Below are 229750 nucleotides of genomic sequence, written 5' to 3' on the forward strand. Positions count from 1 at the left end.
CAGGTGTAAATACGGTGACGTATGTAGCCGAGCAGTACTAATTACCCAAAACTTTTAAGTTGGGGAGTTCAATCTCCACACTGAAGCATTATTACAATGAGCAATGATCAATTATCAAAGATCAATAAATGTAAGTTTTCTTTTTGAATCTTTTCCAATATGTTAACGATATTGCCTTCAAATCCCCCTCCTTTGGGAGGGGTTAGGGGAGGCCCTCATTAAGGTGGTTTTAGCAACAGGGTTCCACCTCTTCCCATTCCGAACAGAGAAGTTAAGCCTGTTAGCGCCGATGGTACTGCGTAAAAGCGGGAGAGTAGGTCGCCGCCGACCTTTAAAACAGAAAGCCGTTCCAATATTTGGAGCGGCTTTTTTTATTATAAGGAGGGGAGAATTCCAATTTGCATCATTTTTTTGAAAGAAGCATTCCTCAAACTTCATTGGGGGGTCACCCCTACCGGGGCTTTATCGTTCTTTGCAACGCTATTGCTACTCATTTCTACCATACTGGTGCCCCGCCGGGGCTGATCCACCATGACAAGAGAATATCGAACAATAATTAGTTCTACCTATGAATTGAAAATACATAGCCATGCCAAAACTTCATCTTTAAAGTAAATGGAACTGTTGCCTCTCAACCCTCAACCCTCATTTTCTTCTGCCTTCTGCCTGCCAAACTCCTGATTGAAATCTTTTTCCATAACAAAGAATCCGTTCCCTCTCCTTGGGAGGGGTTAGGGGAGGCTCAATTCAAAAATAATCTGTAGCTTTGGGAGATTTTAATTCTTTATAGAAATGTTTTGGCCTTGTACTAACCGGTTAATTTTAATTCTTCTTTTTCTTGTAGGCATAGTAGCTGTCGGGAATGGAGCCAATGACTCGCTCTCCGTTGATAAAATGGAAGCTGAAATAAAAGCAACACTTTCCAATCAACCAGTTAAAGCCGATTCTCTGGCGGTGCTATATCTGGAACAGGTCTCAGGTAATGATACCCTTGAAGCCATGGGTTGGTACTACCGGGCAGAATCTGCTTATTACCGTGCTGATTTCACTGTTGCCGGTGATTATTATCAAAAGGGGATTGACTGTTTAAGTGAATACAATCTTCCCGAAAAGAAAGCCATTCTTTACAATAACCTGGGACTTACCCGCTATTACAAAAGCAGGTATAATGAAGCACTGGATGCCTTTTCCAATTCTGCAAAGTTTGAAGAGGAGGCCGGAAATATGTTTGGGTTCGCTGAATGTCTTTATAACATAGCATTAATCCAGGATAAATCAGGGGATAGTTCTAAAGCTGAAAAGTATTTCAGGTACGCCAGAAATTCTTTTCTTGAAATGGATTCCCTTTCTGCTGCAGCTGCCGTATCTAACGATTATGCCATCTTTCTTTCAGACCTTGGACAGTACAAACGTGCAATTGAGATGTACCACAGTGCCCTTGATGTTTACACGTTGTTGAAGAATGATGAAGGGGTTGCCAAGGTTAAGTGTAATCTTGGAGCATTGTATCTGTATGAAAAAGAGTATGGCCGTTCAGCACTTTACCTTGATGAATCTCTTGAGTTTTTTAAAATGAATAATGATCAGTCGCGGTTAATTAATATATACAGCCTATTGGGCGATCTGTATTTTGAGCAGGACAGAACCGCATTGTCTGTTATTTTTTATGAACGAGCAGAAAAGATTGCCCGAAAAATGGGGTGGGATGACCTTCGCCAAAAAAATCTGTACTCCTTGTTTTTAGCACTTAAAGAGGGAGAAGAATATGAGCGGGCAATGACCATTCTTGAGACTTATACGCTTTTAACCGATTCGTTGTCGCTAATAAACGGCCAACAGCCTGCAGGCTATAGGGATGATGCTGTTGACAGGGTGTTGACAGAAAAGGAATTGATGCTTGCCAGGGCAAAAATGCGTGAAAAAAACTTGTTGCTGATTATTCTTGGCCTTTTATTGGTTATGGGATTGGCCATCTGGTTTTTGTATGGTCGCAATAAAATGATAAAGCATCAGAAGGAAAAACAATTATTGCATCAGAAGATGATGCGCATCCAAATGAATCCTCATTTCATTTTTAACGCACTCGCATCTTTGCAAAATTATATTCTTAGCGATAATAAAGATGAGGCCTCCGACTTTTTGAGTGATATTGCTTTCCTGATGCGGAAAATGATTGGGTATTCCAATGTGGAGTTGATCGCACTTTCTGAAGAACAGGAAGTTTTGGAAAAATATCTGAAGGTACAGTGTCGAAGATACTATCAAACAATTGACTGTGGTGTTCAGACTTCTGTGGTTTCGGATTCCTGCAACCTGATGGTGCCTCCCATGCTTTCCAGACCACTGATTGATGATTTTTTTGCCAATGGGAAAAACAGGGATTGTTGTTGTCCGGGGATATCAATTCTCTATAAACAAGAAGATAAGGAGCTGGAGGTGACCATTGAAAATAAGGGAGTAATACTCTCAGATCAGGAGTCGGAAGCAACGACAGGCATTATAGAGGACAGGATTTCTTCTTTGCGTAAAGAGCATGGGCTGAAACCGAGAAGAATGGAGAAAGTGGATCTTATCACCAAGGGGGTGGTAACCGGAAAAAGAATTCGTTATTGGTTGCCTCTGACCGGTCGTTGAAAAGATATTGCTATTTTCGGCCAAAATCTGCCGGAATTTCCCCCCATGCTTTGGTATCCCATTTAAGAATTTTTGTTGTCCAGTTGTTTGTAGATAGCCATTTTTCAGCTCTTTCAATCGTCTTAAACAGCTGTTCCGTTTGTTTTGACCGTTCCAGTTTTGTGACACACTTTTTCTTTTTTATCCATCCCAGGGCGATGGTGGAATCGGTATAAATGGGCAAATCTTTCTTTTGTCTTTTGAGTTCCGCCAGTCCGTGAACGATAGCCAGAAACTCTCCGATATTGTTGGTTCCAATAGGGAACTTGGCATGAAACCACTGCTTCCCTGAATCTGTAAAAACCCCCTGATATTCCATCGGCCCCGGGTTTCCGCTACAGGCAGCATCCACTGCAAGACTCCTGAGAATTGGTTGATGGCCGGGATCGATGTTTTCTTTTATGGTTTTTTTGGTTTGTCCTTTGTTACCGGTACTGATGATTTCAGACCAGGGCGTTTCGAAGGCTTTCTGAGCGTCTGCGAGCGTTTTGAAAGATTTATATCTGGCAGAAGGGTAGCCTTTGATTCTACGCTGACATTCCGCCCAGTTATCTACAATGCCTGTCTGATGTCCCACCCAGATTACATAGAACTTTTTTTGTGGCATAATTGCGTGCTTTTATCCTGCAATATTAGCCACATTATTTGAAAATAGCTTAATAGCCATGGCCAGCAATATGATGCCGAAGAACTTTTTTAATACATATATACCACTTTCGCCAATAAGACTCTCAATGCGGTTAGTGATTTTTAGGACGATATATACAAAGACAATGTTCAGGAAAAGCGCTATGATGATGTTGATGGTTGCATATTCTGCTCTGAGTGCAAGCAAGGTGGTGAAAGATCCGGCGCCTGCCACCAGCGGAAATGCAATGGGAACCAGGGAGGCTCCGCTGGGCGAATCGTGCTTGAAAATGGTTACACCCAGTATCATTTCAATGGATAACATAAACAGCACTAAAGACCCGGCAATGGCAAAAGAGGAGATATCCACCCCAAAAAGACCGAGCAATGCTTTTCCTACAAATAGGAATACGATTAAAATACTGAAAGAAACCACCGATGCCTGGGTTGCCTTTATTTTATTGCCTTTATTTCTAAGATCAACAATAATAGGAATGGAACCCAGAATATCAATTACGGCAAAAAGTACAATGAATGCAGAAACGATTTCCAGAACGTTGAACTCCATGGTGTTTGGTTTTTAATGGTTTATTTGCGTTTTGTAGCTGATTGTTTTCGCAAATGTAGGAATAATTTTGGGCTGACAGGAATGCCAAAAATCATGGAAAAATGTGGGTGTAATTTTTATTGAATATTCATCTCTTCTATAAGGTATAGACTTTTGCCGACTTCCTCTATCAGAAAGAGTATGTATCTGATATCTACGTTAATGCAGCGCTGAAGAGTCGCTGAGTAGGCAATATCTGAAGCCATTCCCTCCTGATTCCCGTCAAACGCCAGTCCTGTTATCTGTCCTTTTGCATTGAGAACAGGGCTTCCGCTGTTTCCTCCGGAGATGTCGTTGTCTGTAATAAAACACAATGTTGGTTGTTCTTTGTTGTGGTACCAATCTTCCCAGTCTTCCTGAAAAAGCTTTCTGAAGTCTGTTTCTGACTTATAAGCGACGTTCGCTGATTCTGTTTTTTCAAAGATGCCACGAGGAGTTGTGAATGCTTTGTAATAAATTCCGTCACCTGGGGAGTAACCGGTTACTTTTCCGTAGGACAGTCGCAGAGTGCTATTAGCATTGGGGTAAAAGGAACTTTCCGGTGTTTGTGTTTTAAGTAGTTTTAAGTATTGATGCATGTAGAAGTCAAGCTGCAGGTTCATTCGGTTAAACATGGCATAAACAGGTCCGAACTCCTGTAATATCCTTAAATGAAAAGCAAAAGCCGGATCTGTGAGGAAACTGATCAGTTTTGGATTGCTCATGAGCTCTTCGAACTTTGTTTGGGAACAGAAGTGAGAATCCGAATAAATGGCATCCGCAAGATGTTCAAAGTCGGAATATTTGCCAAGAAGGGTAGAGTCATTAATTCTTACATTGCCGTTGACATGAGAGCGATAATAAGTTACCATAGCCAGGAATAGTTCTCGGTCAACATTCGCCGTGAAATCTTTAAAAAAATGATCAGCTTTGGCCCTCATTTGCCGGATAAGCTTCTTTTTTTGATCTGCCGATGAAGATTTTTCGTTGAGCAGCGTAAAGAGCTCAAAAGTTTCCATAACAAACTGGCTGATTTCGGTGCCTCCAAGGATGGTTTCCAGGGTAATGAACGATGTGCGGGTCAGGTCTTTTCGTACCCTGTAGAGTGCTTTCATGGAGGGAAACAGTTTGGCGTAAGTGGTATCCAGGTCGGGCGAGTACTGCATCCACTGTTGAATGTTTTGTTCCTGTGTTTTTCTCTTTTCAATGAGGTTCAGATCGCAGATGCTTTTACTTTGTCCTGCCGTATATTGGGCAAAATTCACGAGTTCTGCATATTTTTCTGCATATTTTATTTCCAATTGGCGTGATTGAGCCATGTGTCGTTTCCAAATATGCTGCTTGAGTACTTGTATTTCCGTAATGAGGGGGTTAATGATTTCAACGGCCTCTCTGATTCCTGCGGAGGTCATATGTCTTTGGGTGTTTCCCGGGTAGCCCAGTGTCATGGTAAAATCATTTTCCTTAAGGTTGCCGGTCGATATTGTCAGACTTTTAACAGGGGTATATGGGATGTTTTCAGTATGATAATCTGCCGGATTGCCTTGTGGTGAGCAATAAACCCTGTAAAGAGCAAAGTCGGCGGAATGCCTCGGCCAGGTCCAGTTATCTTTTTCTCCCCCAAATTGGGCAATGTCCTCCGGGGGAGCAGCCACAAGTCTTACATCTTGAAATGTTTTGGTGATGATGAGAAAAAAACGGGTGCTGAAATTAAAATCTTTGATGGTGGCCTCCTGAAAAGGCTCAAGTGAAAGCGTATCCAGGATTATTTGGGAAAGACTGTCGATTTTTTGTTCCAGGGCAAGGCGTGTGTCCGCCTTTTGAATTACAGGCGTGAAGTGAGAAGTCAGATTTTTAGCTTCAATCAGTAAAGTAGCGGTTTTCCCGGGGTTTGGCAATTCTTCGTGTTGGTTTTGTGCCCAAAAACCGTTTTTTAGCAAATCTCTTTCCACTGAGCAGTGGCTTTGGATATCTCCGTTGGCACAATGGTGATTGGTTAACAGTAGCCCCCTGTTGCTTATAAAACTTCCCGTGCAGCTTCCATCGTCCAGCGAAACAATGGCATCTTTTAAGGATGGTTGTGAGCTGCTGTAGATGTCTTCTGCCGCTAATTGAAAACCCATTTCCTGCATCTTATCTATTTTCGATTGAGGCATCATCCATGGGAGCCACATCCCTTCATCTGCCCGGGTGGGAGATGTAAAAAAAAGAAAGAGAAGGATCAGCGGGAAGATTGCTTTACTCATATGAGACAGTGATTTAATCGTGTGTTTTGGTTTTCAGAATTAGTTTTACCTGTCTTGGAGGTGGGTTTTGTAAAACAAATTTAAGATAATTTTGCAATTCGCTCATGGGAAATAAAAAAGACCACGCCGTATGAGGAATGGTCTTTTTTTTATTTTTTAATCCGAATGAACGGCTATTCAACGATGGTCATTTCATCGATAAGGTTGGTGGCACCTGCGTACTTGTCAATAATGAAAAGTACATAACGGATGTCCACATTGATACATTTCTGCAATTCCTGCTCAAAAGCGATGTCTCCACTCATGGCTTCCCAGTTGCCATCGAAAGCCAGTCCAAAAAGATGTCCTTCGCCGTTGATGACCGGGCTGCCGCTGTTTCCTCCTGTGATGTCGTTGTCGGTGGTAAAGTTAACGTACATGCGTCCGTCTTCGTTGGCATAACGGCCGTAATCTTTGGATTCGTAGAGCTCTTTGAGTCTTTCGGGAACGGCAAACTCATAATCGTCCGGCTTCTCTTTTTCCATTACTCCCTTTAAGGTTGTGTAATGTTTGTAGATTACAGCGTCGCGGGCCTCGTAACCCCCTACCTCTCCGTAACTCAGGCGCATAGAGAAGTTGGCGTCATCGTAATAGACTTTGTCGGGATTCATGGCCTGTAATCCGGCAATGAAGAGTCGATGATTTTTGGTAATGGTCATGTTGGATTCTCTGGTTTTTTCCCAAAGAGAGAAGTAAAGATCCAAGGTTGATTTTCCTGCCTTGTAAGCCGGATCTTTTTGCAGTGTTTTTAATTTTGGATTTTCCAGGAAACTGTTGAAATCATCACTGTTTACAAACAACGATTTTTTGAAAAGCTTGGATGCAAAGGTTTCAAATCCATCCTCTTTTTCGGTCTTTATGTCTTCAAAGAATGAGGGATAAAATTTGGCATCGATTTCATCAAAGTAAAGATTGAACAGGGCACCCATTACTTTTTGGTCGGTTGCGGCATGATAATCTTTGTAAAACTCTTTGCCTGCTTCTTTTAGTGCCTCAACAGCAGCCGATATTTTTTCTTCATCCTCTTCTTCCAATGCTTTTTCAAGATCACGTGCAGAGAGAGCGAATGAAAGAATTTCCGTTCCGCGGAGCATACATTCTCTCACAAAATTCTGAGCCAGATAAAAAGGAGCACGTTCGCTGTAAGCAGTTTCCAGTTCGGTGAGTACCTCTCCGTATTTCGCTTTACGGTCAGCATTTTCGTTGACCCATTCGGAGAACTGCTCTTCCAGCTTTTGTTTTTTAGCAATAACATTCAGGTTTTTCAGTCCCCGGTTCATGCCAATACTGTTTTTCCAGTAGTTGGAACTGCGTGAGTATTTCGAAGCATATTGGAGTCGGATTTTTTCACTGCTGTTCATGGCTTCCTGCCAGATTTCCTGCTTTACCCCTCTGGGATTGATCAGCGAGTAGTTGAAAATATTCATACGCTCATCAATGCCCCAGGATGTGAGATACCGTTCCGTGCTTCCGGGAAATCCCAAAGTCATGGCAAAATCGTCCTTTTCATAACCTTTAAGAGATATGGGTAAGTGATGTGCGGGTTTCAGGGGCTTATTTTCAGGAGAATATTCAGCCGGATTCCCTTCTGCATCAGCATAAACCCGGAACATGGAAAAGTCGCCTGTGTGACGGGGCCACATCCAGTTGTCGGTGTCGTGACCAAATTTTCCGATGGATGAAGGTGGTGCACCAACGAAACGGACATCATTGAATACTTCGTAAACAATAAGGTAATATTGGTTGCCGCCGTAAAAATCGCGTACCAATGTACGATAATGCGTGTCGCCTTTTACGCTGTCTGCAATATGCTTTGAAATGCTGTCAACGGCAGCCATGCGTTGTACTTCTGACATTTCATCTGTCAAGCCCGCTTCAATTTTTTCGGTAACATCTTCCATGCGTTTCATGAAAGTGACTGATAAGCCGGGAGCCGGAATCTCCTCTTCGAGACTCTTTGCCCAGAATCCGTCCTCCAGGTAGTTGTCTTCAACTGAGCTCAACTCCTGGATGGTTCCATAGCCGCAATGGTGATTGGTCAGAATCAACCCCTGATCGGAGATGAGTTCTCCGGTACATCCGCCACCAAAAATAACGATGGCATCTTTCAGACTTGACTGATTGACAGAGTAAATTTCTTCTGCAGAGAGCTTCAGCCCTTTCTCCTGCATCTTTTCGATATTCAGTTTCTTGATTAGTGGCAACAGCCACATTCCTTCATCAGCTTTTAGTGTCCCTGCAAATCCAATAACAAGAGCCACCAATACCGCGGTCATTCTTTTCATTTTCGCGTTTTTTTGGTTTTACAACCGCGATTCCGATAGGTGCGGTTGCTATAATTACGGTTTATTTAATTATTATCTGACTGTAAAGATAATAATCTCTGTTCAAATAGTTGGGCTCGTTATTGAATCGCTTCATTGAAGATACAAAAAAACCGCTGCATCCTCGGGGAGACAGCGGTTGGTGAATTCTTTGTCTGAATGTTAGAAATAGACCGAGATACCTCCGTCTAACACAAAGCCTTTGGCGATCATTTCAATCCCAATGTCCGGATTTATATTGTCAGATTCCGGCTTTGCTGAGATTCTTGAATATCCCATTCCCAGATCAAGAGACAGATGTTCATTCATGAAAAATGCGATTCCGGCACCCATTGCCCATCCATTCATATCCAATTTAAAATCATTGGTTGTACTCCCTTCTTTTTGCTCTGTTTTGGATGTTCCAAACATGTATTCTCCAAAAATATAAGGTTTGATGTTGGAGGAGCCGAAATAATATACCAGACTTGGACCTATCATAAAAGAGGATTCTTTTTCTTCGGAATCTTCATAATCATACTTTAATGTTTCATAATCTATGGATATTCCAACCGCCAAACCGTCATAAATAAAATATGCAACTGAAGATTTGAAATTAAATCCACTTTGGTCATATTCCTCACTAATGGACTCTGTATCGCGGAAGAAATCGTAATATGATATTTTCCGCTCGTTCAGTAAGGAAGAATAGGACAATTCTGATGAGCCGGAAATCATTATTTTTCCCATGGATGTAGCGGCTGAATAATCTGCGGGTCTGGTTGACTTTTGGTGAGATGAACTAAATCCCTCCTCTTTTGACATCTTGTCTATTTCCGACATTTCATAAACAAAGATGCTTCCGTCAGCAGTGGCAATTTTAATATGCTTGTCGGGGATTATTTCCGTAACATTTCCTTTAATAATACTTCCGTTTTTTAGATGTACAACATCCCGGAAATTGTTTTGAGAAAATGAAGCGATGGTCAATCCGAGAAGAATCAGGGCTAAAAATAAAGTTTTCATGCTGCAGTTGGTTTAAAGGTTTTATAAAGTTATGACTTGAAGTTTTTTTAATGTTGTCGTAAATTACACCGCAATTGGCGTTGAGATTATTGTTAAAATCTGTAAGTTACCGGCCTTCTTCGGGGGCCGGTGTTTTTATTCTCCCGGGGACTTCAACAATGTTTGGGTGATGGCAGTATTAAATTCCAATATGTTTTTCCGGTTTTTCTGTATAGCCAGCAATTCGGCTCTGTGTTGACCTCCTGAATGGAATTTTTGAAGCAGGGTAACCCCAACCACATATCCTGTAAAGTAGTAACCTGAATAGACCTGCCATGCGCCAAAACCCAGTGCCGATGCATTTAATAGAAAGCTGATGCCTCCTTCGAATACTTTTCCGGTATAAACCTGTCCAAGTCCCGGGAGCAGGGACAAATGCCTGGCTTTCTCAGGATCTTTGTATCTTGGCGCGTCTTCGTATTTTTTTAAGGCTTTGGCGTATAATGCTGACTGTGGTTTGGGAGATTGTTGCTTCAATTGAACAAGGGTTTTCTCTGCTTCGTGGAACTGGAAAAGCTGGTTGTGACAAAGTGCCTTGAGTGTGAGGAGGCTTTCCGTGGCAGGGTTGTCTTCAGAAAGCATTATTACACAGTTTTCCAAAGTGTTTAAAGCGTCCTGATAATCTTCAGTCATGTATTGCGCCAGAGCGAGTTCGTAAGCACGCATGGTGAAAAGAGTGTCTTCAGGGTTTCTGATAACTCCAATGCGGTTGAGTTCTGTTTGCACATCGGGGAAACGGGCCATGGATTTATGAATCATGGCTTTTTTGAAAATGGCTTTTTGCCTGACAGATTGATCGGAAGTGGTAAATACCACCCGTTCCATTTCCACCAGTCCACCAGTGAGATTTCCTGAATTTAACAGGCTGTCGGCTTTATTCCAATAAGCATTTTCGGTAACTTGTGCGTTAGTCGAAGATATTGCGAAGAGGAATATGAAGATTAAAAAGAATTTGTCTGTTGATAAGTTCATTGTTTTCGTCGTTTGCAATTTTTGCTGAAAATGCTGCACCATAGATGTTTCCTACGTAAAAGAGGGTGAAGGCAGAGCCAAAAAATATGGTCTCAAATTTTTCAGGTCCCCGCTTATGGTAATTTTCCAACGCAACCACGGCAAGTCCGGAGGTCATCAACAGGGCGGCAATCCCTTGTCCTGTCTTTCCTGCATAGATTTGTCCCGATCCGGGGATGATGCCCGAAAAAATTCCTGCCAGTATTGGGGACTTGGATTTATTGTTCTCTATTGAGTTCGTCAGATCATTGAAAAAAGCTAACTCCCTGGCAAAACCGTAATAATCCTGCGGCAGTTGACCGGCAGTTAACTGGTAAGCCTCAAGATCCCTGTTGAGCAGGTGAATGCCTGAATGCAGGAAGATAGAGAAGTTTTGCTCAGTCTCATTGCGGGTTTGAAATTTATCCAGCGCAGCTATGGCTTGTTCATACTTTCCGAGGTGAATGAGATTGTAACTCCCAAAAAGTTGTGACTTTGCATAAAATGCCGACCCTGAACTTACCTTTTGTAGGGTTTCGCTTGAAGAAAGAAGTTGCTTGAGGTTGTATTTTGCCCAGCCGTTGAAATAAAGGGCAGAGTCGGATTGAGGCTTCGTCAGCTTCAATTTTAACAGTTGGTTGCTTTCATAGACAGCTTCTTCATACAAACCTTGTGTTATGAGGTAGTCGGAAAAGAGAATTCTTTCGGAATTGCTTTGTGCCGGGGCAATAATTCCCGTAAAGAGCGTGAGGATTATATAAAAAAGGAATCGCATCAATGAAAATGTTCTGAATGATTGCAGGTCTTGAACTGATATTTGGACCAACTATCTGATGAGTGTCTGGTTTCGGGATTGATGGTAAGCGGATGCAGCGATGTTTGTGCTATTCTGTTGCACCTGCTGAGTCGGTCGGCCGTGAGAAATACTCCTTTGATCAAACCGTAATGGGAGATAACATCTTTGCTGAAATTAGAGCAGGATGGTTCGTAAAGACAATCGGCGGAAAAATGTTTGGAAAGTGATGTCTGATAAAAATACAACAGCCCCCCAAAAGTTAGTTTTATGGGATTGATCTTGTCGATAAACGGATCCTCTTTGGTTATCAGAAATGATCTTTTTCTATTTTCGGATTGATGTATTTGTTCCAAGTCTTCCTGCTCCGAATTGTTGATTCGCATCAAATCGTGCTGCAGGGTGCTTATATCCTGTGCATATACTCCGGTAAAAATCGGGAAGAATGCCAGGAAAAGAAACCATTTAGAAATCGACTTTCTTTGCATCTTCCGGAATTTTAAAATCAAACAATCTATCATCGGCCTCAAAGCCTGTTTTAATATTGGAAAAAGTGGTGCGCCTGATGGTACTGTCATTGTCTGCTGTGTAACTTATCTCGGTAATTTTTTGTGGCAACAGGAATTGCGGCCCTATGTAATAATCATAATAGTAAATCTTTCTTTTTACTGCTCCTTTGTTGTCAAAGTATTGCGCATAGATGGGGGTAAAGTTTTCCGAAACAAGCTCAACGCTGCTGATGGCTTGCATTCCCGGGGGTGCCTGCCATGTAGTTATAATGTAATTGTCTTCCCGACGTGTGTCGATTTGTGTAAATCCCTCATGCTTCAGGCCCATATCCTGGGTCAGGTTGTTGACAAAAAAGTAAAGCAACTCTGTTTTACTGGAATAATGGCTGTTTTGCATAAAAGAGACCGTGTTTTCGTCGGGAAGAAAGATGGTAGTTTCTCCTTTTGCATTGATGGTTTTGTAGAATTCGGTAGGGGAAAGGTAGTGGGTAATGATTTTGCCGGTTTGCCCATCATAAAAAGAAGAGGCTTGTGCGGTAAACAGGTTTCCTTTCTGATAATTTTGGTAAAGAGCATCTACACTAACCTGTCCGGTGTAGGTTTGTGCAGAAGTATTGATGACTGTTGCGGAGTATAGCATTAACAACAGCAAAACAGGCTTGTGAAAATAATATCTTTTACCGAAAACTGTATTCATAATGTTAAATAGGAAATTGGAACTACAAAAACAGGCCTGTCGGAACGACAGACCTGTTTGTTTTTTTTTCTTAAATGGTTTTTTATTACCACATAAAGAATTTCGGATTATCAACATAAGCGCTGATGTCGTCCCAGTTGACTGCCAAAACAATAAGGTCAATCAAAGGCATCAGGCCGAAGATACCACCACAGGTAAGGATGTATCCAATTCCTGTCATGACTTTGGTTCCAAGATAGAAGCGGTGAATACCGAAACCTCCCAGGAAGAAGTCAAGCAAAATGGCAATCAAAGGGTCTTTTCCGCCGCTGGCTGAAGCAATAGCCATGGCAGGAGCAGATTCGGCTACATCAGCAACCATACTGAAAGTAGTGGCAGTAGCTGTAGCAAAAAGATTTTCAATCTGGGCATCGTCAATAGTGTAAGATGCACTGGCGTTTGTAGTAAACGCAGAAATACCCAATACGAGGGTCAGAACGATTAAAAGTTTCTTCATAATAAATATGATTTTGATTAAGACTAAACGCAAAAGTAGTTATTAGTTTCCAATTTGAAACCTGAGACTATGGGGAAAGGTTAATTTATATTGGTTATTGGTAATGAGTCGATATGTTCGGTTAGGGGGGTTGTAAGTTGATTTTCAGGGGTAATTAGGCATCGTGGGTTAATGGGTTGTTAACTGACCTCCCCCTCTCGAGTTGTTAAAATGTGTTTTTTGTCAATGAATGTAGTCTGCTTGTCTCTATAAATGGGCTGTTTGTCATAATATACAGAAATTTAATATGTATTTTTAATTCATTGAGAGCGATTTACCCCCACTGAATACTAATTTGCTGCTCCGTCAATTTAAAAGATAGCCGGTGAATGGGCGTTACTCCATGAATTTCGATCCCTGCGCGATGTGCTTTGGTAGGATAGCCTTTGTTTTTATCCCAGGCATAAAAAGGATACTTTTCATGTAGCTTCAGCATAAATTCATCTCGATGTGTCTTTGCTAAAATACTGGCTGCTGCTATGCAACGGTAAATGCTGTCGCCCTTCACAATGCACTTGTGCGGGATATTATTGTAATTGTGAAACCGGTTGCCATCGATGAGCAACGATTTTGGGGTCGGAGTTAATTGATCAATGGCCAGATGCATAGCCCGGATGGATGCATTCAGGATGTTGATTTGGTCAATTTCCTCGTTATGCACCATGGCTACGGCCCAGGCCAGTGCTTCATCTTCAATAATCTGTCTTAGGACATCCCGCTTTTTCTCAGAAATTTGTTTGGAGTCGTTCAGCAGCGGGTGATTAAAATCTTCGGGCAGAATTACGGCGGCAGCTGTCACCGGTCCGGCCAGACAACCTCGCCCGGCTTCATCACAACCCGCGACTAACGCTCCTTCGGCAGGTAGCAACCCTTTTCCATTGGTTGGTGTTTTTCTCTTTATTTTTGTTTCCTTTTTCCTGCCAGCCATTTTCCTTAATATATTGTTTTATCCTCCCCCCTTTGGGGAGAGATAGAGGGGGCCATTAGTACCGGTCTTTATAAATCACCTCCATTACTGTTTGTCCCACCGCTTTTAGCGTGTTTCGATCAATGTTCTCCATAGTATCGTTGTGTGTATGCCAATAGCTGCCGAAAGAAGTGTTGGTGGAGGGATCGTACTGGATGATGTTTACTGCAGGTATTCCGGTGTGTTTGTTAACATAGATATGGTCGTCGGTGATGTATCCACCCTGCTGAAAAATAAAATAGCTGCCATAACCGATAGATGCTGCAGTGTCCCAGATGTGATTGACCAGCTTCGGAGCAAACCGGATCGAGGCCTGTTCCTGATAGAAACGGGCATTTTTGGCTCCTACCATATCCAGCAGGATGCCATATTGGGCATAATAATTCTTTTTGTGCGGGTTTTTACCCCAGTATTGGCTTCCCAGGCACCAGGTGTCTGGTTTGTATTCCACGTTGAGGTGATCGGGAGTACCGTAATCTTCGGCATCGAAAAAGATGATGTCGATGCCGGGATGTGTGGGGTTGTCTTTCAGATGCCTTGCAATCTCCATCAGTACGCCCACTCCGCTGGCTCCGTCATTGGCTCCGTCGATGGGCTGATTTCGTTTGGCCGGGTCGGGGTCATGGTCGGCAAAAGGACGTGTGTCCCAATGGGCAAACAGCAGAATGCGGTTGTTTTTTTCGGGCTGAAACTGTGCAATAATGTTTTTGATGTTTAAGATGCTGTTGTCGAAAGCAGTGACTTTGCCTTCCTGCACAATCACATCGGCCCCCATACTTTCCATTTTTGCTGTCAGCCATTTTGCTGTTTCTTCGTGTTCAGGTGTGTTGGGGACCCTTGGCCCAAAATCCACCTGTTTTTGAACATAGCTGTAGGCTGAGTCGGCATTGAAATCCGGTGTCTGAAGTTTCGGCAGTGTTTTGTCTTCTTTGGAAGAGGATTTCTTTGATCCGGTGTTGTTGCACCCTGAGCCCAGAGATATTAATGCCACCACTGATAATAGCAATGGTAATTTTATAAATTGGGTGATTTGGTTTTGCATTTGATTCAAATTTTATTGAAATTATCTGGTTGTGTGCTTGTAATATGCAGATGGTCTGCTGCTTAATCGGACCGAAAACATAAGGGATGGCAAAAGGAGCCACTCATTATGCTGGGGATGGCACGGCAGGGTATAGTGTTTTTTTGTCAACTGTTTTATTCTTCAGTATTTATTTTTTTTGAATATTAGGGTGATATCGTTTAAAATCAGGGTTTCCTCTTTTGTAACTCTTTTTCAATGAATAAATCATATAATTCATTTGTCGAAATTATTCTGAAATATTTTTTCTTTTTTAATCCCATACTTTCTTTTTTATCGCCAGTCCACAACTTTGAACTAAGGTGGTTTGTCAAAGCAACAAACAAGATATCATTTTCATCGATATCTCTTGTTAATTTCGTGGCTCTCTCCAGATCTTGATCGGAAATCAAGATTTCATCAACGAATTTTATTCTTGAAGTAATATGAGAGAAGGAAGATTCAAACTGAGTTTCCGTTAATCCCGAAATTGAGAGTAGTTTGTGTTTGTGATTAAGAATCTCTTTTTTAAGAAGATTTATGCTGAAAAAAGAAAAATAGTTTGACCCGTTTATGATTAATTGGGCAATTTTCCCTTGAGAATTAAGGATGGCACTAAAGACAATATTTGAGTCAATGACTATTTTCATTGTTTATTCCGTTGAGCTTTGAATTTAGTCCATATTTTTTCATTAACGGATTGGGCCAACTCATCAACTTCTTTTGGAGTAGCTTTTGAATTTGCTGTTTTTTCTTTATAATCCAGATAATCCAGCATATTTTGGAGTTCTGTAATGTCCATATTTGCCGGTAATCTTATCAATATCTCGTTTTTAGTTCTTTCGAGTATCATATAAATCCTTTTTTCTTAAATATACAAAATTCACCCGGGGTTGTATGTGTTTTTCTTTGGTAGAAATTTTCTGATTTTAAAAACTTACAATTCCGGGGTGTATTCTCAGATTATTAAAGGTTTTGTTTTTAGTGAATGTCAATAATTTGTGAATCCACAATAGCTTTTAATATCCGGCATTAACCTCAATTCTTAATCTCCCACAAAAGTCCCCCTTGGGGGGATTTAGGGGGCTCCCGGTTTTTATTTTACTTCCCATTCAGCCCCGTCTTTGCCGTCCCGCACTTCGATGCCCAGATCCTTGAGACCGTCACGAATGCGGTCGGAGGTGTCAAAGTCTTTGGCTTTTTTTGCTTGTTGACGAACATTTAGGAGGAGTTCCATTACGCCGTTCAGTACCTGAGAATCTCCGGTTTCGGCTGTTGCCCCCTGTGTGAGTCCTAAGATATCTTCCGCAAAAAGATGCATGAGTTGTCTGAAAGTCTCCAAATCTTCCGAAGTAAAGGACTCTTTTCCTGCCAAAGCACTGTTGATGGCTTTTACGCCTTCAAAGAGGTGGGAAATTAGGATAGGGCTGTTCAGGTCATCATTCATTGCACTGTAGCACTTATCGCTGAATTTACTAAGGTCGAAAGTGGTTTTGTCGCCCGCTTTGATTTTGTCCATTTGCCGGAGGGCCTCCATCAGGCGTTCCATGCCTTTCTCTGCAGCCTGCAGTGCTTCGTTTGAGAAATCGACTGTGCTTCGGTAATGAGCTTGCAGAATAAAGAAGCGAATGGTCATGGGCGACCATGCTTTATCGAGCATTTTATGGTTGCCGGTAAAAAATTCTTCAAGGGTAATAAAATTGCCCAGCGATTTGCCCATCTTCTGTCCGTTGATGGTAATCATATTGTTGTGCATCCAATAGCGTGCAGGTGTTTTCCCGTTGGCTGCCACCGATTGCGCAATTTCACATTCATGATGCGGGAACAGCAGATCCATACCACCTCCGTGGATGTCGAATTGTTCGCCCAAATATTTGGCACTCATGGCCGAGCATTCCAGATGCCAGCCGGGGAATCCGTCGCTGTAGGGTGATGGCCAGCGCATAATGTGGGTGGGAGTGGCTTTTTTCCAGAGGGCAAAGTCGAAGCTGTTGCGTTTCTCTGATTGTCCTTCCAGTTCGCGTGTGGTGCTTAGTAAATCGTCGAGTACGCGCCCCGACAGGATTCCGTATTTGTGATCCTTATCGTATTTTTGAACATCGAAATAGACCGAGCCGTTTTTCTCGTAGGCATACCCTTTGTCAAGAATTTCCCTGACAATCTCCAGTTGCTCAATGATATGTCCGGACGCCCGTGGTTCAATGCTGGGTGGTTTTACATTTAGGGCTTCCATGAATTTGTGGTAACGATCGGTGTAGTACTGCACCACTTCCATGGGCTCAACCTCTTCCAGACGCGCTTTCTGAGCGATTTTGTCCTCGCCTTCGTCGGCATCGTTTTCCAGATGGCCTACATCGGTGATGTTGCGTACGTAGCGCACTTTATATCTCAAATGTGACAGGTAGCGGAAAAGAATGTCGAAAGTGATGGCCGGTCGGGCGTGTCCCAGGTGTGGGTCGCCATAAACGGTGGGGCCGCATACGTATAGTCCCACATGTGGGGGTTTAATGGGATTGAATAATTCTTTTTTTCGCGACAGCGTATTGTAAAGCGTCAGATTGTTTTCCATGATAGTCGTCTGCTTGAGATGTGTTAATTTCAGACGGCTAAGTTAAGAAAAATATCAGGAGTGTTGAATGTTTGAAGCGTTGTTGGCTACTTCACATATTTCCCGTTTTCCACAATTCTGGTTTCGATAAGGCTGTCGCGGTTGTTGTAAATAAAATGTTTCCCATCTTGCAGAATACCGTCCCTGAAATACCCCTCCTTAATGGTAAGGCCGTCCATTGATTGAAGGGTGTAGTGTCCGGTGCCGTAGAATGGAAGAATCTTTCGGTCGGGGTCTTCATCGGTGTTTTCCGGTCTGGAGGTTACGACGGTGCTTTTGTTGAATCCTTCGTCGGTGTATTCGCGTTTTTCAAGGAGTTGCCCCTGGTCGTTAAAGACAGAAACCTCACCATTTGCTTTTCCGTTTTTCCACTCACCTGAATATTGTACCTCTCCGTTGGCATGAAAATATTTCTGTTCCCCGGTTCGTTTCCCTGCATCATTGTAATTCCATTCATAGAATTTTTGTCCATTGGCATGGTACAATGTGTATTCTCCTTTCCAGTGGTCAATGTCCCAATAGCCTTCTTCCCATATTTGACCGTCGCGGTAGAAAAATCTTGCAGGGCCTTTGGCCATTCCATTTTCGTAGGTGATTTCGTGTTTCAGACTTCCTGTTTTGTAAAACGATTTCCAAAGTCCCGTTCGTTGTCCATCAGCGTAGGTTCCCGATTCCTTCAGTTCACCACTGTCGTAATATAATTCCCACAGACCGGTTCGGTGGTTGTTTTCATTTGTCTGGTTTGGTGCAGTCTTTACTCCCTGGCTTCCGACTGTTGATGGAAGTGAGAATATCAGGAATAATATGATAACGATGGTTTGCTTCATTTCCTAAATGATAAACTTGTTGGAAATCAGTGATGAAATAGGTTCTGGTTGTTCTTATTTTATCGTAAAAGTGATATGAAAGGTTTCAAAAGATTATTCTGCGTGAAAAATCGTATAGAGGTTTTTACGTTCAAAGACGCTTTTAGTTTTGTTGAAGTTGGAATATTATTGTGAAAATTTTCCGAATGATTTTGCTGCTTTTTTTGTCAATACGGTTAAAAGAAAAAATATGAGAATAATGAAGTATTTGAGAGTTTTGTTTTTGCTTGGTGTTTTTTTCCAGATGCCGCTGGCTGTAATCGGACAAATGAAAGTTGATGTGGAGTATCGACCGCGTTTTGAGTATAGAGATGGTTACAAGGAATTGTTGCCTGATGATGCTTCGCCATCGATACTTGCTTCGCAGCGATTCCGGATGTCTGTCAGTTATACGGCTGATGGAATAAGACTTAAGATTATACCTCAGGATATACGTACCTGGGGCGACGAACAAATTTCCAGTTCTACGGGAGTTTTTGGTGACGAGGCATCTTTTGATTTATTTGAAGGTTATGCCGAATTAAGGGTGTGGGATAAAAGCTGGATATCTGTGGGCCGTCAGCAACTTTCGTATGACAATCAGCGGTTGTTGTCGGGGCGAAATTGGAACCAACACGGGCTTGCTTATGATGCTGTGGTGTTTAAAACCGAAACCGGGGGTTGGAATATTCATGCAGGTTCATCATGGAATTCATTGTCAGCCACTACTTCGGGGAATACTTATCCTTCCGATAGAATTAAGTCTTTGAATTTTTTATGGATAAAAAGGAGTTTTGGGGAAAATCTTGATTTTTCGTTTAATCACATTGCTTCTGGTGTAACTGAAACAGACAGTACAGATGCGATGAATTTCAGGCAAACTTCGGGTATTTATGCTCAGTTTTCTGACGGTACATTATCGGTGAAAGGGAATTTTTATTATCAATATGGTAAAAATCGGAACGGAACAGATGTCGATGCTTTTCTATTGGATGCGGATGCTTCGTTGAAGCTTGGACGTTTCAGTCCGGGACTGGGTTTTAGTTACTTGTCAGGCAATGATAACACTAATTCAAATAACGATAAATTGTTTGATGTGCTTTACGGGGCCCGGCACCGATTTTTCGGTCACATGGATTATTTCCGGAATATGGCTTCACATACCGGAGGAGGAGGTCTGTCAGATTGGTACGGTTATTTGGGATATAAAGTGTCTGACAAAGTTTTTCTGAAAAACACGACTCATTTTTTTAGTCTTGCGGAAACCAATCAAAACACCCCGAAAAGTAAGTCTCTGGGAATGGAAAATGAAGTTGAATTAAAATATAAATTTAATGACTGGGGCTCATTAAAGGCAGGATGGCTCTTTTATGTGCCTACTGATTCTTTTCGTCAGTTGCAGGGTGTGACAAATGAGCGTTTCCCAAATTTCGCATTTGTGGAGTTGACCCTTTCGCCTAATTTGCTTTAAGTAAAAACTTGTGCTGACGGTTATTTGTTTATGGCGAAGAGAGAAAAAGTTACAACTCTTCCAGTCGTTTCATTAACATGTCTTTCTTTCTGACGGCTACCGGGACTTCAGTTCCATCAGTCATCTCCACGTGACACCCGTTTTTACGGTCTATCTTGCTGATTTGGGAGAGGTTGATGAGGTGTGATTGATGGACTCGGAGAAATCCCAGCGGAGTGAGCATTTCCTCTGTGCTTTTCATGGACTGTGAGACGAGCAGTGGTTTTTGGTTGTTTAAGAAAAAGCGGGTGTAATTGTCTGCACTTTCGCAATGAATAATTTCATCGCTATAAATCAGGTGAATGGCATCTGAGGTTTTTAGGGCAATTTTCCGGGGGGATGAGGATATTTTTTGCATATTTTCGAGCAGTACCTCCATCACTTTTTGATTGTCCGGCTTTTGTTGACGGACACGCTCTATGGTTTTTTCAAGTTCGTCGGGGTCAACGGGTTTTAAGAGGTAGTCAATGGCAGCGAATCGAAAAGCTTCCAGCGCATAGTTGTCGTGGGCGGTGAGAAATACCAGGGCGAAGTGATAATTGGGAAGCCTTCGGAGCAAGTCAAATCCGGTTCCGTCTTTCATGTGAATATCCAGAAAAACAAGGTCTGGAACGTGTTGCTCAATGGTTTTTAAACCTGTTTCCACTCCATCGGCCTGGGCTACAACCTCAATGTCGTTTGCAACCATTGTAAGCATACTGGTTACCGTGTTTCTGGCATTTTTTTCGTCGTCAATGATAACTGCTTTCATTATTGGCTAATTTTTTGATTCACTGGTGGAGTAACAGGTAATTGTACGGTTGAAATTACAAGGCGGTTTGCTCTTTTTTGGTTTTTTCTTCATCGATGGCAGGGATTATCAAATAAATCTCTGTTCCGGTATCGGAATCAGACTGGTGAGATAAGTCCTTGATGTTTAAAGAGCAAGGTGTTTTATATTGTTTTTGTAGTTGAATTATTCTTTTATTGGTAATTCCGGTGCTCATGGATTTCCGTTGTGTGGTGGAATCTTTTTTCCCAGCCACGGAGTCATCTATTCCTTTTCCGTTGTCACGGATAGTGATGTGCCAGCTATTGCCTTTCAGGGCAAATACCACCTGAATAGAACCTTTTCTTTCTCCCGTTTCCTTAAGCCCGTGTTCAACGGCATTTTCCACAAATGGCTGAACCATCATGGTCGGCAACCCCGGCATTTGTTCGCTCATAGGAGGTATCACTTCTATGGAATAATTGAAAGCATTGTTATACCTCAGGCGTTGCAGTTCCAGATAATGTTTCAGGGCTTCGGTTTCATCTTTGATGGATGTAACAGTTGATGTCATATTGTTAAGGTAGAGTCGCATCAGTTTAGCGAACTTGGCCAGGAAACTTCCGGCCTCCTGGGGTTGGTTTTGAAAAATGAATGCCTGGATAGCAGAAAGAGCGTTAAATAAGAAATGAGGATTCATCTGCGAAAGAAGCAGATTGTGTTTGAGGATGAGGTTGTTCTTCAGGAGGTTAAGGTGATTGATGCGGTGCCTCCACCAAAGAATCAGAGTGGTTGCTAAAAACAGGATGATGAGCGTGATGAACCAACCGGCTCGCCAGAATGGGGGGCGAATGGAAAAAGAAAGTTTCGCAGGGACGCTGTTTCCGAACGGGTTGATTTTTTGTACAATAAAAGTATAGCTGCCGGGAGGTAGCATTTTGTAGCTGACAGAGGTTTGGTTAGTGATGACCCAATCCCGGTCAATTCCGCTCAGCCGGTATCGATAGTTGTCGTGTGAGGGTGGGTATCGCATATCAGAAAAGAAAAACTCAGGAAAATTTTCGTTGTGTTTTAACTGGATGTTGTTTTTGGATGTATATAAATGAAGGGGCTTCCCCATTATTCTGAATTCAGTTATTAGGGTGAGTTGCTTCTCATCAACAGGACTGAATAGTTCTGGGTTGAACCTCAGGAAACCGTACGTGGTCCCAATGAAAATTTCATTGTTGGTGGTTCTCAACGCTGCACGGGTAAATGAGGGTGCTTTCATGCCCAGGTAGGGGGTGAGATCGAACCATCGGTTGCTGTCAGGCTCAAAAATATTTATGTGATGACTGGTTACAATTAGAATCCGTCCCAGGTGATCTTCTGTAAGAGATAATATATTTTCGTTTGGTAGCTGTTCTGATATTTTTGGAATTTCAAAAACTTCTTCATCAGGATTGAAAATATTCAGAGAATCGCCTCCTGCATAAATAGTGCCCGCTGATGTTTCAAGGAAAGCCAACGTTTCACGGCCATGAAATTCCTGTCCGGGATAGAAATGAGTTATTTGCAGAGTCTGTCGGTCTATCCGGTTGATCCCTTTGTTGGTGGTTCCTGCCCAAATATCTCCTTTGGAATCCTTTTGTGCAAAAGTGGTCAGGTGTGATGAGAGTTTGTCATTAGGTGCGCGGTTAAAGTAAGTGATTTTGTGGCTTTTTGTATCAAGGGCTGTCAGTCCATGGTCGCTGGCAATAAACAGTTGTTTGGACAGGAGGGTGGTGTGATTAATGCGGTATTCAGAAAAAGAGGTTATGGTACTGAATTTCCGGGAGGAGGTATCGAAAAAGAAAAGCCCGCGATCGGTACTTATCCAGAAACCTGGTTTTTCAGTACATCGGCAAATGTTTCGTACCGCATCGTTTTTTAATCCGGAGGAATAAGCATTGTCCGTGTTGTAAATTTCAGGTTGACCATCACCCGGAATATAACCGATACCGCAGTCGAAGGCTATCAGAAATGAATTTTCATGACCATGAATGATTTGTTGAATGGGTTTTTCCCATCGGTTAATTAATTCAAAATCAGGCGACAGGGGGAGTTTCTTTCCGGATTTTGAGTCTATTGCTTCAATGCCAGACTTTGAGGTAATCAGTAATTTGTTATCCTCCAATAATAAGAGGTCTGTGATGAGGGATGGGGGCGTGACAAGGTTCTTTGCCGGCAATTGTTTTTGAATTTTTCGGGTCAGACCATCAAATGCAAATAATCCTTCGGAAGAGAGCAAAACTAATTGTTGCTCGTATTGGGCGGCCATTAGAAAAGTTCTTGAGTCCGATGTGGAGAATTGACCGTTTCGATGGTCGTAAATACCCACTCCATTATCGGTCAGAAAAAGAGTTAAACTCTGATGGTGAACCATTTCATTTAAGTTGGTGAAATCGGGTAGGTTTACGGAATTGATTTTATGAAATTGGTTACTTGCCCGATGAAAAGACGATCTCCAAGCTTGCCATTTGGAGGATTCGGGATGAAACGACCGAATGATGTTACCATTCTGATAAACCCACAGAATACTGTCCGCAGCCAGGATTTTTTGCAGGTTTGCATCGGAGGGATGATATTGGGGGGAGAAGTTGTGTGGGAGCCATCGTTTTTCTTTTTTATGAAATAGCCTGATGCCGTTGGCCCCCCAAAAACCTGTTACCAGAGTATCCTTGCCCCATGATTCAAAACCCACATACCAGTCTTGTTTTCGGGATGCTGAATCCAGGGCAAAATGTTGAAAACGTTCCGTTTTCGGGTCAAAACGGTTGAATCCGATTCCTCTCCACAGCCCGGTCCAGATGATTCCGTCTTCGTCGGTATGAAGAGCTGAAACCTGGTTGGAACTGATGGTTGTTTCTCCTGTGAGATCTTTTTTGAAGAATTTAAAGTTCTCTGTTTTTGGATCGAAACGATTAAGGCCACCGCCTCGTGAAGCAATCCAGATATTCCCGTTTTTGTCTTCCCGGATGTCTGAAACATGGTTGTGACTGAGAGAATTGGTTAATTCAGGAAGGTGGCGGTAATGATGAATGAGGTTTTGTGTCGGGTTCAGGATGCTGATTCCTCTGTCGGTGCCAATCCAGAGATTCCCTTCCAGGTCGGTCATTACACAATTCAGGTGGTCATGGATAAGTGAAGAGGGGTCGTTTTCGGAAGGTAAAAAGAGAGTGGTTTTTTCAGCTTGTTTGTTGATTTGGGCCAGGCCATTTCCGGTGGCCACCCATAGTATTCCGGGCTTCGATTCAGTCATTTGAAAGGATGAGGTACTTAATTGTTTGTTGAAGATGTCGGATTCACGGTTGTACTGATACAAGCCGTCAAGTCCACCAACCCAGAAGTCTCCTTGGCTGTCCTCGAAGAAAAATGCCACATCGCGGTCTCGTTTTTTGGCAGTATTTTCAGGGTCAGTTTCAATGGCGGTAATCGACTCCTTCTGCATTTTCAGCGGGCCCATGTTTCGGCCGCCAATCCACAGCGTTCCTTTTGAGTCCTTGAGCAAAGCATGATAATCGTAGTAAGGTTGAGTCGGCGCTGCATGCGACCAGGTACGCGCCCTGAAGGTTTGGGTGTTGAGCAGGTGAAGTGTGCCGTTAAAAGTTTCCACCCAGATGTGGTCTTTGTCAGCATTGGCAAGTGCCCTGATGTGCTTGTCCAACAGCCCGAAGCCGTCTTCGTAAAGAGTCGGAATTCGTTCGAAATTGGCGGTTCGGGTGTTAAAAAGGGCCAGCCCGTTTTGGGTGGCGACGAATATCTGTTGGTCGGGGGTTATAAGAATATCATAGATGTGGTCGGAAGGTAGAGAGGTGCTGTCGCCGGTGACGTGCAAAAATGAAAGAAACCGGGTGCCATCGTATCGTGCCAGGCCTTCGCGTGTTCCAATCCACAAATAACCTGTCGAGTCCTGCTGAATAACGGTGATGTGATTGCCGGGGAGTCCGTCGGCAACTGTCAGATGTCCGAAGCGTGTGTAATGGTCCTGTTCAACAGGGAGGAGTTGGGCGTTTGCAGACGACATCAGCATTGCAAAAAAGAGGAAGTACCACCGTGGGTTCATCATGTTCCGGCTTAGATTGAGGTTTTGAATGAAAAACTGACTTTCATACTATTTAGGGAAAATTTTTCTTGTTCGCAAGATTTTTTCATCCGCCCTGTTTGTTAAAGGCATTATTTCTTCTGTTTTATAGTATTTTTTTGGGGGAATGGTTTCTTTCTTTTGATTATTTGCATTCCTTTTTTGGTTAAACAGATGGAAACTCGGCCATACGAATTTTTGGAAAACAGGTACGAATTCTAAGCTAAATTCTTCGAATCCCACTTATTTTCAACTCCTCCCGCTAGTGAAGCGTATAAACTCCAAAAACGATTTATAAACTCCCAAAAATGATTATGCTATGAGGAAATTTTTACTCTTGGTTTTTGCTTTTTTTATTACAGGATATGCTTCATCACAATCACGAAGTTTGCCTGTGAAGGCCAAAAATCTTAGTGTGATTTATTCAGCGCCGGTTATTGACGCTGGTCAAATACTTAGCGTTCTTGAGGAAGCACCGGCTTCGACCATTGTTGGCTTGGTCACTGCTTTTGATGACGCAGGTGGTGAAGCTCCGGCATTCTCCATTCAGAGCGGTAATGAAGACGGATTTTTTGCCCTTGATGCCGCAACCGGCGAATTGACGCTTGTTAAGGAAGGCTTGAATCGCTACGATTATGAAAGCTTTTCTTTGCTGGTTCGTGCCACCGATCAGAATGATGCACAACTTTTTGCGGAAGAAACGGTGTTGGTTAATGTTGATGAAATTCCATTTTCAGGTGGTGCAGGCACAGAGGCAGATCCTTTCTTGATAAAAACACCTAAAGATCTTGATGAGATCAGGAATTATCTGGGTAGTTCGCATGCGGATAAATATTTTGAACTGGTCAATGATATCGATTTGCAGGAGTATTTGTCGGAAGGGAATCCCGGATATAACGAGGGGGCGTTTTGGGAACCTATCGGGAAGCTCTATAATACTTCTTTTCAGGGTAATCTGAATGGTAATGGCTATACGATATCAAATTTGAGAATTTCCAGAGCCGGTGAGAATTATGTGGGGTTGTTTGGATGTCTTTATTTTTCAACTATTGCCGGGTTGACGATTCATGTTTCGGAAGATGGAAGTGTCGAAGGGAGTCAATTGGTGGGAGGACTGGCAGGACACATAGAAAGCTCTCAGGTAAATGATGTTAATGTTTTCGGGACGATTCAGGGAAATTCTTCTTATGTTGGAGGAATTTGCGGTCAGTCATATGTTGGTACATTTCAGAATGTTACAGCTTTAGTGGTTGTTTCATCTTACGGAATGGATGTTGGTGGATTGATCGGTAATAATTTGAGTGTTTTTGAAAATTGTAGTGTGGTTGGTTCAATAAGCGGGACAAATAATGTGGGTGGTTTGGCTGGCAATAATAACAATAATCCGATGCTAGGCTTGGGTGAAATAATTGGATGTTATGCCAATGTTTCCGTAAATGCAGTGAATGGTAATGCCGGGGGACTGGCTGGTTATAATATAGGGTCTATATCTAATTCTTATAGCAGAGGTTCGATAACTGCTCCTTCTAATGCTGCCGGAGCTGTTGGAGAGAATACTAAAGATGAAGTTGATATGGGGGGCTTTATGGAAACTGTTACCGGTAGTATCACCAACTGTTACTCGGCAACTCTGGTCAACGGTATCGATGCCACCATCGGAGGTTTTGCAGGTGTGAATGATGGCAATATCACCTCCTCCTACTGGGACATCAATGCCAGCGGACAGGAGATTTCTGCCGGTGGAACCGGTCTGAACGGCATAGCTATGCGCGAGGCTGCCTCTTTCGCGGACTGGGACTTTACAAATGTATGGGGAATTGATGCTCTGGAGGAATATGTTTCCTATCCTTATTTGCTCGATAACGAGGAGAATCCGCATCCCGGGGCGATAGGTAAGGTTACCGTAACTTCGTGGCCGACTGCTTCGGATATCGTTTATGGCCAGGTAGTGGGCGAATCTGTTCTTTCGGGAGGAGCAGCCACTCATGAAGGCAGTCCGGTAGCAGGAAATTTCTACTTTATGTTTGTTGCCGATATGAATGAAGTGGGTACAGTGGAAGAAGAGGTGGCATTCATCCCCGATAATGCGGACTCCTATCTGCCTGTGATTGACGGGACGACTTTAGTGAATGTCTTACCGAAGCCTGTGTCCGTGGTAAATGCTGTTGCTCAGGATAAAATTTACGACGGCACCATAGTGGCCGTTGTGAGTGACGCTGTGCTGGAGGACAATGCAGTTGAAGGCGGGGATGATGTAGTGCTGAGTAATCATACATCCGGCACTTTTGCTCAAGCCGGGGCAGGAGACGGAATTTCTGTAACCACCAACATGACACTTACCGGTGCCGATGCCACGAATTATGCTCTTGAGCAGCCTGTTTTGACAGCTTCCATTTCAAAAGCCTCGCTTACAGTGACTGCTGATGACCAAACCCGTCTGTACGGAGAAGTTAATCCTGAACTTACTTTTGGTTATTCCGGGTTTGTGAATGGAGAAGATGCTTCGGTTTTGGCGACTTTGCCTTCAGTTTCTACTCTGGCAGATGCGGGCAGCAATGTTAGTGATTATGCCATCACAGTGGGTGACGGTTCGGATGAAAACTATGACTTCAGCTACGTGGACGGAGTGCTGTCGGTAAATTCCGCACCATTAACAGTTAAAGCAAAAGATGCCACGCGAATAGTGGGAGCGCCCAACCCCGAATTTGAGTTTGAATATACAGGATTTGTAAATGGGGAAGACCAAAGCGTAATTGACTTTTTGCCCGGGGCATCATGTGAAGCCGATGAGTTTTCGGAACCTGGCGATTATCCTATTATTGTATCACCCGGTGATGACGGTAATTATTATTTTATAGTTGACAACAGTGGGGTTTTAACTGTAACAACGGCTACCTCGATACTGCAGGAGTTTAATGGTGAGACAAACGTTTATCCGGTGCCGGCCGATACTTATCTTTTTGTCAGTGGAATCCATATTGTGAGTGTTTCAGATGTGGAAGTGGTTGATATGAGCGGACGAACAATAAAAACACCTTATTCAGAGACCGATACCGGCAGTTTAAGGGTTGATGTGTCCTCCCTGAAAAGTGGTATTTATTTTCTGAAGATTAGGATGAATGAAAGAATGATTTTAGAAAAGATTGTTGTTTTATAGGTTGTTTTTTTACAAACTTTAAGGGATGTTCTGTGCCGGGACATCCCTTTTTTTGAATCCATTGAACGATTTTTTCCGTACATACGTTAGATTAATGTGAAAAAATCTAAAAAAACGATGCATGTTCAACCGCATAAAACAACGTTTTGATCCTGAATGGCTCATGGCTGTCAGAGTTTCGGTTACGTTTTTTCTGATAGGAAGTGCCTGGATTTTGTTCAGTGACCGATTGGTGTTTCTGTTTTTTGATCATCCTTCAGAATATACCAATATTCAGTCGTGGAAAGGCGAATTTTTTGTTGTTTCGGTGGCTGTATTGTTGTTGTTTATGATCAAGAACTATCTGCGTCGGAATCAGAAACTTTCTGATTCATTGGCGCAGAGTGAACTGCGATTTAAAAAAGTTATCGATAAGTCTGTTTCCGGAATTTGTATTACTGATCGATATGGCGTTTTTGAATATGTGAACCCGGCTTTTTGTGCAATTTATGGTTATGACGTCCGGGAGTTTCTTGATGGAAAAATCGATATGTTGGTGGATGAAGAGCTAAAATCCACGGTTCTGGAAGTACACGCACAACTGTTTGACCGGAATGAGGGACGTCAGGGAACATGGGCGGTAAGGGATAGGAGCGGAAAATCAAAAACTGTTGTGGTGGATACGGTCCCCATTACCTGGATTAACGGTGAAAAGCGGTTGGTAACATTTGTAAGTGACGTAACTGAACAGATAAAGGCGGAAGAGCAGCTTCGCAGAAGTGAGCAGAGATACCGGAATATGATGGAGCAGCTGGATGTGCCGCTATACATTACCGATAATGATTGTCGCATTGTTTTTGCCAATAAGGCCTTCAGAGACAGTTTTGGGGACATCAAGAATGATACTTTTTGTTACCGTAAGATTATGGGCGCTAATAAGAAGTGCCAGTGGTGTAAAGAGGTGACCGATTTGAAGATGGGTGAGAAGTTTGAGTCAGAATATTTCAGGGAGTCGGATGGCCGCATTTTTCAGACCATCATGGTGCCTGTGGAGTTTGAACCCGGAGTGATGCGGAAGATGGTGGTACTTCGAGATCTGACAGAGATTCTTCAGGATAAAAAAAGAGCCGAGGAAAGTGATCGTCTGAAGACAGCTTTTTTGGCCAATATGAGTCACGAAGTACGTACACCCCTGAATGCCATCCTGGGGTTTTCGACCATCCTAAATGACGACACCCTGCCAAAAGATGAAAAAGGCCGGTTTGTGGACCTGATTCATCAAAGCGGGTTGCAATTGTTGAATATTATTGACGATATTGTGGATGTGGCCCGCATAGAGCAGGGTGATTTGCGCATTTCCACTATGCCGGCCGATGTAAATGTTTTGTTGTCGGAAGTGATGGATGTAATGCGGCTTGAATTGGTTGACGGAGGAAAGCCTGAGGTGAGGCTGCTCCTGGACAATCATCTTCCGGCAGGTTTTTCGGTCAAAACAGACCCGTTGCGGCTAAAACAGGTTCTGATGAATCTTATGAACAACGGAATAAAATTCACCAAAAAAGGTGTTGTGAAGCTGGAAGCATTTCACAATGATAAAGAAGTTATTTTCAATGTGGAAGATACGGGAATCGGAATTCCGAAGGAAAAAATACCCATTATTTTTGAACGATTCCGGCAGGTTGATGAATCTTCGACCCGTGTGGCCGGGGGCAACGGACTGGGATTGTTCATCAGTAAAAATCTGGTGGAGGGGATGGGTGGAAATTTAAAAGTACGTTCCTCCATTGGCAATGGGAGTATTTTCTCGGTTGCACTGCCCTTAAACAAAGTTGATTGACCCGGCTGTCTTCATTTTTTGTATCTGGTCTTTTTTTTCCCGTATCTTGTTGGTGTTGTTGTTTGTTGAAACAAATAACTGTTTTGAACGTAGAGTGACTTTTATTTAGAGTCCGTCTAAAGAATAAGCAAATTTGTTTTTAATCATGTGTCTGGTCAGAAAGTGCCAATTGTAAGGCTTGCGAAGCCGCCAAAAGCGCAGTTTACTTGCGTAAATGAGTATTTTGGCGGTAAGCGTAACGCAGCAAGTGGTGCTTTATGGATTGGAACTAAGTGACTACTGAATGTCTGTTTCATCAAAAATATTAATCTTTGGAAATCCCGGACGCGGTGAGGTGTTGCAGGATTATCTGACCGATGATTTTGGTGAGGTAATCATACAATCTGATCTTCGCTATGTTCAAGAGGTTTTAGTTCGTGATTCGTTTGACCTGTTGGTGCTTTACAGTAGCGTAGATAGCACCAGAGCAGATGATTTTCTGCGCTGGATGAATGAAAATGCATTAAAAGTTCCCGTACTGGTGATATGTGAAGAGGGGGATTTTGAACAGGCTACATCCTTGACGAGAGCCGGAGCCGAACAGGTGGTTCAGTGGTCCGACCAGCCGGCATTTTTTCCTTACCTGTCCGAAGTAATCAGAAAAATACAGGCCGAATCCCGGCGTAAGGAGTTGCTGCCGGAGAGTGAGAATCTTTATCGAACATTATTTGAAAACATCCGGGATGCTGTTCTTCTTTTTTATTGGGATGAGGAGTCGGGAATGCCGGAAACAATTATTGAAGCCAATGATGTGGCTTGCAGAAGGCTTGAATATACACGCAAAGAGCTTGCCCGGATGACACCCGGCGATATCGATGTTCCGGGAGCAACGAATTATGAATTGGTGGTTAAAGGGCTTGAAGAAAAGGGTTTTGTTGTTTTTAAAACAGTGCACCGCACCCGCACAGGGAAGGAAATTCCCACAGAGGTCAATGCCCGTTTTTTTAAGTTGGGAGGACGCCGTGCGATTCTTGCCGTAGCCCGTAATATTACCGATCAGCAGAAAGCACTGGAGGACCTCCAAAAAAGTGAAGCCCGGTTTCGGTCCATTATCGAAAGCTGCATCATCGGAATTTGTATAACCGATAAGAATGGTCTTTTTGAATTCGTAAACGAGGAGTATTGTCAGATTTATGGGTACAGCCCGGAAGAGTTAATCGGGAAGCATTTCACAATGGTCGTTCCGGATAATGACAAAGATTATATGTCCGGTCTTCATGATGATTTCCTGTTGAAGGGTAAAGAGATCAAAGGCAACTGGACAGTTGTTGACAAAAAAGGGCGTGAGCATTTTATTATTGCTGATGCGACCCGCATTAGAGATGCTTCGGGAGCCTATAAAAAGGTAACTTTTGTGGAGGATGTAACCACCGAGAAGGAGGCAAAAAGTGCCCTTGAGCAGAGTGAGATGAAGTACCAGACCATGATGGAGAATCTTCAGGATCCGGTAATGATCAGCAACGACAACTATGAAATCGTATATGTTAATCGCACTTTCAGGAAAAGGTTTGGGAATGTAAAGAAAAACAGCAAATGCCATAAAGAAGTTTTCGGACTGAAAGAACCTTGTCCCTGGTGTATGGCTGCCAAAGAGAATATGTCCCGTTTCCGTAAAAGACTGGAACAACGAATTCACAAACGCGATTACCAGATAACCACCGTGCCGGTGGTGTTTAAAGGTGCTTATCAGGCCAAGATGACCATTTTTCGGGATGTGACCAAGGTGGTAAGAGCCCGCAAAAGAGCGGAAGAGAGCGATCGCCTTAAATCTGCTTTCCTGGCCAATATCAGCCATGAAATCCGTACTCCTCTTAATGCTGTAATGGGGTTCTCCGGGCTGTTGAAGGATGAAGACCTTACGCGCGACGAGTCGCTTATGTACATTGATATGATCAATGAGAGCAGCGAACACCTGCTACATGTGATGGATGACATCATTGAGTTCTCATTTATCGATTCCGGACTTGTTGAGGTACATCCTGTGAAGGTTAAAATTCCAAAATTGCTGGATGATTTGCTTCTGGAAGCAGAAGAGTATCAAAAGAAGATGAATAAGACCCAGCTTCAGGTTTCCTTTCGGAATGGGCTGCCTGAAACGTTTAAGCTGGTTACCGATGAATCGAGACTTCGGCAGATTTTGTTGAATTTATTGTCTAATGCGGTGAAGTTTACTGAGCAGGGTGGCATTACCGTTAGTGTCTCTTATACCGATAACCGGTGGGTGTTGTTCTCGGTAAAAGACACCGGTATTGGCATTCCCGCCAGGATGCATAAGGTGATTTTCCGACGGTTCAGGCAGGCGGATGAAGGCCACACCCGAATGTTTGGCGGAAACGGACTGGGGCTGGCTCTCTGTAAACACCTGGCGCACATGCTTGGCGGTCACATTGAACTGAAGTCCAGGCCCGGAAAGGGAAGCGAGTTTCTCCTTTTCCTTCCGGAAAGATTTGACCAATCGCTTGCACGTGCACTCGATGTGAATATGATTGAGTAGCGACATTAATCCGCCAGACTGCTGATTTTTTCGGCCAGGTTTACGTCTTTGTCGGTGATTTCGCCAACATCGTGCGACATCAGCTTTATCTTTACTTTTTTGTATCCGAATATCTCAATGTCCGGATGGTGATCGGCACTTTCTGCAATGGGTACAATCTTATTTACAAACTCTACAGCCTCCACGAAATTGTTTAATTCGAATGTGCGGGCAAGCTGATTGTTTTCAATAATCCACTTTTCAGGTGTCTTCATAATGGTCTCCTTTTTTGGTTAAACAATAGGTTTATATAACTTACAGTCCGGAAGCATAATTGTTTAATCGTTAATCGAAACGTTGATCGAAACGAATGATTTTTGGTTCTCATTTGTCTAACCTGGAGTATTCATAAATTATCTATTGCGATGTTCAACTACCTTCTAAATTCTGGCGTCCTCGATAAAATTGATTTGAAAATAGTTCACTATTCCCTTTGTCAATTTTATCTGCGGCGGCCTGAATGAATTGGTATTTAAACATCTCATAACGAAAACTTATGAATAAACCAGGCTAAAGATTGTTTTTGGATAAAAGTGTTTTTTATTTTGTAAATTGACCCGTCTTCCAGTAGGTGAGGCTTTTCCTTTTTAAGGGAATACTTTAATTGGCTTGGATTTTCCTGAGAGCAGTGTTTATCCATTTCAAAACTATTCTTTAACAGGCCAATGGCCTGAGAGCAATAACCTGGGGCAGCGCCCCGGGGAAATTTTTTTATATTTTACCTGCCTTATGTAAAGAGTAGGTTAACATTGATAAATAAGCTCTGAAAACAGCATTTGCTTAGTTTATGGACAAGCATTAATTAATCAATAACCAATCAACTTCACTTTCTATGATTGAGGCCATAGTACGATTTAGTGTACGAAATAAGCTGATGGTATTTCTTTTTACCGCTACCGTTGCAGCATTTGGAATATTTTCGCTAACGCGGTTGCCCATTGGTGCCACCCCCGACGTAACGAACAACCAGGTGCAGGTCATTACCACCTCCCGGAATCTTTCCACACTGGACGTTGAAAAGTTTCTGACCTATCCGGTCGAGATGGAGATGGCCAATCTTCCCGGAGTTCAGGAGATCAGATCTGTTTCGAAATTTGGGTTGTCGGTGGTAACCATCGTTTTTGATGAAAACCTTGGAACTTACCTTCCCCGGCAGCTTATTGCTGAAAAGATTGAATCCGCCTCCGAAGCGATTCCGGAAGGGTATGGAAAGCCTTTTATGGGGCCCGTATCCACAGGATTAGGGGAAATTTATCAATATACTCTTGAAGTAAAACCTGGATACGAAGAGCGTTATTCACCCATGGAGTTGAGATCCATACAGGATTGGATGGTAAAGCGTCAGTTGTCGGGTATTGATGGGGTTGTAGAGGTGAATACCTGGGGTGGTTTATTGAAACAGTACGAAGTGGCTGTTGATCCTGCGAGGCTAAAAGAGCTTGATGTTACTCTTGATGAGGTTTATCAGGCGGTATCGGAAAACAATAGTGTGGCAGGAGGCAGTTACATCGAACGCAACGGGCAGAGTTATTTTGTGCGGGGCGAAGGGTTGGTGCAGGATTTGGATGATATAAGGAATATTGTGGTTGACAGCAGGGCCGGGTCTCCGGTGTTGGTTCGTCATTTGGCAGAGGTGCAATTTGGAAGAGCCAACAGGTTTGGAGCCATTACAGGCAACGGAGAAGGTGAAAAGGTGATGGGGCAGGTCATGATGCTTAAGGGAGCCAACCCCAAAGCGGTGATTGACCGGGTGAAAGAACGTGTTGCCGAGGTCCAGGAAACATTGCCCGAAGGCGTTTATATCAATCCGTTCCTGGATCGTAGCGAATTGATAGGCCGGACAACCGCAACCATTGCCGAAAACCTGATTCTGGGTGCATTGATCGTGATTTTTGTGGTGGTACTTCTTTTGGGGAGCTGGCGTTCCGGTTTGGTAGTGGCTTCCATTATTCCATTGAGTTTGTTGTTTGCTCTTTCTTTGATGTATCTGACTGGGGTGGATGCCAATCTTATGAGCCTTGGTGCCATAGATTTTGGTATTATTATCGATGGAGCTGTTATTATCGTGGAATATATCTCTTACAAGATTAATGTCAGACGCAAAGGATTGATGGGGCTTTCCGGGGAGGAACGACTTCATGCCAGAGATTCATTGTCCATCGATGGGGCTTCAAAAATGATGAAGTCGGCTGTTTTCGGACAAGTCATTATTATCATTGTATTGGTTCCCATTCTGACACTGAGTGGTGTGGAGGGGAAAATGTTTCGGCCCATGGCCCTGACTTTCAGCTTTGCTCTTCTCGGGGCAATGGTGTTTGGCTTTACTTTCGTTCCGGCCATATCAGCACTCTTTATCAAGGCTTCAAATCGTGAGCGGCGAACCATTTCCGCCCGGCTGATGGATTTTCTGAACAGATTGTATGCACCCACCATTGCCTGGTCTTTGAATCATAAAAAAGCGGTGGTGATTATGGCTGCCATTCTTCTGGGAGGCTCAGGATTTTTGTTCACACGTATGGGGGCTGAATTTGTTCCCACGCTTGATGAAGGAGATTTTGTAATTCAGCCGGTTTTGAAAACCGGAACGAGTCTTGGAGAAACCATTGAAATAATGACCCGCATAGAAAAGATTGTTAAAACATTTCCCGAAACCCGGCAGGTGGTCAGTCGTATCGGTGCTGCCGAAGTGCCTACCGACCCCATGTCGATGGAGGAGACCGATGTGATCATTGCCCTGAAACGAAAAGGAAGCTGGACAACAGCGGAAACAAAGGATGAACTGGCCGATAAATACAAAGAGCGTATTCAGGAGAAAATTCCCGGGCTCGAGATTGAATTTACCCAGCCTATCGAGATGCGGTTTAATGAATTGATTACCGGGGTCCGTGCTGATCTGGCGATTAAAGTTTTTGGGGATGATTTGGAGGTGTTGAATCAAAAAGGAGATGAGATTCAGCAATTGATGCGTGACATTCCAGGTGCTGCAGATGTGGTATTGGAGAAAACCACGGGATTGCCTGAAATGCTGGTTTCTTACAATCGAAAAAAACTGGCATCACTGGGCCTCAATATCGCCGATATTAACCGCTTAATTAATTTTGCATTTGCCGGAGCTTCGGTGGGAACAGTTTATGAAGGGGAAAGAAGGTTTGATCTGGTAGTAAGGCTCACGCAGGAATCGCGCAACTCGGTGGAAGATCTTCACAATCTGATGATAACGCTCCCGGGAGGCAGCCAAATACCCATGGGAGAGGTTGCCGACATTTCTTATTCCAAAGGACCGGCTCAGATTTCAAGAGATGAAACCCGACGGCGTATTGTTGTCGGTGTCAATGTTCGGGGCCGTGATCTGGAATCGGTGGTTGAGGATGCTGCAGATGTTATTTCCCGGAAGGTGGATTTGCCACCCGGTTATTTTGTGGAGTATGGAGGTCAGTTTGAAAACCTTCGCAGCGCGCGCCAGCGATTACTTGTTGTGGTGCCTGTGGCTTTATTATTAATTTTTATTATGCTGCACTTTGCTTTTGGAAGCATTCGTCCTGCAATTCTGGTCTTTTCTGCTGTCCCGTTGTCTGCTGTTGGTGGCATTTTATTTTTGTGGATGCGGGGAATGCCTTTCTCCATTTCTGCGGGAGTAGGGTTTGTGGCATTGTTCGGGGTTTCGGTGCTCAATGGCATTGTATTGATTGATCATTATCATGATTTAAGAAATTCAGGGATGACCGATTTGAAAGAGCTGATTCTTGCTGGTGCGCGTCAACGGTTGCGTCCTGTGTTGTTAACGGCAACCTCCACTGCCTTCGGATTTTTTCCGATGGCGTTTTCCACGGGTGCAGGTGCTGAAGTTCAAAGACCGCTGGCCACAGTGGTGGTAGGGGGTCTGGTTACCGCCACCCTGCTTACGCTGGTTGTTTTACCTGTATTATATTGCCTGATGGAAGACCGATCCAAACTTCAAAAATTTGGCATCCCTAAATGGCTTACAATATTGTTGGTTTTGCTTGCCCCTGCGGTTTTGAATGCTCAAAGACCTGTTAGTCCGGAGGAGGCAGTTCAACTGGCACTGGAGAATAATGCCGGCATTTTGGCTTCCGACCTGAAATTGAAAGCTGCAAAAAAGCGAACATCAACTGCATGGGATCTGGACAAAACAGAATTTACGGCCAGTTATGACGAGAACAATATTGCTGCTGACAATACCGACCCTATCACTGTTTTCGGAGTGAGTCAGCAGTTGAAATTTCCTCTGGTTTATATGGCGGAAAAGAAAGTTTTGAAGTCGGGAGAGGAGGTGCAGTTGTATCGGCATCGTATTAATCAGCGTGAACTTACACGTAATGTGCTTGTGGCATATTATGATGTGATTTATTTTGAGAAGATTGAAGAACACTACCAGGCACTGGATTCTCTTTTTTCGGTTTATGCCGATGCAGTGGAAATGAAGCAACAGTCAGGGGAGGGAAACCGGCTGGATGTTTTGTTGGCCCGGACCAAGAATGAAGAGGTGGCTTTAAAGCTCATGCAGGCTTCGGAGGATAGGAGCACTGCAATGAAGCGTTTGGAAGGATTGCTCCAGCTGGATGAGGAGTTCACCCTGTCACTGGACGCCCTTCCACGTCTGGATGTTGAAGAGTCTGATCCGTCGGGACATCCCGAAATGTTGATGCAAAATGCTGCTGGAGAAATGGCCGGTAATGAGTGGAAAGTGAATAAGATGAACTGGCTCCCGGATATCAGTATTGGCTATTTTCAGGGTACAAACGATGTGGAGAATACACCCATCTATCGGGGCTTTGAAGTGGGACTTGCTTTTCCGTTGTTTTTTGGCAGTCAGAGTGCAAAGGTAAAATCATCACGGATGGAGATGGAAGCAGCACGGCTCGAATATCAAAATTTCGGCATTCAACTTTCGGGGCGACGTGAGGCTTTGATGGCCCAATACAGGAAGCATGCCCGCACGCTGGAGATTTATGAAACCAATCGTAAAGCTCAGGCCGGGGAAATGATGAAAGTGGCGCGAAAGTCTTTTGATTCGGGTCAGATTAGCGTGCTGGAATACGTCACGATAATGGATCAGGCGCGACAGGTAATGCTTGATTATCTGAATAGTCTCCGGGCCTATAATCGTACTGTTCTCGAGATAAATTACCTGGTGCTGTGAGCATGAGATATGACCGGGTTTGCTTCTATAGTTAATTTTAGACGAAAGAAAAATGGAAAAAATTTCAAATATGAACAAAATATTCCCTTTGTTGCTAATGGCTCTGATGTTTGTATCAGCCTGTTCCGACACGCAGGATGAAAAGAGCAGTGATGACTCCTCCTTCTCAGAGGGAGCGGTAATTGTGACCAAAGAGCAGTTTCATGCCTCGGGTATGGAATTGGCCTCCTTGCAAAAAATAGAGGCTGCCCGGGAGATTGATGTAAATGGCAAAGTATCGGTAATGCCCGGTTTCTTGTCCGAAATCAGTCCTCTTATCGGTGGACGGGTTCGCCGGGTTAATGTGTCAGGCGGAGACTGGGTGAAAAAAGGGGAGTCTCTTTTTGTGTTGGAGGGCCCCGAGTTGATCAATATTCAAAAAGAGTATCTGAATGCTGCAGCTGTTTTACCTGTTTTGCAATCCGATTTTGAACGTCAGAAAGGTCTTTTGGAAGATGAGATTGCTTCCCGGAAGGTCTTTGAGCAGGCACGTGCTGATTTTTTTGCTGCGCGCGCGGAGCATTCTGCCCTGAAATCTCAACTTAGACTTTTGGGGATCGATGCGGCCCGATTGGAGGAGTCGGGTGAGATTGTTTCCGGAATTGCCATCTCATCTCCCATTGGCGGCAATGTTACAATGCAGGAGGTACGGCAGGGGATGTTTCTCAATACCGGACAAAAGGTGATGGAAGTGGTAAATCCTGAAAAGGTTTTTGTTGAACTGGATGTATATGAGTCTGCCATATCCGGACTTTCGGAAGGTTTGAAAGTGTTAATCGGAACTGATGATTCGGGTTCTTCCGGATATGAGGGACAGATCGTTCGTATTGCCCGCAGGGTGAACCCTGAGGACAGAACCATCTCGGTTCATGCATCTCTTAATGAAGATGCTCCGGCCTTGTTGCCCGATATGTATGTGAATGCCACTATCCTCACGGAAACCCGCGAGATGTGGACGCTTCCGGAAGAGGCCGTGGTGGATGTGGAAAACCGTAAATGGGTGTTGCTTAGAGAAGCGGAAAACGACAGCGTATTTTCCTTTGTGCGACGGGGAGTTGAGACCTTGGATCTGGAGCAGGGACGCACCGGAATTTTGAACCATAAAGAGTTTGATTCGGGAGCATCTTTTCTGACAAAAGGGGCTTTTGGTTTGATTCAATGAGAGAGATATCAATGACCATAGAAGAAACGGCACGTAAAGCTGTGGGGCTTATTTTGCCCATACTTTTTGCCACAGGAATCCCGTTCTTTGTTTTGCACGGACTGGAGCCTTTTTTGCAATGGACCTGGAGCGGAGTTCTTGTTTTTTTTCTGTGTCTCGTCATTGGTGTCCCGGTGCATGAATTGTTGCATGCTCTGGTATTCGGGATGTTTGCCAGAGGGGGATACAAATCTGTAAAATTCGGAATTGAACCTCGAACATACACCCCTTATTGTCATTGTACTTCGCCCATTCGGGTTCAGTATTACCGGCTGGGTGCTTTGATGCCGCTTCTTGTACTGGGAGTAGTGCCTTATGTGGCGGCCCTTTTTACAGGTTCCCTGGGGTTCTGGGTTTTCGGATACGTCTATATGATTGGTGCAGGCGGGGATTTGGTTGCCGTTAAAATGCTGAAAAAAATTCCCGGGCATAAAAAAGTCCTGGACCATCCCGAAAAAATGGGATTTTTTCTGATAGATTAGTCTATTTATCCTCCGGTTGAAACCAGTCAGGGTAAGTAATCTCAGACTTTGACTTCCGTCTTTTCTTTCGCTCTTTTTTTCTGAAACCAAACTCGTAGTTTATTCCTAACAGTATGATTGGTCCGGTGTTGGGGAGTGCACGCAGACCTCTTTGTCGCAACTCGCGGTCTGCTGATCTGGTGTTGAATTGATTGTTTACAGCCAGAAACACACCTGCAGCATTGTTTTCCCATCCATGTTTGAATCCCACTCTGGCTTCGAAATAGACGGAGCCTGAGAGGTTATCAATAACTTCTGTGTCACCGGTTTGTCGGTCCCGGATGGTTAAATCGCCGGGAGCACTGGTCCATCCTGTTTCCAACGCTGCAAAAAACGGTGTGTATCCTTCTTTTGCGAATGCATTATGGGTTGAATAGTTGATGGCAGTGAATGCGCTTAAAGTACCTCCGAACTCCAAGCCTGCCTGGATGTTCTCAGTGCGATAATGAGCTTCAAAATCAGTGAGTGCCGCGAATTTGGTTCCAATGTCAAAATCCCATTTCTTATGTGGTTTGTATTTGTAATAGACGGCAAGAGCAGCGGAACTGGTTCCTTCATCATCTGAGTAATAATCTTCGTTTTGATTATATTCATCATCGTCATCGCTTTCCAGAAGAGCACGGACTATCAGGACAGGGTCAGCGCCCAGCGAAAATCCAATGTGATGTTTTGTGGTTATTTGTGCACCTAAGGGACCGGTGAGAAACAGAAATAAAAGAAATGGAAGATGCTTCATCATTGAGTCAGGTTTTTTGCAAAAATAGGAAAATTTGTGAGGCATGATATAAATCACTTCGAACAACCGGATTTTTTTGTGAAAAAGACTGGATAGTTATCACTGGTTTTGTTAATTTTAGTTAAACTAAAATGTTGTCTTATGCAAAAAAAATCCTATGCTCCCGAGAGTCTGATGATGTCTTATGGTTACAATGCTTCCGAACATCAGGGGGCAGTTAAATGTCCGCTTTTTCAGACTTCTACCTTTTCTTTTAATTCGGCTCGTGAGGGAAAATCATTTTTTGAACTGGCTTACGGTCTTCGGAAACCGGATGAAGGAGAAGAACCGGGCATGATTTACAGCAGGGTTAACAATCCGAATCTTGAATTGGCCGAGCAACGACTAAAGCTTTGGGATGGTGGAGAGGATGCTGCTTTTTTTGCATCGGGCATGGCGGCCATATCAACCATGATGTTTACTTTTCTCAGACCCGGCGATATTTTGTTATTTGGCTCACCGGTGTATGGGGGAACCGACCATTTTATTCATCATGTATTGCCGCAGTTTGGCGTGCGAACGTTAATGTTTACCTCCGAAGAGACAGAGGATGATATAAGGGCGCTCCTCCATGCCAAATATCCGGGCGAAGTTCCCTCTTTTATTTATGTGGAGACTCCGGGTAATCCGGTAAATAATCTGATTGACATTGAGATGTGCAGCCGGTTGTCTGAATCTTTTGTTTACGGAGATAAGAAGTGTCTGCTGGCTGTGGACAATACATTTCTCGGGCCTGTGTTTCAGCATCCATTGAAGGTTGGTGCTGATCTGGTGGTCTATTCCGCAACCAAATTTATCAGCGGGCACAGCGACCTGATAGCCGGTGCCTGTGTGGGGAGCAAAAATATTATTGCCGGAATTAAGGCTATGCGAACATTTCTGGGAAGTATGCTGGATCCGCATTCTTCATGGCTGGTTATGCGCAGCCTTGAAACCTTGAAGATACGAATGGAACGACAGGCGCTTAGTGCCATTAAGGTTGCAGAATATGTGCGTAATCACCCTAAAGTGGAGACGGTTCATTTTCTGGGTTTCCTGGAAGAAAGTGATGCGCAGAAAAAAGTTTTTGATAAGCAATGCGATGGTACCGGATCTATGATATCTTTTACCATAAGCGGAGGAGAAGCAGAGGCATTCAGGTTTCTGGATAACCTGAGCCTTTTTAAGCTGGCGGTAAGCCTTGGGTCAACGGAAAGTCTGGCAGAGCATCCGGCAACCATGACACATATTGATGTCTCGGCTGAAGACAGGCAGCGGTTGGGTATTCATCCCAATCTGGTCAGACTGAGCATCGGGTTGGAAGATCCCGGGGACTTAATTGCCGCCATTGAAGAAGCTTTTAATCATGTTTAAGTGGGGGAATTTGGGTGGAAATAATCGAACATTTCAATCGAAGTATTTATTTTTGTTGCGGATATTGTTATCTTTGAGTTAAATAAAGGGCCAAAAAAATGGACGAATTGGTTTTTGAGGATGCAAAACCAATTAAAAAATCCTATCCTTTAACTTGGTTTGTTCAGGAGGTGTCTCAGCTGCTTGGGTTTTTGAACAGATCCGGTTAAACCGTAAATTTTATTAAAGGCAATTGAATTCGATGATTGTTTGATGGAGGGACTGCATTTTTCATTGTTGTTGGGAGTTGATGGGAATGGTGTCTGTAAAATGAAGCCTTTATATTTAATGCCCGTCTATAAAGGCGGAAAAGTTTGTGGCTGAATCTGTGTTTGTTCAGAAAATGCCAGTTACAAGGCTTGCGAAGTCCGAAAATACGGAGTCCCGAAGTAGCTTTTGTAAGGTTTTTTGAACAAAAAACCAACAAAAAGCACAATCGGGATGAGTACTTTTCGGACAAGCGTAACGCAGTAAATGGTACTTTATGGACAGACACTATTTAGTGCCTGTCCATAAACTAAGCAAATTCTGTTTTTAGGGCTGTTTTTGGTCAGAAAGTGCCAATTGCCAGGCTTGCGAAGCTGCCAAATACGGAGTTTACTAATCGTAAATGAGTATTTTGGCGGCAAGCGTAACGACGCAAGTGGTACTTTATGGACAGAAACTATTTAGAATTGAAGAATTAAAAGAATTTTATGTCAAAGAAGAAAAAAACAAATAAGAAGAAAACCAAAAAGAGTGATTTAAAATCACAGGTAAAAAACCTGTTTTCCAATAATCCTCAGAAAACATATAACTACAAGCAGGTGTCGGCAGCTTTGGGTGTCACCAAAAAATCCGGGCGTCTGCAGGTTGAAGTATTTCTGTTTGAGTTAAGTGAGCAGAATTTTCTGAACGAGGTGTCAACCGGTCGCTTTAAGATGAAGATGGTGCCCGGTACTTTTGTTGAAGGAGTGGTGGATATGACCGCCAAAGGTGCTGCCTACATCATTCCAGATGAAGGAGATGAAGATATTTTCGTTTCACAAAGCAATCTGGGGCATGCTCTGAATGGCGACCGGGTGAAAATTCTTCAGTATGCACGCAAACGCAATCGCCAGGCAGAAGGGGAAGTTGTGGAAATTATTGAGCGCAGTCGTGATCAGTTTGTGGGTACGCTCGAAGTATCTGATAATTTTGCTTTTCTGGTGGCTGACTCCAGGGTTATGCATCACGATATTTTTATTCCTCCCACTCAGCTAAATGGAGGGAAACAGGGACAGAAAGCAGTGGTTTGCATTACCGAGTGGCCCGAAAAGGCAAAAAATCCCATTGGTAAGGTAGTGGATGTGCTGGGTGATCCCGGCGAGAACAATACTGAGATGCACGCGATTCTGGCAGAGTTCAATCTGCCTTATAAATATCCTGAAAAGGTGGTGGAAGCTGCCGAAAAGATTCAGGATAAGCTGCCTGCCGAAGAAATTAAGAAAAGACGTGACTTTAGAAAAGTGACCACTTTCACCATTGACCCTGCTGATGCCAAGGATTTTGACGATGCCTTATCGGTCAGAAAATTGAAGAACGGTCATTGGGAAGTGGGAGTACACATTGCTGATGTAACGCATTATGTAACACCGGACAGTATCCTGGATAAGGAGGCCGTTAACCGTGCTACATCAGTCTATCTGGTTGACAGAGTAGTACCCATGCTGCCTGAGCGGTTGAGTAACGAACTCTGTTCGCTGCGTCCCAACGAGGATAAGCTTTGTTTTTCTGCTGTTTTTGAAATGGACGATCAGGGTGTTGTCTTTGATAGTTGGGTAGGACGTACGGTAATCCACAGTGACCGCCGTTTTTCTTACGAAGAGGCCCAGTCAGTCATTGAGACAGGAGACGGAGACCTTAAAGAGGAAATCCTTACACTGAATGATCTGGCACAGAAATTACGAGCCATCAGGTTTAGTAAAGGAGCCATCGACTTTGAGCGTGTGGAAGTGAAGTTTGAATTGGATAAGAATGGAAAACCGCTCAATGTGTTTTTCAAGGAAGCTAAAGAAGCCAATAAACTGATAGAGGAGTTTATGTTGCTGGCCAATCGCCGTGTGGCCGAGATTATCGGTCGCAATGAATTGACCCCTGAGGGTAAGCGATCCGGCAGGAACAGTAAAACTTTCGTTTACCGGATTCATGATGAGCCGGATCCTGAAAAATATGAATCTTTCAGCAAATTTGTAAGGAAGTTTGGATTTGAAGCCGCCCCCAGGCAAAATGAAACCATCAGTAGTTCACTGAACCGGGTGCTGGGAGAAGTTCAGGGTAAAAAACAGCAGAATATCGTGGAAACTCTGGCCATTCGAACCATGTCTAAAGCAGTATATTCCACCCATAATATTGGTCACTACGGATTGGGGTTTAAGCATTATACGCATTTTACTTCACCTATTCGCAGATATCCCGATATGATGGTTCATCGACTGTTGCAACGATATCTTGACGGAGGGCGATCAGCTTCGCGTGAGAAGTATGAAGAGTTGTGCGACCACAGTTCTAAAATGGAGATAAGGGCTGCCGATGCCGAACGGACTTCTATTAAATACAAACAGGTAGAGTTTTTGAAAGATCGTGTCGGCGATGTCTTTGATGGTGTTATCAGTGGCGTTACCGAGTGGGGGATTTATGTGGAGCTGGATGAGAATAAGTGCGAAGGAATGGTTCCGATTCGCGATCTGGATGATGATTATTACCAGTTTGATGAGGACAACTATTGCCTGGTAGGTCGGAAAAGAAATAAGAAATATCAGCTTGGTGATGCTGTGAAAATTCAGATTGCCCGGGCTAACCTGGAGAAGAGGCAGCTCGATTTTGTTTTGGCACCCTGATGTAAGAGGCCGGCAAAATAGCCGGCAGCTTGTTGTATTGTAAATTTTAACCTGATTATAAATTTACCCTGTAACCTTAATTATAAATATTATGAGCGACATTTTTAATTCTGTAATTTCCGGAGAGGATTCTGTTCGGAATTCTATTCTGAAGTCCGGTCGTGAGCTTTTTGCGAAATTCGGGTATCGGAAGACAACCATGGAGGATATTGCCATGGCTCTGCGCAAAGGAAAAAGTTCTCTTTATTATTATTTCAAAAATAAGGAGGAGATTTTTCAGGCTGTAATTGAACTTGAGGCAAATATTCTGGAGCATCGTCTGCGTGAGGTCGTTTCCAGTGATTATTCTCCGCGGCAAAAGTTTAACGACTACATACTGGTTCGGATGGAGACGCTGAGAGAGTTGAATAATTATCAAAAGGCCATGCGCGATGAGACTTACAGCGACTATCATTTTCTGGATGAGGTGCGTGAGAAATCCGAAAAGGCCGAGCAGGAAATGATTCGTTCCGTATTGGAAGAAGGGGTTTCAGCGGGTGAATTTGATATTAAAAACCTGAAGCTGGCAGCAGTGGGCATAAGCACTGCTTTGCGAGGTTTGGAGTTGCCTCTGTTCAGAGGGGTTGATAACTTTGACGATTTTCGGCTTCAGCTGGACAATATTTTAAGCATTCTTTTCTTTGGAATACTGAAAAGGTAGGTGCCAGTCAATATACAAAGCCCCGCCTGGATTTCCGGCGGGGCTTTTTTTGCCGGGCATGGATGTGAAGTTTACCGGAGTTGCCCTTCCGGGTTGATTTTTATCATCTTTCCTATATCTTTGTATGCTCTTTTTATAACCAATCAGTTTTTAGTTATGCCTGTAAATATTCCTGATTTGTTGCCTGCAAAAAGCTTACTGGAGGCCGAAAATGTTTTTGTGATGAGTGAAAGTCGTGCGGTAACGCAGGATATCAGGCCTCTTAAAATTCTTGTACTTAATCTGATGCCTTTGAAAATTAAGACAGAGACCCATTTGTTGCGTGCGTTGTCCAATAGCCCGTTGCAGGTTGAGGTGGAACTGCTTTTTACTTCGTCGCATACCCCTAAAAACACACCTCAGGAGCATTTGATTAGTTTTTACAAAACATTTGAAGAGGTTAAAGACAAACATTACGATGGTTTTATTATTACCGGAGCTCCCGTGGAGTTGCTGGAGTTTGAAAAGGTAACTTACTGGGATGAATTGTGTACCATCATGGAGTGGAGCAAAGCCAATGTTACCTCCACTTTGCATATCTGCTGGGGGGCACAGGCAGGCCTTTATTATCACTATGGAATACCGAAATATGAGCTCAGGGCTAAACTTTTCGGGGTTTTCGAACATTCGGTAAAATCACCGGAAGAGCCTTTGCTGCGTGGCTTTGATGATTTGTTTCACGCCCCCCATTCCCGTTATACCGAGGTGCGCAAGTCGGATATTGAAAAAGTGGAAGATTTGATTTTGTTGTCTGATTCAGTAAAAGCCGGGCCGTACCTGGTGTTGTCGAAAGACCGTAGTCAGGTTTTCCTTACGGGACATCCGGAATACGATAAATTTACCCTGGGAGAGGAGTATCATCGCGATCAGCAGCGGGGCCTGCAAACAAAACTTCCGGAAAACTACTACAAAAATGATGATCCGGCAAAGGATTCTGTGGTCAGATGGCGCAGTCATGCGCAGTTGTTGTTTTCCAACTGGCTCAATTATTACGTTTATCAGTCCACACCTTATGAGTGGGGAGAGCAGTAATCCCCGCATCTTTTAGCGCATCAATCAAGTTCAAATGAGTGGCGGCCGATGTTGGCTCCATCTGCAAATAAATCCACGGTGTATGCTCCGGGCATGAGTTCGCCCATATCCACATTGTAGTAGATGCATATTTCCATCTCTTCACCTCCATATTCAATATTTCTCATAGCCGTGAAATTGATTTCCGAATCTTCAAAGTCAAAGAGATCTTCCCTGCTGTGAAGAAGTAATTGCCCGTCGGGGCGTTCTATTCTGATATAAAAAGGTTTAATGCCAATGGGGGCCGTGACGTTTTTCAGTACGGTAAAACAGACTTCCAGTTTGTCAATTCTGCTGATTCGGTCGGTGGTTCGCCCCCGGGTATTCAGGCCTGTGGCTCTTATTCCGGTGGTCTCCAGGCGGCTGGCCACCTCTACCTTCCCTTCAAGTTCCTCTTTCACCCCTTCCAGTTCACGGTAAGAGTGTTGAATGCGTGAGTATTGTTGCTGATATTGTTTGTTTTCCTGCTTAAGTTCTGCATTCAGACGGTTCAGACTGTCTATTTGGTGAACATAACTTTTTAGGACCCCCCGCATGGTGGAGAGTTCTTTCCTCAACTCCCGCATCCTTGAGGCATTGGTGGCTTTGATGGTTTTGATCTCTTCAATCAGGTGCTCCACTTTCTGTCTTTCCTGTTCGAGCATTGTATTCAACGTGTCGCTGGTGGATTCAAGGGAGTCGTAGCCCAACGCCAGATCCTGGTACTCTTCAGTAAGGATCTCTTTTTCTATGGTCATCTCTTCCACCACTTCTTTCATTTCCACGCTTTGGCTGATGTAAAGTATGGCAATAACAATGAGCAATAAAGCAGTTATGGCAAGAGCTATAAATAGTGGTCGTTTGGTTCCGTTATTAGTTGTTTCCTGAGTTTGCATGGTTTTTGTTTATTGAATGCCGGACAAATTTAAAAAGTTTCGTCATTTTAGTCTAACTTTGTCCTGTTCTTTACCGAAAATAAACGTCTGATGCTTAAAAATATTTCGTTTTTTGTTGTTATCATTTTATTGATTCTTGGTTTTTCTCATTGTGCAAACATCGGATATCCCGAGGGAGGACCGGCCGATGAGACGCCTCCGGTAATGGTTAATTCCACACCTCCTGTCAACTCCACTAATTTTGACGGAGATGAGGTTGTTATTGAATTTAATGAACTGATTGTACTGAAGGATGCTTTTCAGAAAGTGGTGGTTTCCCCTCCGTTGAACACCCCGCCTGTAATACGCGGAATGGGCAACAAGGTAACCGTATCCTTTGAGGAGGAATTGCAACCCGGAGCCACTTATACCATTGACTTTGCTGATGCGATTCAGGATAACAACGAAGGGAATTTACTGGAAGGTTTTTCTTTCTCCTTTTCCACTGGAGAGACTCAGGACTCCCTGGAGGTTTCAGGGCATGTTTTTGATGCTTATACTCACGCTCCTGTTGCAGGGGTTATGGTAATGGCTCATTCCAATCTGACGGATACTGCGCTGACCAATGTGGTGCCTCCCCGTGTGGCCAAAACCAATGAGTTGGGGGAGTTTACCATCCGAAACCTGGCTGAAGGCCAATACCGGATTTATGCCCTGGAGGATATGAACAGGGATTATAAATTTGATCAGCCCGGCGAAAGAATTGCCTGGCTCCGGGAACCGGTGGAGCCTTCTTTTGAATATCGGGACCGTATTGATTCCCTTTTTACCGATTCGGTAACGCTTGATACGGTGCTAATTACCAAAGAACTTGCTTACATTCCCGATAGTCTGAAACTCTTTATGTTTCAGGAAGATTACAAAGAACAATACCTGGATTCAAGAGCCCGAAAAGATCGCAACCGGCTGGATTTTTTCTTCAACAGAAGTCTGGAGAAGAAACTTGAGGTGGATGTGATCAATGCCGACCCTGAAAAGGAGAGTTGGTTCGTTTATGAGGGAACACCTCAGAATGATACCGTAATGGTTTGGCTTAGCGACAGCTCTTTGATTGCTCGTGATTCTCTGTCTGTGGAGATTGTCTATCCTGTTTTGGATTCATTGAAGAATTATGTGGATAAGAGAGATACACTCAATATGTTTCACCGGACCGTGGAGGAACGCAGACGTAACAAAAGGGATGATGAAGAAAAAGAAACCGGAGTGGAGCCATTGCGTGTGCGAAGTCCCGGAGGAAATCTTGAAATAGGTAGCAATCCCAGGTTTAATTTTCCTGCCCCACTGGCTGATGTTTATCTCGATTCTATTGAGTTGTCGGTTTTGGTAGATACGGTTTACAGCCCCGTTTCGTTTGATCTGAGGCAGGATTCTGTTCGGATACGTCAGTTTATGTTGGTTCACGACTGGCAACCCGGGGCCCAGTATCAGCTTGAAGTTGATTCTGCCGCGTTCAGGGATATCTATGGAAGAGTAAATGTTCCTTCAAAAGGCAATCTGACAGTTAAACAGGAGGATAGTTATGGCACATTGTATGTCGATGCCTCCGGGATGCCGGAGAATGCGTTGCTTCAGGTGTTAAACAATCAGGAGGTAGTGGTTCGCCAGGGTGTTTTACCCCAAAATGGTAAGCTCGCTTTCCGGTTTATAAAGCCCGGGAAATATTTTCTTCGCTTGTTGGAAGATGAAAACCGAAACGGAAAGTGGGATACAGGAGACTTTTCCGAAGGCTCGCAGCCCGAGCAGATGCTTTATTATCCTGATGAGATAGAAATTAGAGCCAACTGGGACCAGATGGTGCCCTGGGATATTAATAATTATAAGGTATATGATTTTGTAAATCGCAACCGGGTAAAGAAAAATTCCCGGAATTCTAACAGGAGATAGTTTATGTCGGTATTGCTTAATTTTGCTATGTTCCCCACAGATAAGGGAGCAAGTGTGAGTGAATATGTCTCAAAAGTGATTGATTTCCTGCATCGGTCAGGGGTTCATTACAAGTTGAATCCTATGGGGACCTCCATAGAAACAGAGACGATGGAAGAGGCTTTAAGGGTGGTAAATGATGCCTATGAAATTCTTGAACCTCATGCCGATCGAATCTATACGACCATTAATATTGATGCCCGTAAAGGACCTGTTGGTCGGATGAGTGCTAAAATTGATGCCATAGAGGCCAAGATAGGAAAGGTGCGCAAATGAGGAAGAGGTTGATAGAGCGGTTTGATTCCAAGGTGATGAGAAAATTGTTGGTGTTTTTTTTGCTTGTCGGATGGAGCAGCTATGTTTCAGGGCAATGTTATGACCAGATACAGAGCTTTGCTCCCGGTGAGGAGGTTACATATCACGCCTACTACAATTGGGGCTTTGTATGGATAAATGCAGGGGAAGTGACTTTTGGTGTGGATAAAGATCAGTGGAGAGGTGAGGATGCTCTTCATTTCCGTTCTTACGGCGCAACTTACAAAGCCTACGATATATTTTTCAAAGTTCGCGATAGTTTAGATGTTTGGGTGAATCCTCTGTCGATGGAGCCTTTGGAGTTTCATCGGCGCACCAATGAAGGATCTTATACTGCGCATCATCATTATCTTTTTGATTCTTCCCGCCGAAAAGTGAATGCATCCATCAGTAAAAGAGGCGAATCATACCGCGATACTATTTTTGACTGGCCGGAATGTTCCTTCGATTTATTATCAATGGTATATCAGGCAAGAAAAATTGATTTTTCACGTTATGAAGAAGGAGACCGGATACCAATCAGTTTAATAGTGGATGGGGAGGTTCATAATTTGTATATTCGATATCATGGGAGAGAGGCTGTTAAGGATAGATCCGGACGTGAATTTAATTGCCTGAAATTTTCCCCCTTGTTGGTGGAGGGTACTATTTTTGAAGAGGGTGAGAAAATGTTTGTATGGGTCACAGACGATAAAAACAGGATCCCCATTGTGGTGGAGGCAAAGATTTTGGTGGGTTCCGTAAAAGCCGTGTTTGTCGGTGCCAAGGGGCTTAAGCATCCTATGAATTCAAAGATTGTGCAGGATTAATTTATATATGGTTATAATAGAAAAACACCCGGTCGTTATATTTCACTATCAAGGGCCATGAAGATAAAGTGAGATACGTACCGGGTGTTTGTTTTTTCTTGCACCGACTCAATCGTCGGGGTGCTATGCTAAATGTTTGCTCATTTGTTCGGTTCGGTTTGTTTTGATCTTTTCACGGGCAAATTTTTCCGGTTTGAAAAACGATCTTTTTTCTATTCCGGGTTTGACCGGGAAATTCAGGAATGTCTCGTAAAACTTTACCTGTTCAAAATAATTTAGTTTGATGGATGTGGGACTAAATAAATATTTCTTTACCCAATAATTGGTTCTTGTATTGATATCGACTGCCTGCAGTCCTTTTATTTTAAAAAAATACTCCAGAATATCTTCGTCACTAAACCGCTCTCCTGTAAAACTCCTGAAGGTTTTCAATACCTCTGCTTTCTGTCTGTTTCCGTGTGGGAAGAGCCGTGATTCCAGTTTCTTCTGAGCCTGTTTCTTAACCCACCCCGGGTACAGCTTGCGCAGTACGATGTAGGTTAATGGAACTGTTAACCCCAATGCTAAAGCAAAAGGAAATATTGACATAAGCGTTTTTGACTTTGGTCTGTTTGTCTGGTTTTGAATTGTTACGTCGGTCGTTCAGAAAAGTTTCCTGATTTTTGTTTTTCTCTTAAATATATTATGAAATTGTCTGTGGGGATGACGAATTGCTTTATTCCGTGGATTAATGTTTGGCTGAAGTTTTGGTGACCTGTTTTATTCTGAAATTTCCGGTTTGCCGGATGGATTCCGAAGGATGTTGCGCAATACAGAGCGGAAGTTTAGCGGGCTGTTTGGGCAACTATTTGTAGTTTTCAATGCAGTAACTACTTTTTCAAAATCACTTTCCGGAATTTGCTTCTGGCTGAGCCGAAGGTGTCGGTGCCCATGGTGGAATCGGGACAAATACTCCTGTTCGGTCTGCCCCGGAGTTGGCACTATTATAATGGCTCTGTTCAGGAAATGCATATCCATAATGGTGGAGTAACCCGAGCGGGAAATAATGACTTTATGGCCTTGAATGAGCCGGAGCATTTCCCGTGTTGGCTGATGATCGAGTACAACGGGGTTTGCTCCTTCCCGGTATGAATTTTGGACATTGGTTTGTCCGGTAATCAGCGTGTGAAGTCCCTGCTGATTTTCGAGATTTTTTCTAAGAAGGCTTTCAAATATACTTCGTTGCGGTTCCGGCCCCGAAAGGATGCCCAGCAATGTTTTTTTCGGGAAGCCCTTATTGCTTTCTTCTGAAGTATTGTCAAAACGGGATAAAGGCCCTATTAAGATCGCATTTTTCGGAAGCCGGTATTGGTGAACTAGATTTCCTGCCAGGGAGTCAGCTTTGGGAAAATCGGGGATCCAGCACTGATCAAATTTCCCAATTAAATACTTTACAAAAAGATGAAGTGGGTATTCTGCCCATTTAACCATTTTAGGCAGTTGAATGCAAAGCTGATGGGTGATTATTACTGAAGTTATTTTTGGATGTCTGGCACCATATCGGTTGTCCGAAACAATTAGGTCGGGATGATACAATGCGGTCAGTTCTCTGATGCGTTTTTTTTCTTTACCAGGCCAGAGCAATAACCCGGGTAACTGAAATATTATTTCTGAAAAGGCTCCGCGACTTCCAGAATAAAAAATTTTTGGACCGTCGAAAAAAACTGTTTCAATATCCGGAGTTTCACTCTTTACCCAGTCGCAGAGTTTTTCTGATGCTGCAACAACTACCCGATGTCCGTTTCGGGAAAACTCCCGGATCAGGGGCAGGTCCCGTGCTATGTGTCCAAGACCCCAGTCCAGCGGGCAAAAGAGGATTGTTTTTTGTGTATTCTGCGACATTCGTTATAGGTAAATTGTCATTTTTCGTGTGTTTGAACTGCTAATTTAATTTGATTTTCCTGACTTCCCGGAGATCTGCGTCACAAATCTTTCTGTTTGTATGCAATACCCGATTAATGCGTTTGGCAGGCTGGGAGTGACCCTTTCCCTAGGCCAAATGTGTGATGATAATTTAGAAACCAACGTGCCGATGTTTTTGTTATCTTTGACCTCAATCAGAATAAAAAGAGGTCAGGATTGTTATGCTTTTCAAAGACGTTGTAGGACAAAAAGCCGTTAAGGATCATTTGATATCGATGGTGAGGGAAGACAGAATAAGTCACGCCCAACTGTTTACCGGCCCGGCCGGAGCAGGGTTGATGCCCCTTGCCCTTGCTTTTGCCCAATATGTGAATTGTCACAATCCCGGACCGGAGGATTCATGTGGTGTTTGTCCGTCGTGTAAAAAGATGGCTAAATTGATACATCCTGATTTTCATTTTGTTTTTCCTATCGTGAAAAGGGGAAGTGAAAAAAATCCGGTTTGTGCCGATTACCTTACCGAATGGAGAGAATTTGTTCTAAAGAGTCCCTATTTTACCATTCATGAGTGGTTCTCTTTTCTGAATGCCGAGAAAAGTCAGGGTATGATTTATACCCAGGAAGGCAATGAGATTATCAAACGGTTAAGTCTTAAGAATTTTGAGGGGAAGTACAAAATAATGGTGGTTTGGCAGCCGGAGAAAATGCATAACTCTGCCGCCAACCGATTGCTAAAGATTCTGGAAGAGCCTCCCGCACGCACCCTGTTTATTCTGGTGTCAGATTATCCCGCAGGTATTTTGCCAACCATCCTGTCCCGTACCCAGCAGTTGAAAATTCCACGCATTGATGATGCCGCCCTGACACAGGGACTTATGGGTACTTTTGGTGTTGAGGAAGCGGAGGCAAAAACTGTAGCCCGGATTTCGGGTGGTGATTTTGTGAAAGCACGGGATATAGTTGGAAACAGTGAAGAAAAGCAGTATTTTAATCAGATGTTTGTAAATTTCATGAGGTTCTCCTACAAAGGACAGCTTGGTGAAATTGCAAAGTGGGTAGATGAGTTGTCCGGGCTTCCCAAAGAACGGTTAAAGAACTTGCTGCTCTATTGCATCGCAATTTTACGCGAAAGTTACATCGCGAACTATGATATAGCGGATCTGGTTTACGCCACCCCCGCAGAGAACAATTTTATTGATAAGTTCAAACCTTTTGTGAACGATCGCAATGTGGAGTCTATGGTCGAAGAGTTTTCTCTGGCGCTGGCCCATATTGAACAGAACGGTAACATCAGGCTTGTGCTTTTCGATATGGCAATCAAAATAAGCAGTTGGTTCAGAATTTCCAATAAGCTCGTTTGATTGCCCCCTGGCGGAAACGGCATTTTGCGGTTTCCATATTATATTATATACCTGAGAACAAATGATTTTAAAGAGGCTCAACGGAGCATCTTTTCATGCCTGAATACCCCCGGATTATGATATTTTCGGGGTTGGTAGGAAATTTTTGTTCTCATCAAAAATCAGGAATGTTATGGAAGAAGAAACAATTCCGCAGGAGAGCAAGTGTAGTACCTGCAGCAGCCGGTGCGGCAAGCTGGACGTATTCGACTGGCTTTCTGATCTTCCGCAATCAGGCAATACGACCGATATTGTGGAGGTTCAGTTCAAAAATACACGTAAAGGTTTTTTTAGAAACAGCAATCAGCTTAAGCTGAAAAAAGGAGATGTGGTTGCTGTGGAGGCCTCGCCCGGTCATGACATTGGTGAGGTTACGCTTACCGGTGAGCTGGTAATTCTGCAAATGAAGAAAAACGGCTTCGATCCCGGCAGTTATGAGTTTAAACGGGTTTACCGGAAAGCCAAGCCGGTTGATATTGACAAGTGGGAAGAAGCCAAAGCTCTTGAGCATGAAACAATGCTGGAATCAAGACGCATCGCAGAGAGGCTCAGACTCAATATGAAAATAGGTGATGTTGAGTATCAGGGCGATCGGACCAAAGCGATATTCTACTATATTGCAGATGAGCGGGTTGATTTCAGGGAGTTGATAAAAGTGCTTGCCGACAGGTTTAAAGTACGCATTGAGATGCGCCAGATTGGTGCCAGACAGGAAGCCGGCCGTATTGGTGGAATCGGCCCTTGCGGTCGTGAACTGTGCTGTTCAACCTGGATGACCAACTTTGTTTCGGTTACAACCAATGCTGCACGATATCAGGAAATATCCCTGAATCCTCAAAAACTTGCAGGACAGTGTGGAAAACTAAAATGTTGCCTCAACTACGAGCTGGATGCTTACATCGATGCTCAAAAAGATTTTCCAAGGACAGATATTCCACTGAGAACAGAGAACGAGACCTATTACCATTTTAAGACCGATATCTTTAAACGCCTGATGTGGTTCTCCTCGGGCCGTGAAAGTACCGGCAATGTGGTTATGCTGACGGTGGACAGGGTCAAAGAGATTATTGAGCTCAATAAAAAGGGTACAAAAATTGAAAAACTGGCCAGCGAAACTTCTGTTACCGTTGTGAAGGAGATCGATTATACCAATGTGGTAGGGGAGGACAGTATTACGCGTTTTGATGAAAAAAATCCCAAAAATAAACGTCGTAAAAACAAACGTCGTAAAAATCCCAATAAAACCGGTAATGGAAACAATTCAAATCGCAGACGCAGAAATGACAGGTCATCGAATGCTTCCGGTAATCAGAAAAACTAGGGTATTGCTTGTTTTGGTGCTGGTGGGACTTGCATCGTGCAATCAGAGCCTGGTGTATGAGGAGAACCGGGAAATTCCGGGTAAGAACTGGCATAAGGATTCTCTCGTGGTCTTTGCACCTGCTATAGAGGACACCTCTAATGTTCTGAACTTTGGCTTTTCATTTGAACACAACAATGATTATCCCTATAGTAATCTTTGGCTGTTTATTGATGTGAAAGGTCCCGAAGGGCATCAGCAAACCGATACCATGGAGTTTTTTCTGGCTGAACCCGACGGCAGATGGTTGGGCAAGGGGAACGACGACTCCAGAACGGTAAACTGGCTGTATAAAAGAGGTGTGAAAATGCGACAACCGGGCACCTACTCTTTTGTTGTTCGTCAAGGTATGAGACGAGACCGGTTGGATGGTGTACAATCCCTCTCCATGTGGGTGGAAAAAATCAATCCGGAAACGAAGTAGTCCTTTTTTGTTGTTTTTTAATGTGTTGACTTGTTGTGGGAAAGAATAAGTTAAAGAAGTTTGCGGAGATGGCCACCTATTCACATGTGGTACAAGCTCCATTTGATGAGGTCTTTCATAGCAACCATGCGTTGTATGGGAAATGGAAAGAGCAGTTTTTCGGGAATGACAATCCGGTTGTTCTTGAGTTGGGTTGCGGTAAAGGGGAATACACGGTTGGATTGGCCCGGCTGTTTCCCGGAAAAAACTTTATAGGAGTGGACATCAAAGGGAACCGGATGCACCGGGGAGCCACGGATGTGCTGAATGAAGGGTTGAAAAATGCCGGGTTTCTGAGAACCCGCATTGAGGCTATTCATGCCTTCTTTGCCCCTTCTGAGGTGGATGAGATCTGGCTCACTTTTCCTGATCCGCAGATTAAGAAGTTCCGGAAAAGACTCACCAGTACACGGTTTCTTTCTGCTTACGGACGTTTTCTGAAGCCCGGAGGCATCGTTCATCTTAAAACAGATAGCTTGTTTATGTACACCTACACCAGAGAGCTCTTAAAGGCTAATGATATAACTCCTCTGGTAGATGAGACTGATTTGTACTCCAATGGTTATCAGGATGATATTTTAGGTATTCAGACCTATTATGAGAAGAAGTGGCTTGATCACGGCATTCCGATAAAATATCTGAAGTTTGAATTGCAGAATGCGGATGAGCTTGTAGAGCCCGAGGTGGAGATAGAGCCGGATGAATACCGAAGTGCGGGAAGAGGTGTAAAACCGCGGAGAACAGGAAATCAACTTTGATATGGATGAGGGCTTTTTTACCCGGGTGTATGAGGCTGTCAGGCAGGTTCCTTCCGGACGGGTTACCAGTTACGGTGCGGTTGCTGCTGCTGTTGGTGCACCCGGAGCATCCCGGATGGTCGGGTGGGCCATGAATAAATCTTTTTCGCAACCAGGATTTGTTCCTGCTCACAGAGTAGTCAACAGAAGCGGGATGCTCACAGGCAAACACGCTTTCCCTAATGCCGATACCATGCAGGAATTGTTGAAAAGCGAAGGGATTGAGGTGGAGGAAGATGTTGTTGTGAACTTTAAGGAGGTGTTTTGGGACGATTTTAACGTGGAGTTAGGATGAATTTATTTTTCTTACACCTCTCCGGTAAGTAAACATTTGTTCGCTTTCCGGAATTTTTTTTACCTTTGCCCTTATATTTAAAAAGTTTAAATAAAATTAGATATGAGTTTTTATCCACAGCTTGTAACTGATGCTTTAAAGCATGTAATTCATCCGGCCAAAGAGAAAGATATTGTCTCTTTGGGAATGGTTGAAGACGATATTCGGATTGACGGGAAGCGAATAAGTTTCAGTCTAAAATTCGACCGGGCCAATGATCCGTTTGTTTCTGCCATAAAAAAAGCTTCGGTTCATGCTATCAAGAAATACGTAGGAGAAGATGCAGAGATTGAAGGAAATATTTTCGTTAAAATAAATCCTCGTGCACCCATTCCTGAGCAAAAAATGTTGGCAGGGGTAAAGAATGTTATTGCCGTTGCTTCCGGTAAAGGGGGAGTTGGGAAATCTACCGTGGCAAGTAATCTTGCTGTTGCTCTGGCCAATTTGGGATATAAAGTAGGATTGTTGGATGCCGATGTGTTTGGACCATCTATTCCGAAAATGTTTCAAACCGAAGACGCACGTCCGGTATTGCGCAAAGTAGATGGAAAAGATAAGATTGTTCCGGTAGAAAAATACGGAGTGAAGAATCTGAGTATTGGATATTTTGTGGAGGCTAATGATGCCCTGGTTTGGCGAGGTGCTATGGCTACCGGTGCTATTAAACAATTGATAGGCGATGGCGATTGGGGAGAATTGGATTATCTGCTGCTGGATTTACCTCCCGGAACCAGTGATATTCATCTTACCGTGGTTCAGACGATCTCTCTGACCGGTGCAGTGGTGGTCAGTACGCCTCAGGATGTGGCTCTTGCCGATGCCCGAAAAGGAATCAGTATGTTTACCGGCGAGAAAATTAACGTACCTGTACTTGGATTGGTGGAGAATATGGCCTGGTTTACTCCGGCTGAGCTTCCTGATAACAAGTATTATATTTTTGGAGAAGGTGGTTGTAAAAGACTGGCTGAAGAGCTGAACGTGGAATTGCTCGGACAGATTCCTATTGTGCAAAGTATTCGTGAAGGAGGAGACAAAGGGGAGCCGTCGGCGCTCAATCCCGACTCTGTTACCGGAAGAGCCTTTGCAGAACTTGGTGAGGCTGTGGTAAAGGCGGTTGAAAAACGGAATCAGGATCTGCCACCCACCAAAGTAGTTGAAATAACCAGGAAATAAACGACTTTTGATATGGAAAAGGAGCAACTAAAACAACGGGTCCTGGAAGCACTGGAAAGCATCAGGCCTTATTTGCAATCGGATGGAGGAGATATTGTTTTTGTGGAGCTGACCGACGACATGCAGGTAAAAGTTCAGCTTACAGGTGCCTGTGATGGATGTCCCATGAGTTTGCAAACGCTCAAGGGAGGTGTTGAAATGGTGGTAAAACAAAAAGTCCCCGAGATTCTTGAGGTCGTTGCTGTTCATTAACAAAGCTTTCTGATTGATCAGGCGTTAATGTCCGGATTTTCTTCTTTGTACTTTTTCAGCAGATTGTAAATGGTTGATTTACCAATGTCAAGACGCCTGGCAACTTCCATTACATTTTTATATTTCTTCATGAAATAGATGATGATGCGTTCGTTGTATTCTTTGAGGGTTATTTCTTCATGAAAGACACCCGGGGTAGGATCTGCATAATTAAAAACAATGTGTCGTTCCTCCACTACCCGGCTGTTTGCCAGGATCGCGCTCAGCTCAATAATGGCTTTTAGTTCTCTGATATTTCCGGGATAATTGTGAGATAGTAATTTTTTCTTTGCCCCTGATGACAAAATCATCGGGGGTAAATTGTTTTTCAAACAGAAGGTTTGCAGAAAAAAGTCGCCCAGAATAATTACATCTTTGCCTCTTTCGCGCAGAGCAGGCATTGTAATAGGGAGACCGGCCAGATAGTAGTATAAGTCTTCCCTGAACTTTTTTTCTTTCACCGCCTGCAGCATGTCATAGGAGGTGGTGGTGATGACCCTGCATTTCACTTCCTGCTCGTGGTTGCTGCCAATGCGTTTTATTTTTCGTTCCTGAAACACATCGAGCAGTTCTTTTTGCAAATCGTCATCAAAATCTGTGATGTCATCAAGGACGAGTGTTCCCTCGCCTGCTTCTTCAAATTTTCCTTTGGTTGTCATGAGGGTGTCCGCCCATGCGGCTTTCTCTACTCCAAAGAGGGTTTTTCGCAATTCCTCATTCGACATGGAGGAGATACTGACCTGGATAAAAGGGTGGTCTTTTCGGTCTGAATTGTAATGTATCGTTTTCGCCACCAGGTCTTTGCCGGTGCCGGGTTCTCCCAGTATGGACACGTTGATTTTTGTAACTTTTGTTGCCTTGTCAATGAGAGAGAAGGTGTTTTTTAAAGCGGAACTGTTGCCCAGCAGGGTGTCGTGAAACGGATATTTTTTGGAAACTTCCTTCTTGAGCTGATCCAACTGGCTCCGGAGTTCCATATTTGAGCGAATTTTATCCAAAGTGTGGAGCACTCTTTCTTTGATGTTTTCATCTTTGGTGATGTAATCGTATGCACCCTCCTTCAGTAACTGAACCGCCAGTTGCAGGTTGTCCTGGCCGGAGATAATGATGATTTCAGTTTCCGGATTAAGGTTTTTGATTTTTTTCATCAGATCAGTTCCTGACATGTCAGGCAGCCCCAAGTCAAGGGTAACCACATCAGGCAGAGAGGTAACCCGGGTCAAAAAGCTTTGAGCATTCGGAAAATTCCGGACTTCGTAATTACCGGATGTTGCCAGTATGTGTTTAATCATTTTGCTGAACAGAGGGTCGTCCTCAATGATGTCAACTCTCATAAACCCGAAGTTTGAAACATATTAAGCTGAAAAAAAAGCACTTCACATCCGGATTAATGGAAATTAGCCCTGATGGTACAAAAAAACTTCCACTCAGATGATTATCTTTGTTGGGATTTGTCAGTGACAATGCAATTAATAAAAATTTTCCCGACATTGAGGTGCTTCTGATTATTGGGTTAAAAGTATTTTTTCTTCCCCAATTTGTGAAATATTTTTGCTGCAGTTTAGTTTATAATATATTACCAGTCCGGTTTTGTACATGAAGAAAAAGAATACCATATTTTTACTTGTTTTTTTGGTCTCTCTGGGGTGCTCAACTCAGAAAAATACCTGGTTGTCTCGTGGCTATCATAATCTCACTGCAAGATACAATGTGTTGTTCAACGGGCAGGAGAGTTTCAACAACGGGCAGGAGAAGATGCGCGAGTCGGTAAAAAATGATTATACACGGATTCTACCTGCATTTGCTTTTTCCGGGAATTCCGGGAGTCAGGTAGCTTCATCTGATATGAACCGAGCCATCCGGAAAGGGTATAAACTTATTGAAAAACATTCTATTACTGCAAAGCCGGGGCGCTCGGTGCGCGATGCCGGAGAGGAATACCGCAATTTTTACAATCAGAGGGAATTCAATCGGTGGGTGGATGAAGCCTACATGTTGATTGGCAAGGCACATGTTTATTCACGCGACTGGTACGAAGGCATTGGTGCGTTTAATATGGTCTTGCAGTTATTTCCTGAAAAATCTGTGAGGTTTGAAGCAATGCTATGGATGGCCAGGGCCTACATCGAGATGGGTGATTTTCAGAATGCAAAATTGTATCTTGATCGCTATTCTTCGGGTGTGAATGATGAGAAGAAGTTTCTCTCCACTGCTTCTGCAACTTATGCGTGGTTTTGGATCGCTCAAGATCAGCCTGAAAAGGCCATGGAATACTGTCGTTTGGCAGCCGGGAATGCGGCAGACAGGTGGCAGAAAATTAGGTGGTATTTCATAATGGGACAGGTTGCCGAGCAAATCAATAACCCTGCAATGGCAATGGATGCCTACCAACAGGTGGCTTCTATGAATCCCGACTACGAAATGGTTATACATGCACGGGTGAAAAGTGCAATAATTGCCGGAGAAATAGGTCAAATGGAGGAGGCAAGGGAGGTTTTGAAAAAATATGCGGGTGAATATAAAAATCTGGACTACCGGGATCAGATTTATTTTGCGCTTGCGGAAACATATATGGCCGGGGATGACACCCTGAATGCACTGTTTAACCTTCAGTTGGCTGCCGGATATGGGGGCAGAGACCGTATTTTGGCCGGAAATATTTATCGTCGCATGGCTGATATTTATTTCCAATCATCGGATTATGTGGCAGCAGATGCTTACTATGACTCTACACTTACAGCTTTGCCTTCCGATTATCCGGGAATTGAAGAGATTCAACAATTCAGACGAAATCTGACACCGCTCGCCGATAATTTGCGTACCCTCCAATACGAAGACAGTGTGCAGCGCATTGCCTCCTTGCCTGAGGATGAACGGAATGTGTTTGTTGACAATCTGCTGGCATCCATGCAGGAACAGGAAGAACAGACCCTTGCCGGAGGGGGGCAGATGGATGATGCTTTCTTTTACAGAAATTTTGCCAACAGAGGGAGCCGGAGTACCGATGAATCCGGGAAATGGTATTTCTATAACCAGACAATGGTTAGTCTGGGACAAATGGAGTTTGAAAAACGATGGGGCCGTCGCGATGATCAGGATAACTGGCGAAGAAAAAATAAGGAATCGGTCGCAAATCGCCAAGGTCCTGGCATGAACGACGGAATGATGCCAGATGATCCTTTCAGTCAGGAACCTCCTGGGCCGGGTGAGCAGACATCCGGAACTCCGGGTAAAGGAAAGCCGGACCGGGAGTCATTGATGGCCGGGCTTCCGCTAACACCTGAAGCATTAAAAGAGTCACACTTAAAAGTCCAAAAGGCCAGGTTTAATGCGGGTCATCTGTTGGCCCAGAATTTTGATAAACATGAAGAGGCCATTGTGCACTTTGAGGAGTTGATAAGTTCTTATCCCCGGACTGATTACCGGGAACAGGCACTTGCCGGAATTTATCTTTCATGTGCTGAGATTCCCGATCGTGGTTGTATGACACATTACGGACAGGTGATTGCGGATGATTACCCCGACAGCCGGTTTGCAGCCTTTGTGGAGGATCCTGAATATTTTGAAAAGCTGGGACAGCAACACCGGGAACTGGATTCTGTTTACAATTCCGCATTTGGGGATTACAAGGCAGGCTATATGGGAAATGTCCTGGAAAAAACGAACCTTATTACAGCCTCAGCATATGACGCTATAAAGCCCAATGCATTGTTGCTGAATGCAGCTGCTTACAGTCGTATGGGTAATACTGATGCATTCAGAACAGGACTGCTTTCTCTGACCAACCAATATCCCCAGTCTTCACAGGCTGAAGTAGCACGGCATTGGCTCGAAATGTTGAAACAGGGAAAGCGGCCCGAAAAACTGCTGGCTGAGCGTCCTGATGCAAAACAAACAGATTCCCGGGATACTGATGATGAGATGGCTGAGGATACGGTGGAACAAAAGTTTGTATTTGCACCTGATTCTGTTCATTATCTGATGATTGTGCTTCAATCAGATGCTGAAGTCAACCAGATATTGTTCCATTTGGCCAATTTTAATTTTGACCGTTACACTGTTGGCGGTCTGCGATTAGAGAGCAGTACGCTTGGAGGTGCCTATAACACTTTACAGACAGGACCGTTTGAGAACAGTCGCGTGGGACTGGATTACTTTTTTGCGTTGTTGAACAATCCTTCTGTTTTTTCAGTGGAAAATCCGGGAAGGCCTTTGTTGTTGCTTGTTTCAGAAAGTAATTATAGTGAATTGAATAACGCATCTGACGTTGAGCAATACAAACAGTTTTTCCTCGATAATTATTTGCCGGGAAGTGATCCCTCAGCCATTGTTGTTACAGAAAGTGAAATTCCGGAGGAACCCTATAAAGGGAAGTGATATGTTCTGTAAAGGGGTGTTAGGCCTGGAACTTTAATGGAGAATTGAAGAGATATGGAAGAAACGAAAAAGATCAGAATACTTTGGGTGGATGATGAAATTGAACACCTGAAAGCGCACATACTTTTTTTGGAGGAGAAGGGTTTTTATGTGGAGACAGCCTCAAACGGGAATGATGCCCTTGAGGTTATTGCAAAACAACGGTTTGATATTGTTTTTCTGGATGAAAATATGCCGGGATTAAGCGGTTTGGAAACACTTTCCCGAATGAAAGAACTCAGGCCAAGCATGCCGGTTATTATGATAACCAAAAGTGAGGAAGAGGATATCATGGATCAGGCAATCGGCAGCAAGATATCCGATTATCTGATAAAACCGGTAAACCCCAATCAGATTTTGTCTTCCGTAAAACGCCATGTGGATCGCGAACGGCTGGTGTCCGAAAAGGCAACAAGTGCTTATCAGGCGGCCTTCTCCAATCTGGGGTTTCGTATGAGCGATCAACTGACTATGGAGGAATGGCAGGAGGTCTATAAGAAGCTGGTTTTCTGGGAGCTTGAGTTGCAGAATGCCGACAGCGCCATGGATGAAGTATTGAAGATGCAAAAGGGCGAAGCAAATCAACTGTTTGCGCGTACCGTGAATGGAGAATATGAACATTGGCTTGTGGATGATGAGGGGCCGCTTATGTCGCATCGTGTTTTTAAGCATAACGTTTTGCCCCGGCTTGATAAAGGAGAAAAAGTAATATGGGTGGTCATCGATAATTTCAGGCTGGATCAGTGGGAGACCATACGGCATGACATCCGGTCTCTGTTCGATGTGGTTTCAGACTCTACCTATTGCAGTATCCTGCCTACTGCTACCCAGTTTGCGCGTAACGCTCTTTTTTCCGGACTGCTGCCCACACAGATCAAAGAATTTTACCCTGATTATTGGGTGGATGATGATGAGGAGGGAGGTCGAAACAATTTTGAGGAGGAACTGATCGGAACCTTCTTCAAGCGTATGCGGCGCGATTTTTCTTTTACCTATCATAAGGTCAGTGACAACGAAACAGGTCGGAAACTGACAGAAAACTACGGTCAGCTGTTGAATCACGATTTATCTGTGCTGGTATATAATTTTGTGGATATGCTTTCTCACGCCCGCACCGAGATTAAGATGATTCGCGAACTGGCCTCCGATGAATCAGCCTATCGGTCTCTTACCCGTTCATGGTTTGTGCATTCCCCGCTTTTTGAATTGCTGAAGAAGTTGTCTTCCGAAAAAGTCAAAGTGATTGTGACTTCCGATCACGGTTCCATCAGGGTGCAACATCCCGTTAAGGTGGTCGGCGATCGAAATACCAACACCAATCTGCGGTTTAAACATGGGAAGAATCTTGCCTATAAAGCGAAGGATGTTATCGAGGCTAAGAGTCCGGGAGATTTCTTTCTTCCCCGTCCCAATGTGTCAACTTCTTATATTTTTGCCAAAGGAGATGATTTTTTTGCTTATCCCAACAACTACAATTATTACGTAAATTATTACAAAGATACTTTTCAGCACGGAGGTGTTTCTCTTGAGGAGATGCTTGTTCCCCTGATAGAATTAAGTCCGTTGAGATGAATTTAATGATTTGTTGATCTTTGTTGTATTTTTGTTGTGGCGTAAAATTTTTAGGTTCAATGAAGCAGATTTTTTCCATTCCAACCGAGAAGGATGTTGAATCCACGGCCCTGGAATTTTTACCGTTGCTGGAGAAGCACAAAGTAGTGGCTTTTTATGGTGAGATGGGCGTAGGAAAGACTACTTTCATCAAAGCTTTGTGTCGTGTTCTGGGCGTTGAAGGAGCTGTTACAAGTCCCAGCTTCTCGCTTGTGAATGAATATGAGGGCAGTGATGGTCAGATTATTTTTCATTTTGATTTTTACCGGTTGAAGAATGTTGCAGAGGTCTTTGACATGGGGTATGAGGATTATTTTTTTAGTGACCATTATTGTCTTATTGAGTGGCCCGAAAAAATAGCCGATGTGTTGCCCGATCATAGGCTGGACATACAAATACTGGAAGAAGAGGATGGTTCCAGAACATTGAAAGTCTTATGAATTTTGTAACTTAATCCCGAAATAAGAAAAAACTATGGGGGATTCAGGAAAAAAAGCATCGTATTATTTTGCTATGAATCAGGCTGGTCTTGCTCCCAAGGAGGAGTTGATGGAGATTGGCCGGAAACAAAAATCTATGTCCTTCGGCATTCCCAAAGAGCGGGAGGAGGGGGAGAATCGCATTCCGTTGACGCCTCAGGGAGTGGAATTGCTTACCGCCAACGGGCATGAGATCATTGTGGAGAGTGGTGCCGGAAATGCAGCCAATTATTACGATCACGATTTTTCTGAAGCCGGAGCCAGAATTGTCACCAACCACGAGGACCCTTTTCGGTGTGATGTGGTGCTGAAAATTGCCCCTCCCGATGAAGAGGAACGCGGGTTGTTATCACCCGGGCAATTGTTGATTTCCCTGCTTTATCTGCCCAGTCAAAACAGAGACTCCATTCAGCAATTGATGCATAAGAAAGTGAATGCCCTGGCTTATGAGTTGCTGAAAGATGACTCGGACTGTTATCCGGTTGTTCGGAGCATGAGTGAAATTGAGGGCTATACCGCAATTATGATTGCTTCGGAATATCTTAGCAATAGCAAGGAAGGGAAAGGTGTTTTGCTGGGGGGGATTACCGGAATATCTCCTGCAGAGGTGGTTGTCATAGGTGCCGGAACTGCAGGTGAGTTTGCCGTCAGGGCAGCTCTTGGACTGGGGTGTCAGGTGAAAGTATTCGACAACTCCTACCGGAATCTTCGGGAACTGGAACGAAATGTGGGACAACGACTTTTTACTTCTGTATTGCATCCCCAGGTTTTGAGTAAGGCACTGCGATCGGCAGATGCAGTCATCGGGAGCATTCGTTACTTTGATCCTCAAAGTGGTTTTCTGATTTCTGATGAGCAGGTTGCCGGCATGAAGCCCGGAAGCATCATTGTGGATCTGAATATGGGGAATGGCGGATGCCTTGAAGCTGTTGGCGGAAAGGATGCGAATAATAGTCCCGTGACAATTCATCATGGAGTGATTTATCACAGAGTGCACAATCTTGCATCACGCGTTGCCCGTACATCGTCTATTGCACTAAGCAATATTTTCGCACCGGTTCTGTTGCGTCTGGCTATGGCCGGTGGCATAGACCAGCTGATCATGCAGGATGTGGGAGTGAGTCACGGATTGTATCTTTACAAAGGAATCCTTACCAGTTACAGGGTGGGAGAGCGATTGAACCTGCCATCCAAAGATATCGGTTTGCTGATGGCGGCTTTTTAGCCTGGTTTAGTGATTACGTCGATCTTGGGTGCACGAATTTTCGTTGTGTTTCTACAACAAAGATTCGTTGCTGATCATAGTTGTGGCAGCTACCGTTAATGCTCCGGATGATTTTTGAGAGAGCGTCTCTGTTCTGTTTTTGGATCCGGCGAGCAGCGGGAGTGAGAATTTGAAGGTTGCTCCACGGGCAGAGTCCTGATTGTTGCTGCACCAGATTTGTCCGTTCATGGCGCTTACATACCGTTTGGCTATGGCAAGTCCCAGTCCGGTGCCTCCAAATTGTCTGCTCAGACGAAGGTCCCCTTGTCTGAAAAGATCAAATATCTCTTTCTCTTTCCCTTCCGGAATTCCGATTCCGGTATCTTCCACATGAAACAGAATTTGTTTTTCTTTAATTTCATAGCCAAAGCGGATGGTGCCAGAGGCAGTGAATTTTACCGCATTGTCCAGGAGGTGGTTGAGCACTTTATAGGTGGCTTCTTTGTCCAGGACAATCACATCTTCCCCATGATTTTTACTTAAGGTAAGTGTTAATGTGATGGGTTTGCCGGATGCCTCAATATCCGCATTGAAATTGTTGTAAAGTTGCTGCAGCATCTGGTTCAACGAAAACGCCTGTTGCTCTTTACCAATGTTTTTTGCCTGAAACCGTGAGATGTCAATCAGAGAATCCATGATGTGCAGCAGTCGCGTTCCATTTTGCTGAATGATGTCAATGTAATTTCTTCTCTGTTCGGAGGTCATATTCGCAGCACTCAACAACTCGGTAAAGCCCATGATTACATTCATGGGAGTTCTGATTTCATGGCTCAGGTTTGCCAGAAAGGCCGATTTGAGACGACTGCTTTCATCCACCACCTGTTTGGCTTTGGATATGTTTTTATTCAGGTTGTCCAGTAATTGATTTTTGAGTTTTAACTCCTCTTCAGTCCGGAGAAGTTTTTTGTTCTTTTTCTCAAGTTTTTCTTTTGAGTTGAGGTGTCTCATCTCCGTGGTCAAATGATCGGAGTAGAACTTAATTACATTGGTCAGGGTTCTTGCTCTGGATGGCTTGCTGATACCCAATATAATTCCCATCGGGGTTTTGTCATTGTCTCTGATCTGGAGGGCAATGCAGTTGCCATGTTTGCTTTTTGGAAGGTTCGTTTGGGAGAAAACAACCTCTGCATCCACCTCAACCGGAGTGTCCGGGTTTGGATGTTTTAGAAGAGCATTTATTTTAAAGCTAAAATGATTGTTTTGTATCGGATTTGTCTGATTGCAGATGCTTATGGTTTTGAAATAGCCTTCCTCTTCAGACGTTTTGGCAACAATTATGTATTCAGCCTGGCTTATTTCACATATTTTTAATGTTAATGCATCAAGTGGAGAGAGGCCAATAGCCCTGGGGGATTTGGCATTAAGACGTTCAATAAATTCCGTGGTTTTGTCACCCGAAAAAAAGTCAGAAGGTTCTTTGGGGAAAGAATCTTTTGATTTAAAAATATTGGATATTGCTTCGATTAAGCTCATGTGTTTCCCAAAAATGTGCTTGTTACAATGGTCAAAGGAAAATATTATCCTTAAAATTATCAAAAAGTTTTGACGAACAGGTTTTTACTGATGATGTGATTTTTTATTGGTCCGGTTGAATCCTGATCAATATCCTGCAGCTTGTCCGTCTTTACGTGACTCTGAGGCACCTATGTAAACTCCTCTTCCGTGGTCGTAAATAATACCCTGAAATCCACCATATCCTCCCAAATCATAACTAACAGGATGGCCCAACTCCATAAGGGCTCTGACTGTTTCGTATGAGATTCCGCTCTCTACGAAAACCTGACCTGTGGTTTTCTCTTTGTGGCCGGTGGGGGTACTTCCTCCGGTATGTGAAAAACGGGGTGCATCTCCTGCTTCCTGAAGATTCATTTTAAAATCTATAAGGTTCATAATGATCTGTACATGCCCCTGCGGTTGGAAGTCTCCTCCCATCACCCCAAAGCTCAGCCAGGGCTTTTGATCTTTGGTTACGAATGCCGGAATGATGGTGTGAAAAGGTCTTTTGCCGGGTGCGTATTCGTTAACGTCGCCCGGAGTAAGTGAAAATAATTCTCCCCGGTTTTGAAGCATAAACCCCAATCCGGGAGGTACCATGCCCGATCCCATGCCCCGGTAATTACTCTGAATCAGCGAAACCATGTTGCCCCATTGATCAGCAACGGTAAGATAAACAGTCTCGCTTTGATTGGGGGCTCCGTAACTGAAAGCCTTTGCATGGGTGGTGTCTATCAGTTCTCTTCTTTCAGCCCCGTATTCCTTGGATAATAATTTGTCAACAGGGATGTTTGAAAAATTCGGATCTCCAATGAATTTTGCTCTGTCTTCAAATGCCAGCTTTTTTGCTTCTGTCACAAGGTGAAGGTGCCGGGCGGTGCCAAATTCCTCAGGAGAGAAAGGAAATCCCTCCAGAATATTGAGCATTATTTGTGCGGTTATTCCCTGTCCGTTGGGTGGCAGCTCCCATATATCGTAACCGCGATAATCTGTGGAGACAGGCTCTACCCATTCAGAATTGTGCATGGAAAAATCTTCTTCGGACAAAAAACCTCCCTGACCTTGTATGTAGTTGACAATGGTTTTGGCTATGGAACCATTGTAAAAGGCTCTTCTTCCTTCTTTGGCGATCAATTTGTAAGTATTACCTAAATCAGGGTTTGTGAAGATGTCTCCTTTTTGGGGGGCTTTGCCATCGATGGAGTAAGTGTCCATTACATTCGGATATCCACCGAGTCTATTTAAAGATAAATCCCAGTAATGACTAATCAGCTCTGTGACAGGAAACCCTTCTTCTGCGTACTTGATGGAAGGGGCCAGGATTTGTTCTATGGGTAATTTTCCGAATTTTTCATGCAATTCAAACCAGGCATCCACACAACCGGGAACGGTAACCGGCAGGGGGCCGAAGGATGGGATTTTTTCCAGCCTGTTGGAGGTGAAGTAATCGATGGTTAACAGTTGAGGTGACTTCCCACTGCCATTTATTCCATATAAATGATTGGTTTCTGCGTCCCAGACCAGGGCAAAGAGGTCACCGCCAATGCCACATCCTGTTGGTTCCATCAGGCCCAATGCTGCATTCGCCGCAATGGCTGCATCTGTAGCAGTCCCTCCCTGTTTCAGAATGTCAAGTCCAATCTGGGTGGCCAGGGGATGACTGGTGGCAACCATGCCTTGTTTGCCTATAATTTCGGAACGCGTGGCAAAATGATGTCCTGTTATTCTATCCTGTCCGGAGGCCGGGGCTGAAAAAAGTAAAAAGACTGTGATCGAGAAGGTCAGGAGTTTGGATTGTTGCATGTTACCGGAACTTTATGGTCTTAAATCAAAGGTTTCAAAACGAAAGATAGGTAAAATGTACTTTTAAGTCAACAGAGCCGGCGGAAATTTTGGGTTTTAGCATAAAAAAAGCCGGGAAACAAAATTTTGTTTCCCGGCTTCCTGGTAGCGGGGGCCAGACTCGAACTGACGACCTTTGGGTTATGAGCCCAACGAGCTACCAACTGCTCCACCCCGCAATATATTTTCAATAAGTTTCTTCTCTTTTGCGGTTGCAAATATAGGGGCTTTAATTGCGTCTGCCAAATGTTTTGCGTGTTAAAATCTGCTAAAAGAATAACTTTTTTTCTTCATGCTTCTTTTTGAGGGTGTTTGAGGTGGTGTTTCGTAAAGTTGTTTCGTAACCTCACCAATTATAATTAATTTTGTCGGAATAGAGTAGTTGATTTTTATTTTGAAAATATTGCATGGCAAATAGTAAGGGAAAAAGGTTTTTTGATAAACTGAAGAACAAATATAAGCTGGCCATTTTTAATGAACAGACTTACCAGGAGGTTCTTGTGATAAGGCTTTCCCGTTTGAATGTTTTTACAATTGTCGGGGCCTCTGCTATTTTGCTGATTGTGCTGGTTACTTTGCTCATCGCATTTACCGGACTCAGAGAGTACATCCCCGGATATCCTGATGCCAATCAGCGATTGATGATTGTCCGGAATGCCCAAAGGGTAGATTCTTTATTTGTGGAGATAGAAAAGAGAAATAAGTTTATTGATAATGTTCAGAATATTATTCGGGGAGGTGTCCCGGAAGAGGTGACGGAGAGTCCGGAAGAGGAGACTCAGGAAATGAATGCGCCCGGCGTTGGAAATCCTGTTGATGTGGAATTCAGTCGTTCAGAGGAAGATTCTGCTTTCAGAGCTCTTGTGGAGAAAGAAGAAAAGTACAATCTTTCTTATACAGCAGAGATGAACCCCGGTACTGTTTTGGAGAATACCTTCTTTTTTACCCCGCTGAAAGGTATGGTGGTAAACCGTTTTGGTGATCCCCGCGGACATTTTGGTGTTGATATTGTAGCCGGCCCCGGAGCACGTGTTTCGGCGGTAATGGATGGTGTGGTGGTGTTCTCCGGATGGACTGTGGAGACCGGGTACGTAATACAGGTTCAGCATGCAAATAATTTGATATCCAGCTATAAACACAATGAACGTTTGTTGAAATCCATCGGTGATCATGTAAAAGCCGGTGAAGCCATTGCTCATGTGGGAAATTCAGGGGAGCTTACGACCGGGCCACATTTGCATTTTGAGCTTTGGTACAACGGAATGCCTCTGGATCCCCAGGAGTACATATCTTTCTGATTTTATTTGACGATTGGTTTCTGTCCCGCCCTGAGTGTGATACTACGGGGCTTAAAAATATACTTAAGTAATTGTTGTTCCGGAACTCATTTGATCTTCCGGGTGAAACTTTTTTGAAAAAAGATAAATGAAGCGTCGCATCGCCATTCTCGGTTCCACAGGATCTATAGGAACCCAGGCTCTTGAGGTAATAAAACAGCATCCTGAACTTTTTGAAACAGAAGTCTTAACTGCCGGTCGTAATGCAGAACTGCTTGTGCAGCAGGCTGTCGAATTTCAACCCAATGTGGTGGTGATTGGTGATGAGGAAAAATATGACTGGGTAAGCAGAGAGCTGTCCGATCATCCAATAAAGGTATATGCCGGCAGGGAGGCATTGGCTCAGGTGGGGGCTATGAGTACCGTTGATATGGTTTTGGTAGCCCTGGTGGGCTTTGCCGGACTGGTTCCGACATTCAGGGCCTTGGAAGCCGGCAAGCCTGTTGCACTGGCCAATAAAGAGACACTGGTTGTGGCAGGAGACTTGGTTATGAAACTAGCCAGAGAGAAAGGAGTTCCTCTGCTGCCGGTTGATTCTGAGCATTCGGCAATATTTCAATGCCTGGTGGGAGAGGCAGATAATAAGATTGAAAAACTTATTCTTACTGCTTCGGGTGGCCCTTTTAGAGGGAAAAGTGTTGATTTTTTGCGGAAAGTGACGCGATGTCAGGCATTGAATCATCCCAACTGGAAAATGGGGGATAAAATTACCATCGACTCAGCTTCTTTAATGAATAAAGGGTTTGAGGCCATTGAGGCAAAATGGCTTTTCGATGTGGTTCCCGAACAGATTGAAATTGTGGTACACCCCCAGTCTATTGTTCATTCGCTGGTTCAGTTTGCTGATGGCTCTCTGAAAGCTCAAATGGGGTTGCCCGATATGAAGTTGCCCATTCAATACGCCATGGGTTTTCCCAAACGTCTCGTGAATGACTTTCCCCGTTTTAATTTTACCGATTATCCTGAGTTGTCCTTTGAGAAGGCAGATGTCAGTGTTTTTCGCAATCTCTCGCTGGCTTTTGAGGCTATGAATCAGGGCGGGAATATTCCCTGCATTCTGAATGCGGCCAACGAAGTTGCGGTAGAGGCATTTTTAAAGTCCCGAATAGGTTTTGTTGAGATGTCATCGGTAATTGAACAAACCATGGAGAAAGTTTCTTTTGTTAAGCATCCCGGACTCGACGATTATCTGAGAACTGATGAAGAGGCCCGAAGAGTTGCCTCGGAAATTGTGGCTAAATGAAGAAAAACAATATATTTGTGAGTTTTCGGAAAATTCTTAACCTGATATGTTGATTTCACCGGAATAGATTATTTGTGAATGAATCAGTTTGGACCCTGGAATTTTTTGGAATAATGATTTTTCCCAACGGAAAAGGGCTCGTGAGGGAGACGATTTTTTTTTGATTTTATTTTTTATTTGATAGCATGGAGTTTCTGATAAAAGCATTACAGCTTATTCTTAGTTTGTCTATATTGGTGATCTTACACGAATTCGGACATTATCTTTTCGCAAGATTATTTAAAACACGGGTAGAGAAATTCTATCTTTTCTTTGATGCCGGATTTTCGCTCTTTAAATTTAAAAAGGGAGAAACCGAATATGGTATTGGCTGGCTGCCGTTGGGAGGGTATGTGAAAATATCCGGGATGATTGATGAGTCAATGGATAAGGAACAGATGAAACAGCCGCCTCAGCCGCATGAGTTTCGTGCCAAGCCTGCATGGCAGCGCCTGCTGATTATGGTTGGTGGGGTGTTGGTAAACTTTATCCTGGCAATGGTGATTTTCTGGATGATCCTTTTCAAATGGGGAGAGACATACATTCCGGTGGAAGGGGCTACGTATGGCTATGCCTACCATCCTGTCGGGCATGAAATAGGGTTGCAGGATGGAGATCTTATTCTTTCTGTGGATACCATGGAGGTAAATACCATTTCTGATGTGTCTAATTATGTGTTGTTGGAAGATCCGGCCACTTTTACAGTTCAGAGGGGTGATTCGGTATTTAACCTCCCTCTGCCCGAGGATTTAGGGAAGAGGCTTTTAAGTGAAGAGGTAAGGCAATTTGCACAAGTTAGATTCCCTTTTGTAGTGGACTCGGTGGTTGCAGGGATGCCGGCGGAGGATGCCGGATTTCATAAAGGTGACAGTTTGGTGGCAGTAGCCGGAAAGGATGCGCCGTTTTTTTATGAATTTGTGGATGAATTGTTTCATCATAAGGACGATACCACAACCGTTTCGTTTTTTAGAAATGGAGAGTTGATGTCCTTGCCCATCCATGTAAATAAATCAGGGAAAATCGGTATTGCACCACGGTCACCATCCGGTTATCTGAGTGTGGAGACCCGTAAGTACGGTTTTTTTGAAGCGTTTCCTGCCGGAATAAAGAAAGGAACCGATTTGCTGGTGAATTATGTGAAACAGCTTGGGCTCATATTTACCAAAGAAGGAGCTCGTCAGGTTGGTGGTTTTGGAACGATTGGAAGCCTGTTCCCCGCCAGCTGGGATTGGTTCAGCTTTTGGAATACCACTGCATTCCTGTCTATCATTCTTGCATTTATGAATATTCTGCCTATACCTGCACTCGACGGAGGGCACGTGATGTTTCTGCTTTATGAAATTGTTGCGCGACGCAAGCCCAACGAGAAGTTTATGGAACATGCGCAGTTGGTTGGCATGATCATATTGGTGGCGCTATTGCTTTATGCCAATGGAAATGACTTGTTTCGATGGCTCTTTGAGTAAATGAGGAATTTTCGGGCAAGCGTAACGCAGTATATGGTGCTTTATGGACAAACACCATTTAAAAGATTCATATTTTTACGGTTGGTTGGCATGAAGGCTCCTTATTTATTTTTACATTTGTTAGGAGTCCTCATTATTGTTCGCGTCGCGACCAATAATGATAGAGCATGAGGAATACCTTAAAAAAACAGGGCGTTGCTCTGGGCTCTTGCTCTCAGGCTTTCAGCCTGTTTACATCGTACCTGTCCTATGTATAAGGCAGGTTTAGGACTGGTACAAAGAACAGATTGTTTACTTAATAATTTAAAATATGACGCTGAACACGATTTTTCTGATTTTGCCGGGTGGCTGGGAGTGGATCATAATAGTACTGGCGATTCTCCTTTTGTTTGGAGGCCGGAAAATTCCGGAATTAATGAAAGGGCTGGGACAAGGGATGAAGGAGTTTAAGAAGGCCCGTAATGAAGCTTCTGAGGACAAACAGAAGTCAGGGGAGGAGCCCCATGAGGATACTTCGAAATAGATCTGTTTCCTTTGGTAAAGAATATGTTTTGAAGGAAATCTTTTGCGGAACGTTTTATTAATATTTTGTATGATCAGAAAAGTTCTGGTTACCGTCGTTGTATTGTTCGTGTTTATCGGTGCCGGGCACACGCAGACCACTAAGGCAGAGGTTGATGTGCCCGCCTATCTGGTGCGTTCAAGAATTGAAAAGCTGAACCTTCAAACTCCTGTATCACTTACCTACAATGAACATGTTCAGGCTTATATTGATGTTTATACCCTGAAGCGACCTGATCATCTGGCCGGAATCCTGGCACGTTCCGAAATGTATTTCCCGCTTTTTGAAGAGTATCTCGATAAGTATGACCTTCCTCTTGAATTAAAATATCTTGCGGTCATTGAATCGGCACTGGATCCCCGGGCCAAATCCTCATCCGGTGCGTATGGTTTATGGCAGTTCCTCTATCAGGCTTCCCGGATGTTTGATCTGGAAGTGAACTCCTATGTTGATGAACGCGCTGATCCGGTAAAGGCAACAGACGCGGCATGTCGTTATCTGAAATATTTGCATGCCAATTTCAACGACTGGTTGCTGGCCATTGCTGCCTACAACGGAGGGATTGGTGCTGTGAAGGAGGCCATTGCCAAAGCGGGCGGAGAAAAAGATTACTGGAAGCTGAGACCCTATTTGTCTGATCAGGTCAGAGGATATGTTCCGGCTTTTGTTGCCGTTAATTATGTGATGAATCATTACGAAGGATACGGGATTGAGAAGAAAACGGCTGAGTTCAGATATGAGGATCTGCTGACCACCTCGGTTGACGGTGGCCTCTCTTTTGAGCAAATTGCAGCTCACACTCAGATACCCATCGAGGTTCTGCGATTGCTCAATCCGGTATATAAAATGGATTACATCCCCATGCAACCTCAACCGGTTCGGATTGTACTCCCTGAGGAAAAATTTGAGGTTTTTCATGAAAAATTACCTTTGTTTGAGGTGGAGACGGAGCCTGTAGCAACCAGGAATCCCGCCCCGGGTGATACCCTGGGAAGAATAAAGGGAAGTCATATTGTGGCGCCCGGGCAGTTTTTTCACGAAATTGCGATGATGTATCAGTGTCGCATCGAGGACCTTTTGGCATGGAACGGCTTGGAAAATAAGTTTCTTCATGCTGGCCAGCAGTTGATTGTTTGGAAGCCCGCAGAGGAGAGTTGCAACAGGGTTTCGGTGTCAAAAGTTGAAAAATCTGTAGATATTAATTATTACAATGCCGGGGCCGAAGAGATAAAAAGCGGAAGTTGAGTGATGTCGGCAGTTGTCTGTTATGAATTATGAAATATTTTAAGCCAATGAGACCTTCAAAGTACATTAAATCGGTTTTTCCTCTTTCTGTATTTTTCCTGATTTTGTTATTCACTTCAGGGTGTAAAGATGAAGGAGGAGCCTACAAGCCAAATATTTCCGGTAGTGCCGGAGAGATGTTGGTGGTGATGAATGATGCAGTTAAAGACAGTGCCGGAGGTAAGACTCTGGAAGCAGCGTTGCGTCAGGCTGTAGTTGCCTTGCCTCAGGCCGAGCCGCTCTTTGATGTCTCTATTATTCCGCATCGTGCTTTTGGAGAAAGGTTACGCAACTTCCGGAATATTATAATTGTTGATGTGAAGAAAGACCTGGATCCTGATGTGAAATTCTACAAGGACAGATGGGCTAAGCAACATGCAATGGCTCATATTACGGCAAAGGATGTATGGCAACTTGATTCTCTTGTTGAGGCGGAGGAGATTCTTCTGACAGGTTTTTTTGTGAGGGCAGAGAGAGACAGAAGTCTCAATTATTATCAAAAATACAGCCACCGCGACCTGATGGAAGAGTTTAAGGAAAAGTGGGAAGCTTACATGCTTATTCCGTCAAGTTTTAATGAAAATAAGCCGGGGAAGGACTTTATGTGGATGTCGCAGGAGACGCCTCTGATCAGTCAGGGGGTTTTTATTTACTCCATTGATTATACTGATTTTGACTCTTTTTCCGAGGCCAACCTTTTAAACAAGAGAGATTCTGTTCTCAAAATAAATGTTCCCGGTTCTGTGGAAGGTTCCTACATGTCAACCGAAAGTCGTTTGCCTGTTACCTACAAGAGGTTTGAGCGCAACGACCACCAGATTGTCGAAATGCGTGGATTGTGGCGTGTGGAGGGAGACCTGATGGGAGGACCTTTTGTGAGTCTGGCTCATATTGATCCCGAAAATGCCCGCATTGTGGTAACGGAGGGCTATGTTTATGCACCTGAAAAGCCTGAAAAACGGAACCTTATCTGGCAACTCGAAGCGATGTTGTATTCTTTCAGGTTTTTAAATGATGATCAATCAGAAGAGGAGACTGCCGAATGAGCTTTCCATCACTCACCGATAATGACCTTAAAAAAGCTGCCAGTCGGGAAGATTTAATCCGCGAAACGGCTTTGCAAATCATTAAGGATTTTGGAGAGTTTAACCTGGAAATTGTTTTTTCCGGTGATGTCCATGACTTTTATGGGGAGCTTTTCGGGCAAATGAGAGAGCATGTGGAGGCCCTTCTGGGCGAAAACGGTGAGAAATTTTTTAATTTGTTGTACCGCATTGATGTTTCGCCTGAAGAAATAAGTAGTTATCAAAGACAATTTCCTGAGATTTCCCTTCCGGATGTCCTTACTGAACTGATTATTCACAGGGAGCTTAAGAAAATTCTGATCAGAGAATATTTTAGAAGTTCGAAGCATTGAAAATCTATATATATCACATGTTGTAAGCATGTGACCATTTAAAAGAAAGATATTATGAGTACAGAAAAAGTAAGAGTCGCAATAACCCAGGGAGATATCAATGGCATAGGCTATGAGATAATTTTCAAGACGTTGGCCGATCCTAAAGTACTGGAGCTTTACACGCCTGTTATTTATGGATCTTCCAAAGTGGCAGCATATCACCGAAAGGCCCTGAATATCCCTAATTTCAGTCTTAACAGCATTAAGTCGGGGGATGAGGCACATCCCAAAAGAGTAAACATTGTGAATTGTCTGGATGATAATACAAGGGTGGAGCTGGGGAAAGCAACCGAAGCCGGTGGCCAGGCTGCATTTGAAGCTTTGCAAAAGGCTGTTGAGGATTTGAAAAACGGAGTAGTGGATGTGTTGGTGACTGCTCCTATAAATAAGAATGCTACCTACTCAGAAGATTTTAAGTTTCCGGGTCATACCGAGTATCTTGCAGGGCAATTTGACAATCCGCCGCACATTATGCTGATGGTGGCGCCACAGCTCAAAGTGGGAGTGGTAACGGGGCATGTCCCGTTGAAAGAGGTGCCCGAGCAGCTTACGATGGAGAAGATTTTGGAAAAAATAAGGGTGCTGGATAAAACACTGCGGGTTGATTTCACCATCCGTAAGCCCAGAATTGCTGTTCTTGGAGTTAATCCTCATGCAGGAGATGAAGGATTGCTGGGCGATGAAGAAATAAATATTATCAAACCTGCCATAGAGGTTGCCCGTGACGAGGGCATTATGGCGTTGGGGCCGTATCCTGCAGATGGTCTGTTTGGTTCGGGGGATGTGGGACGGTTTGATGCTGTTCTGGCCATGTACCACGATCAGGGTTTGGCACCATTTAAAAGCATTGCTTTCTCTGAGGGGGTTAATTTTACCGGAGGGTTACCTGTTGTTCGTACTTCGCCAGACCACGGAACAGCCTTCGAAATTGCAGGAGAAAACAAAGCTGATGAATCCTCCTTCCGTGAAGCGGTTTATCTGGCTGTTGATGTTTTTAAGCGAAGAAATTTACACAAAGAGATCTCTGCCAATCCTATGAAGTCGGCTGAAAAGTCAGAATATGAAAAGGATTAATAAGTTATTCAGCTAACTATGTCTGTCTATAAACAAAACATTTTTCACGTGTTTGAACCAGAAAGTTCAAATTCAAGGCGTGTGAAAAATCTAAACCGCAGTCCCGAAGTAGCTTTTGTAAGGTTTTTTGAACAAAAAACCAACAAAAAGCACAATCGGGATGAGGATTTATATTTTGAGCAACAACGCAGAAGTTGGACTTTATAGACAAACACTAGGTAGAGTCCGTTTATTAACTAAGTAAAGTTTCTCAAGTTCGCTGTTTCTGTTCAGAAGGTTCCGTTTACAAGGCTTGCCATTAGCGGAAATGCGGAGTTTACTTGAGTAAATGAGCAATTTCCGCTAATGGCGTAACGCAGTAAACGGGACTTTATGGACAGAAACTAGCTATTGTCGGGATTGTATCCTTTAATAACACCTCTTTGTGAATTTTTAATGAAAAGAATAATCTCATCCCGCTCATCCGAAGCTGTCAGTTCTGCTTCAATACGCTCAATGGCCTGCGTGTTGTTCAAACCCTTCTGAAACATGAAGCGATAAATATCCTGGATGTCGCGGATCTGCTCGTTGGAGAAATTTCTTCTTCTCAGCCCGATAGAGTTTACACCCGCATAAGATATGGGCTCACGACCGGCTTTCACATAGGGCGGAACGTCCTTACTAACCAGTGTTCCCCCGGCAATCATTACGTGTTTGCCAATGTGCACAAACTGGTGAATGGCCGAAAGCCCTCCAACAATTGCCCAGTCGTCGATTTTTACCTCTCCGGCTACCTGAACACTGTTGACCAGTATTACATTGTTTCCTACCACACAATCATGTGCTACATGAACGTAGGCCATCAGCAGGCAATTGTTGCCAACGACTGTTTTTCCTTTTGACTTGGTTCCTCTGTTGATGGTTACAAACTCTCTGATGGTGGTGTTGTCGCCAATTATTACCAGAGAATCTTCGCCTTCAAACTTTAGATCCTGAGGTGTTCCTGCTATTACGGCACCCGGAAGGATGTTGCAATTTTTTCCGATGCGGGCACCTTCGAGGATGGTCACGTTGGAACCGATACGGGTTCCTTCGCCGATCTCCACATTTTTGTCGATGGTGACAAAAGGTTCAATCACAACGTTGGGTGCAATTTTTGCCTCGGGATGAATATATGCCAATGGTTGCTTCATAGTGTTTCTTTTCTCGTTTTCCGCTACAGACACATCACCAGGATGCCTGTGGTTGCTTATTATTTGTTTTTTACGATCTGGGCCATAAACTCCCCTTCTGCAACAATGTTGTCTCCCACAAATGCTGTGCCTTTCATATTGGCCACACCCCTGCGAATTTCGGTCATCAGTTCCAGCTTGAAGACAATGGTGTCTCCCGGTACTACTTTTTTACGGAATTTAATGTTGTCAATCTTCAGGAAATAGGTGCTGTACTGTTTGGGATCGTCCACCTGACTTAATACCAGGATGCCTCCGATTTGTGCCATGGCTTCCACCTGAAGCACTCCTGGCATTACCGGTTCTTCAGGAAAATGGCCCACAAAGAACGGCTCATTCATGGTCACATTCTTAACCCCTACGATGGTTTTATCCTTCAGGTCAATGATTTTATCTACCAATAGGAATGGCGGGCGGTGTGGCAGCAATTTCTTGATCTCGTTGATGTCGAACACCGGCTCTGCATTGGGGTCATATTCCGGAGCATCTGCTTTCAGCTGACGTCGTTTTATCTCCTTGCGAACAGCCTTGGCAAACTCAGCGTTTATCTTGTGCCCGGGTTTATTTGCGATAATTCTTCCTTTGATGGGCATTCCCGCCAGCGTGAGGTCGCCAATTACATCTAGCAATTTGTGACGTGCCGGCTCATTGGGATGATGCAGATCCAGGTTGTTAAGAATTCCGATGGGCTTAACTTCCACTGATGGTTTGTTGAACAGAGCGGCCAGCCGATCCAATTCTTCCTGAGGAACCTCCTTGTCGATGATGATAATGGCATTGTCCAGGTCACCACCTTTAATCAGATTGTTCTTTAAGAGAGGCTCCAGTTCATGCAGAAAAACAAAGGTTCTGCAGTTGCTGATTTCCGATTCAAACTGTTCCATTCCCTCCATGTTGGCATACTGATTGGAAAGCAGCATGGAGTTGTTGAATGAAATCATAGCCTGATAGTTCTGTCCGTCATCAGGAATGGCAATAACAGAGCTTCCGGTTTCAGGATCTTCTACTATCATCTTTTCTTTGACGATGAAGTATTCGCGTTCTGCCTCCTGTTCTGAAATGCCTGCTTCTTTTATTGCTTGTACAAAGAAGTGGGCACTGCCGTCCAAAATCGGAGCTTCCGGCCCATCTACCTCTATAAGGCAGTTGTCGATGCCCATGCCACGCAAGGCGGCAAGACAGTGTTCGATGGTGCTCACACGAGCATTATTCTCTTCCAGTACAGTGCCTCTTTCGGTAAATACCACGTTGTCGGCAAGGGCCCTGATCACCGGAGTGTTTTCCAGATCAGTTCGTTTAAAAGAAAACCCCGAGTTCACCGGGGCAGGATTTAGTGTGAGGGTAACTTCTGCGCCGGTATGGAGACCGGTGCCTTTTAATGAAGCTGATTTCTGAATCGTTCTTTGTTTTTCTGACATAGTAACTATCATTAAGTCGTAACTGACGACAATGTTTTTCAGCAGTGCCGGCGTGCCTTATTTTTCTGATACTTTTTTCTCCAGTTCCTGAAGCTGCTGGTAAATGGCCGGCAGTTTTCTGAACATCACATACGATTTGTTGTATTGCATGGCATCCATGGCAGGCGACCCCATCATTACGGTTCCTTCTTTGGTAATGCTTTTGGCCACTCCCGTCTGGGCAGCCATTTTTACCTGATCGGCAATCTTTAAATGCCCGGCAATGCCTACCTGGCCTCCAAACATACAGTTTTTTCCGATTTTGGTGCTTCCTGCAACGCCGGTTTGCGCTGCTATTACCGTGTTGGCACCTACTTCCACATTGTGTGCGATTTGCACAAGATTGTCTATTTTGGCACCTTTTCGAATGATGGTGGATCCCATGGTGGCCCGGTCTATAGTCGTATTGGCACCAATTTCCACAAATTCTTCGATGACGACATTACCTACCTGGGGAATCTTTTGATAATCACCATCCGGCCCCGGAGCAAAACCGAACCCGTCCGATCCGACAACAGCCCCTGCGTGAATGATGCAGTTGTTTCCTATTTTACAGTTTTTGTAAACTTTGGTTCCTGAATAGATGATGGTATTCTCACCAATCTCTACGCCTTCTCCAATAAAGGCACCCGGCCAAATCTGGGTATTGTCCCCGATTTTTGCTTTTTCGCTGATGTAGGCAAATGCTCCAATATAGGCAAACTCTCCAATCGAGGCCGACGAGTCGATGAAAGAGGGTTGTTCAATCCCTGTCTTCTTGGGCAACGAACTCTCATACATCTGAAGCAGCCGCGCGAGTGCCTGGTAGGCGTCCTCCACACGTATCAATGTTGCTTCTACAGGCTTTTCGGGTTTGAAGCTGTTGTTCACAATAACTACCGAAGCATCTGTGTTGTATATGTGCTGCTCATATTTCGGATTGGCAAGAAATGTAAGGGTTTCAGGGCGACCTTCCTCTATTTTGGAAACATCCCGGATAACCTGGTTTTCATTTCCTTCGACTGTTCCGTTTATAAGTTCAGCAATCTGTTGTGCAGTGAATTCCATGTTTAAAAATTTGGGACAAAACTAATAAATATATCTTTTGGTGTAAAATATAGTTGCGTCCTGGGGCATAAAATGCCATGTTTTTTCCGTTGAAACGGATCAATTGATCAATAAAACGTGATTTTTTGGCTGTGAGCCCTTCAGATTACTTGGGGTAACAGAGAATATACTTGCTCACAGGTTTTGATAAGGCAGTGTGATCAAGCATGTCGGATGCCAGAGAGATGTCTTTGGTGGTACCGTCTTTGTATATGATGTTGATGTTTTCGCCCCCTGTTTTGTAAGTACTGTTGGATACATGGTCGGTAAAAACAAAATAGTCCATCTCTTCAGTTGACAGCTTCAGGGAATCTTTTTGTTTTTCTTTAAGGGTATCGATAATCTCCTGGGAAAAAGGAGTATCAGAAACTTCAATTCTTAAAAGCTTTCTGTCCAGGATGCAGGACGACAGAATGGCTAGAACTTTGTCGTTGTTATTTTGCCAAAGCTTTAGGGCACTCATAATGTCGTTATCGTCCAGCATGGTAAAATCATTTAATATCTGGGGGTTGTTTTGGAAATCACCTTTACAGAAACGGTTCTTAAGAAAAGTTTCCAGAAATGGAGGTGCAGGGACGTCGTTGCCTTGTAAAGCAAGCTCTTTTGCCCTTTTTAAGACATTGATAAGCATTTTTTCTGCCACCAGGGCTGTTTTGTGCAGGTAAACCTGCCAGTACATCAGACGTCTGGCCACCAGAAATTTTTCAATGGAGTAGATACCTTTCCCTTCCACTACCAGTTCATTGTCTTTTATTTCCAGCATTTTGATGATCCGGTCGGAACCGATAACTCCTTCTGACACTCCCGAAAAGAAACTGTCACGTTTCAGGTAGTCGAGTCTGTCCACATCGAGCTGGCTTGAAACCAGTTGATGGAGGAAGAGCTTGTCGGTATTTCCGTTGAATATGTCAATGGCAGCAGATAGTTGTCCGTCAAAATGGTGATTCAGCCTTTCCATCAAAAGGAGAGAGATGTCTTCATGGTTCAGGCTTTCAATGAGCGTTTGTTCCAATGCATGAGAAAATGGGCCATGGCCCAGATCATGCATGAGAATGGCGGCATGAGCAGCCGTCGATTCACTGTCGGAGATCTCATGGCCTTTATCCCGTAAAACATTTATAGCCGTTCCCATCAGGAAAAATGCTCCCAATGTGTGTTGAAAACGTGTGTGTACTGCTCCCGGATAAACCAATGAGGTCAGGCCCAGTTGTTTGATACGCCTGAGCCTCTGGAAATAAGGGTGCTCAATCAACTCGAACAGGATGTTGTCGGGAATGCTGATGAATCCGTGAACGGGATCGTTCACAATTTTCCGCTGGTTGTAATGTGGTGTCGTTTTCAATGTTTTCTCTCTGGTTTTGTGGTACAAAGAAAGCCATTCGTAACGAATCGTACAAACTCAGGGAGTTGATAAATCGGGAGTTTCTGTGAAGATGTGTTCATGCAATCTGCATTCCCGCAAAATGATTTGATTTTTAGGCAAAAAGGTTTTTGCATATTTGTTTCTCATTCCTTATCTTTGCAGCGGTTTTCACAGTAAGTGGGTAGGGGGCAGGGGTCCCCTATTTTATTAATGGCTTGTCTATGATAGCAAAACAACAAATAATGGATTTGATTGCCGAAAAGCTTGACGCTGATGGCTTTTATGCGGTGGATGTGGCGGTTAAACCCGGTAACAGAATTGAGATTCTGATCGACAGTGACCATGGTGTACCCATAGAATATTGTGTGGAAATTTCACGATTGGTGGAGCACTCTTTCGACCGTGAGGAGGAAGATTTTGAACTGGAAGTGTCTTCTCCCGGCATCGGACAGCCCTTTAAGGTGTTGCAGCAATACCACAAATGCCTGAATCGTCCCGTAGAGGTGATGGATAATGATGGAAAGGTTCAGAAAGGAATTTTGGAAGAGGTTACGGATTCAGGTTTTGTTGTGAAAGAAGAAAAAATGGTGAAACCTGAAGGAAAAAAGAAAAAAGAGTTGCAGGTTTTTCACCATCAGTTTAGTTTTGATGAAGTAAAGAGGGTGAAAGAAATTCTTTCTTTGTAAATTCAATGAAAAAATGCCGGGGTACAACCGGTCTTGAGCAGATATAAAACAGAACGAACATACAACAGCAGCGATGGAAAATATTAATTTGATAGACACTTTTTCGGAATTTAAAGAGCTGAAAAATATTGACCGTGCAACCATGGTCAGAGTCCTCGAAGATTCATTCCGTAGTGTTTTGGTCAAGATTTTCGGAAGTGACGAAAATTTTGATGTCATCGTAAATATTGACAAAGGTGACTTTGAAATCTGGCGTAACCGCGAAGTGGTTCCCGATGGAGAAGTGGAAGATACCAATACACAGATTTCACTCTCGGATGCCCGTAAAATTGATGAAGATTACGAAATTGGAGAAGAAGTGGTGGATGAGGTGAATTTTCATAAATTCGGGAGAAGAGCCATTCTGACTTTGAGACAAAATCTTGCAGGTCAGATTATGGAATTGGAAAAAGATCATCTATACAGTAAATATACCGAGCGAATTGGAGATGTGGTAACCGGTGAGGTTTACCAAATCTGGAAACGGGAGATGCTGATCCTCGATGATGAAGGTAATGAGCTGATTCTTCCCAGAGCAGAACAGATCCCGGGAGATTTTTTCAGAAAAGGTGAGACTGTTCGGGCTGTGGTAATTCGGGTTGAAATGCGTAACAATACTCCTTTGATTATTTTGTCCCGCACCTCTCCTGTGTTCCTGGAGCGTTTGTTTGAATTTGAAGTGCCCGAGATCTATGACGGGCTTATAACCATTAAAAAGATTGTGCGTGCTCCCGGTGAGCGGGCCAAAGTGGCCGTTGAGTCGTATGATGACCGCATCGACCCGGTTGGTGCCTGCGTAGGAATGAAAGGTTCTCGTATCCATGGCATCGTAAGAGAGTTGCACAACGAAAATATTGACGTGATAAATTATACTGCCAATACGCAGTTGTTTATTCAACGTGCATTGAACCCCGCCAAAGTATCGACCATTAAACTTTTTGAGGAGGAGAAACGTGCAGACGTTTATCTGCAGCCTGAAGAAGTTTCTCTGGCTATCGGTAAAGGTGGTTTGAATATTCGTCTGGCCAGTCAGCTGACCGGTTACGAAATTGATGTGTATCGTGAAACTGAGGATGAGGATGAGGAAGATGTTTCTCTGGATGAATTCTCAGATGAGATTGAAAGCTGGATACTTGATGAACTTAAAGCGATTGGTTGCGACACCGCTAAATCGGTACTCGATTTGACCGTGGAAGATCTTACCAAAAGGACAGATCTTGAGGAAGAGACCATTCGTGAGGTAATCAATGTTCTGAAAGCCGAATTTGAATAATTCGCTTATCTTTGTTGGCAAAGATTTTTGCCTGATTGATTCATGAATTATTCAGATTAATCTTTTTTACCTGTAAAAACGAAAGTCCCTTATATGGCAGTTGGAAAAAGACTAAGTAAAATAGCAAAAGAATGTAATGTGGGAATCAGCACCATTGTTGATTTTCTGCATAAAAAAGGATTTCAGATTGAATCCAATCCGAATACCAAGATCTCGGAAGACATGGTTGATCTTCTGAGACAGGAATATCGTTCTGACTTTACCGTTAAGCAAGAGTCGGAAAAACTGGTTGAACGCAAGCAGAAAGGGAAAAAATCGTCTGTCTCTATTGATGACCTGAAAGAGGAGCAAGACGTTGATGAGGACACTGATGTTGAAGACGAGGTGCCTCCTGTCGTGAAGCCGGAGAAGAAAAAAGAGGAGAAACCAACTGCCGAATTTTCAACGCCCAAGCAAAAAATGGATGTTAAGGTTGTGGGGAAAATAGACCTCGACCAAAAGAAGAAAGCCGAAGAGCAACAAAAGGAGGAACAGAAGAAGGTTGAGGAAACCGCGGCTGTTGAATCTAAAGAAACTGCTAAAGCTGCTGATAAACCTGAAAAATCTTCGCAGGAAGAAAAGAAGACTGAAGATAAGGAGCCCGAAGTTGGTCATTCCAAAAAGGATGAATCGGAAAAAGAAACTCCCGATCAAAAAGTAGATATTCCGGTGGAGGTTGAGAAACCAGACAAAGATTTAAAAGTGGTTGGAAAAATTGACCTTGAGAAAAAACCGGAAGAAACCGATCAGAAAGAGGTGAAAGCCGAAGATGTTTCTGAAAAGAAGGAGAAGGGAGCTTCCAAAGAAACCAAAAAGGAAGTGAAGCCGGAAAAAGAACAGGCTGCTCCGGTGGAGAAAAAATCTGCCGAACAAAAGCCTGCAGAAGAAAAACCAGCAGAAGAAAAAGCTGCTCCGGAAACAGCTCCGGCTGCCGAAAAGGAAGACAGTACCAAAAAAGACGCAGACAGTTTTATGCCTACCAAGGTGAAAAAGTTGTCGGGTCCTACTGTTGTTGGTAAAATTGATCTTCCTGCCAACGCCCGTAACAACGAGAGTCGTGACGAGCAACGCAAGAAGAAGAAAAAGAGAAAACGCATCCGTAAGGAGAAAGAACGCGTAAATATTGCGGATAAACAGCAACCTCAAAATGCCAATGGTGCCGGTAAAGTGGCCCCACAGGATAAGAAGGAAAAACGTAAAAAAACCAAGGCGAAGAAGCGTCCTGCCCGCCCCGAAGTGAGCGAAGAGGATGTGCAAAAGCAGATTAAGGAGACACTGGCCCGCCTGACCTCCAAAGGAAAATCCAAAACATCCCGACATCGTCGTGATAAACGGGATGCTGCTGCTCAAAAGGAGCAGGATGAGATGGACCGGATGACAGAGGAGAGCAAAGTGCTCAAGGTGACGGAGTTCCTGACGGCCAACGACCTGGCCAGTATGATGGATGTGCAGGTGACACAGATTATTTCCACTTGTATGAGCCTTGGTCTCTTTGTTTCAATCAACCAGCGTTTGGATGCTGAAACCATTACTCTGGTAGCTGAAGAGTATGGTTACTCAGTTGAATTCATCAGTGTTGATGCTGCTGAAGCAATTGAAGAGAAGGAAGATAATCCTGAGGATCTTAAGCCTCGTCCGCCGATTATTACGGTGATGGGACACGTGGACCACGGTAAAACTTCTTTGCTTGACCATATTCGTAAAGAAAACGTTATTGCCGGTGAGGCAGGGGGAATTACCCAGCATATCGGTGCCTACAACGTAGAGTTGGCCGATGGCAGAGAAATTACCTTCCTGGATACTCCGGGACACGAAGCATTTACCGCGATGCGTGCCCGTGGAGCTCAGGTGACCGATATTGCTATTATTATTGTGGCTGCCGACGATGATGTGATGCCCCAGACCATTGAAGCAATCAATCATGCTTCTGCTGCAGGCGTGCCTATTGTGTTTGCCATTAACAAAATTGATAAGCCCAATGCCAACCCCGACAGAGTGAAAGAGGAACTGGCCAACATGAATTATCTTGTTGAAGAATGGGGCGGAAAATACCAGTCACAGGATATCAGTGCCAAGAATGGTGTCAATATTGATCAGCTTCTGGAAAAAGTATTGCTTGAGGCAGATTTGCTTGAGTTGAAAGCCAATCCTGATAAGCCTGCTGTGGGTTCGGTTATTGAATCTACCCTGGACCGCGGTCGCGGATATGTGGCAACCCTGTTGGTTCAGTCAGGAACCCTTAAAACGGGTGACCTACTACTTTCCGGTCAGTATTATGGTCACGTAAAGGCCATGTATAATGAGCGAAATCAGAACATTGATAAAGCCGGACCTGCTGAGCCTGTTTTGGTTCTCGGTTTGAACGGAGCACCACAGGCGGGTGAGAAATTCCATGTGATGGAGAACGAGAAGGAAGCTAAGGATATTGCAACCAAACGTTCTCAGTTGCAACGTGAGCAGGGACTCAGAACACAGAAACATATTACGCTTGATGAAATTGGCCGTCGTATTGCCATTGGAAACTTCCAGGAACTGAACCTTGTTGTTAAGGGTGACGTGGATGGTTCTATTGAAGCACTTGCCGATTCGCTTATCAAACTGTCAACTGAAGAAATTCAGGTGAATGTGATTCACAAAGCGGTGGGACAGATTTCTGAATCAGACATCATGCTTGCTGCGGCTTCCAACGCCATCGTAATTGGTTTCCAGGTACGTCCTTCACTGGCTGCCCGTCGTATTGCAGAGAAAGAGGAGATTGATATTCGTCTGTACTCTATTATTTACGATGCCATTGAGGAGATTACTGCCGCAATGGAGGGTATGCTCTCGCCGGAGATCAAGGAGCAAATTACAGCGACTGTTGAGATACGCGATGTGTTTAAAATCACCAAGGTTGGTACAATTGCCGGTTGTATGGTGAAAGAAGGCAAGGTGAAACGCAGTTCAAAAGTGCGGGTTATCCGTGACGGTATTGTGATTTACACAGGCGAACTCGGCTCTCTGAAACGATTCAAAGATGACGCTAAGGAAGTGGCCTCAGGCTACGAATGCGGATTAAATATCAAGAACTTTAACGACATCAAAATCGGAGATATTATTGAAGCATTTGAGGAAGTTGAAGTGTCCAGAACACTTTAATATCCATTCTGATAAATATAAAAAAGGCGACCCGAAATATTTCAGGTCGCCTTTTTTATGTATTCAGAGCAGATTGGTACTACTCAATTAATTTTTTGTAATCACTGGCCGAGAGCAGGTCATCAGCCTGATCGGGATCTGCCATTTCAATCTTTACCATCCAGCCGCCTTCGTAGGGCTCTTTGTTTACCAATTCGGGCTGACTTTCCAATTCCTCGTTTACCTCAATGATTTTTCCGGTAACAGGCATGTAAAGATCAGAAACAGTTTTTACAGCTTCAATGGTACCAAAGACTTCCTCTTTTTCGAGGTCTTCATCTTCAGTCTCGATTTCTACAAAAACAATGTCTCCCAATTCGCTTTGTGCAAAGTCGGTAACTCCTACAGTGGCTACGTTACCATCAATTTTAACCCACTCGTGATCTTTGGTGAATTTTAGCTTTTCCGGTATGTTCATATCTTTTTGTTGTTTATGGATTTCATTTCAAAATTAGATAAAATTTTAAGAATTATCTAACAGAAACGTTGCATATATTTCATGTAGATGAATAAACCGGGTTAATGGTTTCCTATTACACCCGACTATTGAGCCAGTGAGAATCTGAAACTAACTCCCACATTGGTATTAAATGTGGGATAAGATGATGAGATGTAGGGATTGTTGACCTGCCGGTCGTAGAAGACCTGAACATTAAACCGGTCACTCAGCACATAATCTGCGGTCAGTTTGAGGGTGGTTATCTTTTGGCCTGCCGTCATCTGGTTCGAACGTTCCTGAATCTTTCGGATGATAGAGAAACTCTCCCGCATGGATATGTCGGCTCTCAGATTGAGGTCGGATGATATTTTCGTCTGATTGTCTGATTTTCCCAGAATCATATCCATTTTATCGAATCGGTAGCCGATTCCAATCACCCATTCATTGTTGTAGTTTTCGATAAGCTGGTTGTTATTGAGGCTAAGGTTCAATATTCGCCCTTTTTTGTACTCGGCACGAGTACTGAAGTTCCCCGGCCAGGTAATGTTGAACTGGAGGAAAGGTGCGAATTGTTCTGTTATGGTAACGCCGCTGATCAGGTATTTGGCAATAAAATTATTCTGTGCATCACGTACAAAGCTAAGTCCGTCACCATTTTCCTGCCATTCCAGATTGGTTTGGTAGTTTCCGATGGAATAGGTTGAGGTATAAGCATGACTGATGTCGAAAGATTTTACATATTTTTTGAAGAATTCAATCTTGGATAGCCCACTGTAATTAATTCTCCAGTTGGGTTTGATGTAAGCGAGTGAGGGGAATGTTTCCAGAAAAATATTACCGGCACTTTTACCCGAATAAGCTGAAAGGAAAGCCGGTATCAGCACTTCTCTTGAGGTAAGACTATACCCGTCCACACCTGATTCCACTGTATGTCCGCGGTCGGGATATCCATTGGGATTGTATGGCATGCCGGAAATGTTTCTCTCCTGATAGTATTCGGTTTCCGGGAAAATGGATCCTGTTCTTTCACTTCCCAGACGTTCGGCTATGACCGCCCTGTTTTTCAAAAACTGATCGTAAGCAGGTGAACTGTAATCCCCATTTTTATCTACTTTGTCGAAAGCGGTGGCAAGGGTGTTGAAACTCATGGAGAAACTTCCCGATTCCATGGTGTTGAACGCCCCTCTGAACTCCTCTCCGTTAAAGAGGTAATACTCATTCATGTTGTTGGAGTACCGGCGGTTGGCTGTTATATCTATTCGGAGATCTTTGATGGGCTCAATGGTTGCGCGGATATTGAGATCTTCCGTGTGCGTCATAATATAAGGTGTGTTCAGGGTGCTGTCAGTAGTCAGCCAATTGTTTTCTACGGCTGTCATGGCAAAGTCTCTGTCCTGAACTCCCAGAAGGAACGGAATTCCGGGAGCATTGATTCCACGGACGTTTTGGTTTCCTAAAAAGCCGGACTCCGGCAAATATCCGGGTAAGGTTGTTCCGTTATTGGAAGAGTAGGAAACAGAAAGGTTCTTAATCCCCGTGGCCAGTTTCAGGAGATTATCGGCAACAATTTTTATGGGTGATGTGGAGGTTTTTCGTTGGCCGGTAATCAGCGTCCTTGCATTGGAGATATCGCGTGAGGTAACAAAGGTTACCTTGTTGTTGTCTATAACTCTGGTTGTTCCCTGAACCGGACGTCCGTTGCTGTCAAAAATGCGGACCTGTACATCGGTTGTATTGAGTTTGTGCTCAATTTCCAGAGGTGTGTCTTTTTGGATATTCAGACTGTGACTGGTGTAACGGAGTTGTTCGGTGCCGCCTGATTTTTGCTGGGGCCTGGACAAGTTTCTCAAATAATCCACTTTGTTGTACAATCCGGTGAAATTGAATTGTGCATTCCCCTGAATGGTATTGGAATTTCGTATGGTATTTCCCCATTCATACTGTTCTTCAGTGATGGGCCCCTGTTGCCAGTTAAATTGAGCACCGTAATTGATGTTGGCCGAAGTCCAGTCGAGCATCGGGAGCTTATTGATGGGCAGTCGGTAGCTGGCATTGATGTTGTGCTGATAATTGGTCGTTCGGCCATACGACATGATGTTGCGCATTACCGAGTCTTTCCACAATTCATACTCATCGCGGTACCGATCTTTATTGACAACTCCTGTAGGCTCATCAATTCTGGCATTGGTAGTGGTGCGGAAATCGAGCTTCAGTGAGCGGGTCAGGTTGTAAGTCATCTCAAAATAGCGGTTCCAGTTAAAGTCTTTTCGCACCGAAACAGGAATTTTAAAGGTCGGGTTGTTGACATTTCTCAGTTGAGACTCTGAATAATCGCGCATCAGCTCCCATCGGTAGTTTATCTGGCTGGGCAGCAGGTAAAAGTTGAAATCACGGATGAGCTTGAACGCATCTCCTTTGATACTTTTGAAGGGTTCAACAATTTTTGGCTGACTGGAGAAATTGTAAGCCAGAATTCCCCGGTATGTTTTATCTATTTTATATTCTGTTTTTACGTCTTTGTGTTCCGATTCGTTGTAGGAATAGGTGGCACTCAGGTTGGAAAGATCATAGATTTTTGGATGATTGTCTTTTGGTTTTAGCCTGACATTGGTGAAGTTGATGCTTTTTCGGCTTGTCCGGTCTTGCGACAGGTCTTTGATGCTGTCTCTGGCTGCCTGCGAGGAAGCATTGTCCAGCGCCTGTTCCATGGTAATATCGGGATCCAGCGGATTGTATTCGGGGGTTGCAACCTGCTCACTGGCGCTGACGTACATGGGTGCCGAAAGTCTCGATTCGGGGCCCAGCAGTTTTCCAAGCTCCAGATTGGTTGCCACGTCGTACTGATAGTAATCCTCACGACTTCTTTCGTTGACGCTCTGTTCGATGCTGCCGAAACCAATGGTATTTACTTTCCCGGCCATGGAAACACTACCCAGATCGGCCAGTTTTACATTTACCCGTGCATTGGCAGCCCAACCTCCTTCTTCGTCAAAATCGGACAGCCTGAGCTCGTTAAACCATACCTCCGTGGACTTCAGGTCAATCGTGTTGTTGCGGATACCAATCATAACAGAGCGGACATTGGCCAGACTCGGATTACCTTTGATCCCGATGTGATTGTCCGGATTGTCCGGATCGGCAGTATAAAACTTCTTATTTATGGCTGCATCCTGATTTCCGCTCCTTAACTCATCATTTCGTCTGAGTTTTATTTGTTGAAGCAACTCAATGGGGAAATCGAACCTGTTCTCCTCCGGCCAGACAATATATCTGTCGCCGGTGGAGTTGTTGCTATAAGTTCCAGCCGGTGTCAGTTTCAGAGGAATCTCATACTCGTAGTAGTTATTTCTGAAATCAGTTCCCAGTCTGATGAAGGCTACAATGTCGTCGTCTTCCAACGGATAACCGGATATTTCTTCGGCATGAACTTCCATTTTTATGCGCCGGTACTGACGCATATCCATGTTCAGCGTTTTGTAAACAGCCCGGGCATCACTTCCTGCCAGGTCTGTGGTTTTAAGCACAAGGGACTGTTCGTTGAGTTGCCTGATTTGCGGATTTCCCGGATCGATGACCCTGTCGATTCCCGGGGGTAAAACATAGTTGACCGGCTTGCGGGTACCGTTTTCTTCGATATTTACAGTGGCCACTTCGAATTGGGTGCTTTGAGACGGAGTCACCATGTCATCTATTTCATACAACTCATCGTTGTATTTTCTCCATTCGGAACGAACCAGATCCATGGTGGCGAAACGAAGAAATACAGTGTCCGTAAAGTTCTTCAGAAACATCCGCATGAATCTTACAGAACTAAGGTCACTCAACTCTCCAATGGTGGTGTCCGGCTCGTTGACCGGCACTTTGAACTGATACCATTTCACAGAACTTGTCTCTCCGTTTTTCAGAGTTACTGTTGATTCAATCTGGTCGGTTATGAAATTCTCGCCCACATTCATATCTTCCGGACGCAGACTTATTTTGTACTGAAAATAGCTTTCTGTTTCGCTCAGCGTATTGTCTCTGTTGATGTCCTCTCCGTCGGGGAGGGTTGTTGATGCTGTGCTGTAGCTTTCATCGGAGTATTCCGACGGTATGGAGTTTCCTTCCGGATTGTTGAAGTTTTTGTACCTGTCGAGAATGCCTGTTTCTGCCTGGTCATAATCACTTCCCCGGTGATAATGATAGTCATCGGCGGCAGGGTCATCCAGAATGTTTTGGTAAGCTTCATCGTTCAGCAAACCGGACCCAAACAGGTTATCAATCAGGTTAAGGAATGGGTGGGGGGTATTTCGGTAAAAAGAGCGTTCTGTTTCTGAATTCATGCCATTCAGTCCCACGTCCTGTGCATATCGTGCTGCCGGATCATTGCTGAAAGCATTGACGAGACTCTGTTTGGTAGGCACATATCCCCAGGCTGTGCTATCCACATCAAACGGGTCTTCGGGGCCGGGAAGCCCCTGCTCAAAAAATTTGCGTGAGTCTCGAAGGATGTCCTCAGAAATGTTTCCCAGATTGATGTAAAAATCGCCTCCCTGCCCGGGACCATCTTCGTACACAAAGGGGTCCATTACCCAGAATTCAATGTACTCCACGTTGGCTGATTCGAAATCACTTTGTTGAATCTCCCGCATGATACCACCCCAGCGTTGGTTCGGGTTTTCAAGTTTTCCCTCCTGTGTCAGATTGGTGTCGAAGTTGTAAGGTCCCCGTTCATTCGGATAATAGGCCAGGTTTAGCACCGGGATGTTGGTCGGTTCTCCGTAGGCACTCTCGCGGTAAGGAAAAATCTCTTTTTCGTAAACTTCACGTACGAAATGGCTGGATTGCTGGTCTGAATTTTGGCGCAGATGACCGGGAGTAAGGTTGTTGTTGCGCAAAAAGAGCGGGTCGATGACATACCACGCAGTTTTAGCACGGTTAAAACCGTAATTCAGGTCATTTATGTTGGCTGCTTCCGGAAAAAGGTCGGGCTGCCCCTGCGGGGTACTTGCCAGTTTCCAGGCTGTCCAGTTCTTGATGTCTATGGGGATTTCACTGCCTTCAAAATCGTCGATGTAGGATGTCCCCTCTTTGTCGATGACATTTGGATGTCCGGGAATGAGCTGAGCAAATTCCCCTTCGAACGAGATGGAGGAGGGGGTGGTGGTCTCAACCAGAGGCAATTTATCTATGAGAGCTGTCAGTCCATTGGACTCGGTATAATAGGAGGTGTTAACTCCCCATATGGTGTTGGCAATGGGTTCATCGCCGAAATTAACTTTTTGGGTAAGCGGTCGCTCACGCAAATGCATCAGGGTCGCCCCCACATTGAAGTCGTTGTTGAATTGATAATTTAGGTGTGTACCCAGCAGGGTTTTGGTCTGAAGATTAAACATCTCCTGGCTTTCCAGGGAGACCTGAATCGGTGTTCCGGATTCCAAAAGACCTTCATTGAGAATACGGATGCGCCCTGTGGTGTAATCCACTGAGTAGTCCTGATTTTCTGTGAGTCTGATGCCCCCTGCAGTTACCACAACCGATCCTTCCGGAATGTTGAAGGCATTCAGTGAAATTTCACTGCTGACAGACGATTTGTATGTTCCGGAGAGTTTGAATTTGTTTTTTTCTGCAAACTGCGATGCATTGGTCAGGGTGGAGTCGTACAGGGCGTTAAAAACATATTTGTCAATGAGTGCCTGATTGCCTGCCAGTTTTTCTTCCAGATGGCGGCCAAATGGTTCCACAACAGGGAATACGACACGTCCCTGCTCCGGCAGAATGGTGTATCCCGGAACATAATCGAAGGTTCCGTCGGGGTAGGGTTCCTGATTGCTGTCAAGTCTGTCAAGTCCCATGATGCCAATCAGAAGCTCACCATTGATGCCACCTTCATCAGGTTCAGGCCCTTCGGGAAAATAATTGATGAATGAACCCTTGGAATCATCGAGGTAAACCACATCCATAATAAAGTCTTCCGGACTAACCTGGTAAGCTCCAATGGCATAGATGTTTTTCATCATCAAGTCCCAGGTGTTGAGACTGGGAGAGAGCAGCGTTCCCTTGAGCAGTTTGAGGTAAAGGCTGTTCGGTGCTTCCACTCCTCCGGTACTGAATTCTCCTACCTGATATACTTGTCCGTTGTAAGTGTATTCAAAAGCCACTGCCAAAACTTCATCGTCGTCGAGCGGACTGTTTAATGAAATATATCCCAGCTTGCTGTGCAGCGTATATTGAGAACTGTTGAGCAACCGGGCATTTTCAATTTTCTCATATTCTCTGGATCCCCTGAAACCCTGACTTTCGAGTGAGGCAAATGTGGAAGAAACCTGATTGATGTCTCTGGCACCGGAATAGGTGCTGTTCATGCTGCTGTAGAGGTTGTTGGCCTCATTGGAGGGGATGGCTCCGGGTTGGGCAGTCCACAGTCCGGGGTTCGCCAGGTTATTGGCACCTTCGGCAAGGTCAGCAAAGGCAATGATGTTTCGTGACTCGTTGAAATCGTTGCTGCGGTTGGTTACCCAAACTTCAATTTTTGTGATGTTGAAAGGGGAATTGATGATGGGCAGATTCTGCATAGCCTCGTTGTATCGCTCCCTGAACTGATGGGCCAGAAAGAAGTGACGGTTTTTATCGTATTCGTCAGCACTTATTTCAAAATCCTGCTGCTGTGCTCCCCCCTGGATATCCATGGTGGAGGTTTCACCTTTTTGCTGAGAGAAAATAGAAGTTACTGTGAGGCGACCAAATTGCATCTCTGTTTTGACACCGAACAGGCTCTGGCTACCGGTAATCAAGGTTCCGGGAAGTGGGAGTGTTACATTTCCTGCCTCCACTTTTTGCAGAATTTCATCTTCATGACCGGTGTATTCCAGGTTGATCTGGTTTTCAAAATCAAAAGTAGCTTCCGTGTTGTAGTTGATTCCCATTCGGAGCTTATCACCAATGTTTCCGGTGATATTCATTTGTATTTTTTCCTGAAAGTCGAAAGTAGTGGTTTTTCGCATTCTTTCCTGAAGGGTCGGGTTGTCGATGCGGGTATGGTTTACTCCGATTTGAAGTTCGGCAATTCCCTGGGGACGAATATTGATGGTGCTGCTTCCGAATATGCTTTCAACTGCTTGTCCTGCTCCGAATTGAATGCCACCTGCTCCTTCTTCTTCCGTGGCAGAGAGATTTTCGTCCCAGTATTTCATCATCGATTTGCGCATCTCCTGTTTTCGATACTCCTCCACTGTCATGGTGTATGGGAGCTTCACAGGTACGCTGCCAACCATCTTATACAAATTTATCAATCCGGTTACAGGATCATATTCTGCCCGGTAGGAGCTGTTTTCCGGTTGTGGAATCAGTGGAGATGTTGCTTTGTCATCCGGAGTTGAAAAATCTTCCGGATGAATGATGCGGTCCATTCTGAATGTTTCAGTGGTGTCGGGCCGCTGGGTGGTTGCATCGGGTCGGGATTCGAAAGAAAAGTCCATGCCGGGAGCGGCTCCTGTAAAAGCCAGGAGAGAAAGGAGGGCAAGGGAGAGGAGGATATGTTTGCTGTATTTTGTGTGCATTCAGAAAAATTGCGGAATGTTCGCCGGGTTACATCATTTTTAATGCAAGCTTGATGATATCTTCAACCTTGCGGCCTGGGTCTTCCTTAAGTATTTTGTCAATCGTTTTTTGCGATGGCGCTTTTGAAAAACCCAACATCACTAAAGCAGATAACGCTTCTTCTGCTTTTGTATTGTCTGCAGGCATCAGGAAATTTTCCCCTTCAGTGGCTTTGCCTATTTTGTCTTTCAATTCCACAATCAGGCGCTGAGCCGTTTTTAATCCTATTCCTTTGATGCTTTTTATCTGATTTACATTTCCGGTGGAAATGGCTATATGCAGTTCATCGGGCGACATGGACGAGAGCATCATCCGTGCGGTGTTGGAGCCAATACCCGATACAGAGACAAGCATCCTGAAGAGATCTCTTTCCCTGGTCTCAAAAAATCCATACAGCATGAAAGCATCTTCACGGATGTGTTCATGAATGTATAACTGAACCTCACTTTTGTCCTTCAGTGCTTCAAAGGTGAAAAGAGAAATGTTTAAAAAATAACCTATCCCGTTGTTTTCAACGATGGCATAGGCAGGGGTGATTTGTGCAATTTTTCCGGAAATAAACTCGTACATATCGGTATTTTAAACTTTATGAATTATTCTTCAAGCATCGGGACTCCGGAGGATTCCCCGGGTTAGCCTTGTTGTACCCTCTGTTGTTCAGGTGACCGCCCGTGGCGTTTCAGAGATGTAACTGGTGGAACTTTGGCAATTTTACCATTCTCTGATTTTTATCCCCTCTTTCTCAACCTTCCAATCTCCGGCCTTTTTTTCCTCATTGACAAATATAATACAGTCTTCTAAGGAATGGCGTATGGTTTTTAGTTTTTGTTCTCTTCATTTCCCCATCCGCGGGCTTTTAACTCAATTTCCTCTCCGGCATTGGTCTCCAGGGTATATCCTTTCGATTCGGGAGTGATGTGGCCAATTACAAAGACATCTTTTAGCCCTTTCCCTTCTTTTTCTATCTTTTGATAATCGTCCAGTGAGAGCGTAAATAACATTTCATAATCTTCACCTCCGTTGAGTGCCGCCACCAGGGGATTTATCTCCATCTCTTCGGCAAGCGTGGAGGTGGAATGGTCAATGGGGACTTTATTCTCATAGATGTTGCAGCCTGTTCCTGATGCTTTGCAAAGTCTGAGCAAAGCAGCAGCCAAACCTTCGCGAACCAGACTCATGGAGGTTGGTTCCAGAGCAGCTTCCTGTAACTGAGTGAGTAGTTCTATTCTGGCTTCGGGCTTTAATTGTCGCTCCAGTAAATAATCGTAACCTCCAAAATCCGGATCATTCTGCCCGGTCTCTTTCATCACCTGTTTTTCTCTTTCCAAAAGTTGCAACCCCATAAATGCTGCACCAAAATCTCCTGTAACACAAATGAGATCATTCTCTTTTGCTCCGCTTCGATTGAGGGTCTTCCCCTTTGGGGCAAATCCAAATGCGGAAGTGGAGATGGTCAGACCGGTGAGTGATGAAGAAGGCCGAAATCCGGTCAGGTCTAATTCATATTTTTGACAGGCCATTGCTACACCTTCCATGAGCAATTCCACCGCTTCCAAAGACATTTTACTGCTGAGTCCTAGTGCCAGACTCAGGTGGGTGGGGACAACCCCGGCAGCAATAACATCGGAAATGCCTGCCACCACAGTTTTGTATCCCAGATGACGAAGCGGATAATAGGTCAGATCGAAATGAATGCCCTCCAGCAACAGATTCTGTGCGGTTACCAGTTCATCTCCTTCCGCCCCCGTGATAGAGGCATCATTTTTAATTCCACAAAGTGTATTGCTTCGTCTGTTGGGAAACGTTTTTTCAATGTGTTCTATGAGGCCGAAAAGGCCAATTTCTGATAGTGGTGTTACCGTTTTACTCATGATTTTACTTTTGTTATGCAAAGATATAATAATAGTCGGGTTCTTCTTTTTCTAAATAGTGTTTGTCTATAAAGTCCAACTTCTGCGTTGTTGCTCAAAATCTAAATCCTCATCCCGATTGTGCTTTTTGTTGGTTTTTTGTTTAAAAACCTTACAAAAGCTACTTCGGGACTGCGGTTTAGATTTTTCACACGTCTTGAATTTGAACTTTCTAGTTCAAACACGTGAAAAACGCCTGGTTTATGGGCAGAAACTAAATAAATATCAATAAGTCAATCGAAAAGTAAAATGCCTGTGTAAATTTAGATTTAATCTAAATGTTTAATACCTTTGCATCCGCAATTGTTATTAATCCTTAATGAATTGAACCCTAAACTCATTATCATTGTTTTAACCAGCAGAATGACAGATTAATTTTTGATATGGCAACAGAACAAGATAAAATATTAGAAGAAGTAACCAAAGGGGAGTATAAATACGGTTTCTATACCGATATTGAAATGGATATGCTGCCTAAAGGGTTGAGTGAAGAGGTTATCAAAGAGATTTCCAAACGCAAAGGAGAGCCTGAATTTATGTTGGAATTCCGTCTTGAGGCTTATCGCAACTGGTTGAAGATGGAAACACCCGATTGGGCTCATTTGAATATTCCTGAAATCGATTTTCAGGACATTATTTACTATGCTGCACCAAAGAGCAAACCCAAGCTTGACAGTATGGATGATGTGGATCCTGAGTTGAAAGCAACCTTTGATAAACTGGGTATTCCTCTTGAAGAGCAGAAACAGTTGGCGGGTGTTGCAGTAGATGCTGTTATGGACAGTGTATCTGTAAAAACCACCTTCCGGGAAACGTTGGCCGAAAAAGGGATTATTTTTTGCAGCATCAGTGATGCCATTAAAGAGTATCCCGATTTGGTAAAGAAGCATCTGGGTAGTGTAGTGCCACCCAATGACAACTATTTTGCTGCCTTGAACTCTGCCGTGTTTTCCGACGGTTCGTTTGTTTATATCCCCAAAGGGGTGCGCAGTCCGGTGGAATTGTCCACTTATTTTCGTATCAACGCCATGAATACAGGACAGTTTGAACGAACCCTGATTGTAGCTGAAGATGACAGTTATGTAAGTTACCTGGAAGGTTGTACTGCTCCTCAGCGTGATGAAAATCAGCTGCACGCAGCTATTGTGGAAATTGTAGCCATGGAGCGGGCAGAAGTGAAGTATTCAACGGTTCAGAACTGGTATCCCGGAGATAAAAATGGAAAAGGTGGTATCTATAATTTTGTGACCAAGCGCGGCCTGTGTAAAGGTGATTACTCTAAGATATCGTGGACACAAGTAGAGACCGGATCGGCCATTACCTGGAAATATCCAAGTTGTGTGTTGATGGGAGATCACTCTTCCGGAGAGTTTTATTCAGTTGCACTGACCAATAATCATCAGCAGGCAGATACCGGAACCAAGATGATTCACCTTGGGAAGAATACCAAAAGTCTGGTGGTTTCAAAGGGAATCTCCGCCGGAAAAAGCCAGAACAGTTATCGCGGACTCGTAAAGGTTTCCAAGAGAGCAGAAAATGCCCGAAATTTTTCGCAGTGTGATTCATTGCTGATGGGAGATAAATGCGGAGCGCATACTTTCCCATATCTGGAAATTAACAACAACTCGGCGAAGGTTGAGCACGAAGCAACGACCTCCAAAATCGGAGAGGATCAGATTTTTTATTGTAACCAGCGTGGCATTGATACGGAAAGTGCTGTTGGACTGATTGTAAACGGCTATGTGAAAGAGGTAATCAATCAGTTGCCCATGGAATTTGCAGTGGAAGCTCAAAAGTTGCTTGAAATCAGTCTTGAAGGGAGTGTGGGATAAAGGCCCCGTGAAAATAAGAAAAACAAATTTTGGAATTCATTAAGTCGCTTGGCGCAGAATTCCATCATCTAATCATCATATAAGTTCTGAAAATATGCTTTCGATAAAAAACTTACATGCTAAAATAGACGATAAGGAAATCCTCCGGGGAATAGATCTGAAGGTAAAACCGGGTGAGGTTCATGCAATTATGGGACCCAATGGTTCAGGGAAAAGTACCCTGGCCTCTGTGCTTGCCGGAAATGAGATGTTTGAAGTGAGCGAGGGAGAAGTGCAGTTCAACGGAAAGGACATTCTGGAAATGGCTCCTGAAGACAGGGCCAGAGAGGGATTGTTTCTGAGTTTCCAATATCCGGTAGAAATCCCGGGTGTGAGTATGGTTAACTTTTTACGTACTTCCATCAATGAATTGCGGAAGTACAGAGAGGAAAAGCCCTTGTCTGCCAGTGAATTTCTGAAACTGATGCGTGAGAAGAAGAATCTGGTGGAGATCGATTCTGATCTGACCAATAGATCGGTAAATGAAGGTTTTAGCGGAGGAGAGAAGAAGAAAAATGAAATCTTCCAGATGGCCATGCTGGAGCCAAAGCTTTCCATTCTGGATGAGACCGACTCAGGACTCGATATCGATGCGCTGAGAGTGGTTGCAAACGGGGTGAACAAATTGAAACGTCCCGATAATGCAACTGTGCTCATTACTCACTATCAGAGACTTCTGGAATACATTGTTCCCGACTATGTGCATGTGCTTTATCACGGGCGTATTGTGAAAACCGGCGGAAAAGAGCTTGCTCATGAGTTGGAAGCCAATGGGTACGACTGGATTAAGAAGGAGTTTGGCGATAAGTAAACGCCTGTCCCGGAGTCGAACTTTTAATTTTGAATTGAATGGATAATGTAATCAAAAATATCATTGGAAAGGATATCTCTCTTGCTGAACTGTTTGAGGAAAACAGGTCTGTCATTGAATCGCATTCCTCACCGGTGCTCAACAGCTTGCGCGATGAGGCCTTTGATGCTTTTCAGGAGTTGGGAATTCCTTCCAATAAAGTTGAGAATTATAAATATACCAATCTTCAACCTCTGTTCAGTGGAGATTATGCCTTTTCACTGAAACCTGAGACGCTCACAGAGAATCTGGAGGATATTTTCTCCTGTGATGTGGATACCCTCGATTCAATTACCGTCTATTTGGTAAACGGCTGGTATTATACCCGAAATAATCCCGGAGATTTGCCAAAAGGGGTAGTGATCGGCAGTATGGCCCAGGTGGCGAAAGAGAATCCTGAATTAATTGAAAAGTATTATGGTACCCGGGCTCCGCATTTGTCGGATGGTGCAGTGGCATTCAATACCATGTTTGCTCAGGATGGCTTTTTTGTACATGTGCCCAAAGGGGTGGTTGTTGAAAAGCCCATTCAGATAGTCAATATTCTGATGTCGGAAGATGCTTTGATGACTACCCAACGCAATCTCGTGGTGATGGAGGATAACAGTGAGGCGCGCATCATGGTCTGTGATCATACACTTACTACCGGTAAGTTTGTGATGAATAATGTAACAGAGGGTTATGTGGGAAGAGATGCCAGGCTGGATTTGTACAATTTGCAAAATCAGCACAATGCCACCACCCAGGTTGCAGGATTTTATTTCGAGCAGCATGAAAACTCACATCTGGCAACCAATAACCTTACACTGCATGCCGGAGTTGCCCGTAACAACATCGAACTGAAACTGGCCGGCTCTCATGCCGAAGGTCATGCTTATGGTTTGTATCTTCTGGATAAGAATCAGCATGTGGATAACTTCTCGTATATCGATCACGCAGTTCCCGACTGTTTCAGTGATGAATTGTTTAAAGGTGTGCTGGACGACCACTCAACGGGTGCGTTTACCGGAAAAATCATGGTTCGGCCCGATGCTCAGAAGACCAATGCCTATCAGTCAAACAATAACCTGCTGCTTACCAATGATGCAAAAATGAATACCAAGCCCCAGCTTGAGATTTATGCAGATGATGTGAAATGTAGTCACGGAGCAACAGTGGGACAGATTGATGAGGATGCCATGTTTTATCTGCGTACACGTGGAATCAATAAAAATGAAGCCACCATTTTACTGATGTATGCTTTTGCCTACGAGGTGATTGAGAAAATCAAGGTAGAACCATTGCGCGAGCAAATACGAACGCTGATTGAGAAACGTTTCCGCGGAGAGCTGGACAAATGTCACTCGTGTGTGGTATGTGGTCAAAAGGGTACCGATGTAACCTGCTTGTAAGCATGTTTATTTGATAATAATTTTTTCCGGTACCCGTCTTTTTGGCAGGTACCGGATTGTTTGTTTTATACTATGGCTTTTGATATCCGAAAAATAAGAGACGATTTTCCCATTCTCCATCAGGATGTGAATGGTAAACCTTTAGTTTATCTCGACAATGCCGCAACTACTCAAAAACCTTTGCAGGTGATTGACGCTGAAGCCGCAGTTTACAAAACGATCAACAGTAATATTCACAGAGGGGTGCATCATTTGAGTAATGTGTGCACCGAAGCTTTTGAGGAGGTCCGAAAAAAAACCGCTGATTATATTAATGCCGAATCTTCTGATGAAGTGATTTTTACCCGGGGGACCACAGAGTCAGTGAATTTGCTTTCTTCTTCCTTTGGGGAGACCTTCCTGAAGGAGGGCGATGAGATCATTCTGACGGAAATGGAGCATCACAGTAACATCGTTCCATGGCAGTTGCTGGCTCAGCGTCGGGGTGTTACCGTGAAAGTGGTGCCTGTTACAGATGCCGGTGAATTGGATATGCAGGGCTTCAGTGAGCTGCTCAATGAGAAAACCAGTCTGGTTGCAGTGACACATATCAGTAATGTATTGGGAACCATTAATCCCGTTGAGGAAATAATCGCTCTTTCACATACTGCCGGGGTGCCGGTGATGATTGACGGAGCTCAGGCGATTCACCATGTGCTCGTTGATGTTCAGAAACTGGATTGTGACTTTTATGCGTTCAGTGGACATAAGATGTATGCCCCAACAGGTGTGGGGGTGCTCTACGGAAAGCGGAAATGGCTTCAGCAAATGAATCCATATCAGGGTGGGGGAGAGATGATTGATAAAGTCTCTTTCTCGGGAACCACCTTTAACGATTTACCTTATAAGTTTGAAGCCGGAACGCCAAATTATGCAGGGGTTATCGGACTTGGCGCAGCCATTGATTATCTCAGAAATATAGGTTTGGAGGATGTGTGGGCCTATGAACACGAATTGTTTGAATATGCCCTGAAGCAGATGAGTGCCGTTCCCGGAATACGTTTTGTAGGGCAGGCCCGACATCACACCAGCGTTATTTCTTTTCTTTTGGGAGATGCTCATCCGTTTGATGTGGGCACCCTTCTGGATAAACTGGGGTTTGCATTGCGAACCGGTCACCATTGTGCGCAACCATTGATGGATCGTTTCAGGATTTCGGGAACGGTGAGGGCATCATTTGCTTTTTACAACACCAGAGAGGAAGTTGACAACCTGGTTGAGGCGCTGAAGCGTGTGGCAATGATGCTTGGTTAAAGAGTTCGTTTATTATGAAGTTGCTATCTTTGCAAAAAAATAAACAGCATGACCATAAAAGAGAAACAGCAGGAAGTTATTGAAGAATTCTCAGCATTTGACGATTGGATGGACAAATATTCATTGCTCATAGAATTGGGAAATGAGCTAGATTCTTTTGATGAAGCCAATCGCCAACAACAAAATCTTATTGAGGGGTGTCAATCGAAAGTTTGGCTCCATGCGGAAATGAACGACGGGAAGATAGAGATCCAGGGAGATAGTGATGCCATTATCGTAAAGGGAATTGTGGCTCTCCTGCTGCGTGTGCTTTCCGGCCATACCCCCGACGAAATACTTGATAGTGATCTCTTTTTTATTGATGAAATAGGATTGAAAGAACATCTGTCGCCTACGCGCAGCAATGGGCTGGTGGCTATGGTCAGACAAATTAAAGCTTATGCGCTGGCCTTTAAAGCCCGGCAGAATAAGTAAGTGAACTTCGGTTCGGATAAGATTGTTAGCTGTAAAAGGAGAATGATATGAGTACAGAATTTCTGAATACCGAAACAGATATTGTAAAGGTTCTTAAAACCATTTACGACCCCGAGATTCCGGTCAATATTTATGACCTGGGACTGATTTATGAAGTGGAAGTTCGGGAAGAAGGAAAAGTTAAAGTGGTGATGACACTGACATCGCCTAACTGTCCGGTGGCCGAATCACTGCCCGAAGAGGTGTATGAAAAAGTACTATCGGTAGAAGGGGTTAAAGAGGTGGACTTGAATTTGACCTTTGATCCACCCTGGACTAAAGATATGTTGTCGGAAGAAGCCCTTCTTGAGTTGGGACTCCTTTAAATTGTTTGAGATGGATCTGATTGCTGAGCAACGAGGTCAAATGATTCGTGAGAAAGCACTGGATCTCGGATTTGATGATGTTGCTTTTGTGGAGGCTCAGTTTTTAGAAAGAGAAGCTGAAACGTATGACCGGTGGATCACGAAAGGGGCTCATGCAGGAATGGATTATATGGCCCGCAATCGTGAGAAACGCAATGATCCGCGACTGCTCGTGGAGGGAACAAAATCGGTGGTGGTCGTGCTGCAGAATTATCAACCGGACAGGAATACCTCTCAGGGCGACGAATTTAAGATCTCCAAATATGCTTACGGACGGGATTATCACAAAGTGCTGAAAAACCGGCTGAAAAAACTGATGTCTTTTATCCGAACGGAGGTGGCGGATGAGGCCGATGGTCGTTTTTTTGTCGATTCAGCTCCGGTTTCCGAACGTTCGCTTGCCGCTCGTGCCGGACTAGGATGGCGTGGGAAAAATACCAATCTCATACATCCGCGACTGGGGTCATTTGTTTTTATCGGAGAGTTGTTTCTCAATTTTGAATTGCCCTACGGGACTCCCATAAAAGAGGCCTGTGGTGGTTGCACTCGTTGTTTGGATGCCTGTCCCACCGGTGCTTTGACATCCCCTTATGAATTGGATGCCAATAAATGTATCTCTTATCTGACCATTGAAAATAAAGGCGAAATCTCAGAAGATTTCTCAGGCCAATTTGATGGATGGATCTTTGGTTGCGATATATGTCAGGATGTTTGCCCATGGAATTGGAAAGCCAGGCCGCATAAAGAACCTGACTTTAATCTTCGGCCGACTTTTGGAAAGATGACCAGCGTGGACTGGAAAGCTCTTTCCGAGGCTTCTTTCGATGAGTTATCCAAAGGAAGTGCCATCCGACGTGCCGGTTATGCCGGGATTATGCGAAATATTCGGTTTGTCGGATCAGTCAGGAAATAAATTCCTCATCTTTTCTCAGAATCATAGACGGTTACCACCACTCGGCGTTCACTTCTCGGGCCGTCAAATTCACACAGAAAAATGTTCTGCCAGGTGGAGAGGCCGGGCTTCCCGTTGATGACAGGGATGGTTTCTGATGGTCCGGTAAAGCCGGCTTTCAGATGTGAGTCACCATTGTTGTCCTGCGCATCGTGCTGCCAAACACCTTGAGGAAAAGTCTTTCGGAGCCAGTTTAGAACATCCGTTTGCACCGAATCGTCCCAGTTTTCCTGAATCATAATGCCTGCAGTGGCGCCCTGTACATAAACATATACCAGGCCGGTTTCTATTTCTGAATCCGTAACGACACGACTAACTTCATTGGTTATATCTACCAGCTCTTCGTGTTTTTTTGTCTTAAACAACAACGTTTTTTGCATCTCTCTATAGTTTCTATGTGGATTTTTGGAAACACTTTGTTGCTAAAATAATGAAGCTGTGGTTTTTTGGGGAATTTATGTTCATAAATAATCACCGTCATCAATCTCAATATCCTTAAAAGTGCCGCTTATTTCAAATAACTATCCCAAAAAAATTATGGATATAATGTGTAAATCACATTATGGCGTGGAAATTGCTTATTTATTTTTGTTTGATTTTCAAAAATTAACTAAATTTAGCATTTGTGTTTTGCCCCGGCAGTGCTTTAAATGTAGTCATTAATGTTATGTTTGCACCCGTTTTAATTGAAGAGTCAAAGCATATTATGCAAAACAGGGAATTTAATCTGGTCGCCGGTGACGGGACATTCCTTATCGGGCGTTTGTGGAGGCCCGCAGGGAGTGCTGTTGCTGTTATCTGTATTGTTCATGGAATAGGCGAACATTCCGGTCGGTATGATCAGTGGGCCCGACAGTTTTGCAACCAGGGATACCTAGTTTACTCTGTCGATCTGCGCGGCCATGGACGGTCGGAAGGCAGACGTGGACATATTGACCAGATTAATAATTACCTGGATGATATCGGAAGCTTAATCAGACTGGTCAAGCATAATTGGGATGAGTTGCCCGTCTTTTTGTACGGACATAGCATGGGAGGCAATCTGGTTTTGAATTTTCTTCTCAGGAAAAGACAGGACTTTGCCGGTGCCATAGTTACCTCGCCGTGGCTCAATTTGGTAAATCCTCCGGCACCATTTATTCAAAAAGCTGCCTCTTTTTTAAACCACCTCTTCCCTAAAATGACTTTTCCAACCGGGATTAAATCCAGTGAACTTAGTTCCATTCCCGAACAACAGAAGTCAAGTGATACCGATAAATTAATGCATCATAAAATTTCTGTACGTCTCTTTAATGAACTCAAACGCTCGGCAACAGAAGTGTTAGCACATCCTTCCCGCTTTTCAATTCCGTTGTTTTTTGCTCATGGTACCGCCGATGCGATTACCGATTTTAAGACTACCAGACAGTTTTCTGAAAGCATTGGCGATAATGCCGGATTTTATGGGGCAAAGAATGCAAGACACGAGCTTCACTGCGAGCCTGTGGCTGAAGATTTGTATTTTTTTATTACCTCCTGGATAGGTGACATACTCAAAGAGACTCGTGATGCAGAATGATTTCCGAACTGTCGTTGATGTGGGTAAGTTTGACTTTTCAATCCATGCGGATTCTGAGATGTTGTTTTTAGGCTCTTGTTTTTCTGATAATATCGGGGCCCGGTTTAAAACTTCCCGGATGAAAGCTTTGGTAAATCCCTTTGGGGTGGTTTACAATCCGCTTTCCGTTGCTCGTTTGGTGGAGCGTGCTCTGGATCCGGAACCCTGCACATCGGATGAGCTGGTTTTTCATAACGAAAAATGGCATCATTTTGATTTCCATGGAAGTTTCAGCGGGTTTGAGCCCCGGGAAGTTTGTGAAGATATTAACCGAACTGTTCAACAAACATCTACGGTATTAAAAAGTGCCGATGTTCTGTTTATCACCTTTGGAACCTCTTTTGTTTATGAGCGTCAGGATACTTCTGAGGTGGTAACCAATTGCCATAAATTTCCTTCCGGTTTCTTCTCACGTTACCGGTTGGATCCCGAAGAAATAGTAGTAAAGTATAAAGAGCTGATTGTCTCTCTGAGAGTGTTTAACCCAAAGCTGAAAATTATTTTTACCGTCAGTCCAGTGCGTCACTGGAAAGATGGTGCAAATGGAAATCAGGTAAGTAAATCCGCGCTTTTTCTTGCTATTGATAAATTGGTGGATCTGTTCGATGGGGTGTATTATTTTCCTGCCTACGAGATCCTGATGGATGAATTGCGGGATTACAGGTTTTATGATGCAAGGATGTTTAACCCATCCGAGCAGGCTGTTGATTATATCTGGAAACGTCTTTCCGATGTGCTTTTTAGTTCCTCTGCAAAAAAATATATTTCATTGACTTCCAGGATTGCCAAAGCACGCAATCACAAATTGTCAGCTTCTTCCGGTTCTCAGACTGTTGAGTTTTTACGGCAATCTCTTCGGTTGGTTGATGATGTCACCCGGCAGTTTCCGGATTGCGACCTCTCTTCGGATGCTGAATATTTCAGGGATGAGTTGATTAAGAGTGAACAATAGGTTCAATATATAAAGCATTCATATCTCCGCCCAGTTTTTTTGTTACCCTTTTGTTTCTAAGTTTTTCATGAGGTAGTCCCTTTTTTATTGGTTAATAAAAATTAAAAACTGTTTCCAATAGTTTAGAAAAAATCTTATCTTTAATACATCAAAGAAGCAATTCTTCCTGGTTTTTATTTAGTCATGACTTTTTTATCTTTTTCGAAGGAGGAACCTTGCATTTGAACGCCTGATTTCTTTAACCTTTTCGAGGACTACCGGTTTTCGGCAGGGGGAATAGTTTTGAGGTAGTTATCTCCCGGAAAATTCTCACTCAGGGATTTGTTTTTGTTTTTTTAATGAATGTGATGAGGTTGGGCAAAGCACATTGAATAACCAATTGATTTTTGATGTCTTTCTGCCTAACTTGAAAGAGGTTTTGTACCTGTTTTTTGATAAGCTAACCTAAAATTAATTATATGACATATTTTCAACTGGAGAAAGATCGTCTGGTAAATCTTGAATACTCACTTTACAGGGAAATCCTAAGAACCAACCGGGCAGGATCTTATTGCAGTACTACAATTATTGGATGTAATACCAGGAAATATCATGGTTTGCTGGTTTGTCCATTAGAACAATTAGGTGGAGACCATTTTGTGTTGCTCTCTTCACTGGATGTGTCTGTGGAGCAGCATGGCCAGGTGTTTAATTTAGGTATTCACAAATACCAGGGTAGTCATTACGAGCCTAAAGGACACAAGTATCTCACTAAATTTGAGATTGACGATATTCCAAAGCGTTATTATCGTGTGGGCGGAGTAATCTTATCCACAGAGATGGTATTGGTGGAAAATGAGGAGCAGCTTTTGTTTAAAGTGACTTTGGAAGATGCGCATTCTCCTACCAGATTGAGGTTTAAACCTTTTCTCGCATTCAGAAGTGTTAATGAGCTAACATTCCGTAATATGGATGCCAATACCAGGTATCAGGAGGTGGATAACGGGATTTCCGTGAAAATGTATGAGGGGCTTCCGACTTTGTTTATGCAGTCGAGCAAGCAGATTGAGTTTATTCCGGTTCCGGATTGGTATTTAGGTGTTGAATACCTCAAAGAGCAACATCGCGGGTACCCCTTTAAGGAAGATCTTTTTGTTCCCGGCTATTTTGAAGCAGAAATAAAAAAGGGAGAGAGCATTGTGATGTCTGCGGGTACTTCCGAATCACGCCCCAATGGGCTGAAAGCAAAATTTACCCGTGAGAAAAAGAAGCGTATTCCGAGGGACAGCATGATCGACAATTTGTTGAATTCGGGGCAGCAGTTTTTATTCTCCCGCGGAAAAGATGTCCGCCTTATGGCTGGTTACCACTGGTACAAAGAGCGGCATCGTGATACCCTTCTGGCTTTGCCGGGATTGTCTTATTATCAGGAGAACAAAGAGGTGTATAAAAGTATTCTGCAATACATTGCGGGAGAAATCTCTGAGAAATATCTTTCAAAGAACAAAAATCTCTTGAGCCGGGATATAGATGTACCCTTATGGTTTTTCTGGACGGTTCGTCAGTGCAGAACCAATTGCAGCCCTCCTGAGGTGTGGGAAAAGTATAAGGTGATGATGAAAGCGGTGCTTGATCATTATCAGAAAATGGAGGGAGAATCCATGAGAATGGAAGCCAATGGTCTCTTGTATGCCCGCAAAGAGGGAGTGCCCCTTACATGGATGGAAGCAGTGATTGACGGGCAACCTGTTACATGGAGGCCGGGCTTAACCGTCGAATTGAATGCGTTGTGGTACAATGCCCTGTCATTTTATGCTTTCCTGGCCAAAGAGGCCAACGAACCGGAAGAGGGAGCTCCTTATGCGGATCTGGCAGAGCGGGTGAAAAATTCTTTTGTTGAAGTTTTCTGGAATGCTGAGGATGAATTTTTATACGATTATGTAGAGGGTGAATACCGTGATACCTCCATTCGCCCCAACCAGTTGATTGCTGCAGCAATGCCTTATTCTCCGTTAACGGTGGAGCAACGCAAGGCTATTGTGGATGTGGTGAAGAAGGAACTTTTAACTCCACGCGGCATTCGCACATTGTCACCTCAGGATCCGAAATACAAAGGAGTCTATGATGGCAATGCGCAACAAAGAGATATGGCTTTGCATCAGGGAACCGTTTATCCCTGGCTGGCAGCATTTTTTGCCGAAGCCTACCTTGACATCCATAAGCAGGGAGGTCTCTCTTTTGTAAAAAGAATGCTCGAAGGTTTTGAAGAAGAGATGGGCAACCATTGTGTGGGAACGATTTCTGAGTGTTTTAACGGAAACCCGCCTCATGTGGGGAAAGGAGCAGTTTCAATGGCCTGGAATGTAGGGGGAGTGCTAAGTATTATTAATCTAATTGAAAAATATAGTAACCTATGAGGGTATTAATGTTTGGTTGGGAATTTCCCCCACATATTTCCGGAGGTTTGGGAACTGCCTGCTTCGGGCTTACCCGTGGTCTTTCATATATATCCGGTTTGCAGGTTTTGTTTGTGGTTCCCAAAGCTTTTGGAGATGAAGAGCAGCAGGGAATCAGCTTAATTGGGGCCAACCAGGTTCCTGTGAAACATCGCAAGCTGAATCTGAAACATTTTAGCCGCAAACTGGATTACATTGAAGTTGGCTCGCGCATGATGCCTTATACCGACCCTGATGAATATTTCCGGATAGAGAAATCAAAGAAAGAAAAAGGGGCTTTTGAATTTGTTCAAACCGATGAAGCCGGACAGATTCCCTTTACGGGAACTTATGGCGCTAATCTGTTGAAGGAGATTCATGACTACGCGTTGGTGGCTAATGTTATAGCGCAGGATTATTCTTTTGACCTTATTCATGCGCATGACTGGCTGACATACCCTGCCGGCATTGCGGCAAAGGAAGCAACGGGAAAGCCACTGGTAATTCATGTACATGCCACTGATTTCGACCGAAGCGGAGGGAGTGTGAACCCGGTGGTGTTTGATATTGAAAAGCGGGGTATGGAAGCAGCTGATAAAATTATTGCAGTGAGTAATCTTACACGTCGCACTGTAATAGAGAAGTATGGAATCGATGCCGAAAAAGTAGTGACGGTTTACAATGCTGTTGAGCCTCTGGAGAAGAAAGATAAGCCTGCTTTTCAGAAAGGGACCAATGAAAAAGTGGTAACTTTTCTGGGACGCATTACCATGCAAAAAGGACCTGAGTATTTTGTGGAAGCAGCACACAGAGTGTTGCAAAAGAACCGCAATGTGAGATTTGTAATGGCCGGAAGTGGAGATATGATGCACAAAATGGTGCGTCGTGCCGCTCAACTAAAAATTATGGATAAATTCCATTTTACAGGTTTCCTTCGTGGAGAAGAGGTGTTTAGTATGCTTGCCATGAGTGACCTTTATGTGATGCCTTCAGTTTCCGAACCTTTTGGTATCTCTCCGCTCGAAGCAATGCAAAGCAATGTTCCGGTGCTCATTTCACATCAATCGGGCGTTGCCGAGATTCTTACCTATGCCATAAAAACCAATTTTTGGGACGTGGATGCCATGGCGGACGCCATTTACGGGGTATTACATTATCCGGCTCTTTCCGAAATGTTTGTGAAATATGGGAAGAAAGAGGTGGATGCCCTCAAGTGGGAGAAGTCGGCATTGGACGTAAAGATGGTTTACGACAGTGTTCTGAATGAGTTTTATTAGGCACAGATGCCGGCCGATTGAGGTTTACATCTGATCGGTTTTGTAATTGCAACTTCAAAATTCCTTCTGATACGAAAAGAAAAATATAGAAATATGAAGACAATTTGTTTATACTTTCAGGTTCATCAGCCATTCAGATTCCGGAGGTATCGGTTTTTCGACATTGGCAATGACCATTATTATTTCGATGACTACACCAATGAGTCGATTCTAAATAAAATTGCCGCCAATTGTTACCTGCCGGCCAATAAACTACTCCTTAAACTCCTCACGCAGCACAAAGGAAAGTTTAAAGTTGCTTTCAGCATTACCGGAGTGGCCATGGAGCAATTTAAGCTTTATGCGCCGGAGGTGCTTGACAGTTTCCGGGCTCTGGCAGCAACGGGACAAGTGGAGTTTCTCGCTGAAACTTATGCGCATTCGCTTGTTGCCCTAAAAGATGAGGATGCTTTTAGAAAGCAGGTAACCATGCACAGCGATATGGTTGAGGAACTTTTTGGTCAAAAGCCTTTGGTCTTCAGAAATACCGAGCTTATTTACTCCGATCACATCGGGGATATGGTGGCACGAATGGGCTTTAAAGCCATGCTTACCGAAGGGGCTAAGCATGTTTTGGGATGGAAAAGCCCAAATTTCCTTTATTGCAATGCCATCAATCCACGATTGAAAGTATTGCTCAAAAATTATAAGCTGAGTGATGATATTGCCTTTAGATTTGGCGACAAAGGGTGGCACGAATGGCCGCTTACCAGTAATAAATTTGCAGGATGGCTTAAGGATCTCGATAAGAAAGAAGAAGTGGTGAATCTCTTTATGGATTATGAAACTTTTGGAGAGCATCAGAAAAAGGAATCAGGAGTATTTGAATTTCTGGAATATTTACCGGCAGAAATTCTTAAGCATAAATCTCTGAAGTTCGGGACTCCTTCGGAAGTGGCTGCCCGGTTACAGGTGGTTGCTCCGGTTAATGTTCCCAATCCCATTTCCTGGGCAGACGAGGAACGGGATCTGACGGCCTGGCTTGGAAATGAGATGCAGCAGGAAGCTTTTGACAAACTTTATGCTCAGCTTCCAAAAATGAATCGATGTACCGATTCCAGGCTTTTGAAGGATTGGAATTATTTGCAGTGCAGCGATCATTTTTACTATATGTGTACCAAGTTTTTTTCTGACGGGGATGTACATGCTTATTTTAATCCTTACGAGACGCCCTACGAAGCTTTTATAAATTATATGAATGTGCTGAGCGATTTTGCCATTCGTCTCAATGCGGCCGTTCCCTTCAGCTCTGAGGAAAAGGAGCTTGCCAATCTGTCGGGAATCCTTGAAGAGCGCGACCAGAAAATTAAGAAACTGGAAGAGGAACTTCAAAAGTTGAGGAGTAGAAAGCGAACAAACACTTCCGGAAAAACTTCCAGGAGCGCAGGAACTGCTTCAACTGCAGCTTCCACAAAGGGGAAAAAAGCTCAGAAGAGTGCTGCGAAAACGAAAAGTAAGAAATGAGTTTTGAAATTAAATTTTGAATGATGGATAGTTTTCTGAAGCCGGACTTTGTTTTTGAAACAAGTTGGGAAGTTTGTAATAAAACCGGTGGCATTCACACGGTGCTTTCATCTAAAGCCGGTACTTTAGTGGAACAGTTTCGCGATAATGTAATCTTTATCGGACCCGATGTCTGGCGGGGACAACACAAAAATCCTGAATTTCTGCCCGATCCGGCATTGTTTCCCGGATGGCAGGATGTGCTGGAACGTGAAGGTCTGAGGGTAAAAACAGGGCGTTGGAATATCCCGGGGCAACCTGTTGTTTTTTTGGTTGACTTCAGCCCTTTGGTGACCCGTAAGAATGAGATATTGGCCGGAATGTGGGAGAGCTTTAAACTTGACAGCCTTTCCGGACAATGGGATTATGTGGAGCCTGTTCTTTTTGGGTATGCTGCCGGAATGGTGATCGAAAGTTTCTATAAATTCCGGATCCCTGACAGCGAGAAGGTGGTGGCTCATTTTAATGAGTGGATGACCGGTAGCGGTGCTCTTTATTTGCGAGATAATTTGTTACAGGTTGGAACCATTTTTACCACGCATGCAACGGTGATTGGCCGTTCCCTCGCAGGGCATGGCGCAGATATTTATGAGCAACTGGATGAAATAGATGCCGACTCAAAAGCGGGTGAACTCAATGTTGTTGCCAAGCATTCGATGGAGAAAACCACAGCCTGCAATGTGGATTGTTTTACCACTGTGTCTGAGATTACTGCCCGGGAGTGCGCCCGATTTCTGTCACGCGATGTGGATGTGGTGACACCCAATGGATTTAATAACGGCATTGTGCCCGTGGGTGAGGATTATGAGGTGAAACGTAAAAAAGCAAGAGCCCGGCTCACTCAGGTGGCTGAAGCATTGCTGGGGATAAAGGTTCAGGAGAATGCGATGTTTATAGCCAATAGCGGTCGTTATGAATATCGGAATAAGGGGGCGGATGTGTTTTTGGATGTTCTGAAGAAATTGAATGAGGATCAATCCAACGACCGTGAAATTCTGGCTTTTGTGCTTATCCCTGCCAATACATACGGTCCACGAAAAGATTTAATGACAAGGTTGTCCAAGGGAGATGGACATGACCCATTACCCAATCCTTTTCTTACCCACGGACTTAATGATATTGGCTACGACCCGATTATTAATAAGATTCAGGACATCCACCTTAATAACACTCAGCAGGAACGTGTGAAATTGATTTTTGTGCCCAGTTACCTCAACGGGGACGATGGAATTTTTAATGTTTCCTATTATGATTTACTGATGGGGATGGACCTTACGGTTTTCCCGTCTTACTATGAGCCCTGGGGCTATACTCCGCAGGAAAGTGTGGCGTTTGGTGTTCCAACCATCACAACAACACTTGCCGGTTTCGGTATTTGGGCATCAGGACACTCCGGCGGAATCGCTGATGGTGTTGAAATTGTTCCCAGAACTGACAGTAATTACCACGAAGTGGTGGATCGCATTGCTGATGTTGTGCAACAGTTTTCCTCTGAGAAACCTGCTGCTGTTGATAAATACAGGGAGAAAGCACGTGATTTGTCAAAGTTGCTGGAGTGGGAACTGTTGATAAAGAATTACTATGAGGCTTTTGATGTTGCATTGAAAGAGGTCAATAACCGTCGGGATAAATTCAGATCTGTTAAGCGGGATGTCAGAATTCGCTTTGTCCCCGAAACGAGTCCCGTTCCGGGTTGGAAAAAACTGGTGGTAAAGTCCCGTCTTCCGGAAAGGATTAAAGTATTGCATGAGTTAACACATAACCTTTGGTGGTCGTGGAACTATCCGTTGATGGAGTTGTTTGAAGCCATAGATCCGGAAATATGGGAAGAGGTCCGTAAAAATCCGGTTCAGCTACTGGACAAAGTTTCCTTTGACCGCCTGACAGAATTGGCATCGGACAAGGGATTTGTGGAGAAATTGGATGTAATTTATGCCCGCTTCCGGGAATATATGGATAAGGATTTTACCCAGAATCCGCGTCTTGCCTATTTTAGCATGGAATATGGGTTGAACAGTGTGCTGAAAATTTACTCAGGCGGATTGGGAATTCTTGCCGGGGATTATCTGAAAGAGGCCAGTGATCGCGGAGTGAAAATGGTTGCTGTTGGTCTGCTCTATCGTTTCGGCTATTTTACGCAGACATTGTCGATTAACGGCGAACAGACGGCCGGTTATGAAGCACAGGATTTCTCTCAGTTGCCTCTTGAGGAAGTGCGGGGAGAGGACGGGCATGCTCTTTTTGTTTCCATCGAACTTCCGGGACGCAGCCTGAATGCGAAAGTCTGGAAAGCTCAGGTGGGACGTGTACCCTTGTATTTATTGGATACGGATGTGGATACCAATATTCTCGGAGACCGGCAGATTACCCATCAGTTGTATGGAGGGGACTGGGAAAACAGACTTAAGCAGGAGATTCTCCTGGGGATGGGCGGCATTCGTCTGCTTCAGGCACTTAATGCCCATGTGGACATCTTTCATATAAATGAGGGGCATGCCGCACTCATCAATGTGGAACGACTGGTAAACCTGGTGGAGCAAAAATACAGTTTTGCCGAGGCCATGGAGATTGTCAGAGCTTCCTCTTTGTTTACCACACATACCCCCGTGCCTGCGGGGCATGATAAGTTTGAAGAGGATATGTTCAGGATTTATCTGCGTCATATCCCCGGAAAACTGAATATTTCCTGGGATGATTTTATGGATATGGGGCGTGAGCATCATGGGGGCGATGAAAAGTTTTCCATGAGTGTGCTGGCTGCCAAAACCTCTCAGGAGATGAATGGGGTAAGTGCATTGCATGGCGATGTTTCCCGAAAGATGTTCCGAAACCTTTGGAGCGGCTATTTCCCTGATGAGTTGCATGTGGGGCACGTTACCAACGGAGTGCATTATGGCACCTGGACGGTTTCGGAATGGCAGGAATATTATAAGAAAGTTTTTGGCGATGATTTTCTTTCCGATGTTTCCAATAAGGATTACTGGAAGAGAATTTTTGATGTTCCGGACAGTGAAATATGGGGTATCCGCCACAATTTGCGTAAGAAACTGATGGACTTCATCAGATTGCGTCTGGAGGGAAGTATGTCTAAACGACACGATTCACCCGGTCATATTGTGGAAGTACTCGATATCCTGGACGAGGATGCGCTAACGATTGGATTTGCCAGACGGTTTGCTACCTACAAAAGGGCTCATTTGCTTTTCCGTGATCTGGAGAGATTGTCTGAAATAGTTAATGATTTCGAGCGGCCTGTTCAGTTTATTTTTGCCGGTAAAGCTCACCCTGCTGATGGCGGCGGACAGGCGCTAATCAAACAGATTGTGGAGATATCCAAACAACCTGAATTTATCGGGAAGATTATCTTTTTGGAAAATTACGATATGGAATTGGCCAAACGGCTGGTCAGTGGAGTGGATGTGTGGCTGAATACACCTACCAGACCTCTGGAAGCCTCCGGAACCAGTGGCCAGAAAGCTGAACTCAACGGAGTGCTGAACTTTAGTGTGCTGGATGGCTGGTGGTACGAAGGCTTTGAAGAGGAAGCCGGTTGGAGCCTTACGGAAAAGCGTTCTTTTGAAAATCAGGATTTTCAGGACGACCTGGATGCCGCCACTATTTACAGTATCCTTGAGAATGAGATTGTTCCTCTTTTTTACGATGTGGATAAGAATGATATTCCCACCGGATGGGTTCGCTATATCAAAAACTCTATTGCGCATATTGCACCTCAGTTTACTACCCGTCGTATGATTGATGATTACCTTGACAGGTTTTACAATCCGATGTTTGAGCGACTGGAGAAGTTATGCTTCAACGAATGTGCTCTGGTGCATGACATTGCCGGCTGGAAGCGACATGTTGCTGCCGGCTGGAACGATATTGAACTTGTGGAGGTAAATATGCCGGATATTGCACGTCAGGAACTGGGTATCGGAGATGTTTATACAGTGGATGTTAAGCTCAATCTCAAACATCTGGAGGGTGTCGATGTGGGACTTGAAATGCTGATTGTGGAATCAGTAGAGGAGGAGTTTCCCCCGATTCTGCACAAAGAACCTTTTAAAGTGGTTAAAAAAGAAGGATCCGTTGTTCATTATGAAATGAATTACAAACTGAATCTTCCGGGTTCGTTTAAATTTGGAATCCGGATGTTTCCAAGGAATGAGTTTTTGCCCCATCAACAGGATTTCGGGCTGGTTCGCTGGTTCTGATCCGTGATGTTTTCGGGGTAAGAAAGGAAAAGGGGTTGGTTTTCAATTTTTACGAAAACCAGCCCCTTTTTATTATTGGGTATTGTCACAATTAATAAATGCTGGGCGTTGGTATTTTTTTCAGAATGAGTCCTGTTCGGTTTGGGATATAAAGTTTTAACTGATGTCCGTTGTTCGGATTTCCGCCTACAGGTTCCGTAAAGTATAGAATGTCCGGGTCTATTCGGTCAAAACCGCCGAATTCAGGATTGTCAGAATTCAACAGGATCTTATACTTACCCGGTGCCACGGGAATTCCGTAATCAGGGAATGATGTTTCCGGGTGAAAGTTAAAGACCATCAGGAAATCTCCTCTGTTGAAAACCAATATTTTATCGGTTTCATTGGCCAGGTTGAGATAGGCCGGCAAAGGATCCAGTAGATGCTCATTTACAATCAGGTTGACCATGGCTTGGTCAAAGCTGCCCAGCCATTCGTATTTCAGTTTTTTGTCGTCAGCAAGGCTCCATTGGCGTCTGGCGTATTTGTATGACCAGTTGTTGCCTTCCCGGGGGAAGTCAATCCACTCCGGGTGCCCGAATTCATTACCCATGAAGTTGAGGTAGCCTCCGTTAGCTGTAGTAAGTGTAATCAATCGGATAATCTTATGTAATGAAATGGCACGATCGATGATGAGGTTGGGGGTTTCCTTGCTCATGAAATCATACATTTCCTTGTCGGCAAGCCGGAAAATGATTGTCTTATCACCTACCAGGGCCTGGTCGTGCGATTCTGCGTACGAAATGGTGCGTTCCTCAGGGCGGTGTTGAGAAAGTTCATGAAAAAGAGCCTGCATATTCCAGGTCTCGTCCGGATGATCCTTTATTAGTTTTATCCAAAAATCAGGAACTCCCATGGATAAACGAAAGTCAAATCCCAGACCCCCATCTTCAGGTGGGGCGCCAACACCCGGGAAGCCACTCATTTCCTCTGCTATGGAGATTGCATGTGGCTTCAACTGATGAATCAGATGGTTGGCCAGCATCAGATAGACAAGCGCATTCCGGTCCTGACTTCCGTCAAAATAGTCGTTGTAATTGGTGAAAGCTTTTTCCAGACCGTGGTGGGTATAGAGCATACTTGTTACACCGTCGAACCGATACCCGTCAAAGTGAAACTCTTCAATCCAATAGCGGCAGTTTGACAGCAAAAAAGCCACAACCTCTCTTTTCCCGTAATCGAAACACCGTGAATCCCAGGCGGGATGAAAACCACGTCCACCCGGGTAGAAATATTGATCCAGTGTTCCGTCAAATCTGCTTAAGCCTTCTTCTTCATTTTTCACTGCATGTGAATGTACTATGTCCATGATGACAGCCATTCCCATTTCATGGGCTTTGTTGACAAGGTTTCGAAGTTCTTCCGGAGTGCCAAAACGACTGCTGGGTGCAAAGAAATTAGAAACATGATATCCGAAGCTGCCATAATATGGGTGTTCCTGGACGGCCATGAGCTGAATAACATTGTAGCCCGCTTCTTTAATCCGTGGAAGCACCTTTTCTGTAAATTCATTGTAGGTTCCTACTTTTTCATCTTCCTGAGCCATCCCCACATGAGCCTCATAGATGAGCGGATGTTTGATTTCCGGATGAAAATCCTTGTCGGTCCAGATAAAGGGTTCTTCGGGGTGCCACACCTGGGCACTGAAAAGCAGTGTTTCCGGATCCTGGACTACTCTGCGGGCATATGCCGGCAGACGGAAGCCTGATCCGAACTCCCATTCCACGAAAAGTTTGAAATAATCACCGTGTTTGAACGTGATTTTTGGCAGGAAGATCTCCCATATTCCATGGTCTTTCTGTTGGAGACGATAGGTTTTGTTGGGTTTCCAGTCACAAAAGTCGCCGATGAGGTAGATGGCTGATGCATTGGGAGCCCATTCGCGAAAAACCCATCCTTCACTGTAGGGGTGCAGACCAAAGAAGTGATGGTTACCTGCAAAATGAACGAGCCCGTCGCGGGAATCGGTTATCTCATCAAGAATATCGTTGTATTCGGTTACAGTGGCTTCGATGGCTCCACGATGAGGAGCCAGCCATCCGTCTTTTTCGATTAAGGGAATTTTTTTCATAATACTGGCTTTATCTTGCAATATACTATAATTGCAGATAAAGGGCAGGATTGATTTACTTAAAAAATACCTTTCCTTTTGAGATTTTCAATGTCTTCAGGGGTGTCAACGGACCAGCTTTCAAATTCTGTTTTACGAGTGGAGATGATGTAGCCGTTTTCGAGCCATCTTAATTGTTCCAGTGATTCTGCTTTCTCAAGTATGCCTTGCGGGAGCATTGTGATGTCTCTGAGTACGTCGGTTCTGTAGGCGTACAAGCCAATGTGAATAAAGTATTCGTGCTTCTCATGCCACTCATTTTTCGGGACATTTCGAAAATAAGGAATCGGAGAGCGACTAAAATAGAGTGCCTGGGCATTTTTGTTTAAAACAACTTTTGGTTTATTGGGGTCAAAAAGTTCCTCGCTGTTTTTTAGCGGTTTTACCAGAGTTGCAATTTCTGTATCCGCATTGTGAAAGCAGGAGGTAAGTTTTTCAATTTGTTCCGGATGAATAAAAGGTTCATCTCCCTGAATGTTAACCACCACTTTGTAGTTTTTGCCGGATTCTTTTTCCACCTTGTTGAGTGCCTCGGTACATCGGTCTGTGCCGCTTTGGTGGTCTTCAGAGGTCATTACCACTTTTCCCCCGAAAGCTTTTACTGCGTCGAAGATTCGCTGATCGTCGGTTGCTACCACTACCTGGCTCAGCACTTGTGAAGTCTGATTGTAAACCCGTTGAATCATGGAGAAACCTCCGATGTCGGCCAGTGGCTTTCCCGGGAATCTTGTGGATGCGTAACGGGCGGGAATGACTCCTAAAATATCATCTTTGTTCATCTTGTGTCAGTTTAAAGTGATTTTCCGGATAAATATTGTATTTGATGGTCCGAAAGCAGGGTAAAATTACTATTTTGTTTGGAGAATTTCTATTTTCGGGAGTTTCCAAATTGAAAAACAGATGAAGAATTGTAACTTTGTCAGTTGGTACTGAAAAAATAGCAGTTAAATATGGTCAATATTCAGCAAATCAAGCAACGGTTTGGAATTATAGGTAATTCAGAAGCCCTCAACAGAGCCATTGATGTTGCCGTTCAGGTGGCGCCAACAGATTTGTCGGTGCTTATTACCGGGGAGAGTGGTACCGGAAAGGAGTCTTTTCCGCAAATCATTCATCAGCATAGTATCCGCAAGCATGGTGCCTATGTGGCGGTAAACTGTGGTGCCATTCCGGAAGGTACTATCGATTCGGAGCTTTTTGGCCATGAAAAGGGAGCTTTTACAGGAGCTTACTCCGACCGCAAAGGGTATTTTGAGGAAGCCAATGAGGGAACTATTTTTTTGGATGAAATAGGGGAATTGCCTCTTGCGACTCAGGTGCGCTTGTTGCGTGTGCTTGAAACAGGGGAGTTTATGAGGGTCGGGTCCTCCCGTATTCTCAAGACGAATGTTCGGGTGGTGGCTGCGACCAATGTTAACCTGGAAAAAGCCATACAGGAAGGAGAGTTTCGTGAGGATTTGTTTTACCGGCTCAACTCGGTGCCTATAATAATTCCTCCTTTGCGCGACAGGGTTGAGGATATCTATCTGTTGTTTCGTAAGTTTGCCTCCGATTTTGCCGATCGATACCGTATGCCGGCAGTGAAGCTGGATGAAGGTGCCAGAGAGATGCTTGAACGCTACCGCTGGCCCGGAAACATCAGGCAGTTGAAGAATATTACCGAGCAGATTTCTATCATTGAGAAGGAGCGGGTGTTGACTGCCGCAGATATGGAGAAATACCTGCCTTATCATTCAGGTGGAAACCTGCCTGCCATTGTTGGAAGCAAAGAAAGTTCAAAAGGGACCGATTTCTCCAATGAGAGGGAAATTCTGTACAAAGTGCTTTTTGATATGAAGCGCGATATGAATGACCTAAAAAAACTGGTGCTGGAAATCATGCAACATGGCAATGAAGTGAGCCTGAAAGGAGAAAATGCCGAGATCATTCAGAATCTTTATCAGGAAACGGGAGAAGATTTGCATCGTGCAGCCCCTGTGGTGAATCAGGGAGCTGTGGTGCCTTACAATAAAAATAATTCTACGGCTCCGGTTCATGATGATCATCACATTGAAGATACCGAGGAGTTTGTGGAAGAATCACTTTCTTTGGAAGAGAAAGAGGTGGAACTCATTCAAAAGGCACTGGAGAAACATGGGGGAAGACGTAAGAATGCTGCCAAAGAACTGGGGATTTCGGAGCGAACGCTTTATCGAAAAATAAAAGAACATAATATTGACGGATAATGATTAAAAGAAGAATAAATATGGCATTGGCGGCTTTTATGTTGCTGCTGTTACCTGTGCTGCAGGGATGTGCCATTCAGGTTACATTTGACGGGGCTTCCATTCCGGAAAATGTGAATACGGCCTCGGTACAGCTGTTCGAGAATCGTGCTGCCTATGTAAACCCTGTTCTCAGCCAGACTTTTACCGAAGGATTAAAGGATCGCATTATCAATGGATCAAGGCTTACTTTGGCTGATGGTACCGGTGATGTGGATTTTTCCGGAGAAATTACAGGTTACGATACAGAGCCCCTGGCCATTCAGGCAGATGCAGTTTCTACCGAAACCCGGCTCACGGTCAGAATTAATGTGAGATATGAGAATTTTAAAGACCCGGAGAAAAGCTGGGAGTCTTCTTTCTCGGCCTATCGTGACTTCCCCAGTGAGCAAAACATCACTGCTATTGAGGGAGAACTGGTTGATGAGATCGTAGAGGAACTAACTGAAAACATTTTTAATAAAGCTTTCGCCGACTGGTAAAAATATTGCTCTATGAGCCGCATACGTTTAATTGATTATCTCTCTCATCCTGATAAGCTGGACGAAAAATCCCTTGATACATTACGGGAAGCGCTGGATGCGTACCCGTTTTTTCAGGCGGGACGTATGTTGTGGGTTAAAAATCTTTATCAGTTAGATCATATCCGGTACAATAATGAGTTAAAACTATCGGCTGCTTTTATTCCCGACCGATCAAAACTTTTTTTCCTTATCAATGATGCTTTTTCATCTCTTTCGACACCGGAAGATGAAGATGAGGAGGTGCAGGATGCGGCTGTTTCTCCTGATGTTACCGCTTCAGGCGGAAATACTGCTGATGAGGAGCTGGTGTTGCCTGACAAACCGGAAGAAACAGATGACTCAGAAAACGGGATTGACCGGGTGGTAGGTGCAGAGGCCAACTATTTTGACGTGGATGATTCCTTCACGACCTCTTCGGGAAACCTGGTTGATTTTTCTCTTTCAAGAAGTGAGGATAATGAAAGCCTGACAGAACAGCCGGAGGAAGCTGCGGGAGAAAATCAGTCCCCTGCGGAAGCAGATTTCCTTGATTTAGAAAAGGAGGTAATCTCCTCTGCCTACTCTTTGGAGACAGTCGTGCCGCCGGATGAGCCGGATTTTTCTACACCCCATTCATTTTCCGAATGGCTGGATTTGATGAAATATCAGTCTGCAGAAAGTTCTTCTCCCGTGAAAGAGCAGGATACGTCAGGGATTAAGAAACCGGGCAAGATGGATTTGATTGATAATTTTTTGAATAGTGGTGGAAGTCAAAAACGTATCGTTCCAAAGGAGTCGGGAGAAAGTTCAAATGAGGATTTTTCAGCCCGTAGTGTTGTGGAGAGTGATGATCTGATGACCGAAACACTGGCCAATATCCATATCAAACAAAAAAGATATCAGAAAGCAGTGGAGATATTCGAACGTTTGCGCTTGAAATATCCCGAAAAAAGTGTTTACTTTGCACGTCGTATAAAAGAGATGGAAGATCTTATTAATAATCAGTAATTAAGAAAGATATGTATCAGTTTGTTTCAGTTTTGGTAATTCTGGTGAGTATATTGTTGGTTTTGATAGTACTTGTTCAGAATTCCAAAGGTGGTGGTCTGGCCTCCAATTTTTCGGCCTCTAATCAGGTAATGGGAGTGCGTAAAACGGCCGACTTCCTTGAAAAGGCTACCTGGTCTTTAGCCGGTGGTCTGCTGGTTCTCGCTTTTGTTTCAGTTATGGTATTGCCACGAGGAGAGATGCAATCGGGAGCTGCAATTGATGAAGAAATTCAAAATATGAATGTTCCTTCTCAGGAATTGCCGGACTTTGGTGTGGGTGGCGAGGATGCTGCTACACAAGAGACTGCCGGGGATAGCCTGTAAGAAGCATTTCAAAGGAAAAAATGACAGAGTGTCAGCAGGTGCTGACACTCTTTTTTTTGCTCTTTTTTGAAGGGAGTCTCAAGGGGGTGTTGTTAAGTTGTTGATTCTTACCGATTATTCTGGGTGAGTGAGCGATTATTCGGAATTTATCCTGTGACAGGATTGATGTCTGCTTGTTGAGAATTGTGCAAAAATGTCTGCTTTTCCATGGGGAATACTCCCTTTGGGCCTTTGGCATAGTTTGTGAATAAACAGGCTTCGGAATAATTAATTTGTTTAACGTCTAAATGAAATAGAAATGTCAACATTGAAAGGTAAAATTCTTGCCGGTAAGGTTTTGGTAAAACCACAGGCAGCCGAAGAAAAGACTTCAAGCGGAATTATCATTCCCGATTCAGCAAAAGAAAAGCCATTGAAAGGTGAAGTAGTGCTGACCGGGGCCGATAAAAAAGACGAGCCTATGGAAGTTAAACCCGGTGATGTGGTTTTGTATGGTAAGTATGCCGGAACAGAACTGAATATCGACGGTGAGGATTTTTTGCTCATCTCACAATCCGACATTCTTTACATTGCTTAATTAAGGATTTGAATATTTCGGTAGGATAACCGATTTATCAGAAAAATTAAAACATTAAAAAAAACAAGGAATATGGCTAAAGAAATAAAATTTGATATTGACGCCCGCGAAAGACTTCAGAAGGGTATCGATCAGCTGGCCAACGCTGTAAAAGTTACTTTGGGACCTAAAGGTCGTAATGTGGTTATTGACAAGAAATACGGCGCTCCCCAAATTACCAAAGATGGTGTTACTGTAGCAAAAGAAATAGAGCTTTCTGAACCTTACGCCAATCTGGGTGCCCAGATGGTAAAGGAAGTGGCTTCAAAAACCGGTGATGATGCAGGTGATGGTACCACTACTGCTACCGTTTTGGCTCAGTCTATTGTAAAAGTTGGTCTGAAAAACGTTACTGCAGGTGCCAACCCAATGGAGCTGAAGCGTGGTATCGACCTGGCTGTAGCCAAAGTGGTTGAAAATATCCGCAAACAAGCTCAGGTTGTTGGTGAAGACAATAGCAAAATTGAGCAGGTGGCCCGTATCTCTGCCAACAATGACGAGGAAATTGGTCGTCTGATTGCAGAAGCCATGGAGAAAGTTGGTCATGAAGGGGTTATTACCGTAGAGGAAGCAAAGGGTATTGAAACTACCGTTGAGGTAGTGGAAGGTATGCAATTTGATCGTGGTTATATCTCTCCTTATTTTGTGACCAACACCGAGAAAATGCAGGCCGAACTGGATAATCCATATATCCTTATTCACGACAAGAAAATCAGCACCATGAAGGATTTACTCCCTGTGTTGGAGCAAACTGCCCAATCAGGTCGTCCTTTGTTGATCATCTCGGAAGATGTGGATGGTGAAGCCCTGGCTACATTGGTTGTAAACCGTTTGAGAGGGTCTCTGAAAGTGGCCGCTGTTAAAGCCCCCGGTTTTGGTGATCGTCGTAAAGAAATGTTGCAGGACATCGCTGTGCTGACAGGAGGTACCGTAATCTCTGAAGAGACCGGTTTGAAGCTGGAAAATGCGACCATTGAGATGCTTGGACAGGCTGAGAAAGTTACCATCGATAAGGAAAATACAACTCTTGTTAACGGTCTGGGTGACAAAGATGCCATCGAGCAGCGGGCTCAGCAGATTAAAGCTCAGATTGCCAACACTACTTCAGACTATGACAAAGAGAAGCTTCAGGAGCGTTTGGCTAAACTGGCCGGTGGAGTTGCTGTTCTTTACGTTGGTGCTGCATCAGAGGTTGAGATGAAAGAGAAAAAAGACCGTGTAGATGATGCCCTGAGCGCTACTCGTGCCGCAGTTGAAGAAGGTATCGTTCCTGGTGGAGGTGTGGCTTACATTCGTGCCATTGCTGATCTGGAAGATCTGAAAGGTGAGAATGAAGACCAGACTACCGGCGTGGAGATTGTGAAGCGTGCTATTGAAGAGCCTTTGCGTCAGATTGTTGCCAATGCAGGTAAAGAAGGAGCTGTCATTGTACAGAAAGTTAAAGAGGGTAAAGATGCCTATGGCTATAATGCCCGCATCGACGAATACCAGGACTTCTTTGAGTCTGGCGTAATTGATCCGGCTAAAGTGACCCGTGTGGCCCTTGAGAATGCCGCTTCAATTGCCGGAATGTTCCTCACTACTGAGTGTGTTTTGGTAGAAGAAAAGGAAGATGAACCTGCTCCAATGCCTAACCCGGGAATGGGTGGCGGCATGCCGGGCATGATGTAATCATAACAGAACATTGTCTGTCAAATAAAAAGGGTGCTTTGCGGCACCCTTTTTTAGTTTCATGAAGGTTTCTTATCTGATTTCTTCCTTTTCTATTCTTTATTTCTCTACTCTCTATTCTCTATTCACTAACTTAAACCACTCCACAAAAGCCTTCAGTCCGTCTTCAAGTTTTACCCGGGGGTGGTAACCTAAAAGTTTTTGTGCTTTACTGATGTCGGCAAAAGTTACATCCACATCGCCCGGTTGCATGGGTAAGCGTTTTATCGTCGGCTCAGTGGCCGTGGCTTCAGAAATTTTTGTGACCAAATTTTTAAGTGAAACCGGATGGTTATTTCCCAGATTTACCGTTTCAAAAACCTTATTGTTGGCCATCAGACAGTCAACTGCTCCACAAATACCTGCAACGGTATCGCTGATAAAGGTATAATCCCGTGATGTGGATCCGTCGCCAAAAAGAGTGAGCGGAGTTCCCTCTAACATCATTCTCGTAAACTTATGAATGGCCAGATCCGGGCGCTGACGGGGTCCGTAAACGGTGAAGAAGCGCATGTTTATGATGTCCGTTCCATAGAGATGGTGCCAGGTATGGTTGAGTAATTCACAGGCTTTCTTTGAAAAGGCATAAGGTGAAATAGGATTGTCCACATTAAGCTTTTCGTGCCAGGGAGTTTTTGGATTGTTGCCATATACAGAAGAAGAACTGGCAAAGGCCAGTTTTTTAATCTGATATTTTTCCATGGCACTTAATACAACTCTGGTGCTGGTAATATTGTTCTCAATGTAACTTTGCGGGTCCTGAATGCTGGGCCGTACACCGGCTTTTCCTGCAAGATGGACAACAATGTCTGCCCCTTTTGAGAAAATATTGTTTGTGGTTTCTTCGTTGGTCAGATCATTTTCAAAAAATGTAAAGGAAGGGTGGCTGATGAACCCGGAAATATTGGATTTTTTTATTTGGGGATCGTAGAAGGGGTCGAAGTTGTCAATCCCGGTAACGATATGTCCTTTGCTAAGTAGGGCTTCGGTTAAATGTGAACCAATAAAACCTGCACACCCGGTTACTATAATTTTATACATAATAATCTGTCTTTTTCAAGGTGCTATTTTAAACTATTTTGGTGGCAAATTCAAGTTGGCAAAGGGTTTTATTTTCCAAAGGGCTCTTTTCTTTGGCGAGCGGCATGTTTTTATCGGGATATCAATGTGGTTAAAGTTCCTTACATCTCAATCCTCACCTCTCACCCCTCATCCCTCACCCCTCATCTCTCACTCCTCAACCCACAATCCTCTTTATTCCCGGATCTCATCTGCCTAAAATACGTTTATTTGTGGTTATGCGATTTAATTTGAATATCTTTGCAGCCTGAAATTGGGATAGTAGTTTTTTGTGTAATTGACTGCTATCTTTGCACCGAAGGCAAAGAGCTTTCGTTAAGGTTATTGAAAAACATTTTCTTATATATGGATCACATAAGGAACTTTTGCATTATTGCTCACATTGATCACGGAAAAAGCACCCTGGCAGACAGGTTGCTGGAGCGGACCAATACTGTATCAGACAGGGAGTTGCTTGAGCAAACTCTGGACAGTATGGACCTTGAACGGGAGCGTGGCATTACCATTAAAAGTCATGCCATCCAGATGCAATATCCCAAAGATGATAAGGTTTTTACTTTAAACCTGATTGATACCCCCGGGCACGTGGACTTTTCCTATGAGGTTTCCCGGTCTATTGCCGCATGCGAAGGTGCTTTGCTTATTGTGGATGCCACTCAGGGAATCCAGGCACAAACCATTAGTAACCTGTATCAGGCAGTGGATCACGATTTGACCATTATCCCGGTTCTGAACAAGATGGATATGGATAGTGCCATGCCCGAAGAGGTGGAAGATCAGATCATTGATCTGATTGGTTGTGACCGGAGTGAGATTATCCGTGCAAGCGGAAAAACAGGTATGGGTGCTGATGAGATTCTTGAGGCAATTGTAGCCCGGATTGCCCCTCCGGTGGGTGATCCCAAAGCTCCGCTTCAGGCACTTATTTTCGACTCTGTGTTTAATAGTTTTCGTGGAATCATCGCCTACTTTAAAGTGGTGAACGGAGAGATCAGAAAGGGTGATAAGGTTAAGTTTGTGAACACCGGTAAAGAGTACGAAGCTGATGAAATTGGTACCTTGAAGCTTGGGATGGTTCCGAACAAAGTTCTGAAAACCGGGGATGTGGGGTATATAATTTCCGGCATTAAAACCAGTAAAGAGGTAAAGGTTGGAGATACCATTACCCATGTGGCTCGCCCTTGTGATAAGGCTATTTCAGGGTTTGAGGAGGTTAAGCCCATGGTGTTTGCGGGTGTTTATCCTATTGATACCGATGATTACGAAGATCTGCGTACAGCCATTGAGAAATTGCAACTCAACGATGCATCTCTGACGTTTCAGCCGGAATCATCAGTGGCACTTGGCTTCGGTTTTCGTTGCGGGTTTTTGGGAATGCTTCATATGGAGATTGTTCAGGAGCGTCTGGACCGTGAGTTTGATATGGATGTTATTACAACGGTGCCCAACGTGCCCTATAAAGTTCATACCAAGCAGGGTGAGGTGCTGGAAGTCCATAACCCTTCCGGATTGCCTGAGCCGACGATTATCGACAGGGTAGAGGAGCCTTTCATTAAAGCACAGATTATTACCCAGGCCGATTATATTGGTCCTGTTATGAGCCTGTGTCTGGGAAAACGTGGTGAGTTAATCAATCAACACTATCTTACTTCAGACAGGGTTGAATTGAGTTATGAAATGCCTCTTGCAGAGATTGTTTTTGATTTTTACGATAAGCTGAAGAGTATTTCCAAAGGGTATGCTTCTTTTGATTACTATACCACGGGATACCGCACTTCCAAGCTGGTACGTCTGGATATTTTATTGAACGGCGAACCTGTGGATGCACTTTCTACGCTGACGCACTTTGACAATGCTTATCCTTTTGGTCGCAGGATGTGTGAGAAGCTGAAAGAATTGATTCCCCGTCAGCAATACGATGTGGCTATCCAGGCTGCCATTGGTGCTAAAATTATTGCTCGTGAAACAGTAAAAGCACTTAGAAAAGATGTAACTGCCAAATGTTATGGGGGAGATATATCCCGTAAGCGTAAATTGTTGGAAAAACAGAAGAAAGGAAAGAAGCGGATGAAACAGGTTGGAAATGTGGAAGTACCTCAGAAGGCCTTCCTGTCGATTTTGAAACTCGATTAAACAATTCAAAAGATAGAAAAACCGGAGCAGAAATTCTGTTCCGGTTTTTTATTGCTGTTCATCTTCTTAATATATAACCTGTTAAAATTGTAGGGAGCTCGATTGCAAGAACTTTCTCATTTTGTTTTGATGCAACTATTGCTATTCTTCCATCAATGGCTACCAACAAAAATTCCCGGTCCGTAATACACAAGGTGTACCGAACCGGTTATTTTTTGAAATATCCCGACCAGAGAAGGAGCTTAGTTAAAGAACCAACTTATATCCTTTACCGTGAACATTGATAATTTCAACGGCAGGCTCTTCTTTGAGGTGTTTTCTCAGCTTAGTGATGTAAACGTCCATGCTGCGGGCATTGAAGTAATTGTCGTCCACCCAGATGGTTTTCAATGCAAAGTTGCGCTCAAGCACTTTGTTGGCGTTGTTGCAAAGCAATTTCAACAATTCCGACTCTTTGGTTGTCAGTTTTACAACCTTCTCGCCATCGATTAATTGTTGTTTCTGAGTGTCGAACTTAAACTTTCCGAGCTGGAATACTTCCTGATTGGCCAGTCCGCCTTTGGTTCGGCGCAAAATAGCTTCGATGCGGAACAACAACTCCTCCATGCTGAAAGGCTTTGCGATGTAGTCATCGGCGCCAATTTTAAAGCCCTGGAAGATGTCTTCTTTCATCGATTTTGCGGTAAGGAAGATGATGGGCACATCGGTGTTGACCATTCTTATTTCCTTGGCCAGTGTGAAGCCGTCTTTTTTAGGCATCATGACATCAAAAATACAAACATCGTATTTTTTATTCATGAATGCATCGTAACCTTGTTCACCGTCTGGCATAAGGTCCGTTTCGTAGCCTTTTGCTTCAAGATATTCGCGAAGCAGCATACCTAAGTTCTCATCGTCTTCGGTCAGGAGAATTTTATATTCTTTTTCCATTCCTTGGTACTTTTAAAAGGTAAAAATATTTCAAATTTAGTGCCTGAATTCAGTTCACTTTCAACGTTTATGGTGCCTCCATGGTCTTCCACAATCTTTTTGACGTAGGCCAGACCAAGACCAAAACCTTTCACGTTGTGTATATTGCCGGTGGGTACCCGGTAAAACTTCTCAAAGATACGTTTTAAATTTTCTTTTGAAATACCCAATCCGTTATCCTGTATCGATATTACAATTCCACCTTTGGGTCGGTTCCATGTCTTTACATGAAAAATCGGCTTCCCCCGCCGGTATTTAAGCGCATTGTCCAACAAGTTGTGAATGACGTTGGTAAAATGCACTTCATCCACATAAGCTGTGGGGTTTTTGGCGTCCAGTTTTTCTAAAATCTGGCCGTCTTTGTTTTCAACTTTCAGTTTAAAGTTATTGGTTACGCTGGCAATTAGTTCATTAATATTTACTTTCTTGATCTTCAAACTTCCACTTCCCTTTTCAAAGATAGCCATTTGCAGGACTTTTTCAACCTGAAATCCAAGTCTTTTGCTTTCATCCTGAATGACTCCTGATATATGTTTCAGACTATCAGGGCTTTTGGCAACTGAAATGTCTTTTAACATTTGTGAGGCCAGCGATATTGTGGATATGGGGGTCTTGAATTCATGGGTCATGTTGTTGATGAAATCATTTTTAATCTCATCCAGGCGTTTCTGTTTTACAATAATAATAATTGTAAGAATAGATGCCAGAACCATGATAAGTGTGAATACTGCACTCGGTAGCACCATCCCCATGGATTCCATGATGTAGTTGGGTCTTTGTGGAAAGTAAAGCTGTATGTGATTGGCCTTTGGATGCAGGTCGTTGGGGAAAAGGTATTTCTGGTATATTACATTGGCTTCCTTTTCATCAAAACCGGCAGTGGACATTACCCTGTTGCCTCTGGAATCGACGATTGAGAACTCATAGGGAAGTTTGATTCCCCGCTCTTCAAATTCATTCAAAAGAAAGGCATCCACCAACTCTCTGTCTATTCTCTGGCTGATGGGTACATCATCAAACAGGTCTTTGAGCAAACGGCGGCGTTGTTCCTCCATTTTGTTGCGAACCTGAATCTGAATGTTGTTGAAAGCGGTTGCCAGCGGGTCGGTGGCTTCTGATTTGTTGTAAATCATCGGGGTGGTCTCCCGGTAAGAAAAAACCAGTGAGTCTTTTTTGTAGGTGGATAGCTCTGTATCCATTTTTGAACCCTGGATAAAGAAATCAAATGTGATGTCCATCTGCGGGATCTCCTCGGACTGCAAATTGTTTCTTTTTCCGGAAAAGTATTTGTTTTCTTTCCTGAGATTCTCAGGCAGTTTGTTGATTGGATTGAGTTTTAACTGGGCACCTAACCTGGATGTTTCATTAATCTCAAGTCTGGATATGACCTGATCCATGGTTTGCCGCACGGTTTGGTCAAAATGCTCCTCTTTGATTTTTGTGGCATTCTTAATCCATAGGGTTTGAATGTATATCAACCCTGAAAGAGTGAATGCTATAATAACTGTAAGTACCCAAATGAATTTCCTGCTCATGTTACAAAAATAACGGGTTGTTTGGGATTTTCCTTTTGATTAACAAAAATTAACTCTATGTGTTGATTTTCAGTTAATAAAGGTTGTCGGACGCTTCAAAATCCTCATCGGGCAGTTCCAGTGTATCAACATTTTCGAGCGCTTCGTTTGCAGCCTTTTGTTCCGCCTCTTTTTTAGAATTCCCTGTCCCCTGGCCGGTAATCTGGCTGCCAATAATGGCTTTGGCGATAAATATAGGTCCGTTTTCTTTAGGATCCGGATATTCTTCGGTGACGAACTGAACCGGACATTTATGTTTTTGCCCCCATTCAATGAGAATGGATTTGTAGTTGGTGTCGTTTTCCACAATTTGTTGCAGATCCAGGTAACGGGTAAGGATACGGTTTCTTACAAACTTTCGTGCACTTCCGTATCCTTTGTCAAGAAAAATTGCTCCAATGATTGCCTCAAGTGCATCTCCAAGGATGTGTGTTTGGGAAATGTCTCCCGGGGGGTGAAACTTTATCCAGTTGTTGAGCCCCATATTTAGTGCAATCTGATTGAGATTTACCCGACTGACGATGCGGGATCTTGTTTTTGTGAGGAATCCTTCATCTTCCGTAGGAAAAAGAGCATAGAGCTCCTGCGCCACAATGGCACCAAGAATTGCGTCACCGAGGTATTCGAGACGTTCGTTGTTGTAAGGCTCGTTGGATGATTTCCGCCTGAGAACTGATTTGTGGACCAGCGCCTGCCGGTAAAGTTCTGTTTTTCCGGGACGGATACCGGTTACAGAATTTATAAATCCATAAAACTTCCTGCCCTGACGGGAAAAAAGTTTTATGGATTTGAAAAGTGGTATAAACACAACTTAATCTAATGCTTTGAATACCACACATGCATTGTGACCTCCGAATCCGAAAGTATTCGACATTGCCACTTTGATTTTTCTCTCTTGTGCCTTGTTGGGCGTAAGATTGAGTTTTGGATCAATTTCGGGATCCAGTTCAAATTGGTTGATAGTCGGAGGAACGATGCTGTTCTTCATTGCCAGAATCGATGCAATGGCTTCAATAGCTCCGGTAGCACCCAACAGGTGTCCGGTCATCGATTTGGTGGAACTGATATTCAGTTTGTACGCGTGATCTCCAAAAAGCCTTTGAATGGCCAATGGCTCAGCGATGTCTCCCAATGGGGTGGATGTGCCGTGAACATTGATGTAATCAACCTCTTCAAGGTTGATGTTGCCATCTTTAAGTGCATTTTCCATTACTCTTTGAGCACCTTTTCCTTCCGGATGGGGCGCTGTAATGTGGTGTGCATCGGCAGTCATGCCGCTACCAACCAGTTCGCAATAGATTTTTGCACCGCGTTTCACGGCATGTTCATATTCTTCTATTACCAGGGCTCCGGCGCCTTCACCCATGACAAAGCCGTCACGGCCTTTGTCAAATGGACGAGAAGCTGTTGCCGGGTCATCATTGCGGGTTGAAATTGCCTGCATGGCATTAAAACCGCCTACACCTGCTTCATTGATCGCAGCTTCTGAACCCCCTGTGATAAACATTTCTGCTTTTCCCAGACGGATAAGGTCAAAAGCGCTGCCAATGGCATGCGATGCCGAGGCACAAGCCGATACTGTTCCGTAGTTGGGCCCGCGAAATCCATACTTAATAGAAATGTGACCTGCTGCAATGTCAGAGATCATTTTCGGGATGAAGAAAGGATTGAAACGGGGCACTTCGTTGTTCTTAACGAATCCACGGGTTTCGTCGAGGAAAGTGATGATGCCACCAATACCTGCACCCCAGATGACGCCTGCCATATCCTGGTCTATGGTCTGGAGGTCGATACCGGCATCCTGGTATGCCTGCTCAGCTGCAATAACTGCAAACTGAGCAAACATATCCATTTTTCTTGCCTCTTTACGATCGAAGTAATCGGTTGCTTTGTAGTCTTTAACCTCGCAAGCAAATTGTGTTTTGAATTGGGTGGCGTCAAATCGAGTAATGGGTGCAGCACCACTTACTCCTTGAACCAGGTTGTTCCAATACTCATCGATGGTTTTCCCAATCGGGGTAATGGCGCCCATCCCTGTAACTACTACTCTTTTTAACTCCATAACTGCTTTTAAAGTATAACTCTACTTTTTTGACTAATTACTTTGCATTTTCTTGAATGTAAGCAATGGCGTCACCCACTGTACCGATGTTCTCTGCCTGATCATCAGGAATTGCGATGTTGAATTCTTTCTCGAACTCCATGATCAGCTCTACAGTGTCAAGAGAGTCAGCACCGAGGTCGTTGGTGAAACTGGCTTCGTTTGTTACTTCTGTTTCGTCAACTCCCAACTTGTCTACAATAATTGCCTTAACTCTTGATGCAATGTCTGACATAGCTTTAAATTTTAAGTTAATAATTGAAAATTTGGTTTTAAAACAACTGTGCAAAGAAAAAGATTTGCCCAAAATAAATCAAATATTCCTCAAAGGAAATTAGTTTTCAGGCCTCTTTTTTCTAATTTTGACTGGGCAAAAATACTAATTTTTTACAAGATAAAAATTTGATAATGAAGAATATTGTTCTTTTCGCTTCGGGGTCGGGTACCAACGCGGAAAATATTGCACTTTTTTTTCGGAATACCCCCGGGGTAGAAGTTTCGTATGTTTTCTCCAATCGTTCGAATGCGGGGGTGCTTGAACGTGCTAAAAAGCTTAATATAAGAACTTTTGTCTTCGATCGCAAGATGTTTTTTGATTCAGATGAGGTGTTAAACCTCCTTTCTGAGATTTCTCCTGATTTAATTGTTTTAGCCGGTTTTTTGTGGTTGATTCCCGAAAAGATGGTTAATGCGTTTCCCAACCGGATTGTAAATATCCATCCAGCTTTGCTTCCGGCCTATGGTGGTAAAGGGATGTATGGCGACAGGGTGCATCAGGCTGTTATTGACAATGGTGAAACAGAATCCGGTATAACCATTCATTTTGTCAACGAAAAATATGACGAGGGAAATATTATTTTCCAGGGAAAATGTCCCGTCCATAAGAAGGATACCCCTGAAACCCTTGCATCAAAAATTCATAAATTGGAGTATGAGCATTATCCGCGGGTTATTAAAGAGCTTCTGGAGCGGCTGTAGTCTCTTTTTTATGCTCCATATAGCCGATACCGATAGTTAAACTGTCAAGTTCATTTTTCCAGGGCCGGATGTATTGTAGGTATTGCTCCATCCGTTCTTTATGGATGGGCTCTACCGGTGGGGCTTCCATTTTTAGCGGATCCATTGGTCTGCCGTTTTTGTAAATACGGAAGTCAAGGTGTGGACCGGTGGCCAGGCCCGTTTTTCCCACATAGCCGATTAATTGTCCCTGGGTCACCAGCATTCCTCTTTTAATACCTTTGGCAAAACCGGATAAGTGCATATAAACAGTGGTGTAAACGCTGTTATGCTTAATTTTTATGTAGTTGCCACCTCCTTTTGTATCCCATGCCCGGTGAGTGATGCGTCCGTCTCCGAGAGCGTAAACGGGCGTGCCTGTAGGTGCTGCATAATCCACCCCCCTGTGCGGGCGACGGATTTTTAATACCGGGTGCAGCCTGCTGTGGCTGAACCGACTGCTGATTCTGGAAAATTTCAGCGGGGCTTTCAGAAATGCTTTCCGTAAACTGGCACCTTCCTCATCGAAAAAGCTCATGATGCTGTCCTGCTCATAGCGAAATGCATAATAGGGTTCTTTGCGGTGGTTGAAGTAGGCTGCATGAATTTCTCCGATACCGATGGATACGCTGTCCACATATTCCTCGTCGTAAATAACCGTAAAGTGGTCCCCTTTTTCGATTCCGAAAAAATCAACCGTCCAGGCAAAGATGTCTGATAAATCCAGTGCGAGATTAGGATTCAAATCATTATCGTTGATTGTGTTCCATAAGGAAGATTCAATGACACCTATGACGGTTTTGCGTTGGGTAATGACCTCTTTTTTGTCCCGGTAAACGACTGTATCTCCTTTCAGCGACATGACAAGGTATTCAATGGGGTCAATCTCATAGACAAACCATTCGGGTACAAGTGTTGAATCTTTTTCGGATGAAAAAACAGTATATTTATTTCCTGTTTTTATTCGTCTTACATCGAAAACCTCTTTGGAGGCTATGGCCAGATTGTGAATGATTGAATAATCCACGTCGTATGAAGTAAGAAGAGAGGCCAGATTCTGGGCATATTTTATATGGCCTGTTTCAATTACAAATGAATCTTTTTCGATGCCATAAAGTGTTTCGGGAGGAGGCGGAGGAGGAACCACAACCAAATCGAGACTGTCGGGAAGATTTGAAGGGTCAGGGGTTCCCAGGCCACTAAAGTGGCGATAACACCAAAAAGTTGAGAATGTCAGGAGAATGAGAATGACAATACCGACTATATATTTTTTCTGCATTGAGAAATTGTTTTAATCATGTACGAGTTTTATAAAAATCCGGCAACGGTGAATTCAAAAATTATGCCCCATCGCTTGTCAGAGGATATTTTTTTGATTCTGGTTTGGCTTGGGCAACTTGGGGTTAGAGCGCTTTATTATGGCCAATATATTATTTAGCGTCTGTTCATAAACTAAACACAATTTGCTTTTAGTCCTGTTTCTGGTCAGGAAGTGCCAATTGCCAGGCTTGCGAAGCCGGCAAAAACGGAGTCCCGAAGTAGCTTTTGTAAGGTTTTTGAACAAAAAACCAACAAAAAGCACAATCGGGATGAGGGCCTTGGCGGCAAGCGTAACAGCCTGCCCCGATCCTTCGGGGACGTAGGTGGTGCTTTATGGACAGAAACTAATTAGAGTTCTGCTTCAATTTCACTGATTGGCTTTTTCCTTTTCTCTCTTATCTTGAGCCGGTCATACCCTTCTCCAAATATTCCCATTACATTGCCCATCGTGATGAAGGCCTCCGGGTCCACACTTTTTATAATACGGAAAAGGATGGAGGACTCTTTTTTTCGGGCAAAGACCATCAGAACTTTTATTTCTTCACCGGTATAGCCGCCTACCGCAGGTATTATGGTCAAACCTTTTTTCCCTGTATAAATTATTTGTTCGGCTAATTCCTTGTGTTTTCTGGAGAAGATAAAAAACTGAACCGTCTGGGTGTTACCTGAAATCACCATATCGATTGTATAAGCAATCACTGCCATGGTCATAAAGCCGTAAACCATGGTTTCTATGGAGCCGAAAATGGGATATGCAGAAACAATTATAATGGCATCCATTGCCAAAAGAAGCCTTCCCATACTGATGTTGTGGTATTTGTTGATGATTCTGGCAATGATGTCGGTTCCTCCGGCACTTCCCCCATTCGAGAAAATCAGTCCTCCTCCGATGCCGCTCATGATACCTCCTGATACTGCTGCCATCATCCGCTCTGATACAAGGGGTTCGGTAAATACATTGCTGAAAAATGAAAGAAATCCTGCAAAAACCACAACGCTGTAAACCGATTTTATGCCAAAGGAAGCTCCGATGGTTTTCATGGCCAGCAGCAGAAGGCCTATGTTTATCAGCAGGCTGCTCATTCCTACGTCAATGTCGAAAAGGAAGAAAAGAATACTTGAGATTCCTGTCAGACCACCTCCCACTATTTCACTGGGGATGATAAATCCTGTCCACCCGATGGCACCCATTGCCAGTCCGGCAGTGATGATCAGATAAGATTTTATTTCTCTCCAGAGATACTCTCGCTTCATATAACTATTATAAAATATGTTGCCGGAAAAGATTTTCCCAGTCCGGTTACAATTTTAACGGATGAACAGATTACGTCGCTGTTGGAATTTGAAATTTTTCAATGTGAGAGGAGGTGATTCTCAATGATGCTGAAAACCACCTCCTTCTATATATGTTTTTTTATCCAAAAGTGTTCGAAGCAATCTTTTGTGATTGTTGTAAATAATTATGATTCAGAGTGGGTTGAGCGCTGAATCTCTCTTATCCGACAACAATATTAATTATTTTTCCGGGCACCACAATGATTTTGCGAACGGTTTTTCCTTCGGTCCATTTGGCTGCCGTCTCATGTGCCAGCGCTGCCTTTTCAATCTCTTCTTTTGATGCATCGGCAGGCATCTCCAGCTTGAAACGCATTTTGCCGTTGAATGATACCGGATATACCACGCTGTCATCTTTAAGATGCTTTTCTTCAGCCTTAGGCCACTGTGCATCAACAACAGAACTGTTGTGCCCGGTGAGGTACCACAACTCTTCAGCCATATGAGGTGCAAAGGGTGACAACAAGACGGTCAGTGGTTCTAAAATGGAGCGTTTGTGACATTTCAGATCGCTCAGGTCGTTGACACATATCATGAATGCACTCACGCAGGTGTTGAATGAGAATCGTTCGATGTCGTCGGAAATTTTGGCAATGGTGCGGTGCAATACCTTCAGTTCCTCTTTGGTCGCTTCTTCATCAGTAACGACCATCTGCCCGTCCCGGTCTGAAAAGAGCCGCCATGTTCTTCTCAGGAATTTGTGTACTCCGTCAATTCCGTTGGTATCCCAGGGTTTGGATTGCTCCAGCGGGCCCAGAAACATCTCGTACAGACGCAGTGTGTCGGCACCATATTGTTCAATGATATCGTCGGGGTTGACCACGTTGAACATCGACTTGGACATTTTTTCAACTGCCCATCCGCAAACATATTTATCGCCTTCTTCCAGAATGAATTCAGCATTTTTATACTCCGGATTCCAGTTTTTAAAGGCTTCGATGTCCAGGATGTCATTGTGGACAATATTTACATCCACATGAATAGGGGTAACATCGTACTCTTTGGTCAGGTTATAGGAGACAAATTTGTTGGTTCCTTTGATTCGGTAAACAAAATTGGAGCGTCCCTGAATCATTCCCTGGTTAACCAGTTTGCGGAATGGTTCATCTTTGCATACTTCTCCCAAATCGTAAAGGAATTTATTCCAGAACCGGCTGTATATCAGGTGGCCTGTGGCGTGCTCGGTTCCCCCGATGTAAAGATCCACATCCTGCCAGTAGTTGTTGGCTTCGGTGCTGACCAGTTTTTGGTCGTTTTTTGGATCCATATAGCGAAGGTAATAGGCTGAGGAACCGGCAAAACCCGGCATGGTGTTAAGCTCAATCGGGTACCCTTCTTCTGTTTTCCAGTTTTTCGCACGTCCCAGAGGAGGTTCTCCCTGTTCAGTGGGCAGGTATTTATCTACTTCGGGTAATTCGAGGGGGAGCTTTGATTCATCCAGCGTGTAGGGCATATCATCCTTGTAATAAACAGGGAAGGGTTCTCCCCAATAACGCTGGCGACTAAAGATGGCATCCCGCAAGCGGTAGTTTACCTTTACCTCACCAATGCTTTTCTCCCGAATGTATTCTTTGGTTTTCTCAATGGCTTCCGGCACATCGAGCCCGTTAATGAAGCCGGAATTGATCAGATATCCTTCTTTGGAGTCGATGGAGTCGTCCCACTTGCTGGTGTCTGCGGGTTCTTCGCCATGGGGTACAACAACCTGGGTGATCGGCAGTCTGAAGGTGCGTGCAAAAGCAAAGTCGCGGCTGTCATGTGCCGGCACAGCCATAATAGCTCCGGTTCCATATCCGGCCAGCACATAGTCGCTGACCCAGATGGGCACTTCCTCATTGGTGAGTGGATTGATGGCGTAGGCTCCGGTGAATGCTCCGGTCATTTTTTTGACTTCTGACATTCGTTCGCGCTCGGTACGCTTTTTTGCATCAGCAATGTATTGGGCCACTTGTTCTTTCTGGTCCGATGTTACCACCTGGTTTACCAATTCACTTTCGGGAGCCAGCACCATAAATGTCACTCCGAAAACAGTATCGGCACGGGTGGTGAAAATTTTCATGGAAACATCAGAATCTTTTACCGGGAAAACCATCTCGGCACCTTCCGATCGTCCAATCCAGTTTTTCTGAATCTCTTTGAGCGATTCTGTCCAGTCGATGGTGTCCAGTCCTTTGAGGAGACGCTCTGCATAAGCAGAAACGCGCAATGACCATTGACGCATTACTTTTTGCTCCACAGGGTGGCCTCCACGCAGAGAAACTCCTTCTTTAACTTCATCATTGGCCAGCACAGTTCCTAATGCCGGACACCAGTTTACCATAGTGTCGGCAAGGTATGCAATACGATAATTGAGCAGGGTTTCCTGTTGCTCCTTAACAGGCATAGCGTTCCACTCTTCGGCTGAGAATGTGAGGTTTTCCGAGCATGCTGCATTGATACCTTCAGAGCCTTTGGTTTCAAAATGTTTGACCAGTTCACTCACGGGCATGGCCTTGTCGGCGTTGTTGTCGTAGTAATGGTTAAACATTTGAATGAAGGCCCATTGAGTCCACTTGTAATAGTCTGGTTCACATGTCTTTACCTCTCTGCTCCAGTCGTAAGAGAAACCTATTTTATCCAGCTGCTCGCGGTAACGCTTAATGTTGTTTTCAGTGGTAATGGCCGGGTGTTGCCCTGTCTGGATGGCATACTGTTCAGCAGGCAGCCCGTAGGCGTCGTAACCCATGGGATGGAGTACATTGAATCCATTGGAACGTTTGTAACGGCTGAAAATGTCAGAGGCGATGTATCCCAGCGGATGTCCCACGTGCAATCCCGCACCGGATGGATAGGGAAACATATCCAGAACGTAATATTTGGGGCGGCTGTTGTCAACCTCTACTTTATAGGTTTTATTGTCCTTCCAGTGCTTTTGCCACTTCTTCTCAATCTCTTTAAAATTGTACTCCATGGTGCAAATTGATGTAGTTTCTTGCTTTTATATTGTCAAAGCTGCGAAAATACAAAAAGTTTCAGACAATTGTAAGAGAGTGCCGCTGGTTATTAGTGGTTTTGTGATGTCCAGCAGGAAACGGGGACTTTCGGATCGAAGAACGACCCGAGTATCTCTTCTTTAGTGTGTTTAGCTGCTTCGGAATCTGAAAGTTGATGGCTCCAGGGTACCCGTTTTTTAGTGCTTGCTCCCGGCCCTCTATTTTTATATTCCCCATAAAAGGCTGTTTCATTCCTTGAGGTACCGCTCCAGTTGGCCCACCCTTCGGCATTGATGTGGTTTCCCATTTCGCAATGAAGAAAAACAACCCTGGCATAGTCCCGCCATGGGCGGCCAAGAAAAACTTCCGACACGTCCTGCGAAGCGGTCAGGGTGCATTCCAAAAAGACAAACCCAAATTGTTTTCCCTGTGCGGTGCTTGCAGCTGTAATGTATGAGTCCGCCAGACTGTGTATCGTGCAATTTTCAAACAATGATGTAGCTTCACCAAAAATGAAATCGGTAGTACCCTCTATAAAGCAGTTGTGAAAATATTGGCGACTGTTTTCGCCGGCGCTGTACAGGGTGTCCTGATGTCCAAGGATGTTGCAATTTCGGAAAGTCACCCGATCGCCGGTCACATGCAGCGCAACGGCCTGCCCGACCGCTCCTGCTGTGTTTCTGATGGTCAGGTTTTCTGCATGGAAATCGTTGGCTTCCACCTTCAAAGTGTAGGTGTAGAAAGTGCTGTTGCGTCCTTTGTCAATTTTCCGAAAATGATCATCCCACGAAATGATTGTCCCTTCTCTGCTTTCACCAATTAGGGATAACTTTGTATTGAATGCAGGGATTTTTACTTTTTCATGATACACCCCGTTCTTTATAAATATTGTTATTGGTTTGTCCGGAAAAGACATGGTGTCGTAAATGGCTTCGTTAATTGACGTATAATCGCCACTGCCATCGATAGCTACTGTGATCCGGGTCTCATAAGCGTATGCTGTGGCTGCAAAAATAGCTGAAAAACAGAACAGAAGAAAAATGTGTTTAATTGGAGCCATGTGAGTCTTATTTTTTTAATGTTTTATCCAGAAAATTACTCATGTATTCGACTGTGGGATGAAACCAGGGGTGAAACAACCAGAAGGGGTGTACTTTAACATGGAATGTGTGTGTTTCATTGTATATGGTGTGTCGGTTCAGGATGCCGATCAGTTCGTCCTGCCCCGAATGAAACCTGGGGTAACCGCTGTTAAGAAATAGCATGGGGGGCGCTTTTTCATCTGCATAGTAAACCGGGGATGCCTCTTTCCAGATTTCAGGTTTTTCATGGTAAAAACCATTCAGCCAAACCACATCGGCAGCGTTTCTTTTTCTTGGTTTGTTGAGCGATAAGGGGGCCAGAAAGTTCATGGAGCCATCTACGACCAGTATAGCCTGGACATCGGTGGGGTGCTCTTTAGATCCCTGGTCTCCTTCAAACTTGTGAACTCCGGGAGTCAGTCCAATGAGAGCAGCCAGCTGGCCACCTGCCGAACTTCCGGAAATGGCAATTTTTTCAGGGTCTATGTTGTATTCTTTGGCATGGGCCCTGGTCCACCTCAGGGCCGCTTTTATGTTGTGAACAGCTGCAGGATAAAGAGCTTCAGGAGATAGTTGGTATTCTACAGTAATGGTTACATATCCTCTTGCAGCAATTTGACGTGCCAGGGGAATTTCCATCGATTTATCGCCCGAACTCCAGCCTCCACCATGAATCATTATCAGTGCCGGTAGTTTTTTGCCTCCTTCGGGACGAAAGAGGTCGAGATGTAAATTGCGATCGCCATAGGCTGTGTTCTTCAATGTGGTGTATGTGATGTCGCGGTATTCAACGACACCTTCCGGGAGTGGCTCGTTGGCAATGCGGGCAACCGGATAGATGTGTTTGATCTTGTTTAGGGCTGAATGAACCGTAAATGTGGTGTCCACAGGGATAACGTTGCGTTGTGGACTCACATTAGATGCAAGGATGAACAGGTATGTCAGGAAAAATATATTTTTCATATCCAATGGTTTTAACGGTTTAAAACTTTTAATTGCGAAAGAAGCAGAGAACTGTTTCTTTGAAGCAATAAAATTAATACTCTCTGTTCGCTGAACATGATGAAGAGTTATTGCTTTTTGGGTGGTATATTGTTTTTTTCGGGGCCGATTAAAGGTTTGAAAGGATGGAAGTGAATTATTTTTCCCGGTTGAAGTGAAACGGTTTTGAGCGAACCACAAAAAAAACTATCTTTGCCGCGCAAAAAGGTCCCGTAGTTTAACTGGATAGAACGTAGGATTCCGGTTCCTATGGTGGGGGTTCGAGTCCTCCCGGGATCACAGTAAGGCCACAGCAAAATGAAATGATTTGCTGTGGCCTTTGTTGTATAGATGAATATGGAATTTTTCCATAGGATTCTTTTCGGTAATGATTTGTATAACTGCAGATAAGATTTCCAGGGAGTTTTCATTCTCTATTTTTTTAACAATATTTTTCAGTGTTATTTTATTAGTTAATTTGTCAGTGGGAAGGAGTTCGTCCTAATGATGTACTATTGTTTCAATTAATGAAGGTTATGGCTCGGCTTTTTAAACGGATGGGTAATTTTGCGAAAACACAGAGTAGTCATACATCCCATGTCGTTTAAAAGTAAAAGTTCACTTTATTCAACACTAAAACGAAAGAAAAGACCTATATTTGTATGTTTTTTTAGTGAGATTAGTTTCTTTCTTTTTTGTTTTAACAGGGTTTATTCTTAAATTATCGTTGTCAGGAGTTCATACAAGTCAAATTTGGTGAGGACACTTTGATTTTGCAGAAGGTTTGATGTTTAAGTAGGTGATTCGTGACGTAATCAAGTTGAATAGTGACTTTTTCTTTTCAGAAAGGATTACGTAAATTTTTCATTGGTGGATTTGTTTTGATTAACATTTTGTGAGCTTTTTGTGCTGTAGTGTTTAGTAATGTTTAAGGATAAAGGCTTAGAATATAGTTGTATATAATATAAATGGTTTAAATGGACGATATTTTTAGCAAGATAGGTACTACGCAAACTTTAAGTCAGAAGATTGAAAGAAAAGTTGAGGAGGCTATCAGGCAGAAGAAACTGCTTTCGGGAGCAAAGTTGCCTTCTGAGAAAGAACTTTGTGAACTCTTTGGAGTTAGCAGGACGGCACTCAGGGAGGCACTGAGGCGTTTAAATGCCCGTGGTCTGATAGAGATTAAAAAAGGAAGTGGGATGTATGTGTCTGAGATAAAGATAGAGGATGCAATTAAATCTCTCAATCTGTATTATGACCTGAGTTTCGATTCTGATCTTATTTCTCAGATTATTGATGTTCGTCGTATTTTTGAACCGCAAATATCTCGTCTTGCGGCCAGAAACAGAACCGATGAAGATATAAAGATTCTCGAGCAGGTAATTGAAGAACTGGAAACCTGTGATCCGGATAATACTCAGCAGGAAGTTGATACCATCAACCGTTTTCACATGAGTTTGGCAAAGGCTACCGGGAATCCGATTATTATCATAAGTCTGGAACCCATTTATTCTCTTTTGCCTCGTATGCGAAATTTTATTTATGCGAATGTTGAGGGGGAAAAGGAGTTTACGATTGAGGCCCAGAAAAAAATTCTGGATGCTGTTAAAACCAGGGATGAAGATGGCGCTTTTGCGGAGACCGAAAAACTTGTGATTCGGAATCATGAGGTGTATGAGCGTTATCTTAAAAAAGTTTTTAAATAATCACTGTGGCTTCACTATTGGAAATTATTTTTCCGGGTACTTTGAAACTTGCCTGAAGACCAGGCAAGTTTGAGTTATGTCTTTTATGGGTTTCGAAGATAATTGCAGTTGGAAACAAGACCTAATTGAGATAGAAGTGTCGGATGATAATTTTATTTTTTGGCTTGGTTATATGCATCAATGGCCTTTTTTACGGAACCATTCTTGATCAGGAGTTCCTGAGCATCTTCTTTTTTTAGTCCCAGTTCTTCCATAAGCATTCTGGTTCCTCTCTGAATCAGTTTTTTGTTGGTCAATTGCATGTTGACCATTTTATTTCCCTTTACTTTCCCCAGCTTAATCATCAGGGTTGTGGTAATCATGTTTAGAATCATTTTTTGAGCGGTTCCTGCTTTCAGGCGCGTGCTTCCGGTAATGAATTCAGGACCAACGATGGCTTCAATGGGAAATTCTGCAGCATTGGCAATCTCAGAGTTTGGATTGCACGTAATGCAACCGGTAAGTATTTCCCTCTTTCTTGCGTCCATGATTCCTCCAATGACATAGGGGGTTGTTCCTGAAGCTGCAATTCCAATAACAGTGTCGAGTTCGTTTATGTTGTGTTTGAGGAGTTCCTGCCAGGCCATCTTTGGGTCATCTTCAGCATCTTCCACCGCGTTTCTTAATGCAATATCGCCACCCGCAATCAACCCGATCACCAGGGTGTCAGGGACGCCAAATGTGGGAGGGAGTTCTGAGGCATCCAGTACGCCTAATCGACCGCTGGTGCCTGCTCCAAGATAAAATACTCTTCCTCCTTTTTTCATCCTCTCCACGATTCGAACGATTAGTTTCTCAATTTGTGGCAATGCTTTTTTTACGGCTTCATGGACTTTTGCGTCTTCCCGGTTGATGTTTTGAATCAGGTCGGCGACTTCCATTTTTTCCAGATCTTTAAATCTGGAAGGTGATTCTGTAATGCTCAGGGTATATTTGTTGTCTGACATTTCTTTTGTTCTTTTTGAGGTTCTTTACTTATATGATGAGGTTATTTGAGATGGAAATCAATTAATCCGTCTATTGGATCTTTAATAATTGTTCCTCGTTTTAATTGGTGCTTTTCAAGAATTTCATACAACAGATCTTTGAAGTAGTAGGCTATGCTGCCGGTAAAATGCACGGGTAGTTTTGTGGCCATTTGGTATTGTAATATGTTTCTGGTTATGAATTCTTCAAAGGATGCAAGCACCAGTTTTTGTAGGGAAGGTTCACTGATGTGTTCAGCGATAAATCTTGTAAAACCTGCTGCATATCGGTTTGGAAAGGGTTTTTTGTAGATGTTATTCAGAATATCAATGCTGTCTGTTTTATATTTGTTAAAGAATTTGTTACAAACATGCTCAGGGAGTTGTTTTTTCAGGATGTCTGAAAGTAGCTTTTTGCCAATAACTGCACCGCTGCCTTCATCTCCAAGAATAAATCCCAGGGGAGGTGTGTTTTCGATAACCTCTTTGCCATTGTAATGACATGAGTTGGAGCCGGTTCCTAAAATGCACGCAATTCCTTCAGTAGTCCCACACAGTGCGTGGGCGGCGGCCATGAGGTCGCTTGCCACCTCTATGGTTGATGCACTGAAGAAATTGTTGAGCGCTCCGTATGCAACTTTGCTGATAACCGGATTGCTGCATCCGGCACTATAAAAATATATGGCTTTGAAATTTCTTTGTGAGGATGTAAAATCCTTTTCGAGCGCCTTCACAATAGTGTCTTCATCCTGGTAGAAAGGGTTTATTCCTGGTGTAAGAATTAGTTCTTTCTTTCCTGTTTTTTTGTCCAGGAGGCACCATGTTGTTTTGGTTGATCCGCTGTCGGCCACTAATATCATAATAGAATGATGTATTATAGGTTGTGTTTTTGAGTTTTTGTTATTAATGGATTATGGATTCTCTTATATAATTCCATTGGTTTAAGATCCCTGTTTGCTGTTGTTTTTGTTAAACGCAAATATATAAAAAAAGTTTGGTTTTTGATATCATATAAGATGTATTACAAATTTTTGTTTCTTGAAAAAATGTTTCTACATTTGAAAACAAAAATTGACAGTCTTTTATGTTGAGTGAATTTCTTGAGCTTGATAAAACGTTTATAGTTATGATTTTAGTGGCTTATTGAGAGTTGATTTTGATTCAGGAGCTGGTCGTTTTTTCCTGAGGCGGTTGAATTTAGATGTATATATTTAATTTCCTATAAGGTAGTCTGGACTTTAGTAGAAGTCAATTTGTTTGAATAGACCTTCTGAAACCGGAGGTTGGACAAAATAACAGAACCGATGATTTTAAACACCACAATGAAACGAGCATGGAATTTTGATTCTTTAAAGATGCCACAAAAGTGCATTTTTAAAAGGATTTCGAGATCCATCCGACTTTAAGAAGTAAATTTTATACGGATGAAACGAGCATGGCAACGACTGCCTCAAAAGATAATGTAAACAATCAACCATGCGAGTTCCATCAGACCAATAACTTAGATGAATTATTTACTGATGAAACGAGCATGGCAAAGGTTGCCTCAAAAGAATATGTATAAGTTATTGCATGCGAGTTCCATCCGACCTTGAAAAAATAATTTTATACGGATGAAAAGATGAAGAATTTTTTGATACTTAAGAGTGTGTTAATTCTTATAATATTAATGGTTTTTCCATTTGAAATGATTTCTCAGTCGGAAAGAAAAGAACTACGGCTCGAGAATAAAGCGATGAAAAGAATTAATGACGGATTTGATCTTTTAGATCCGTGGCTTTACATGGGGCCAATGCATGTTGATTCTGTTGAAGTGAATGTATTGGAGGAAGAACTGGATGTTTTTCTTTCTCCTAATGTTACAATGATTCCGTTAAGAGAGGCATGGATAACTTCATTGAAATACGCTCTTAGAAATCTTACAGGCAGGAGGTTCAAAGATTATGAAATTCAATTGTTTTGTAAAGGGAAGGCTCTTGAAAAATATGTTCCGTTGTATTTCAGGGAACAAATTCCGATGGACTCCCTCCGGATGAAAGATATAGGATTAAGAAATCCCTTGGTAAAAAGGGTGAATCAGGGAGTTTTTAACTCTGGATTGACCAATCACAATATTGCTTTGTGGGCGAGTCATGGTTATTATTATGAGTCAGAACTGGATCGGTGGGAATGGCAAAGAGCCAGGTTGTTTGGAACCGTGGAGGACATTTACCCATTTGCTTATACGTGTAATTATCTTGTACCAATGTTGGAGGATGCCGGGGCGAACGTTTTTGTGCCCAGGGAAAGAGACACTCAAATTCATGAAGTCATTGTAGATAATGATGGGTTGTCTGGAGGAAGTGAGATAATCATAGGCAAGGGAATCCGTCAAATAGAGAGCTCTGGCAAAAAAGGTTTTGCCATTAAGGATACTTTATTTAATGGAGATAATCCTTTTAAAATGGGAACCTGGATGCAAGTTCAAGCTTCGGATGAAAATTCTTCAGGCATAACTTACCTGCCCAATATTCCTGAAGCCGGGGAGTATGCTGTTTATGTTTCATATGGGAAAATAGAGAGCGCACTTGACAATGTTTCATATCGTGTTAATCATTCTGGAGGGAGTACCCGATTTTTACTTAATCAGCAAATGGGTTACGGGACTTGGGTTTACCTTGGAACTTTCCACTTTTCCAAAGGGAAAAATATACAATCGGGATCTGTCGTGATAGAAGTTCCATCCAATTCCACCGGAGTGGTGACAACTGATGCCATTCGCTTTGGCGGAGGGATGGGCAATGTTGCCAGGCGTCCCGAAGAATCTTATACCAAAAGAAAATGGTCACTGGATGATAATCATGCGGAAAATTCAGAGGTGGAGATAAACGATTCGGTATCCTACGTCTATAAGCTAAGTGGCAAGCCACGGTGGATGGAAGCCGGAAGGTATTGGTTACAATATGCAGGAGTGCCTGATTCAATTGTTTATAGCCTAAATGAGCAAAAGAATGACTACAACGATGATTATCAGTCGCGAGGTGAATGGGTGAATTATCTGATGGGCAATCCCAACGGGCCTACCAAAGCGCCTGAATTCCAGGGGTTGAATATTCCGATTGATCTGGCCTTTGCTTTTCATACAGATGCGGGAACTACCCCGGGAGATTCCGTTGTCGGAACGCTTGGAATTTACAGTTCAGTTACGAATGAAGGCCGGTTTCCGGATGGAAAATCAAAACTGGCCAGTCGCGACTTGACAGATTTGGTTCAATCTCAAATTGTGTCTGATATCAGATTAACCTTTAACGATGAATGGACGCGCCGGGCCATGTGGGATAAACAGTATTCCGAAGCTTATCGGCCTAATGTGCCCACCATGTTGCTGGAGTTGTTGTCTCACCAAAATCTGGCTGATATGAAATACGGGCTTGATCCCCGGTTTCAATTTACCGTTGCCAGAGCTATATATAAAGGGATGGTGCGCTTCCTGTCAGCGCGAGAGGGGCGCCTGGCGGTCATAAAGCCTCTTGCTCCCGATCATCTTTCTCTGACACACAGAGGAGGAAAAAGTGTAAGATTAAGCTGGAGACCTGTAATGGATCCTCTGGAAGAGAGTGCAGTTCCTTCCGGCTACAAGGTTTACCAAAGAATTGAAGGCAATGGTTTTTCCAATGGGGTGTTTACTTCAGATACATCGATGGTTCTTGAATTACCTGATTGGGATACTATTTATAGCTTTAAGGTTACTGCTTTAAACGAGGGAGGAGAGAGTTTTCCGTGCGAAACATTGTCTGTATCACTAAACTCCTCTTCTGATGATTTGGTCTTGGTAGTCAACGGATTTGACCGAGTGGGGCCACCCGCATTTGTGGATGGAGAAACTGCCGGAGTAGCATGGTGGGAGGATGAAGGTGTACCCAGGAACAGAGATGTGAGCCACACTGGCAAACAATACGATTATGACCGCTCCTCTCCGTGGCTTGATGATGACAGTCCTGGGCATGGAGCCAGTCATGCCGACATGGAAGGGAAAATAATTCCCGGTAATAACTTCGACTTTGTATTTACACATGGAAAAGCGATCCGCGATGCCGGTTATTCCTTTGTTTCGGTAAGTGATGAAGTGTTTGCTTCTGATGGGTTTGAGGTTGAACCTTACAAAGCTGTTGATTTGCTCTATGGCGAAGAGAGAGGAATCGAATCTCTATTCAACTCAGATGAAAAACAATACAGGCTTTTTTGCCCGGGAACAAGGGAGGTATTGAAAAAATACCTCTTGTCCGGAGGAAATGTCCTGATCTCCGGAGCATACATAGGTACAGACGCTGTGGAAAACAATGATTCAACCACCATCGAATTTTTAAAAGAAGTTTTGCACTTTCGTTGGATGACCAATCATGCTGACAATGTGGGAAATCTGAAAGTGACAGATAAAGCTTCATCGCTGTTCCTGCCATCGCTCAGCTATAATACGGAATATCATCCCGATATTTATAAAGTTGAATCACCCGACGGCATTGAGCCTGTGGGAGATGATGCTTTCAGAATTTTCAGGTACGAAAGCAATAATGTCTGTGCAGGAGTAGGCTTTTTAGGCGACTATCAGAGTATAATCCTCGGGTTTCCCTTTGAAACCATTCCATCAGAAAAGGAGAGGGCTGAATTGATGAAACAGATCTTACAATTTTTTCAGAGATAGAATAAATAATTGAAACGATAAAACAGATCAGGATATGCATAACAAGATTTCATGTTTCTTACCGGTTGCCGAACCGGCCGATCTTAAGCAAACCATTGATGAACTGAAAGCAGTTGATCTGGTTGACGGAATTTATGTAATGACCACCCCTGAAAGTAAGGGAGCAGAGTTGCCGGAAGGCGTTGACTCATTTGAAGTGCCGGTTCTTAATTCCACTCAGATGGTGAAAGAAATAGCAAAAAGAGCTGAGGCTTCTTCACATGTTTTGCTGTATGCCAAATCGCTTCCGTTAAAATTGGGTGCTTTGTCCCTGGAACGCATGGTTCAGGCTGCTGAATATACCGGGGCGGGAATGATCTATTCCGATTACGTTGCATTGAAGGAAGGTAATAGGATGCAAAATCCGGTAATTGATTATCAGGACGGAAGTTTAAGAGACGACTTTAACTTTGGTTCGTTGCTGCTTTTCCCGTCGGCAGTGGTGAAAGAAGCCGCAGACAAAATGAAAGCCGACTATAAATTTGCGGGACTGTATGACCTTCGACTCAAAGTGTCTCAGAATCATAAGCTCTTCCGTTTGCCGGAATTTCTATATACCGAAATGGAAACGGATACACGTAAATCAGGGGAAAAGATTTTCGACTATGTGGATCCTAAAAACCGGGACGTTCAGATTGAAATGGAAGTTGCCTGTACCGAACATCTAAAAGCTATAGGCGGATATCTTAAGCCGGAATTTGAAGAAGTAAAGTTTGATGAATCGGATTTTCCGGTGGAGGCCTCAGTGATTGTTCCGGTGCGTAATCGCGCCAAAACCATCGAAGATGCGGTAAGATCTGTTTTCAGCCAAAACACTTCGTTTAAATTTAATTTAATTATTGTTGATAACCATTCGGATGATGGGACAACCGATATATTGAAAAAACTGGCATCCGAAGACGATCGCCTGATTCACGTGGTACCTGAACGAAAAGATCTGGGTATTGGAGGATGCTGGAATCTGGCCATCATGCACGAAGCTTGTGGAAAATTTGCCATCCAGCTTGACAGTGATGATTTGTATGCTGATGACTCAGTTGTTCAAACCATTGTGGACGCTTTTTATGAACAGAATTGCGCCATGGTAATCGGCTCCTATCAGATGGTGAATTTCAAATTAGAAGAAATTCCTCCCGGATTGATCGACCACAAAGAATGGACCCCCGATAATGGGCGGAACAATGCTTTGCGCATTAACGGACTGGGTGCTCCCCGTGCTTTTTATACGCCTGTGTTGAGAGAAATCCGGGTGCCTAATGTGAGCTATGGCGAAGACTATGCCGTAGGATTGGCCATTTCTCGTGATTATCAAATCGGACGTATATACAAGTCACTTTATATGTGTCGCCGCTGGGAAGATAACTCAGATGCTTCTTTGGATATTGTTAAGATGAATAACCATAATTTGTACAAAGACAGGGTGAGGACCATGGAATTGTGGGCCCGGATTGCTAAAAACAGAAAGTAGATATGTCGAAAGATATTTCCATGAATACTTCATTGCAGGAAAAAGTTGATCACCTGATTGATGAACAGGTGGTCAACTGGCCAATGGCCAAAGGAAATTATGAAGGTTTGAGTGAAGTAAAAATCCGTTCTCTTGAATTTGGTCCTTCAACAGAGATGAGAGTGCAGTTTAATCCGGCGCGAATCAGGTCTTCAGCTGCCAAAGTGGATGCCAAATCTATTCAGGAGCGGAAATGTTTTCTTTGCGAAGACAATTTACCTCCTGAACAAAATAAGGTGGCTTTTCGCGATGATTACCTCATTTTGGTGAATCCCTTTCCCATCTTTCCAAGGCATCTTACCATTCCTCATGTGAGGCATACCGACCAACGTATCAAAGGAAGGTTGTCGGATATGATGATGCTGGCCCGGGAACTTCCGGAATTTGTTGTATTCTATAATGGCCCCAGGTGCGGTGCCAGTGCCCCCGATCATTTTCATTTTCAGGCCGGAAATAAAGGCTTCATGCCTATTGAAGAGGAGTTCCGGTATCATCCACGGAAATCATTGTTAATTGATCGTAAGGATGTTCGGGTGTTTTGCGTGGACAACTATTTGCGGAAGACCTTAGTGTTTGAAGGAGAGCAACCCGATGAGATAGAATGTTGGTTTAACCGGGTTTACCGTTTTCTGGATACAATTCAACGAAATGAGGAGGAACCTATGCTTAATATTTTGTGTTCGTGGGATAATGGCACCTGGCGTTTGGTTGTTTTTCCCCGTCAGGGACACCGTCCGCGTCAGTTTTATGCTGAAGGGGGGGAGCAAATTGTGTTGAGCCCTGCTTCTGTCGATTTCGGTGGAGTTCTCATTACGCCAAGAGAGGAAGATTTCGAAAAACTCAATACTGATCTTGTAAAGGATATCTTTGAGCAGGTAACCCTTAATAAACACGACTGGGAATTGGTAAAGAGGATATTTCAAGAATAAAATCTGAAGATTATGCAACCAAATATAGAAGTAGGGGTGCTTTTTGCGCCAAAATTTTCATTTTCATTGGACGGGGCTTATAAGTTGAAATCCACCGGTGAAGAGTTTGAAGGAAAGGGTGAAGCCCTCCTAAAGGATGGAGCTATTACTATAATGATCAATGGAGAAGCCATCTCATCCGATTCTCCGTTAGAATTTGAACCAGTAAATTATGAGGAAGCCAGCTTTGAGCTCAAAGATGTGGTGATTGGGATTAGTTTTCACTGGGAACGAAAAGAAGACCAGTGCTTTAAGGGGACATTGCGCATTATTAGTGAGGATGGGCATTTAACCGCGGTTAATAGCATTCCTTTGGAGGACTACCTGATAAGTGTAATTTCATCCGAGATGAGTGCTACCTCTTCGCCGGAGTTGCTGAGGGCCCATGCCGTTATTTCACGCAGCTGGCTGATGGCCCAGAAAGAGAAGGAGCAAAAACTGAAAGAAACCGGGAACTACGAAACGGTTATCGAAGGAGAAGGCGAAAAGATCAAATGGTACGACCGGGAGGATCACATCAATTTTGACGTTTGTGCCGATGATCATTGTCAGCGTTACCAGGGAATAACCAGGGCGTCAACTAAAGAAGTGGAGGCAGCCATTGCTGATACTTTTGGAGAAGTGCTGACTTATGACAATGAGATATGCGATGCCCGTTTCTCCAAAGCTTGCGGAGGTATTGCTGAAGTTTTTGAGAATGTTTGGGAGCCGGTCAATCACCCATACCTTACAAAGGTGATCGACAATGACTTTACCCCTGAGGGTTTTAAGCTGGATTTAAAGCAGGAAGATGCTGCTCAGGAATGGATTACCGGTAATCCTCCGGCTTTTTGTAATACCCAGGATAAAGAAGTCTTGTCGCAGGTACTTAACGATTACGATCAGGAAACTGCCGATTTTTACCGCTGGAAAGTAACTCTGAGTCAGGATGATGTGAAGCGGCTTTTAAAGAAGAAAATTGATTTGGACCTGGGAAATGTTATAGATATGATTCCGGTAGAGCGGGGTGAATCCGGTCGCCTGATTCGCCTTAAAATTGTTGGAACTGAAGGAGAGTTGACCATCGGTAAAGAATTGGAAATCCGCAAAGCTTTATCAGAATCTCACCTTTACAGCTCTGCTTTTGTGGTTGAGAAAGAAGCGGGAGAAAGGGGTCTTCCAAAGTCATTTACTCTGATTGGTGCAGGTTGGGGGCATGGTGTTGGTTTGTGTCAGATTGGAGCCGCGGTGATGGGAGCTAAAGGTTATTCCTATCAGGAGATTTTGACTCATTATTTCAGAGGGGCCGCTTTGGAAAAGCGTTATTGATTTCCTCATTTGTAGGTCGAAGCTGATGCAGATTACCGCTCGGCTCTGCCGCTTTGTTAAGCAAAGAAATCCGCAGCAGCGAGGTGGTAGATTGTAGTAAAATTAGTTTAGCAGCAGCGAGGAGGAACGAAAAGTGCATCATATGTTATCCATATATTAATTAACATTCAGTCATTATGAGTCTGAAACGAATTTTACTTCCGGTTGCGATTTATTGTTTTTCTGCAGGTTCCCTGTTTGCAGAAGGCTGGATTCGTGTAAATCAGCTTGGATATATTCCCAATACGACTAAAGTGGCGGTAATGATTGCAGATGACACGGTTTCGCCGGAAAGCTTTCAGGTAAAGGCATTGAAATCCGGAGAGGTTGTTTTTAGTGGAACCCCAAGGACTGAAGACGGTTCTGTGTGGGGCATGAAAGCAGCTTTTAGACTCAATTTTTCAGAGCTGACTCAACCAGGAAGTTATTTTATCGAATCTTCAGGTTTTCGTTCTCCTGAATTCCGCATTGACCAGAATGTTTATGAAGGAGCGGCTGACTTCCTTCTGAATTATATGCGGCAGCAGCGATGTGGCTACAACCCGTTTCTGGAAGATAGTTGTCATGTGCACGATGGCACCATTGTGGATCATCCCGAAAAAAGCGGGGCATATATTGATGTACATGGCGGTTGGCACGATGCTTCCGATTACCTGCAATACACCAACACCTCGGCCAACGCTGTTTTTCAGATGTTATTTGCCTATGAAAAGAACCCCGAAGCCTTTAAGGATGTTTACGGTGCCAATGGTAATAAAGGCCCCAACGGACGGCCTGATGTGTTGGATGAGGCCATATGGGGGCTGGAGTGGCTCATGAGGATGAATCCGGCTCCCGGGGAAATGTATAATCAGATTGCTGATGACCGCGACCATGCCGGCTATAGATTGCCAAACAAAGACTCCGTTGATTATAATGTTCCGTTTGGAAGACCGGTTTACTATGTTACGGGCGAACGACAGGGGTTGGGGCCCCATTTGAACCGAACTACCGGAGTGGCTTCTACAGCAGGTAAATTTGCTTCTGCCTTTGCTTTGGCGAGTAAAGTTTTGAAAGAAGAAAATCCCGAATGGGCTGCAGAAATGCTGCAAAAGGCCAAAGAGGCCATGCGTTTTGGGGAGCAGTTTCCCGGAGCTGCGCAGACTGCCTGCTATGTCTCACCCTATTTTTACGAAGAGCAGAACTATGTTGACGATATGGAGCTGGGAGCTTCTGCTTTGGCTTTTTCAGAGAATGACAGCCTGGATAAATGGTTAAAAGCCGGAGATTTCTGGGGGGAGGTGGAACCTGTTACTCCCTGGATTGAATTGCATGGTGCCCGTCACTATCAGTTTTACCCATTTGTAAATGTTGGGCATTATCTGATGGCCAGCCAGGGAAATGAGCATTTCAAAAAGAAATATACAGATTTTATGAGAAAAGGGCTTTTGGCCCTGGAAAAAGAGGCAGCATCTGATCCATTCAGGATAGGGGTACCGTTTATTTGGTGTTCCAATAATCTGGTGACGGCTGCCCTGACGCAGGCCCGGTTGTATCATGAAGTATCCGGAGATCAGCAGTTTTTGGAAATGGAAGCTGCTTTACGCGATTGGCTGTTTGGCTGTAACCCCTGGGGCACGGCAATGATTTGCGGATTTCCCGGGGTTGCGGATTCTCCCACTCACCCTCATTCTGCCTTCCCTTTGTTGCTGCAGAAAAATACCATTGGCGGATTGGTTGACGGCCCTGTTTACAAAACCATATTTGAAAGTCTGAGAGGGGTGGGATTGCTGGATGATGATGAATATGGCGCCTTCCAAAACGGAAAAGCTGTTTATCATGATGATATCGGTGATTATTCCACTAATGAACCAACCATGGACGGCACGGCATCTTTGGTCTGTTACCTGTCGTCGATGGAAACTTATAATACACCTGAATTGGACCGGGATTCACAAGGTGCAGTGGTGCGTGTTAATGCCACTCAACCTTTAATCTATCTGGTATTTCCTGCCGATGAGCATTTCGAAGGGGCTTCTCTTGTTTTGGATGTTCTGGACGAAAAAGATGTGAAAGGTTCCTTCTTTCTCACCGGGAAATGCTTAAAAAAACGGGGCAACCGAAAAGCAATCGACCGTATTGTTGCTTCAAGCCACTATCTTGGACCTCATTCGGATGATCATCTGTTGTATGCCGACTGGGAAAAAAGAGATTCTTTGCTGGTTGCCTATGAAGAGTTTAAAATCGATTTGAAGAAAAATCTCCAATCTATCGAAGAAAAAGGCGCTTCCATGGAAAATGTGCGATGGTTTCTGCCACCTTATGAATGGTACAACAAAGATGTTGTTGCCTGGAGCCGGAATTTGGGAATGGAGGTAGTGTCGTTTACACCTGGCACTGGAACAAATGCCGATTATACAACTCCGGGAATGGCCAATTATAAAACCAGCCGCGAATTGCTTGACCAGCTTTGGCGTTTTGAAGAAAAAAATGGGCTGAATGGAGCTTTATTGTTGGTGCACCCTGGTGTGCATCCCGATCGGAAAGATAAATTTTACAATTATATTGGAGATATTATAGATGAGCTTCGAAATCGTGGCTATCGATTTGAGAAATTATAAATGTGCGATCACAGTATTTGTAAACGTGACAGTTAAATCTTTTGTGCTATGGGTTCAAAAAACCGTTCACCCTGGAGTTGGGTGCCTACTCTTTACTTTGCGCAAGGTATTCCTTATGTGATTGTGATGACCGTTTCGGTCATTATGTATAAGCGCCTTGGAATATCAAATGCCGATATTGCTTTGTACACCAGTTGGCTTTACCTGCCATGGGTCATTAAACCACTGTGGAGTCCGGTGGTGGATTTGTTGAAAACCAAGAGGTGGTGGATTGTAGTCATGCAGATACTGGTAGGGGCCGGACTTGCGGGAGTGGCATTTACTATTCCTGTTCCTGATTTTTTTCAATACACGCTGGCGTTTTTCTGGTTGCTTGCATTTAGTTCAGCTACCCACGACATAGCAGCCGACGGGTTTTATATGCTCGCCCTGGATGAACACAAACAAGCTTACTTCATTGGTATTCGAAGTACTTTTTACAGAGTAGCCATGATAACCGGACAGGGCCTGCTCATTATCCTGGCCGGATTCTTTGAAACCCACACAGGTCTTGATCCCATCGAGTTTAAAGTGCATACCAGGCCCGATCAACCGGCTGAAATAACCGTTCCTGAATTTGACCGGGAAGTAAGTAATGATGAAATGGCTTTTGTGCTGACTTCTGATGACCTTCAGATTCCTACTAAAAAGGCAGAGCCAACGACCATTGATAGTCTCATTCAATGGGCCGAAGCTGAAAACCTTGCCAATGGTTTTGTAATGCCCGAAAAGAGCAAAGAGGTGGAAAAAACGGATGGATGGTTTGTTTCTTATGTATCGGGTCCATTGAAAGAGAAGCTGAAGTCCGCTTTTGGGCGGGATGAGGTTGTAGAATCCACCATGAATCCCGGAAATATTGGAATCGTAGGTGTAAGGTTAACCCAAAAGCCTGAAACAGGTGAAACCGTTGTTCTGAATACCGGGATTCGCAGAGGTGATGAGAGTATTAAATTAATAGAAGGAGAACGCATAGAGGTAAGTTCATCTAACTGGCAGGAGACGGCCTGGATAGTGGTTCAGCTGGATCCCAAACTGGAAGGTGCATCGATTGCCTTTTACGAAGGGCGTTCAGGCAATATTCCTTTGGCCTGGACCATTACTTTTGTGATTCTGGCTGGTATGTTTTTGGTGTTTTTTCTTTATCACCGGTTTATATTGCCACGTCCTGCATCAGATAAAGCCACCGTTCAGGGAGAAGGGGAAAACCTGTTTTCTGAATTTTTCGCCACCTTCAAATCTTTTTTTAAAAAAGAAAATATTGGTCCTGCACTGGCATTTCTCTTGTTGTTTCGTCTGGGAGAGTCTCAAATTGTAAAGCTTGCTTCCCCGTTTATGCTGGATGCACGCGAAGTGGGTGGTTTAGGACTAACCACCGGAGATGTAGGGCTTATTTACGGGACCATTGGAATTTTGGCCCTTACTCTGGGAGGCATTCTCGGTGGACTGGTAGCTTCTAAGAACGGACTCAAATTCTGGCTTTGGCCCATGGCTTTTGCGATGAATTTGCCCAATCTGGTATTTGTGTATCTTTCATATGCCACTCCTCAGAGTATGTGGCTCATCTCAGCTTCAGTAGCCGTTGAACAGTTTGGCTATGGATTTGGGTTTACCGCTTACATGCTGTACATGATCTATTTTGCGGCCGGTAATCATAAAACTGCCCATTATGCCATTTGTACAGGACTTATGGCGCTGGGAATGATGATTCCGGGTATGATCTCAGGGTGGATCCAGGAAATTGTGGGCTATGAAAATTTCTTTATCTGGGTTGTGATATGTACAGTGCCCGGGTTTATTGTTCTTAAGTTCCTCAAAATCGATCCCACTTTTGGTATTAAGAAGAACGAGTAGTTCAAGGTTAAGGCTGAGGCAAAGACTAAGATTTTTCTTAACCACACTTTCTGTCTCAGCCTCAATCTGTCTGTCATCTTCCATCTAATAATCTTAGATCTAATTTCACAATACATACTATGTTACGTAAACTAACACTTATTTTCATCCTGTCGCTTTTTGTTGCTTCATTACAAGCCAGGGAATATCCCAAGCGGGAGATGCGTGCCATATGGATCGCTACGGTGGCAAATATCGACTGGCCTTCGAAATCGGGGCTTTCTGTTGAACTTCAACAAGACGAAATGCTGGAGCTGTTTGATCTGGCCAAGGAATACAACCTCAATACGGTGATATTTCAGGTTCGTCCCTCCACCGATGCTTTTTATCCATCCGAGCTGGAGCCATGGTCGCAATGGCTAACCGGTGAGCAGGGACAGGCCCCGGATCCTTTCTACGATCCCCTTGAGTTTGCAATTGAAGAGGGACGAAAGCGAGGGCTGGAGATTCATCTTTGGCTGAATCCTTACCGGGCAGTGGTGGATACAGCAAAAGCTTCCATAGCTGTGGATCATCCCGTTAATCAACATCCTGAGTGGTTTGTAACTTATGGTAAAGCAAGGTATTTCAATCCCGGCTTGCCTGAGACCCGCAATCATGTGGCAACGGTGGTGGCTGATGTCCTGAAAAGATATAATGTGGATGCCCTTCATTTTGATGATTATTTCTATCCATATCGTATTTCCGGGGAAGAGTTTCCCGATCAGGAAGCATTTGAAATGTATCCCCGCGGTTTTACTGCCGACCAAAAAGATGACTGGCGTCGCGACAATGTGGACCTGATTATTGAGCAGTTGCATGACACCATAGAGAACGTGAATCCATCGGTGGCTTTTGGAATCAGTCCTTTCGGGGTCTGGCGCAACCAATCGGTGGATCCGAGAGGGTCTGCCACCAGAGCCGGACAAACCAATTATGATGATTTGTATGCCAATATTCTGCGCTGGCAGGAGGAAGGATGGATAGATTATATTACGCCACAGATATATTGGCACATTGGCAAAGAGGTTGCTGATTATGCAATTATTGCCGATTGGTGGAGTAAAAATGCCCTTGGTTGCCGGCTTTACATCGGCCAGGCTTTTTACCGCATCAATAGGGATTCAAAAGACCGGGAATGGCGTTCTTCCCGGCAGATTCTGAAGCAGATTAACCTGAATCGTACTTATCCCAATATCGATGGGAGTATGTTTTTCAGTGCGAAATCGCTTCGAAACAATCCCCGCAGATTAAAGGAGAAGTTGCTGAGAAGAGTTTATCGTTATGAAGCTTTACCTCCGGTGAACCCCAGAGTAGCGCAAGTGGTTCCTGAGGTCCCGCAAAATCCGGAAATTAGGCTGGTGGGTGATTCTATTCAGATGACCTGGAAGCCGGGATACAATAACGAAACTTTTGTTGTCTATAAGTTTAAACATGGGAAACAGGCCAATACCGGGAATCCTGAGAGTATTTTTGCCGTTACCGGTGGCAATGAAATGACGTTTGAAGTGTCTCGAAAAACACATCCCCGAAAGTATTATTTTGTGATTTCGGCCTTGAGCCAAACCAATATAGAGTCGGTTACGGAGTTTTTTAAAGATGTAAGTCTGGAGGATTAAGATTTAGATTAAGGAAAAGGAAAAGGTTAAGAGGATGTTTAATTTACTCTCAACCTCAATACTATAGATTATGAGTACAACACTTGTTTTGTTAGTGATTCTGGGCTTCTTTACAGCCTTGTTTCTAATATCCTGGTTTTCTTCACGCAACAGTGATAGCGAGACCTTTTTTACGGGGAATCGAAAATCGCCCTGGTATCTTGTGGCTTTTGGAATGATTGGAGCCACCATTTCGGGCGTCACCTTTATATCTGTTCCGGGTGAAGTTGGCAACAGTGGCTGGAGCTATTTCCAGTTTATCCTGGGTAATTTTGTGGGTTACTGGATTATTGCTCTGGTTCTTTTGCCCCTCTACTATAAGCGTAATCTGGTTTCGATTTACACATATCTCGATCAACGGTTTGGACTGAGATCCTACAAAACAGGGTCTTTCTTTTTTATTGTATCCCAAACAATAGGAGCCTCGTTCAGGCTTTATCTGGTTGCCGGGGTTTTGCAGATCTCCTTTTTCGATGCGCTTGGAGTTCCCTTTTGGGTGACAGTGCTTACCACCATAACACTTATCTGGCTCTACACTTTTAAGGCCGGTATTAAAACCGTAGTCTGGACCGATACTCTGCAGACTTTCTTTATTTTGCTGTCGGTGATTGTGACCATAGTCGTTATTCTTCAGCAACTGAATATGAGTTTTGGAGAGATGGTTCAGGCTATTGACCATCATCCCCACAGTGAAATTTTTGACTGGGACTGGCGTTCAGGCACTAACTTTTTCAAGCAGTTTATTGCAGGAATAGGTATTACCATTGTGATGACCGGACTGGATCAGAATATGATGCAGAAAAACCTAACCTGTAAAAACCAGAAAGAGGCTCAGAAGAACCTTTTTTGGTTCAGTCTGGCCTTTATATTAACCAATCTGATGTTTCTGGGTCTGGGCGTTATGTTGTATCATTATGCCGGAGAAATGGGGATTGAATTACCCCAACGAACAGATGATGTATTTCCGCTTCTGGCCATAAAGTATTTTGGAACGGTTGTGGGGGTGTTCTTTCTTTTGGGAATTATTGCAGCTGCCTATTCCAGTGCTGATTCAGCACTTACAGCATTAACCACTGCATTCTGCATTGATTTTCTTAAAGTCAGTCCTAAGCTTCCATCTACAGAAAAAACCAGGATTAAAGTACATATTGCCTTTTCTTTTATTATGTTTCTGGTCATCGTGATTTTCAGAATTATCAATGACGAGAGTGTGGTAAATTCGGTATTTACGGCTGCAGGATATACTTATGGGCCTCTGCTTGGGTTGTTTACATTTGGTATTCTGACAAAGCGCAGCACCAGGGACCGGTTCGTCCCTTTTATTAGCGTGCTGTCTCCCATATTGTGTTACATTATCAGTTCCAATTCGGAACAATGGCTCGGAGGCTATAAATTTGGTTTCGAACTGTTGATGCTTAATGGACTTTTGGTGTTTTTAGGACTGCTGATGTTTTCAAGGCCGAAAAAGTAGTGAATCTTGATTTGTCAGGTTTTCAATTTATTTATTCTAGTGTTCTAACAGTGGTTTTTTTGTGTGTCGGAGGCAGACTGTTAGATCCGGGAGTAGTATATATTTCTAATCGGCTGAAACAAGCATGGCAACGATTGCCTCAAAAGAGAATGTAAACAATCAACCATGCGAGTTCCATCAGACCAATAACTTAGATAAATTATTTACGAATGAAACAATCACAAAGATATCTGGCCCTCGATGTTCTGAGGGGGATGACCATCGCATTAATGATTACCGTAAACACCCCCGGAAGCTGGCAATATGTTTATGCGCCTTTGCGTCATGCCAGTTGGCATGGGTGTACTCCCACCGACCTTGTATTCCCGTTTTTTCTTTTTGTTGCAGGTGTTTCCATGTTTTTTTCGTTCGGGAAATATGGAGGGGCTTTAAACTCCGAATCATTAAAACGACTGGGGCGAAGAACCCTCCTGATTTTTGTCATCGGATTATTTCTGAACTCCTTCCCACAATGGTCGCACGATTTCAGCACTTTGCGTATAATGGGGGTGTTGCAGAGGATTGCTCTGGCCTATGGCATTGGCTCACTGATTGTCTTGTCCGCTCCCCGCAAATACATCCCCTTCATCGGTGGAGGAATATTGCTGATTTATTGGGGTATCCTGGGCTGGTTTGGAGGAGCTGAACCTTACAGTTTGGAAGGCAATGCAGTAATTCCTTTTGATAAGGCGATATTAGGGGAACAACATCTCTACACCGGGTTTGGAATTCCCTTTGATCCTGAAGGTTTGCTGAGTACTGTTCCATCCATCGTCACCGTTTTGTTGGGATATCTGACAGGGGTGATTATTAAAAATACCGAGCGCGCAAAGGTCCCGGGTCGTCTGGCCTTGTATGGTTTGATAACAACCGTTATTGGCCGTTTTTGGGGAATCGTCTTTCCCATCAACAAGCCATTGTGGACAAGTTCATATGTGCTCTATACGGCAGGGTTGGCAGCTTTGTTTTTGGCGCTTTTGGTGTTTGTTATCGATATTAAGGGATACAAAAAATGGACCTCATTTTTTGTGGTGTTTGGGATGAATCCTTTGTTTATTTATGCCCTGTCGGGATTATGGGCACGAACGCTGGGCATACTAATAAAAGTTGAAACAGCTGACGGCTCGGTTGTTAGGGGAAGTACATGGCTATACCAAAACATTTTTGTGCCTGTTGCCGGTAATATGAACGGATCGTTGTTGTATGCCCTGACTCACATATTTTTCTTTTGGTTGATAGGTTATATCCTGTATAAAAAACGGATCTTTATCAAAGTATAGGGGTCTGATTTTTAGATTTGATAAATAAGGATGAAGGCTGTCCCAGAAAAATGGAGCAGCCTTCTGTTTTTTTGGATGTAATATTGGAATATGAACTTTTGATGAAAGTTGATGTTTTAAGAAAGCACGTATAGAAGCAGGAAAATAATGAAAAAAGTAATTCACAGAAATGAGACACGTGGCCATGCTGATCATGGTTGGTTAAATTCTTACCACACTTTCAGTTTTGCCAATTATTATAATCCAGAGCGGGTTCAGTTTGGAGCCCTTAGGGTGTTAAATGATGATGCCGTTCAGCCCGGAATGGGATTTGGAAAGCATCCTCATGATAATATGGAAATTATTTCCATTCCCCTTTCAGGAGACCTGGAGCATAGAGATAGTATGGGGAATGAAGGTGTGATAAAAGAAGGTGATGTTCAGGTAATGAGTGCCGGGAAAGGGATTTTTCACAGTGAGAAAAACCGTAATACGGATAAAGAGGTTAAGTTTCTGCAAGTCTGGGTTTTACCCAATAAACAGGACGTTGAGCCCCGGTATGATCAAACTTCCATTCGTGAGTTGTCTATTCCCAATCAGTTTTATCAGATTCTCTCCCCAAATAAAGAGGATCAGGGGGTGTGGATTTATCAGGATGCCTGGTTTTCATTGGCTGAATTGGAATCAGGTAATAGTGCTGTGTACGAACTGAAAGGCAATAATCATGGTGTTTACCTGTTTGTGATTGAAGGACAGGTAGAAGTGGCTGATGAGGTTTTGAGCAGAAGGGATGGAATTGGGATTAGTGAGATTGAATCAATCAATGTTGAAGCATCTGAGAATTGTCGGTTATTGCTGATGGAGATACCCTTTTGAATATGGCTGATTTTTCGGAGAAAAGAATTGAATAATAGGTTGTCCAAAAGGTAACATGAATAGGTGATATGATTTTTTGAGTACTTGAGGAATACCGACAAAGAGATTTTTCACCTTGTTCAGAATGACAAAAGACTCAAAATTCATGACTTTTTGGACAGCCTGATTGGAAATCTCTGCGAAGATCTATTCCAACTTTGGTGTGTATTTTAACTTGCTAATACAGAAAACTCTTCTCAGCCTCTTCTTTGAAGTTTTTAACGTCTTGTGTCCACAGGTCAATAATGTCTTTTACTTTAAAATCCTTCTCAAAAGCTTTTCGTACTTTATCTGTCCCACAAACCTTGTCGAACATCCCCAGGCGGGATGGATCACACATCTTGAAAACATTCTTTTCAGGATTCAACTTATAAGCCTCCTGAAGCACATAAAACTGAATAAGCGACAGAGGGGCTTTTTCAATATCGGTGAGATGAACCTGAACACCTTCAATTTCTTCGCCTTTATAGGTACTGTAGTAAGGTTTGAAGTAAACCGGGCGAAACATCACCCCTGGTAATTCCAGGGCCTGTAGCTTTTTGGTAAGTTCATTGGCATCCAGCCAGTCAGCTCCAAACAATTGGAAGGGTAGTGTATAGCCCACGCCAATATTGTAAACATATAATTCGCCCAAAATGCCAGATGCCGGATAGTAATAAGTTGAATGAGCGTGAGGGATATGGGGGGAAGACATAACCCAGGGCAGTCCTGTTTCTTCAAAATTCATATCGCGTTTCCAACCCTCCATTTGAATGACTGTCAGGTCACATTGTATTCCATTTTTTAATAATTTCTGGTCATTCAGGTAGGTGGCAAGTTCTCCTACTGTAAATCCATGAACATAGGTAATGGGGAATTGACTTACGAAGGAAGTAAATTCGGGCTCGGTAATGACTCCCTCAAATTTGTTGCCACCTAGAGGATTGGGGCGGTCGAGCACCATAAATTCAATGTTGTTTTCTGCAGCTGCTTCCATGGCCAATCCCAACGTACTTATAAATGTGTATGATCTGGAACCAATGTCCTGGATGTCATACACCAGTATATCAATGCCCTTTAGCATTTCTGGGGTTGGCTTTCGTGTTTTTCCATAAAGACTGAATATGGGAATGCCAGTGGTGGGGTCTTTTTCATTTTCAACCTTTTCGCCTGCAGCAATATTGCCTCGTACCCCGTGTTCCGGTCCGTACAATGCTACCAACTCCACGTTTTTGGCTTCATGAAGAATGTCCACGGTTGATTTCAGATGCGAGTTAACACCTGTGGGATTGGTAATTAATCCTGCCTTTTTGCCTTTTAGAGGTGCAAAATTTTGAATCTCTAAGATTTCAATTCCGGTTTTTACTTGTGCCTGAGTGCAAAAGATTACCGATAATGCCAGTAATAAAGTGTATAGTCTCATTGTTAAAATTTTTTCAGTTTTTTCCTTTGTTGAACCTGCCAAAAACCTTCAAACAGCGACATAACAACCGCGAGAAACGATGGGGGAAGCAAGCTCTTTCAATCTAATAGTTTTTCCGAACAATAGGAATTTATAGAATTCAGCCTGGTTGCTTTGGTGAAAAATGGTTTTTCGATCCATGAGATGTAGTACAAAAAACAAAAATAATAAAGTTTTGGTTTTTATCAGATCTCTTCATCTGTTTTAAATTTCTTTATAAAATAAGAGTTATAACGGTTAAAGAGTAATAGGCAACTTTTATATACTAGCAAACGGGAGCGATTTGTAAAACTCGTGTCTTCCCCATTCCTTCGATAATAAATAGAACAGCCTGTCTTTATTCCCGGGCACAATCGCTTCAAAACGATAAATGGATCAATTCTGGGATTCATTATTGTCCCTGTTCTATTTTGCAATACTATGAATTTTGACCGAGTACCGAAATTAGTTCAGATTATTTGGTACGATTGCCATTCGGTCAGAAATACAAATCCTGTATAGATGCCTGTTGGTTCATTGTAAATACAGAGTATGGACAAAGTTTCTGGTCCTATAAAATATGGCTATGAAGAGAATTGTGGGATTATCGGCTGGATGAAGTAGGATTTGCCAGAAGAGATCTGTATTTCAATTAATTGAGCGTAAAAAGTGGGTCGATTGCTATTTGAGATGTAAAAAAATATATTTTTTTTTGGAATCTATTTGTTTATTGAGATGCTTGCCAATAAAGGGTTTTGTGTAGATATTTGTGATCCTTTAAACATGTAATACATGTTATGTGATATAAAACATCTAAAATTTATTTGGTTTTTGAAATCTTAACATTATTTTTGAACTCCGTAAGATGTAATACAAAAGTATCAACGAATTGTAAATGCTTGTATGAATGTTGAAAAAAATGTCATAATTCTTTTGATTTCTTTGTTGTTTCTGCATTGCAAAAATGACAAGGTGTTGGAGAATAGTGTTTCAGATTTTAAGGATACATATGTTGAAGATTCTCGTGAACAGGTGTTTGACGTTTCGGCTGAACGCGTAGCCCGTAGGACTTATATTTTGAATGGGGAATTGGATAACGCTTCCTTGAAAGAGGCATTGATTTCAAAACTTACGGAAGAGGGATTTAAAATTCAGGATAGTATCCGCATTCTTCCTTTTGGTGTTCCTGAAAACTATGCTCTTGTCGAATTAAGTGTGACGACTTTGCGTGAAGGACCCTCTCATATCAGTTCTATGTTGAGCCAGGCTCTTATGGGAACTCCGGTGAAAGTTCTGAAAAAAGACGGTGGTTGGACTTATGTTCAAACTCCTGATAATTATTTAGGTTGGTGTGAGGCAGGTTCACTTCATTATATGGATGAAGATGAATGGGATGAATGGAAAACTGCAAGGCGAATTATGGTTACTAAGCGCAGCACTGTGGTTAAGAATCTTGAAAAAAATAATGTTGTCAGAGATCTGGTAGCGGGCAATATACTTGTAGTAAAGGAGGAAACTTCCGAAGGTGTTGTTGTAGAAACACCCGACGGGAAGATTGGGGTGGTTGATGCCGATCAGGTTGTTCCTTTTGAGGGCTCAGTATTTAAGCTGCCCGTTGATGTTGATGATGTTAAAGCAGATGCGCTGGATTTATTAGGTACTCCTTATTTGTGGGGAGGAACTTCAGTCAGGGCGCTTGATTGCAGCGGATTTACAAAAACGGTTTACCAGTTGCAGGGAGTTATTCTTGCAAGAGATGCCTCTTTGCAGGTTCGACATGGTGAAAAAGTAGCGGTTAATGGCGGATGGCAATCCTTTGAAACAGGTGATTTGCTATTCTTTTCTCCACGGCCTGATAGTGAGAGAATTACTCATGTTGGGATTTATTTGGGTAATTCAGAATTTATCCATGAAGCCGGAAGGGTCAGGATAAACAGTCTGGATAGTACCAAAACCCACTTTAGTAAATATAGAGCCCGGACATTGAAGCAGATTCGACGTGTTAGTGGGATGGAGGGTGCTGAGGGAATTGTCCCCATGTTGAAACATCCCTGGTATGTAAATTAAAATGCCCCTTTTATGAAGCTTTTAAAAAACAGGAGAGACTTTATTAAGACTGCCGGCATACTGGCCGGATCTGCTGCTGTGCTACCTGCGTTAAGCAATTGTCAACAACCGGCAAATAGAAAAACATCAACAAGAGGAAAGACCATGGTTTTAAAATTCAAACCTTATGAGCTGCAATTGAAGCATGTTTTTACAGTAGCTGCCGGTAGTCGGACGACCACTCCGGTAATGCTTACCGAAATTGAATATGACGGAATTGTTGGTTATGGTGAAGCGTCGATGCCGCCTTATCTGGGCGAGAGTCATGAATCGGTGAAGAACTTCCTGTCCAAAGTGGATTTGTCACGTTTCAAGGATCCATTTCTGATGGAGGATATCCTGCAATATGTGGAACAAATTGCTCCCGGGAATTATGCAGCCAAAGCTTCTGTGGACATTGCGTTACATGATTTGGTCGGGAAACTTATGGGACAACCCTGGTACCGCATTTGGGGATTGAATCCTGCCGAAACGCCTGATACTTCTTTCACTATTGGTATCGATAAGCCGGAAGTCGTAAAGGCGAAAACCCGGGAGGCTGCTCCTTACAATATTTTAAAAGTCAAGCTGGGCGGTGGCAACGACCGGGAAATGATTCAGTCGGTAAGATCGGTAACTGACAAACCCATTTGTGTGGATGTCAATCAGGGTTGGAAAGATCGCCATGAAGCCCTTGAACTGATTCACTGGCTTAAGGAAGAAGGGGTTGTGTTTGTGGAACAACCTATGCCCAAAACTGCTGTTGATGATCTGGCCTGGTTGGCTGCTGAAAGTCCGTTGCCAATAGTGGCCGATGAAGCACTTCAAACCGTTGCCGATGTGCGTAAAGCCTACGGTCTCTACAATGGTATCAATATAAAGCTTATGAAATGTGGCGGTATTAGAGCTGCTCACCAAATGGCATTAGCTGCCAAATCTCTTGGCATGAAGGTGATGTTGGGCTGTATGACCGAAACATCCTGTGCCGTTACCGCAGCAGCCCAACTTTCTCCCATGGCGCACTGGGCCGATCTGGACGGAAATCTCCTGATCAGTAATGATGTTTTTGATGGCCTGAAAGTGATAGATGGCCGTGTGGTGCTACCCGACAGGCCCGGGATTGGAGTGGTAGAAGTTTGAAGCCGGAAATTCTTCAATGAATAAATTAGTTGTTCATGAAAAGGAGAATCATTGGATAACCTAAGTAAGGCAGAATATTAAAGATTAAACATCCCATGAGTAAACAAATAGAAACAGTTCATTAATTTTTAAATCAGTTAATTCAACGATTATGATGACAAAAAAAATCTCGTTACTCTTAGCTCTGTTCTGTGTGTTGACAGGCCATGCAATAGGGCAAAGCATTACGGGGACAGTTCTGGATTCTGAAAACAGTGATCCAATTCCCGGTGTAAACATAGTGGTTGTGAGCTCCGGTAGCGGTACTATTACCAATATGGATGGAGAATTTGAGCTTGACCTTGGTCAGGAATCGGCTAATGTTCGGTTTTCCTTCATTGGCTATGATAATTTTATTCTTGAAGCACAGGCAGGAGAGAATTACACCATTAATCTTGTTCCCAGCGATATGATGTTGGATGATGTGGTGGTGGTTGGTTATGGTTCACAACGGAAGGAGAACCTGACCGGTGCTGTTTCAAGTATTGATGTGGAAAAGGCCATTAGCAGTCGTCCCGTTACTGATGTTGGTAAAGCATTGCAGGGAATTTCTCCGGGTCTGACAATTACCAATCAACAAGGAGGTGTTGGTACTGAGTCCACAATTCGCTTACGTGGTTCAACCGGTTCGCTTAATGCGTCTGGAGGTACGTCACCGCTTATTCTTGTCGATAACGTTGAAATCCCGAGTTTGAATCTTGTTAATCCTGATGATATTGCAGAAATATCAGTTCTTAAAGACGCTGCATCAGCAGCCATATATGGTACCAGAGCAACATGGGGTGTTATTCTGATTACCACTAAAAAAGGAAGTAAGGATGACAAAGTTAGGGTTACTTATAGAAATAATATTGCGTGGAATACGCCCACTATGATGCCTGAACAAACTTCTGCATACGAGAATGCTAAGGTTTTACTGGACATCGCTGAACGAACAAGTGGTGCAAATAGTATCTCCAGTATAGGTTATAATGTGGATCAGGAGGCATTAGGCAAAATAAAGGACTGGGAAGAACAGTATGGCCATATGTCTCAGAATGAATTAGGAGAAATGCAGATGGGACGTGATTTTGAGATCAGAGGAGGAAAAACTTATTTTTATCGTTCTTTTGATCCCTTTAAAGAGTTTACCAGAAAATGGACGCCTCAGCAATCTCATAACTTCTCTGTAAACGGGGGCTCTGACAAATCTACTTTTAATGTGAGTTTTGGTTATCTGGAGCAATCTGGAGTGATGAAAGAAAATACCGATACTTATGAGCGTTATAATTTTAGTACCAATGTCACCACTCAGGTCAGGGATTGGTGGGAGGTAAAAACAGGAGTTTTGCTTACACGATCTACGGAAACTCAACCGTATCGTTTTACGTCTGGTTTGTACGATGCCTGGTATTATCTTTTGCGCTGGCCCAGATGGTATCCCTATGCCGACTATGAAGACAAACCTTTCAGGTCTGCTGTTACAGATATGAAATATGCCAACGATGAATCAGATACCCAAAATTATGGAAGGTTAAATCTTGGAAGTATTTTTACTCCTATTGATGGAATGTCAATCAATGTGGACTATACTTTCTCTTTGTTGAATAAAAATCTGAGACGAAATGGTGGTACGATTATGGCCTATAATATGTTTACAGCCAATCCTACCGAGAATTATGGTGACATTTACGGACAAACACATGACAGGGTAATTGAATCCAGCCGTTATACTGTTAGCAATGTTTTTAAAGCTTATGGAACCTATGAATTTGACCTGAATGATCAGCACAATTTTAAGGTAATGGCCGGTATGGATGCTGAAGATCGCAGAAATTTTAGTCATTATTCTGAAGCTCGCGGATTGATTGATCCAACAACTCCTGCCATAAAACTTACAACCGGAGATGAGTATGCAAGAAACTCCACTTATGCTTATGACTATGAGTTTGCATCTGCAGGAGCATTTGCAAGGTTTAACTATGATTTCCAGCAAAAATACCTTGTTGAAGTAAACGGTCGTTATGATGGTTCTTCCAGATTTCCTGAGGGAGATAAGTGGGCGTTCTTTCCATCGGCTTCTGTGGGATGGAGGGTTACAGAAGAACCTTTTATGGATTTTACTGATCCGGTCTTGTCTGATCTCAAAATACGAGGTTCATGGGGAACTATTGGTAACCAGGATGTAGCCGCGAATTCTTTCCTTTCCACAATGTCAAATAGTCCATCTTCCGGGTGGGTTATGGATGGAGGACAGATTCCATATATTACAAGTCCTACAATTATTTCCCCCAGTCTTACCTGGGAACGTGTTTCAACATTAGATATTGGACTTGATGCTCGATTCTTTAGAAATAAAATGGGTGTTGTCTTTGATTGGTATAAACGTACCACAACCGATATGCATTCACCCGGGGAAACTCTTCCTGCTTCATTTGGCGCAAGCTCGCCATTGAGAAATTATGGAGAACTTGAAGGAAAAGGCTATGAAATCATGCTTGATTTCAATCACCAATTTTCTAACGGTTTACAGATGAGTTTGAGAGCCGGATTCTCAGATGTTAAGGAAGAGATTGTTAAGTATAGTAACAGTATCGAGAATATTTATTCAAATTATGAAGGCAAAGAACTTGGAGAGATTTGGGGATATGAGACCGATCGTTTGTTCCAGGAATCCGATTTTGTTAATGGCGAAATGAGAGAGGGGATTGCTTCACAAAGTTTATTTGAATCAGGAGCTTTTCAGTATGGACCTGGGGATGTCAAATACCAGGATCTTAATGGTGATGGAGAAATAAATTATGGAAGTAATACATTGGACGACCATGGTGATTTGAGAGTGATCGGTAATACCCGACCACGGTATGAATATAGTTTTGGTCTCGACCTGGCATGGAAAGGCTTTGACTTTAGCACTTTTTTCCAGGGAGTGGGACAAAGAGATATTTGGGCCATTGGGAGTATTGCTATTCCGTCGTTTATCGACAATGAAGCATATTATGACCACTTCATGGATTACTGGACACCTGAAAATACTGATGCCTTTTATCCCAGACCGGCGAGTCATTCATGGGTGAGCAACGGCAGGAACTTTTTACGTCAAAGCAGATATCTTTTGGATTTGTCATATCTTCGATGTAAAAATATGACTCTTGGATATACTTTGCCACGTCAGCTGGTATCCAGAGCTTCCTTTGAACAGGTAAGAGTGTATGTGAGTGGTGAAAACTTATTCGAATTTACTGATGCACATCTTCCTGTAGATCCGGAATCAACTGAAAACAAAAACGGAAATACAAGTGGATTTTCATTTGGTCGCAGCTATCCTTATTCAAGAACTATTTCATGTGGTGTACAAATTAGCTTCTAAAACGATATTGATTATGAAGACAAGAATATTAATATTTGGAATTATTCTTTCATTGTTTGCCGCCTGTTCCGATGATTATCTGGAACGACTGCCAAACGACACTCTGGTGGATAATCCGGAGTTCTGGAACGATGAAGGTAATGTAGGTAATCGGATGTTTGCTTTTTATACCCATTTCTTCCCGGGTTATGAAAGTGGTTGGACCCGCTCTGATTTCTGGACCCTGGCAGATGCCCCTGAAACGTCATGGACAGATGATGCGGCTCAAAAAGCTGCAACTTATTTTATTAATAATGCTCCTTCTACTGCATCATCGGCAGGATGGTCATTTAGCTATGTCAGACAGATCAATTTAATCATTGAACGATTAGAGAATGCTGATATGCTTGAGGAATCAAAGAATCACTGGCTGGGAGTTGCACGTTTCTTCCGGGCGATGGAATATCATCGTTTGGTTAAGCGTTTCGGCGATGTACCTTGGTTTGAACAGGTGGTTGATGATACTGAGAAAGATTTACTTTATCGTCAAAGAGATGCTCGTACCACGGTAATGGATAATGTTCTGGCAGACCTGGAGTTTGCCATGGAGCATGTTCGTGTATCTGATGGAATGCCCGGCTTGAAAGTAAACCAGGATGTGGTAAAGGCCTTTACCTCCAGAATTATGTTGTTTGAAGGAACCTGGCAGAAATATCATGGTCAGAACAATGCTGCAGCTACAAAGTACCTTTCTGCAGCCCGTAGTACCGCCCTGGAATTAATTGAAAGTGGCAGATATTCCATTGCCCCTGATTACTTATCCCTCACAACATCTGAGACCCTTGATGGAAATCCGGAAATTATTCTTTATCGTGCATATGAGCCCGGTGAGGTAACTCATTCTGTGATGGGGTTTCAGCTTCAGGATGGGCAACGCAATGCTCCTTCCAAGGATTTGATTGATAGTTATCTTTCCTCTAATGGTTTGCCCATTGAACAGGCTGAGAATGATTTATTCGAATCAGATAAGACCTTCTCATTGGAAATGGCCAATCGTGATCCAAGACTTTATGCAAATATTGATTCATCACGTAAATACCTGGATGGAGTAGATGTTCTATTTGCGTCCTCAGGTTATTATTCTCATAGATTTGTAAATTATAATTTAACAGAGTATTCCGGACAGCTTTCAATAACTGATGCTCCGGTGATGAGGTATGGTGAAGTATTACTAAATTATATCGAAGCTTCTGCCGAATTGCATGATTTGGGTGAATACTCACTTAATCAAAATGACTTTGACATCTCATTTAATGAGCTGAGAAAGAGAGAAAGTGTGGATATGCCTTTGGTTACTTTTGATGGAAATAATTTGTCTGTGAATGGTATGGTAATCAACGATCCTAACAGGGATGCTGATGTTTCTTCTTTGCTTTGGGAAATCAGACGCGAACGGAGAGTTGAAATGGTATGGGAAGGAAGACGTTACGATGATTTGAGACGATGGAAAAAGCTGGAATATGCAGATATGACACTGAATCCAAAATTAAATATGGGTGCATGGCTTGATAAGGAAGCTTTTGTTCTTTGGTTCAATGAGAATGTTGCCGAAGCAGATACCCAGATTGAATTGAGTGATTTGAGCGGAATCAATTTGGATCGCGAAGGAACTGCAGGATATATCATACCTACGGATGACCCTTCAGCGCTAAGAGAATATGATGAAAGGGATTATTTATATCCTCTTCCAACTGATGAAATCGCTTTGTATAAAGAGAACGGGGTGACATTGAATCAAAATCCTGGTTGGTAGAGGGTTTACTATTGATATCTTTAAGGCAGAATCCTCGGTTGGAGGATTCTGCCTTAATTGATTTTTAGTGGGGAAAAGTGTTAATTGATATATTATGAGACGAATAGGTGTTTGTTTGTTGCTCTTCCTGTTTTTTATAGCAGGGACAAAATCTCATGCAGGAAAAGTTATTGTTGGTTCAGAGCGCACTTCAGAATATTTTCCGCTCCTGCAAGATCAACGAATTGCAGTATTTTCCAATCACACCGGATTGGTCGGAGATGAGCATCTGGTTGATTTTTTATTGAAGAATAAATTTGATGTAATGGGGATTTTTGCTCCCGAGCACGGTTTCAGAGGAACAGCTGATGCAGGAGAGCATGTGGCCAATTCTGTGGATAAAAAAACCGGTCTTCCCATTTTTTCTTTGTATGGGGGAAATAAGGGAGATGTCAATCAGGAGATTTTGGATGGATTCGATGTCTTGCTGGTTGATATTCAGGATGTAGGACTTCGATTTTATACCTACTATGTTACCATGGTGAAATTGATGGATGTATGCGCCAGAAATGAAAAAAAGATGATTGTTCTTGACCGGCCAAATCCGAACGGTCATTATGTGGATGGACCAATCCTGGATATGAAACATAAGTCAGGTGTCGGCTGGTTGCCTATACCTGTTGTGCATGGTATGACTTTAGGGGAAATTGCGCGTATGGTAAATGGTGAGAAATGGTTGCCTGAAAATCGGGAATGCGAACTGGAAGTCATTGCCTGCGATAACTATACCCACCAAACGCTCTATGAGTTGCCAGTTGCGCCATCACCCAATCTTCCCAATATGAAATCTATTTATCTTTATCCTTCGACCTGTTATTTTGAAGCTACCCCTGTCAGCTTAGGACGCGGGACTCCCAAGCCTTTCCAGGTTTACGGACATCCCAATATGAAGGGGTATGATTTTAGCTTCACACCCAGAAGTGTGCCGGGGGCTAAAAATCCGCCGCAGCTGGATAAAAAATGTTTTGGGGTGGATCTTTCGGATTTATCCGATGAGGAAATTTTTAAGAAGGGAATAGATTTGTCGTATGTTATTGATGCATACAACAATTTGAATATGGGCAGCCATTTCTTTCGTTCCTTTTTCGAAAAACTTATCGGTGTCGATTATGTTCGACAAATGATTATAAAGGGGAATTCGGCCGAAGAAATTAAGGCCATGTGGAAAGACGATGTTGAACAATTTAAAAAGCAGCGAAGGCCATATCTGCTTTATGCGGAATAGCCACCTGTATTGGTTTATTTTTTTAATACTTCTGCGATGAAACGGCTTCTTCTTCTGATTTTTGTTTTTTTATATTTTTCCGGGAATTTGCTCTCATTGAATGACACCATCGTTATTGAAGAGAAGAATGACTCCATACCTGAATCTGTTTATCAACTAGTTTTACTTAAAAACAAGGATGAAATTATTCCATTTACAGGGTTGGAAGAAAGTTGGTTTTCCTGTTTTATTGCAGGGGAACTGAGTTATTTCGGTGATCGGATGCGAGATTATCAGGAAATGGACGTGGACTCTTTTCCGTTGGACAGTATCCTGGAGAAGAGATTACTTCGTGAATCCGAAAATAAAAAGAAACGGTTGGTTCTGGGAATTAATTCTGATTGTGATGATGCATCCCTGAGGAGTTCGGTTACAGATTTCGTTAAAGAGCATCCGACAGTGGTCGTCTTTTTTGGCAGTCCGGAAGATCTTGGAGAATGGGACGGCTTGTCTTCCGCAGAGGTTTTGTTGCTGAGTGAAAAGAACGATTCCATATGCCAGGATCATGCCGCTCAGGCACTTTTTGGAGGTATTGGCATTCAGGGTAAATTGCAAAAGGAGATTCCCGGGATGTATGCTAAAGGACATGGAATAGAGACTCAGGGAGGACTTCGCTTTGAATATACGCAACCCGATTCGTTGGGACTGAACGGAGATCGTTTGAATGAACGAATTGATAGTGTGGTGAACCAGGCCATTGGGCAGAAGGCGTTCCCCGGCTGTCAGATTCTGATGGCTGTGAATGGAAAAGTCATTCTCCGGAAATCTTATGGGTACCATACCTATGATAAAAAACAGAAGGTTCAAAATGCCGATTTGTATGATTTAGCCTCTGTTACAAAGATAAGCGGTCCTTTACCTCTTTTGATGCAGCTGAATGGTGCCGGAGTTCTTGATCTTGACCGGCCGTTCTCTGATTATTGGTCAGATTGGAAGAACAGGCTTTTTCATTGCTCCAATAAAGATACACTGACATTGCGACAAATTCTCGCGCACCAGGCAAGGTTAGTGCCTTATTTGGGGTTTTGGCGCGAAACAAAACAGGATGGCAGTTTTAAACGACGCTTTTATCGCCTGGAAGCCTCTCCTAAGTTTCCATATGAAGTTGGTGAGCATCTTTATTTAAAAGAAAGGTTTAAAAACAAGATTTATCGGTTGATCCGGCGTTCAGATCTGCTTCCTGAAGCCGAATATCGTTACTCGGGACTCTCTTTTTTGGTTTATCCTGAAATGATTTCTCAAATGACCGGGATTTCTTACGAAGAACTTCTCTATTCAGAGGTTTACAGACCTTTGGGGGCTACAAGGCTTGTATATAATCCATTAAATAAGGGTTTTTCTCAACGGAATATCCCACCCACCGAGGTAGATCTTTTTTATCGCGAGAGTCAGGTTCACGGGCGGGTGCATGATGAGGCTGCCGCTGTTTTGGGAGGTGTGAGTGGTAATGCCGGGTTGTTTGGCAATGCCAATGATTTGGGCAAGTTGATGCAAATGTATCTCAATATGGGCCAATATGGCGGCCAACAGATTATTCCGCATTCTGTTGTTGAGGAGTTTATAGCTGTCCAGTATCCTGAAAATGAAAACCGAAGAGGACTGGGGTTTGATAAACCTTTATTAGATAACAAGGAAACAGATTCTGATGCGGCATACCCGGCTCGCGGGGCGTCTCAATCGAGTTTCGGGCACAGTGGTTTTACAGGTACTTTTGTATGGATGGATCCTGCGTCCCGGGTGTTGTATATATTTCTTTCAAACAGAGTTTTTCCAACCAGAGAGAATGTTGCGCTTTACGATCTCAATGTTCGCACCTCAGTTCAGCAAATCTTATATGATGCCCTGGAGGAGGCATATTAGCATGCTGTGCCATTTGCAGACGTGTTGCATTTTAAATTTTTATGGATTTTAATATTCCCTTTTTTCTCCTGTTGTCAAATTTTCTTTCCTGCTTCTTCCTATTTTAATGAAGGTTGTGGCGTTTTGTAAGTGTAAGACCTTGAGTAAGGCCAAACCAATTCAGTTTGTTAAAAAAGTAGTTGTAAGACAAATAAAAGTTAAATAAAAAAGGCATATATCTGATAAAAGGCTTAAATTGACTATTGCATTTTTTTAACTTAAATAATCAGGTTTATGAAAAAGAAGCTTTTTTTGAAAAAATGGCTCATCACAACGCTTTTATTGTTGTATGCCGGATTTATTGCTGCCCAGCAAATTGAAATTTCAGGTGTAGTAACCGAGAGTGCCAATGGAGAAGCTATTCCCGGGGTTTCGGTTGTTGAAAAAGGTACCACCAATGGAACCATTACCGATTTGGATGGTCGGTTTTCATTAAGTGCTTCCGAAGAAGCAACCATTGTTTTTTCGTTTATAGGATTTGCGACGCAGGAAATTGTTCCCGGCACATCAGGCACTTACAATGTTCAGTTGGAACCTGCTGTATTTGACGTAGACGAGGTGGTTGTAACTGCATTGGGGCTTTCGCGTGAAAAGAAATCTCTGGGTTATACTGTTACAGAGGTTCAAAGCGATGAAGTGTCCACCGTAAAAGAAACAAACGTTATGAATTCTCTGGCCGGTAAGGTTGCGGGTGTTACTATTACGCAGGGTGCGTTTGGTCCGGGAGGAGGGTCCCGTGTTGTTATCCGTGGCAATAATTCACTTTCGCAAAACAACCAGCCTCTTTACGTAGTAGATGGGGTTCCCATTGACAACTCAGGTTATGGAACCGCAAATTCCAATGATGTGGGATCCTATTCAAAAACAGATTATGGTACTGGAATTTCTGATATTAACCCGGACGATGTGGCATCCATTTCAGTATTGAAGGGACCAAATGCAGCGGCTCTTTATGGTAGCAGGGCTGCCAACGGTGTAATTTTAATTACGACCAAAAGGGGTTCTGCTCAAAAAGGGCTTGGTGTTACCGTTTCATCAAGTTTGACTTTCGAAAGACCAATGGTTTTGCCCGAATATCAAAATAAATATGGACAGGGAACACAGGGTTATGTGCCTGAAACCCTTGCTGATTTAAAAGAAGCTGGTGGTAGTTGGGGACCTTTGTTTGATGGTTCACAAAAGCTGTACTGGACCGGGGATACTAAACCTTATACTGCCCAGCCTTCTAATGTTGAAGATTTCTTTGAAACCGGACAGACACTTATTACCAGCCTCGCCCTCGAAGGAGGGGAAGAAAATGCTAATGTCAGGTTTTCCTATACGAACACACATTCCAGTTCTATATTGCCCAATTCCGGCATCGATCGTCATAATTTCAATCTTAGAGGTTTTGCCAAAATGGGGAATAAATTGACCATTGATGCCAAAGCTACTTATTTCCATCAGCATGGGGAAAACCGACCCAAACTGGGTACTGAAGGGGTTATGGCTTATGTGTATTCCATCCCGAGGAATGCTGCAATAGACGATTATCGTGACTATCAGAATCCGGAAACATTGGGTGCGATTTCTCATTCTTCTCTGGGGGCCAATCCATACTGGATGATGTACAACGATCGCCGGGAAGACTGGAGGAATCGTTTTACAGGATTTGTTAAAGTTCAATATGAGTTTACTGATTGGCTATCAGCTTTCGTCAGAGTTGGATCCGATTTCGTAAAACAAAATATTGAAAACCTTGAGGCATACGGACACTGGTATTATGATCGGGGACGCTTTAGCTATAATCAATACCAAACCAGTGAAACCAATGCCGACTTTTTATTTATGTTCGACCATGATGTTTCAGATTATATTAACCTGAGTGCTACTTTTGGTGGAAATCATATGTACACAGATAACAGGAGTATGCGGATCAACGGGGAAGATTTCCGGATTCCTGAGGGTCCCCCTGTTTCCATTTCTGAGCAGGTCTTTTATGGATATTCTCCATTAAGTAAGAAGAAGATTAATTCGCTTTATGGTACTGCCAGTTTTGGTTTTGATAACTGGTTTTATCTCGAGGGATCACTTCGAAATGACTGGTCTTCCAGCTTACCTGAGGACAGTCGTTCTTATTCTTATCCATCACTTGGTGCCTCTGTATTATTAAATGAACTCCTGGATATAGGAACACCTGCACTTACCTATTCGAAGCTTCGTTTAAGCTGGGCGCAGGTAGGTAACGACACCGATCCGTATATGCTGAATGATATATACTATATTGATGATGCTTCTGGTTCTTATCTTGGGCTCACAACCATGAGCCGAAGCAGTCAGAAAAATAATGCTGACCTTCGGCCGGAAGAAGTTACCTCTCTTGAATTTGGAGGCGAATTCAGGTTTTTTAATAATAGACTATATACCGATTTTAGTTTTTATGATATCAAATCCCGGGATTTGATTTTCGCTGTTCCTATTTCAGCATCAACAGGATACTCTTCCCGTGTTAGCAATGTGGGTGAAATTGAAAACAGAGGTTTTGAGATTTTGTTGGGAGGTACACCGTTGGATCTTCCTGATTTCTCGTGGGACTTATCGGTTAATTTTTCCACAAATAAAAATGAACTCAATGAGTTGATTCCAGGGACAGAAACTTATCCTTTCGGTGAAACCAACAGTGGAAATATTATCGTTCAGGGAACGGTTGGTGGTGGATTTGGTGATATTTACGGAACTGATTGGCTGAGAAATGATGATGGTGAACTTGTTGTTGACGAGATCGGTCGTCCAAGAGCCACTACCGAAAAAGTGAAACTTGGAAATTATCAGCCTGATTGGGTTGGTGGATTGACAAATACTTTGAAATACAGAGATATTACGCTCAGGTTTTTAATTGATGCCCGCATAGGAGGAGAGGTTTATTCAGGAACAGATGCTTCGCTTGATGCAAGTGGTGTTAGCGAGCGCACCCTGAAGTATCGTGAAGATGGGGTGGTTTTAGATGCTGTTGTTGAACAGGAAGGTGGTAGTTATGTAGCTAATGATTCCAGAATTACTGCACAGCAGTACTGGGGCAGTGTTTCTGGCATTGGCTCGGAGTATGTCTATGATCAGACAAATATAAGACTGAGAGAAGCCTCTCTGGTTTGGAATGTGCCAAACACTCTGTTGGGAAATGGCTTTGTTAAGTCAGCTTCCGTTGGGGTGGTAGCCCGGAATCTTTTCTTCCTTTTCAAAGAGGTTGACAACTTTGATCCCGAATTGAGTTACAGTACCAGTAGTTTCTCTCAAGGTATCCTCTATAATCCGCTGCCATCAAGCAGAAGTTTTGGATTCAATGTTAATCTTAAGTTTTAATCGTGCTTAAAATAATTAATTATGAAAATATATAAATTCATATTAATCGGGATTTTGGCCTTTGTTACACTTCCTCGTTGTACAGATGATTTTACTGAAATTAACCAAAATCCATCTGCCATTAGTGGAGATGATATTTCAGCGCGGTATTTTATTACCAAGAGTCAGGTTAAGCTGATGGCTCCCGATCGGTACCCCTATTGGAGAGCGCACTTGATTCATGCCGACAGATATGCAGGTCATTTTTGCTTAGGTCACTCATCTTCCTGGTGGTCTGATGAATTGGGCTATAGCTATAATGGTGGTTATACCGATGCAGCATGGGATTATTTCGAAGGTTATACCGGAACGATTGTTACTTATCTACAGGTAACAGGTGAGGGAGGCGATCGTGAAAACCCATTGGCGCATGCCACAGCTTTGGTTTTAAAAAGTCTTTTCTATGAGTATTTCTCCGATACCTTTGGAGAAATTCCCTATTCCGAAACGGGCCAATTGGATATTTTATTGCCAAAGTTTGACACACATCAGTCCATCTATCAGGGAATAATCAATGATCTGGATGCTGCGATGGATGCTATTGGTGACGCTACAAGTACAGGAGAAGCTGATGAAGATCTGGGCGAGAATGATTTGTTTTATGGTGGTGATCTTCAAAAATGGAAAAATCTGGCCAATACCATTAAATTACGCATCGCGCTCAAGGCGCTTGGCGCTCCCGGCGCTGACTTTGCTCAAACTGCAATTGATGAAGCATTGTCTGCCCCTTTGCTTGCAGATGAAGGGGATAATGCGCTTGTGTTAAAGGATATTGAAATAAGTCAATGGAACAGTGCTGCTTATGGAGATGTTTGGTATAATTTCGGAGCAGGATCGGATTGGACCGTTAGTCAGGAAGTGATTAGTTATCTTCAGGATTATGGTGATCCGAGGCTTTCGAAGTATGCCCAGCCAGCCGTAGGTGGTGAAGTTACTATTCCATGGCCCGATAGTGATGACGAGGCTTTGTATTTGAAGCGGAAAAACTTTATTTTATCAGCTCTTGATGCTGCCGGTGCTGTTTATACTGAAGCCACAAATGAAAATGGAGAATCTGTTATTGCCATGGATTCCCTTACTTATTATGTGGGGCAACCCGTGCGATTAAGAGGAGAGATGTCCAACTATGCCAGGTATGACTTGTTCAGTAAACCAGCCGAGTATATTATTCAGAATAAAGGTGAAGATGAGCCTATTGCGCCGGAAATAGTGATGACCGCTGCTGAGTCTCATTTTCTTCAGGCTGAGGCGATTGCTCGTGGAGTTGGCTCGGGTGATGCCAATGCACATTACCAAATGGGATTGCGTCAGGCCATGCTGTTGTGGAATGTTGATCCTGCTGAGATCGATGATTTTATCGCTAATTCATCAATGGCTACTTTGGATGGCACCAATGATTTGGAGAAAATCGCCGTTCAGCGTTGGCTCGCATACTACACCGAAGGCTTCCATGCCTGGGCAGTAGTCAGAGATTTGGGCTATCCGGCAAGTTTGGCTGACGGAGTCTCAGATCCCGATATATTTGGCTTTGGTGATATCTCGGGACATTATCCGCAGCGCATGCGTTATGGAACCAACGCTTATTCAAGAAACTTAGACAATTTGCAGGTTGCTATTGGTCGTCAGGGACCTGATGTCCAGGACACAAAAATTTGGTGGGCTAAGTGACGTTGAAACATTTTTTTTGAGGAGCTGTCTTTAGGGGCAGCTCTTTTTGTTTTCTGGATACTTAAGATTAAAAAAGTGAAGTTATTTAGATGTAATATGTAATAAGTATTATAACTTTAGGGATGATTTTTTATTAACCACATCAAAGAGGGTTTAATAAAAGAACGTGTATTAACCTTGTAATTTTTGTATTGATTGTTTATTGAAGTTTGTAGTTAAATGTTGTTCCGGGTTTTATCTCTTGCCCGGTATTTATTTTTTGAAGAATCTATGGGACGCAGAAATATTAATTCTAAAAAGTTCTGGCAACAGTTAAAGTTAATATTGCCGGATTCCAGAATTTTTACTGACACACTTTATACTCTTGCCAAAGGCACTGATGCTGGTTTTTATAGGCTTATACCTGAAATGGTTTTACGGGTCGAATCGGAAAAAGAAATGGTGCGTGTGCTTGAGCTTTGTTCATTTTTTGAAATTCCTGTCACCTTTAAATCAGGAGGTACCAGTTTAAGCGGACAAACCATAACCAACTCAGTACTCATAGATACCGGTGACGGTTTTTCGGATTTTACAATTTCGCAGGACGGGCAATATGCAAGGTTTCAAAGCGGAATTTCCGGAGGACTTGCAAATGCTCGTTTAACATCCTATGGCCGTAAGCTGGGGCCAAGTCCGGCTTCAATCAATTCGGCCCGTATCGGGGGCATTGTTTCCAATAACGCCAGTGGGGCAAGTTATGGTATTCGTTATAATAGTTACAATACGGTGGAGAGCATGCGCATCGTTTTGGCTGATGGCACAGTGCTTGACACCGGCGATTCCGAATCGCGGAGAAGCTTTGAGAAAACTCACTCCGGCATGTTGAGTCAGTTAAAGGATCTTAGTAAATCTGCTAGATCAAATGAAGGAGTCAGGAAGAAAATCCAGCATAAATTTGAGTTAAAAAATACGTGTGGATATGGTGTGAATTCTCTCATTGACTTTGAAGATCCCATTGATGTTCTTCAGCATCTGATGATTGGGTCGGAGGGAACTTTGGGCTTTATTTCTGAAGTAAGCTTTAAAACAGTCAGAGAATATGGCTTAAAAGCTACTTCCATGGTATTTTTTAAAAATATCAAATCGGCTTGTGAGGCTATTTTACCATTGCGGGGCTGCAGTGTAAGTGCTGCCGAACTGATGGATCGGAATGCTTTGCGCTCAGTTGAAAATAAGTCAGGGATGCCTCCGGTGCTTAAAACTCTGGATGAAGAAGTTGTTGCTTTGTTGATTGAAACATCTGCGGAAGAGGAAGATTTGCTCTACACCCGGATGAAAGAAATTGAGGAGGCGCTGAACTTTTTTGATACGGTTTATCCGGTGGAATTTACAACTGATAAAGATGAGTATAACAAGCTGTGGAAAGTTCGCAAGGGGCTTTTTACTTCTGCTGCGGCATCGCGCCCCAAAGGTACGGCTTGTATTATCGAAGATTTGGCTTTCAGGGCAGAGGTTTTGGGTGATGCTTTGGTAGATCTTAAAAAACTCATAGAGGAGTTCGGGTATGTGGGGTATGTGATTTGGGGGCATTTGTTGGATGGCAATATCCATTTTGTTATGATGCCTGATTTCAACAAGCGATCTGGTGTTGAGACGTACCGCAAATTTATGGAGGCTTTGGTGAAGTTGGTGGTTCACAAATATGACGGAAGTTTGAAAGCCGAGCACGGTACCGGACGTAATATGGCTCCTTTTGTGAGAGAGGAATGGGGTGAGGAGATTTATGATCTGATGAAAAAGATTAAGGATGTGATTGATCCTCGTGGAATACTTAATCCCGGAGTCATAATAAATGACGATCCGGAGATTCATCTAAAAAATCTGAAACCTCTTCCTGTTGCTCATGATTTAATAGACAACTGTATAGAGTGTGGATTTTGTGAAATCAATTGTCCCTCCCGTGGGATTACACTTACGCCCAGACAACGCATTGTGGCCTATCGCGAAATGCATCGATTGTCCTTGGAGGGCAACGACAAAGACAGACTTTCGGAGCTTAAAAAGAGATATAACTATGATGGCGATGCCACGTGTGCTACCGATGGCCTTTGTGAGTTGGCATGTCCTGTGGATATAAACACCGGGAAATTAATCAAAGATCTCCGGTTTGATGGCAATTCTTCTACGGGCAACAAGGTTGCCTCCTGGATTGCAAATCATATGAGTTCGGTTACTTTGTCAGGAAGATTTGTTCTGGGAGTTGTTGGAGGTGCTCATAGGGTTTTGGGGACTAAGGTTATGTCTGGTGTCTCTAGTTTTTTGTTTAAAGTGTCGGGGCATCGCATTCCTTTGTGGAATCCGAATATGCCGCATGGAGGGCCATCTTATTCAGTGTATGAGTCAAATGGGCAGGGCTCCGGGAAGGATACAGTGGTTTATTTCCCCACTTGTATCAATCGTACCATGGGTAAGTCTGCCGATTATGGCAAAGAGATGGCAGTGGTGGAAAAGACCCGGCAATTGCTCGAGAAAGCCGGGTTTAACGTGGTTTTCCCTGAGGGCTTGAAGAATCTTTGCTGCGGAATGGCTTTCGATAGTAAAGGTTTTAAAGAGCAGGGACTGCGAAAGGCCAAAGAACTTGATCAGGCATTGCTAAAAGCTTCCCAAAGCGGGAAATATCCGGTTTATTGCGATATGAGTCCCTGTTTATTGAGGATGAAGGAGACGCTTTCTTCCGAGTTGGATCTTTATGAACCGGTGGAGTTTATCTTAAAATACTTTCCGGACAGGCTTCATTTTAAAAAACTAAATAAAAAAATTGCCATACACACTACCTGCAGTAGTACGAAAATGGGGCTGGAAAACAAATTACTTCAGCTTGCGCAGATGTGTGCAGAAGGAGTGATTGTCCCGGATGAAGTGGGCTGCTGTGGTTGGGCCGGCGATCGTGGTTTTACACATCCCGAACTGAATGCTTCCGCGCTTAAACCTTTAAAGCGTCAATTGCCCGATGATGTGGAAAGTGGTTACAGTACCAGTCGTACTTGCGAAATAGGTTTGTCGCTCCATAGTGGGATTTCCTATAAATCGATTGTTTATTTGGTGGATGAGGCGACAGAAAAATACAATACAGGGAGTTTTTGATCGGTACGCTGCTGGGAGGGCGCTGTTGGCATTGAATTTACGCTTTTTATTATTCAACTTGCAGATATTATTGCCCGAGTTGGTCTTCAATTAAAATTGAGAAATGAGGTGCCATTGATGCGGGTAAATAATTAAGGATTTTGGAAACTCCTATATGTCTGCCTGGCGGCAGGCATTATAGTTAATCGTCAAATCTTATGCAGATGGAAAAAATTTTTTCTATTTTAATGATTGGAATAGCCATAAGCGCTTGTTCCTCCACAGAAAAAACGATTGATTCTTCTTTGAAGCCAGTAACAAGAGCCGTTATTGCTTATGTATTTCCCGGAAACCTGGTGCTTGAAAGTGATGAGATAGCCGCCGGCAAACTCACACATGTCAATTATGCTTTTGCAAATATTCAGGATGGGGAGATGGTTGAAGGATACGAGGCTGATTCTGCAAATTTTGTGGTTTTAAATCGACTCAAAAAGGACAATCCATCATTGAAAATACTGGTTTCGGTAGGTGGTTGGGGGTGGTCCGGCGGATTTTCTGACATGGCATTGACAAAAGAAAGCAGGACCCGTTTTATCCAAAGTGCTTTGGCGTTTATTGAAAGGCATCGTTTGGATGGACTGGATATCGATTGGGAATATCCGGGACTTCCGGGGGCAGGAAATACTCACCGTCCTGAAGACAAAGAGAACTTTACATTGTTGTTGAAAGAATGTCGCAGCGCTCTTGATGCAGCAGATGAATCAAAGCACTATTTGTTGACCATTGCAGCTGCTGCTTCTTCAGATTTTCTGGAAAAAACAAATATGCAGGAGGCTTCTCAATATCTGGACATGGTTAATCTTATGACTTATGACTTTGCCGGAGAGTGGGATGACGCTGTCCGTCATCATGCCAATTTATATCCGTCTGAATATTATGAGTTGGGAAATTCTGTGTCGGAAACCGTATCAAGGTTTATTAAAGTGGGCGTGCCAGCAGAGAAAATGGTTGTTGGAGTTCCATTTTACGGCAGAGGATGGAGAAATTGCACAAAAGTTAATGATGGCATCGGGCAATCAGGGGACGGTCTGTCTAATGTTAACCTTTCTTATCGCAATTTGAAGACAAATTATTTAAGTGATTCTAAATACAAGCAGGGATGGGACGATTCAGCGAAAGCGCCCTATTTGTTTAATGAAGAAGAACGGATTTTTATAACCTATGAAAATCCGCGGTCATTGCATTTGAAATGTGGTTTTGTTAAAGACAATAATCTAAAAGGTGTGATGTTTTGGGAATATTTTGGGGATTATGACGAAGAGTTGTTGTCTGTCATTAGTGGTGAGATGATTCGGTGAAGAAAAAATCCCCTTAATCAAAGAATTGAGCGTTGTTTTAGGCAATCCTGGCAAAATTAGTTTTTAGTAAGTGAACAATATGGCATATAAGCTGCTTGTTTTGGTTTCAGGTTGGTGCCGAAATATGAATTACTTCTGGTAGCTCCTATGTGTGCCGAAGAGGTGGTTGTCCCTGATGAAGTGGGGTGTTGTGGCTGGGCCGGTGACCGTGGATTTACTCATCCCGAGCTGAATGCCTCGGCGCTTAAACCGCTGAAGCGTCAATTGCCCGATGGTGTTGAGAGTGGTTATTCCACCAGTCGTACCTGCGAAATAGGTTTATCATTGCACAGCGGTGTTTCCTATAAGTCGATTGTCTATTTGGTTGATGAGGCTACTCATGAAAAAGTAAATAAAAAAAATTAAAAACCAATCTGGCTTTTAGTGATTATTTCTTAATAAGTCCGTTGCTTCTCAATAAGTGCGGACTTTTCTTTTGCTTTCTGCTTCTTAAATATTTTCTGATTGCTGTTTCCTGTTCTTTATTTACCGTATGAAAAAGTAGAGGCTGCCTGACGCTTAAGCTGCGGCCTGGAGGTAGGTGATTAATCTTTTCATGTAAAAAAGTATTAAAAAAACTTGTTAATAAAAATTTTAAGAAATAGATTTGCAGAAAGAAAATAAAATAATGAAAACATTCTTTGGTGAGAATTTTTTAAAAAGAACGCTTTGTTGATTAATTCATAAAAATCAAACCGTAATGAAGGCAAGTTTTTTAGTGATTTTGGTTTTAAGTATTTTCTCTTTATCGGTTTTCGGTCAGGAAACCGTTGTAAGGGGGAAAGTTGTTGATGAAAAAGGTGGCCCTTTACCAGGGGCCAGTGTGGTTGCCAGGGGTACTTCGGCAGGTACCATTACAGATATGAATGGCAACTTTGAGTTAAATGTTCCGGAAACAGCAGAAGTTTTAACATTTAGCTTCATCGGTTTTGAAAGTGTTGAGCTTCCCCTGGATGGAAGGGCTTTTTACGATGTGGTATTGCAACCCACCGTCACCGATCTGGATGAAGTCGTGGTTACCGCTCTTGGAATAAAGCGTGATGCCAAGGCTCTGGGTTACGCTGTCCAGCAGGTTGGTGGTGAAGAAATGGAAGATGCTTCGGGTATTGCTCCGTTGTCCGGCTTGAGTGGAAAAGTCTCCGGGCTAAACATCTCCGGCTCCGGTAATGGTCCTGCAGGATCTACCAAGGTTCTGATTCGCGGGGTTAATTCATTGACCGGATCCAATGATCCTCTTTACGTGGTGGATGGTGTACCCATGGATAATTCAGGAGGTGCATCCGGAACCGAATGGGGTGGTTTTGATTATGGTAATGCGGCCAATAATATCAATCCTTCTGATATTGAATCCATTTCTGTCCTTAAAGGTGGAGCCGCTGCTGCCTTGTATGGTGCCCGTGGACAAAACGGGGTGATCATGATTACTACCAAAAGTGGATCGGAGCAAAAAGGTCTTGGTATTTCTGTTAGCTCGTCATACGAAATTGCGAATCCGCTTATAAAGCCCGATTTTCAGAATAACTACTCTCAGGGTGCGGCTGGTAAATTTGAGCCCTTAAGCTACAGAAGCTGGGGGGCTAAAATGAATGGACAAAGTGTTACCAACTTTTTGAATGAAGAACAGCAACTCCGTTCTCCTGCAGAGCATCCATATGATACATTTTTTCAAACGGGAACTACTTTAACCAATACGGTAAGCTTGAATAACCGTAATGAAAAAAATGGTGTTTATTTTTCTGCCAGTCAGATGAATAATGAAAACCTTCAGCCTGGAAGTACTTACGATAAAAGTTCTTTCACCATTCGGTTCGATACCAAACCAGCCGAATATTTTAAGTTGGATACCAAACTGAATTATGTATATACCGAGGCTGAGAATCGTCCCAACCTGGCAGGGTCCCCTGATAATCCTGTGTATCTGATGACTGTTATGCCTCGCTCGGTTGGATTCGACCAGTTGAAGCCTTATCGCACTGTAGATGGATATCCGGTTGTATGGACCAGTCAGTACCAAAGAAATAATGACGGAACCATTGCCTGGCGCAATGCCCCTCCCGAATTTGCAAGTTCTCCGCTGCTTCAGAATCCATACTGGGCCATCAATGAAAACAGGAATGAAGACAGCCGTAACCGGTTAATTGGATTTGCTGAAGCTTCCATTGACTTCAAAGAACTCCTGAATCTGGGGTTCAAGTTAGAGTTTAAAGGAAAAGCCGGTGTCGACTATTACTCCGAAAACCGGAAAAGGATAACTGCCCACAATACTTATTATAAAGCCGACGGTAAAGCTACCATCAATGATACCAGATTGGAGGTAAGGGAAGAAAACTACGATTTTCTTTTGAATGCCGAACAATCCTGGGGACAGTTTAGGGCCAATGGATCATTGGGCGGAAACCTGATGCGTAATACCTATAAAAGTGTTGCTTCAACTTCTGAGTCCGGGCTTATCAATGAAGTGGGACCCTATGTGATTCAGAACTTTATGAACCCTGTTACTTCTGAAGGCATTTCAGAAAGAGAAATCCAGTCTTTATATGGCTTGTTTTCTTTTGATTATGCAAGTAAGTTGTTTTTAGATGTGACTCTTCGTAACGACTGGACTTCTGTTCTCTCTCCCGAAAACTGGTCTTACTTGTATCCTTCGGTTAGTGCCAGCTGGATTGCAAGTGAATCTTTAACAATGCCGGACTGGGTTAACTTTCTAAAAATCCGTGGATCATGGGCCAGTGTTGGTAATGGGGGGCAATACGCTTCTTACAGATATATGAATTATGGTACCAATGCCAATCAGTTCCATGGGTTGCCCTATGGCTTCGTTCCCGGTGTTCGTCCTGAGAAAGACCTTAAGAGTGAGTTAACCATTTCAAAGGAGGTGGGTATCAATGCTTCTTTATTTGATAATCGTTTAAGCATTGATGCGGCTGTTTATCAGTCGGGCACTGAGGATCAGATCTTTAAAGCCCCTATGGCGCCCTCCTCAGGTTATAACTCGGGAATTGTGAATGCAGGTTATATCAATAACTCAGGTGTGGAATTGAGTATCTCGGGCGATGTTATTAAAAATGCCGATCTGACCTGGAATCTTGGCGCCAACATTACCCGCCAGTGGAGTGAGGTTGAAGAACTGGACGATGAGGTAGATGTGCTGAATCTTGGTGGTGCCGGCGGTGTGATTATCGCTGCCCGCAAAGGAGATCCTGTTGGTATTATGCTGGGGAGTGCATATGCCCGCGACGAATCGGGCCGGATTATGCTCGATGATGAGAATCTGCCAATGCTGAAGACTACAGAAGAGGGAGCCATTGATACCGAACAAACCATTGGTAATGCTTACCCCGACTGGTTACTCGGACTTAAATCGGGTCTTCGCTACAAGGGCGCTTTCCTGAACTTCCAGATTGACTCCAAACTGGGGCATGACATCTTTTCTATGACCAATATGCGTGGCGGTCTTTACGGAACACTCGCGTTTACCGAAGAGGGGCGCGACGAGTGGGAAAAAGCCAAGGAGATTTCACAGGTTACCGGTGTGGCTCCTAATGATGGCTATATGGTAGAAGGCGTAAAGAATGGTGTTGAAGGAGAATACCCTGTGGATCCTCAGAAGTATTGGGACCGTTTGGCCCGCATCAATGAGGCTTTCGTAGATGATGCTTCTTTTATTCGTCTGAAGCAGGTCTCCGTTGGTTACCAGTTCAGCAATGATTTCTTAAAAACTTCTCCATTTAAAAAATTATCGGTCAGCTTGGTGGCCAATAACCTGGCTTACCTGATGCGAAATACCAGGAATATTTCTCCTGAATCATCTTTCGGAACTGGCAATGCCGTGGGTTATGAGATGTTCTCTTTCCCTGAAACGAGAACGGTTGCTCTCAACTTAAAACTTGATTTTTAAAAGTAAACGGAAAAAAGTATCGCAATGAGAACGAATATAATTTATACACTATTGCTGGGACTGGTTCTGGGATTCACCGGATGTACCGATGATTTCGAGGAGATGGATCGTCCCAAAACCACTTCCGATAAAATTCAGCCCGATTATTTGTTTACCAGGGCTTTGGTTACTGGTTCGGGCTTATCTGTTGGCGTATGGCAGTTGGTTCATCAAACCGCCGGATCGGTTTATGCCCAGCACTGGGCCAATATTAATCCCAGTTTTACTTCTGATAATTATGAACCTGGGCCGGGCAATGTGGTCTGGGATTGGTATTATGCCCGACCACACTTTGCACCGCTTAATGTAAATAACCAGACAATCGGGTTGGCTGTTGAGCTTGAAAATCCAATTAAGGAAGCTTGTGCGCGTATCTGGCAGGTTTACATGTATCAGTTGCTGACCGATATGTATGGCGACATTCCCTATACCGAAGCTCTGGAAACGGTTAAACCGGCTTACGATTCGCAGGAATCTGTTTATAATAGTCTGTTCGAAGAGTTGGAAGCCTCGGTGGCACTTATCAAAGAAAACCGAGATAAAGGGTATCCCGGTTATGGAAATGCCGACGTGCTTTACAACGGCAATCTTGATCAATGGATAAAATTTGCCAACACCCTTGGCATGCGCATGGCGCTGAGAGTTTCAGATGCAGATGAGAATCTGACCCGGTCATTTTTCGAAGGCCTGGATCTTTCAGAAACCATGACTTCGGCTGAAGATATGGCCCTGGTTATTCCAGATGAAGATGGCCCCACCTATCATGTGAAAAATCCGCTTTCTTATGTCTATAACTGGCATGAGGTCCGGATCAGTGAGAATCTGATGGGGTATATGCAATCTGCTAATGACCCGCGCATTTCAGTCTTTGCCGAGCCTAATACCAACGGAGAGTTTGTAGGGCTTCGCAATGGTCAGCCACAGGATTCACTGAGTCTGAAATATAATAACTATTACAAACCTGAATTCTGTAACATCGGGTCTTTCTTTACACAACCCGAAACCCCTCATTACCTGATAACTTATGCCGAGGCCTGCTTTTTAAAGGCTGAAGCTGCCGAACGCGGTTTTATTGGTGGTGACCCCGCAGGGTTTTACCGTCAGGCTATCGAAGCATCTCTACATCAATTTGAAATAAATGACCAGCAGGTAATAGATGATTTCTATTCAGAGGTGGCTTATCAGTCTGCCACAGGACTGGAACAAATCTATACACAACGCTGGATTGCATTGTACCCCAATGGACAGGAAGCATGGAGTTTGGTTCGACGAACCGGATTTCCTCAGATGCAGGAGCCTGTTTACACCTGGCCCGGCAATGACGAAATGCCCCGCAGAGTGCCATACCCTGTGAATGAGAGAAGGTACAATGCTGAAAATTACGATGCTGCTGTCAGTCAAATGGGAGGCGACAGCCAGTACACCCGTATGTGGTGGGACGTTGAGAACTAACATGTAAAACGACCATTTAATAATTCCCTTTAAATTTTAAAAACTGTTCTTATGAAAAAAAGAAGTTTATTTGAAAAGGCAATGAAAGCTGTCTTTATGGTAGCTTTATTGTCAGGGGTAACATTTTTTACCTCATGTGAAGACGATGAAGATGATCCTCTGAAAGCAGAGATTACCGGATTTTCAATTGTGGATGCGGGGCCCGACCAGGCTACTGCAGTTGAAGGAGCTATTGAAGGAACCAATATAACAGTGGCTGTTCCTTTTGAATCAGACCTTATGGCTTTGACTCCTGAAATTACCTTGTCTAAAGGGGCTATGGTAACTCCTCAGTCTGGTACTACTCTGGACTTTTCCGAGCCAAGAAATTTTGTTGTAGAAAACGGAGAACTTCAAAATACTTATTCTGTAACGGTAACTAAGGCAGAACCTACCGGACCTGTTCTGAAGGGATTGGAAGTTGCCAGTGCCAATACTGATGAGGTATACGAAACAGAAGTTGACCTTCTGCAAGATCAGATTAGTGTAACTTACAATGAGTTGCAATCTCACCTGGTTTATATCTCTGCTATCGAAGTAGGTCCCGAAGGTGCTACTTATGAGACATCAACCGGTAAGGATACTTTGGATCTTTCTGTAGATGCATCGCTTACCGTTAATTATGCTGGGGAGTCTAAAAAGTATACACTTGTTCCTGAAGTAACTACTGCTGGATTTGATGTGGAAACAGCAACTGTTTTGATCGACAAATCGGCTTCTTCTCAGGCTGTTCCTACCGAAATTTCGGACGATAAATCACGTGGTGCCGATTTTAACGGTCAGTACGTATTTGTTGCTTCTCGTCTCAATGGTAATTTCATTCATTACTGGGACATCAATGCCACTGTTGATGAAGTGAAAAATCTTAGCATGGAAGGTGTTGAAGGAGGTTCATGGGTGATTTCTGATGTTAAGTGTGCAGGTGATGCCATCTATGCCTGTAATATGGTGATGGCTGCTCAGGGTGCTGAATTTAAAGTTTACAAATGGGCCAATGTTGATGCTACACCTGAGGTAGTCTTGACTTATACTACAACTGCTGACAATCAGCGTTTGGGTGATGCTCTTTCAATTGTTGGAGATCCTTCAACCAACGGTAAAATCATCGCATCCAATTTCCCCGGATGGGGTGGTAATCCTGATGCCAATGAGTTCTATGTATTCCAGGCTGATGGTGGCGAATTTGGCGCTCCTGTAGTATGGGATCTTGCTCTTGAGGAAGCAGTAAAAGTTGGTCAGTATGGCCGTGTAAATGAAATTCCCGGTGCAGAGGGTCTTTACCTGGCTTCAGGTGCTGAGATGGGAATTACTCTTCTCGATGATCAGGGCAATGTGGTTTATGAAGTACCAGAAAGTGTAATCCAGTTCCGCTCTTTCGATCCTCATGTATTTGAGTACAATGGTGGACGTTACCTTTCATTCAGCATTAACCGCGAATGGGAAGCTTCAGGTGCTTTCTCTCAAATTGTAAACATCACCGAAGGTGCCGATATTGAGGCTGCTTTGCGCGCGCTTACTGATGAGAATATTGGGCAGAAGCTGATTTATACCAATGTATTCAGCGGCGGAAGCAATGACCCATGGGTAAATGCAAACAACGCTGTTGCTATGGATGAAGAAGGAAATCCAATGATTTTCAGTTTCTCTGTATTGAACGGCTTCATGGTTGAAGAATTTACTCGATAAACATCTTTTCCCCGGGCCGGAAACGGTCCGGGGATTTTCTCTTTATTTTTTCACTTTGCTGAATACCTGGAGCTGTTATTCAACTCTGTTACTCCGGGAATAAATAATTTGTCATGAAGAAACTACATTATTACCTGCTTGTTTTTATAGCATTGATGACATTTGGTTGTGAGGAAGACAAAAACACTGAGATTCCTGAAGAAGAAGAGTTGCAAATAACTTCATTTGTTTTTCAGAACCTTGATCCCGTTGTGGAGGGGGTAATAGATCAGGAGAACCTGACCATTGATGTAAAAGTGCCCCGTGGAACCGATATTAAAGCACTTGAACCTGCCGTAACCTATAACCAGGATGCAGAATTAACACCTGCTCCCGGGTATGCATATGACTTTACCAACCCATTAAGTTTTAAACTTAGCAAAGATGACCGTGAGGTGGTTTACACGGTGTCTGTTACTTTTGCCAAAAGTGACGATAACACTTTAAAAGGTGTTTCATTCCCTGCTCTTTTCAGAGACGGGACTGTTACCGATGATCAAATTGAACTGGATGTTCCTTACGGAACCGATTTAAGCGAGGTTGAAGTGAACTTTAATCTCCCGGCTTATGCTGAAGTAGAACCAGTCAGCGGAAGCCTTATTAACTTGGAAAATTCTGCAGAAGTGGCCGTTACAGCTGAAAACGGTGACGTTAAAACATATATAATAACAGTCAATGAACTACCACAGGATGTCGGGGTGCGGGCATTTTGGATTCCTGCGCCCTGGCATTCACCTTTTTTGAGGAGTTATGAAGAAATTCAAAAGGGGGTAGACCTGGCTGTTGAGCTCAACTTTAATACTTTATTTGTAGGAACCTGGGCACAAACCCGCATATTGTACCCAAGCCAGACGCTGGCGGATAATTCTTCTTACAACACTCCTGAAGATGGACTCTTCTACGATTATGAGGGAGGATCGGGAGATCCTCTTGCCGACCTGGTTGAGGTGGCTCATGCTAACGGTCTCAAAGTAATACTCTGGTATGAACATGGATTTATGTCCCGGACTGCAACGCCTCCCACTCCGGATAATGATAAAATACTGGCTGTTCACCCCGACTGGGTGGGCATTAACAGCTACGGACAGCCTTGCAACTACAATGAATCAGACTACTATTACAATGCTTACAATCCCGAGGTTCAGCGTTTCATGCTGGATATGATGCTGGAAGCAGTTAATAAATATGATGTTGACGGGATACAGGGAGATGACCGTTTGCCTGCGATGCCTCGTAACTCTGGTTATGATGCTTATACTGTGGCCCGCTATAAAGAAGAACACAACGGAGAGGAGCCTCCTTCTAATTTTAATAACAGTGCCTGGGTAAGATGGCGGGCTGATATTCTGAATGATTTTGCGGTTCAGATGTATGAAGAAATAAAAGCGGTTGATTCCGAATGTATTATCGCTTTTTCTCCCAATCCATATCCGTGGGCTTTTAATAACTTGATGCAGGAATGGCCGGTGTGGCTCGATGATGGTGTCATTGAAATGCTTTCAGTGCAGTGTTATCGCTCTTCAGTCACCAGCTACGAATACACCATAGACGAGGTTTTATCTTATTACACCACTCACGGACATGGTAATCTTGAATTGCTGAGTCCCGGTCTTATCCTTTACGGAAGCAGTGGTTTAAGTGATCCCGAAGTTTTGGCAGGTCAGATCCTGGCTAACAGGGAGCGTGGTATTTATGGTGAATCTTTCTTCTATGATGTGCCTCTGAACAATGAAAAAATCCAGGCAGTCATCAAAGCTTTTTACCCGGCTCCGGCTAAATACCCTGAATTGCCCTGATGTTTTCAAGTGTTTCAACCCATTACAGATAATGAAAAAAGATAAAAATATAAGGTTAGGTCTTAAGATGTCTCTCATGAAGCAATTGTTTTTTATTCTCATAGCACTATTGATGATGGCTGGGTGCAGTTCCCAATCATCCCAATCTGATGAAGGAACTGCACCCAACTTCGTTCCCGGTTACGATGAGCCGGTTCGGGGCGTTTGGCTGACCAATGTGGCCAGTGATGCACTTTATACCAAAGAAAAGGTGGTTCAGGCAGTGGAAAAGTGTGACAGCCTTGGGATCAATACCATATTTGTGGTAACCTGGAACAAAGCCATGACCATGTATCGCAGTCAGATCATGAAAGATTTTACCGGTGTGGAAATCGATCCGGTGCTGGATCCGGATAATTCAGGACGCGATCCGTTAAAGGAGTTAATTGAAGAATCTCATAAGAGAGATATTAAAGTCTTTGCCTGGTTTGAATTCGGCTTTTCTTCTTCCTATAACAAAGATGGAGGTGTGTTGGTTAAGCTAAAGCCTGAATGGGCTTCTCTTACAAGTGACGGAGAACTCTGCACCAAGAATAATTTTGATTGGCTAAATGCTTTGGATCCAGAGGTTCAGGATTTTGTCATGTCGCTCATTCTTGAGGTGGTTAATAACTACGATGTGGATGGCATCCAGGGAGATGATCGTTTGCCTGCCATGCCTTCCAAAGGGGGGTATAATCCCGGTGTGATTGAAGAGTACAAGGCCGAACATTTCGGTCAGGAGCCACCCGAATATTACAAAGATTTTGAATGGGTAAACTGGCGGGCCGAAAAACTTAACGAGTTTATGAAGCGACTTTACCACGAAGTGAAAAGTGCAGATCCTGAATGTATTGTTTCGATGGCTCCCAGTGTATTTCCCTGGAGCAAGGAAGAGTATCTTCAGGATTGGCCCACCTGGATCAATTTCGGATATGTTGATATGATTTGCCCTCAGGTTTACCGAAAGGATTCTACTTCTTATCTAAACACACTAAAAGCAACGGTTGATTATGTCCTGCCTGAAAAACGGCATTTGCTTTATCCCGGAATTCTAATTCGTGTCAATGGCGAGCAGCCTTCCAATGAGCTTTTCAAATTTATGATTGAGAGCAACCGAAAGCTGGGAATGGATGGAGAAGTACACTTCTTTTATGAAGGCCTTAGCCAATACTCGGAAGAACTAAAAGAGATGTATAATTAACAGGCAATAGCCTGGTGTAATTGCGAATTTTAATAAAACGAAAAGAATACAATGAATTTGTCCCTTGTTGATGTTGGAATTGTTATGGCCTATCTGGTCCTGACATTGTTTATCGGATTTTGGTTGTCGAAGCGGGCATCAAAGGATCTTGAGGCTTATTTTCTGGGTGGAAACAAGATCAAATGGTACTTTCTGGGTTTATCTAATGCCTCCGGGATGTTTGATATTTCAGGTACTATGTGGACGGTGACCATCGTCTTTGTTTATGGACTCAAGAGTGCCTGGATCCCCTGGTTATGGCCGGTCTGGAATCAGATATTTGTAATGGTTTTCCTCGCCATCTGGATGCGACGATCCAATACTATGACGGGGGCCCAGTGGATTACTTTCCGCTTTGGGGATGGCCGTGGCGGAAGACTCTCACACATCATCGTGGTGGTTTTTGCGGTGGTAAGTGTGATTGGTTTTATCGCCTATTTTGTTGAGGGAATTGGAAAATTTGCTACCACCTTTTTTACATGGGACCTCTCTACCACCATAATGGGACTTCATTTAACTTCTGAGCAGGTTTATGCCTTAATCATTATAGCTATCACTACCATTTACACCATGAAAGGTGGTATGTACAGTGTTGTTAGTACCGAGGTGTTGCAGTTTCTCATTATGACGGTGGCATGTGTATCAATCGGTATCATTGCTTACAATCAGGTTACGCCTGAGCAGGTTGCTGCCGTTGTACCTGAAGGATGGACCGATTTGTGGCCCGGGTGGGAACTGGATCTCGACTGGTCCGGCCTATTTCCCGAGTTGAATGATAAAATCGGAAGCGACGGCTACGAAATGTTTGGGATGTTGCTGATGATGATGCTCCTGAAAGGGATTTTTGCCAGTCTGGCCGGACCGGTGCCAAGTTACGATATGCAGCGAATATTAAGTACCCGCACCCCCTCTGAAGCAGCTAAGATGAGCGGTCTTACGTCTTTGGTTTTGTTTATCCCTCGTTACCTGATGATAGGTGGTTTTGCGGTTCTGGGGCTGGTTTACCTGAAGCCTGAACTCATGAAGATGGGGGCAGATATTGATTTTGAAATGGTCCTGCCTTTGGCCATCCGTCAGTTTGTGCCTGTGGGAATTAAGGGGTTGTTGCTGGCAGGTCTGTTGGCAGCTTTTATGGGTACCTTTGCAGCCTTCATTAATGCTGCTCCGGCCTACCTGGTCAACGATTTGTATAAAAAGTATGTAAACCCTCAGGCTTCCAATAAAAAGCTGGTTCGTTACAGCTATATGTCGAGCCTGATTCTGGTTGTAGTAGGTATTGCCTTTGGTCTTTTTGCAAAATCCTTGAATAGCCTTACGCTCTGGATTACCTCCTCTCTTTACGGTGGATATGCAGCGGCCAATGTGTTGAAGTGGATTTGGTGGCGATTTAACGGTATGGGTTATTTCTTTGGGATGCTTGGAGGACTGATCGCCTCTGTCGTTGTTCCACCCTCGGTGCGAATCTTTGTTCCCGGAGCTATCGATATCTACATTTTTCCTTTGATATTACTGGTGTCAATGGCTGCTTCTGTATTGGGAACACTATTTACCAAGCCTGAGGATATGAGAACTCTTAAAACCTTTTACAAACAAACGCGTCCATGGGGATTCTGGAAGCCGGTAAAAGAGGCCGTAATGAATGAAGACCCGTCGTTTGTGCCCAATAAGGACTTTAAGCGGGATGCCTTTAATGTAGTGGTGGGTATTACCTGGCAAATGTCGATGGTGGTTCTACCTCTCTATTTCTTGTCTGGTGAATATTCATCGGCCTGGGTTTCTTTGGGAGTGTTTATCGGTACATCGGTATTGTTGAAATTCTTCTGGTACGATCATATTAAGAATATGGATTAATGATGAAACGAACAGGTTTTGACATAATCGCAAAACGACTACTTGCCTTTCTTGCATGTTCATTTGGTCTTCTTTCAGGGCTTTCTGCGCAGGAAACGGCAGTGGATACCTCCTATGCCAATAGTTACTATTTGTATAAAAGGAGTATGCATGAGTCTGTTCGGGTGCATTCATGGAATGTCGTTTTCATGGGCAACAGCATGACAGAGCGTGGCCTTTGGGGAGAATGGTTTCCTGAAATACCGGTGTTGAACCGAGGAATTGGGGGCGATAACTGCTGGGGTGTGGATGCCCGCCTTGGCACCCTGTTGGAAGCCAAACCCACCGTCATTTTTTTTCTCATCGGTATTAATGATTTGGGCAGGGGGCTACCTCCAGATTTGATTTCCACTAAATATGAGCAAATCATCCGCCGGATAAAAAATGAAAGCCGGAATACCCGGTTGGTGCTTCATACGGTTTTGCCCATTAATGAGACGAACATAACGGTTGAATACATGAAAGGTAAGACTCCGAAAATCCTGGAATTGAATAAAAGAATAAGGCAGTTGGCTAAGGAATATAATGTAAAGTTAATCGATCTGCATCAGGTTTTTGCTGATGGTCAGAATCAAATGCCGGATAAACTGGTTATTGATGGGCTGCACCTTAACAATGCCGGTTATCAGCTATGGATAAAGACGTTGAACGAGTCAGGCATCCTTCGATAATAATGATAATAACAAAGCTAAAGAGATATTTGGATGAGAATTAAAGGTACTTTTTTAGATGAGATAAGTCACGATATACCCCACCAGAACTGGGGGCGCGATGAGTGGGACAGAGATTTCGGGTATATGAAAAAAGCCGGAATTGATACTGTTATTCTCATTCGTTCGGGATATCGGAAGTGGCAGACTTTTCCCTCCGAAGTTTTGATGGAACGCGAAGGAACTTACCGTCCACCCGTTGATTTGGTTCAGATGTATCTTGAACTGGCAGAGAAGTATGGTATGTCTTTTTATTTTGGCCTTTACGATTCAGGAAAATACTGGACTGAAGGTAAGTTTGCACAGGAGGTGGATCTGAATAAGCGGGTTATTGATGAGGTGTGGACGAAATATGGGCACATGCCCGCTTTTAGGGGGTGGTATGTGTCGCAGGAGATCAGCCGCAAAACAGGGCAGATTATTGATCTTTACGCCAGTCTGGCCCGACATTGCAAAGATGTATCCGAGGGTTTGCCGGTTCTTATATCACCTTACATTGATGGCATTAAGAACGTGAGCCAGTATGTAAATGATACCACCAAAGCTAAGGGCATCTCGTTACAGCAGCACGAAAACGACTGGCGGGAAATCTTTGATGGGATCAAAAATGCGGTGGATATTGTTGCTTTTCAGGATGGACATGTTGACTATGATGATCTTACAGGATTTCTGAAACTCAATAAATCTCTGGCCGATGAATATGGTTTGGAATGTTGGACCAATTCTGAAACTTTTGACAGAGATATGCCCATTAAATTTATGCCCATCAAATGGGAAAAACTATTACTTAAGCTTCACATGGCCGAGAAAGCCGGTATTCATAATGCCATTACTTTTGAATTTTCCCACTTTATGAGTCCGCAATCTGCTTACTTGCAGGCAGGACATCTGTATAACCGTTATCTTGAGTATTTGGAGTTAATAAAATCGAAGAACAATGGATTTTCAAAGACTGGCTTTACAGTATAAGCAGGAACTGCTCGAAAATGTTGTGCCGTTCTGGCTCAATAAATCACAGGATAAGGAATTCGGAGGTTACTTTTCGTGCCTCGACCGTGAAGGAAATGTTTTTGATACCGATAAGTTTATCTGGCTTCAGGCGAGGGAAGTATGGCTTTTCTCCATGCTCTATAACAGGGTAGAGCAAAAGCAGGAGTGGTTGGAATGTGCCCGGCAGGGAGGTGAATTCCTAAAGAAATACGGTCATGATGGTTTTGGTAACTGGTATTTTAGCCTTACTCGTGAAGGAAAACCACTGATTCAACCTTATAACATATTTTCATTCACTTTTGCTGCTATGGCTTTTGCCCAACTTGGGCTGGCCACCGGTAATCAGGAATATACCGATCTGGCAAAAGTCACCTACGACCGCATTCTGGAACGTCAGGAGAATCCCAAAGGCCGCTACAATAAAGCCTATCCAGGTACACGGAATCTAAAGAACTTTGCACTCCCCATGATTATGTGCAACCTCAATCTTGAGATGGAACACATACTTGGAACGGAATATATTAAAGAATCTGCTTCCAAATTGATGGATGAGGTGTTGAATGTTTTCTATCGTCCCGAATATGGGCTTGTGGTGGAAAACGTCAATGAAGATGGTTCTTTATCGGATACCTTCGACGGACGGTTGTTGAATCCCGGCCATGCCATTGAAGCCATGTGGTTTATCATGGATCTGGCCGAGAGAATGGACAAAAAGGATATCATTGAACAAGCACAGCAAATTACCCTCCAAACACTGAAGCATGGATGGGACGAAAAATATGGCGGAATCTTTTATTTCATGGATGCCAAAAACCGTCCACCCCAACAATTGGAGTGGGATCAGAAGCTTTGGTGGGTGCATATAGAATCGCTTATTTCATTGCTCAAGGGATACCGCCTTACCGGCTCAAAAGAGAGTTTGGAATGGTTTGAGAAAGTCCATCAGTATACCTGGGCCTATTTTAAGGATGAGCAGTATCCCGAGTGGTATGGTTACCTCAACCGGCAGGGCGATGTATCACTTAATCTTAAAGGTGGTAAGTGGAAAGGATGCTTTCATGTACCCCGCGGCCTTTACCAATGCTGGCAAACGTTGGAAAGTATTGCAAAATAAGGGGCAGGCATGAGGTTGTCTCAAAAGTCCAAGTTTGATGTCATTCTGAGCTTGTCGAAGAATCTATTCCTTTGATAACAGATGTTTCGACTTTGCTCAACATGACTCGCTTTTGATATTTTATTCTTTTTTGACAACTTCATTGAAAATCAAACAAACCTCGTCACGGATGGGGATCCAAATATATAAATCACACCAACATAGTTTTAATCGCATAAATATGAAAATTACCTGGTTTTTCTTTTTATCGTTGTTCCTTACTTTGGGGGCCTGTAGAGGACCTCAATCCTCCAATACCAAGAAAGTAGATGTTTTGATAATCGGAGGCGGTGCCAGTGGTAGTATGGCCGGTATTCAATCAGCGCGTATGGGGTCTGAAACGCTTATTGCTGAGAAAGGTCCCTGGCTTGGGGGTATGCTGACTTCGGCCGGGGTAAGTGCCATTGATGGTAACCATAAATTACACTCCGGTTTGTGGGCTGAGTTTCGCCAGAAGCTTTATGATTATTATGGAGGTCCCGATTCTGTCAGTACCGGATGGGTCAGTCATGTTCTTTTTGAACCTTCAGTGGGAGCCAACATATTAAAGTCTATGGCGGATGCTGAACCCAATCTTGAATTAAGCTTTAACACTAGTCTGGTATCTCTGGAAAAGAATGAGGAAGGCTGGACGGTTTTGGTAGATGGTCCTCGGGGCAACCAAACGATCCAGACCAAAGTAATTATTGATGGAACCGAATTGGGAGATGTGGCTGCAATGGCCGGTATTCCTTACGATGTTGGTATGGATTCACGTTACGAAACAGGTGAGGAAATTGCCCCAAAGGAGAGCAATGATATTGTCCAGGACTTAACTTATGTAGCGGTATTGAAAGATTACGGTGAGGGGGCTGACAAGACCATTAAAAAGCCCGAAAACTATGATCCTTCTCCATTCTTTTGTACTTGTGCCCATGAATGTGATGAAGATACTGCCGGTAATAAGCTTTGGGATTGTGATTATATGATGGAGTACGGTCGGCTTCCGAATGACAAATTCATGATCAACTGGCCTATCCGTGGCAATGATTACTATGTAAATGTAGTTGAGATGGGACCGGAAGAACGAGCTGAAGCTTTAACTAATGCAAAATGGTTTACAAAGTGTTATATATACTATCTTCAAACCGAGTTGGGCTTTAAAAATCTGGGCATTGCTGATGATGAATTCCCCACCTCTGACGGATTTCCGCTCATTGCTTATCATCGCGAATCGAGGCGGATAAAAGGGAAAGTCCGTTTTACAGTTAACGATCTGGCACGTCCTTTTAGTCAGGAAACGTCACTTTACAGAACCGGAATTGCTGTGGGAGATTATCCCATCGATCATCACCATTCGCGTTATCCGGATCAGTCACAGGTGCCCGATCTTCATTTTTATCCGGTTCCCTCTTACACCCTGCCTCTTGGAGCGCTTATTCCAAAGGATACTGAAAATTTCATTGTTGCAGAAAAATCTATTTCTGTTACCAATATAGTGAATGGGACGACCCGCCTTCAACCGGTTTGTATGCTTATAGGACAGGCGGCCGGAACTCTGGCATCTCTTGCCGTACAACAAGGGGTTACCCCTGCCGATGTCCCGGTGCGGCAGGTTCAGAGCCACTTGATTGCCGATGGAGCTTACATTATGCCCTATTCGGATGTTAACGTTGAAAAAAAATATTGGGAGGATGTTCAAAAAATTGGAGCTACAGGAATACTTAAAGGAGAGGGGAAAAACATTGGCTGGTCCAACGTTACTTTGTTTTACCCCGACTCGGTAATGACTGCAAATGCTTTAAGAGATGGTCTGAAGGATATTGCACCTGGTTTTAATTTTAATTCACATGAAGAAATTCTGACCATTGAGGAAGGTGTCAATACGGCCTTTTCTTTGTCACGGTATATGAATCCGAATATTCAACCTGAAATTTCAAACGAGGATATCTCAATGATTTGGCAAGAAATGGGATGGGGAGAAATGCAACCTCATGTTTCTATAACCCGGGCTCAGATGGCAGTGTTGCTAAATCGAATTGTGGAGCCATTTTCTTCTGTAGAAGTAGATCTACAGGGCCTGTATAAAAAAGAAAAAAAGAATCTGTCTTTTAATAAGTCGTTAGCTTTAAGAAGGTTTATCTGATGTCAACCGGCAAAGTTCGTTTCGAAGCACTGGATGCTTTACGTGGTCTGGCTATTTTAATGATGGTATTGTCCGGTACCATACCCTTTGAAGGGGCTTTCCCCGGGTGGATGTATCATGCACAACTGCCTCCGCCGCAGCATGTTTTTAATCCGGATTGGCCTGGCCTCACCTGGGTTGACCTGGTATTTCCCATGTTCTTGTTTTCAATGGGAGCAGCCATCCCGTTTTCATTTGGAGGGAGAATGGATCGTGGAACAACACATGCAAAAATAGCTGGTCACCTTATTTGGAGGTTCCTGGGACTGGCTGTTTTTGCGGTTGTTTCGCAACATCTTCGCCCGTGGGGAATGGATGCACCTGATTTTCTGAAATGGTTGCTGGCATTGCTGGGCATGGCGCTGATGCTATTGGTGTTTGCTTCACCTGTAAAGGGGTGGGCCGTTAGGTTTCCTTCCTTTTTTCCTCTCATAGGGTTGGTGCTTACAGTGGTTTTTCTTAGGTTAATGGGTATGGAAGGGGTTCGGTATTTTTCCTTAAGATCATTCGACATCATAATTATGGTTCTTGCTAATACCGCTTTAGGTGGTGGAATTCTATATATAGTGTTTCGCAAATGGCATCAAACACTTTGGTTATCGTTTGCTTTGTTGGCTGCCTTTTTTCTAAGTGCCCGCGATGGCAATAACTGGATCAGCAACATCTATAACTGGTCCCCAGCTTCCTGGTTGGTTTCCTGGAATTATCTCAAATATTTGCTTGTATTAATTCCCGGAATTTATACCGGTATTGTTTGTCGGAATGCACTTCAAACCCCCGATATTGGGTTAAGGCAGGAGAAAACCGGCAACGCTCGTATTGCTTTTGGAATACTTTTAGCAGGAATAGCTCTTGTTGCTGTATCCCTTTGGGGACTTTATACCAGAAATATGGAATTGTCCTTTGCCATTACCATTGTTCTGATAGTGGGACTGTTTTTACTATTGAAAAAGTGGAGGAGCTTTTGGAGACCGGTATTCGTTAAATTATTTCCGGTTATTGCAGTATTGATTATAGGGGGTTACCTTCTGGAACCTCTGCATGGGGGGATAAAAAAAGACCCGGCCACACTGAGTTATCTGATACTTACAGCAGGTCTTTCAATGGTTTTGTTACTTGCTTTTGTTGTACTTATTGAAGAATTTAGCCTCAAAGGATTAATGTTTATTCTTGCCGGTTCGGGGAAAAACCCCATGATGGCTTATGTTGCCGGAAGTAATCTGGTTATTCCGGTTTTAGCGCTTACGGGAATGGAGAATTTGCTTTTCTTCGGGGAAATACCTGTTGTTTCAGGCTTGGTTAAAGCCATAATAATTACCTTAGTGGTAGGATTGGTGAGTGCTCTGGCGGCACAAAAAAAGTTCTTTATGAGGGTTTAAGCCGGGATGCAAACACAAATTATGCTGATATTTAAAAGAAAAAATATGAAGATTTTCCGTTTTTCACTGATTGGATTGATAACTATCGGAATACTGATGGGATGCTCAACCGGGCAGAATGCTTCCGAGAAAGAAAAAGATTTAACCGGGTATGTTGATCCGTTTATCGGTACGGGTTTTCATGGGCATACCTATCCCGGGGCTGTGTTACCTTTTGGAAGGGTGCAGTTAAGTCCTGATACTCGTCTCAATGGTTGGGATGCTTGCAGCGGGTACCATTACTCGGATAGTACCATTTATGGATTCAGTCACACACACCTAAGTGGTACCGGTATTGGCGATATGGGCGATGTCCTTTTTCTGCCCTATACCGGAGAAGTGGATGAAGCTCCCCTGGCTACTTTTTCTCATAGCGAAGAGCAGGCATCCCCTGGTTATTATCAGGTGACACTTAAACCATGGGATGTGAAATGTGAATTGAGTGCCACTTTGCGAACCGGCTGGCATAGATATACCTATCCGCAAGGTAGTAAACCCGGTTTGATGATTGACCTGGCCCATATTCTTCAGGAAACCTGGGGCAATAGTGTGGTTGAGGCTTCCCTGAAGGTGATTGACGATCGTACCATTGAGGGATACCGGATGACCAAAGGTTGGGCTGCTAAAGAACCGGTTTGGTTTCGTGCAGAATTTAATGAGCCGTTTTCAGTAGAAAAAATAATTAAAGATGGGGAAAGTCTGGATGGGGCAAGCAGTGCTAAAGGAACCAACTTAAAAATATTTTTATCCTTTGAAAAACTGGAGGCGCCTTTGACAGCCAAAGTTGGAATATCTGCTGTGGATGCAGCAGGTCCTGGCATCAACCTGAAGGAAGTCCAGGCTCTTCAGTCCTTTGATGAAGTGGTTGCAGAAGCCCGGAAAAACTGGAATGAAACTTTAGAAGCCATCGAGATAAAAAGTGACGATGAAGATGTGCTGACCAATTTTTATACTTCTCTTTATCATTCGCATCTGGCACCAATGGTTTTTAGTGATGCCGACGGTCGTTACAGAGGAATGGATCACGAAATTTACAAGACCAACGGAAAGGGGGAAGCTTACACTGTTTTTTCCCTGTGGGATACCTTCAGGGCCTGGTATCCGTTGATGACCATTATCGAACCTTCACTGTCTTCTCAATGGGTTTACTCTTTATATGAGGGAGGTCAGCAGGGAGGGTTGTTGCCCAAGTGGCCGCTTGTTGCCAATTACACCGGTACGATGGTTGGTTATCCGGCCCTTTCGCTAATGGCAGATGCTTCAACAAAAGGACTTATTGATTCGATACCCGATAAGCTGATTGCTGCAGCAGAGAAGTCTGCAACCTGGCAACCCGAATGGCATGAGCAGGCCAAAGGAACGCGTGCCGAAATGGTCATGCCTTTGCACATCAGATACAAAGAATCCAACGGATTTGTCCCGGTTGATAAGGTCCAGGGCTCTGTGTCGTGGGGCCTTGAAATGGCTTATTACGACTGGTGTCTGGCCACCATGATGGAAAATGAGGGGCACGCTGATGCTGCAGAGAAATGGTATGCCAAAGGGCAATATTATAAACATTATTTCGATCCTTCAACCGGCTTTATGCGCGGGAAAAATCTGGACGGTGATTGGTATGCTGATTTTAATCCCAATTATTCCAGCCATATGAAAAGTGAGTATGTTGAAGGTAATGCCTGGCAATGGTCTCCTTTTGTGCCTCACGATATTAAAGGTTTCCGTGAACTTCTGGGTGGCGAAAAAGCCATGGGAGAATGGCTCGATAATTTATTTACTACAATCAGCAAAGTGGAAGGGGAAAATGCCAGTGCCGATATAACGGGCCTCATTGGTCAGTATGCACACGGAAATGAACCCAGCCATCATGTCGCTTATATGTATCAGTACACCGACAGGCCCTGGCGTACTCAGGAAATTGTGGATACCGTGCTCTATAATTTCTACAAACCGGAGCCGGCAGGCATCATTGGTAATGAAGATTGTGGACAAATGTCTGCCTGGTACATTATGAGCGCTCTTGGGTTTTACCAGATTAATCCGGGAGAACCTGTTTACACTCTGGGACGTCCCATCGTTGATGAGGCCCGCATTCGCTTGCATGAAGGGTGGTTCGATATTCGGGCGCATAACAATTCTCCTCAGAATAAATATGTTAAGGAGGTTAAACTAAATGGAGAAACGCTTCAAACCAACCAGTTTGAGCATAGTGATATTCAAAAGGGTGGAAAATTGGAATTTTTTATGACTGATAAACCTTGATTTTCCTAAATCCAAGAAAGATGAATTGTGATTTTGATGAGAAAAAGTAGTAAGAGATTCAGAAAGAACAGAGTCGGGATAATTTTCACCGACTCTGTTGGGTTTAATTTCAACATGTATCTTAACCGCAATGGCCTAAGATTTATCATCAACAATTTACTAAACGATGAAGATAAAAAGTGTTTTTTTGGTTGTGTTTTTTGTATCTACGTGTATAACCCTTTTTTCCCAGAAGAGCTATCATTTTTTTCCTGCCAGCCATGAGTGCTTCAATTATATGGGTCGCGTTGATTTTTCAGATAAACAGATTTCCCGTTACGATTGGCCGGGTGTAACAGTTCGTTTTCAGTTTACCGGCAACGAGTTGAAGCTTCATTTTAAAGGTGGGGAGCGAAACTATTTTGATTTGTTTGTAGATGGTGAACTGTTCGAAATTTTGCATGCCAAAGAAGATACAATAGCTGTGATAAAAGGGATAATTGGTAATGGACCCCACGAGGCAAGGTTTTTTAAACGTACCGAGGGGGAGATGGGGGAGACTCATTTTTACGGGATTGAATTGTCCCATAAAGGGAGGTTGCTACCATGGGAAAAGGAGGTTGATCGTCGCATTGAGTTTGTTGGAAACTCAATTACCTGTGGCTATGGTGCGGAATCAGAAAGCAGGGATGATGATTTCGATCCGCGCACCGAGAATGTAGGTCGGTCATATGCCACAATAATTGCAGAAGCACTGAAAGCAGATTATCATGTGGTGGCCCATTCAGGTCTTGGTGTAGTTCGAAACTATGGTGATTCTCAAAAAGTTTCTACCAACCTGGCTACCATGCCTCAACGCTTTGGTCGTGCTTTGGATATGGATGATTCTGTTGAATGGGATTTTTCGAAATGGCAGGCTCATGCGGTAATTATTAATCTTGGCACCAATGATTTTTCAACTGAACCTCATCCCGACAGGGTGGTTTTTCAAAGGACTTATGAGAAGCTGATCAAACAGGTACGATTAGCTTATGGAGCTGTTCCGGTGTTTTGCGTGGTTGGCCCATTGACAGATGAACCCTGTTATACTTATGTGAAAGAAGTTGTTGAAAACTACGGTCTGCTATGCGCTGATGAAAATGTCTATTTCATCGGAATTCCGCCAGCCTTACTTGATCCTGATACGGACTTTGGTGCTGATGCACATCCCTCTTTTAGCGGTCAACAAAAGATGGCCAATCATGTAATTCCGATTGTTTCAACTGTGTTGGGATGGTAATAGGTTGCACTTAGTTGGAGTTTTGTATGGCGGGCTTTTTGACTGCCAAATCTGCAGGACTTAGTGCCATTCGCGTTTTTTTGTTATTAAATCAAATCATGCTGCTTAAATACCATAGCAGATGCACCAATGTATCCTGTTTCACTTCCCAGTTGAGAAGTCTTTATGGTTAAATATCTAAGAGGAATGGTTAATGCGGTTTTGTTCATTCCGGTTTTAATAGAATCAGTAAACATATATCCGGCTTGAGCAAACTTCCCTCCTACAATTATCAATTCCGGGTTTAAAAGGTTGACGATATTACCCAAGGCCATTCCCAGTTTTTCACCCATTTCCTGCAGTAAATTGATACTTAACGCATCCCCTTCGTTGGTGGCATTGATAATGTCGTCATAGCGGATATCGTCCAGTATTTTATTGCTGCTGGCCAGGGATATGTCACCTTTTTTAATGTCACTTTTGAAATTTTCTTCCAGTGCATACCCTGAAACTTCCATTCCAAGGCATCCTCTTTTGCCACAAATGCACAATTTCTCCGAATTGCTCATTTGCATATGGCCAAATTCTCCGGCAAACCCCATGCCTCCGGTAATAATTTTTTTGTGAGCAATGATGGTCATCCCAAGACCTCGACTGACATTTAAAACCAAGGCATTTTTGGCTTCTTTGGCCTGGCCCAATACTTGTTCGGCAAGTCCCATTACATGGGTGTCGTTGTCAATAAAAATCTGTTTTTGGAGCCGCTTGGTCAAATGTTGGGCAAGTGGTTCTTCCCGGAAATTAAAGAAATTGTAGGATTCTCCTGTCAATGTGTTAACCCTGCCGGTGAGACCAATACCAATACCAAGAATATGTTCTTTTCCAATTTGACATTCCTCTAATGTTTCCTGGATAAATGAGATGACTGTTTCCAAGCATTCAGGTGTGTTTTCGAGTCTGAAATTTATGTCCTGCTTTTCCAGAATAACTTTTTGGTCCAGTCTGACGACTGCAATGCTTATTCTTTTAAAAAGAATCTCAACACCGATAGCATGAAATTTGTCTATGTTGAGCGTGTAAAGTGTTGGTCGTCTTCCGTTTTCAGTTTCTTTTTTGCCTTCTTCCAGTACCAACAGATCTGTAATTAATTCATTTATTAATTTAATGGTTGTGGGGGTGCTTATCCGAACTTGTTTCTGTAATTCCGGAATTGTTAATGGCACATCGGATTTGGACAATGCACGGATGATTTTTCTTTTTTGTTTTGCTTGTCTGCTTTTATTGCTAACTTCCTCTGATTCATATAAAACATTATTGAGCCACATGGTGAAGAATTATTATATTTTTAATCTTAATAAAAGATCTTTGATAAGCGTAAAAGTTATATTTTATGTAAATGTAGTAAAATATTAATGAATAAATAAAAAAAATTCAAAACTGCAGGGGTGTATTTAAAATGAGAACTAATGTGAAGAATGCAATTAATTGAAGAAATTCGTAGCTTATCTTGTTTTTTCGCTGCATAAATTGATTGTGAAATAAGAGATTTGTTTGAAAAACGATTAAATTTGGTGTGTAGAAATTTTTTCAAATTCTGTATTTTTAAACTTTAACTTCTATGAAAATCAAAAGTTTTCTATTTGCCTTGGCACTGTTGGGTGTCATATCCGGCTGTAAGGATGATGACGAGGGAGACAAAATGAGTAGCCTTTCCCCTGAAACACACAAGGAGAACTTGGAACAGAGCGGATTGAACGTTGTTGACCAGCTTGAAAATATGAGTAATCTGGATGCAGTAAAGGTGATGTTGGACTTCAATGATCTGCTTGAGTCAACAGACTACACCGGAGGTGTTTCCGGCGTGATAAAACCAGTGTTGGCGTTGAGCGAAGGACAATCAGTTGCTTTTAATCTTAAGAACTCAACCATTGACGAGTCCAGCCTGAGCATGTTGTTTGAAGACGAAGCAGGTATTTATACCTATAATGCCGAATTCAATGTATGGGATAAAACTTCCAGTGAAGATGAGATAACTTATCATTTCCCCACCCTTGATAGTGAGGTGAATAATGCTACAATTTCTGTTGCCAACTTTAATTTTATTACCACTGATAATGCGGATGTCGTGGAGGTAAGTGAAGAACTTCCAACTTCCTTTGACGTTGAATTGGTTGTAGATGAGGTGTCATTGATTACTTTTAGTTTCAATGCTGCTTACGATGCCGATGGTATTCCAACATCAGTATCTGAAAGCTGGACCGTGGAAGAATATAACTTTACGACCTCTGTAGCACGTTCTTCCTCAACCGTGTCAGTTGATCAATCATTTACTTTTAATGGTGACAATATTCTATCGTCTCATTTTTCCAGTGAAGGGAGCTTTTCCTATGAAAATATGAAGGAAGATGGAGAGAATGGTGATTTGTACAGCCAGGATGTCATAAAATCCTCCAATGTGTGGTTTGCCATCGACAACCTGAAATTGGAAGGAAATGTCAATTGGAAAGGTCTGATGGATGATATGAGCTCGGTTGAAGGTGTTGAAAATGAGCAGCAGGCGTTCGAAAAAGAAGCTGAGATTTTAAATAAGAATATGAGCCTGAAACTGAAATATAATGACAGTAATGAGGTGATAGCCTTGGGAGAAGCTTATGTTAAAACAGAAACAGATTACTACGGTACAGAGAGCTTATCTTTGGATTTCCGGATGAAATTTTCTGATGGTTCGTATATGGATGACTCCTATTTTGGGGAGGATGATTTTATTGATCTGATTGAGAGTTTTGAAGATATGATTGAGGATGCTGAGGAGAATTACGGTGTGACTGTTGAGTAATCAGTACGAAATAAAATTGATGTAATACGGGAAGAGGAGACTGCAACCATGTGGTCTCCTTTCTTATATCTGGTTATCTGATAAATATAAAATTGAACCGTTACTTAATCATATTGATAGCTCTCTTTATGTTTGTTATGTCAGGCTGGACGTCTGTGGGAGCTCAAAATAGATGTCTTTCCGGGCGTGTGGTTGATCGCGATTCAGGTGAGTCGGTAAGGGATGCCCATGTGTGGGAAAACACTTTATCCGTTGGTTCAGTTACAGATTCTTCGGGATATTTCAAAATTTGTTTACCTGATGATCTTGAGCAGGCCCTGTTGACCGTTAGTCATGCCTCTTTTGAAACCCAACGAATTGTTGTTGAAGACTTTTCAAAGGAGACTTTTGTTATCGTATTGGAGCGAAAGGATCTTCTGCAATCGGAGGTTCAGATAGTGAGAAGAAGAAAGGCCGTAATCAATGATATTTTACCCGGACAGCATCTGATTACCGGTTCAGATATTTCACGAATGCCCTCTTTCCTGGGGGAAGCTGATGTTGTAAGGACGCTTCAGCAGTCCCCCGGAGTTCAGTCGGTTAGCGAAGGTATCGGCGGTGTTTATGTGCGGGGAGGGGGGCCGGGTCAAAACGGAATTTTTTTGGATGGCATGGAGTTGATGAATCCTGTTCATTTAATGGGGTTGTTTTCTGTTTTTAATCCGATCACTACAAACAAGGTAGAGCTTTTTAAGGGCCATAACCCGTCTTTTCTCAGGGGAGGGTTGTCCTCCTCCATATTGGTTTCCTCTGTTGATCCCATTCAGGATGAAAATTTTGTGAGTGGTTCTGTGGGAAATATTGCTACCAATCTGGCTTTTGCTCAGAGAAGTAAAAATGGCAGGTTTGGCGTTACAGTTGGCTTCAGAAGAAGCTACCTGGAGCTTTACAGAGGCGTTTCCGGACTTTTTGTGGATGAGGAGAAAAACTATTTTGAACGGAGTTTTTATCGGTTTTATGATTTCAATGGCAGAATATCTTATCATCCGGCCGATCGGACCTCTTTTTATTTAAGTTGGTATCTGGGAAAGGATGATTTTATGATTGATGATGAGGAGATTGGATATGATGCAGGGACCAATTATGGCAATAAGGCTTTTGCCCTGGAGTGGAGGCAACGTACAGGGACGAATTCTATTTTGTCAGCCAAAGCTTCCTGGACCGGTACCTGGTCGGATTTTGACGGAGAGATTATCGACAATGATTTGTTGTTTCAAAGCAGTTATGACAAATATTCAGTGGGAGTAATGATGACCAGTGAGCAATCAGGGCATCTGATTCGTGCGGGAATGGATGCATCCTGGCATCAGACTGTACCTCAGGATATGGAGATGGAGCTAATGAATGACATCAGGACTGCCGACGACGAATTTAGAAGTGCTGATGTTAGCGGGTTTGTTGAAGACACCTGGGATGTTTCTCCAATGCTAAGTGTAAGTGCAGGGTTTCGGGGGATATGGTATTTTAATCTTGGCCCATATCAATACGAGGGTTTAAATAAATTGGAGGTGGCTCCTTCCAATGAGATTGTGGACAGGGAGTTTTATGGAATACCTTCTGTGTCTGTGTTGTTGCGGTTTCCGGCACGAGATGAAGTGCGTTTTGCCTGGACAAGAAATGTTCAGTTGATGCATTTGGCAACACTAAGTACCATGCCCCTGCCAAACGATATCTGGATGATGTCCTCTCCTAAGTTGGCTCCCCAAACAGGTCATTTGTGGTCAGTCGAATATTCGCTTCGGTCCGGTGACTATGAATTCTCCTCAGGAGCATTTGGCAGACTGTTGGAAAATCAGCTGGTTTTTAATGTGAATACTGAAGAGGAGGAGATGAACTTTGAGGACCATTTTTTTCATGGTAAAGGCCGGTCTTACGGGGTTGAATTGTCTGCCCGCAAAACCAAAGGAAGATTTCAGGGTAGTCTGAACTACACTTTATCCCGGTCAGAGCGTTCATTCCCCGATATCTTTTCCGGAGAATGGTTTCCCGATAAGTTTGACCGTACCCATGATTTATCTCTTTCAACATCCTTTAGGGTGAATGATAGATGGACCTTCAACACCAGTTGGATATACGCTACGGGCAATAACATGACACTTCCTGCAGGCCGGATGTGGATGATGGGGTCTGTAATGAACGATTACGCCGGATATAATAATTTTAGATTGCCTGCTTATCACCGCCTCGACATGTCGGCAAGCATGAAACTGGATAGTGACATTTTTCGTGAATCGGTGCTTGATTTTTCCATCATTAATGTTTACAATCGGGCCAATCCTTATTTTGTTTTTTACAGAGTTTATCAGGGAGACAGTAATTATGATATTGATATCAGGGCTGCGCAGGTTTCATTATTTCCGGTAATGCCTTCTGTGAGTTGGAAGTTTAAATTTTAAGAGATGAGGTTTGTTGTTTTTATCGGAGTTCTTTTATTGATTGCTGGCTGTACAAAAGAGGTGGATCTGGTGCAACCTTCTTATGAACCGAAGATTGTGGTGGATGGCTACATCGAAACCGGAAAAGCTGCCAACGTTTTCCTGACCATGAGTTCTCCTTATCTGACACATTACGACTCTGCATCCATTAGGAATACTTTTCTCAATCATGCTAAAATTACCATCTCTACTTCCGATGGAGAAGAGGAGGTGTTGACATTGTATCGGGAAAATCGGTTCTTCCCTCCGTTTGTCTATAAAAGTGTTGCCTTGCGCGGTCGGGTGGGAGTGGAGTATTTTTTAGAGGTTGAAGTCAGAGGTCAGATATTGAGGTCGGTAACAACAATTCCTGCAGCTCCTGTGGTTTTAAATGCCTTTTTTGAGCAGGTTTCTGATACCACTGCAAATCTTGAGATGGAGATTGAACCTAGGCAGGATGAGGATACCTATTTGTTTACCCGAGTGAAGAGTCGTCTTGCCGGAGAGTCCTTTCATCCGTCTTACAATCCGGTTGATGTGGTTAAATCATCTGACCTGAGCCCGTGGAGATCCCAGATCATGAGGTCTTCAGAGTTCGGGTTGTATTACCTGAATGCTGAGGAATATTTCTACAATGATTATGACCGGTACGTGTATGATCTGCGTGATACGGTAGATGTAATTGCCGGGGCTGTGGATTCTGTCTCGTACCGGGTTTTAAGTAGTTTGTTTAGGGATCGGATCAATCAGGAAAACCCATTCTCTTTTAATGGCAACAGAATCGAGACAAACATTGAAGGTGGTATTGGCAGATGGACAGGGATTGGAATCAGTGGTGTGATATACGTTTCTTCAGAGAACTGATCTGCAAATACCAACTTGAGTTTCTGTGTAAATACCTTATTTTTATTTATTTTTGTGGCTCCGAAAAGAAAAAAATGTTGATATGGCCAAAAAAGCCAAAGATTCTGAAAATACATATTTTAAGCGCGAAGAAGCCTTCAGGCGAAAACATAAAGCTACTATTCTGCTTAACGACAAGGAGCTTGAGGCTATTGAGGTTTACTGCAAAAGGTATAAAGTCAAAAATAAAGCCCGCTTTATTCGGGAGTCGGTAATGCGTGTGGTTATGGACCAGTTTATGGATGATTACCCCACGCTGTTTGAGAAGAAAGATCTGGATCGTCTCCGCGTAGAGGACCGCGGAAACGATTAACTGTCCGGTTTATAGATGTGTTTACAATGCGTCTTTCAGATCCTCACTCCAGATGGCAATCCGCCCATCTGTTAAATCAGGTTCATTGTCTTCATCCAGTGGTAGCCCCACAAACATTTCGTCCCGATAGGCTTTTGATTCACTGAAATCGTAATCATCGCCGGGCCATTGTCCTACAAACCTCGGGTTCTTTTCTTCTAAAAGTTCATAGAGTTTTCCCATTCCATCACAAAAAGTATCAGGGTAAGTTTGTTGATCGCCCAGACCGAACAGGGCAATTGTTTTTTGTGATAAATCGAGGGTAAGGAACTTTTCCACAAATGTTTCAAAATCGTCCTGTATTTGTCCCACTCCCCAGGTGGAAGTCCCCATGATAAAAAAATCATAACTTTTTAATTCTTCCACATTCGCTGTTTCGGCGGGAATGAGATCAGCGTCAGGGAATACTGCATGTACTTTTTCGGCAACAAAACGGGTGTTGCCCACTGATGATCCGTATATGATGGCTGTTTTTGGCATGATTTTGATTTTTGGTTTTGTAGATTCAAACACCAAACCTGCCGAAAGGTTCAGGGGTTTACACGAATCATCATCAGACCGTCGCGAACGGGGAGAATGACTTGTTCCACCCTGGGGTCTTCTTTTACCATAGTGTTGAATTGAAGAATCCCCCTGGTGTATTCATCTGTCGGATCGATGGCTTCCACCACTTTCCCGTTCCACAGAATATTGTCTGCCAGAATAAATCCACCGGCATTCATCCTGGTCATAATGGCTTCATAATATTTCGGGTACTCTCTTTTGTCACCATCCATGAAAACAAGGTCATACTTTTTTTCAATGGTTTTGATTACTTGTAAGGCATCTCCAATGTGAAGGGTGATTTTATCTTCCAGTTTTGCTTTTTGAACCCAGGATCTGATAAAACTTTCCAGCTCATCGTCGCGCTCAATGGTGTCAATGTGCCCGTTTTGTCCCAGTCCCCTTGCCATGCAAATGGCCGAATATCCTGTGAAAGTGCCGATTTCCAGGACCGTTTGTGGCTGGATCATCTGACAGAGCATGGTGAGAAGCTGCCCCTGTACCGGCCCTGAAACCATTCGGGGGCGTAGAAGCTTCAGGTGCGTTTGCCGACGCAGGTTATAGAGCAAATCATCTTCCGGGGAAGTATGGTTTTCAATGTAGTTGTCCAGATCGGCACTAATGTTTCCGGTGTGGGTTTTATGATTGCTCATAGATGAGGTATGATAGTTGTTGCTCGTCAAATATTTCATTTGCAATATCAAGCAAGTCAATTGCTGTGAGGCTGTCTATTTTGTTATAGATGTCTGCCAATGAATCTACTTTATTGTAAAGAAGAAAACTTTTGCCAATGTTCAGCATCAGGTTTTCCTTGTTTTCTGACGAAATGGTAATTTGACCTTTGAGCTGGCGCCGTGCTTTGTGCAGCTGCATCTGCCCCAGCTTGTTTTTTCTCAAACGGGCCAGTTCTTTTCGGGCAATTCTGAGGCTTCGGTCAATGTTCTGGCTGTCGGTGCCAAAATAGATGCTGAACACTCCTGTGCCATAGTAGGGAGAATAGATGGACTCGATGTTGTAGGCTATTCCGTTTTTTTCTCGCAGGGCCATGTTCAGCCGACTGTTCATCCCGGGACCTCCCAATAAGTTGTTGAGCAATGACAAACCGAGTCTTTTGGGATTCTCAAGGTCATAAGCGATGTTTCCGATGCTGATGTGGCTCTGGAATGTGTCCAGTTCTTTTCTGAGTTCAGAAGGTTTGTATGCCGGTGGGGCAGGCCGCTTTTGCGTTCGCAGGTTGGATTGTTCGACACCAAAATACTTTTCCGCCGTTTTAAGAAACCGGGCGGGATCCATGTCTCCAACCATGCACAAAACCATCTGGTCAGTATGATAGTTGTTGGCGATGAAGTTTAAAATATCCTCCCTCGAGAATTTCTTGATAGAATCAGCTGTTCCCAGAATGTTATGTCCCATTGGACCGTCATCAAAAACCAGTTCCTCAAAGTCATCAATAATCAGTTCTGCCGGATTGTCCTTGTAGGAGTTAATCTCATCAATGATTACCTCCTTCTCTTTAGTCAGCTCTTTTTCGGGGAAAACCGAGTGAAAAGTGATGTCGTGAAGAAGTTCCACGGCGCGGTCAAAATCCCCTATCAGAAAAGAAGCATAAATAGCCGTTTCTTCTTTAGATGTGTAGGCATTGAGCTCTCCTCCAACATCATCCAGCCGGCTTAGGATATGCCAGGTTTTTCTTTTTTGAGTGCCTTTAAATATGACGTGTTCAATGAAGTGGGCCATTCCGTGTTCGTCTTCATTCTCATCCCTTGAGCCCGTGTTAATGATTAGTCCGCAATGGCCAACCGGAGAGGCCACTCTGTGGTGAACCAGTCGAATGCCATTGGGGAGTGTATGTGTAAATAAATCCATGTTCAGTTTTTGTGTGATGGATGGACGCAAAATCAACAAATGAGGCTGATTTTTGCCATTTATATGTACATCACAATTATTTTTTTCGAAAAAATTTGACCGCAAAAATAACTAAACATCAGGGAATATCATCTTAAAAAAGACAAAAGGAACAATTAATTTCCGCACAGGGGTTTTGTCAAAACAAATCTTTCTGTATATTTGCAACCGCTTTTGAGAGGGTACCATAGCTCAGTTGGTAGAGCAACGGACTGAAAATCCGTGTGTCCCTGGTTCGATTCCAGGTGGTACCACAGGTCGGTTTTTGATTGGGCTGACCTTCATAGTAAAATGGAGATGTTCAAATATTGTTTGGATTGTTTCCAAAATACAAAAAGGGTTATTGATTGATTGGGTTTTTGGTTATTTTTGTACCAATTGAAAGAAACAAAAATAGCGAAGGGTACCATAGCTCAGTCGGTAGAGCAACGGACTGAAAATCCGTGTGTCCCTGGTTCGATTCCAGGTGGTACCACAAAAAAAGCCGGCAATTTTGTCGGCTTTTTTTGCTTAATCAAGTTTGGTTTGGGTGGTGCATTATGATTTTCAGAAACTTGCATAAAAGTTGTCGAAGTCGATCATCCAATCCTCTATCTTGATGGTCTCGGTTTCATCGTTTGTGTCTCCTGTGAACGCCTGAACGTTGAACATCCATTCCTTGAGGGCCAGATTTCTCTCATAATCTGTAAAAAGTGCCTCGTTGAGCATCCAGGCTTCTAATTGTACCAACTCTTCGTTGTCGGTAAATAAAGTTTCGTTCAACATCCAGTCTTCAATGGGGAGGAATGATTCTAAGGTTTGGTCAAAGGCAGTCATCCATTCTTCTATTTCAATCATCTCTGTTTCTGCTGAGAATTCATTAATGTCCAGCATCCAGTCAGCAACTTCAATATTTTCTTCGTAGCTGCTGTTGAGTGAAACTATGAATTCCTGCGATGGATTTGAAGCATTTAAGTTTATGGTCAGTGTCAAAGCAATAAGGGAAAAAATAGCTGAAGTTTTCATATCTGGTTCCTCCTGATTTGTTTTTATTTATTTATTGGTTAGTTGTTTTTGTATAAACAAGAGGTGTGCCAATAGGTGTAAGTTGCAGAATAGTAGATTTTTATGTCGGAGGTTGTCCCGGTGTAGTTAAAGTTTCCTGTTCGCTATTGTGACAAAATGGTGTTCGTTATCGAACATGTTGGTTATTTGGATGGTATTTCAAATTTTTTTATTTTTGAAAAGCTTAAAAATCATAAACTCTAACCCAATATGAAAGTACTTCTTTTGCCTCTCGTCCTTGCTCTGTTCAGTATAAATTGCTTTTCTCAAGGTGACCAAAGTCTTGTTTACAATAATCACGGAGTGAAACAGATGAATGAACAGGATTTTTTATCAGCCATTGAATCTTTCACAATGGCGATTGAACTGGATTCCCTGAACAGCCTCTTTTTTCGGAATCGTGCATATTGTTATTTTTATGATGAGCAATATCAAAAAGCGGAATCAGATTTTCTTCATTGTTTGTCGCTGAAAGATGAGAAGCCTGAATACTATTATTACCTAGGACTTGGCCGGAGTAAAATGGATGATAATCAAAAAGCCATTGATTACTACAGCAACGCAATAGAGTTGTCGCCTCAAAAGTCTGATTATTATTCGCATCGGGGCATCGCCTACATGAAAACGGGTGACTTTGAGACTGCCATAGGGGATTTTCATGTGGCAGTAAAGCTTAATCCTCAACATGCGGGTGCATACTTTCATCGTGGACAATCATACCATATGCTTCGAAATGACAGAGCTGCTTGTGTTGACTGGGAAGTTGCAGAAGCTCTGAGTCCTGAGCTGAAGGCTGCTCAATATGAAAAAGTTTGTTCGGATAGAATCACAGGGAATTGGGTTGATGTGAAAGAGTTAACGGATCTTGAATGTTTTAAGAAGCCGGTTTTTGATAATGTGAGCTTTAAAGAATTTTACAAGTATGTTGCCACAGAGGTTGATTTTCCTGCTTCTTTGCTTAGTAGAAGCAAATCTGTTTATTCATCCTTCCTGGTGCCTGTTCTGCATGATGGGACAATTGGTGAAATTGAAGAACGATACTCCGGATCAGATTTGCTCGACAAGGCCTTTAAAAAAACGGTTCACAAAGGGGCTGATAAGTGGACTGGTGGGACAGTAAACGGAATACCAGTGGATTTTAGATTTGTCGGACCGCTTGCTTTTTTCACCTCTGTTCAGAAAAATGAAATCGAAAAGCTGAAAAAACTTATTGATGAAGCAGTTCTTAATCGTGATGATGAATCTGCATTACAATACTGCAATGAAATACTGGAGATTCATCCTTTCGATATTGATATTCTTAGAATGCGCATAGCTTTGAATTCCCGGTTGGGAAAAACATCTCTGGTTGCTGCTGATCAGAAATTGTTTGAAGAGTTGTCTTTGGAGGAATTCCGGTATCAGCCGCAGGAAATAAATAAAGTAAAGCCCCAGGTGGTTATTCTTCCCGAAGATTCTGTAACTGTTTTTTACAATGAGGACTGGCACATTACGAACCAGGAGAATGCTGTATATTTTCGGAAAGGTATATGGAATAAAGAAAAAAATTTCTTTGTTGGTTCTGTCTCAGATTATTTGATGCTTGATAGCACAATGGTTACAAGCGTTGTATATGGAGCTGGACTGAAAAAGTCGGGACCTTATGTCTCTTTTTATCCAAATGGACAGAAACGAGCCGTGGGAGAATTTGTTGACAATTTAATGCAGGGAGAATGGCGTTTTTATGCTGAAGACGGATCTCTCCGGTACGCCGTGAACTTTACTGATGATTATTTCAAATTTCGGGTATTGAATGATGAGCAGGGAAATGATATTTTGAAAGCTCAAAAGGAGAAATTTGAATTAAAGTTGAGTAAGTTTATTTCTTTAAAGGGCGCTTTTAAAAACGGAAGTCGTGATAAAACCTGGATTCTGGAAGCTGGGGGAGATAAAATCATTCAGGAAAAGTTTTCTGAAGGGGATTTTGTTCAAGGGTTTTATTATAAGAATGGTGAAAGGATTTCCCTACCCTCAAGTGGGTTGAAGTCTGTTGTTTTTACACCTACAAATATTGCAGTAACAGAGCGACTTATGTTTGATGACAGAGGGGCATCTAAGGATTATCCCTTTATTAATATCCAGGTGGTAAAATGAATCTACCGTTTTAATTTTCTTATCTTTGAAGAAATTCAAAGAAAATGTCAAAAGATTTTAAGGTGGAATTCTACGGGCACCGTAGGTTGGGCGGGTTTCGTAAGCGCCTCTATATTGTATTCGGAGTAATATTGATTTCAGTGGGGTTGTTCGGGTTGTTTAACCAGGACCCGTCTTCCGGGCTTTTTTTGCTGTCGCTGGCACTGTTGGCTGGAGGTACAGGGAATCTCATCTTTGCCTTGTTTGACCGTCGCCTGCTAAAAGAGAGAAATTATATAAGGGTGTCCACTGAAAGAGTAAAATATAAAAACTCACGACAAAAACCGAAAACCATCCGTTTAAAACATCTCTCCGATGTAATTATTGATGGACAGAAAGCAGAGTTTGTAAAGACTGATCAATCTGTTGGCATATACGATTTTACCGGTTTTCCCATAAGTGTGGGAAGTGAAATTATCTCCGTCCTGAAGTCTCTTCGTAATCATACGGTAATGGGTGAGAAATAACGTTTCCCGGCCTGTTTGGAATTAAAAATTCTCAGTTGTTTGCCTGCTTGTTAAACCGAATGCTTTGTTGGTTGTTTCTTTTGAAACGAACGACGTTTTAAAAGTATTTAAAATCTTTTATTATGGCATTTACACTGGAGACAGGGAGTTTGGCACCGGAATTCAGACTCCCGGCCACCGATGGAAAAGAATACTCTTTACAAGATTTTTCTGATGCAGCCTGGTTGGTTGTCTTTTTTACCTGTAATCATTGTCCTTATGTCCTGGGGTCGGACGAAATCACCCGGGAGACTGCTGAGAAGTATGAAAGCCAAGGGGTACGTTTTGTTGGAATCAACTCTAATAGTGAAAATACCTATCCGGAGGACGATTTTGAACATATGGTAAAGCGTATGGAAGAAAAACGTTTTCCATGGATATATCTTCGTGATGAAAATCAGGATGTTGCCAGGGATTATGGAGCATTGCGTACGCCTCATTTTTATGTTTTCGACAGAGATCGCAAGCTGGTTTATACCGGTCGTGGCGTTGATTCGCCACGTGATGCACGCAGAATTACAGAAAATACACTTGATATGGTGCTGGATGCATTAACAAAAGGGCATTCTTCCCCACTTCAGGCCACCAATCCTATTGGCTGTAATGTGAAGTGGGACGGTAAAGATGCTCACTGGATGCCTGCGGATGCATGTGATTTGGTATAATGATACTATGATGGGAGTTTTTATAGCGATATTGGTTATTCTTGCATGGGTTGGGCACCTGGCTTACAGTTTGCTGTACGTTGAGGTAAGTGCATTAAACCCCTGGCTTTATGTTCATGTTTTAATCCAAACCCATCTTTTTACGGGATTGTTTATTACCGGTCATGACGGGATGCATGGAACTATTAAACCTTCTCATGATGGCACCAACAAGGTGATTGGGACTATAGCCAGTTTTTTATATGCAGGGCTCTCTTTTAGGCGTTTAAAAAAGAATCATCAGAAACATCACAATTCCCCGGGGACTGCTTCAGATCCGGATTATTGCGAAAGATCGCAGAATTTTTTTATATGGTATTTCACTTTTATGTGGCGTTACCTTACCATTTGGCAGATCCTGATTATGGCCGCGATGTTTAATGTTCTTTCATTCTGGATATCAGAAATCAGTCTGATCATTTTGTGGATTGTTCCTGCATTTCTTTCAACTTTCCAGATGTTTTATTTTGGTGTGTATGCGCCCCATAAGCTGCCTCACCAGGGAGATATGATGCCTTATCGCTCACGCACATTACAACGCAACCATTTACTGGCTTTTCTTTCCTGTTGGTTTTTTGGTTATCATTACGAACATCATCAATCGCCGGGCACTCCGTGGTGGAGACTTTATCAAAAGAAGGTTCATTAGCCTTTTTTTTAGAAGAAAGCAATGCCTCTAAACGCTACCAGGCTGCAGATGGCAAATCTTTTATTAAGATGTTTTTTTCCGCCCCTTCTTCAAAATCAACATTTTCTTCAGAGAAATCGGGTGCTATGATGGCTCCGGAATACCTGCCTTTGAGCAAAACAGGATTTCCGGCCGTCTGGTCTTTAAGTTCGAGGTTTTCCAATTTCACCTCATAAACATCATCGGCAATCATTGCCCTGGATTCAGATTCAATGCGGATGTCTTTCATAACCAGGTTTTTCACCCGTGCTAAGCGAATGCCTTCTTTTACATTAATGGCGGAAATATTCTCCATATATATGTTCTCAATCCATTTTTCAGGAAGACCGTTAAGGACAATTGCATTGGGCACTCCGTTGATTTTTACATTGCGAATGTCGATGTTTCGAACAAGCGGGGAGGGCCCAACTCCTGCTCCTGTGTAGGCCGTGTTGAAATTGATTGCTTCGTATCTGATGTTTTTCATTTGCACATCTCTGATAATGATGTTTTCTGTGACATTTCCCCGACCACGCGCTGTTTTAAAGCGGATTCCCCGATCACACTTTTCAAAAATGGCATCGTGAACATAAACATTTTTGATGCCTCCTGAGGTTTCACTGCCAAAAACTACTCCGCCACTTCCTGTTCGAACGTCATAGGCGTAATAATTGCGAATGACCACGTTCTCGGTAGGTATATTTATTTCAAGGCCCTCTTCATTAAATCCTGATTTTAAAACAATGGCATCATCACCTGTGCTTAGGTGATTGTATTCGAGGAGTGCATCGCCGGAACTGTCCAGTACAATGCCATCGCCGTTGTGTGATTCCACGCTGTGTATCGTAATGTCGCGCACGACAATGTGATTGGAATAAATAAGATGTATGTTCCACATGGGACTTTCGCGCAGGGTGATGCCTTCAATAAATATGTTCCTGGATTTCCAGAACACCACGAAACTTGGTCGCATTCCTTCTTTTCCGGCTCCTTTTCCAAAGTTTTTACGGCGCGACAGGGGTACTTTGGTTGCTTCTGCCCGGGGCTGTACAGTGCTCCAATTCAGCCAGTGTTCTCCCTGGCCTTCAAGAATTCCTTTTCCGGTAATTGCTACATTCTCAACATTATTTGCATAGATCAGAGAGGAGTAATTGTATGCTTCTACTCCTTCGTAGCGATGTTTTACCACCGGTAGATAATCTTCCTTGTTCTCACTGAAGAAGAGAGAAGCTCCCTCTTCAAAATGGAGGTTAATGTTGCTTTTCAGATGAATCGGTCCGGTAAGCCATTCTCCCTCGGGAATCAAAACTTTTCCCCCACCGGCTGCAGCTGCTGCATCAATGGCCAGATGAATGGCATCGGTGATCTTATGGTTGTTACTTCCTTTTTGAACTGCTCCAAAATCTTTGATGTCAAAAGTTTGATCAGGAAAGACCGGTCGCTCAAAAACCGGCATTTCAAATGGAGCCTCAACCGGAGCAATGTCATGCGGGACTTCACTGAATTTATTGTCCTGACCGCTAATTGTCATCCATGAGGTAATGGAGAATACCAGTGCGGCAAAAAGGATCTTCTTATTTTTTTGTCGGGGAGTATTGTTTTTTGTGGTCATATCAAAAAAGATTACAAAAATGTAAAGGTAAAATTAAAAGAAAAAAGAGATACAGGTTGTTCGAAGTAGGGGGAGGAATTATCAATGTTTTGAAATGCAGGGGTTTGTTTGTGTCAGAAATGTCCCTTTTTTAGCGATTATGTGAGATTTTCACACTCTGCACCCATTTGGTTAAAGAGTAATTTTTAAGAAAATGATTGAGGGTAAACTTTCAGGGGCAGGATGTCACAGAATTTTAACATCCTTAACATCATACGCTTTTTTTTTGAGAGCAAATTCGGTACTTTTGGCCCTCATTGTAAACTCAATGGGGAGTTGTTTGTTTCTTCATTGTACAACAGCTAATTCAATAAAATAATATAATCATGGATAAAAAAACCATACTCATTATCCTCGATGGATGGGGATACGGAAAAAAAGATAAATCGGATGTGATTCATACTGCCGGGGCTCCTTATTTTGAGAGCCTCGTGAAGAAATATCCCAACGCACAGCTTCAGGCTTCAGGAGAAAACGTTGGTTTGCCGGAAGGGCAAATGGGGAACTCAGAAGTGGGACACCTCAACATTGGTGCAGGCCGTGTGGTTTATCAGGATCTTGTGAAAATCAACCTGGCTATTAAAGACAACAGCATTGCTGAAAATCCCGAGTTGGTAAAGGCTTATAATTATGCAAAAGAGAACAATAAGCAGGTACATTTTCTCGGACTGGTTTCCAAAGGCGGGGTGCATAGTAGTCAGGAGCATCTTTACAAATTGACAGATGTGGCAAAAGACTTTGGTCTGGAGAAGGTTTTTATTCATGCTTTCATGGATGGTCGTGATACCGATCCCAAGAGTGGGAAAGGTTATATGAGTGAATTGCTCAATCATATAAAAACGTCTGCCGGCAAGGTGGCTTCTGTAATTGGCCGTTATTACGCCATGGATCGTGACAAACGATGGGAACGTATCAAAGAGGCTTATGATCTGATGGTGAATGGAACCGGAAAAGAGACCAATGACTTGCTTTCAGCGATTCAGGAGTCGTATGACAATGATGTTACCGATGAGTTTATCAAGCCCATTATCAATGTTGATGAGAATGGCAAGCCTGTTGGAACTATTCAGGAGGGTGATGTTATTGTGTTCTTTAATTTCCGGAACGATCGTGCCCGTGAAATTACTCAGGTTCTTACACAGCAGGATATGCCCGAATATGGGATGAAAACTATTCCGCTTCACTATTGCACATTGACTCCTTATGATACCACCTTTAAAGGAATGCATATCCTTTTTGATAAAGACAATGTGAAGAATACCATGGGGGAAGTGGTTGCGAAAAACGGACTGAAGCAGTTGCGTATTGCGGAAACTGAAAAATATGCTCACGTAACTTTCTTTTTCTCCGGTGGACGAGAAGAGGTATTTGAAGGAGAGGATCGTATTTTGATTAATTCACCTAAAGTGGCTACTTACGACCTTCAGCCCGAAATGAGCGCATATGAGGTCAAAGATGCCATTGTGGGAGAGTTAAATAAACAGAAATATGACTTTGTTTGTCTGAACTTTGCCAATGGTGATATGGTTGGCCATACCGGTGTATATGAGGCTATTGAAAAGGCTGTGAAGGCGGTTGATTCTTGTCTGAAAGATGTGGTGGAAGCAGCTAAAAAGAATGGTTATGAGGCTATTATTATTGCTGACCACGGAAATGCTGATAATGCGGTGAATCCCGATGGATCTCCCAATACTGCCCACTCACTCAACCCTGTTCCTTTTATCTGGGTAACCGACCGACAGGGTAAAGTGGAGGATGGTATCCTGGCCGATGTTGCGCCTTCGCTGCTAAATCTGATGGGCGTTGATAAACCTGAGGACATGACCGGTCATAGCCTGATTTCGGTAGAATAGATCACTTTACATTTTACAGGTAATGCCCGGTGACAAATGTTGCCGGATTAAATATTTCAAGGACGGTATCCCGGCGGATGCTGTCCTTTTTTTGGGAAAATACTTCAAAGCAGGAAGATGTTGTTTTTGATAATCAGCAAAAATAAAAGAGTATGAGAATAGAAAATGAGGTAAAACTGGGATTTAAGGATGTGATGTTCCGTCCGAAGAGATCTACTCTGTCGAGCAGAGCCCAGGTTGATGTGGAGCGAACTTTTAAATTTCTTCACACGGAGATAGAATGGACTGGCGTACCTGTGATGGCAGCCAATATGGACACAGTGGGTACTTTTGAGATGGCGAAAGTACTGGCAGGGAAAAAGATGTTTACAGCCATACACAAACATTACTCTGTTGAGGAGTGGAAACATTTTCTTGACGGAGCTCCTGACGGGATTGAAAACTTTATTGCTGTGAGTACAGGGACGGGCAGTCAGGATCTTGTGACTGTGGAAGAGATTATTAACAATCATCCCCGGCTGAAATTTATATGTATTGATGTGGCCAATGGTTACTCGGAACATTTTGTTGCTTTTGTGAAGGAAGCGCGGAAGAAGTTTCCTGACAAAGTGATTATGGCCGGTAATGTGGTTACCGGTGAGATGGTGGAGGAGTTGTTGCTGGCGGGAGCCGACATTGTAAAGGTGGGCATCGGTCCCGGTTCTGTATGTACAACGCGTGTCAAAACAGGGGTGGGCTATCCTCAGTTGTCAGCAATTATTGAGTGCGCTGATGCCGCTCATGGTATCGGCGGGCAGATTATCAGTGACGGGGGGTGTTCTACTCCGGGCGATGTGGCCAAAGCATTCGGGGCTGGAGCTGACTTTGTGATGCTTGGCGGAATGCTTGCTGGACACGATGAAAGTGGCGGTGAACTGGTTGAAAGAGATGGGAAGAAATTTCGGCAGTTTTACGGAATGAGCTCTTCTACCGCAATGGAGAAACATGCGGGGGGAGTTGCCGAATACAGGGCAAGTGAAGGAAAAACGGTGGAGGTTGCCTATCGTGGCCCTGTTGAGCATACAGTTCAGGATATTCTCGGTGGTCTCAGGAGTACTTGCACATACGTTGGTGCTGCCCGCCTTAAAGAGTTGACCAAGCGGACTACTTTTATTCGCGTGGCCGAACAGGAAAATCGGGTGTACAACGATTAAAAAGAGTCCGTCATAAAATCGTGGAAAATGGTAATTGGAGCTGTGTAGGTTCAGAAAGTTGCGTTTGCAAGGCTTGGTATTCCCGAAAATACGCAGTTTACTTGAGTAAATGAGGAATTTTCGGGCAAGCGTAACGCAGTAATGGTACTTTATGGACAAACACTAAAGAAATGCCACTGTAGAATGCCAGAGGTGATTTTATGTCTTGATTGATTGCATTTTAGTCCGATAATATAGGAGTGTATTGATAAATATTTAACTTTGCAGCTTCAATCTGCTTTATTTATGAAGCAGGAAAAATGAATTCATGTTTAGCTTAAAAGTAAATGGTTCAAATAGACGATAAAATTATTCATCTGGACGTTTTTAAGGAGCATTTTTTGTGCGACTTACCCAAATGTCTTGGTAGTTGTTGTGTGGAAGGAGAGTCGGGAGCTCCCCTGGAAGAGGAGGAAACAGAAATCCTGGATAAAATATATCCGAAAATTAAGCATTTGCTTTCTCCTGAAGCCGTTGATATTATTGAAAAAAACGGCACCTGGGAAACCGACGCCGATGGGGATAAGGTGACACCTATTATTCATGGCCGGGAGTGTGTTTATACTTATTTTGATGGAGAAGGGGTATGTAAGTGTGCCATTGAAAAAGCTTACGATGAAGGTCTGGTGGATTTCAAAAAGCCGGTTTCCTGTCATTTGTATCCCATCAGGGTTGATAAATATCCTAATTATGAGGCCTTGAATTATCATGTCTGGCCTGTTTGTAATCCTGCCCGTGAATTAGGGAAGCAGGTTGGTCTGCCGGTTTTTAGATTTCTTAAAGATCCTATTATCCGTAAATACGGAGAACGGTTTTATGAAGAAATGGAAGATGTTGCCAAAGAACTGGAGAAGATGGAATCGGTAAAAACAGAGCAATCCGAATAGATTCGGAGAGGTTATAATAAAGAGGTCGTTGCTGTCTCGGAAAGTGATTTTCCCCTGAGGCAACAACCTTTTTTATTGTTCTGAAACGATGAATTTTTCAGAGATGCTATCCATTTTGTTGTTTTCGAGCTTTAGAACGTAAACACCTGTTTTGAGGCCGGTGAGATTTATTTCATGATTCAGGGATGGGACAAGGTCTTTTTGGTGTAAAACCAACTTCCCGGATATTTCATAGATTTTCAGATCCATTACCTCCGGAGTGTTAAAAATCAGATAGCTGTTTGTGATGTTCACACGATACTGGATATGGTGTTCTTCCAGGGCTGTATCATCGGAAATGTTGAGTTCTTCTGCGATTTTTTCAGCCCACAGTTTATATTGCTCTCCGCTTGGGTGAAGTCCATCGCTGGCTACAAGTTCCGGCTCCGAAAGTCCCCTGCGGGAAATGGGGGTGATGTTGTGGTAGGCAACTCCGTAACGTTGTGTAATGTCTTTGTTGACTGCATTAAATTGATCAATTTCCCTGCTGATGTTAGCTGATCCGTTTCCAAATGGAGTGTATGCATAATCCGGAATGGAAACAACCATTACATTGGATTTATCATTTCCTGCAAGCTCGATGGCAGTTTGCAACAGCTCTTCAAACTCTTCGGAATAGGTAGAAATGCTTCCACCCTGATATTGATTGTTCACTCCAATTAATAAAGAGACAAGATTGTAGTCTGATTTCAGAGTTGTATTGCTAATGGCGTTTATCAGATTGTCTGTCCTCCATCCGGTTTGGGCAATAATTCTGACTTCCCCGGTTGCAATGCCCTGTGCTTGCAAAATATTGGCCAACTGAACCGGCCATCTTTTACTTTCAGGAACGCTTTGGCCAATGGTGTAGGAATCTCCCAATGCCAAAAATTTTAAAGGTTCATTTCTGTTGATATCCTGACCAAAGGAAGCCGGAGTCAGCAACAGGATCAAAAGGAGAAATATGGTTATTTTAGGTTTCATGGCTTTTAATCAGAGGGTGAACGACGTATGGATTTGTACTATATTGATATGAGACACCTTGAAAGGAACTTTTGTTTTGCGCAATGCAGCTAGTGAATTGAGGGGTTAGTGATGGTTGCTTTTTAATCGAAAACGAAGTCTTTTAAGTTCATTTTGTGACGCTGAATTAAACAGGTTCGTCCATCTGTGAAATTTATCCGCGCGAAACGACCATTTTATAAAAAACAGGCTTAAATTTGCGTCGCTAAAATTCAGTTAAATTTTTGTTTAAAAAAAGATAGAATGGGACGCGCATTTGAATACCGTAAAGCCAGAAAACTTAAGAGATGGGGTAATATGGCCAAGACTTTTACTAAGATTGGCCGGGAAATAGCCATTGCAGTTAAGAGCGGAGGTCCTGATCCGACGTCTAACCCAAGGCTGCGTGTGCTAATTCAAAATGCGAAGGCTGCCAATATGCCCAAGGACAATGTGGAGCGGGCTATAAAGAAAGCTTCCGGAAAAGATCAGGCCGATTATAAGGAGGTGGTTTATGAGGGCTATGCTCCCCATGGCATTGCAGTTTTGGTAGAGACCGCTACCGACAACCCTACACGTACGGTGGCCAATGTGCGAAGCTACTTTAACAAAGCCGGAGGTTCGCTGGGGACCTCAGGAAGTGTGGATTACATGTTTGAGCATAAGTGTGGTTTCAAAGTCAAAATGAAAGAGGGTGTTGATCTTGAAGAACTGGAACTGGAGTTGATTGATTCGGGGGTTCAGGAGATTTTTGCTGAAGATGAGTTTATCATGATTTATGGCGATTTTGAAGCATTTGGTCCCCTTCAGAAATACCTGGAAGAGAATGGATTTGAGATTGAGAATGCTGAGTTTGAACGTATTCCCCAGGAAACACGTCCATTAAGTGAAGAGCAAAGTGCCGATATCGAAAAGTTACTGGCCCGGTTTGAGGAAGATGATGATGTGACGAATGTTTTTCATAATATGGGATAGAGTTTTCTATGCATCATCATTGGTGTCCGGTTAAAAAAATGAGATTGCTTCACTGCGTTCGCAAAGACGGAGTCATTGCGAGCAGAGCGAAGCAATCTTCTATCATAATAATATTTTTGTCCGGACAATAGTGATATATTATATATGCGAATTAAGGGTTAAATTATCAATCCAATAAAAGCTGCTGCCAGTTTTCCAAACACATGAACCAGCAGTCCATTAGTAGACCTGACATTTGA

Annotated in this window: 163 protein-coding genes, 4 tRNA genes and 1 rRNA gene; 109 read left to right on the forward strand and 59 right to left on the reverse strand. The window is 43.3% G+C overall.

Going from position 1 to position 229750, the window contains the following annotated elements; genetic code table 11:
• Positions 1-219: 219 nt before the first annotated feature.
• Together rrf and BY457_RS09510 are read left to right on the forward strand one after the other, a co-directional pair.
• A 5S ribosomal RNA gene (gene rrf, locus BY457_RS09505) occupies positions 220-330 on the forward strand.
• Between the two features lie 462 nt (positions 331-792).
• Positions 793-2634, forward strand: coding sequence for a tetratricopeptide repeat protein (locus tag BY457_RS09510; protein ID WP_106153102.1), 1842 nt, complete (start codon positions 793-795; stop codon positions 2632-2634).
• A 10-nt stretch (positions 2635-2644) separates the two neighbouring features.
• Here BY457_RS09510 and BY457_RS09515 read toward each other — a convergent pair whose 3' ends face one another.
• The 16 genes from BY457_RS09515 to BY457_RS09590 form a co-directional block, all read right to left on the reverse strand.
• Complete coding sequence (locus BY457_RS09515; protein ID WP_106153103.1) at positions 2645-3280, reverse strand: ribonuclease H1 domain-containing protein; 636 nt, start codon at positions 3278-3280, stop codon at positions 2645-2647.
• A 12-nt stretch (positions 3281-3292) separates the two neighbouring features.
• The gene (locus BY457_RS09520) at positions 3293-3868 is read right to left on the reverse strand and encodes a MarC family protein (RefSeq protein WP_106153104.1); all 576 of its coding nucleotides are present in this window, start codon (positions 3866-3868) and stop codon (positions 3293-3295) included.
• Positions 3869-3984: 116 nt separating this feature from the next.
• Positions 3985-6132 carry a S46 family peptidase gene (locus tag BY457_RS09525; RefSeq protein WP_106153105.1) on the reverse strand — a complete coding sequence of 716 codons (2148 nt, stop codon included), beginning with the start codon at positions 6130-6132 and terminating at the stop codon, positions 3985-3987.
• Between the two features lie 173 nt (positions 6133-6305).
• Positions 6306-8456 carry a S46 family peptidase gene (locus tag BY457_RS09530; RefSeq protein WP_106153106.1) on the reverse strand — a complete coding sequence of 717 codons (2151 nt, stop codon included), beginning with the start codon at positions 8454-8456 and terminating at the stop codon, positions 6306-6308.
• A gap of 201 nt (positions 8457-8657) precedes the next feature.
• Positions 8658-9500 carry an outer membrane beta-barrel protein gene (locus tag BY457_RS09535; RefSeq protein ID WP_106153107.1) on the reverse strand — a complete coding sequence of 281 codons (843 nt, stop codon included), beginning with the start codon at positions 9498-9500 and terminating at the stop codon, positions 8658-8660.
• A 135-nt stretch (positions 9501-9635) separates the two neighbouring features.
• Positions 9636-10511, reverse strand: coding sequence for a tetratricopeptide repeat protein (locus tag BY457_RS09540; protein ID WP_106153108.1), 876 nt, complete (start codon positions 10509-10511; stop codon positions 9636-9638).
• On the reverse strand, positions 10447-11304 hold the full coding sequence (locus BY457_RS09545) for a tetratricopeptide repeat protein (RefSeq protein WP_106153109.1): 858 nt from the start codon (positions 11302-11304) through the stop codon (positions 10447-10449). The genes BY457_RS09540 and BY457_RS09545 overlap by 65 nt, the downstream gene beginning before the upstream one ends.
• Entirely contained in the window at positions 11304-11810 is a 507-nt protein-coding gene (gene yidD, locus BY457_RS09550) for a membrane protein insertion efficiency factor YidD (RefSeq protein WP_106153110.1), read from the reverse strand. Before yidD ends, BY457_RS09545 begins: the two co-directional genes overlap by 1 nt.
• Complete coding sequence (locus tag BY457_RS09555) at positions 11788-12528, reverse strand: hypothetical protein (RefSeq protein ID WP_106153111.1); 741 nt, start codon at positions 12526-12528, stop codon at positions 11788-11790. Before BY457_RS09555 ends, yidD begins: the two co-directional genes overlap by 23 nt.
• A gap of 85 nt (positions 12529-12613) precedes the next feature.
• Positions 12614-13024, reverse strand: coding sequence for a TM2 domain-containing protein (locus BY457_RS09560; RefSeq protein WP_106153112.1), 411 nt, complete (start codon positions 13022-13024; stop codon positions 12614-12616).
• 313 nt (positions 13025-13337) lie between these two features.
• Complete coding sequence (locus BY457_RS09565; RefSeq protein ID WP_106153113.1) at positions 13338-13991, reverse strand: ribonuclease HII; 654 nt, start codon at positions 13989-13991, stop codon at positions 13338-13340.
• 55 nt (positions 13992-14046) lie between these two features.
• On the reverse strand, positions 14047-15072 hold the full coding sequence (locus BY457_RS09570) for a M28 family peptidase (protein ID WP_106153114.1): 1026 nt from the start codon (positions 15070-15072) through the stop codon (positions 14047-14049).
• Positions 15073-15278: 206 nt separating this feature from the next.
• Positions 15279-15740, reverse strand: a complete 462-nt coding sequence (locus BY457_RS09575; protein ID WP_106153115.1) for a PIN domain-containing protein — start codon at positions 15738-15740, stop codon at positions 15279-15281.
• Positions 15737-15943: a hypothetical protein gene (locus BY457_RS09580; RefSeq protein WP_106153116.1), complete on the reverse strand. Its 207-nt coding sequence runs from the start codon at positions 15941-15943 to the stop codon at positions 15737-15739. Before BY457_RS09580 ends, BY457_RS09575 begins: the two co-directional genes overlap by 4 nt.
• Positions 15944-16186: 243 nt before the next feature.
• A complete protein-coding gene (gene cysS / locus BY457_RS09585; RefSeq protein WP_106153117.1) occupies positions 16187-17659 on the reverse strand; it encodes a cysteine--tRNA ligase in 1473 nt (490 codons plus the stop codon).
• 86 nt (positions 17660-17745) lie between these two features.
• Positions 17746-18525 (reverse strand): toxin-antitoxin system YwqK family antitoxin, encoded by a 780-nt coding sequence (locus BY457_RS09590; RefSeq protein ID WP_106153118.1) that lies wholly within the window; start codon positions 18523-18525, stop codon positions 17746-17748.
• 238 nt (positions 18526-18763) lie between these two features.
• Here BY457_RS09590 and BY457_RS09595 point away from each other — a divergent pair, with 238 nt between their 5' ends.
• A complete protein-coding gene (locus BY457_RS09595) occupies positions 18764-20014 on the forward strand; it encodes an alginate export family protein (protein WP_258176684.1) in 1251 nt (416 codons plus the stop codon).
• Positions 20015-20063: 49 nt separating this feature from the next.
• On the opposite strand, the gene BY457_RS09600 is transcribed toward BY457_RS09595, so the two are convergent.
• Together BY457_RS09600 and BY457_RS09605 are read right to left on the reverse strand one after the other, a co-directional pair.
• A complete protein-coding gene (locus BY457_RS09600; RefSeq protein WP_106153119.1) occupies positions 20064-20804 on the reverse strand; it encodes a LytR/AlgR family response regulator transcription factor in 741 nt (246 codons plus the stop codon).
• Between the two features lie 55 nt (positions 20805-20859).
• Positions 20860-24888 carry a two-component regulator propeller domain-containing protein gene (locus BY457_RS09605; protein ID WP_106153120.1) on the reverse strand — a complete coding sequence of 1343 codons (4029 nt, stop codon included), beginning with the start codon at positions 24886-24888 and terminating at the stop codon, positions 20860-20862.
• 334 nt (positions 24889-25222) lie between these two features.
• Between BY457_RS09605 and BY457_RS09615 the strand changes: the two genes are divergently transcribed.
• From BY457_RS09615 to BY457_RS09625, 3 genes are all read left to right on the forward strand, one after another.
• On the forward strand, positions 25223-28060 hold the full coding sequence (locus BY457_RS09615; RefSeq protein WP_106153122.1) for an MBG domain-containing protein: 2838 nt from the start codon (positions 25223-25225) through the stop codon (positions 28058-28060).
• A gap of 121 nt (positions 28061-28181) precedes the next feature.
• Positions 28182-29876 carry a PAS domain-containing sensor histidine kinase gene (locus BY457_RS09620; RefSeq protein WP_106153123.1) on the forward strand — a complete coding sequence of 565 codons (1695 nt, stop codon included), beginning with the start codon at positions 28182-28184 and terminating at the stop codon, positions 29874-29876.
• A gap of 283 nt (positions 29877-30159) precedes the next feature.
• Positions 30160-32409: a PAS domain-containing sensor histidine kinase gene (locus BY457_RS09625; protein WP_106153124.1), complete on the forward strand. Its 2250-nt coding sequence runs from the start codon at positions 30160-30162 to the stop codon at positions 32407-32409.
• A gap of 5 nt (positions 32410-32414) precedes the next feature.
• Here BY457_RS09625 and BY457_RS09630 read toward each other — a convergent pair whose 3' ends face one another.
• Positions 32415-32663 (reverse strand): 4a-hydroxytetrahydrobiopterin dehydratase, encoded by a 249-nt coding sequence (locus tag BY457_RS09630; RefSeq protein ID WP_106153125.1) that lies wholly within the window; start codon positions 32661-32663, stop codon positions 32415-32417.
• Positions 32664-33280: 617 nt separating this feature from the next.
• Between BY457_RS09630 and BY457_RS09635 the strand changes: the two genes are divergently transcribed.
• From BY457_RS09635 to BY457_RS09645, 3 genes are all read left to right on the forward strand, one after another.
• Complete coding sequence (locus BY457_RS09635; RefSeq protein WP_106153126.1) at positions 33281-37609, forward strand: CusA/CzcA family heavy metal efflux RND transporter; 4329 nt, start codon at positions 33281-33283, stop codon at positions 37607-37609.
• Between the two features lie 70 nt (positions 37610-37679).
• The gene (locus BY457_RS09640) at positions 37680-38810 is read left to right on the forward strand and encodes an efflux RND transporter periplasmic adaptor subunit (RefSeq protein ID WP_181256450.1); all 1131 of its coding nucleotides are present in this window, start codon (positions 37680-37682) and stop codon (positions 38808-38810) included.
• Positions 38807-39331 (forward strand): DUF3267 domain-containing protein, encoded by a 525-nt coding sequence (locus tag BY457_RS09645; protein WP_181256451.1) that lies wholly within the window; start codon positions 38807-38809, stop codon positions 39329-39331. The genes BY457_RS09640 and BY457_RS09645 overlap by 4 nt, the downstream gene beginning before the upstream one ends.
• Before the next feature lies 1 nt (position 39332).
• On the opposite strand, the gene BY457_RS09650 is transcribed toward BY457_RS09645, so the two are convergent.
• The gene (locus tag BY457_RS09650; RefSeq protein ID WP_146130967.1) at positions 39333-40109 is read right to left on the reverse strand and encodes a hypothetical protein; all 777 of its coding nucleotides are present in this window, start codon (positions 40107-40109) and stop codon (positions 39333-39335) included.
• A 138-nt stretch (positions 40110-40247) separates the two neighbouring features.
• Between BY457_RS09650 and BY457_RS09655 the strand changes: the two genes are divergently transcribed.
• From BY457_RS09655 to metA, 4 genes are all read left to right on the forward strand, one after another.
• Positions 40248-41498, forward strand: coding sequence for a cystathionine gamma-synthase family protein (locus tag BY457_RS09655; protein WP_106153129.1), 1251 nt, complete (start codon positions 40248-40250; stop codon positions 41496-41498).
• 734 nt (positions 41499-42232) lie between these two features.
• Entirely contained in the window at positions 42233-44395 is a 2163-nt protein-coding gene (gene rnr, locus BY457_RS09665) for a ribonuclease R (RefSeq protein ID WP_106153131.1), read from the forward strand.
• A 91-nt stretch (positions 44396-44486) separates the two neighbouring features.
• Positions 44487-45095, forward strand: coding sequence for a TetR/AcrR family transcriptional regulator (locus BY457_RS09670; RefSeq protein ID WP_106153132.1), 609 nt, complete (start codon positions 44487-44489; stop codon positions 45093-45095).
• 156 nt (positions 45096-45251) lie between these two features.
• Entirely contained in the window at positions 45252-46166 is a 915-nt protein-coding gene (gene metA, locus BY457_RS09675) for a homoserine O-acetyltransferase MetA (RefSeq protein ID WP_106153256.1), read from the forward strand.
• Positions 46167-46186: 20 nt separating this feature from the next.
• On the opposite strand, the gene BY457_RS09680 is transcribed toward metA, so the two are convergent.
• Complete coding sequence (locus BY457_RS09680; protein ID WP_106153133.1) at positions 46187-47080, reverse strand: hypothetical protein; 894 nt, start codon at positions 47078-47080, stop codon at positions 46187-46189.
• Positions 47081-47170: 90 nt separating this feature from the next.
• Here BY457_RS09680 and BY457_RS09685 point away from each other — a divergent pair, with 90 nt between their 5' ends.
• From BY457_RS09685 to BY457_RS09695, 3 genes are read left to right on the forward strand one after another with little or no spacing between them, the layout of a single operon-like run.
• Positions 47171-49003, forward strand: coding sequence for an Ig-like domain-containing protein (locus BY457_RS09685; protein ID WP_106153134.1), 1833 nt, complete (start codon positions 47171-47173; stop codon positions 49001-49003).
• A gap of 3 nt (positions 49004-49006) precedes the next feature.
• Complete coding sequence (locus BY457_RS09690; protein WP_106153135.1) at positions 49007-49318, forward strand: MTH1187 family thiamine-binding protein; 312 nt, start codon at positions 49007-49009, stop codon at positions 49316-49318.
• Positions 49315-50166, forward strand: a complete 852-nt coding sequence (locus BY457_RS09695; protein ID WP_106153136.1) for a DUF3108 domain-containing protein — start codon at positions 49315-49317, stop codon at positions 50164-50166. The genes BY457_RS09690 and BY457_RS09695 overlap by 4 nt, the downstream gene beginning before the upstream one ends.
• 123 nt (positions 50167-50289) lie before the next feature.
• On the opposite strand, the gene BY457_RS09700 is transcribed toward BY457_RS09695, so the two are convergent.
• Both BY457_RS09700 and BY457_RS09705 read right to left on the reverse strand, forming a co-directional pair.
• A complete protein-coding gene (locus BY457_RS09700) occupies positions 50290-50754 on the reverse strand; it encodes a hypothetical protein (RefSeq protein ID WP_106153137.1) in 465 nt (154 codons plus the stop codon).
• Positions 50755-50925: 171 nt separating this feature from the next.
• On the reverse strand, positions 50926-52047 hold the full coding sequence (locus tag BY457_RS09705; RefSeq protein WP_106153138.1) for a glycosyltransferase: 1122 nt from the start codon (positions 52045-52047) through the stop codon (positions 50926-50928).
• 242 nt (positions 52048-52289) lie between these two features.
• On the opposite strand from BY457_RS09705, the gene BY457_RS09710 reads away from it, so the two are divergent.
• The 7 genes from BY457_RS09710 (at position 52290) to BY457_RS09740 (ending at position 57847) form a co-directional block, all read left to right on the forward strand.
• Complete coding sequence (locus BY457_RS09710; RefSeq protein WP_106153139.1) at positions 52290-53429, forward strand: DNA polymerase III subunit; 1140 nt, start codon at positions 52290-52292, stop codon at positions 53427-53429.
• A gap of 172 nt (positions 53430-53601) precedes the next feature.
• The gene (locus BY457_RS09715) at positions 53602-54789 is read left to right on the forward strand and encodes a PSP1 domain-containing protein (protein ID WP_106153140.1); all 1188 of its coding nucleotides are present in this window, start codon (positions 53602-53604) and stop codon (positions 54787-54789) included.
• A complete protein-coding gene (locus BY457_RS09720) occupies positions 54719-55252 on the forward strand; it encodes a gliding motility lipoprotein GldH (RefSeq protein WP_258176686.1) in 534 nt (177 codons plus the stop codon). The genes BY457_RS09715 and BY457_RS09720 overlap by 71 nt, the downstream gene beginning before the upstream one ends.
• Before the next feature lie 35 nt (positions 55253-55287).
• Positions 55288-56049 carry a tRNA (guanosine(46)-N7)-methyltransferase TrmB gene (gene trmB / locus BY457_RS09725; RefSeq protein ID WP_106153142.1) on the forward strand — a complete coding sequence of 254 codons (762 nt, stop codon included), beginning with the start codon at positions 55288-55290 and terminating at the stop codon, positions 56047-56049.
• A 1-nt stretch (position 56050) separates the two neighbouring features.
• A complete protein-coding gene (locus BY457_RS09730) occupies positions 56051-56383 on the forward strand; it encodes an MGMT family protein (protein WP_106153143.1) in 333 nt (110 codons plus the stop codon).
• Between the two features lie 102 nt (positions 56384-56485).
• Positions 56486-57595: an Mrp/NBP35 family ATP-binding protein gene (locus BY457_RS09735; protein WP_106153144.1), complete on the forward strand. Its 1110-nt coding sequence runs from the start codon at positions 56486-56488 to the stop codon at positions 57593-57595.
• A gap of 12 nt (positions 57596-57607) precedes the next feature.
• Positions 57608-57847: a NifU family protein gene (locus tag BY457_RS09740; protein WP_106153145.1), complete on the forward strand. Its 240-nt coding sequence runs from the start codon at positions 57608-57610 to the stop codon at positions 57845-57847.
• Between the two features lie 17 nt (positions 57848-57864).
• Here the strand turns inward: BY457_RS09740 and BY457_RS09745 are convergent, their stop codons facing one another.
• A complete protein-coding gene (locus BY457_RS09745; protein ID WP_106153146.1) occupies positions 57865-59220 on the reverse strand; it encodes a sigma-54-dependent transcriptional regulator in 1356 nt (451 codons plus the stop codon).
• 262 nt (positions 59221-59482) lie between these two features.
• Between BY457_RS09745 and porW the strand changes: the two genes are divergently transcribed.
• From porW to BY457_RS09765, 4 genes are read left to right on the forward strand one after another with little or no spacing between them, the layout of a single operon-like run.
• Positions 59483-62263: a type IX secretion system periplasmic lipoprotein PorW/SprE gene (porW, locus tag BY457_RS09750; RefSeq protein ID WP_106153147.1), complete on the forward strand. Its 2781-nt coding sequence runs from the start codon at positions 59483-59485 to the stop codon at positions 62261-62263.
• 54 nt (positions 62264-62317) lie between these two features.
• Complete coding sequence (porX, locus tag BY457_RS09755; RefSeq protein ID WP_106153148.1) at positions 62318-63874, forward strand: T9SS response regulator signal transducer PorX; 1557 nt, start codon at positions 62318-62320, stop codon at positions 63872-63874.
• 59 nt (positions 63875-63933) lie between these two features.
• Entirely contained in the window at positions 63934-64353 is a 420-nt protein-coding gene (tsaE, locus tag BY457_RS09760) for a tRNA (adenosine(37)-N6)-threonylcarbamoyltransferase complex ATPase subunit type 1 TsaE (protein WP_106153149.1), read from the forward strand.
• Positions 64354-64387: 34 nt separating this feature from the next.
• Positions 64388-65617 (forward strand): alanine dehydrogenase, encoded by a 1230-nt coding sequence (locus BY457_RS09765; protein WP_106153150.1) that lies wholly within the window; start codon positions 64388-64390, stop codon positions 65615-65617.
• A gap of 51 nt (positions 65618-65668) precedes the next feature.
• Here BY457_RS09765 and BY457_RS09770 read toward each other — a convergent pair whose 3' ends face one another.
• The 3 genes from BY457_RS09770 to BY457_RS09780 form a co-directional block, all read right to left on the reverse strand.
• On the reverse strand, positions 65669-67129 hold the full coding sequence (locus BY457_RS09770; RefSeq protein WP_106153151.1) for a sensor histidine kinase: 1461 nt from the start codon (positions 67127-67129) through the stop codon (positions 65669-65671).
• Between the two features lie 126 nt (positions 67130-67255).
• Positions 67256-68953: a gamma-glutamyltransferase gene (gene ggt, locus BY457_RS09775; protein WP_106153152.1), complete on the reverse strand. Its 1698-nt coding sequence runs from the start codon at positions 68951-68953 to the stop codon at positions 67256-67258.
• Positions 68954-69095: 142 nt separating this feature from the next.
• Positions 69096-69171, reverse strand: a tRNA-Met gene (locus tag BY457_RS09780).
• A gap of 228 nt (positions 69172-69399) precedes the next feature.
• On the opposite strand from BY457_RS09780, the gene BY457_RS09785 reads away from it, so the two are divergent.
• The 8 genes from BY457_RS09785 to pdxA all read left to right on the forward strand — a co-directional run bounded on the left by BY457_RS09785 (position 69400) and on the right by pdxA (position 77456).
• On the forward strand, positions 69400-70290 hold the full coding sequence (locus BY457_RS09785) for a M23 family metallopeptidase (RefSeq protein WP_106153153.1): 891 nt from the start codon (positions 69400-69402) through the stop codon (positions 70288-70290).
• 127 nt (positions 70291-70417) lie between these two features.
• Entirely contained in the window at positions 70418-71572 is a 1155-nt protein-coding gene (locus tag BY457_RS09790; protein ID WP_106153154.1) for a 1-deoxy-D-xylulose-5-phosphate reductoisomerase, read from the forward strand.
• Positions 71573-71757: 185 nt separating this feature from the next.
• Positions 71758-73077, forward strand: coding sequence for an RIP metalloprotease RseP (gene rseP / locus BY457_RS09795; protein WP_106153155.1), 1320 nt, complete (start codon positions 71758-71760; stop codon positions 73075-73077).
• Positions 73078-73387: 310 nt separating this feature from the next.
• Positions 73388-73600 (forward strand): Sec-independent protein translocase subunit TatA/TatB, encoded by a 213-nt coding sequence (locus BY457_RS09800; protein WP_106153156.1) that lies wholly within the window; start codon positions 73388-73390, stop codon positions 73598-73600.
• 69 nt (positions 73601-73669) lie between these two features.
• A complete protein-coding gene (locus BY457_RS09805; RefSeq protein WP_106153157.1) occupies positions 73670-74884 on the forward strand; it encodes a lytic transglycosylase domain-containing protein in 1215 nt (404 codons plus the stop codon).
• Between the two features lie 47 nt (positions 74885-74931).
• Complete coding sequence (locus tag BY457_RS09810; RefSeq protein ID WP_106153158.1) at positions 74932-75969, forward strand: DUF4837 family protein; 1038 nt, start codon at positions 74932-74934, stop codon at positions 75967-75969.
• On the forward strand, positions 75966-76340 hold the full coding sequence (locus tag BY457_RS09815; protein ID WP_106153159.1) for a hypothetical protein: 375 nt from the start codon (positions 75966-75968) through the stop codon (positions 76338-76340). Before BY457_RS09810 ends, BY457_RS09815 begins: the two co-directional genes overlap by 4 nt.
• Positions 76341-76394: 54 nt before the next feature.
• The gene (gene pdxA / locus BY457_RS09820) at positions 76395-77456 is read left to right on the forward strand and encodes a 4-hydroxythreonine-4-phosphate dehydrogenase PdxA (protein ID WP_106153160.1); all 1062 of its coding nucleotides are present in this window, start codon (positions 76395-76397) and stop codon (positions 77454-77456) included.
• Between the two features lie 383 nt (positions 77457-77839).
• Here the strand turns inward: pdxA and lpxA are convergent, their stop codons facing one another.
• The 4 genes from lpxA to BY457_RS09845 all read right to left on the reverse strand — a co-directional run bounded on the left by lpxA (position 77840) and on the right by BY457_RS09845 (position 82552).
• Positions 77840-78628 (reverse strand): acyl-ACP--UDP-N-acetylglucosamine O-acyltransferase, encoded by a 789-nt coding sequence (gene lpxA, locus BY457_RS09830; RefSeq protein WP_106153162.1) that lies wholly within the window; start codon positions 78626-78628, stop codon positions 77840-77842.
• Between the two features lie 59 nt (positions 78629-78687).
• A complete protein-coding gene (locus BY457_RS09835; protein ID WP_106153163.1) occupies positions 78688-80085 on the reverse strand; it encodes a bifunctional UDP-3-O-[3-hydroxymyristoyl] N-acetylglucosamine deacetylase/3-hydroxyacyl-ACP dehydratase in 1398 nt (465 codons plus the stop codon).
• 57 nt (positions 80086-80142) lie between these two features.
• On the reverse strand, positions 80143-81171 hold the full coding sequence (lpxD, locus tag BY457_RS09840; protein WP_106153164.1) for a UDP-3-O-(3-hydroxymyristoyl)glucosamine N-acyltransferase: 1029 nt from the start codon (positions 81169-81171) through the stop codon (positions 80143-80145).
• 145 nt (positions 81172-81316) lie between these two features.
• Positions 81317-82552 (reverse strand): HD domain-containing protein, encoded by a 1236-nt coding sequence (locus BY457_RS09845; RefSeq protein WP_106153165.1) that lies wholly within the window; start codon positions 82550-82552, stop codon positions 81317-81319.
• Positions 82553-82794: 242 nt separating this feature from the next.
• On the opposite strand from BY457_RS09845, the gene rimP reads away from it, so the two are divergent.
• From rimP to infB, 3 genes are all read left to right on the forward strand, one after another.
• Positions 82795-83259 (forward strand): ribosome assembly cofactor RimP, encoded by a 465-nt coding sequence (gene rimP / locus BY457_RS09850; RefSeq protein WP_106153166.1) that lies wholly within the window; start codon positions 82795-82797, stop codon positions 83257-83259.
• 73 nt (positions 83260-83332) lie between these two features.
• Positions 83333-84571 carry a transcription termination factor NusA gene (gene nusA, locus BY457_RS09855; RefSeq protein ID WP_106153167.1) on the forward strand — a complete coding sequence of 413 codons (1239 nt, stop codon included), beginning with the start codon at positions 83333-83335 and terminating at the stop codon, positions 84569-84571.
• Positions 84572-84664: 93 nt separating this feature from the next.
• Positions 84665-87748: a translation initiation factor IF-2 gene (infB, locus tag BY457_RS09860; protein ID WP_106153168.1), complete on the forward strand. Its 3084-nt coding sequence runs from the start codon at positions 84665-84667 to the stop codon at positions 87746-87748.
• 79 nt (positions 87749-87827) lie between these two features.
• Here infB and gcvH read toward each other — a convergent pair whose 3' ends face one another.
• The 4 genes from gcvH to thiL all read right to left on the reverse strand — a co-directional run bounded on the left by gcvH (position 87828) and on the right by thiL (position 97675).
• Positions 87828-88205: a glycine cleavage system protein GcvH gene (gene gcvH / locus BY457_RS09865; protein WP_106153169.1), complete on the reverse strand. Its 378-nt coding sequence runs from the start codon at positions 88203-88205 to the stop codon at positions 87828-87830.
• Between the two features lie 125 nt (positions 88206-88330).
• Positions 88331-95764 carry a T9SS outer membrane translocon Sov/SprA gene (gene sov, locus BY457_RS09870; protein ID WP_106153170.1) on the reverse strand — a complete coding sequence of 2478 codons (7434 nt, stop codon included), beginning with the start codon at positions 95762-95764 and terminating at the stop codon, positions 88331-88333.
• Positions 95765-95792: 28 nt separating this feature from the next.
• Positions 95793-96374 (reverse strand): Holliday junction branch migration protein RuvA, encoded by a 582-nt coding sequence (ruvA, locus tag BY457_RS09875; protein WP_106153171.1) that lies wholly within the window; start codon positions 96372-96374, stop codon positions 95793-95795.
• Between the two features lie 248 nt (positions 96375-96622).
• On the reverse strand, positions 96623-97675 hold the full coding sequence (thiL, locus tag BY457_RS09880) for a thiamine-phosphate kinase (RefSeq protein WP_106153172.1): 1053 nt from the start codon (positions 97673-97675) through the stop codon (positions 96623-96625).
• Positions 97676-98097: 422 nt separating this feature from the next.
• On the opposite strand from thiL, the gene sufB reads away from it, so the two are divergent.
• The 7 genes from sufB to queG all read left to right on the forward strand — a co-directional run bounded on the left by sufB (position 98098) and on the right by queG (position 104910).
• Positions 98098-99546: a Fe-S cluster assembly protein SufB gene (gene sufB / locus BY457_RS09885; protein WP_106153173.1), complete on the forward strand. Its 1449-nt coding sequence runs from the start codon at positions 98098-98100 to the stop codon at positions 99544-99546.
• Positions 99547-99640: 94 nt separating this feature from the next.
• Positions 99641-100396: a Fe-S cluster assembly ATPase SufC gene (gene sufC, locus BY457_RS09890; protein WP_106153174.1), complete on the forward strand. Its 756-nt coding sequence runs from the start codon at positions 99641-99643 to the stop codon at positions 100394-100396.
• Between the two features lie 38 nt (positions 100397-100434).
• Positions 100435-101826, forward strand: coding sequence for a Fe-S cluster assembly protein SufD (gene sufD / locus BY457_RS09895; protein WP_106153175.1), 1392 nt, complete (start codon positions 100435-100437; stop codon positions 101824-101826).
• A gap of 72 nt (positions 101827-101898) precedes the next feature.
• Positions 101899-103119: an aminotransferase class V-fold PLP-dependent enzyme gene (locus BY457_RS09900; RefSeq protein WP_106153176.1), complete on the forward strand. Its 1221-nt coding sequence runs from the start codon at positions 101899-101901 to the stop codon at positions 103117-103119.
• A gap of 48 nt (positions 103120-103167) precedes the next feature.
• Positions 103168-103593 carry a SufE family protein gene (locus BY457_RS09905; protein ID WP_106153177.1) on the forward strand — a complete coding sequence of 142 codons (426 nt, stop codon included), beginning with the start codon at positions 103168-103170 and terminating at the stop codon, positions 103591-103593.
• 47 nt (positions 103594-103640) lie between these two features.
• Positions 103641-103958, forward strand: a complete 318-nt coding sequence (locus tag BY457_RS09910; protein WP_106153178.1) for an SUF system Fe-S cluster assembly protein — start codon at positions 103641-103643, stop codon at positions 103956-103958.
• A gap of 10 nt (positions 103959-103968) precedes the next feature.
• Positions 103969-104910: a tRNA epoxyqueuosine(34) reductase QueG gene (queG, locus tag BY457_RS09915; RefSeq protein WP_106153179.1), complete on the forward strand. Its 942-nt coding sequence runs from the start codon at positions 103969-103971 to the stop codon at positions 104908-104910.
• A 5-nt stretch (positions 104911-104915) separates the two neighbouring features.
• Here the strand turns inward: queG and BY457_RS09920 are convergent, their stop codons facing one another.
• A complete protein-coding gene (locus BY457_RS09920; protein WP_106153180.1) occupies positions 104916-105329 on the reverse strand; it encodes a secondary thiamine-phosphate synthase enzyme YjbQ in 414 nt (137 codons plus the stop codon).
• Between the two features lie 326 nt (positions 105330-105655).
• Between BY457_RS09920 and BY457_RS09925 the strand changes: the two genes are divergently transcribed.
• The 6 genes from BY457_RS09925 to glgP all read left to right on the forward strand — a co-directional run bounded on the left by BY457_RS09925 (position 105656) and on the right by glgP (position 116945).
• Positions 105656-106507 carry an alpha/beta hydrolase gene (locus BY457_RS09925; protein ID WP_106153257.1) on the forward strand — a complete coding sequence of 284 codons (852 nt, stop codon included), beginning with the start codon at positions 105656-105658 and terminating at the stop codon, positions 106505-106507.
• Positions 106497-107498: a GSCFA domain-containing protein gene (locus BY457_RS09930; protein WP_106153181.1), complete on the forward strand. Its 1002-nt coding sequence runs from the start codon at positions 106497-106499 to the stop codon at positions 107496-107498. Before BY457_RS09925 ends, BY457_RS09930 begins: the two co-directional genes overlap by 11 nt.
• A 458-nt stretch (positions 107499-107956) precedes the next feature.
• The gene (locus BY457_RS09935) at positions 107957-109894 is read left to right on the forward strand and encodes an amylo-alpha-1,6-glucosidase (protein ID WP_106153182.1); all 1938 of its coding nucleotides are present in this window, start codon (positions 107957-107959) and stop codon (positions 109892-109894) included.
• Complete coding sequence (locus tag BY457_RS09940) at positions 109891-111189, forward strand: glycosyltransferase (RefSeq protein ID WP_106153183.1); 1299 nt, start codon at positions 109891-109893, stop codon at positions 111187-111189. The genes BY457_RS09935 and BY457_RS09940 overlap by 4 nt, the downstream gene beginning before the upstream one ends.
• Positions 111190-111282: 93 nt before the next feature.
• A complete protein-coding gene (locus tag BY457_RS09945; protein WP_106153184.1) occupies positions 111283-112692 on the forward strand; it encodes a polysaccharide deacetylase family protein in 1410 nt (469 codons plus the stop codon).
• 20 nt (positions 112693-112712) lie between these two features.
• Positions 112713-116945, forward strand: coding sequence for an alpha-glucan family phosphorylase (gene glgP, locus BY457_RS09950; RefSeq protein WP_106153185.1), 4233 nt, complete (start codon positions 112713-112715; stop codon positions 116943-116945).
• A 91-nt stretch (positions 116946-117036) separates the two neighbouring features.
• On the opposite strand, the gene BY457_RS09955 is transcribed toward glgP, so the two are convergent.
• Both BY457_RS09955 and kdsB read right to left on the reverse strand, forming a co-directional pair.
• The gene (locus tag BY457_RS09955; RefSeq protein ID WP_106153186.1) at positions 117037-119055 is read right to left on the reverse strand and encodes an alpha amylase C-terminal domain-containing protein; all 2019 of its coding nucleotides are present in this window, start codon (positions 119053-119055) and stop codon (positions 117037-117039) included.
• A gap of 59 nt (positions 119056-119114) precedes the next feature.
• Entirely contained in the window at positions 119115-119873 is a 759-nt protein-coding gene (gene kdsB, locus BY457_RS09960) for a 3-deoxy-manno-octulosonate cytidylyltransferase (RefSeq protein ID WP_106153187.1), read from the reverse strand.
• Between the two features lie 171 nt (positions 119874-120044).
• Here kdsB and BY457_RS09965 point away from each other — a divergent pair, with 171 nt between their 5' ends.
• The 6 genes from BY457_RS09965 to groL all read left to right on the forward strand — a co-directional run bounded on the left by BY457_RS09965 (position 120045) and on the right by groL (position 125521).
• Positions 120045-121319: a sigma-54 interaction domain-containing protein gene (locus tag BY457_RS09965; protein WP_106153188.1), complete on the forward strand. Its 1275-nt coding sequence runs from the start codon at positions 120045-120047 to the stop codon at positions 121317-121319.
• Positions 121319-121840: an LptE family protein gene (locus BY457_RS09970; RefSeq protein WP_106153189.1), complete on the forward strand. Its 522-nt coding sequence runs from the start codon at positions 121319-121321 to the stop codon at positions 121838-121840. Before BY457_RS09965 ends, BY457_RS09970 begins: the two co-directional genes overlap by 1 nt.
• Positions 121841-121852: 12 nt before the next feature.
• On the forward strand, positions 121853-122869 hold the full coding sequence (locus BY457_RS09975) for a tetratricopeptide repeat protein (protein WP_106153190.1): 1017 nt from the start codon (positions 121853-121855) through the stop codon (positions 122867-122869).
• Between the two features lie 11 nt (positions 122870-122880).
• Positions 122881-123234: a preprotein translocase subunit SecG gene (gene secG / locus BY457_RS09980; protein ID WP_106153191.1), complete on the forward strand. Its 354-nt coding sequence runs from the start codon at positions 122881-122883 to the stop codon at positions 123232-123234.
• Between the two features lie 298 nt (positions 123235-123532).
• Positions 123533-123811, forward strand: a complete 279-nt coding sequence (locus BY457_RS09985; RefSeq protein WP_106153192.1) for a co-chaperone GroES — start codon at positions 123533-123535, stop codon at positions 123809-123811.
• A 72-nt stretch (positions 123812-123883) separates the two neighbouring features.
• Entirely contained in the window at positions 123884-125521 is a 1638-nt protein-coding gene (gene groL / locus BY457_RS09990) for a chaperonin GroEL (RefSeq protein ID WP_106153193.1), read from the forward strand.
• A 114-nt stretch (positions 125522-125635) separates the two neighbouring features.
• Here the strand turns inward: groL and BY457_RS09995 are convergent, their stop codons facing one another.
• Positions 125636-126601, reverse strand: coding sequence for a GDP-mannose 4,6-dehydratase (locus BY457_RS09995; RefSeq protein WP_106153194.1), 966 nt, complete (start codon positions 126599-126601; stop codon positions 125636-125638).
• A 384-nt stretch (positions 126602-126985) separates the two neighbouring features.
• Between BY457_RS09995 and lepA the strand changes: the two genes are divergently transcribed.
• On the forward strand, positions 126986-128773 hold the full coding sequence (gene lepA, locus BY457_RS10000) for a translation elongation factor 4 (RefSeq protein ID WP_106153195.1): 1788 nt from the start codon (positions 126986-126988) through the stop codon (positions 128771-128773).
• A gap of 246 nt (positions 128774-129019) precedes the next feature.
• Here the strand turns inward: lepA and rprY are convergent, their stop codons facing one another.
• The 5 genes from rprY to BY457_RS10025 all read right to left on the reverse strand — a co-directional run bounded on the left by rprY (position 129020) and on the right by BY457_RS10025 (position 133652).
• Positions 129020-129703, reverse strand: a complete 684-nt coding sequence (gene rprY / locus BY457_RS10005) for a response regulator transcription factor RprY (protein WP_029510703.1) — start codon at positions 129701-129703, stop codon at positions 129020-129022.
• Positions 129676-131277, reverse strand: coding sequence for a sensor histidine kinase (locus BY457_RS10010; protein WP_106153196.1), 1602 nt, complete (start codon positions 131275-131277; stop codon positions 129676-129678). The genes rprY and BY457_RS10010 overlap by 28 nt, the downstream gene beginning before the upstream one ends.
• 73 nt (positions 131278-131350) lie before the next feature.
• Positions 131351-132124, reverse strand: coding sequence for a ribonuclease III (gene rnc, locus BY457_RS10015; RefSeq protein ID WP_106153197.1), 774 nt, complete (start codon positions 132122-132124; stop codon positions 131351-131353).
• A gap of 3 nt (positions 132125-132127) precedes the next feature.
• Positions 132128-133378 carry a beta-ketoacyl-ACP synthase II gene (fabF, locus tag BY457_RS10020; RefSeq protein ID WP_106153198.1) on the reverse strand — a complete coding sequence of 417 codons (1251 nt, stop codon included), beginning with the start codon at positions 133376-133378 and terminating at the stop codon, positions 132128-132130.
• A gap of 37 nt (positions 133379-133415) precedes the next feature.
• Positions 133416-133652 carry an acyl carrier protein gene (locus BY457_RS10025; RefSeq protein ID WP_106153199.1) on the reverse strand — a complete coding sequence of 79 codons (237 nt, stop codon included), beginning with the start codon at positions 133650-133652 and terminating at the stop codon, positions 133416-133418.
• A gap of 173 nt (positions 133653-133825) precedes the next feature.
• On the opposite strand from BY457_RS10025, the gene purN reads away from it, so the two are divergent.
• The gene (gene purN, locus BY457_RS10030; protein WP_106153200.1) at positions 133826-134395 is read left to right on the forward strand and encodes a phosphoribosylglycinamide formyltransferase; all 570 of its coding nucleotides are present in this window, start codon (positions 133826-133828) and stop codon (positions 134393-134395) included.
• Here the strand turns inward: purN and BY457_RS10035 are convergent.
• The 5 genes from BY457_RS10035 to BY457_RS10060 all read right to left on the reverse strand — a co-directional run bounded on the left by BY457_RS10035 (position 134370) and on the right by BY457_RS10060 (position 142085).
• The gene (locus tag BY457_RS10035) at positions 134370-135692 is read right to left on the reverse strand and encodes a M23 family metallopeptidase (protein ID WP_106153201.1); all 1323 of its coding nucleotides are present in this window, start codon (positions 135690-135692) and stop codon (positions 134370-134372) included. The two genes, purN and BY457_RS10035, sit on opposite strands and share 26 nt — an antisense overlap.
• A 389-nt stretch (positions 135693-136081) precedes the next feature.
• Positions 136082-136987 carry a YitT family protein gene (locus BY457_RS10045; protein WP_106153202.1) on the reverse strand — a complete coding sequence of 302 codons (906 nt, stop codon included), beginning with the start codon at positions 136985-136987 and terminating at the stop codon, positions 136082-136084.
• A gap of 241 nt (positions 136988-137228) precedes the next feature.
• Complete coding sequence (gene leuS / locus BY457_RS10050) at positions 137229-140018, reverse strand: leucine--tRNA ligase (protein WP_106153203.1); 2790 nt, start codon at positions 140016-140018, stop codon at positions 137229-137231.
• Between the two features lie 92 nt (positions 140019-140110).
• The gene (locus BY457_RS10055) at positions 140111-141100 is read right to left on the reverse strand and encodes a pectinesterase family protein (RefSeq protein ID WP_106153204.1); all 990 of its coding nucleotides are present in this window, start codon (positions 141098-141100) and stop codon (positions 140111-140113) included.
• Positions 141101-141107: 7 nt separating this feature from the next.
• Complete coding sequence (locus BY457_RS10060) at positions 141108-142085, reverse strand: alpha/beta hydrolase (RefSeq protein WP_106153258.1); 978 nt, start codon at positions 142083-142085, stop codon at positions 141108-141110.
• 245 nt (positions 142086-142330) lie between these two features.
• Here BY457_RS10060 and BY457_RS10065 point away from each other — a divergent pair.
• Together BY457_RS10065 and BY457_RS10070 are read left to right on the forward strand one after the other, a co-directional pair.
• A tRNA-Arg gene (locus BY457_RS10065) sits at positions 142331-142403 on the forward strand.
• A gap of 677 nt (positions 142404-143080) precedes the next feature.
• Positions 143081-143809: a FadR/GntR family transcriptional regulator gene (locus BY457_RS10070; RefSeq protein WP_106153205.1), complete on the forward strand. Its 729-nt coding sequence runs from the start codon at positions 143081-143083 to the stop codon at positions 143807-143809.
• 152 nt (positions 143810-143961) lie between these two features.
• On the opposite strand, the gene murQ is transcribed toward BY457_RS10070, so the two are convergent.
• The gene (gene murQ, locus BY457_RS10075) at positions 143962-144795 is read right to left on the reverse strand and encodes an N-acetylmuramic acid 6-phosphate etherase (protein ID WP_106153206.1); all 834 of its coding nucleotides are present in this window, start codon (positions 144793-144795) and stop codon (positions 143962-143964) included.
• A 41-nt stretch (positions 144796-144836) separates the two neighbouring features.
• Complete coding sequence (locus BY457_RS10080; RefSeq protein WP_106153207.1) at positions 144837-145673, reverse strand: ATPase; 837 nt, start codon at positions 145671-145673, stop codon at positions 144837-144839.
• An 875-nt stretch (positions 145674-146548) separates the two neighbouring features.
• Here BY457_RS10080 and BY457_RS10090 point away from each other — a divergent pair.
• The 10 genes from BY457_RS10090 to BY457_RS10140 all read left to right on the forward strand — a co-directional run bounded on the left by BY457_RS10090 (position 146549) and on the right by BY457_RS10140 (position 163166).
• Positions 146549-149494, forward strand: coding sequence for a golvesin C-terminal-like domain-containing protein (locus BY457_RS10090; protein ID WP_258176687.1), 2946 nt, complete (start codon positions 146549-146551; stop codon positions 149492-149494).
• A 34-nt stretch (positions 149495-149528) separates the two neighbouring features.
• Complete coding sequence (locus BY457_RS10095) at positions 149529-151001, forward strand: glycosyltransferase family 2 protein (RefSeq protein WP_106153208.1); 1473 nt, start codon at positions 149529-149531, stop codon at positions 150999-151001.
• A gap of 2 nt (positions 151002-151003) precedes the next feature.
• Positions 151004-151969 (forward strand): DUF4922 domain-containing protein, encoded by a 966-nt coding sequence (locus BY457_RS10100; protein WP_106153209.1) that lies wholly within the window; start codon positions 151004-151006, stop codon positions 151967-151969.
• A gap of 12 nt (positions 151970-151981) precedes the next feature.
• Positions 151982-153316 (forward strand): SpoIID/LytB domain-containing protein, encoded by a 1335-nt coding sequence (locus tag BY457_RS10105; RefSeq protein WP_106153210.1) that lies wholly within the window; start codon positions 151982-151984, stop codon positions 153314-153316.
• Between the two features lie 176 nt (positions 153317-153492).
• The gene (locus BY457_RS10110) at positions 153493-155955 is read left to right on the forward strand and encodes a glycoside hydrolase family 9 protein (RefSeq protein ID WP_106153211.1); all 2463 of its coding nucleotides are present in this window, start codon (positions 153493-153495) and stop codon (positions 155953-155955) included.
• A 48-nt stretch (positions 155956-156003) separates the two neighbouring features.
• On the forward strand, positions 156004-157845 hold the full coding sequence (locus BY457_RS10115; protein WP_106153212.1) for an MFS transporter: 1842 nt from the start codon (positions 156004-156006) through the stop codon (positions 157843-157845).
• Between the two features lie 119 nt (positions 157846-157964).
• Positions 157965-159482: a glycoside hydrolase family 10 protein gene (locus tag BY457_RS10120; RefSeq protein WP_106153213.1), complete on the forward strand. Its 1518-nt coding sequence runs from the start codon at positions 157965-157967 to the stop codon at positions 159480-159482.
• 70 nt (positions 159483-159552) lie between these two features.
• A complete protein-coding gene (locus tag BY457_RS10125) occupies positions 159553-160992 on the forward strand; it encodes a sodium:solute symporter (RefSeq protein WP_106153214.1) in 1440 nt (479 codons plus the stop codon).
• Between the two features lie 209 nt (positions 160993-161201).
• Positions 161202-162311 (forward strand): acyltransferase family protein, encoded by a 1110-nt coding sequence (locus tag BY457_RS10135; protein ID WP_106153215.1) that lies wholly within the window; start codon positions 161202-161204, stop codon positions 162309-162311.
• Between the two features lie 147 nt (positions 162312-162458).
• Positions 162459-163166 (forward strand): pirin family protein, encoded by a 708-nt coding sequence (locus BY457_RS10140; protein ID WP_106153216.1) that lies wholly within the window; start codon positions 162459-162461, stop codon positions 163164-163166.
• A 217-nt stretch (positions 163167-163383) separates the two neighbouring features.
• On the opposite strand, the gene BY457_RS10145 is transcribed toward BY457_RS10140, so the two are convergent.
• Positions 163384-164607 carry an exo-beta-N-acetylmuramidase NamZ family protein gene (locus BY457_RS10145; protein WP_106153217.1) on the reverse strand — a complete coding sequence of 408 codons (1224 nt, stop codon included), beginning with the start codon at positions 164605-164607 and terminating at the stop codon, positions 163384-163386.
• A gap of 921 nt (positions 164608-165528) precedes the next feature.
• On the opposite strand from BY457_RS10145, the gene BY457_RS10150 reads away from it, so the two are divergent.
• From BY457_RS10150 to BY457_RS10265, 24 genes are all read left to right on the forward strand, one after another.
• Positions 165529-166692: a C40 family peptidase gene (locus BY457_RS10150; RefSeq protein WP_106153218.1), complete on the forward strand. Its 1164-nt coding sequence runs from the start codon at positions 165529-165531 to the stop codon at positions 166690-166692.
• A gap of 12 nt (positions 166693-166704) precedes the next feature.
• On the forward strand, positions 166705-167850 hold the full coding sequence (locus tag BY457_RS10155) for a dipeptide epimerase (RefSeq protein WP_106153219.1): 1146 nt from the start codon (positions 166705-166707) through the stop codon (positions 167848-167850).
• A 151-nt stretch (positions 167851-168001) separates the two neighbouring features.
• On the forward strand, positions 168002-171238 hold the full coding sequence (locus tag BY457_RS10160; protein WP_106153220.1) for a SusC/RagA family TonB-linked outer membrane protein: 3237 nt from the start codon (positions 168002-168004) through the stop codon (positions 171236-171238).
• A 13-nt stretch (positions 171239-171251) separates the two neighbouring features.
• Positions 171252-173030 (forward strand): RagB/SusD family nutrient uptake outer membrane protein, encoded by a 1779-nt coding sequence (locus BY457_RS10165; protein ID WP_106153221.1) that lies wholly within the window; start codon positions 171252-171254, stop codon positions 173028-173030.
• A 94-nt stretch (positions 173031-173124) separates the two neighbouring features.
• Positions 173125-174294: an exo-beta-N-acetylmuramidase NamZ family protein gene (locus BY457_RS10170; protein WP_106153222.1), complete on the forward strand. Its 1170-nt coding sequence runs from the start codon at positions 173125-173127 to the stop codon at positions 174292-174294.
• 36 nt (positions 174295-174330) lie between these two features.
• Complete coding sequence (locus tag BY457_RS10175; protein WP_106153223.1) at positions 174331-176193, forward strand: serine hydrolase; 1863 nt, start codon at positions 174331-174333, stop codon at positions 176191-176193.
• A 273-nt stretch (positions 176194-176466) separates the two neighbouring features.
• A complete protein-coding gene (locus BY457_RS10180) occupies positions 176467-179571 on the forward strand; it encodes a SusC/RagA family TonB-linked outer membrane protein (protein ID WP_106153224.1) in 3105 nt (1034 codons plus the stop codon).
• 21 nt (positions 179572-179592) lie between these two features.
• The gene (locus BY457_RS10185) at positions 179593-181278 is read left to right on the forward strand and encodes a SusD/RagB family nutrient-binding outer membrane lipoprotein (RefSeq protein ID WP_106153225.1); all 1686 of its coding nucleotides are present in this window, start codon (positions 179593-179595) and stop codon (positions 181276-181278) included.
• Between the two features lie 270 nt (positions 181279-181548).
• Positions 181549-184401 (forward strand): FAD-binding and (Fe-S)-binding domain-containing protein, encoded by a 2853-nt coding sequence (locus BY457_RS10190; protein WP_106153260.1) that lies wholly within the window; start codon positions 181549-181551, stop codon positions 184399-184401.
• Between the two features lie 203 nt (positions 184402-184604).
• A complete protein-coding gene (locus BY457_RS10195; protein ID WP_106153226.1) occupies positions 184605-185738 on the forward strand; it encodes a glycoside hydrolase family 18 protein in 1134 nt (377 codons plus the stop codon).
• Between the two features lie 114 nt (positions 185739-185852).
• Positions 185853-186143: a hypothetical protein gene (locus BY457_RS10200; protein WP_258176688.1), complete on the forward strand. Its 291-nt coding sequence runs from the start codon at positions 185853-185855 to the stop codon at positions 186141-186143.
• Between the two features lie 334 nt (positions 186144-186477).
• Complete coding sequence (locus BY457_RS10205) at positions 186478-189675, forward strand: SusC/RagA family TonB-linked outer membrane protein (RefSeq protein ID WP_106153227.1); 3198 nt, start codon at positions 186478-186480, stop codon at positions 189673-189675.
• Positions 189676-189699: 24 nt separating this feature from the next.
• Positions 189700-191166 (forward strand): SusD/RagB family nutrient-binding outer membrane lipoprotein, encoded by a 1467-nt coding sequence (locus tag BY457_RS10210; RefSeq protein ID WP_106153228.1) that lies wholly within the window; start codon positions 189700-189702, stop codon positions 191164-191166.
• Positions 191167-191217: 51 nt separating this feature from the next.
• Positions 191218-192891, forward strand: a complete 1674-nt coding sequence (locus BY457_RS10215) for a DUF4623 domain-containing protein (protein WP_106153229.1) — start codon at positions 191218-191220, stop codon at positions 192889-192891.
• 113 nt (positions 192892-193004) lie between these two features.
• Positions 193005-194726 carry a glycoside hydrolase family 10 protein gene (locus BY457_RS10220; RefSeq protein WP_106153230.1) on the forward strand — a complete coding sequence of 574 codons (1722 nt, stop codon included), beginning with the start codon at positions 193005-193007 and terminating at the stop codon, positions 194724-194726.
• A gap of 76 nt (positions 194727-194802) precedes the next feature.
• Positions 194803-195948, forward strand: coding sequence for a glycoside hydrolase family 10 protein (locus tag BY457_RS10225; RefSeq protein ID WP_106153261.1), 1146 nt, complete (start codon positions 194803-194805; stop codon positions 195946-195948).
• Positions 195949-195999: 51 nt separating this feature from the next.
• Entirely contained in the window at positions 196000-197838 is a 1839-nt protein-coding gene (locus tag BY457_RS10230; protein WP_106153231.1) for a sodium:solute symporter family protein, read from the forward strand.
• Complete coding sequence (locus BY457_RS10235; protein WP_106153232.1) at positions 197838-198548, forward strand: GDSL-type esterase/lipase family protein; 711 nt, start codon at positions 197838-197840, stop codon at positions 198546-198548. The genes BY457_RS10230 and BY457_RS10235 overlap by 1 nt, the downstream gene beginning before the upstream one ends.
• Positions 198549-198581: 33 nt before the next feature.
• Positions 198582-199556 carry a DUF4434 domain-containing protein gene (locus BY457_RS10240; protein ID WP_106153233.1) on the forward strand — a complete coding sequence of 325 codons (975 nt, stop codon included), beginning with the start codon at positions 198582-198584 and terminating at the stop codon, positions 199554-199556.
• Positions 199525-200691 (forward strand): AGE family epimerase/isomerase, encoded by a 1167-nt coding sequence (locus BY457_RS10245; protein ID WP_106153234.1) that lies wholly within the window; start codon positions 199525-199527, stop codon positions 200689-200691. The genes BY457_RS10240 and BY457_RS10245 overlap by 32 nt, the downstream gene beginning before the upstream one ends.
• 220 nt (positions 200692-200911) lie before the next feature.
• Entirely contained in the window at positions 200912-202855 is a 1944-nt protein-coding gene (locus tag BY457_RS10250) for an FAD-dependent oxidoreductase (protein WP_106153235.1), read from the forward strand.
• Complete coding sequence (locus tag BY457_RS10255) at positions 202855-204273, forward strand: DUF5009 domain-containing protein (protein WP_106153236.1); 1419 nt, start codon at positions 202855-202857, stop codon at positions 204271-204273. Before BY457_RS10250 ends, BY457_RS10255 begins: the two co-directional genes overlap by 1 nt.
• A 45-nt stretch (positions 204274-204318) precedes the next feature.
• Entirely contained in the window at positions 204319-206571 is a 2253-nt protein-coding gene (locus tag BY457_RS10260) for a GH92 family glycosyl hydrolase (RefSeq protein WP_181256452.1), read from the forward strand.
• Positions 206572-206848: 277 nt separating this feature from the next.
• Complete coding sequence (locus tag BY457_RS10265; RefSeq protein WP_258176689.1) at positions 206849-207829, forward strand: SGNH/GDSL hydrolase family protein; 981 nt, start codon at positions 206849-206851, stop codon at positions 207827-207829.
• Positions 207830-207915: 86 nt separating this feature from the next.
• On the opposite strand, the gene BY457_RS10270 is transcribed toward BY457_RS10265, so the two are convergent.
• Positions 207916-209133 carry an ROK family protein gene (locus tag BY457_RS10270; protein ID WP_106153238.1) on the reverse strand — a complete coding sequence of 406 codons (1218 nt, stop codon included), beginning with the start codon at positions 209131-209133 and terminating at the stop codon, positions 207916-207918.
• A gap of 293 nt (positions 209134-209426) precedes the next feature.
• Between BY457_RS10270 and BY457_RS10275 the strand changes: the two genes are divergently transcribed.
• The 4 genes from BY457_RS10275 to BY457_RS10290 all read left to right on the forward strand — a co-directional run bounded on the left by BY457_RS10275 (position 209427) and on the right by BY457_RS10290 (position 214313).
• A complete protein-coding gene (locus BY457_RS10275) occupies positions 209427-210644 on the forward strand; it encodes a hypothetical protein (protein WP_106153239.1) in 1218 nt (405 codons plus the stop codon).
• Between the two features lie 128 nt (positions 210645-210772).
• Positions 210773-213079, forward strand: a complete 2307-nt coding sequence (locus BY457_RS10280) for a TonB-dependent receptor (protein ID WP_258176690.1) — start codon at positions 210773-210775, stop codon at positions 213077-213079.
• A gap of 3 nt (positions 213080-213082) precedes the next feature.
• Complete coding sequence (locus BY457_RS10285; RefSeq protein ID WP_106153240.1) at positions 213083-213961, forward strand: DUF4249 family protein; 879 nt, start codon at positions 213083-213085, stop codon at positions 213959-213961.
• A gap of 82 nt (positions 213962-214043) precedes the next feature.
• On the forward strand, positions 214044-214313 hold the full coding sequence (locus tag BY457_RS10290) for a hypothetical protein (RefSeq protein ID WP_106153241.1): 270 nt from the start codon (positions 214044-214046) through the stop codon (positions 214311-214313).
• A 21-nt stretch (positions 214314-214334) separates the two neighbouring features.
• On the opposite strand, the gene BY457_RS10295 is transcribed toward BY457_RS10290, so the two are convergent.
• From BY457_RS10295 to BY457_RS10305, 3 genes are read right to left on the reverse strand one after another with little or no spacing between them, the layout of a single operon-like run.
• Positions 214335-214832 (reverse strand): flavodoxin, encoded by a 498-nt coding sequence (locus BY457_RS10295; protein WP_106153242.1) that lies wholly within the window; start codon positions 214830-214832, stop codon positions 214335-214337.
• A 50-nt stretch (positions 214833-214882) separates the two neighbouring features.
• Complete coding sequence (locus BY457_RS10300) at positions 214883-215548, reverse strand: O-methyltransferase (protein WP_106153243.1); 666 nt, start codon at positions 215546-215548, stop codon at positions 214883-214885.
• Entirely contained in the window at positions 215535-216761 is a 1227-nt protein-coding gene (locus tag BY457_RS10305) for a M16 family metallopeptidase (protein WP_106153264.1), read from the reverse strand. Before BY457_RS10305 ends, BY457_RS10300 begins: the two co-directional genes overlap by 14 nt.
• 220 nt (positions 216762-216981) lie before the next feature.
• On the opposite strand from BY457_RS10305, the gene BY457_RS10310 reads away from it, so the two are divergent.
• Both BY457_RS10310 and BY457_RS10315 read left to right on the forward strand, forming a co-directional pair.
• Positions 216982-217054, forward strand: a tRNA-Phe gene (locus BY457_RS10310).
• A gap of 148 nt (positions 217055-217202) precedes the next feature.
• A tRNA-Phe gene (locus tag BY457_RS10315) sits at positions 217203-217275 on the forward strand.
• 71 nt (positions 217276-217346) lie between these two features.
• Here BY457_RS10315 and BY457_RS10320 read toward each other — a convergent pair.
• Positions 217347-217805 carry a hypothetical protein gene (locus BY457_RS10320; protein ID WP_106153244.1) on the reverse strand — a complete coding sequence of 153 codons (459 nt, stop codon included), beginning with the start codon at positions 217803-217805 and terminating at the stop codon, positions 217347-217349.
• A 249-nt stretch (positions 217806-218054) separates the two neighbouring features.
• Here BY457_RS10320 and BY457_RS10325 point away from each other — a divergent pair, with 249 nt between their 5' ends.
• The 4 genes from BY457_RS10325 to BY457_RS10340 all read left to right on the forward strand — a co-directional run bounded on the left by BY457_RS10325 (position 218055) and on the right by BY457_RS10340 (position 221875).
• Complete coding sequence (locus BY457_RS10325) at positions 218055-219977, forward strand: tetratricopeptide repeat protein (protein WP_106153245.1); 1923 nt, start codon at positions 218055-218057, stop codon at positions 219975-219977.
• A gap of 44 nt (positions 219978-220021) precedes the next feature.
• Positions 220022-220483 (forward strand): hypothetical protein, encoded by a 462-nt coding sequence (locus BY457_RS10330; protein ID WP_106153246.1) that lies wholly within the window; start codon positions 220022-220024, stop codon positions 220481-220483.
• Positions 220484-220605: 122 nt separating this feature from the next.
• Positions 220606-221187, forward strand: coding sequence for a thioredoxin family protein (locus BY457_RS10335; RefSeq protein WP_106153247.1), 582 nt, complete (start codon positions 220606-220608; stop codon positions 221185-221187).
• Positions 221188-221194: 7 nt separating this feature from the next.
• Positions 221195-221875, forward strand: a complete 681-nt coding sequence (locus BY457_RS10340) for a fatty acid desaturase (protein ID WP_258176691.1) — start codon at positions 221195-221197, stop codon at positions 221873-221875.
• Between the two features lie 34 nt (positions 221876-221909).
• On the opposite strand, the gene BY457_RS10345 is transcribed toward BY457_RS10340, so the two are convergent.
• On the reverse strand, positions 221910-223505 hold the full coding sequence (locus BY457_RS10345) for a glycoside hydrolase family 28 protein (RefSeq protein ID WP_106153248.1): 1596 nt from the start codon (positions 223503-223505) through the stop codon (positions 221910-221912).
• A gap of 365 nt (positions 223506-223870) precedes the next feature.
• Here BY457_RS10345 and gpmI point away from each other — a divergent pair, with 365 nt between their 5' ends.
• From gpmI to BY457_RS10360, 3 genes are all read left to right on the forward strand, one after another.
• On the forward strand, positions 223871-225397 hold the full coding sequence (gene gpmI / locus BY457_RS10350) for a 2,3-bisphosphoglycerate-independent phosphoglycerate mutase (RefSeq protein ID WP_106153249.1): 1527 nt from the start codon (positions 223871-223873) through the stop codon (positions 225395-225397).
• Between the two features lie 152 nt (positions 225398-225549).
• Complete coding sequence (locus tag BY457_RS10355) at positions 225550-226590, forward strand: GMP reductase (protein ID WP_106153250.1); 1041 nt, start codon at positions 225550-225552, stop codon at positions 226588-226590.
• A 326-nt stretch (positions 226591-226916) separates the two neighbouring features.
• Entirely contained in the window at positions 226917-227516 is a 600-nt protein-coding gene (locus BY457_RS10360; protein WP_106153251.1) for a DUF3109 family protein, read from the forward strand.
• Between the two features lie 72 nt (positions 227517-227588).
• Here the strand turns inward: BY457_RS10360 and BY457_RS10365 are convergent, their stop codons facing one another.
• Positions 227589-228518, reverse strand: coding sequence for a GDSL-type esterase/lipase family protein (locus BY457_RS10365; RefSeq protein ID WP_106153252.1), 930 nt, complete (start codon positions 228516-228518; stop codon positions 227589-227591).
• Positions 228519-228800: 282 nt separating this feature from the next.
• Between BY457_RS10365 and BY457_RS10370 the strand changes: the two genes are divergently transcribed.
• Positions 228801-229511, forward strand: coding sequence for a YebC/PmpR family DNA-binding transcriptional regulator (locus tag BY457_RS10370; RefSeq protein WP_106153253.1), 711 nt, complete (start codon positions 228801-228803; stop codon positions 229509-229511).
• Positions 229512-229750: the final 239 nt, after the last annotated feature.

This window comes from Marinilabilia salmonicolor (genome assembly GCF_003003035.1).
GTDB lineage: Bacteria > Bacteroidota > Bacteroidia > Bacteroidales > Marinilabiliaceae > Marinilabilia > Marinilabilia salmonicolor_A.

Excerpts from the sequence above, each read along its gene's own strand:
- BY457_RS10330 (WP_106153246.1), top strand. The coding sequence starts at position 220,022 with ATGTCAAAAGATTTTAAGGTGGAATTCTACGGGCACCGTAGGTTGGGC.
- porW (WP_106153147.1), top strand. The coding sequence starts at position 59,483 with ATGAAGAAAAAGAATACCATATTTTTACTTGTTTTTTTGGTCTCTCTG.
- rseP (WP_106153155.1), top strand. The coding sequence starts at position 71,758 with ATGGAGTTTCTGATAAAAGCATTACAGCTTATTCTTAGTTTGTCTATA.
- BY457_RS09615 (WP_106153122.1), top strand. The coding sequence starts at position 25,223 with ATGAGGAAATTTTTACTCTTGGTTTTTGCTTTTTTTATTACAGGATAT.
- BY457_RS09560 (WP_106153112.1), bottom strand. The coding sequence starts at position 13,024 with ATGAAGAAACTTTTAATCGTTCTGACCCTCGTATTGGGTATTTCTGCG.
- BY457_RS09735 (WP_106153144.1), top strand. The coding sequence starts at position 56,486 with ATGAGTTTTTATCCACAGCTTGTAACTGATGCTTTAAAGCATGTAATT.
- BY457_RS09940 (WP_106153183.1), top strand. The coding sequence starts at position 109,891 with ATGAGGGTATTAATGTTTGGTTGGGAATTTCCCCCACATATTTCCGGA.
- ggt (WP_106153152.1), bottom strand. The coding sequence starts at position 68,953 with ATGCAACAATCCAAACTCCTGACCTTCTCGATCACAGTCTTTTTACTT.
- gpmI (WP_106153249.1), top strand. The coding sequence starts at position 223,871 with ATGGATAAAAAAACCATACTCATTATCCTCGATGGATGGGGATACGGA.
- BY457_RS09640 (WP_181256450.1), top strand. The coding sequence starts at position 37,680 with ATGAACAAAATATTCCCTTTGTTGCTAATGGCTCTGATGTTTGTATCA.
- BY457_RS10060 (WP_106153258.1), bottom strand. The coding sequence starts at position 142,085 with ATGAAAAATATATTTTTCCTGACATACCTGTTCATCCTTGCATCTAAT.
- BY457_RS09530 (WP_106153106.1), bottom strand. The coding sequence starts at position 8,456 with ATGAAAAGAATGACCGCGGTATTGGTGGCTCTTGTTATTGGATTTGCA.
- BY457_RS10275 (WP_106153239.1), top strand. The coding sequence starts at position 209,427 with ATGAAAATCAAAAGTTTTCTATTTGCCTTGGCACTGTTGGGTGTCATA.
- pdxA (WP_106153160.1), top strand. The coding sequence starts at position 76,395 with ATGAGTACAGAAAAAGTAAGAGTCGCAATAACCCAGGGAGATATCAAT.
- BY457_RS09945 (WP_106153184.1), top strand. The coding sequence starts at position 111,283 with ATGAAGACAATTTGTTTATACTTTCAGGTTCATCAGCCATTCAGATTC.
- BY457_RS09805 (WP_106153157.1), top strand. The coding sequence starts at position 73,670 with ATGATCAGAAAAGTTCTGGTTACCGTCGTTGTATTGTTCGTGTTTATC.
- BY457_RS09555 (WP_106153111.1), bottom strand. The coding sequence starts at position 12,528 with ATGAATACAGTTTTCGGTAAAAGATATTATTTTCACAAGCCTGTTTTG.
- BY457_RS09630 (WP_106153125.1), bottom strand. The coding sequence starts at position 32,663 with ATGAAGACACCTGAAAAGTGGATTATTGAAAACAATCAGCTTGCCCGC.
- sufB (WP_106153173.1), top strand. The coding sequence starts at position 98,098 with ATGGCAACAGAACAAGATAAAATATTAGAAGAAGTAACCAAAGGGGAG.
- gcvH (WP_106153169.1), bottom strand. The coding sequence starts at position 88,205 with ATGAACATACCGGAAAAGCTAAAATTCACCAAAGATCACGAGTGGGTT.
- BY457_RS10045 (WP_106153202.1), bottom strand. The coding sequence starts at position 136,987 with ATGAAGCGAGAGTATCTCTGGAGAGAAATAAAATCTTATCTGATCATC.
- BY457_RS09535 (WP_106153107.1), bottom strand. The coding sequence starts at position 9,500 with ATGAAAACTTTATTTTTAGCCCTGATTCTTCTCGGATTGACCATCGCT.
- fabF (WP_106153198.1), bottom strand. The coding sequence starts at position 133,378 with ATGGAGTTAAAAAGAGTAGTAGTTACAGGGATGGGCGCCATTACCCCG.
- BY457_RS10120 (WP_106153213.1), top strand. The coding sequence starts at position 157,965 with ATGTTACGTAAACTAACACTTATTTTCATCCTGTCGCTTTTTGTTGCT.
- BY457_RS10285 (WP_106153240.1), top strand. The coding sequence starts at position 213,083 with ATGAGGTTTGTTGTTTTTATCGGAGTTCTTTTATTGATTGCTGGCTGT.
- BY457_RS09710 (WP_106153139.1), top strand. The coding sequence starts at position 52,290 with ATGCTTTTCAAAGACGTTGTAGGACAAAAAGCCGTTAAGGATCATTTG.
- BY457_RS09785 (WP_106153153.1), top strand. The coding sequence starts at position 69,400 with ATGGCAAATAGTAAGGGAAAAAGGTTTTTTGATAAACTGAAGAACAAA.
- lpxA (WP_106153162.1), bottom strand. The coding sequence starts at position 78,628 with ATGAAGCAACCATTGGCATATATTCATCCCGAGGCAAAAATTGCACCC.
- BY457_RS09745 (WP_106153146.1), bottom strand. The coding sequence starts at position 59,220 with ATGAGAGTTGACATCATTGAGGACGACCCTCTGTTCAGCAAAATGATT.
- BY457_RS09815 (WP_106153159.1), top strand. The coding sequence starts at position 75,966 with ATGAGCTTTCCATCACTCACCGATAATGACCTTAAAAAAGCTGCCAGT.
- BY457_RS09570 (WP_106153114.1), bottom strand. The coding sequence starts at position 15,072 with ATGCAAAACCAAATCACCCAATTTATAAAATTACCATTGCTATTATCA.
- murQ (WP_106153206.1), bottom strand. The coding sequence starts at position 144,795 with ATGTCAGACAACAAATATACCCTGAGCATTACAGAATCACCTTCCAGA.
- BY457_RS09540 (WP_106153108.1), bottom strand. The coding sequence starts at position 10,511 with ATGAACTTATCAACAGACAAATTCTTTTTAATCTTCATATTCCTCTTC.
- sov (WP_106153170.1), bottom strand. The coding sequence starts at position 95,764 with ATGCACACAAAATACAGCAAACATATCCTCCTCTCCCTTGCCCTCCTT.
- BY457_RS10265 (WP_258176689.1), top strand. The coding sequence starts at position 206,849 with ATGGGTCGCGTTGATTTTTCAGATAAACAGATTTCCCGTTACGATTGG.
- BY457_RS09930 (WP_106153181.1), top strand. The coding sequence starts at position 106,497 with ATGCAGAATGATTTCCGAACTGTCGTTGATGTGGGTAAGTTTGACTTT.
- BY457_RS09545 (WP_106153109.1), bottom strand. The coding sequence starts at position 11,304 with ATGCGATTCCTTTTTTATATAATCCTCACGCTCTTTACGGGAATTATT.
- BY457_RS09635 (WP_106153126.1), top strand. The coding sequence starts at position 33,281 with ATGATTGAGGCCATAGTACGATTTAGTGTACGAAATAAGCTGATGGTA.
- BY457_RS10125 (WP_106153214.1), top strand. The coding sequence starts at position 159,553 with ATGAGTACAACACTTGTTTTGTTAGTGATTCTGGGCTTCTTTACAGCC.
- BY457_RS10245 (WP_106153234.1), top strand. The coding sequence starts at position 199,525 with ATGGATTTTCAAAGACTGGCTTTACAGTATAAGCAGGAACTGCTCGAA.
- groL (WP_106153193.1), top strand. The coding sequence starts at position 123,884 with ATGGCTAAAGAAATAAAATTTGATATTGACGCCCGCGAAAGACTTCAG.
- lpxD (WP_106153164.1), bottom strand. The coding sequence starts at position 81,171 with ATGGAATTCACTGCACAACAGATTGCTGAACTTATAAACGGAACAGTC.
- BY457_RS10225 (WP_106153261.1), top strand. The coding sequence starts at position 194,803 with ATGAAGCAATTGTTTTTTATTCTCATAGCACTATTGATGATGGCTGGG.
- queG (WP_106153179.1), top strand. The coding sequence starts at position 103,969 with ATGGATCTGATTGCTGAGCAACGAGGTCAAATGATTCGTGAGAAAGCA.
- leuS (WP_106153203.1), bottom strand. The coding sequence starts at position 140,018 with ATGGAGTACAATTTTAAAGAGATTGAGAAGAAGTGGCAAAAGCACTGG.
- thiL (WP_106153172.1), bottom strand. The coding sequence starts at position 97,675 with ATGAGTAAAACGGTAACACCACTATCAGAAATTGGCCTTTTCGGCCTC.
- BY457_RS09605 (WP_106153120.1), bottom strand. The coding sequence starts at position 24,888 with ATGATGAACCCACGGTGGTACTTCCTCTTTTTTGCAATGCTGATGTCG.
- BY457_RS09985 (WP_106153192.1), top strand. The coding sequence starts at position 123,533 with ATGTCAACATTGAAAGGTAAAATTCTTGCCGGTAAGGTTTTGGTAAAA.
- BY457_RS09935 (WP_106153182.1), top strand. The coding sequence starts at position 107,957 with ATGACATATTTTCAACTGGAGAAAGATCGTCTGGTAAATCTTGAATAC.
- BY457_RS09905 (WP_106153177.1), top strand. The coding sequence starts at position 103,168 with ATGACCATAAAAGAGAAACAGCAGGAAGTTATTGAAGAATTCTCAGCA.
- BY457_RS09525 (WP_106153105.1), bottom strand. The coding sequence starts at position 6,132 with ATGAGTAAAGCAATCTTCCCGCTGATCCTTCTCTTTCTTTTTTTTACA.
- metA (WP_106153256.1), top strand. The coding sequence starts at position 45,252 with ATGCCTGTAAATATTCCTGATTTGTTGCCTGCAAAAAGCTTACTGGAG.
- cysS (WP_106153117.1), bottom strand. The coding sequence starts at position 17,659 with ATGGAAAACAATCTGACGCTTTACAATACGCTGTCGCGAAAAAAAGAA.
- BY457_RS10140 (WP_106153216.1), top strand. The coding sequence starts at position 162,459 with ATGAAAAAAGTAATTCACAGAAATGAGACACGTGGCCATGCTGATCAT.
- BY457_RS09970 (WP_106153189.1), top strand. The coding sequence starts at position 121,319 with ATGATTAAAAGAAGAATAAATATGGCATTGGCGGCTTTTATGTTGCTG.
- BY457_RS10355 (WP_106153250.1), top strand. The coding sequence starts at position 225,550 with ATGAGAATAGAAAATGAGGTAAAACTGGGATTTAAGGATGTGATGTTC.
- BY457_RS10175 (WP_106153223.1), top strand. The coding sequence starts at position 174,331 with ATGAAACGGCTTCTTCTTCTGATTTTTGTTTTTTTATATTTTTCCGGG.
- BY457_RS09995 (WP_106153194.1), bottom strand. The coding sequence starts at position 126,601 with ATGTATAAAATTATAGTAACCGGGTGTGCAGGTTTTATTGGTTCACAT.
- BY457_RS09740 (WP_106153145.1), top strand. The coding sequence starts at position 57,608 with ATGGAAAAGGAGCAACTAAAACAACGGGTCCTGGAAGCACTGGAAAGC.
- BY457_RS09700 (WP_106153137.1), bottom strand. The coding sequence starts at position 50,754 with ATGTCAATATTTCCTTTTGCTTTAGCATTGGGGTTAACAGTTCCATTA.
- BY457_RS09595 (WP_258176684.1), top strand. The coding sequence starts at position 18,764 with ATGAAGTATTTGAGAGTTTTGTTTTTGCTTGGTGTTTTTTTCCAGATG.
- BY457_RS10115 (WP_106153212.1), top strand. The coding sequence starts at position 156,004 with ATGGGTTCAAAAAACCGTTCACCCTGGAGTTGGGTGCCTACTCTTTAC.
- BY457_RS09600 (WP_106153119.1), bottom strand. The coding sequence starts at position 20,804 with ATGAAAGCAGTTATCATTGACGACGAAAAAAATGCCAGAAACACGGTA.
- BY457_RS10345 (WP_106153248.1), bottom strand. The coding sequence starts at position 223,505 with ATGACCACAAAAAACAATACTCCCCGACAAAAAAATAAGAAGATCCTT.
- rimP (WP_106153166.1), top strand. The coding sequence starts at position 82,795 with ATGATAGCAAAACAACAAATAATGGATTTGATTGCCGAAAAGCTTGAC.
- BY457_RS10335 (WP_106153247.1), top strand. The coding sequence starts at position 220,606 with ATGGCATTTACACTGGAGACAGGGAGTTTGGCACCGGAATTCAGACTC.
- BY457_RS09650 (WP_146130967.1), bottom strand. The coding sequence starts at position 40,109 with ATGATGAAGCATCTTCCATTTCTTTTATTTCTGTTTCTCACCGGTCCC.
- BY457_RS10295 (WP_106153242.1), bottom strand. The coding sequence starts at position 214,832 with ATGCCAAAAACAGCCATCATATACGGATCATCAGTGGGCAACACCCGT.
- BY457_RS09680 (WP_106153133.1), bottom strand. The coding sequence starts at position 47,080 with ATGCAAACTCAGGAAACAACTAATAACGGAACCAAACGACCACTATTT.
- glgP (WP_106153185.1), top strand. The coding sequence starts at position 112,713 with ATGATGGATAGTTTTCTGAAGCCGGACTTTGTTTTTGAAACAAGTTGG.
- BY457_RS10235 (WP_106153232.1), top strand. The coding sequence starts at position 197,838 with ATGATGAAACGAACAGGTTTTGACATAATCGCAAAACGACTACTTGCC.
- BY457_RS09590 (WP_106153118.1), bottom strand. The coding sequence starts at position 18,525 with ATGAAGCAAACCATCGTTATCATATTATTCCTGATATTCTCACTTCCA.
- BY457_RS10170 (WP_106153222.1), top strand. The coding sequence starts at position 173,125 with ATGAGACGAATAGGTGTTTGTTTGTTGCTCTTCCTGTTTTTTATAGCA.
- BY457_RS10135 (WP_106153215.1), top strand. The coding sequence starts at position 161,202 with ATGAAACAATCACAAAGATATCTGGCCCTCGATGTTCTGAGGGGGATG.
- BY457_RS10055 (WP_106153204.1), bottom strand. The coding sequence starts at position 141,100 with ATGGCTCCAATTAAACACATTTTTCTTCTGTTCTGTTTTTCAGCTATT.
- BY457_RS09565 (WP_106153113.1), bottom strand. The coding sequence starts at position 13,991 with ATGGCTGGCAGGAAAAAGGAAACAAAAATAAAGAGAAAAACACCAACC.
- BY457_RS10290 (WP_106153241.1), top strand. The coding sequence starts at position 214,044 with ATGGCCAAAAAAGCCAAAGATTCTGAAAATACATATTTTAAGCGCGAA.
- BY457_RS09730 (WP_106153143.1), top strand. The coding sequence starts at position 56,051 with ATGGATGAGGGCTTTTTTACCCGGGTGTATGAGGCTGTCAGGCAGGTT.
- BY457_RS09510 (WP_106153102.1), top strand. The coding sequence starts at position 793 with ATGTTTTGGCCTTGTACTAACCGGTTAATTTTAATTCTTCTTTTTCTT.
- BY457_RS10260 (WP_181256452.1), top strand. The coding sequence starts at position 204,319 with ATGAAGATTTTCCGTTTTTCACTGATTGGATTGATAACTATCGGAATA.
- BY457_RS09720 (WP_258176686.1), top strand. The coding sequence starts at position 54,719 with ATGGAAACAATTCAAATCGCAGACGCAGAAATGACAGGTCATCGAATG.
- BY457_RS10190 (WP_106153260.1), top strand. The coding sequence starts at position 181,549 with ATGGGACGCAGAAATATTAATTCTAAAAAGTTCTGGCAACAGTTAAAG.
- sufD (WP_106153175.1), top strand. The coding sequence starts at position 100,435 with ATGGATAATGTAATCAAAAATATCATTGGAAAGGATATCTCTCTTGCT.
- BY457_RS10080 (WP_106153207.1), bottom strand. The coding sequence starts at position 145,673 with ATGATATTAGTGGCCGACAGCGGATCAACCAAAACAACATGGTGCCTC.
- rnr (WP_106153131.1), top strand. The coding sequence starts at position 42,233 with ATGTCAAAGAAGAAAAAAACAAATAAGAAGAAAACCAAAAAGAGTGAT.
- BY457_RS09515 (WP_106153103.1), bottom strand. The coding sequence starts at position 3,280 with ATGCCACAAAAAAAGTTCTATGTAATCTGGGTGGGACATCAGACAGGC.
- BY457_RS10145 (WP_106153217.1), bottom strand. The coding sequence starts at position 164,607 with ATGAGACTATACACTTTATTACTGGCATTATCGGTAATCTTTTGCACT.
- BY457_RS09765 (WP_106153150.1), top strand. The coding sequence starts at position 64,388 with ATGGGGGATTCAGGAAAAAAAGCATCGTATTATTTTGCTATGAATCAG.
- BY457_RS10205 (WP_106153227.1), top strand. The coding sequence starts at position 186,478 with ATGAAGGCAAGTTTTTTAGTGATTTTGGTTTTAAGTATTTTCTCTTTA.
- BY457_RS10370 (WP_106153253.1), top strand. The coding sequence starts at position 228,801 with ATGGGACGCGCATTTGAATACCGTAAAGCCAGAAAACTTAAGAGATGG.
- BY457_RS09715 (WP_106153140.1), top strand. The coding sequence starts at position 53,602 with ATGGAAGAAGAAACAATTCCGCAGGAGAGCAAGTGTAGTACCTGCAGC.
- BY457_RS10025 (WP_106153199.1), bottom strand. The coding sequence starts at position 133,652 with ATGTCAGACATTGCATCAAGAGTTAAGGCAATTATTGTAGACAAGTTG.
- BY457_RS09965 (WP_106153188.1), top strand. The coding sequence starts at position 120,045 with ATGGTCAATATTCAGCAAATCAAGCAACGGTTTGGAATTATAGGTAAT.
- BY457_RS10070 (WP_106153205.1), top strand. The coding sequence starts at position 143,081 with ATGGACGATATTTTTAGCAAGATAGGTACTACGCAAACTTTAAGTCAG.
- BY457_RS10340 (WP_258176691.1), top strand. The coding sequence starts at position 221,195 with ATGATGGGAGTTTTTATAGCGATATTGGTTATTCTTGCATGGGTTGGG.
- BY457_RS10270 (WP_106153238.1), bottom strand. The coding sequence starts at position 209,133 with ATGTGGCTCAATAATGTTTTATATGAATCAGAGGAAGTTAGCAATAAA.
- BY457_RS10250 (WP_106153235.1), top strand. The coding sequence starts at position 200,912 with ATGAAAATTACCTGGTTTTTCTTTTTATCGTTGTTCCTTACTTTGGGG.
- BY457_RS10155 (WP_106153219.1), top strand. The coding sequence starts at position 166,705 with ATGAAGCTTTTAAAAAACAGGAGAGACTTTATTAAGACTGCCGGCATA.
- BY457_RS09920 (WP_106153180.1), bottom strand. The coding sequence starts at position 105,329 with ATGCAAAAAACGTTGTTGTTTAAGACAAAAAAACACGAAGAGCTGGTA.
- BY457_RS10360 (WP_106153251.1), top strand. The coding sequence starts at position 226,917 with ATGGTTCAAATAGACGATAAAATTATTCATCTGGACGTTTTTAAGGAG.
- BY457_RS09975 (WP_106153190.1), top strand. The coding sequence starts at position 121,853 with ATGAGCCGCATACGTTTAATTGATTATCTCTCTCATCCTGATAAGCTG.
- BY457_RS10300 (WP_106153243.1), bottom strand. The coding sequence starts at position 215,548 with ATGAGCAATCATAAAACCCACACCGGAAACATTAGTGCCGATCTGGAC.
- BY457_RS10325 (WP_106153245.1), top strand. The coding sequence starts at position 218,055 with ATGAAAGTACTTCTTTTGCCTCTCGTCCTTGCTCTGTTCAGTATAAAT.
- BY457_RS09900 (WP_106153176.1), top strand. The coding sequence starts at position 101,899 with ATGGCTTTTGATATCCGAAAAATAAGAGACGATTTTCCCATTCTCCAT.
- BY457_RS09520 (WP_106153104.1), bottom strand. The coding sequence starts at position 3,868 with ATGGAGTTCAACGTTCTGGAAATCGTTTCTGCATTCATTGTACTTTTT.
- BY457_RS10180 (WP_106153224.1), top strand. The coding sequence starts at position 176,467 with ATGAAAAAGAAGCTTTTTTTGAAAAAATGGCTCATCACAACGCTTTTA.
- BY457_RS10230 (WP_106153231.1), top strand. The coding sequence starts at position 196,000 with ATGAATTTGTCCCTTGTTGATGTTGGAATTGTTATGGCCTATCTGGTC.
- nusA (WP_106153167.1), top strand. The coding sequence starts at position 83,333 with ATGGAAAATATTAATTTGATAGACACTTTTTCGGAATTTAAAGAGCTG.
- BY457_RS09925 (WP_106153257.1), top strand. The coding sequence starts at position 105,656 with ATGCAAAACAGGGAATTTAATCTGGTCGCCGGTGACGGGACATTCCTT.
- BY457_RS10220 (WP_106153230.1), top strand. The coding sequence starts at position 193,005 with ATGAAGAAACTACATTATTACCTGCTTGTTTTTATAGCATTGATGACA.
- BY457_RS09575 (WP_106153115.1), bottom strand. The coding sequence starts at position 15,740 with ATGAAAATAGTCATTGACTCAAATATTGTCTTTAGTGCCATCCTTAAT.
- BY457_RS09770 (WP_106153151.1), bottom strand. The coding sequence starts at position 67,129 with ATGAGCTTAATCGAAGCAATATCCAATATTTTTAAATCAAAAGATTCT.
- BY457_RS10105 (WP_106153210.1), top strand. The coding sequence starts at position 151,982 with ATGCAACCAAATATAGAAGTAGGGGTGCTTTTTGCGCCAAAATTTTCA.
- sufC (WP_106153174.1), top strand. The coding sequence starts at position 99,641 with ATGCTTTCGATAAAAAACTTACATGCTAAAATAGACGATAAGGAAATC.
- BY457_RS09670 (WP_106153132.1), top strand. The coding sequence starts at position 44,487 with ATGAGCGACATTTTTAATTCTGTAATTTCCGGAGAGGATTCTGTTCGG.
- BY457_RS09655 (WP_106153129.1), top strand. The coding sequence starts at position 40,248 with ATGCAAAAAAAATCCTATGCTCCCGAGAGTCTGATGATGTCTTATGGT.
- purN (WP_106153200.1), top strand. The coding sequence starts at position 133,826 with ATGAAGAATATTGTTCTTTTCGCTTCGGGGTCGGGTACCAACGCGGAA.
- porX (WP_106153148.1), top strand. The coding sequence starts at position 62,318 with ATGGAAGAAACGAAAAAGATCAGAATACTTTGGGTGGATGATGAAATT.
- rprY (WP_029510703.1), bottom strand. The coding sequence starts at position 129,703 with ATGGAAAAAGAATATAAAATTCTCCTGACCGAAGACGATGAGAACTTA.
- yidD (WP_106153110.1), bottom strand. The coding sequence starts at position 11,810 with ATGCAAAGAAAGTCGATTTCTAAATGGTTTCTTTTCCTGGCATTCTTC.
- BY457_RS09645 (WP_181256451.1), top strand. The coding sequence starts at position 38,807 with ATGAGAGAGATATCAATGACCATAGAAGAAACGGCACGTAAAGCTGTG.
- BY457_RS10090 (WP_258176687.1), top strand. The coding sequence starts at position 146,549 with ATGAAAAGAATTAATGACGGATTTGATCTTTTAGATCCGTGGCTTTAC.
- BY457_RS09705 (WP_106153138.1), bottom strand. The coding sequence starts at position 52,047 with ATGTCGCAGAATACACAAAAAACAATCCTCTTTTGCCCGCTGGACTGG.
- BY457_RS09955 (WP_106153186.1), bottom strand. The coding sequence starts at position 119,055 with ATGAAAAAAATTCCCTTAATCGAAAAAGACGGATGGCTGGCTCCTCAT.
- BY457_RS10110 (WP_106153211.1), top strand. The coding sequence starts at position 153,493 with ATGAGTCTGAAACGAATTTTACTTCCGGTTGCGATTTATTGTTTTTCT.
- ruvA (WP_106153171.1), bottom strand. The coding sequence starts at position 96,374 with ATGTACGAGTTTATTTCCGGAAAAATTGCACAAATCACCCCTGCCTAT.
- BY457_RS09625 (WP_106153124.1), top strand. The coding sequence starts at position 30,160 with ATGTCTGTTTCATCAAAAATATTAATCTTTGGAAATCCCGGACGCGGT.
- BY457_RS09810 (WP_106153158.1), top strand. The coding sequence starts at position 74,932 with ATGAGACCTTCAAAGTACATTAAATCGGTTTTTCCTCTTTCTGTATTT.
- BY457_RS10160 (WP_106153220.1), top strand. The coding sequence starts at position 168,002 with ATGATGACAAAAAAAATCTCGTTACTCTTAGCTCTGTTCTGTGTGTTG.
- BY457_RS09800 (WP_106153156.1), top strand. The coding sequence starts at position 73,388 with ATGACGCTGAACACGATTTTTCTGATTTTGCCGGGTGGCTGGGAGTGG.
- BY457_RS10305 (WP_106153264.1), bottom strand. The coding sequence starts at position 216,761 with ATGGATTTATTTACACATACACTCCCCAATGGCATTCGACTGGTTCAC.
- BY457_RS09690 (WP_106153135.1), top strand. The coding sequence starts at position 49,007 with ATGTCGGTATTGCTTAATTTTGCTATGTTCCCCACAGATAAGGGAGCA.
- BY457_RS09695 (WP_106153136.1), top strand. The coding sequence starts at position 49,315 with ATGAGGAAGAGGTTGATAGAGCGGTTTGATTCCAAGGTGATGAGAAAA.
- tsaE (WP_106153149.1), top strand. The coding sequence starts at position 63,934 with ATGAAGCAGATTTTTTCCATTCCAACCGAGAAGGATGTTGAATCCACG.
- BY457_RS09580 (WP_106153116.1), bottom strand. The coding sequence starts at position 15,943 with ATGATACTCGAAAGAACTAAAAACGAGATATTGATAAGATTACCGGCA.
- BY457_RS10150 (WP_106153218.1), top strand. The coding sequence starts at position 165,529 with ATGAATGTTGAAAAAAATGTCATAATTCTTTTGATTTCTTTGTTGTTT.
- BY457_RS09835 (WP_106153163.1), bottom strand. The coding sequence starts at position 80,085 with ATGTCAGAAAAACAAAGAACGATTCAGAAATCAGCTTCATTAAAAGGC.
- BY457_RS10280 (WP_258176690.1), top strand. The coding sequence starts at position 210,773 with ATGTTTGTTATGTCAGGCTGGACGTCTGTGGGAGCTCAAAATAGATGT.
- BY457_RS10365 (WP_106153252.1), bottom strand. The coding sequence starts at position 228,518 with ATGAAACCTAAAATAACCATATTTCTCCTTTTGATCCTGTTGCTGACT.
- kdsB (WP_106153187.1), bottom strand. The coding sequence starts at position 119,873 with ATGAACAAAGATGATATTTTAGGAGTCATTCCCGCCCGTTACGCATCC.
- BY457_RS10255 (WP_106153236.1), top strand. The coding sequence starts at position 202,855 with ATGTCAACCGGCAAAGTTCGTTTCGAAGCACTGGATGCTTTACGTGGT.
- BY457_RS10095 (WP_106153208.1), top strand. The coding sequence starts at position 149,529 with ATGCATAACAAGATTTCATGTTTCTTACCGGTTGCCGAACCGGCCGAT.
- BY457_RS10195 (WP_106153226.1), top strand. The coding sequence starts at position 184,605 with ATGGAAAAAATTTTTTCTATTTTAATGATTGGAATAGCCATAAGCGCT.
- BY457_RS09910 (WP_106153178.1), top strand. The coding sequence starts at position 103,641 with ATGAGTACAGAATTTCTGAATACCGAAACAGATATTGTAAAGGTTCTT.
- BY457_RS10100 (WP_106153209.1), top strand. The coding sequence starts at position 151,004 with ATGTCGAAAGATATTTCCATGAATACTTCATTGCAGGAAAAAGTTGAT.
- BY457_RS10165 (WP_106153221.1), top strand. The coding sequence starts at position 171,252 with ATGAAGACAAGAATATTAATATTTGGAATTATTCTTTCATTGTTTGCC.
- BY457_RS10215 (WP_106153229.1), top strand. The coding sequence starts at position 191,218 with ATGAAAAAAAGAAGTTTATTTGAAAAGGCAATGAAAGCTGTCTTTATG.
- BY457_RS10185 (WP_106153225.1), top strand. The coding sequence starts at position 179,593 with ATGAAAATATATAAATTCATATTAATCGGGATTTTGGCCTTTGTTACA.
- BY457_RS10035 (WP_106153201.1), bottom strand. The coding sequence starts at position 135,692 with ATGCAGAAAAAATATATAGTCGGTATTGTCATTCTCATTCTCCTGACA.
- BY457_RS09685 (WP_106153134.1), top strand. The coding sequence starts at position 47,171 with ATGCTTAAAAATATTTCGTTTTTTGTTGTTATCATTTTATTGATTCTT.
- BY457_RS10010 (WP_106153196.1), bottom strand. The coding sequence starts at position 131,277 with ATGAGCAGGAAATTCATTTGGGTACTTACAGTTATTATAGCATTCACT.
- BY457_RS10320 (WP_106153244.1), bottom strand. The coding sequence starts at position 217,805 with ATGAAAACTTCAGCTATTTTTTCCCTTATTGCTTTGACACTGACCATA.
- BY457_RS10240 (WP_106153233.1), top strand. The coding sequence starts at position 198,582 with ATGAGAATTAAAGGTACTTTTTTAGATGAGATAAGTCACGATATACCC.
- lepA (WP_106153195.1), top strand. The coding sequence starts at position 126,986 with ATGGATCACATAAGGAACTTTTGCATTATTGCTCACATTGATCACGGA.
- BY457_RS09790 (WP_106153154.1), top strand. The coding sequence starts at position 70,418 with ATGAAGCGTCGCATCGCCATTCTCGGTTCCACAGGATCTATAGGAACC.
- BY457_RS09620 (WP_106153123.1), top strand. The coding sequence starts at position 28,182 with ATGTTCAACCGCATAAAACAACGTTTTGATCCTGAATGGCTCATGGCT.
- infB (WP_106153168.1), top strand. The coding sequence starts at position 84,665 with ATGGCAGTTGGAAAAAGACTAAGTAAAATAGCAAAAGAATGTAATGTG.
- BY457_RS10210 (WP_106153228.1), top strand. The coding sequence starts at position 189,700 with ATGAGAACGAATATAATTTATACACTATTGCTGGGACTGGTTCTGGGA.
- secG (WP_106153191.1), top strand. The coding sequence starts at position 122,881 with ATGTATCAGTTTGTTTCAGTTTTGGTAATTCTGGTGAGTATATTGTTG.